Annotated in this window: 216 protein-coding genes, 1 tRNA gene, 1 pseudogene and 1 riboswitch (2 of these 219 cut by a window edge); of the genes and pseudogenes, 108 read left to right on the top strand and 110 right to left on the bottom strand. The window is 69.7% G+C overall.

What is annotated here, in order from left to right; translation table 11 throughout:
* The 5 genes from GEMRO_RS0102400 to GEMRO_RS0102420 all read right to left on the bottom strand — a co-directional run.
* A protein-coding gene (locus tag GEMRO_RS0102400; protein WP_027132739.1) for an ABC transporter ATP-binding protein crosses the window boundary here: on the bottom strand, positions 1-183 show its start. 867 nt of this gene lie to the left of the window's left edge; the window shows 183 of its 1,050 coding nt (coding positions 1-183); its start codon is at positions 181-183; its stop codon lies off the left edge, out of view.
* A gap of 22 nt (positions 184-205) precedes the next feature.
* Positions 206-1,243, bottom strand: a complete 1,038-nt coding sequence (locus GEMRO_RS0102405; RefSeq protein ID WP_051328594.1) for a carbohydrate ABC transporter permease — start codon at positions 1,241-1,243, stop codon at positions 206-208.
* The gene (locus GEMRO_RS27065; protein ID WP_051328595.1) at positions 1,240-2,391 is read right to left on the bottom strand and encodes a carbohydrate ABC transporter permease; all 1,152 of its coding nucleotides are present in this window, start codon (positions 2,389-2,391) and stop codon (positions 1,240-1,242) included. Before GEMRO_RS27065 ends, GEMRO_RS0102405 begins: the two co-directional genes overlap by 4 nt.
* Positions 2,392-2,476: 85 nt before the next feature.
* On the bottom strand, positions 2,477-3,952 hold the full coding sequence (locus tag GEMRO_RS0102415; RefSeq protein ID WP_027132741.1) for an ABC transporter substrate-binding protein: 1,476 nt from the start codon (positions 3,950-3,952) through the stop codon (positions 2,477-2,479).
* A gap of 65 nt (positions 3,953-4,017) precedes the next feature.
* Positions 4,018-4,581 (bottom strand): glucose-6-phosphate isomerase family protein, encoded by a 564-nt coding sequence (locus tag GEMRO_RS0102420; protein ID WP_027132742.1) that lies wholly within the window; start codon positions 4,579-4,581, stop codon positions 4,018-4,020.
* A 216-nt stretch (positions 4,582-4,797) separates the two neighbouring features.
* Here GEMRO_RS0102420 and GEMRO_RS0102425 point away from each other — a divergent pair, with 216 nt between their 5' ends.
* The 7 genes from GEMRO_RS0102425 to GEMRO_RS0102455 all read left to right on the top strand — a co-directional run bounded on the left by GEMRO_RS0102425 (position 4,798) and on the right by GEMRO_RS0102455 (position 13,966).
* A complete protein-coding gene (locus GEMRO_RS0102425; RefSeq protein WP_027132743.1) occupies positions 4,798-6,723 on the top strand; it encodes a cytochrome c in 1,926 nt (641 codons plus the stop codon).
* Positions 6,724-6,863: 140 nt separating this feature from the next.
* Complete coding sequence (locus GEMRO_RS27070) at positions 6,864-9,002, top strand: protein-disulfide reductase DsbD family protein (protein ID WP_240476578.1); 2,139 nt, start codon at positions 6,864-6,866, stop codon at positions 9,000-9,002.
* Positions 9,003-9,090: 88 nt separating this feature from the next.
* Positions 9,091-9,918 carry a sugar phosphate isomerase/epimerase family protein gene (locus GEMRO_RS0102435; RefSeq protein ID WP_027132744.1) on the top strand — a complete coding sequence of 276 codons (828 nt, stop codon included), beginning with the start codon at positions 9,091-9,093 and terminating at the stop codon, positions 9,916-9,918.
* Between the two features lie 184 nt (positions 9,919-10,102).
* Positions 10,103-11,098 (top strand): sugar ABC transporter substrate-binding protein, encoded by a 996-nt coding sequence (locus tag GEMRO_RS0102440; RefSeq protein ID WP_027132745.1) that lies wholly within the window; start codon positions 10,103-10,105, stop codon positions 11,096-11,098.
* Positions 11,095-12,087 (top strand): ABC transporter permease, encoded by a 993-nt coding sequence (locus GEMRO_RS0102445; protein ID WP_051328597.1) that lies wholly within the window; start codon positions 11,095-11,097, stop codon positions 12,085-12,087. Before GEMRO_RS0102440 ends, GEMRO_RS0102445 begins: the two co-directional genes overlap by 4 nt.
* Positions 12,084-12,863 (top strand): ATP-binding cassette domain-containing protein, encoded by a 780-nt coding sequence (locus GEMRO_RS0102450; RefSeq protein WP_027132747.1) that lies wholly within the window; start codon positions 12,084-12,086, stop codon positions 12,861-12,863. The genes GEMRO_RS0102445 and GEMRO_RS0102450 overlap by 4 nt, the downstream gene beginning before the upstream one ends.
* A 17-nt stretch (positions 12,864-12,880) precedes the next feature.
* Complete coding sequence (locus tag GEMRO_RS0102455; protein WP_027132748.1) at positions 12,881-13,966, top strand: Gfo/Idh/MocA family protein; 1,086 nt, start codon at positions 12,881-12,883, stop codon at positions 13,964-13,966.
* A 6-nt stretch (positions 13,967-13,972) separates the two neighbouring features.
* Here the strand turns inward: GEMRO_RS0102455 and GEMRO_RS33230 are convergent, their stop codons facing one another.
* The 4 genes from GEMRO_RS33230 to GEMRO_RS0102475 all read right to left on the bottom strand — a co-directional run bounded on the left by GEMRO_RS33230 (position 13,973) and on the right by GEMRO_RS0102475 (position 17,348).
* Positions 13,973-14,092 carry a DUF2474 family protein gene (locus tag GEMRO_RS33230; RefSeq protein ID WP_084506448.1) on the bottom strand — a complete coding sequence of 40 codons (120 nt, stop codon included), beginning with the start codon at positions 14,090-14,092 and terminating at the stop codon, positions 13,973-13,975.
* A gap of 2 nt (positions 14,093-14,094) precedes the next feature.
* Complete coding sequence (gene cydB, locus GEMRO_RS0102465) at positions 14,095-15,096, bottom strand: cytochrome d ubiquinol oxidase subunit II (protein ID WP_027132749.1); 1,002 nt, start codon at positions 15,094-15,096, stop codon at positions 14,095-14,097.
* Entirely contained in the window at positions 15,093-16,532 is a 1,440-nt protein-coding gene (locus GEMRO_RS0102470) for a cytochrome ubiquinol oxidase subunit I (RefSeq protein ID WP_027132750.1), read from the bottom strand. Before GEMRO_RS0102470 ends, cydB begins: the two co-directional genes overlap by 4 nt.
* A 432-nt stretch (positions 16,533-16,964) precedes the next feature.
* Entirely contained in the window at positions 16,965-17,348 is a 384-nt protein-coding gene (locus tag GEMRO_RS0102475; RefSeq protein ID WP_035484628.1) for an acyl-CoA thioesterase, read from the bottom strand.
* A gap of 180 nt (positions 17,349-17,528) precedes the next feature.
* Here GEMRO_RS0102475 and GEMRO_RS0102480 point away from each other — a divergent pair, with 180 nt between their 5' ends.
* From GEMRO_RS0102480 to GEMRO_RS0102500, 5 genes are all read left to right on the top strand, one after another.
* Positions 17,529-18,509, top strand: a complete 981-nt coding sequence (locus GEMRO_RS0102480) for a mechanosensitive ion channel family protein (RefSeq protein ID WP_027132751.1) — start codon at positions 17,529-17,531, stop codon at positions 18,507-18,509.
* A gap of 22 nt (positions 18,510-18,531) precedes the next feature.
* Entirely contained in the window at positions 18,532-19,323 is a 792-nt protein-coding gene (locus tag GEMRO_RS0102485) for a potassium channel family protein (RefSeq protein ID WP_205624878.1), read from the top strand.
* Between the two features lie 55 nt (positions 19,324-19,378).
* A complete protein-coding gene (locus GEMRO_RS27075) occupies positions 19,379-20,266 on the top strand; it encodes a YihY/virulence factor BrkB family protein (protein WP_051328598.1) in 888 nt (295 codons plus the stop codon).
* Positions 20,267-20,290: 24 nt separating this feature from the next.
* A complete protein-coding gene (locus tag GEMRO_RS32260) occupies positions 20,291-21,310 on the top strand; it encodes an AI-2E family transporter (RefSeq protein WP_051328599.1) in 1,020 nt (339 codons plus the stop codon).
* A 79-nt stretch (positions 21,311-21,389) separates the two neighbouring features.
* Positions 21,390-23,492 (top strand): catalase, encoded by a 2,103-nt coding sequence (locus tag GEMRO_RS0102500; protein ID WP_027132753.1) that lies wholly within the window; start codon positions 21,390-21,392, stop codon positions 23,490-23,492.
* A 28-nt stretch (positions 23,493-23,520) separates the two neighbouring features.
* Here GEMRO_RS0102500 and GEMRO_RS32265 read toward each other — a convergent pair whose 3' ends face one another.
* The gene (locus tag GEMRO_RS32265; RefSeq protein WP_027132754.1) at positions 23,521-24,342 is read right to left on the bottom strand and encodes a hypothetical protein; all 822 of its coding nucleotides are present in this window, start codon (positions 24,340-24,342) and stop codon (positions 23,521-23,523) included.
* A 691-nt stretch (positions 24,343-25,033) separates the two neighbouring features.
* Between GEMRO_RS32265 and GEMRO_RS0102510 the strand changes: the two genes are divergently transcribed.
* The 3 genes from GEMRO_RS0102510 to GEMRO_RS35610 all read left to right on the top strand — a co-directional run bounded on the left by GEMRO_RS0102510 (position 25,034) and on the right by GEMRO_RS35610 (position 27,960).
* The gene (locus GEMRO_RS0102510) at positions 25,034-25,393 is read left to right on the top strand and encodes an HNH endonuclease (protein WP_027132755.1); all 360 of its coding nucleotides are present in this window, start codon (positions 25,034-25,036) and stop codon (positions 25,391-25,393) included.
* Positions 25,394-25,588: 195 nt separating this feature from the next.
* Positions 25,589-25,936: a gamma-glutamylcyclotransferase family protein gene (locus GEMRO_RS0102515; protein ID WP_027132756.1), complete on the top strand. Its 348-nt coding sequence runs from the start codon at positions 25,589-25,591 to the stop codon at positions 25,934-25,936.
* Between the two features lie 368 nt (positions 25,937-26,304).
* Entirely contained in the window at positions 26,305-27,960 is a 1,656-nt protein-coding gene (locus tag GEMRO_RS35610) for a calcium-binding protein (protein WP_027132757.1), read from the top strand.
* Positions 27,961-28,011: 51 nt separating this feature from the next.
* Here the strand turns inward: GEMRO_RS35610 and GEMRO_RS0102525 are convergent, their stop codons facing one another.
* Entirely contained in the window at positions 28,012-28,356 is a 345-nt protein-coding gene (locus tag GEMRO_RS0102525; protein ID WP_027132758.1) for a hypothetical protein, read from the bottom strand.
* 349 nt (positions 28,357-28,705) lie between these two features.
* On the opposite strand from GEMRO_RS0102525, the gene GEMRO_RS0102530 reads away from it, so the two are divergent.
* The 3 genes from GEMRO_RS0102530 (at position 28,706) to GEMRO_RS0102540 (ending at position 30,838) form a co-directional block, all read left to right on the top strand.
* Complete coding sequence (locus GEMRO_RS0102530; protein WP_240476580.1) at positions 28,706-29,479, top strand: AraC family transcriptional regulator; 774 nt, start codon at positions 28,706-28,708, stop codon at positions 29,477-29,479.
* 73 nt (positions 29,480-29,552) lie between these two features.
* Positions 29,553-30,230 (top strand): B3/B4 domain-containing protein, encoded by a 678-nt coding sequence (locus GEMRO_RS0102535; RefSeq protein WP_027132760.1) that lies wholly within the window; start codon positions 29,553-29,555, stop codon positions 30,228-30,230.
* The gene (locus tag GEMRO_RS0102540) at positions 30,227-30,838 is read left to right on the top strand and encodes a LysE family translocator (RefSeq protein WP_027132761.1); all 612 of its coding nucleotides are present in this window, start codon (positions 30,227-30,229) and stop codon (positions 30,836-30,838) included. Before GEMRO_RS0102535 ends, GEMRO_RS0102540 begins: the two co-directional genes overlap by 4 nt.
* Before the next feature lie 49 nt (positions 30,839-30,887).
* On the opposite strand, the gene GEMRO_RS0102545 is transcribed toward GEMRO_RS0102540, so the two are convergent.
* Genes GEMRO_RS0102545 through GEMRO_RS0102555 form a run of 3 tightly spaced genes read right to left on the bottom strand, consistent with a single transcriptional unit; the run spans position 30,888 to position 32,741 of the window.
* Positions 30,888-31,292 carry a nuclear transport factor 2 family protein gene (locus GEMRO_RS0102545; protein WP_035484630.1) on the bottom strand — a complete coding sequence of 135 codons (405 nt, stop codon included), beginning with the start codon at positions 31,290-31,292 and terminating at the stop codon, positions 30,888-30,890.
* A 39-nt stretch (positions 31,293-31,331) separates the two neighbouring features.
* Positions 31,332-31,934: an NADPH-dependent F420 reductase gene (locus GEMRO_RS0102550; protein WP_027132763.1), complete on the bottom strand. Its 603-nt coding sequence runs from the start codon at positions 31,932-31,934 to the stop codon at positions 31,332-31,334.
* 48 nt (positions 31,935-31,982) lie between these two features.
* A complete protein-coding gene (locus tag GEMRO_RS0102555) occupies positions 31,983-32,741 on the bottom strand; it encodes an SDR family NAD(P)-dependent oxidoreductase (protein ID WP_027132764.1) in 759 nt (252 codons plus the stop codon).
* 130 nt (positions 32,742-32,871) lie between these two features.
* On the opposite strand from GEMRO_RS0102555, the gene GEMRO_RS0102560 reads away from it, so the two are divergent.
* The 3 genes from GEMRO_RS0102560 (at position 32,872) to GEMRO_RS0102570 (ending at position 35,419) form a co-directional block, all read left to right on the top strand.
* Positions 32,872-33,801, top strand: a complete 930-nt coding sequence (locus tag GEMRO_RS0102560; protein ID WP_027132765.1) for a LysR family transcriptional regulator — start codon at positions 32,872-32,874, stop codon at positions 33,799-33,801.
* A gap of 111 nt (positions 33,802-33,912) precedes the next feature.
* Complete coding sequence (locus GEMRO_RS0102565) at positions 33,913-34,260, top strand: gamma-glutamylcyclotransferase family protein (protein ID WP_035484633.1); 348 nt, start codon at positions 33,913-33,915, stop codon at positions 34,258-34,260.
* Between the two features lie 442 nt (positions 34,261-34,702).
* Positions 34,703-35,419, top strand: coding sequence for a Crp/Fnr family transcriptional regulator (locus GEMRO_RS0102570; RefSeq protein ID WP_027132767.1), 717 nt, complete (start codon positions 34,703-34,705; stop codon positions 35,417-35,419).
* A gap of 32 nt (positions 35,420-35,451) precedes the next feature.
* Here the strand turns inward: GEMRO_RS0102570 and GEMRO_RS33970 are convergent, their stop codons facing one another.
* Positions 35,452-35,718 carry a hypothetical protein gene (locus GEMRO_RS33970; protein ID WP_157505425.1) on the bottom strand — a complete coding sequence of 89 codons (267 nt, stop codon included), beginning with the start codon at positions 35,716-35,718 and terminating at the stop codon, positions 35,452-35,454.
* Between the two features lie 53 nt (positions 35,719-35,771).
* Between GEMRO_RS33970 and GEMRO_RS0102580 the strand changes: the two genes are divergently transcribed.
* Positions 35,772-35,972, top strand: a complete 201-nt coding sequence (locus GEMRO_RS0102580) for a hypothetical protein (protein WP_027132769.1) — start codon at positions 35,772-35,774, stop codon at positions 35,970-35,972.
* 22 nt (positions 35,973-35,994) lie between these two features.
* Here GEMRO_RS0102580 and GEMRO_RS0102585 read toward each other — a convergent pair whose 3' ends face one another.
* The 3 genes from GEMRO_RS0102585 to GEMRO_RS0102595 all read right to left on the bottom strand — a co-directional run bounded on the left by GEMRO_RS0102585 (position 35,995) and on the right by GEMRO_RS0102595 (position 38,822).
* On the bottom strand, positions 35,995-37,266 hold the full coding sequence (locus GEMRO_RS0102585) for a TRAP transporter large permease (RefSeq protein WP_027132770.1): 1,272 nt from the start codon (positions 37,264-37,266) through the stop codon (positions 35,995-35,997).
* Positions 37,263-37,760 (bottom strand): TRAP transporter small permease, encoded by a 498-nt coding sequence (locus GEMRO_RS27095; protein WP_051328600.1) that lies wholly within the window; start codon positions 37,758-37,760, stop codon positions 37,263-37,265. Before GEMRO_RS27095 ends, GEMRO_RS0102585 begins: the two co-directional genes overlap by 4 nt.
* Before the next feature lie 90 nt (positions 37,761-37,850).
* A complete protein-coding gene (locus GEMRO_RS0102595) occupies positions 37,851-38,822 on the bottom strand; it encodes a DctP family TRAP transporter solute-binding subunit (RefSeq protein ID WP_027132771.1) in 972 nt (323 codons plus the stop codon).
* Between the two features lie 539 nt (positions 38,823-39,361).
* Between GEMRO_RS0102595 and GEMRO_RS0102600 the strand changes: the two genes are divergently transcribed.
* On the top strand, positions 39,362-39,601 hold the full coding sequence (locus GEMRO_RS0102600) for a hypothetical protein (protein WP_157505426.1): 240 nt from the start codon (positions 39,362-39,364) through the stop codon (positions 39,599-39,601).
* Between the two features lie 17 nt (positions 39,602-39,618).
* On the opposite strand, the gene GEMRO_RS0102605 is transcribed toward GEMRO_RS0102600, so the two are convergent.
* The 6 genes from GEMRO_RS0102605 to GEMRO_RS0102630 form a co-directional block, all read right to left on the bottom strand.
* Positions 39,619-39,855: a hypothetical protein gene (locus tag GEMRO_RS0102605; protein ID WP_157505427.1), complete on the bottom strand. Its 237-nt coding sequence runs from the start codon at positions 39,853-39,855 to the stop codon at positions 39,619-39,621.
* A gap of 165 nt (positions 39,856-40,020) precedes the next feature.
* Positions 40,021-40,245, bottom strand: a complete 225-nt coding sequence (locus tag GEMRO_RS0102610) for a hypothetical protein (RefSeq protein WP_027132774.1) — start codon at positions 40,243-40,245, stop codon at positions 40,021-40,023.
* A 659-nt stretch (positions 40,246-40,904) separates the two neighbouring features.
* A complete protein-coding gene (locus tag GEMRO_RS0102615; RefSeq protein WP_027132775.1) occupies positions 40,905-42,851 on the bottom strand; it encodes a putative bifunctional diguanylate cyclase/phosphodiesterase in 1,947 nt (648 codons plus the stop codon).
* A 287-nt stretch (positions 42,852-43,138) separates the two neighbouring features.
* On the bottom strand, positions 43,139-43,951 hold the full coding sequence (locus GEMRO_RS0102620; RefSeq protein WP_027132776.1) for a slipin family protein: 813 nt from the start codon (positions 43,949-43,951) through the stop codon (positions 43,139-43,141).
* Entirely contained in the window at positions 43,936-45,294 is a 1,359-nt protein-coding gene (locus tag GEMRO_RS27100) for an NfeD family protein (protein ID WP_084507694.1), read from the bottom strand. The genes GEMRO_RS0102620 and GEMRO_RS27100 overlap by 16 nt, the downstream gene beginning before the upstream one ends.
* A gap of 144 nt (positions 45,295-45,438) precedes the next feature.
* Complete coding sequence (locus GEMRO_RS0102630) at positions 45,439-46,473, bottom strand: sodium:calcium antiporter (RefSeq protein WP_027132777.1); 1,035 nt, start codon at positions 46,471-46,473, stop codon at positions 45,439-45,441.
* A gap of 313 nt (positions 46,474-46,786) precedes the next feature.
* On the opposite strand from GEMRO_RS0102630, the gene GEMRO_RS0102635 reads away from it, so the two are divergent.
* Genes GEMRO_RS0102635 through GEMRO_RS0102650 form a run of 4 tightly spaced genes read left to right on the top strand, consistent with a single transcriptional unit; the run spans position 46,787 to position 51,009 of the window.
* Entirely contained in the window at positions 46,787-48,406 is a 1,620-nt protein-coding gene (locus tag GEMRO_RS0102635; RefSeq protein WP_027132778.1) for a GMC family oxidoreductase N-terminal domain-containing protein, read from the top strand.
* Positions 48,407-48,439: 33 nt separating this feature from the next.
* Positions 48,440-49,630, top strand: a complete 1,191-nt coding sequence (locus GEMRO_RS0102640) for a mandelate racemase/muconate lactonizing enzyme family protein (RefSeq protein WP_027132779.1) — start codon at positions 48,440-48,442, stop codon at positions 49,628-49,630.
* A 23-nt stretch (positions 49,631-49,653) separates the two neighbouring features.
* Entirely contained in the window at positions 49,654-50,562 is a 909-nt protein-coding gene (locus tag GEMRO_RS0102645; RefSeq protein WP_027132780.1) for an NAD(P)-dependent oxidoreductase, read from the top strand.
* Positions 50,563-50,601: 39 nt separating this feature from the next.
* Positions 50,602-51,009 carry a DoxX family protein gene (locus tag GEMRO_RS0102650; protein WP_027132781.1) on the top strand — a complete coding sequence of 136 codons (408 nt, stop codon included), beginning with the start codon at positions 50,602-50,604 and terminating at the stop codon, positions 51,007-51,009.
* A 25-nt stretch (positions 51,010-51,034) separates the two neighbouring features.
* On the opposite strand, the gene GEMRO_RS0102655 is transcribed toward GEMRO_RS0102650, so the two are convergent.
* Entirely contained in the window at positions 51,035-52,120 is a 1,086-nt protein-coding gene (locus GEMRO_RS0102655) for a class I SAM-dependent methyltransferase (protein ID WP_027132782.1), read from the bottom strand.
* A gap of 367 nt (positions 52,121-52,487) precedes the next feature.
* Positions 52,488-53,411, bottom strand: a complete 924-nt coding sequence (locus GEMRO_RS0102660; RefSeq protein WP_027132783.1) for a LysR family transcriptional regulator — start codon at positions 53,409-53,411, stop codon at positions 52,488-52,490.
* Positions 53,412-53,600: 189 nt separating this feature from the next.
* Between GEMRO_RS0102660 and GEMRO_RS0102665 the strand changes: the two genes are divergently transcribed.
* Positions 53,601-54,614, top strand: coding sequence for a zinc-dependent alcohol dehydrogenase family protein (locus GEMRO_RS0102665; protein ID WP_027132784.1), 1,014 nt, complete (start codon positions 53,601-53,603; stop codon positions 54,612-54,614).
* A 60-nt stretch (positions 54,615-54,674) separates the two neighbouring features.
* Here the strand turns inward: GEMRO_RS0102665 and GEMRO_RS0102670 are convergent, their stop codons facing one another.
* Complete coding sequence (locus GEMRO_RS0102670; protein ID WP_027132785.1) at positions 54,675-56,048, bottom strand: selenium-binding family protein; 1,374 nt, start codon at positions 56,046-56,048, stop codon at positions 54,675-54,677.
* 370 nt (positions 56,049-56,418) lie between these two features.
* On the opposite strand from GEMRO_RS0102670, the gene GEMRO_RS0102675 reads away from it, so the two are divergent.
* From GEMRO_RS0102675 to GEMRO_RS0102685, 3 genes are all read left to right on the top strand, one after another.
* The gene (locus GEMRO_RS0102675) at positions 56,419-57,396 is read left to right on the top strand and encodes a TRAP transporter substrate-binding protein (RefSeq protein WP_027132786.1); all 978 of its coding nucleotides are present in this window, start codon (positions 56,419-56,421) and stop codon (positions 57,394-57,396) included.
* Positions 57,397-57,509: 113 nt separating this feature from the next.
* Positions 57,510-58,064 carry a TRAP transporter small permease gene (locus GEMRO_RS0102680; RefSeq protein WP_027132787.1) on the top strand — a complete coding sequence of 185 codons (555 nt, stop codon included), beginning with the start codon at positions 57,510-57,512 and terminating at the stop codon, positions 58,062-58,064.
* Complete coding sequence (locus tag GEMRO_RS0102685; RefSeq protein ID WP_027132788.1) at positions 58,061-59,353, top strand: TRAP transporter large permease; 1,293 nt, start codon at positions 58,061-58,063, stop codon at positions 59,351-59,353. The genes GEMRO_RS0102680 and GEMRO_RS0102685 overlap by 4 nt, the downstream gene beginning before the upstream one ends.
* A gap of 19 nt (positions 59,354-59,372) precedes the next feature.
* Here the strand turns inward: GEMRO_RS0102685 and GEMRO_RS0102690 are convergent, their stop codons facing one another.
* From GEMRO_RS0102690 to GEMRO_RS0102715, 6 genes are all read right to left on the bottom strand, one after another.
* Positions 59,373-60,047: a haloacid dehalogenase type II gene (locus tag GEMRO_RS0102690; protein WP_027132789.1), complete on the bottom strand. Its 675-nt coding sequence runs from the start codon at positions 60,045-60,047 to the stop codon at positions 59,373-59,375.
* A gap of 21 nt (positions 60,048-60,068) precedes the next feature.
* Entirely contained in the window at positions 60,069-60,548 is a 480-nt protein-coding gene (locus GEMRO_RS0102695) for a DUF302 domain-containing protein (protein WP_035484636.1), read from the bottom strand.
* 103 nt (positions 60,549-60,651) lie between these two features.
* A complete protein-coding gene (locus tag GEMRO_RS0102700) occupies positions 60,652-61,401 on the bottom strand; it encodes an amino acid ABC transporter ATP-binding protein (protein ID WP_027132791.1) in 750 nt (249 codons plus the stop codon).
* Complete coding sequence (locus GEMRO_RS0102705; protein ID WP_051328603.1) at positions 61,398-62,366, bottom strand: amino acid ABC transporter permease; 969 nt, start codon at positions 62,364-62,366, stop codon at positions 61,398-61,400. Before GEMRO_RS0102705 ends, GEMRO_RS0102700 begins: the two co-directional genes overlap by 4 nt.
* A gap of 22 nt (positions 62,367-62,388) precedes the next feature.
* On the bottom strand, positions 62,389-63,672 hold the full coding sequence (locus tag GEMRO_RS0102710) for an NAD(P)/FAD-dependent oxidoreductase (RefSeq protein WP_027132793.1): 1,284 nt from the start codon (positions 63,670-63,672) through the stop codon (positions 62,389-62,391).
* 76 nt (positions 63,673-63,748) lie between these two features.
* Positions 63,749-64,591: a transporter substrate-binding domain-containing protein gene (locus tag GEMRO_RS0102715; RefSeq protein ID WP_051329530.1), complete on the bottom strand. Its 843-nt coding sequence runs from the start codon at positions 64,589-64,591 to the stop codon at positions 63,749-63,751.
* A gap of 233 nt (positions 64,592-64,824) precedes the next feature.
* On the opposite strand from GEMRO_RS0102715, the gene GEMRO_RS0102720 reads away from it, so the two are divergent.
* Complete coding sequence (locus GEMRO_RS0102720; RefSeq protein ID WP_027132795.1) at positions 64,825-66,621, top strand: thiamine pyrophosphate-requiring protein; 1,797 nt, start codon at positions 64,825-64,827, stop codon at positions 66,619-66,621.
* Between the two features lie 22 nt (positions 66,622-66,643).
* On the opposite strand, the gene GEMRO_RS0102725 is transcribed toward GEMRO_RS0102720, so the two are convergent.
* Both GEMRO_RS0102725 and pdxR read right to left on the bottom strand, forming a co-directional pair.
* Positions 66,644-68,098, bottom strand: a complete 1,455-nt coding sequence (locus GEMRO_RS0102725) for an MFS transporter (protein WP_035484638.1) — start codon at positions 68,096-68,098, stop codon at positions 66,644-66,646.
* A gap of 99 nt (positions 68,099-68,197) precedes the next feature.
* Positions 68,198-69,619 (bottom strand): MocR-like pyridoxine biosynthesis transcription factor PdxR, encoded by a 1,422-nt coding sequence (gene pdxR / locus GEMRO_RS0102730; RefSeq protein ID WP_027132797.1) that lies wholly within the window; start codon positions 69,617-69,619, stop codon positions 68,198-68,200.
* A 79-nt stretch (positions 69,620-69,698) separates the two neighbouring features.
* Here pdxR and GEMRO_RS27105 point away from each other — a divergent pair, with 79 nt between their 5' ends.
* Both GEMRO_RS27105 and GEMRO_RS0102740 read left to right on the top strand, forming a co-directional pair.
* On the top strand, positions 69,699-70,454 hold the full coding sequence (locus tag GEMRO_RS27105) for a pyridoxamine 5'-phosphate oxidase family protein (protein WP_051329531.1): 756 nt from the start codon (positions 69,699-69,701) through the stop codon (positions 70,452-70,454).
* A 428-nt stretch (positions 70,455-70,882) separates the two neighbouring features.
* A complete protein-coding gene (locus tag GEMRO_RS0102740) occupies positions 70,883-71,845 on the top strand; it encodes a Bug family tripartite tricarboxylate transporter substrate binding protein (RefSeq protein WP_027132798.1) in 963 nt (320 codons plus the stop codon).
* 274 nt (positions 71,846-72,119) lie between these two features.
* On the opposite strand, the gene GEMRO_RS0102745 is transcribed toward GEMRO_RS0102740, so the two are convergent.
* On the bottom strand, positions 72,120-72,926 hold the full coding sequence (locus GEMRO_RS0102745) for an SDR family oxidoreductase (RefSeq protein ID WP_027132799.1): 807 nt from the start codon (positions 72,924-72,926) through the stop codon (positions 72,120-72,122).
* 108 nt (positions 72,927-73,034) lie between these two features.
* Between GEMRO_RS0102745 and GEMRO_RS27110 the strand changes: the two genes are divergently transcribed.
* Positions 73,035-74,180, top strand: coding sequence for an NAD(P)/FAD-dependent oxidoreductase (locus GEMRO_RS27110; RefSeq protein WP_051328604.1), 1,146 nt, complete (start codon positions 73,035-73,037; stop codon positions 74,178-74,180).
* On the opposite strand, the gene GEMRO_RS0102755 is transcribed toward GEMRO_RS27110, so the two are convergent.
* A complete protein-coding gene (locus GEMRO_RS0102755; protein WP_027132800.1) occupies positions 74,117-75,007 on the bottom strand; it encodes a sugar phosphate isomerase/epimerase family protein in 891 nt (296 codons plus the stop codon). The two genes, GEMRO_RS27110 and GEMRO_RS0102755, sit on opposite strands and share 64 nt — an antisense overlap.
* 148 nt (positions 75,008-75,155) lie before the next feature.
* Here GEMRO_RS0102755 and GEMRO_RS0102760 point away from each other — a divergent pair, with 148 nt between their 5' ends.
* The gene (locus tag GEMRO_RS0102760) at positions 75,156-76,088 is read left to right on the top strand and encodes a 2-dehydro-3-deoxygalactonokinase (RefSeq protein ID WP_035484640.1); all 933 of its coding nucleotides are present in this window, start codon (positions 75,156-75,158) and stop codon (positions 76,086-76,088) included.
* Positions 76,085-76,714 (top strand): 2-dehydro-3-deoxy-6-phosphogalactonate aldolase, encoded by a 630-nt coding sequence (locus GEMRO_RS0102765; RefSeq protein WP_027132802.1) that lies wholly within the window; start codon positions 76,085-76,087, stop codon positions 76,712-76,714. The genes GEMRO_RS0102760 and GEMRO_RS0102765 overlap by 4 nt, the downstream gene beginning before the upstream one ends.
* A 39-nt stretch (positions 76,715-76,753) precedes the next feature.
* Here the strand turns inward: GEMRO_RS0102765 and GEMRO_RS27115 are convergent, their stop codons facing one another.
* Together GEMRO_RS27115 and GEMRO_RS0102775 are read right to left on the bottom strand one after the other, a co-directional pair.
* The gene (locus GEMRO_RS27115; RefSeq protein ID WP_084506452.1) at positions 76,754-78,781 is read right to left on the bottom strand and encodes a putative bifunctional diguanylate cyclase/phosphodiesterase; all 2,028 of its coding nucleotides are present in this window, start codon (positions 78,779-78,781) and stop codon (positions 76,754-76,756) included.
* A gap of 128 nt (positions 78,782-78,909) precedes the next feature.
* Positions 78,910-79,815, bottom strand: coding sequence for a DMT family transporter (locus GEMRO_RS0102775; RefSeq protein WP_027132803.1), 906 nt, complete (start codon positions 79,813-79,815; stop codon positions 78,910-78,912).
* A 161-nt stretch (positions 79,816-79,976) separates the two neighbouring features.
* On the opposite strand from GEMRO_RS0102775, the gene GEMRO_RS0102780 reads away from it, so the two are divergent.
* Entirely contained in the window at positions 79,977-81,284 is a 1,308-nt protein-coding gene (locus GEMRO_RS0102780) for a hemolysin family protein (protein WP_027132804.1), read from the top strand.
* Positions 81,285-81,318: 34 nt separating this feature from the next.
* Here GEMRO_RS0102780 and GEMRO_RS27120 read toward each other — a convergent pair whose 3' ends face one another.
* The gene (locus GEMRO_RS27120) at positions 81,319-81,687 is read right to left on the bottom strand and encodes a winged helix-turn-helix transcriptional regulator (protein WP_051328606.1); all 369 of its coding nucleotides are present in this window, start codon (positions 81,685-81,687) and stop codon (positions 81,319-81,321) included.
* A gap of 108 nt (positions 81,688-81,795) precedes the next feature.
* On the opposite strand from GEMRO_RS27120, the gene GEMRO_RS0102790 reads away from it, so the two are divergent.
* Positions 81,796-82,809 (top strand): zinc-dependent alcohol dehydrogenase family protein, encoded by a 1,014-nt coding sequence (locus GEMRO_RS0102790; protein WP_027132805.1) that lies wholly within the window; start codon positions 81,796-81,798, stop codon positions 82,807-82,809.
* A 49-nt stretch (positions 82,810-82,858) separates the two neighbouring features.
* Here the strand turns inward: GEMRO_RS0102790 and GEMRO_RS0102795 are convergent, their stop codons facing one another.
* Entirely contained in the window at positions 82,859-85,018 is a 2,160-nt protein-coding gene (locus tag GEMRO_RS0102795; protein WP_084506455.1) for a histidine kinase dimerization/phosphoacceptor domain -containing protein, read from the bottom strand.
* A gap of 134 nt (positions 85,019-85,152) precedes the next feature.
* Between GEMRO_RS0102795 and GEMRO_RS0102800 the strand changes: the two genes are divergently transcribed.
* On the top strand, positions 85,153-85,764 hold the full coding sequence (locus GEMRO_RS0102800) for a biliverdin-producing heme oxygenase (protein WP_051328607.1): 612 nt from the start codon (positions 85,153-85,155) through the stop codon (positions 85,762-85,764).
* Positions 85,765-85,778: 14 nt separating this feature from the next.
* Here GEMRO_RS0102800 and GEMRO_RS0102805 read toward each other — a convergent pair whose 3' ends face one another.
* The 18 genes from GEMRO_RS0102805 to GEMRO_RS27140 all read right to left on the bottom strand — a co-directional run bounded on the left by GEMRO_RS0102805 (position 85,779) and on the right by GEMRO_RS27140 (position 101,271).
* Positions 85,779-86,066 (bottom strand): HlyU family transcriptional regulator, encoded by a 288-nt coding sequence (locus tag GEMRO_RS0102805; RefSeq protein WP_051328608.1) that lies wholly within the window; start codon positions 86,064-86,066, stop codon positions 85,779-85,781.
* A gap of 81 nt (positions 86,067-86,147) precedes the next feature.
* Positions 86,148-87,035 carry a carbohydrate kinase family protein gene (locus GEMRO_RS27125; RefSeq protein WP_205624881.1) on the bottom strand — a complete coding sequence of 296 codons (888 nt, stop codon included), beginning with the start codon at positions 87,033-87,035 and terminating at the stop codon, positions 86,148-86,150.
* An 86-nt stretch (positions 87,036-87,121) separates the two neighbouring features.
* Complete coding sequence (locus tag GEMRO_RS33975; protein ID WP_027132809.1) at positions 87,122-87,460, bottom strand: hypothetical protein; 339 nt, start codon at positions 87,458-87,460, stop codon at positions 87,122-87,124.
* Positions 87,457-88,551, bottom strand: coding sequence for an ABC transporter ATP-binding protein (locus GEMRO_RS0102820; protein WP_027132810.1), 1,095 nt, complete (start codon positions 88,549-88,551; stop codon positions 87,457-87,459). The genes GEMRO_RS33975 and GEMRO_RS0102820 overlap by 4 nt, the downstream gene beginning before the upstream one ends.
* Before the next feature lie 4 nt (positions 88,552-88,555).
* Positions 88,556-89,425, bottom strand: coding sequence for a carbohydrate ABC transporter permease (locus GEMRO_RS0102825; RefSeq protein ID WP_027132811.1), 870 nt, complete (start codon positions 89,423-89,425; stop codon positions 88,556-88,558).
* Between the two features lies 1 nt (position 89,426).
* On the bottom strand, positions 89,427-90,275 hold the full coding sequence (locus GEMRO_RS0102830; RefSeq protein ID WP_205624882.1) for a carbohydrate ABC transporter permease: 849 nt from the start codon (positions 90,273-90,275) through the stop codon (positions 89,427-89,429).
* 161 nt (positions 90,276-90,436) lie between these two features.
* The gene (locus tag GEMRO_RS0102835) at positions 90,437-91,912 is read right to left on the bottom strand and encodes an extracellular solute-binding protein (protein WP_205624883.1); all 1,476 of its coding nucleotides are present in this window, start codon (positions 91,910-91,912) and stop codon (positions 90,437-90,439) included.
* Between the two features lie 70 nt (positions 91,913-91,982).
* Positions 91,983-93,071 (bottom strand): ABC transporter ATP-binding protein, encoded by a 1,089-nt coding sequence (locus tag GEMRO_RS0102840; protein ID WP_027132814.1) that lies wholly within the window; start codon positions 93,069-93,071, stop codon positions 91,983-91,985.
* A gap of 189 nt (positions 93,072-93,260) precedes the next feature.
* Complete coding sequence (locus tag GEMRO_RS27130; RefSeq protein ID WP_051328610.1) at positions 93,261-94,100, bottom strand: FadR/GntR family transcriptional regulator; 840 nt, start codon at positions 94,098-94,100, stop codon at positions 93,261-93,263.
* Positions 94,101-94,114: 14 nt separating this feature from the next.
* Positions 94,115-94,702 (bottom strand): DJ-1/PfpI family protein, encoded by a 588-nt coding sequence (locus GEMRO_RS0102850; protein WP_027132815.1) that lies wholly within the window; start codon positions 94,700-94,702, stop codon positions 94,115-94,117.
* Positions 94,703-94,726: 24 nt separating this feature from the next.
* Complete coding sequence (locus GEMRO_RS27135; RefSeq protein WP_051328611.1) at positions 94,727-95,134, bottom strand: type II toxin-antitoxin system VapC family toxin; 408 nt, start codon at positions 95,132-95,134, stop codon at positions 94,727-94,729.
* Positions 95,134-95,382 (bottom strand): type II toxin-antitoxin system Phd/YefM family antitoxin, encoded by a 249-nt coding sequence (locus tag GEMRO_RS0102860; RefSeq protein WP_027132816.1) that lies wholly within the window; start codon positions 95,380-95,382, stop codon positions 95,134-95,136. Before GEMRO_RS0102860 ends, GEMRO_RS27135 begins: the two co-directional genes overlap by 1 nt.
* A gap of 52 nt (positions 95,383-95,434) precedes the next feature.
* The gene (locus GEMRO_RS0102865) at positions 95,435-96,607 is read right to left on the bottom strand and encodes a Gfo/Idh/MocA family protein (protein WP_027132817.1); all 1,173 of its coding nucleotides are present in this window, start codon (positions 96,605-96,607) and stop codon (positions 95,435-95,437) included.
* A gap of 99 nt (positions 96,608-96,706) precedes the next feature.
* On the bottom strand, positions 96,707-97,891 hold the full coding sequence (locus tag GEMRO_RS0102870) for a Gfo/Idh/MocA family protein (RefSeq protein ID WP_027132818.1): 1,185 nt from the start codon (positions 97,889-97,891) through the stop codon (positions 96,707-96,709).
* 13 nt (positions 97,892-97,904) lie between these two features.
* The gene (locus GEMRO_RS0102875; RefSeq protein ID WP_027132819.1) at positions 97,905-98,963 is read right to left on the bottom strand and encodes a sugar phosphate isomerase/epimerase family protein; all 1,059 of its coding nucleotides are present in this window, start codon (positions 98,961-98,963) and stop codon (positions 97,905-97,907) included.
* 10 nt (positions 98,964-98,973) lie between these two features.
* Complete coding sequence (locus GEMRO_RS0102880; protein WP_027132820.1) at positions 98,974-99,822, bottom strand: sugar phosphate isomerase/epimerase family protein; 849 nt, start codon at positions 99,820-99,822, stop codon at positions 98,974-98,976.
* Positions 99,823-99,829: 7 nt separating this feature from the next.
* Positions 99,830-100,741 (bottom strand): sugar phosphate isomerase/epimerase family protein, encoded by a 912-nt coding sequence (locus GEMRO_RS0102885; protein ID WP_035484642.1) that lies wholly within the window; start codon positions 100,739-100,741, stop codon positions 99,830-99,832.
* A gap of 35 nt (positions 100,742-100,776) precedes the next feature.
* Positions 100,777-101,271: an RbsD/FucU family protein gene (locus GEMRO_RS27140; protein WP_051328612.1), complete on the bottom strand. Its 495-nt coding sequence runs from the start codon at positions 101,269-101,271 to the stop codon at positions 100,777-100,779.
* 197 nt (positions 101,272-101,468) lie between these two features.
* Between GEMRO_RS27140 and GEMRO_RS32270 the strand changes: the two genes are divergently transcribed.
* The 9 genes and pseudogenes from GEMRO_RS32270 to GEMRO_RS35105 form a co-directional block, all read left to right on the top strand.
* Positions 101,469-101,846, top strand: a complete 378-nt coding sequence (locus GEMRO_RS32270; protein WP_051328613.1) for a hypothetical protein — start codon at positions 101,469-101,471, stop codon at positions 101,844-101,846.
* Between the two features lie 102 nt (positions 101,847-101,948).
* A complete protein-coding gene (locus GEMRO_RS0102900; protein WP_027132822.1) occupies positions 101,949-103,034 on the top strand; it encodes an ABC transporter ATP-binding protein in 1,086 nt (361 codons plus the stop codon).
* Positions 103,035-103,039: 5 nt separating this feature from the next.
* A complete protein-coding gene (locus GEMRO_RS0102905) occupies positions 103,040-103,933 on the top strand; it encodes an ABC transporter permease (protein WP_027132823.1) in 894 nt (297 codons plus the stop codon).
* A gap of 2 nt (positions 103,934-103,935) precedes the next feature.
* On the top strand, positions 103,936-104,730 hold the full coding sequence (locus GEMRO_RS0102910; RefSeq protein WP_027132824.1) for an ABC transporter permease: 795 nt from the start codon (positions 103,936-103,938) through the stop codon (positions 104,728-104,730).
* 131 nt (positions 104,731-104,861) lie between these two features.
* On the top strand, positions 104,862-105,263 hold the full coding sequence (locus tag GEMRO_RS0102915) for a GlcG/HbpS family heme-binding protein (RefSeq protein WP_027132825.1): 402 nt from the start codon (positions 104,862-104,864) through the stop codon (positions 105,261-105,263).
* A 59-nt stretch (positions 105,264-105,322) separates the two neighbouring features.
* Positions 105,323-106,126: an SDR family oxidoreductase gene (locus tag GEMRO_RS0102920; protein WP_027132826.1), complete on the top strand. Its 804-nt coding sequence runs from the start codon at positions 105,323-105,325 to the stop codon at positions 106,124-106,126.
* A gap of 43 nt (positions 106,127-106,169) precedes the next feature.
* Positions 106,170-107,081, top strand: coding sequence for an SDR family NAD(P)-dependent oxidoreductase (locus GEMRO_RS0102925; RefSeq protein ID WP_027132827.1), 912 nt, complete (start codon positions 106,170-106,172; stop codon positions 107,079-107,081).
* 27 nt (positions 107,082-107,108) lie between these two features.
* Entirely contained in the window at positions 107,109-107,603 is a 495-nt protein-coding gene (locus GEMRO_RS27150; protein ID WP_051328614.1) for a nuclear transport factor 2 family protein, read from the top strand.
* Between the two features lie 753 nt (positions 107,604-108,356).
* A pseudogene (locus tag GEMRO_RS35105) lies at positions 108,357-108,620 on the top strand (helix-turn-helix domain-containing protein); the annotation flags it as partial.
* A 38-nt stretch (positions 108,621-108,658) separates the two neighbouring features.
* Here the strand turns inward: GEMRO_RS35105 and GEMRO_RS0102940 are convergent.
* Positions 108,659-109,963, bottom strand: coding sequence for a PQQ-dependent sugar dehydrogenase (locus GEMRO_RS0102940; RefSeq protein WP_027132829.1), 1,305 nt, complete (start codon positions 109,961-109,963; stop codon positions 108,659-108,661).
* 154 nt (positions 109,964-110,117) lie between these two features.
* On the opposite strand from GEMRO_RS0102940, the gene GEMRO_RS0102945 reads away from it, so the two are divergent.
* From GEMRO_RS0102945 to GEMRO_RS27165, 6 genes are all read left to right on the top strand, one after another.
* Complete coding sequence (locus GEMRO_RS0102945; protein WP_051328615.1) at positions 110,118-111,176, top strand: extracellular solute-binding protein; 1,059 nt, start codon at positions 110,118-110,120, stop codon at positions 111,174-111,176.
* The gene (locus GEMRO_RS27155) at positions 111,173-111,730 is read left to right on the top strand and encodes a regulatory protein RecX (RefSeq protein WP_051328616.1); all 558 of its coding nucleotides are present in this window, start codon (positions 111,173-111,175) and stop codon (positions 111,728-111,730) included. Before GEMRO_RS0102945 ends, GEMRO_RS27155 begins: the two co-directional genes overlap by 4 nt.
* A gap of 124 nt (positions 111,731-111,854) precedes the next feature.
* Positions 111,855-113,366, top strand: coding sequence for a PQQ-like beta-propeller repeat protein (locus GEMRO_RS32275; protein ID WP_027132831.1), 1,512 nt, complete (start codon positions 111,855-111,857; stop codon positions 113,364-113,366).
* A 128-nt stretch (positions 113,367-113,494) separates the two neighbouring features.
* Positions 113,495-114,394 (top strand): nitrilase-related carbon-nitrogen hydrolase, encoded by a 900-nt coding sequence (locus GEMRO_RS0102960; RefSeq protein ID WP_027132832.1) that lies wholly within the window; start codon positions 113,495-113,497, stop codon positions 114,392-114,394.
* Positions 114,391-115,422: a histone deacetylase family protein gene (locus tag GEMRO_RS0102965; protein ID WP_027132833.1), complete on the top strand. Its 1,032-nt coding sequence runs from the start codon at positions 114,391-114,393 to the stop codon at positions 115,420-115,422. The genes GEMRO_RS0102960 and GEMRO_RS0102965 overlap by 4 nt, the downstream gene beginning before the upstream one ends.
* 125 nt (positions 115,423-115,547) lie before the next feature.
* The gene (locus GEMRO_RS27165) at positions 115,548-115,961 is read left to right on the top strand and encodes a BLUF domain-containing protein (protein WP_035484646.1); all 414 of its coding nucleotides are present in this window, start codon (positions 115,548-115,550) and stop codon (positions 115,959-115,961) included.
* A 28-nt stretch (positions 115,962-115,989) separates the two neighbouring features.
* Here the strand turns inward: GEMRO_RS27165 and GEMRO_RS27170 are convergent, their stop codons facing one another.
* The gene (locus tag GEMRO_RS27170; protein WP_051328617.1) at positions 115,990-116,862 is read right to left on the bottom strand and encodes a metallophosphoesterase family protein; all 873 of its coding nucleotides are present in this window, start codon (positions 116,860-116,862) and stop codon (positions 115,990-115,992) included.
* Between the two features lie 217 nt (positions 116,863-117,079).
* Here GEMRO_RS27170 and GEMRO_RS27175 point away from each other — a divergent pair, with 217 nt between their 5' ends.
* Positions 117,080-117,814 carry a glutathione S-transferase family protein gene (locus tag GEMRO_RS27175; RefSeq protein WP_051328618.1) on the top strand — a complete coding sequence of 245 codons (735 nt, stop codon included), beginning with the start codon at positions 117,080-117,082 and terminating at the stop codon, positions 117,812-117,814.
* 28 nt (positions 117,815-117,842) lie between these two features.
* Here the strand turns inward: GEMRO_RS27175 and GEMRO_RS0102985 are convergent, their stop codons facing one another.
* The gene (locus tag GEMRO_RS0102985) at positions 117,843-118,337 is read right to left on the bottom strand and encodes an RT0821/Lpp0805 family surface protein (protein ID WP_027132834.1); all 495 of its coding nucleotides are present in this window, start codon (positions 118,335-118,337) and stop codon (positions 117,843-117,845) included.
* 161 nt (positions 118,338-118,498) lie between these two features.
* Here GEMRO_RS0102985 and GEMRO_RS0102990 point away from each other — a divergent pair, with 161 nt between their 5' ends.
* Genes GEMRO_RS0102990 through GEMRO_RS0103005 form a run of 4 tightly spaced genes read left to right on the top strand, consistent with a single transcriptional unit; the run spans position 118,499 to position 122,361 of the window.
* On the top strand, positions 118,499-119,404 hold the full coding sequence (locus tag GEMRO_RS0102990) for a DMT family transporter (RefSeq protein ID WP_027132835.1): 906 nt from the start codon (positions 118,499-118,501) through the stop codon (positions 119,402-119,404).
* Positions 119,401-120,291, top strand: coding sequence for a DMT family transporter (locus GEMRO_RS0102995; RefSeq protein ID WP_027132836.1), 891 nt, complete (start codon positions 119,401-119,403; stop codon positions 120,289-120,291). Before GEMRO_RS0102990 ends, GEMRO_RS0102995 begins: the two co-directional genes overlap by 4 nt.
* A complete protein-coding gene (locus GEMRO_RS27180) occupies positions 120,288-121,577 on the top strand; it encodes an amidohydrolase family protein (RefSeq protein ID WP_051328619.1) in 1,290 nt (429 codons plus the stop codon). The genes GEMRO_RS0102995 and GEMRO_RS27180 overlap by 4 nt, the downstream gene beginning before the upstream one ends.
* Positions 121,578-121,599: 22 nt before the next feature.
* Complete coding sequence (locus GEMRO_RS0103005; RefSeq protein WP_027132837.1) at positions 121,600-122,361, top strand: alpha/beta hydrolase family protein; 762 nt, start codon at positions 121,600-121,602, stop codon at positions 122,359-122,361.
* A gap of 152 nt (positions 122,362-122,513) precedes the next feature.
* On the opposite strand, the gene GEMRO_RS0103010 is transcribed toward GEMRO_RS0103005, so the two are convergent.
* Entirely contained in the window at positions 122,514-122,696 is a 183-nt protein-coding gene (locus GEMRO_RS0103010; protein ID WP_027132838.1) for a helix-turn-helix domain-containing protein, read from the bottom strand.
* A gap of 342 nt (positions 122,697-123,038) precedes the next feature.
* Here GEMRO_RS0103010 and GEMRO_RS27185 point away from each other — a divergent pair, with 342 nt between their 5' ends.
* From GEMRO_RS27185 to GEMRO_RS27190, 3 genes are all read left to right on the top strand, one after another.
* Positions 123,039-123,476 (top strand): ribonuclease domain-containing protein, encoded by a 438-nt coding sequence (locus GEMRO_RS27185; RefSeq protein WP_035484648.1) that lies wholly within the window; start codon positions 123,039-123,041, stop codon positions 123,474-123,476.
* A gap of 13 nt (positions 123,477-123,489) precedes the next feature.
* Positions 123,490-124,548 (top strand): glucose 1-dehydrogenase, encoded by a 1,059-nt coding sequence (locus tag GEMRO_RS0103020; RefSeq protein WP_157505430.1) that lies wholly within the window; start codon positions 123,490-123,492, stop codon positions 124,546-124,548.
* Positions 124,549-124,684: 136 nt separating this feature from the next.
* Positions 124,685-125,269, top strand: a complete 585-nt coding sequence (locus GEMRO_RS27190; RefSeq protein WP_407645349.1) for a cell cycle transcriptional regulator TrcR — start codon at positions 124,685-124,687, stop codon at positions 125,267-125,269.
* Between the two features lie 33 nt (positions 125,270-125,302).
* On the opposite strand, the gene GEMRO_RS0103030 is transcribed toward GEMRO_RS27190, so the two are convergent.
* The 9 genes from GEMRO_RS0103030 to GEMRO_RS0103070 all read right to left on the bottom strand — a co-directional run bounded on the left by GEMRO_RS0103030 (position 125,303) and on the right by GEMRO_RS0103070 (position 133,960).
* Complete coding sequence (locus tag GEMRO_RS0103030) at positions 125,303-126,403, bottom strand: NAD(P)/FAD-dependent oxidoreductase (protein ID WP_027132840.1); 1,101 nt, start codon at positions 126,401-126,403, stop codon at positions 125,303-125,305.
* Positions 126,404-126,405: 2 nt separating this feature from the next.
* Complete coding sequence (locus GEMRO_RS0103035; protein WP_027132841.1) at positions 126,406-126,948, bottom strand: hypothetical protein; 543 nt, start codon at positions 126,946-126,948, stop codon at positions 126,406-126,408.
* Positions 126,949-127,085: 137 nt separating this feature from the next.
* Positions 127,086-128,264 (bottom strand): M20 aminoacylase family protein, encoded by a 1,179-nt coding sequence (locus GEMRO_RS0103040; protein ID WP_157505431.1) that lies wholly within the window; start codon positions 128,262-128,264, stop codon positions 127,086-127,088.
* A gap of 133 nt (positions 128,265-128,397) precedes the next feature.
* Positions 128,398-129,522 (bottom strand): branched-chain amino acid ABC transporter substrate-binding protein, encoded by a 1,125-nt coding sequence (locus GEMRO_RS0103045; protein ID WP_084506461.1) that lies wholly within the window; start codon positions 129,520-129,522, stop codon positions 128,398-128,400.
* A 126-nt stretch (positions 129,523-129,648) separates the two neighbouring features.
* Complete coding sequence (locus tag GEMRO_RS0103050) at positions 129,649-129,999, bottom strand: DUF6867 family protein (RefSeq protein ID WP_322100034.1); 351 nt, start codon at positions 129,997-129,999, stop codon at positions 129,649-129,651.
* A gap of 13 nt (positions 130,000-130,012) precedes the next feature.
* On the bottom strand, positions 130,013-130,723 hold the full coding sequence (locus GEMRO_RS0103055) for an ABC transporter ATP-binding protein (protein ID WP_027132845.1): 711 nt from the start codon (positions 130,721-130,723) through the stop codon (positions 130,013-130,015).
* A complete protein-coding gene (locus tag GEMRO_RS0103060; RefSeq protein ID WP_027132846.1) occupies positions 130,723-131,568 on the bottom strand; it encodes an ABC transporter ATP-binding protein in 846 nt (281 codons plus the stop codon). The genes GEMRO_RS0103055 and GEMRO_RS0103060 overlap by 1 nt, the downstream gene beginning before the upstream one ends.
* Positions 131,568-133,037, bottom strand: coding sequence for a high-affinity branched-chain amino acid ABC transporter permease LivM (gene livM, locus GEMRO_RS27195; RefSeq protein WP_035484650.1), 1,470 nt, complete (start codon positions 133,035-133,037; stop codon positions 131,568-131,570). The genes GEMRO_RS0103060 and livM overlap by 1 nt, the downstream gene beginning before the upstream one ends.
* Before the next feature lie 5 nt (positions 133,038-133,042).
* Positions 133,043-133,960 (bottom strand): ABC transporter permease subunit, encoded by a 918-nt coding sequence (locus GEMRO_RS0103070; RefSeq protein WP_027132847.1) that lies wholly within the window; start codon positions 133,958-133,960, stop codon positions 133,043-133,045.
* A 297-nt stretch (positions 133,961-134,257) separates the two neighbouring features.
* On the opposite strand from GEMRO_RS0103070, the gene GEMRO_RS0103075 reads away from it, so the two are divergent.
* Positions 134,258-134,482, top strand: a complete 225-nt coding sequence (locus GEMRO_RS0103075) for a DUF6898 family protein (RefSeq protein WP_051328621.1) — start codon at positions 134,258-134,260, stop codon at positions 134,480-134,482.
* Positions 134,483-134,721: 239 nt separating this feature from the next.
* Here the strand turns inward: GEMRO_RS0103075 and GEMRO_RS32280 are convergent, their stop codons facing one another.
* Positions 134,722-135,717, bottom strand: coding sequence for an OmpA family protein (locus GEMRO_RS32280; RefSeq protein WP_240476582.1), 996 nt, complete (start codon positions 135,715-135,717; stop codon positions 134,722-134,724).
* Positions 135,718-136,019: 302 nt separating this feature from the next.
* Here GEMRO_RS32280 and GEMRO_RS0103085 point away from each other — a divergent pair, with 302 nt between their 5' ends.
* The 5 genes from GEMRO_RS0103085 (at position 136,020) to hslO (ending at position 141,101) form a co-directional block, all read left to right on the top strand.
* On the top strand, positions 136,020-136,880 hold the full coding sequence (locus tag GEMRO_RS0103085) for an ABC transporter permease (protein ID WP_084506464.1): 861 nt from the start codon (positions 136,020-136,022) through the stop codon (positions 136,878-136,880).
* A 51-nt stretch (positions 136,881-136,931) separates the two neighbouring features.
* Positions 136,932-137,990, top strand: a complete 1,059-nt coding sequence (locus tag GEMRO_RS0103090; protein ID WP_027132850.1) for an LLM class flavin-dependent oxidoreductase — start codon at positions 136,932-136,934, stop codon at positions 137,988-137,990.
* Between the two features lie 104 nt (positions 137,991-138,094).
* Positions 138,095-139,282: an aspartate aminotransferase family protein gene (locus GEMRO_RS0103095; protein WP_027132851.1), complete on the top strand. Its 1,188-nt coding sequence runs from the start codon at positions 138,095-138,097 to the stop codon at positions 139,280-139,282.
* Positions 139,279-140,190 (top strand): ornithine carbamoyltransferase, encoded by a 912-nt coding sequence (argF, locus tag GEMRO_RS0103100; RefSeq protein WP_027132852.1) that lies wholly within the window; start codon positions 139,279-139,281, stop codon positions 140,188-140,190. Before GEMRO_RS0103095 ends, argF begins: the two co-directional genes overlap by 4 nt.
* The gene (hslO, locus tag GEMRO_RS0103105; protein WP_051328623.1) at positions 140,187-141,101 is read left to right on the top strand and encodes an Hsp33 family molecular chaperone HslO; all 915 of its coding nucleotides are present in this window, start codon (positions 140,187-140,189) and stop codon (positions 141,099-141,101) included. Before argF ends, hslO begins: the two co-directional genes overlap by 4 nt.
* A gap of 55 nt (positions 141,102-141,156) precedes the next feature.
* On the opposite strand, the gene GEMRO_RS0103110 is transcribed toward hslO, so the two are convergent.
* From GEMRO_RS0103110 to GEMRO_RS27220, 19 genes are all read right to left on the bottom strand, one after another.
* Entirely contained in the window at positions 141,157-142,065 is a 909-nt protein-coding gene (locus GEMRO_RS0103110; RefSeq protein WP_051329537.1) for an ABC transporter substrate-binding protein, read from the bottom strand.
* A 52-nt stretch (positions 142,066-142,117) separates the two neighbouring features.
* Entirely contained in the window at positions 142,118-142,873 is a 756-nt protein-coding gene (locus GEMRO_RS0103115) for an ABC transporter permease (RefSeq protein ID WP_027132855.1), read from the bottom strand.
* On the bottom strand, positions 142,870-143,676 hold the full coding sequence (locus GEMRO_RS27205; protein ID WP_084506466.1) for an ABC transporter ATP-binding protein: 807 nt from the start codon (positions 143,674-143,676) through the stop codon (positions 142,870-142,872). The genes GEMRO_RS0103115 and GEMRO_RS27205 overlap by 4 nt, the downstream gene beginning before the upstream one ends.
* Positions 143,670-143,790: riboswitch (TPP riboswitch) on the bottom strand. It overlaps the preceding gene by 7 nt.
* A 71-nt stretch (positions 143,791-143,861) precedes the next feature.
* Positions 143,862-145,073, bottom strand: coding sequence for a hypothetical protein (locus GEMRO_RS0103125; RefSeq protein WP_027132856.1), 1,212 nt, complete (start codon positions 145,071-145,073; stop codon positions 143,862-143,864).
* A gap of 186 nt (positions 145,074-145,259) precedes the next feature.
* Positions 145,260-146,396, bottom strand: a complete 1,137-nt coding sequence (gene rodA / locus GEMRO_RS0103130; protein WP_035484653.1) for a rod shape-determining protein RodA — start codon at positions 146,394-146,396, stop codon at positions 145,260-145,262.
* Positions 146,397-146,408: 12 nt separating this feature from the next.
* Positions 146,409-148,271 carry a penicillin-binding protein 2 gene (gene mrdA, locus GEMRO_RS0103135; RefSeq protein ID WP_027132858.1) on the bottom strand — a complete coding sequence of 621 codons (1,863 nt, stop codon included), beginning with the start codon at positions 148,269-148,271 and terminating at the stop codon, positions 146,409-146,411.
* The gene (locus tag GEMRO_RS35615) at positions 148,255-148,785 is read right to left on the bottom strand and encodes a hypothetical protein (protein ID WP_027132859.1); all 531 of its coding nucleotides are present in this window, start codon (positions 148,783-148,785) and stop codon (positions 148,255-148,257) included. Before GEMRO_RS35615 ends, mrdA begins: the two co-directional genes overlap by 17 nt.
* Positions 148,782-149,699 carry a rod shape-determining protein MreC gene (mreC, locus tag GEMRO_RS27210; RefSeq protein WP_051328624.1) on the bottom strand — a complete coding sequence of 306 codons (918 nt, stop codon included), beginning with the start codon at positions 149,697-149,699 and terminating at the stop codon, positions 148,782-148,784. The genes GEMRO_RS35615 and mreC overlap by 4 nt, the downstream gene beginning before the upstream one ends.
* A 187-nt stretch (positions 149,700-149,886) precedes the next feature.
* Positions 149,887-150,927: a rod shape-determining protein gene (locus GEMRO_RS0103150; RefSeq protein ID WP_035486308.1), complete on the bottom strand. Its 1,041-nt coding sequence runs from the start codon at positions 150,925-150,927 to the stop codon at positions 149,887-149,889.
* Between the two features lie 226 nt (positions 150,928-151,153).
* Entirely contained in the window at positions 151,154-151,528 is a 375-nt protein-coding gene (locus GEMRO_RS27215) for a hypothetical protein (protein WP_051328625.1), read from the bottom strand.
* 73 nt (positions 151,529-151,601) lie between these two features.
* Positions 151,602-152,225: a phosphoribosyltransferase family protein gene (locus tag GEMRO_RS0103160; RefSeq protein WP_027132861.1), complete on the bottom strand. Its 624-nt coding sequence runs from the start codon at positions 152,223-152,225 to the stop codon at positions 151,602-151,604.
* Positions 152,222-152,899 (bottom strand): energy-coupling factor transporter transmembrane component T family protein, encoded by a 678-nt coding sequence (locus GEMRO_RS0103165; RefSeq protein ID WP_027132862.1) that lies wholly within the window; start codon positions 152,897-152,899, stop codon positions 152,222-152,224. The genes GEMRO_RS0103160 and GEMRO_RS0103165 overlap by 4 nt, the downstream gene beginning before the upstream one ends.
* Positions 152,896-154,416 (bottom strand): ABC transporter ATP-binding protein, encoded by a 1,521-nt coding sequence (locus GEMRO_RS0103170; protein ID WP_027132863.1) that lies wholly within the window; start codon positions 154,414-154,416, stop codon positions 152,896-152,898. The genes GEMRO_RS0103165 and GEMRO_RS0103170 overlap by 4 nt, the downstream gene beginning before the upstream one ends.
* 40 nt (positions 154,417-154,456) lie before the next feature.
* Positions 154,457-155,023: a hypothetical protein gene (locus tag GEMRO_RS0103175; protein WP_027132864.1), complete on the bottom strand. Its 567-nt coding sequence runs from the start codon at positions 155,021-155,023 to the stop codon at positions 154,457-154,459.
* Positions 155,024-155,192: 169 nt separating this feature from the next.
* Complete coding sequence (locus GEMRO_RS0103180; protein ID WP_035484655.1) at positions 155,193-156,746, bottom strand: 2-isopropylmalate synthase; 1,554 nt, start codon at positions 156,744-156,746, stop codon at positions 155,193-155,195.
* A 295-nt stretch (positions 156,747-157,041) separates the two neighbouring features.
* Entirely contained in the window at positions 157,042-158,268 is a 1,227-nt protein-coding gene (locus GEMRO_RS0103185; RefSeq protein WP_051328626.1) for an LVIVD repeat-containing protein, read from the bottom strand.
* Positions 158,269-158,381: 113 nt separating this feature from the next.
* Positions 158,382-159,488: an ABC transporter substrate-binding protein gene (locus GEMRO_RS0103190; RefSeq protein ID WP_027132867.1), complete on the bottom strand. Its 1,107-nt coding sequence runs from the start codon at positions 159,486-159,488 to the stop codon at positions 158,382-158,384.
* 14 nt (positions 159,489-159,502) lie between these two features.
* A complete protein-coding gene (locus GEMRO_RS0103195) occupies positions 159,503-160,555 on the bottom strand; it encodes an ABC transporter permease (protein WP_027132868.1) in 1,053 nt (350 codons plus the stop codon).
* Positions 160,555-162,108, bottom strand: a complete 1,554-nt coding sequence (locus tag GEMRO_RS27220; protein ID WP_240476583.1) for a sugar ABC transporter ATP-binding protein — start codon at positions 162,106-162,108, stop codon at positions 160,555-160,557. The genes GEMRO_RS0103195 and GEMRO_RS27220 overlap by 1 nt, the downstream gene beginning before the upstream one ends.
* Positions 162,109-162,215: 107 nt before the next feature.
* Between GEMRO_RS27220 and GEMRO_RS27225 the strand changes: the two genes are divergently transcribed.
* Positions 162,216-163,061 carry a helix-turn-helix transcriptional regulator gene (locus GEMRO_RS27225; RefSeq protein WP_051328627.1) on the top strand — a complete coding sequence of 282 codons (846 nt, stop codon included), beginning with the start codon at positions 162,216-162,218 and terminating at the stop codon, positions 163,059-163,061.
* A 502-nt stretch (positions 163,062-163,563) separates the two neighbouring features.
* Positions 163,564-164,955 carry a cytochrome-c peroxidase gene (locus tag GEMRO_RS27230; RefSeq protein WP_051328628.1) on the top strand — a complete coding sequence of 464 codons (1,392 nt, stop codon included), beginning with the start codon at positions 163,564-163,566 and terminating at the stop codon, positions 164,953-164,955.
* Positions 164,956-165,040: 85 nt separating this feature from the next.
* Here GEMRO_RS27230 and GEMRO_RS0103215 read toward each other — a convergent pair whose 3' ends face one another.
* From GEMRO_RS0103215 to GEMRO_RS34555, 3 genes are read right to left on the bottom strand one after another with little or no spacing between them, the layout of a single operon-like run.
* Positions 165,041-165,922 (bottom strand): class I SAM-dependent methyltransferase, encoded by an 882-nt coding sequence (locus GEMRO_RS0103215; protein WP_027132869.1) that lies wholly within the window; start codon positions 165,920-165,922, stop codon positions 165,041-165,043.
* A gap of 3 nt (positions 165,923-165,925) precedes the next feature.
* Positions 165,926-166,738 (bottom strand): glycosyltransferase, encoded by an 813-nt coding sequence (locus GEMRO_RS0103220; RefSeq protein WP_051328629.1) that lies wholly within the window; start codon positions 166,736-166,738, stop codon positions 165,926-165,928.
* Complete coding sequence (locus GEMRO_RS34555) at positions 166,735-167,703, bottom strand: lysylphosphatidylglycerol synthase transmembrane domain-containing protein (protein WP_169728302.1); 969 nt, start codon at positions 167,701-167,703, stop codon at positions 166,735-166,737. The genes GEMRO_RS0103220 and GEMRO_RS34555 overlap by 4 nt, the downstream gene beginning before the upstream one ends.
* A 252-nt stretch (positions 167,704-167,955) precedes the next feature.
* On the opposite strand from GEMRO_RS34555, the gene GEMRO_RS34560 reads away from it, so the two are divergent.
* A complete protein-coding gene (locus GEMRO_RS34560; RefSeq protein ID WP_027132872.1) occupies positions 167,956-169,725 on the top strand; it encodes a hypothetical protein in 1,770 nt (589 codons plus the stop codon).
* A gap of 55 nt (positions 169,726-169,780) precedes the next feature.
* Here GEMRO_RS34560 and GEMRO_RS34565 read toward each other — a convergent pair whose 3' ends face one another.
* Positions 169,781-170,419: a hypothetical protein gene (locus GEMRO_RS34565; RefSeq protein ID WP_027132873.1), complete on the bottom strand. Its 639-nt coding sequence runs from the start codon at positions 170,417-170,419 to the stop codon at positions 169,781-169,783.
* Positions 170,419-171,564 carry an amidohydrolase/deacetylase family metallohydrolase gene (locus tag GEMRO_RS0103240; RefSeq protein ID WP_027132874.1) on the bottom strand — a complete coding sequence of 382 codons (1,146 nt, stop codon included), beginning with the start codon at positions 171,562-171,564 and terminating at the stop codon, positions 170,419-170,421. Before GEMRO_RS0103240 ends, GEMRO_RS34565 begins: the two co-directional genes overlap by 1 nt.
* 159 nt (positions 171,565-171,723) lie before the next feature.
* Between GEMRO_RS0103240 and GEMRO_RS27235 the strand changes: the two genes are divergently transcribed.
* On the top strand, positions 171,724-172,224 hold the full coding sequence (locus GEMRO_RS27235) for a Csu type fimbrial protein (RefSeq protein WP_051328630.1): 501 nt from the start codon (positions 171,724-171,726) through the stop codon (positions 172,222-172,224).
* A gap of 95 nt (positions 172,225-172,319) precedes the next feature.
* On the opposite strand, the gene bfr is transcribed toward GEMRO_RS27235, so the two are convergent.
* Genes bfr through GEMRO_RS0103260 form a run of 3 tightly spaced genes read right to left on the bottom strand, consistent with a single transcriptional unit; the run spans position 172,320 to position 174,180 of the window.
* Positions 172,320-172,784, bottom strand: coding sequence for a bacterioferritin (gene bfr / locus GEMRO_RS0103250; RefSeq protein ID WP_027132875.1), 465 nt, complete (start codon positions 172,782-172,784; stop codon positions 172,320-172,322).
* A 29-nt stretch (positions 172,785-172,813) separates the two neighbouring features.
* Positions 172,814-173,959: an ABC transporter ATP-binding protein gene (locus GEMRO_RS27240; protein ID WP_051328631.1), complete on the bottom strand. Its 1,146-nt coding sequence runs from the start codon at positions 173,957-173,959 to the stop codon at positions 172,814-172,816.
* Positions 173,956-174,180: a (2Fe-2S)-binding protein gene (locus tag GEMRO_RS0103260; protein WP_027132876.1), complete on the bottom strand. Its 225-nt coding sequence runs from the start codon at positions 174,178-174,180 to the stop codon at positions 173,956-173,958. Before GEMRO_RS0103260 ends, GEMRO_RS27240 begins: the two co-directional genes overlap by 4 nt.
* A 220-nt stretch (positions 174,181-174,400) precedes the next feature.
* On the opposite strand from GEMRO_RS0103260, the gene GEMRO_RS0103265 reads away from it, so the two are divergent.
* Positions 174,401-175,648 carry a sarcosine oxidase subunit beta family protein gene (locus tag GEMRO_RS0103265; RefSeq protein WP_027132877.1) on the top strand — a complete coding sequence of 416 codons (1,248 nt, stop codon included), beginning with the start codon at positions 174,401-174,403 and terminating at the stop codon, positions 175,646-175,648.
* Between the two features lie 86 nt (positions 175,649-175,734).
* A complete protein-coding gene (locus GEMRO_RS0103270; protein ID WP_027132878.1) occupies positions 175,735-176,166 on the top strand; it encodes a TIGR01244 family sulfur transferase in 432 nt (143 codons plus the stop codon).
* Between the two features lie 31 nt (positions 176,167-176,197).
* Here GEMRO_RS0103270 and GEMRO_RS0103275 read toward each other — a convergent pair whose 3' ends face one another.
* Positions 176,198-176,791 carry a DUF4136 domain-containing protein gene (locus GEMRO_RS0103275; RefSeq protein ID WP_035486321.1) on the bottom strand — a complete coding sequence of 198 codons (594 nt, stop codon included), beginning with the start codon at positions 176,789-176,791 and terminating at the stop codon, positions 176,198-176,200.
* A gap of 125 nt (positions 176,792-176,916) precedes the next feature.
* Here GEMRO_RS0103275 and GEMRO_RS27245 point away from each other — a divergent pair, with 125 nt between their 5' ends.
* From GEMRO_RS27245 to GEMRO_RS0103290, 3 genes are all read left to right on the top strand, one after another.
* Complete coding sequence (locus GEMRO_RS27245) at positions 176,917-177,114, top strand: response regulator transcription factor (RefSeq protein ID WP_084506473.1); 198 nt, start codon at positions 176,917-176,919, stop codon at positions 177,112-177,114.
* A gap of 50 nt (positions 177,115-177,164) precedes the next feature.
* A tRNA-Glu gene (locus tag GEMRO_RS0103285) sits at positions 177,165-177,240 on the top strand.
* A gap of 224 nt (positions 177,241-177,464) precedes the next feature.
* Positions 177,465-177,773, top strand: a complete 309-nt coding sequence (locus GEMRO_RS0103290) for a hypothetical protein (RefSeq protein ID WP_027132880.1) — start codon at positions 177,465-177,467, stop codon at positions 177,771-177,773.
* Between the two features lie 132 nt (positions 177,774-177,905).
* Here the strand turns inward: GEMRO_RS0103290 and GEMRO_RS0103295 are convergent, their stop codons facing one another.
* Positions 177,906-179,609, bottom strand: coding sequence for a hypothetical protein (locus tag GEMRO_RS0103295; RefSeq protein ID WP_027132881.1), 1,704 nt, complete (start codon positions 179,607-179,609; stop codon positions 177,906-177,908).
* Between the two features lie 292 nt (positions 179,610-179,901).
* Here GEMRO_RS0103295 and GEMRO_RS27255 point away from each other — a divergent pair, with 292 nt between their 5' ends.
* The 20 genes from GEMRO_RS27255 (at position 179,902) to GEMRO_RS27310 (ending at position 202,377) form a co-directional block, all read left to right on the top strand.
* Positions 179,902-180,144, top strand: a complete 243-nt coding sequence (locus GEMRO_RS27255; RefSeq protein WP_035484662.1) for a hypothetical protein — start codon at positions 179,902-179,904, stop codon at positions 180,142-180,144.
* A 41-nt stretch (positions 180,145-180,185) separates the two neighbouring features.
* Positions 180,186-180,974 (top strand): hypothetical protein, encoded by a 789-nt coding sequence (locus tag GEMRO_RS0103305; RefSeq protein ID WP_035484664.1) that lies wholly within the window; start codon positions 180,186-180,188, stop codon positions 180,972-180,974.
* Between the two features lie 148 nt (positions 180,975-181,122).
* Positions 181,123-182,022: a formylglycine-generating enzyme family protein gene (locus GEMRO_RS27260; RefSeq protein WP_035484666.1), complete on the top strand. Its 900-nt coding sequence runs from the start codon at positions 181,123-181,125 to the stop codon at positions 182,020-182,022.
* Positions 182,019-183,701 carry an arylsulfatase gene (locus tag GEMRO_RS27265; RefSeq protein WP_051328633.1) on the top strand — a complete coding sequence of 561 codons (1,683 nt, stop codon included), beginning with the start codon at positions 182,019-182,021 and terminating at the stop codon, positions 183,699-183,701. Before GEMRO_RS27260 ends, GEMRO_RS27265 begins: the two co-directional genes overlap by 4 nt.
* Positions 183,698-184,690 carry an AAA family ATPase gene (locus tag GEMRO_RS0103320; RefSeq protein WP_027132883.1) on the top strand — a complete coding sequence of 331 codons (993 nt, stop codon included), beginning with the start codon at positions 183,698-183,700 and terminating at the stop codon, positions 184,688-184,690. Before GEMRO_RS27265 ends, GEMRO_RS0103320 begins: the two co-directional genes overlap by 4 nt.
* Positions 184,691-184,738: 48 nt before the next feature.
* Positions 184,739-185,737: an HAD family hydrolase gene (locus GEMRO_RS0103325; protein ID WP_205624884.1), complete on the top strand. Its 999-nt coding sequence runs from the start codon at positions 184,739-184,741 to the stop codon at positions 185,735-185,737.
* A gap of 6 nt (positions 185,738-185,743) precedes the next feature.
* A complete protein-coding gene (locus GEMRO_RS27270) occupies positions 185,744-186,688 on the top strand; it encodes a DUF58 domain-containing protein (RefSeq protein WP_035484670.1) in 945 nt (314 codons plus the stop codon).
* A gap of 1 nt (position 186,689) precedes the next feature.
* Positions 186,690-187,172 (top strand): DUF4381 domain-containing protein, encoded by a 483-nt coding sequence (locus GEMRO_RS27275; protein WP_035484672.1) that lies wholly within the window; start codon positions 186,690-186,692, stop codon positions 187,170-187,172.
* Positions 187,172-189,151, top strand: a complete 1,980-nt coding sequence (locus tag GEMRO_RS33985; RefSeq protein ID WP_157505433.1) for a VWA domain-containing protein — start codon at positions 187,172-187,174, stop codon at positions 189,149-189,151. Before GEMRO_RS27275 ends, GEMRO_RS33985 begins: the two co-directional genes overlap by 1 nt.
* Positions 189,148-189,822 carry a tetratricopeptide repeat protein gene (locus GEMRO_RS34570; protein WP_035486328.1) on the top strand — a complete coding sequence of 225 codons (675 nt, stop codon included), beginning with the start codon at positions 189,148-189,150 and terminating at the stop codon, positions 189,820-189,822. The genes GEMRO_RS33985 and GEMRO_RS34570 overlap by 4 nt, the downstream gene beginning before the upstream one ends.
* A complete protein-coding gene (locus GEMRO_RS0103350; RefSeq protein WP_027132885.1) occupies positions 189,819-191,084 on the top strand; it encodes a BatD family protein in 1,266 nt (421 codons plus the stop codon). The genes GEMRO_RS34570 and GEMRO_RS0103350 overlap by 4 nt, the downstream gene beginning before the upstream one ends.
* Positions 191,085-191,151: 67 nt before the next feature.
* Entirely contained in the window at positions 191,152-192,558 is a 1,407-nt protein-coding gene (locus GEMRO_RS32285) for a DUF3300 domain-containing protein (protein WP_051328635.1), read from the top strand.
* A gap of 5 nt (positions 192,559-192,563) precedes the next feature.
* Positions 192,564-193,484 carry a DUF2950 domain-containing protein gene (locus GEMRO_RS27295; RefSeq protein ID WP_084506479.1) on the top strand — a complete coding sequence of 307 codons (921 nt, stop codon included), beginning with the start codon at positions 192,564-192,566 and terminating at the stop codon, positions 193,482-193,484.
* Positions 193,481-194,695, top strand: a complete 1,215-nt coding sequence (locus GEMRO_RS27300; RefSeq protein ID WP_157505435.1) for a hypothetical protein — start codon at positions 193,481-193,483, stop codon at positions 194,693-194,695. Before GEMRO_RS27295 ends, GEMRO_RS27300 begins: the two co-directional genes overlap by 4 nt.
* A gap of 135 nt (positions 194,696-194,830) precedes the next feature.
* Positions 194,831-196,237: an adenylate/guanylate cyclase domain-containing protein gene (locus GEMRO_RS0103370; protein WP_027132886.1), complete on the top strand. Its 1,407-nt coding sequence runs from the start codon at positions 194,831-194,833 to the stop codon at positions 196,235-196,237.
* A 138-nt stretch (positions 196,238-196,375) separates the two neighbouring features.
* Positions 196,376-197,623, top strand: coding sequence for an MFS transporter (locus tag GEMRO_RS0103375; protein ID WP_027132887.1), 1,248 nt, complete (start codon positions 196,376-196,378; stop codon positions 197,621-197,623).
* Between the two features lie 141 nt (positions 197,624-197,764).
* Positions 197,765-198,793 carry an LpxL/LpxP family acyltransferase gene (locus GEMRO_RS0103380; RefSeq protein ID WP_027132888.1) on the top strand — a complete coding sequence of 343 codons (1,029 nt, stop codon included), beginning with the start codon at positions 197,765-197,767 and terminating at the stop codon, positions 198,791-198,793.
* Positions 198,790-200,016, top strand: coding sequence for a GNAT family N-acetyltransferase (locus GEMRO_RS0103385; protein WP_027132889.1), 1,227 nt, complete (start codon positions 198,790-198,792; stop codon positions 200,014-200,016). The genes GEMRO_RS0103380 and GEMRO_RS0103385 overlap by 4 nt, the downstream gene beginning before the upstream one ends.
* Positions 200,013-201,005, top strand: coding sequence for a methionyl-tRNA formyltransferase (locus GEMRO_RS32290; protein WP_051328638.1), 993 nt, complete (start codon positions 200,013-200,015; stop codon positions 201,003-201,005). Before GEMRO_RS0103385 ends, GEMRO_RS32290 begins: the two co-directional genes overlap by 4 nt.
* Before the next feature lie 187 nt (positions 201,006-201,192).
* Positions 201,193-202,377, top strand: a complete 1,185-nt coding sequence (locus GEMRO_RS27310; RefSeq protein WP_051328639.1) for a glycosyltransferase — start codon at positions 201,193-201,195, stop codon at positions 202,375-202,377.
* Here the strand turns inward: GEMRO_RS27310 and GEMRO_RS0103400 are convergent.
* Together GEMRO_RS0103400 and GEMRO_RS0103405 are read right to left on the bottom strand one after the other, a co-directional pair.
* On the bottom strand, positions 202,364-203,806 hold the full coding sequence (locus GEMRO_RS0103400) for a lipopolysaccharide biosynthesis protein (protein WP_169728303.1): 1,443 nt from the start codon (positions 203,804-203,806) through the stop codon (positions 202,364-202,366). The two genes, GEMRO_RS27310 and GEMRO_RS0103400, sit on opposite strands and share 14 nt — an antisense overlap.
* Positions 203,803-205,086: a phenylacetate--CoA ligase family protein gene (locus tag GEMRO_RS0103405; protein ID WP_157505436.1), complete on the bottom strand. Its 1,284-nt coding sequence runs from the start codon at positions 205,084-205,086 to the stop codon at positions 203,803-203,805. The genes GEMRO_RS0103400 and GEMRO_RS0103405 overlap by 4 nt, the downstream gene beginning before the upstream one ends.
* Before the next feature lie 275 nt (positions 205,087-205,361).
* Here GEMRO_RS0103405 and GEMRO_RS27315 point away from each other — a divergent pair, with 275 nt between their 5' ends.
* The 10 genes from GEMRO_RS27315 to GEMRO_RS0103455 all read left to right on the top strand — a co-directional run bounded on the left by GEMRO_RS27315 (position 205,362) and on the right by GEMRO_RS0103455 (position 216,103).
* Positions 205,362-206,336, top strand: a complete 975-nt coding sequence (locus GEMRO_RS27315) for an NUDIX hydrolase (protein WP_240476586.1) — start codon at positions 205,362-205,364, stop codon at positions 206,334-206,336.
* 174 nt (positions 206,337-206,510) lie between these two features.
* Positions 206,511-207,500, top strand: coding sequence for a quinolinate synthase NadA (nadA, locus tag GEMRO_RS0103415; RefSeq protein ID WP_051328640.1), 990 nt, complete (start codon positions 206,511-206,513; stop codon positions 207,498-207,500).
* Positions 207,501-207,504: 4 nt separating this feature from the next.
* Complete coding sequence (locus GEMRO_RS27320; protein WP_035484673.1) at positions 207,505-208,968, top strand: L-aspartate oxidase; 1,464 nt, start codon at positions 207,505-207,507, stop codon at positions 208,966-208,968.
* 47 nt (positions 208,969-209,015) lie between these two features.
* The gene (nadC, locus tag GEMRO_RS0103425; RefSeq protein WP_027132893.1) at positions 209,016-209,858 is read left to right on the top strand and encodes a carboxylating nicotinate-nucleotide diphosphorylase; all 843 of its coding nucleotides are present in this window, start codon (positions 209,016-209,018) and stop codon (positions 209,856-209,858) included.
* A 109-nt stretch (positions 209,859-209,967) separates the two neighbouring features.
* Positions 209,968-210,615: a cupin domain-containing protein gene (locus GEMRO_RS27325; RefSeq protein ID WP_157505437.1), complete on the top strand. Its 648-nt coding sequence runs from the start codon at positions 209,968-209,970 to the stop codon at positions 210,613-210,615.
* Between the two features lie 20 nt (positions 210,616-210,635).
* Entirely contained in the window at positions 210,636-211,676 is a 1,041-nt protein-coding gene (locus GEMRO_RS0103435; protein ID WP_027132894.1) for an ABC transporter substrate-binding protein, read from the top strand.
* Between the two features lie 65 nt (positions 211,677-211,741).
* The gene (locus tag GEMRO_RS27330) at positions 211,742-212,914 is read left to right on the top strand and encodes an ABC transporter permease (protein WP_051328642.1); all 1,173 of its coding nucleotides are present in this window, start codon (positions 211,742-211,744) and stop codon (positions 212,912-212,914) included.
* Positions 212,911-213,714 carry an ABC transporter permease gene (locus GEMRO_RS27335; protein ID WP_051328643.1) on the top strand — a complete coding sequence of 268 codons (804 nt, stop codon included), beginning with the start codon at positions 212,911-212,913 and terminating at the stop codon, positions 213,712-213,714. The genes GEMRO_RS27330 and GEMRO_RS27335 overlap by 4 nt, the downstream gene beginning before the upstream one ends.
* A complete protein-coding gene (locus GEMRO_RS27340) occupies positions 213,711-215,027 on the top strand; it encodes an NAD(P)/FAD-dependent oxidoreductase (protein ID WP_035484675.1) in 1,317 nt (438 codons plus the stop codon). Before GEMRO_RS27335 ends, GEMRO_RS27340 begins: the two co-directional genes overlap by 4 nt.
* Positions 215,024-216,103, top strand: coding sequence for an ABC transporter ATP-binding protein (locus GEMRO_RS0103455; protein WP_027132895.1), 1,080 nt, complete (start codon positions 215,024-215,026; stop codon positions 216,101-216,103). Before GEMRO_RS27340 ends, GEMRO_RS0103455 begins: the two co-directional genes overlap by 4 nt.
* Before the next feature lie 73 nt (positions 216,104-216,176).
* Here the strand turns inward: GEMRO_RS0103455 and ggt are convergent, their stop codons facing one another.
* The 6 genes from ggt to GEMRO_RS0103485 all read right to left on the bottom strand — a co-directional run.
* A complete protein-coding gene (gene ggt, locus GEMRO_RS0103460; RefSeq protein ID WP_027132896.1) occupies positions 216,177-217,763 on the bottom strand; it encodes a gamma-glutamyltransferase in 1,587 nt (528 codons plus the stop codon).
* A 79-nt stretch (positions 217,764-217,842) separates the two neighbouring features.
* Positions 217,843-218,850: an ABC transporter ATP-binding protein gene (locus GEMRO_RS0103465; protein WP_027132897.1), complete on the bottom strand. Its 1,008-nt coding sequence runs from the start codon at positions 218,848-218,850 to the stop codon at positions 217,843-217,845.
* Positions 218,847-219,842: an ABC transporter ATP-binding protein gene (locus GEMRO_RS0103470; RefSeq protein ID WP_051328644.1), complete on the bottom strand. Its 996-nt coding sequence runs from the start codon at positions 219,840-219,842 to the stop codon at positions 218,847-218,849. The genes GEMRO_RS0103465 and GEMRO_RS0103470 overlap by 4 nt, the downstream gene beginning before the upstream one ends.
* Before the next feature lie 5 nt (positions 219,843-219,847).
* Positions 219,848-220,774 (bottom strand): ABC transporter permease, encoded by a 927-nt coding sequence (locus GEMRO_RS27345; RefSeq protein WP_035484676.1) that lies wholly within the window; start codon positions 220,772-220,774, stop codon positions 219,848-219,850.
* Positions 220,774-221,721, bottom strand: a complete 948-nt coding sequence (locus GEMRO_RS0103480; RefSeq protein ID WP_027132899.1) for an ABC transporter permease — start codon at positions 221,719-221,721, stop codon at positions 220,774-220,776. Before GEMRO_RS0103480 ends, GEMRO_RS27345 begins: the two co-directional genes overlap by 1 nt.
* Positions 221,721-222,586, bottom strand: partial view of an ABC transporter substrate-binding protein gene (locus GEMRO_RS0103485; RefSeq protein WP_027132900.1) — the 3' portion only. Its footprint extends 739 nt past the window's final position; 866 of the gene's 1,605 nt are visible here — the last part of the coding sequence; the start codon falls outside the window, past its right edge — the gene reads right to left on this strand; it ends in the stop codon at positions 221,721-221,723. The genes GEMRO_RS0103480 and GEMRO_RS0103485 overlap by 1 nt, the downstream gene beginning before the upstream one ends.

A 222,586-nucleotide genomic window follows, 5' to 3' on the forward strand; every position in this document is an offset into this window, starting at 1 on the left:
GATCAGGATCCGCCCGGACGTCACGCTCTCCAGCCCCGCGATCATGCGCAAAGCGGTGGTCTTGCCCGAGCCGGACGCACCCAGCAGCACCAGGAACTCGGCCGGCTTCACCTCCAGCGAGAGCGCCTTGAGGACTTCGATGTTGCCGAACGACTTGGACGCCCGGTCGAGGATGATCGTCATCGGCGAGACTCGCTCATGCGCATCAGCCCTTCACCGCGCCGAGCAGCATGCCCTTGGCGATGAATCGCTGCAGGAGAAGGGTGAGGAAGATCACCGGCAGGATCATGAGCAGGATCAGCACGCTCATGTACCACCATTGCGGGCCGCGGGTGGCGTTCTGGGCGGCGACCAGCACCGGCATGGTCTGGGCGTTGGCGCTGGAAAGGAACAGGGCCAGCAGGTACTCGTTCCAGGCCAGGATCAGCACGAGCAGGCTGGTCGCCACCAGGCCGGGCCTGGCCAGGGGCAGGACGATCCCGAAAAAGATCGCGAAGCGCGAGGCGCCGTCCAGCGACGCGCTTTCCTCCAGGTCCTTGGGGATGGTGACGAAGAAGTCGTACATCAGCCAGACCACGATCGGCAGGTTGACCGTGGTGTATGTGGCGATCAGGGCGGTGCGGGTGTCGAGCAGGCCGATCGTCTGGAACATCACGTAGATCGGCAGCGCGGCCACCACCGGCGGCAGGATGCGCTGCGAAATGATCCAGAACAGGATGTCGCCGTTGCCGAGCGAGGCGCGCATGGTCCGCCCGGCGGCGCGCGCCAGCAGCAGGAACAGCGCCAGGGCCACCACCGCCGCGATCCACCAGGGCACGCCGAAGCCCGCCACCGCGACGATCATCAGGGCGCCCAGCAGGATGAACAGCAGGATCGAGCCGAACTTCGGCGCGAACTCCAGGCGGGAGAGCGCATAGGCCGCCATGGAGCCGATCAGCATCGCCAGCGCGGTGGAGACGAACGCCACCACGATCGAGTTCATGTAGGGGCGCAGCGTGTCGTTGCCGAGATCGACGAAGATGTACTCCCAGGCGTGCAGCGAGGGCAGGAAGTCGATGAACGGCAGGTAGACCGGCCCAGCCGAGACGTGGATCGGCAGCTTCAGCGAGGTGATCACGATCCAGTAGAGCGGGAACAGGACCACCAGGCTCCAGACGATCAGCCCGCCATAGACCAGCACAGCGCCCAGTGGCGACATCGTTTCCAAGGACTTCGGCTCGGTCAGCCGCTTCAGGATGCTCATGTCCTGGCCCCCCGCATGGGCTTCACCACGAAGTTGAAGAACGAGACGCAGGTGATGGTCGCGAGGAACAGGAGCACGTAGGCGACCGCGGCCGAGCCGCCGAGGTTGAGCGCCCGCCACTCGATGAAGGCGTGCAGCGTCAGGGATTCGGTGGCGATGCCCGGCCCGCCATTGGTGAGCACGTTCGGCAGGTCGATGATCTTGAACGCCTCGATGGTGCGAATCAGCACGACCGTGGCGGCCACAGGCGCGATCGACGGCCAGGTGATGTCGCGGAAGATCTGCCAGCCGCTCGCCCCGTCCAGCTGCGCCGCCTCGACCTCGTCGCGCGGCTGGCTCTCCACCGCGGCCAGGAGCACAATGAAGATGAACGGGATCCACTGCCAGCTGTCGCCGATCAGGACCACGAACCGGGCGCTCCAGGCATCCGCCGACCAGGATGTCTGCGCATAGCCCAGCCAGTGCCACAAGGGCGCGAACGGGCCGACCGCGGTGTCGGCCAGCATCCGGAAGGTGTAGGCGATGCCGACCGGGGTCACCATCAGCGGCACGAAGAACAGCACCCGGAAGAAGCTGCGGCCACGGATCGGCTTGGCGCACAGCAGGGCCAGGCCCAAGCCGATCGCGAACTGCAGGGCGACGCCGCAGACCACGTAGAACAGGGTGACGCCGATCGTACCGAGCTGGCCCGCGTCGGTCAGGTTGGTCGCCACCAGCACCGAGAGCGCGATCGCGGTGACAGCGGTGATGGTCCGCCCGATCAGCCCGACCACGGTGACCCGCTGGTGGCGGACGTAGTGGGCGAAGAACCAGACGAACAGGGCGATGGTCGCGCCCATGATCGTCCAGCCGAGCAGGCTCACCGTGCCGAACGTGCCCAGCAGATGGAACTGCTGGGAGCCGGTGAACATCTTCTTGAAGTTCAGGAAGCCGATATAGCTCAGCGTGTAGCCGCCCGGCGCCAGCTTGAAGCGCGACAGGGCCAGGTAGGCCGAGGCGATCAGGGGAAAGATCGAAAAGCCCAGGATCAGGATCACCGCGGGCAGGATGAACATCCGGCCTGCCTGCCGGTCCATCCAGTCCTGAAGGCTCTCGCGCTCCGGCGGAGCTGCCACCATCCGTTCGGTGGCCGAAGGCGTCATGGCCATCGCTGTCCACCCATCCTTGGAAGATCCTGTTGCCGAGGGCGAGGCGGGCTGGCCGGCGGATCTCCCGCCGGCCAGCCCCACCGGTTCACTGCGCGCCGATGGTGGCCTTGTAGGACTCCAGCTGCTCCTCGGTGCCGAGTTCCTCGTTCACCTCGTTCCAGCCTTCCACGATCGCTTCCACAGCCTGGTCGACATCCAGCTCGCCGGCGAGGTAGCGGGCAACGGCGGTGTCGAGCACGACCTGCTGGTAACGCTGGTTCTGCGGGATGCGCAGGTCCAGGATCATGTTCGGGCTGTTCAGGCTGGTCTTGATCGCGCCGAGATAGCTTTCGGCGTTCTCCTTGCCCATGCCCATCTCGGCCCAGGCGTCGACCTCGTCGAGCTGCGACATCCGGTACGGATTGAAGCCGGTCTGGCCCTTCTTCACGTCCTCGTTCGACTGCTCCGGCTGCGTCAGGTAGGAAAAGAACGCATAGGCAGCGTCCTTCACCTTGGGATCGGCGTTGGTGTTGATGCCGCCGCCCCAGCCGCCGAACGCCGCATAGGGCGCATGGTTCAGGCCGTCGATCGCATGCGGGCAGGTCTGGTCGTCGCAGGCGACGAACTCGCCGGTCTCACGGTCGACCACCTGGTCGCTGCCGGGCAGGATGGTGGCGCCTACCTTGCCCACCACCTTGCTCATGGAGGGATCGACCGACATCGGGCCGATGTCGCCCCAGTCCATCGACAAGGCGCAGCGCCCGGCCACGAACATCACCCGGGTGTCGGACACGTCCAGGTTCAACTCGTCCGGCGGACCGTACTTGGAGGTCTCCTTGTAGACCTCCAGCGCCTTCTTGAACCCGGCATTGTCGATCAGCGGGGTCATGTCCTCGTCGGTCTGGAAGAACGCGCCCTGGCTGGTGCCCTGGGACTGGACGTAGGGGCTCGCCACCGAGGTGATGAACCAGTAGCCCTGCGCGTTGCGCTTCTTGCCGATGCACGAGCCGAAGTCCGGCGTGCCATCGCCGTTCAGGTCCTTGCCGTGCGCGGCTTCAGCAATGTCCAGATAGTCCTCCCAGGTCTTCGGCGGCTGCTTGCCGAGCTCCTCCAGCACGTCCGTGCGGTAGAAGATCATGTGGAAGTCGCCGTCGAACGTCATCATGTAGGTCTTGCCGTCGTACTTCTGCGAGAAGTCGCGGAAGAACGGCGCGATGTCGTCCTGCTGCAGGTCCTGGTCGTCGGCCATCCGCTCGGTCAGGTCCTCGAGGAACCCGGCCGCGGCGTAGTCCACCATCCACTGGGGCGCGAACACGGCGGCGTCGATCGAGTTGGTCTGGGTGGTCCAGTCGGTGAGAAGCTTCTGGTAGATGTCCGAGAAGGGCACGGTGATCACGTTGATCTTCGCGCCGGTCATCTTCTCGAACTCGGGCGCGCGCGCCTGCATCGGCCCGGAAATGGCGGGGCCGGTCTGGGTCAGGATGTTCACGGTCACGCCGTCGAACTCGGCGGCGAACGCCGGCAGTGCTGCCGCGGCGACGCCCGCCATGGCAGCGCTGGCGATCCAATTGCGAAGCTTCATCTGACCCTCCCCGGTCTTGTTGCTCGTCGATGGCCGCGCCGCCGGCTTTCGTGCCGGTCGCCGCGTCAGGATGCGAAATTCGGGTTGTCCACCACCACCGCGTGGCCGTCCCGCTCCACCACGAGCTTGCGCATGCCCTTGTCCAGGATCTCGCCATACTCGTGGCCGGCATCGGTGGCACAGTGCCAAACGAACACCAGCTTGTCGCGTCCGGTATTGATGGACCGGTGCGCCCAGTCGGGCGGGATGAACGCGCAGATGCCGGGCTTCATCTCCACGGTGCGGGTCTCGCCGTCGCGGGACTGCAGGAGCAGGATCCCTTCCCCGGACTGGGTGTAGTAGGTCTCGCCGCACTCGCGCCGTTCGTGGAAGTGGCCGCGGGTCATGTAGTACTCGGCCCCGACCCGGCCTGGCGCCATGATGGTGGTGCCGAAGGCGAGGTCGCTGTCCTTGAAGCGATAGTCGATCACCTCGTAGGCGACCGGATCATCCGCCTGGAGGAGCGCGTCGAAGGCCGCCCGGTCCTGATAGAGGCCGCCAAGTTCGCTGAGGCGCTTCACGTAGCTGCCGGTGGATGGGGTGACCGCCCCAGATGTCCCGTCGATCCGCACGCCTGCAGGCAGCAACATTCCGGCCTCCTCTGGCCGCGACCCTAGGCACGACCCCTCCCGTTGGAGGGCGTTCTCCAGCCAAACGTCAGGCTTTTCAAGGTAGTTCTGGTTCGGCCACGGCGCCGCCGCCCGGTGGCGACTGCCACAAGCCTGCCATCATGCCTGTCCTATCGACGTCGAGCTGTTCTTACTACACTCTCTGTGACGACATTGTCCGACGCCCGGGGGAAAAACATGGCTGTCCGCAACCGGCTGCTCGCGTCTGTCACCTGCCTCATGCTCGTCAGCCCCGCCGCCTGGGGGCAGGACAAGGACGAGGCGGCGCTCGTGGCGAAGGGCGAATACCTTGCCCGCGCCGCGGACTGCATGCCATGCCATACCGCCCCGGGCGCCAAGCCATTCTCCGGTGGGCTCGGCATGAGCACGCCGTTCGGCACCCTCTTTTCGGTCAACATCACGCCCGACAAGGAGACCGGGATCGGGGCGTGGACGTTCGACCAGTTCAAGGCCGCCCTTCATGACGGCGTGCGCGCCGACGGCGCGTATCTCTACCCGGCCATGCCGTTCGACGCCTACACCAAGATCACGGACGAGGACCTGCAGGCGCTCTGGGCCTACTTCCGCAGCCTCCCGCCGGTGAAGGCCGAGAACAAGGCCAACCAGCTCGAGTTCCCGTTCAGCATCCGGCTGGGCATGCTCGCCTGGCGCGAGCTGTTCTTCACGCCGCAGACCTTCACGCCGACCGCAGGCAAGAGCGAGGCATGGAACCGGGGCGCCTACCTGGTGGAGGCGCTGGGCCACTGCTCGGACTGCCACACCCCGCGCAACCTGATGGGCGCCGTCAAGGGCAAGGAGCATTTCATCGGCGCGGAGATCGACGGCTTCTACGCGCCGCAGATCTCCGCCGCCGCCCTTGCCGACAATTGGACCAGCGCCGAGCTGAAGACGTTCCTCAAGACCGGGACCGGCGAAAACAAGACCAGCGTGTTCGGACCCATGGCCGACGTGGTCGAGCACAGCCTCAGTCACCTGACCGACGCCGATCTCGACGCCATGGTCACCTACCTGCTGGACAGCCCGCCACCGCAGGACGTGCCCACCCCGCAAAAGCAGTCGCCGCTGCCGGCCGACGTCTATCAAAGCGCTTCCAAGCTCTATATCGACCAGTGCGCCACCTGCCACCAGCCGCACGGGACCGGCATCGCCGGCTCGGTTCCGCCCTTGAAGGGCAATCCCGCGGTGACGGCCACGGAGCCCTACAACGTGCTGGCGGTGGTGCTGGACGGGCTGCCGTCCAGCGGCAAGTACGACGCGATGCCCTCCTTCGCCGGCCGGCTCTCCGACCGACAGGTCGCCGATCTGGCCAACTATGTCCGCACCAGCTGGGGCAACGACGGCGCGGCCAACGCCACCGCCAAGATGGCGGGTGTGTGGCGCAGCACCACCAGCGTCCCCGATGTCGGCACGGAAAGCGCCGCGGCCTTCCAGTGTCCGCAGGTAGGCGGCGCGCCGGGCGGCACCGGTCCGGACGCCCAGGCGGTCCAGGCCGTCGCCGAGATGGTCAAGGGCGGGAACCGCAACGTCCACGATCTGGTCGACGCGTACCAGGCGCAGGCCTCCGGCGCCGATCCGGCCGAGATCGTCAACGCCGTGATCTCCGCCTACTGCCCGGCCGTCGCAGCCGATGACACGCCTGCCTACATGAAGCAGGCAGAGCTGGAGCGGGTCGCAAGGCAGGCTGCGGCCGATGTCTCCCCGGCGACGGCGGCCGCGCCGCTTCCTGACGTCGACCTGACCTGGGCTGTCCAGGTCGGCCACAGCGTCCTCGCCCGCGAGGCGAAGGAAGGAACCACGACGCTTGCCTGCCCACCCGACAACGGCAAGCTGGTTCCGGCCGGTCTGGTCGCCAGCGCGACCGCGATCTTCGGCAAGCCGGCCCTTCCGGTGACGGGCAAGGCCCGCCAGGAATATGTCGATCAGCTGCTGGCCAAGGAGCCGAAGGCATCAGAGGCCGACATCGCCAATGCCCTGATCATGGCCCATTGCGCGAGGCTGGTGGCCGACCAGGGCGTCAGCGAGGCCGAGCGGCGCACCTGGCAGGAAACGTTTGGCCAGGAGGTCATCCAGGGGCTGCAGATGCGTACAGCCCGGGCGAACTGACCGTTCGTCGCACGGCCTTACGCTGTCCGGCACCGGCATGATATCTGGTGATGGTCCATCAGGAGATCGTGCCGGTGCCTTCCGCTTTCGTGTCGCCATATGGGCCAGGCCACGCGGACGCATGCCAGGCACGGCGGAGCGTGAAGGATGCGCCCGCCAGGCAGATCGGCCGCGTGGCCCTGGCAGCCGCTGTGGTCGGGCTGCTCGGCGCCGGCCCCGCCGCTGCCGTGGAGAGCGCGGCGGTCAGCTCGCCGCAGACCACGGTCAGCCTGATCAGCGAGGCGGCGGCGATCGCGCCGGGCGAGCCGTTCCGCCTGGGCCTTCGCCAGGTCATCGCACCCGGCTGGCACACCTACTGGTCCAATCCCGGCGACGCGGGCGCGCCACCGGAACTGGCCTTCGACCTCCCCAAGAACGCATCCGCCAGCGACCTGTCCTTTCCGGCGCCCGAGCGGATCCCCTACGGCCCGCTGGTCAATTTCGGCTACGAGGGCGAGGTCGTCCTGCCCCTGACCGTCACCCCGCCGGCCGACCTGCAGCCGGGCCAGCGCTTCGAGATCCGGGCCGACGGCTACTGGCTGGTCTGCGCGGACATCTGCATCCCCGAGGAGGACAGTTTCCACCTGGACCTGCCGGTCGAGGCCGCCGCCCGTCCCGCCCCGGACACCGCGGCGCTGTTCACCGCCGCCGAGGCGGCCCTGCCCCGCTCCTCCCCCTGGCAGGCCACGGCGGGGTTCGAGGGCGATGCCGGCGTCCTGCAGCTTTCCGGCGAGATGCTCACGCCCGGCTCGGTCACCGAGGCCTTCTTCTTCCCGGCGGCATCGGGCGTTCTCGACCATGCGGCGCCGCAGGAACTCCACCTGGCGCCGGGCACGCTCAGCCTGTCCCTCACCCGCGCCAAGGGCGAGCTGCCGCCGCGGCTGGACGGCGTGATCGCGGTGACCGACGCGGCCGGCAGCCGCAGCAGCTATGTCGTGAGCAGCGAGCTTGGCGCGGTCCCCGTGGTGGCCAGCACACCGGCCCTGCCGCTGTGGCAGGCAGCCGCCTTCGCGGTGCTGGGCGGGCTGTTGCTCAACCTGATGCCCTGCGTGTTTCCGATCCTCGCCATGAAGGCGGTGGGGATCGCCGCGCTTTCCGGAGCGCGCAACGGCGTGGTGCGCGGCCATGCCGCCTCCTATACGGCAGGCGTCCTCGTCTCGTTCCTGGCGCTGGGCGGCCTGCTTCTCCTGCTCAAGGCCGCAGGGGCGGTGGCCGGCTGGGGCTTCCAGTTCACCTCGCCCGTGTTCGTCGCCGCGATGGCCTGGCTGATGCTGGCGGTCGGGCTGAACCTTTCGGGGGTCTACGCCATGGGCCGGCCGGTCACCGCCGGCGGCAAGCTCGCCGACCGGAGCGGCCATCTCGGCAGCTTCGCCACCGGCGCGCTGGCCGTGCTGGTGGCGACCCCCTGCACCGCGCCGTTCATGGCCGCCGCGATCGGCGCGGCCTTCGCGATGCCGCCGGCAGCGACGCTGGCAGTGTTCGCGGCGATGGGCCTGGGCATGGCCGCGCCCTATGCGCTCCTGGCCTTCGCTCCGGGGCTGGCCCGGCTGCTGCCCCGTCCGGGCCTGTGGATGGAGCGCCTGAAGCAGGTCCTGGCCTTCCCGATGTACGGCGCCGCCATCTGGCTGGCCTGGGTGCTGACCGTGCAGGCCGGGGCGGACGGGGTCCTGCTGGTCCTGGCCGGCGCCCTGCTGATCGCCTTCGCCGCCTGGGCGCTGGGGGTCGCCCAGGGGGCGGCGCCGCGCGGGCGGATCGTCGGCCAATGCACCGCCGGCGTCGCCACTGCGATCGCCCTGGCGCTCCTGCCGCAGCTCGGCTCGTCCGCGGTCGGGCCCGCCCTTGCTGAGACCGGTGCGCCCGGGACCGAGCGATGGAGCGAGGCGCGGGTCGCAGCGCTCCAGGCCGAGGGACGGCCGGTCTTCGTCAACTTCACCGCGGCCTGGTGCATCACCTGCAAGGTCAACGAGGGGGTCGCACTGGAGACGGCCGCGACCCGGGCGGCGTTCGAAGCGGCCGGCGTCGTCACCCTGGAGGGTGACTGGACCAGCGGCGATCCGGTGATTTCCGCGTTCCTGGAGCGTCACGGGCGGGAAGGCGTGCCGCTCTACCTGCTCTATCCGGCCGGCGGCGGCGCGCCCACCGTCCTCCCGCAGATCCTGACCCAGTCGATCGTGCTCCAGGCGCTGGAGCCGGCCGCCGCCCGCACCACCACCGCGCGGGCAATGTCCGCGCAGGGTTGACCATCGACACTAGGGGAGCGCCCGCGCGGTTGACTCCTGCCGCCGGCATGTCCCCCTGCCCCGGACCGACCGAACGGGGGACACCTGCATGACCGACCAGCCAGCGAGATTCCGGAGCGGCTGCCAGACCTTCACCTGGGAGATGCTGGGCGAGCGGTGGACCGGCAACGCCGATGACCTGCTCCGCGCGATCGCAGAGGCCGGCTACGAGGGCATCGAGATCACCGACACCATGATCGGGCATTATGCCGGGCGCGCCGACGCCTTCCGGACGGCGCTGGCCGCGCACGGCCTCACCCTGGTCGCGTTCGCCTGCGGCAGTTCCAGCGGGTTCACCGAGGAGGCGGCGATCACGACCGACCTCGCCATGATCGACCGCGCCCTCCTGTTTGCCTCGGCCTTCCCCGGCGCCCACCTGTCGCTGGGCAGCGCCACGGTGGTGTCGCCCGGCGCGCGTGCCGCCAAGTTCGAGACCGCCGCCCGCATCTACGACGAGGCCGGCCGGCACGGCCGCGCCTTGGGCGTGCCGGTCGCCTTCCATCCCAGTTCGCACCACAACACGCTGCTGTTCGACCGGGCCGACTACGACCGGATCATGGAACTGACCGACCCGGATCTGGTCGGCTGGGTCCCCGACACCGGTCACATCATCCGCGGCGGTCAGGACGTCGCCGAAACCATGGAGCGCCACCGAGCACGAATCCGCTACGTCCACCTCAAGGACGTCGACGAAGCGGGGCAGTGGCAGATGCTGGGTGCTGGCGCCTGCGATGTCGGCCGGGTGCTGGAGGTCGCGGCCCGCGCGCCCGGCTTCAACGGCTGGCTGGTCCTGGAGGAGGAGTCGGATCAGGCCGCGCAAGACCCGGCTGCCGCGGTCCAGGTCAACCGCGCGACTCTGCGCAGCTTCGGCGTGTGATATACGAGTTCCCGGAATGCTGTTCATGAACAAAATCGAGCGTTCATGCTACGAACACAGCAAGGTGGCACCTCTATACATGAAGCGCATGCGGTTGACATCGTGACGGGATCGATGTCGATACTTTCCGAGAAGGCAGCACCACAGCACCAGAACAAGCTGCCTCCCTCAGGGAGATGAGCGGATGAGCACGTCCGTATCTGCGCTCGCGCTTGGCACCGCGCTGGTCGCCGGCATCCTGTCCCTGCCGGCCGCCGCCGCCGACAACACCCGGGTCGCCGCGGTGATCAAGGGCCTGGACAACCCGTTCTTCCAGTACATGCGCCAGGGCATCGACGAGCGGGCCCAGGAGCTGGGGGCGGAGGTCAATGTCCAGGCGGCTGCCGGCATGGGCGATTCCACCGGCCAGGCCGACCGGTTGTCCGCCGTGGCAATGCAGGACTATGGCTGCTACTTGGTCAACCCGATCAGCGTCAGCAACCTGGTCCAGGCCCTGGTGCCGGTGGCGCAGAAGGGCGCGCCGATCGTCAACATCGACAGCGTGGTCGATCCCGCCCAGGCCGAGGCCGCCGGCTTCCAGGTCGACACCTATATCGGCACCGACAATGTCGAGGCCGGCCAGATGGCAGGCGAGGAAATGCTCCGGCTGCTGCCCGACGGCGGCAAGGTCGCGCTGATCGCCGGGGTGGTCGGCGACGTCGGCAGCAATGCCCGGATCAAGGGCTTCCAGGAGGCGGTCGAGGGCAAGCTCGAGGTGGTCCAGATGGTCAGCGCCGACTGGGACCGCGAGAAGGCGCTGACCGCCACCGACACGATCCTGCGCGCCCATCCGGACCTGGCCGGCATCTTCGCCGCCAACGACATCATGGCGCTGGGCGCCCAGCGCGCGGTGATGAGCGCCGGCTCGGACGCCAAGGTGATCGGCCTGGACGGCATCACCGACGCGCTCCAGTCGGTGGCCGACGGCCAGCTCGCCGCGACCGTCTCGCAATATCCCTACGTGGTGGGGGCCATGGGCCTGGAAGCCTGCCTGGCCGCCGCGGCCGGCAACGACCTGCCCGACAACGTCAACGCCCCGGTGCAGCTCATCACCCCGGACAATGCCGAGACCGCGCTGAAGAACTTCCCGCGGCCGGCCGGCGACTACCCGGATCCGTTTCGGGACATGCTGCAGCAGTGAGCGCCTCGGATCGCGCCGCCGACGGCGAGGCGGGCACGCGCCTGCCTCGCCCGGCACGGCCGGCCCTGCTGGAGCCGTCGTTCTGGGCCGACTGGGCCGCGGTGGTCGGGCTGGCCGGGCTGGTGCTGGTGTTCGGCCTGACCGCGCCGGCCTTCTTCACCACCGCCAACCTGCAGGCGGTGCTGCTGGCCTCGGCGATCCTGGTGGTGGTCGCGGTGGGGCAGACCTTCGTGGTGGCCACCGCCGGCATCGACCTGTCGATGGCCGCCAACATCACGCTGGGCGCCATCCTGCTGGGACTGACCTATGCCGGCGGCTACGGCACCCTGCCCGCCTGCCTGCTCGCGGTGGCCGCCGCCGCGTTCGTGGGCTTTTTGAACGGGCTGGTGATCACCCGCGGCAGGATCCCCGACTTCGTGGTGACGCTCGGCAGCCTGTCCGCGGTCACCGGTGCTGGCCTGATCCTGTCCAGCGGCGAGCCGACCATGGTGTCCAGCCTGTTCCTGCTCAAGCTCTCCAGCGGCCGGATCGGCATCCTGGGCTATCCGGTTCTGGTCGCCGCCGCGGTGGCCCTGGTCGGCCATGTCCTGCTCTACCACACCCGCTTCGGCGTTCACCTGCTCGCCACCGGCGGCCATGCCGAGAGCGCCCGCTCGCTCGGCATCCACACCGACCGGGTCAAGATCGCCGCCTACACCATCTCCGGGGCCTGCGCCGGGATCGCCGCGATCCTGCTGGTGGCGCGGATCGGCTCCGCCGAGCCCACCGTGAACACCAACCTGCTCCTGAACTCGGTGGCCGCGGTGGTCCTGGGCGGGGTCAGCCTGTTCGGCGGGCGCGGCAGCATCCTGGGCCCGGTGTTCGGCGCGCTGATGCTGACCACGCTGGTCAACGGCCTGACGCTGCAGGGCGTCTCCGCCTTCTACCAGCCGCTCGCCGTCGGCATCATCGTGGTGCTGGCCGCCTTGATCATGCGCTACCAGCGATGAGCACGGCCCCCACCGATCCGATCCTGGCCGACGCGATCCTCGCCTGCGCCGGGATCGACAAGCATTTCGGCGGCATCCATGCCCTCAAGGACGTGGCCTTTTCCGCCAGGCGCGGCGAGGTCACCGCCCTGGTCGGCGACAACGGGGCCGGCAAGTCGACGCTGATCCGCTGCCTTGTCGGGGTGCACGTCCCCGACAACGGCGAGATCTTCTTCGATGGCCGCCCCGCCCGGTTCGCGGATCCCGACGCCGCCCGCCGGGCCGGCATCGAGACGGTCCACCAGAACCTGGCGCTGATCGACGAGCTGACCGTCGCGCAGAACCTGTTCCTCAACCGCGAGATCGTCCGCCGGATCGGTCCGCTCGCCTTTCTGGACCGCAGGGCCATGCGGGTGCAGGCGCGCTCCCTGCTGTCCCGCCTGTCGATCAACGTGCCCTCGGTCGAGCAGCGGGTCCGCCGCCTGTCCGGCGGCCAGCGCCAGGCGATCTCGATCTGCCGGGCGGTGGGCGCCGGCGCCAGCCTCGTGGTCATGGACGAGCCGACCGCGGCGCTGGGCGTCCAGGAGACCGCCAATGTCGAGGCGCTGATCGCGCGGCTGCGCGAGGAACGGGTCAGCGTCATCCTGATCAGCCACAATTTCGACCAGGTCCTGCGCCTGTCTGATCAGGTCTGGGCGATGCGCGCCGGCCGGATTGTGGGTACCAGGCGCACCGCCGAGACCAGCGGCGAGGAACTGGTCGCGCTCATCACCGGTGCTGCCGGCAAGGCCGCCTGAACCATGGAGCCCTCCCGTTGACCATCCTGAACGTCGGCCTGATCGGCCTGGGCGAGGTCGCCCAGTCCATCCACCTGCCGACCCTGGCCGACCTGCGCGACCGCTTCCGGATCGCGGCGGTGCACGACGTCTCGGCCGAGCTGACCGGCCTGGTCAGCGGCCGCTATGCCGATGTGCGCGTCCATGACAGCGCCCGGGCCCTGATCGACGATCCCGCCATCGACGCGGTGTTCATCCTCTCGCCCGACGAGACCCACAGCCGCTATGTCCGCATGGCGATCGCGGCCGGCAAGCACATCCTCCTGGAGAAACCCGCCTGCCTGAACCTGCGCGAGATCGACGAGCTGCTGCCGCTGGCCGAGCGGCACACCAAGACCCTGTTCGTCGCCTACATGCGCCGCTACGCGCCGGCCTATCTCGCCGCCAAGGCCGAGCTGCCGCCGGCGGCCGAGATCACCCACGTGCGCATCCACGACCTGATCTCGCTCGGCACCGAGTTCATGCGCCACAGCCAGGACATCCTCTACCCCAAGGACGTCCCGGCCGACCTGCGCCAGGAGAGCGCCGCCCGCCGCGAGGGGCTCTACCGCGAGGTGGTGGGCACGGACGCCCCGCCGGACCTGGTCCAGGCCTATGCGATCCTGACCTCGATGAGCTGCCACCACCTGTCGGCCATGCGCGAGCTGATCGGCGAGCCCAAGCGCGTGCTGGCCGCGCACCGCACCAATGGCGGCTTCAACAACGCGATCACCTTCGACTACGGCCACTATCTCTGCCAGTACCAGGCGGCGATCGACCGGATCGGCCTGTTCGACGCGATGATCGAGGTGCGCTCGGACAGAAAGCGCGTGCGCATCGTCTACGACACCCCCTACATCCGCAGCCTGCCGACCCGGCTGGAGATCGCCGAGCGGGGCGAGGACGGGGTGAAGCAGCGCATCCTGGGCCCGTATTACTCGGACGCGTTCGCCGCCGAGCTCAAGCTGTTCCACCGGCACGTCCAGGACGGGACCCGCCCCAAGACCGACCTCGCCGACTTCCGCAAGGACCTCGAGCTCTGGGCGGCGATCGTCGAGCGGATGCGCGACCGGCCGCCGACCTGACGCCGGTCAGTTGACGCAGAACCGGATCACCGCGCCCACCAGCCCCACGGCGGCCACCCCGGCCGCCCACAGGCCCACGAACCACAAAATTCGTCGCGGCCAGTCCTTCTTCGCCTGCCCCGCCATGGTCAGTGATAGCCCTCATGCCCGGTCTTGCCGCGGAACACCCAGTAGGAATAGGCGGTATAGGCCAGGATGATCGGGATCAGGATCGACGCGCCCACCAGCATGAAGAGCTGGCTCTTCTCCGGCGAGGCCGCGTCCCAGATCGTGATGGCGCCCGGGATCACATAGGGGAACATGCTCACCCCCAGGCCGATCAGGCCCAGCGCGAACAGGGCCAGGGTGATCAGGAACGGCCAGTACTCCCAGCGGCGCGCCAGCCCGATGAAGAACAGCACCGAGGCGACGGCAACCAGGATCGGCACCTGGGCGGCGAACAGGACCTGCGGGAAGGTGAACCAGTTCCGATAGTACTCCTCGCTCAGGAACGGCGTGGCCAGGCTCACCAGCACGATGCAGCCGACCGTGGCCGGGCCCAGGATCCTGGCCAGCCGGAAGCAGTGGTCCTGGAGCTGACCTTCGGTCTTCATGATCAGCCAGGTGGCGCCCAGCAGCGCATAGCCGACCACCAGGCTCACCCCCACCAGCACGCTGAACGGCGACAGCCAGTCCCACCAGCCGCCGGCGTAGGAGCGCCCCTCCACGGTGATGCCCTGGAGCAGCGCACCCAGGGTGATGCCCTGGGCCAGCGCCGCGACCACCGAGCCGACGGTGAAGCCCACGTCCCACCAGCGGCGGTGGCCGGGGTCGCGCCAGCGGAACTCGAACGCGACCCCGCGGAAGATCAGCGCCAGCAGCATGGCGATGATCGGCGCGTAGAGGGCCGGCAGGATGATGGCGTAGGCCAGCGGGAACGCCGCCATCAGCCCGCCGCCGCCCAGCACCAGCCAGGTCTCGTTGCCGTCCCACACGGGCGCCACCGTGTTCATGGCGCTGTCCCGCTCCCGGCCGACCGCGAAGAACGGGAACAGGATGCCGATGCCCAGGTCGAACCCGTCCATGACCACGTAGGCGAACACCGCGAACGCGATCACGAACGCCCAAACCACAGTAAGGTCGATGATCATGCCCCTGCCTCCGCGCCGCGCCCGCCGATGGTGCGGTCCGGATCGACCGCCGACGCCGGGGTGATTCCCGCGGCCCGTTGCGGCTGCTCGCGGACCGCCTCCGGACCCGGCTCCCCGGCATGCGGCGCATGGCCCATCAGCTTGAGGATGTAGAGCGTGCCGGCGCTGAACACGACGAAGTAGACGACCACGAACACCAGCAGCGACGTCGCCACCGCCGGCGCCTCCAGAGGTGCCACCGAATCCGCGGTGCGCAAGAGGCCGTACACCGTGTAGGGCTGGCGGCCGACCTCGGTGGTCACCCAGCCGGCGATCACCGCGACGAACCCGGCCGGGCCCATGGCGAGCGCGAACCAGTGCAGCGGACGCCACTGGTAGAGCCGCCCCTTGAAGAACGCGAGGGCGCCGGTGGCCCCCAGGAACAGCATCAGGAAGCCCAGGCCCACCATGATGCGGAACGACCAGAACACGATCGCCACCGGCGGCCACTCATCCTCCGGAACGGTGTCCAGCCCCTTGAGCGGCGCGTCCAGGCTGTGCTCCAGGATCAGGGACGACAGCTTGGGAATGGCGACCTCGTAGTGCACCGTGCGCTCCTCCTCGTCCGGCAGGCCGAACAGGATCAGCGGCGCGCCGTCGGGATGGCTCTCGAAATGGCCTTCCATGGCCATGATCTTGGTGGGCTGGTGCTCCAGCGTGTTCAGCCCGTGCGCGTCGCCCAGGAAGATCTGGACCGGTGCGGCGATGGCGATCATGCCGATCGCCATGGTGAACATCACCCGCGCCCCCTCGTTGATCCGGTCGCGCAGCAGATGGAAGGCGCCCACGGCACCCACCACCAGCGCCGTGGTGAGGTAGGCTGCCATCACGGTGTGGGCGAGCCGGAACGGGAAGGACGGGTTGAACACGATCGCCCACCAGTCCACCGGCACGAACTGGCCGACATCGTTCATGGCGAAGCCGGCCGGCGTGTGCATCCAGCTGTTGACCGACAGGATCCAGAACGCGGAGGTGAAGGTGCCGATCGCCACCGCCAGGGTGGCGGCGTAGTGCAGCCCCTTGCCGACCCGGTTCATGCCGAACAGCATCACGCCCAGGAAACCCGCTTCCAGGAAGAACGCGGTCAGCACCTCGTAGGCCATCACCGGCCCGATCACCGGCCCAGCCTTGTCGGAGAACACCGACCAGTTCGTGCCGAACTGGTAGGACATCACGATCCCCGACACCACGCCCATGCCGAAGGCGAGCGCGAAGATCTTCACCCAGTACTTGAACAGCCGGAGATAGATCTCTCTGCCCGTCCACAGCCACAGGCCCTCCAGCACGGCGAGGTAGCTGGCGAGGCCGATCGAGAAGGCGGGAAAGATGAAATGGAACGAGACGGTGAAGGCGAACTGTATCCGTGCCAGCAATAGCGCATCGAACTGTTCGAGCATCGATCTCTCCCCCGCTCCTCGCAGGTGTCAAATAGTACCTCGTTCCGCTCCCGGCAGCCGCGATCGACCTGCCTGAGGCGGAGAAGCGCAGGCTACGCTTCATCGCGCGCCGGCTGCCCGGGTGCCCAGCCTCGCCGTTGCCGCCGGGCCCAGCGCCACCAGAGCGGCACTGCCCTGCGACGCGATCCCGGCGCGGCCATGGTTCCGACAAGGATCTCCCGCATCCGCCGAAGAGGCGGCGCCGGCAGGTCCCGCTCCAGGATCTCCGGGCGGCTTCGGTACCGTCTTTGCCGCAAGCCGCTCTATGATGATCCGGCTGAAATCACCCTTTGCCGCATCACGACCACCCGGTCCGGCGACTTGACCGGGATACGCCGCGACCTGCGCCGCTGGATCACCCCCCACACCCTGTCGAGACGCACGACCCGAAGCCTAGGCCGGGTCGGGTTCCGCGGGCAGTTCGCGCGGCCGGCGGTCCTCGCCGATGGCGACAAAGGTGAACACCGCCTCGGTCACCCTGGTCTCCTGGTCGCCTTCCCGGGGACGGCGCCAAGCCTCGATCCGGATCTTGATCGAGGTGCGGCCGGTGGAAAGGATTTCGCCGTAGAAGCTGACCTCGTCACCGACCAGGACCGGCTTCAGGAAGGCCATGCCCTCCACCGCGATGGTCACGGTGCGGCCGCGCGCCCGCCTGGTCGCCACGCTGCCGGCCGCCAGATCCATGTGCGCCATCAGCCAGCCGCCGAAGATGTCGCCGGCCGGATTGGTGTCGGCGGGCATGGCGGTGGTGCGGATCACGGGCATCAGGTCGGGCATCGGTTCTCGCAGGCCTGGGTGGTAGCCCCAGCCTATCCGGCCGGTGAAGGGGCGGCCAGGAACTCGCAGTTCCTCCCGGCGTTGGAAGGTCCAGCGGTCCTTTGGGGAGTTGGCCGGCCTGTCAGGGATCGTGCCGGCCCGGCTCGGGGGACCGGTCGCGAGCCTAAGAACGGAGCCCGAATGGACGAACTCCCCCCGGAAGTGAGCCTGGCCTGGCAGAAGGTCGACGCCATGATCGCCGGCTTCTTCCGCCTCCTGCCCAACATGGTCATCGGGCTGGTGGTGCTGGCGGTGTTCGTGGGGCTTGGCTGGCTGGCCAGCCTGTTGTGCCGGCGCTTCCTCACCCATCGCGACCGGGCCAATCTCGGCCAGGTGCTGGGCGGCTTCGTCTGGTGGGTAGTGATCCTGCTGGGCGTGCTGGTGGCGATGACCATCGTGTTCCCCTCGGTGAAGCCGGCCGACCTGCTGGCCACGCTCGGCATCGGCTCGGTGGCGATCGGCTTCGCGTTCAAGGACATCCTGCAGAACTGGCTGGCCGGCCTGCTGATCCTGTTCCGCCAGCCGTTCCGGCCGGGCGACCAGATCGTGGTGGAAGGCAACGAGGGCACCATCGAGCGGATCGAGACCCGCGCCACCCTGATCCGCACCTATGACGGGCGGCGGGCGATCATCCCGAACAGCGTCGTCTATGCCAGCGCCGTCACGGTCAACACCGCCTTCCCGATCCGGCGCAGCGAGTATGATGTCGGCATCGGCTACGGCGACGGCATCGAGGCGGCCCGCGACGCGATCCTGGGCGCGGTGACGTCGCTGGACGGGGTCGAGCGCGACCCGGCGCCGGAGGTGCTGGCCTGGGACTTGGCCGCGTCCGCCGTGATCCTGCGGGTGCGCTACTGGACCGCGTCGGAGCGGATCGACGTGGTCCGCCAGCGCGGCCGGGTGGTGGAGGCGGTCAAGAACGCCCTGGACGACGCCGGAATCGACATGCCGTTCGACACCCAGGTCATGCTGCTGCACGATCAGACCGAGGAGACCGACGGCATGCGCGGGGTGCAGCGCGAGGGCTGGCCGAAGGCCGAGCGTCCGCCCCGCCCGCGCTGGCAGGTGACCGCGAGCGGCGGGCAGGAGCGCGCCCTCGCCGGCGAGCCTCGGCAGTCATGATCTCGCAGCGGCCAGGAGGCGCATGATCCAGTCGACCGGACGACGCCGCAACGCCGGCAAGGAACGGATCCGGGAGCTCTACGAGGGCAACACCAGCCGGGCCCACCGCTTCCGCTACGGGCTGTTCGTCTTCGACCTGACCACCATCCTGTTCATCATCGGCACCTCGTTCCTGCCGCGCAGCGACGTGGTCGAGACGATCGACGTCGTGTTCGGCATCGTGCTGCTGGCCGATTTCCTGGCCAGGTTCTGGGTGAGCCGCACCCGGATGCAGGACCTGCTGCGCCCGTCCACCTGGGCCGACATCGTGGCGCTGGCCTCGTTCCTGAGCCCGATCGTCGGCGAGGGCGCGGGCTTCCTGCGGATCCTGCGCACCCTGCGCCTTTTGCGCACCTACCAGTTCCTGAGCCGGCTGCGCCGGGACAGCCGCTTCTTCCGCCAGAACGAGGACGCGATCCTGGCGGTCACCAACCTGGTGGTGTTCATCTTCGTGATGACCGGGATCGTCTACACGACCCAGTTCTGGAGCAACCCGGACATCCACAACTACATGGATGCCCTCTACTTCACGGTCACCTCCCTCACCACCACCGGCTTCGGCGACATCACCCTGCCCGGCACCACCGGGCGGCTGATCTCGGTGGTGATCATGATCTGCGGGGTGACGCTGTTCCTGCGGCTGGCCCAGGTCCTGTTCCGGCCGCACAAGGTCCGCTTCCCCTGCCCCACCTGCGGCCTGCAGCGCCACGATCCGGACGCGGTGCACTGCAAGGCCTGCGGCACGCTCCTGAACATTCCCGACGAAGGGTACTGACGATCGGCAAAAACCGCCCCGCCACGCGATCCATCCCAGCCGGAGCGCCATCCGGATGAGGGTCTTCGCCCCGCTCCTCACCCTGCGGGCGGTGATGCGGCGCCTGCGCGACGACGACGTGCTGATCACCGGATCCAGCGTGGCGTTCTTCGTGCTGCTGGCGGTGTTCCCGGCGCTGTCGGCCCTGGTTGCCCTGTTCGGGCTGTTCGCCGAGCCCGAGCGGATCGAGCAGCTGGTGGAAGCGCTCCGCTCGATCCTGCCCGACACCAGCACCCAGGTGGTGGTCGAGCATATCCGGCGCTTTGCCGAGCGCTGGCAATCGGCCGGCAGCGTGCCGAGCTTCGCCCCCTATGTCGGCTTCGCCATGCTGCTGTGGAGCGCCAATGTCGGCACCAAGGGGCTGTTCCGCGGCCTGAACCGGATCTACCGCTGCGAGGAGAGCCGCGGCATCCTGCGCTTCTACGCGGTCACCCTGCTGTTCACCCTGGCCGGCATCCTGTTCCTGCTGCTGGCGATCGCCGTGGTCCTGATCATCCCGGCGCTGCTGGAACTGCTGGGCGTCGGGGAAGGCCGGCGGCAGGTGATCGGCCTGCTGCGCTGGCCGGTGCTGCTGGTGCTGGTCACCGGCGTCCTGACGCTCCTGTTCCGGTACGGCCCCGCCTGCGGCCGGGCGCCCTGGATGGCGGTGCTGGCGGGCAGTGCCGTCGCCTCGCTGCTCTGGCTGGGCGGCTCGGTGCTGTTCTCCTGGTATGTCACCAACCTGGGCAATCTTTCCGAGCTCTACGGCTCCTTGAGCACCGTGATCGGTTTCATGATCTGGATCTGGCTGTCCGCCAGCGCCGTCCTGATCGGCGCCGAGGTGGATTCGGCAATCCGGACCCGCCGCCGCCGGAGCGCGGCCAAGAAGGAAACGCCGGCAGCCCTGCGCCCGCAGCCGGGCTGACCACCACCGCGCGAAAGGACCGTCATGCCCGAGCCGACCTCGGCATGGACCCGCCGGCTGCTGGCCGTCATCGCCCTGGTGCTCGTCACCATGGGGCTGCGCGCCACCTATTCGGTCACCATGCCGCTGGCGGTGGCCTGCGTGATCATTGCCGCGGTCTGGCCGGTCAAGCCCTGGCTCGACCGGGTCCTGCCCTCCAAGCTCAGCTATGCCGGAACGATCCTGGTGCTCTTGCTGGTGCTGGGCGGCTTCACCGCCTCGGTCTATTTCTCCGCCCTGCAGGTCATGCACGCCTTCAGCCAGAACTGGGACCGGTTCGAGGCGGCCTACAGCTCGGCCAGCGACATGATGGACGGGCTGGACGTGCAGCTGGGCAGCAAGGAGGGCTACCAGCGCCTGATCGGCTTTGGCCAGAGCATCCTGTCCAACGCCTACACGATCTTCGTCTATCTGGGCTTCATCGCGCTGCTGGTGATCCTGGGACTGCCGGAGGTGCCGGCCCTGCAGCGCAAGCTGCGCGACGAGCTGCACTTTCGCGAGCGGCGCGAGGTGGTGCAGGCCGCCGGGGAAATCTCCGCCAAGATCCGCAGCTATCTGGGGGTGACCACGCTGACCAGCCTGATCACCGGGGTGGCCTGCGCGGTCTGGTCGGTGGTGACCGGGCTGGAGCTGTTCCTGGTCTGGGGGCTGCTCAACTTCCTGCTGAACTACATCCCGGTGGTCGGCAACCTGGTGGGCATCGTCCCGCCCACGCTCTACGCGATCATCCAGTACGACGGCTGGACCATGCCGGCGGTGGTGTTCGCCGGCTTCCTGCTGATCCAGCTGGCGGTGAGCAACTTCGTCTACCCCATGCTGCAGGGCCACAGCCTGTCGCTCTCGCCGATCGCGATCGTGGTGATGCTGGCGTTCTGGAGCTGGGTCTGGGGCATCGCCGGGGCGCTGATCGCGATCCCGGTCACCACCACCCTCGTGATCGTGTGCGAGCATTTCCCGGCCACGCGCTGGATCGCCACCCTGCTCTCCAACCCGCGCCGGCCCTGAGCCTCAGCAGGAACTTCGGCTGCCAGGACCGGTTGGCTGGGGTACACTTCCCCATCTGCTGCCCGTCCGGAGCGAACTTATGCACGACGATCGATCCAGCCTGCAGGACCCCGACCTGCGCGGCCATGGCGGCGAGCTGCACGAGCGGGCGGGCGGCGGCCACCCGAGGCTCACCACCAACCAGGGCATCCCGATCAGCGACAACCAGAACTCGCTGCGCAACGGGGTGCGCGGGCCGACCCTTCTCGAGGACTTCGTGCTCCGCGAGAAGATCATGCATTTCGACCACGAGCGCATTCCCGAGCGGATCGTGCATGCCCGCGGCAGTGGCGCGCACGGCTATTTCGAGCTGTACGAGAGCCTGGCCGAGTACACCCATGCCGACTTTCTGCAGCGCGCGGGCGAGAAGACCCGGGTGTTCGCCCGCTTCTCCACCGTGGCCGGCGGGGCTGGCTCGGTCGACCTGCCGCGCGACGTGCGCGGCTTCGCGGTGAAGTTCTATACCCAGGAAGGCAACTGGGACCTCGTCGGCAACAACATCCCGGTGTTCTTCATCCAGGACGCCATCAAGTTCCCGGACCTGATCCACTCGGTGAAGATGGAGCCGGACCGGGGCTTCCCGCAGGCGGCCTCGGCCCACGACACGTTCTGGGACTTCGTCTCGCTGATGCCGGAAAGCATCCACATGATCATGTGGGCGATGTCCGACCGGGCGATCCCGCGCTCGCTCCGGATGATCGAGGGCTTCGGCATCCACACCTTCCGCTTCGTGAACGCCGAAGGCCAGGCGACCTTCGTGAAGTTCCACTGGCGGCCCAAGCTCGGCATGCAGTCGGTGGTGTGGGACGAGGCGCTCAAGATCAGCGGCGCCGACCCGGACTATCACCGCCGCGACCTGTGGGACGCGATCGAGAGCGGCGACTTTCCCGAATGGGAGCTGGGCGTCCAGCTGTTCGACCAGGCCACCGCCGACGCGTTCGAGTTCGACGTCCTGGATTCCACCAAGATCATCCCCGAGGAGGTCGTGCCGCTCAAGATGATCGGGAAGATGGTCCTGGACCGCAACCCGGACAATTTCTTCGCCGAGACCGAGCAGGTCGCCTATTGTCCTGCCAACATCGTGCCCGGCATCGACTTCTCCGACGACCCGCTGCTGCAGGGCCGGCTGTTCTCCTACCTGGACACCCAGCTCAAGCGCCTGGGCGGGCCTAACTTCCACCAGATTCCGATCAACCGGCCGGTCTGCCCGATGCGCAACTTCCAGCGCGACGGGCACATGCAGATGAGCGTGCCGAAGGGCCGGGTCGCCTACGAGCCGAACTCGCTGGGCGGCGGCGATACCCCGCGGGAATGCCCCGAGCGGGGCTTCACCACCTTCCCCCGGCAGAACGACGGCCAGGCGGTGCGGCTGCGCGCCGAATCCTTTGCCGACCATTATTCCCAGGCCGGCCAGTTCTTCCGCAGCCAGACCGAGACCGAACAGAACCACATGGTCCTGGCGCTGAGCTTCGAGCTCAGCAAGGTCGAGACCCCCTATATCCGCGAGCGGATCGTGGGGCACCTGCGCCATGTCGACGAGACGCTGGCCAGGCGGGTCGCGAACGGCCTGGGCCTGGAGACCCTGCCGGACGCCCCGCCGGCGGCCGCCCAGCCGCGCCACGACCTGCCGCCCTCCCCGGCGCTCAGCATCATCCAGAAGGCGCCCAAAACCATCCAGGGCCGCATGGTCGGCTGCCTGATCACCGACGGCGTCGATGCCGCTCTGGTCGACCAGGTGAAGCAGGCGGTCACCGCCGAGGGCGCCAAGCTCAAGCTGATCGCGCCCAAGGTCGGCGGGGCCAAGGCCGCCGACGGCAGCAGGATCATGGCCGACTTCCAGCTGGCCGGCGGGCCGTCGGTCCTGTTCGACGCGGTGGTGATCCTGGCTGCCGAGCAGGGGATCGCCGATCTGCTGCTGGAACAGGCCGCGGTGGCGTTCACCCACGACGCCTGGCAGCACCTGAAGGTGATCGGCTTCTCCCAGCCGGCCGAGCCGCTTCTGGAGGCAGCCGGGATCAAGCCCGCCATGCGCGACGACGGGGTGGTGCAGATCGGCCCGAACGGCGGTGCCGACCGGTTCGTGGCGGCGGCCAAGAACCAGCGGATCTGGGCGCGCGAGCCAAAGGTGCGCCTGATCCCCTGAGCCAAGGCGCCTGGAGGCCGGGGCCGGCTCAGCCGGCCTTCGGGCCTGGCACCTGCGGGGCCGGCAGGCCTTTCGGGCGCTCCCAGCGGGCGAAGGCGGCAAGCTTGGCGTCCAGATAGTCTTCCCAATATTGCCGGTCCCGGGCGCTGCGCTCGGCGGCAGACAGGGTGGCCGGGGACAGAGCCGCCGGGGTGGCCGGCTGGGGGTGCCGGCGGTTGCCGGGTTCGTTTGGTCGTCCGGCCGCTGCCGCCGGGCGGGCTTCCGGCTGGTCGCCCTCCCAACCGTCCCCGGCCTGGCCGTCCTCGTCCCAGGCCTCGTCCTCGGGGTCGTCGTCGCCATCCGTCCCGGGTTCGTTTCGCCACGGATCGGCGCCGGGTTCGCTCGCCTGGGGGACCGGCGGGCGGCGGCCGTCCAGGTTCGCCATCAACTCCTTGAACTCGCGCAGGTGCTGGGCGCGGTAGCGGGCCAGATGCACCAGGCGCTGCTGGCCGTCCGGCGCCGGTCCGCCCTCGCCGGCCAGGTGGTCGGCTTCGGCGTCGAGCCTGGCGTGCTGCTCGGTCTCCTGGCGGGACAAACGGAACTGCCGCCAGACATTGTCGACCAGCAATTCAGTCAGGCAGATGCGCAAGGGATCGTCGTCGCCGGCGCAGCGGTCCAGCATCGCCAGGCGCAGGCGCTCATAGGCCTCGGCATCCTCGCCGGCCAGCACCCGGATCTCGCGGGCGCAAAGCCCATGGCGCAGCGCGTTGCGCGCCGAGGCGGCCTTGCCCTCCTCGGTGGCGGGGCCGCGTGAGCGGGCGCCGTTGCGGCGGGCGGCTTCGATCTGGGCGGGCGAGCGGGCGATGGGCATGGCGGGGCTCCGGGAGGATGATGGTCCTTCTGGAGATATATATAGGAATATTATCAATTCGCAATCCTGACCTCTGCCTTGGTCCTCAGCCGAGAGCCACGCGATACGCTCAGAATTCTTGTTGAACGAGAGAGCAGGCAGGCAGCCAGGTCATCAATATCCGCCGGGTCGACATCTGTAGGGCAACCGGTACTCCAGCCAAAGACCATGATCCGGTTCAGGTTACGACTGATGATCAGGAAATTAGAACCAGATGAGCTTGAACGCCGCGGGAGTAGTGATAGCTCTTTGCAGCGTAAGAGCGCCGAAGGCGGCACAGATAGCCGCGTCCAGGTCGAGACCCGCGAGGGGCTTCGCGACAGGATGATCTAGGTCAAGTGGCAAGCACGTTGGGTCTGCGAACATGCGGAGTGGGCGAGAGCGCGTGCAGAATGCAGAGACAGCGGGCTTCTCCACTCCGTGTCACCAGCCCGTTCGAGGCTTTTTGAGGTCCTAGAGACCGGCGCCTATGAGGACAACGCAGTCCGATACTCTGCATCCAGTTTTTCACCACGAAAGATGCCTCAGCAGGCAAGCGGGAGTTTGACATGCAGGCTCGGATCGTTCCGAATAATAGCGCCCATCGGCACTCGCCGGCCCAATGAAAGACACTCCTCCGGCCCGAGTCCGCAACCAGGCCGAAGCACGCCGGGTGCTCAACGAGCACTATCCCTTCAAGTGCTGCGCGGTATGCGGGCTGCAACTAGCGACGTGCCTGACGGTTGCTCACCTCGACCACGATGCCAGCAACAACGGCCCCGACAATCTGGCGCGTCTGTGCCAGACGCACCATTGGATGTACGATGCCGGATTGTACCCGGTGGAGGCCATCAGGCTTCTCCAAGCCCATTGGCAGACCATCGAGGGCAAGCCCAGCCACAAGGCCAGGATGAAGGACGCCGGCGCCAAAGCAGCCCTTACGCGCAAACGAAGTGCGGCGGCCCGCAAGGCCGTCGAGACGCGAAGACTGCGGGCGGAGAGCCTGAAATCCGAAAGCGGACCATTCGAATAGGAAGCCGTCGCGTTCCGGGAGAGGCGGCTGCCCGGTCGGAAGACGGTCATCGGCGCGGGCCGCCTGGCGACCTGCGCACCGTCCAGGCCAACAGCGGCGAGGATGAGACGGGTGACCATGCATCGCGAAACAGGATGAGGGCGGCTTGGCGGCGAGCTAGGCTGACCTGGAGGTTCAACCGTCCTGGGGAACGGCATGGCGGGTTGCCTCGTCGCGGCCGACACGCGCCTGGCTACGTATGGCAGCCTGGCGCCCGACCGGGTCAACCATCATCGGCTGGAGGGGCTGGCGGGGCGTTGGCGGCACGGCACGGTGCGCGGCAGGCTCATCGATGCCGGCTGGGGAGCGGCGCTGGGCCATCCCGGGCTGGTGCTCGACCCGGGCGGGCCTCTCGTCGAGGTCCAGCTGTTCGAATCGCCGGACCTGCCCGGGCACTGGGCCCGTCTCGACGCGTTCGAGGGGGATGGCTACCGGCGGGTCGCTACCCTCGTGCGCACGGAAGACGGCGAAGCGGAGGCCTGGATCTATGTGGTCGTCGCCTGAGGCCGGGTCGTGGCCGGCACGCCGAGCATTGCCACCGTCCGGGCGGGTTTCATGCCCACCGCAGCAGGTGGCGGGCCGTCGAGCGGCGGGCTCTGGGACCGTTCGACGGCGCCGGCATCCGGTCGGCTGCCGGGCTTTTGCCAGCAGACCATGCCAGGGCCGGCGAGTGGGCCTGATACGTCCGTCGGGCTCGGCGCCTCACTCTCTCTGACCTCCGCAGCCTCCTTAGGCGGAGGCTGTGCGAACGACACGTTCCCCGGCCGGACAGCGCCGTCGCCCGAAAAGAAAATTGATCATTACCAAATTATGATCCATATTTAACATTATTTTCATTTTCATGGTTCAGTTCAGCATCACAGGACACTCCCATGGCCAGCATCAACGGTACCAGCGGCGCGGACGTGCTGCGCGGGACGACGCTTGCCGACGTCATCTGGGCGCGTGGCGGCAACGATGCCGTCAGAGGCCTTGCCGGCAATGACCGCCTGTATGGCGAGGCCGGGAACGACACGATCCATGGGGGGGACGGCAACGACCGCATGGGCGGTGGGTTCGGCAACGACCGGTTGTTCGGTGATGGCGGGAACGACACGCTGTTGGGCGATGCCGGCCGCGACTATCTGTGGGGCGGTGCCGGCAAGGACGACCTGGCCGGCGGGGCCGGCGACGATGTCCTGCGGGGCAACTCCGGCGACGACATCCTGCGGGGGGACGGCGGCAACGACCTGCTGGAAGGCGGGGCCGGCAACGACCTGTTCCATGGCGGGACCGGGGCCGACCGGTTCTTCGGTGGCGATGGGATCGACACGGTCTCGTTCGTCCACGAGACGTATGGCGTCTTCGTGCACATGGTCGGCAACTATGCGGCCAATGGCGATCCCGAGATGGTCGACCCCACGGTGGTGGAGCGGCTCGAAGGGGTGGAGCGGGTGCGTGGCAGCAACCACGATGACCTGATGTTCGCCCAGATCGAGGACGGCTTCCCCATTACCTGGGACGATCCGCTGGCCTTCTTCGGCCTGGGCGGCAACGACCGCCTTGTCGGCGGCAGTGCCGGCGACGAGTTGGAAGGCAACGACGGCAACGACTTCATCAGCGGCGATGCTGGTAACGACGTTCTGCGGGGCGGCAACGGCGACGATGTGCTGGAAGGAGGTGCCGGCAACGACCTGTTCCATGGTGGGGCAGGCGCCGACACGTTCATCGGTGGTGATGGGATCGACACGGTCTCCTACGCAGGCGAAGCACGCGGCGTCTTCGTCCACCTGGCCTCGTCCTACGCACCGGGCTCCTGGCCGGACCTCGAAGATACCCTGACCTACGAATCGCTGACCGGCGTGGAGCGGGTACGGGGCACTTCCCATGACGATGCCCTGCACGGGGTCATGGTCTCAAGCGAAGAGGAACTGACCACGCCCATCGCCCTGTTCGGCCTGGGCGGCGACGATTCCATCAGTGGCGGGTTCTCCGACGACGCGCTGGAAGGCAACGACGGCAACGACTTCATCGACGGAAAGATCGGCAACGACCGGATCGACGGCGGTGCCGGCGCCGACCTGCTGAACGGTGGTTTCGGCGAAGGCGACGACCGGCTGACGGGCGGCGGCGGGAGAGACACCTTCCGCTATTCGATCGACCGGCATGGAGATGATCCGGACGCGCCGCCGAATTTCGATCCGGAGAATACCGGCGCCGACATCATCACCGACCTCCGCCCAGGCGAGGACAGGCTCGTCTGGAGCGCGCGTGCCGCCGATGACCCGGGCAGTGCCGACGGCGTGTCCTATTCCCATGATGAATTGTTCGACGTGCTGGACAGCAACGGCGACGGCGCGATCAGCGGGCTGGACCGGTTTGCCGACAGCAGGCTGGTCGAGGGCGTGCGCAGCCTGGTGATCGACGTCTCGGCGCTTCTCAATGCCAAGCTGCCGGCCGGCGAAGACCTCAAGGGCACGCTGAGCGGCGACCGGCTGACCCTGCTTGGCCTGAACAGCCTGGAGGCGCAGGACATCGCGGCCGGCTGATCGCAGAAGCCCGGCTCACCCACAGCCAAGGGGATGCATCCGACCGACGACCTAGCGCCGCTGCTCCCCCGTCATCGCGACCACCCGGCCGTCATCGAGGGTGAAGGTCCTGGTAGCGAACCCGCTGCAGAAGCCGGCGGCCTTGCTGGACCGGCGCCCGTCCCTCCAATGGTAGCGCGCCTCGACCACCAGATGGTCCGGGGCGTCGTCGAGCACCTTGGCCTGCGTCACCTGCATCGAGGGCTGCACGCACCGGGCACCCTCCTCCCAGGCATGGGCCGCGTAGTAGTCCTCGATGGCCGCGACGGCGCCCGGGTGGTCCGGCAGGGCCTGCGGGGCGGTGCAGCCGGCCAGTCCGAGCAGGGCCGCCAGCGCCGGGCCGTAGTGCATGTTCATCGATGTCGTGCCTCGTGATCGTGCCGCCTCAGGGGCCATCATGCTTGTCATGGATAGCCGAGGCTCCAGGGCAGGCAGTTCGTGCCAGCAGCGCCTTGATACATTGGCTGAGGCTTCCTGGCGCGATGCCTGCGTCATCCATCCCGGTCGCCAGGCTAGCCAGCCGCCCGCCGCACGTCCTGCTGGCCGGGCTTCCGCCGGCTCGACCTTTCGGCCAACGGGCGCCCCGCGGGCGCAGGCGCGGATCCGGCGTGCTTGCCTTGCGGCCCAGGCGGGACCAGCCTGCGGCCAGGGCCGGAGCAGCGCAGGCGGGGGGATGGAAGGCCGGTTCGAGATTGCGCGCTGTTGGATGAACGGCGTGGAGGCGGTGTCGGCGGATACCGGGCATGCGTTCGGCCGGCATATCCATGAGCAGTTCGGGATCGGGGTGATCCTGCGCGGGGCGCAGCGATCCTCGAGCGGGCGGGGCATGGTCGAGGCGCAGGCCGGCGACGTGATCACCGTGAACCCGGGCGAGGTGCATGACGGGCTGCCGGTCGGCGAGAGCGGCCGGGCCTGGCGGATGCTGTATCTCGAGCCGGCGGCGCTGGCGGGGCCGATGGGCGATCTGACTGGGGGCGGCGGCGCCGGTGCGGAGCTGGCGCACCCGGTGAGGCGGGATCCGGCGGCGGCAGCAGCGTTCCGGTCCCTGTTCCGGGCGGTGACCGACCCGCAGGGCGGAAGCAGCGAGATCGAGGGCCAGCAGAGCCTGATCCTGCTGCTGGCGCGGCTTGTCGAGCGCCGATCGCCCGGGCGCGCGCCCGGAGCGGTGCTGGGGATCGGGCGGGTGCGGGCGCGCATCGACGACGATCCGTCGGCGCCCCTCTCGCTTGCCGAGCTGGCCCAGATCGGCGGCGTCAGCCCGTTCCAGCTGATCCGGGGCTTCGCCAGGGCGACCGGCCTGACGCCGCACGCCTATCTGGTCCAGCGCCGGCTGCACAAGGCCCGGCGGCTGATCGCGGGCGGCGTCGTCCTGGCCGATGCGGCCCAGGCGGCGGGCTTTGCCGACCAGAGCCACATGACCCGGCTGTTCGTGCGCGCCTACGGCATGTCGCCCGGCCGCTTTGCCGCCGCCAGGCGCTGACCTGCAATTCCCGTCAAGACGCAAGGAAGCCTCGTCGCGCAGATGGCCCGGCAAAACCAGCCGGGCCACCGCCATGTCCTTCCCGTTTCGCTACGCGGCCGAGATCCGGCCCCGCTTTCCCAAGCTTTGCTCGGGCGCCCTCCTGATCGACGGCGTGGACGGGACGGCCGGACCGCCCCGGGCCATCGCCCGCTTCACCGGCATGGCCGACTGCCGGCTGGCTGTCGCCAGCGAGGGCGGGTTGCCCGAGATCCGGGCCTGGCGGCGCGCCTTCGCGGCGATGGGGCTGAAGCCCACGCAGCATCGCTGCGCGTCGGAAGCCCTGCTGCGGCGCTATCGCAAGGAAGGGGCCCTGCCCGCCCGCCATCCGCTGATCGACCTGTGCAACGCCGCCTCACTGGGCTTCGCCATTCCGGTGGCGGTGTTCGACACGGCCAGGATCGCCGGTGCTCTGACCGTGCGGTCCGCCGATGGCGGGGAAGCCTACGAGACGCTGGCAGGCGGGATCGAGCGGCCGGAGCCTGGCGAGATCATCTTCGCCGATGAGGGCGGCCGGGCGCATGCGCGGCGCTGGACCAGCCGGCAGAGCGGCTGGTCGGCGATCCGCGCCAGCACCACCCAGGCCCTGATCGTGGCCGAGGCCCTGCACGAGACGGGCGGCGAGGATGTGGCCGCGCTGATGGCGACATTGGCCCGGGCGCTGGCCGAGACCTGGCCAGGAGCGGTGGTGACGGAGGTGGCGCCGCGATGACGGCGGAATTCCTGCTCACCTCGCTGGTGCTGATTGCCTCCCCCGGCACCGGCGCGCTGTTCACGGTGGCGGCCGGGCTTTCGGGCGGGGCGCGGGCTGGCCTGGTCGCGGCTTGCGGCTGCACGCTCGGCATCGTCCCGCATTTGCTGGCGGCGGTCAGCGGGCTGGCAGCACTGCTCCAGGCGAGCGCTGCGGCCTTCCAGGCCCTGCGCTATGCCGGGGTCGCCTACCTGGCCTACATGGCCTGGACGATGCTGCGGGCGCGTGGGGCGCTCCGTCTGGATCCCCAGACCGGCGAGAGGAATGTCCGGCAGGTGATCGGGGCCGCGATCCTCGTCAACCTGTTGAACCCCAAGCTTTCGATCTTCTTCCTGGCCTTCCTGCCGCCGTTCGTGCGCGCGGCGGAGGGCTCGCCGGTCCAGCGCATGGCGGAACTGGGCCTGGTGTTCATGGCGCTGACGCTGCTGGTGTTCGCTGGCTATGGGGTCCTGGCGGCCGGCGTCCGGCGGCATGTGCTGGCCAGCGCCGCCGTGCAGGCATGGATGCGGCGGGGCTTTGCTGCCGCGTTCGCGGGCCTGGCGGCGCAGCTCGCTTTTGCCCAGCGCTAGGCCCGGCCCTCGCCATGGGGTGGGTAGCGGCGCAGCCGGCGCCCGCCTCTCAGCTCTCCGGCGTCTCCGGATCGAGCAGGACCCAGAGGCGGGCGATGCGGGTGCCGTTCAGTTCGGCGACGTCGGTGCCGGTGACCAGGACCGGACCATCGGCCGGGCCGGCCTGCCAGCGCAGGGCGGCAAGACCATGGTGGCCGACCGCCTCGGCGCTGGGGGTGAAGCGGAAGGTCGGCGGGAACTGCTTCAGGAGATTGCCGACCACGGCGGAGATCGCGGCGCGGCCGATCACCAGGTTGTCGGGCTCGTAGAGCACCGGCTCGGCCACGAACAGCTCGTCCAGGGCGGCCATGCGCAGGGCCGGGTCGCGCTGGTTGAACACCCGCTCCAGGTTGTCGCGCAAAAGCCGGGCGTAATCGGGCTCCTGGCCGGCCTTGATCTCCTGGGTCGCGGACATGGGCTTCCTCCTTGCACGGGAGCGGGGCGGCGGCGCCCGCTAGCCGATCTTCGCCAGGTTCAGGGCCGGCAGCGGGCCGCCGGGGAACTGGACCAGGCGGCTGCCGATCGCGAGCGGGCCGAGGTCGATGCCGAAGAAGCCCAGCCGGTCGATCAGCGCGCCGACCTGCGCCTTCGCACCGGCATCGTCGCCGGAATAGAACAGAACGCGCTTGCCGCCATCGCCGGACGGATCGCCGGCGAGCAGGTGCGGCTGGAGATGGTTGAACGCCTTCACCAGCCGGGCGCCCGGCACCAGGCCCGCCACCACTTCCGACGAGGAGCGCTCGCCCAGCGGCTCTGGCCGGAACAGCGGCGCCTCGATCGGGTTGTTGGCGTCGACGACGATGCGCCCGGCGAAGTCGGGCAGGCCGGCCAGCGCTGCCGGCAGCTTCGACCAGTTCACCGCCACCACGACGATCGGCCGGGAAGCGGCCTCCTCGCGGCTGGCGGCGGCAACCGGGGAGCCGATCGCGGCCACGGTCTCGGCCAGGCTGGCCGGGCCGCGACTGTTGGACAGGAGGACGGGCAGGCCCTGGCGGGCCAGCGCCGTGGCGAGGGCGCGGCCGATCTGGCCGGCGCCGATGATGCCGATGGGGGACATGGCTTCGCTTCTCTGTGCTGATGGAGCGCACGATGATCGGGCGGGAAATCAGGCGGTCTGGCCGCCGTCGACGTTCAGCGTGGCGCCGGTGATGTAGGCGGCGTCGGGACCGGCCAGGAAAGCGACCGCCCCGGCGATCTCGTCCGGCCGGCCATAGCGGCCAAGGGCGGCCAGGCCCTTCAGGGTCTGGGCGAACGGGCCGTCCTCGGGGTTCATGTCGGTGTCGATGGCGCCCGGCTGGACCACGTTGACGGTGATGCCGCGGGGCCCCAGATCGCGCGACCAGCCGCGGGTATAGGCGGCCACCGCCGCCTTGGTGGCGACATAGTCGGCGGCGCCGGCGAACGGGATGTGCACCGCCCCGGTGGTGCCGATCGAGACGATCCGGCCGTGATCGCTGATCAGCGGCACGGCGGCGCGCACCGCGGCGGCGACGCCGGTGAGGTTGACGGCAAGCTGGCGCTCGAAGCCGGCCAGATCGGCGTCCGGGTCGCCCACCAGGCCGGTGACGAACACGCCGGCCGAGTTCACCAGGATGTCGAGCCGGCCAAGCGCTTCGTGGGCCTGGCGCACCAGGGCGGCGACCTGGGCGGGATCGGCCTGGTCAGCCTGGATCGCGACGGCCTGGCGGCCCTGCGCCCGGACCTCCTGGACCAGCCGCTCGGCCTCGGCCTGCGAGCGGGCGTAGCTGAACACGATGTGGGCGCCGTCGCGGGCCAGGCGGCGCACGATCGCGGCGCCGATGCCGCGCGAGCCGCCGGTGACCAGGGCGGCCTTGCCGGCCAGGGGCTGGGTGGGATGGGACATGAGGCAGTCTCCGGGAGGATCCGCGCGGGGGGATCCGGTGCGGCCAGACGACCATGGCAGGATCATTCCCACCGGATTAGACAGGAATCGCTCGTTCCGGTTTCAACGATCCGTTGAAGGAAGCCCGCCGATGCAGACGCTGGCCAAGCTAGAGGCCTTCGTGCAGAGCGCCCGGCACGGCAGCTTTTCCGAGGCGGCGCGGCGGCTCTCGCTCACGCCCGCCGCGGTCAGCCGCAACGTCGCCCTGCTGGAGCGCGACCTGGGCGTGCGGCTGTTCCACCGCTCGACCCGCCGGCTGACCCTGACCGAGGCGGGCGAGCGGTTCCGCCTGGCGGTGGCCGGGCCCCTGGACGGCATCCAGGCGGCGATCGCCGGGGCAGCGGCCGAGGGCGGCGAGCCGGGCGGGACGCTGAAGATCAGCCTGCCGCCGACCTTCGGCCTGGACCATGTCCTGCCCCTGCTGCCGGGCTTCCTGGCGCGCCACCCGCGCATCCGGCCGGAATGGCATTTCGAGAACCGCCAGGTCGACCTGGCCGCCGAGGGCTATGATGCCGCGATCGGCGGCGGGTTCGACCTGGCACCCGGCATCGTGGCGCGGACCCTGGCGCCGGCGCACCTGGTCGCGGTGGTGTCCCCCGGCTATCTGCAGGGCCGGGCGCCGCCGGCCGACCCGGCCGGGCTTGGCGCGCTGGACGGGATCGTGATGCGCTCGCTGCAGACCGGCCGGATCCGCCACTGGACCCTGCGCGACGCCGCCGGCCTGGAGATGCCGGCGCTGCTTCGGGAAACCCTGGTGTTCAACGATCCGGCCGCCATGCGCGAAGCGGCCCTATTGGGCCTGGGCGTCGCCATGCTGGCGGTGCCGGACGTGCTGGGCGCCCTGGAGAGCGGCCGGCTCGTCCGCTTGGCGCCGCGCTGGTACGCCGATGCCGGCAGGATCTCGGTCTATTTCGCCTCGCGCAGCCTGCTGCCTGCCAAGACCAGGCTGTTCGTGGACTGGCTGGCATCAGCGTTCCGGGCGCAGCGGCTGGCCGAGCGGTTCGCCGGCAGCCTGGGCTAGCGGAGCCCCGGCGGGGAACGGCGAGCGGCCCGGCGCGAAACAGGGTGAGGATGGCAGGGCGGGCGGCTAGGCTGGGCTTCGAGAGGGCAAGGGGTTTTGGGGGAACAGAGCATGGAAGGCCAGGCCGGTTCGATCGACACCCGCCTTGCCACCTATGGCAGCCTGGCGCCCGGCCGGGTCAACCATCATCGGCTGGACGGGCTGCAAGGGCGCTGGCGGCGCGGCACGGTGCGGGGCAGGCTGGTCGAGGCCGGCTGGGGCGCGAAGCTGGGCTTTCCCGGCCTGGTGCTCGACCCGGCGGGGGGCGAGGTCGAGGTCCACCTGTTCGAATCCGCCGACCTGCCGGCGCACTGGCCGCGCCTGGACGCGTTCGAGGGCGACGGCTACCGGCGGGTCGTCGCGCGGGTGCGCCTGGCGGACGGCGAGGCGGATGCCTGGATCTATGTGGTGATTGCCTGAGGCCCGATCGCCGCCGGCACGGCCGGGCATCCGGCCGGCCAGAAAAAGGCGGCAGCGCAGAGCGGCAATGGCAAAGAGGCTCCGTGCTGCCGCATCAAACAGCTCGTGATCGGTAATAAATGCATCGATATACGAGACCGTCGACATGCGACGGTGACCATGTATCGCACTTCCCGCGCATCCTTGACAAGCAGGTTCAACTATAACCTTGGTTCAAGTCGGCGTTATATCCGAAGCGATACAGTATCCGGAAGCGTTGGCCGGTTCCGGCCGGGCATGACGGGCGATCGGGCAGCTCGGCCGGCGCGGGAGAAAGGGGCGACCGGCCATAAGATGCCGACAAAAGGAACACTTTGGGGTATGGTGATTCCAGCGTTCGCTCGACGCCGGCATGGAGCGACAGCGAGGTAGCTACTCCCGCCCCATCCCGCGGGACGATCCAGTGTCGCAAGCCACACCTTCCGTCCACCGCAACGGCCTTCTGAGCGCCCTGTCCGCCGAGGACATCGACTATCTGCAGCCGCGGCTCTGCCGGGTCGACCTGCCCCTGCGCACGGTGCTCCACCTTCCCCAGGAGCCGATCCCGGCGGTGCACTTCATCGAGAGCGGCTGGATCTCGCTGGTGATCACCCTGGACGACGGCAACGTCTCCGAGGTGGGGCTGGTGGGGTCGGAAGGCATGGCCGGGCTGCCGCTGTTGTTCGGCACCGATCGCTCCACCGCCGAGGCGATGGTCCAGGCCGAGCACACCAGCGCCCTGCGCATGGACGCCCATGATTTCCGCGACGCGCTGGATGCCTGCCCGTCCTTGCGCCGGACGCTGCTGCGCTACGGCCAGGCCTGCTTCACCCAGGTCAGCCAGACCGCCGCCTGCAACAACCACCACCAGACCGAGCAGCGCCTGGCGCGCTGGCTTCTGACCGCCCATGACCGCGCCAGCGGCGACCAGTTCATGATGACCCACGAGCTCCTCGCCATCATGCTGGGGGTGCGCCGGGCCAGCGTCAGCCTCGCCGCCGGCATGCTGCAGAAGGCGGACCTGATCCGCTATGGCAGCGGGCAGATCACCATCCTCGACCGCCACGGCCTGGAGGCGGCGGCCTGCGAGTGCCATGGCGTGGTCTGCCGCGAATTCAGGCGCCTACTCGGACACGCTTAAGAAAAGTGAGCGCGCTGCTTCCCGGTTGTACGCTATCGGACTGATTTCCCGGCCGGGGCTGACCATTCTCCTCCGACGCGTGAGAGGTCGAGATGATGCCACTGCGCCAAGAATGCCCGCAGCCTGCCGATCGGCAGCAACGCCGCCGAGCCGAGATGCGGCCGGCCGACAGCCGGACGGAGACCGGCGCGCCACGCACCGACGAGCGGGCGCGGCAGATGGCCGAGATGGAAGCCCTGATCGTGGAATCGACCGAGATCGTGTCCCGCACGCGGGCGCTCGTGCAGCGCCTGCGCCATGCCGGCGCGTTCTCCCCGCCCGGCACGACGGAGCCCCCCCGAGGACCGACCCCATGGGCAAGCTGGACACCGATGAAACCCTAGTTCTCCTGGACCGCACGCCCACGCAGCGGGACCAGGACCTGATCCGGCGGGTTGCCCTGGCCCTGGAACGCGGCGACGAGCGGGCGAGGCTGCTGCGGCAGACGATCCGGCGCTTTGCCCGCTACAGCAGCTACCGCAACATCGAGACCGGGCCGCGGGGCCGGAAGTGACCGGCGCCTGGCCGCTTCAAGCTCAGTCCATGCGGGACGGCAGCCAGGTGGCGATGCCCGGGAAGAAGATGATCGCGAGCACGATGGCGATCAGCGCCAGCACGAACGGCATCACCGCGACGGTGCCCTGGACCAGGTTGCAGCGGGCGATGCCGCAGGTGACGAACAGGCTGGCGCCGACCGGCGGGGTGACCAGGCCCACCGCCAGGCCGACCACGGTGACGATGCCGAACTGGATCGGGTCGATCTGCAGGGACTGGGTGACCGGCCACAGCACCGGGACCAGGATGATGATGCTGGCGCCCAGGTCCAGCAGCATGCCGGCGACCAGGTAGACCGCGAAGATCAGCAGGAGAACGAAGGTCGGGTCGCTGGTCAGCGCCAGGATCAGCCGGGCGGCCTCCTGGGGGATCTGCTCGCGGGTGATGATCAGGCCGTAGAGCGAGGCGGCGGCGATCATCAGCATGACCACGCCGGTGGTGACGCAGGATTCCAGGACGATCTGCGGCAGGTCGGCCAGGCGGATGGTGCGATACACGAACATGCCGACCAGCAGGCCATAGACCACCGCCACCACCGAGGCCTCGGTGGGGGTGGCGATGCCGTAGCGGATCGAGCCGATGATCACGAGCGGCATCATCAGCCCCCAGAAGCTGGCGCGCGCCGCTGCGAGGATCTGCCGGGGGGAGGTGCGGGGCCCGCGCGGATAGCCGCGCAGCACCGAGATCGCCCAGGCGGTGAGCATCAGGGCGGCGGCGATCAGCAGACCCGGGATGAGGCCGGCCACGAACAGCTTGCTGACCGAGACGCCGGTGACCACGCAGAAGATGATCATCGGGATCGAGGGCGGGATCACCACCGAGATGGTGGAGGCGGCGGCGGTGACCGCGGCGCAGAAGGCGCCATCATAGCCCTTCTCCTTCATCGGCGGGATCATGATCCCGCCGGCCGAGGACGCCTCGGCCACCGCCGAGCCGGTCATCCCGCCCATCAGCGTGCCAGCGCCGATCCCGGCCTGGGCCAGGCCGCCGCGCGCCCAGCCGATCGCCGCGTTGGCGAAGTCGATGATGTCCCGGGCGATGCCGCTCCTGGCCATCAGGTGGCCGGCCAAAAGGAAGAACGGCACCGCCAGCAGGATGAAGGAGTCCATGGCGGCGGTCATCCGCTGGGCGACCAGGGCCGCCGGGATGCCGCCATAGGTGATCGCCAGGAAGGAGGCGATCGCGAGCGCGAACGAGACCGGCATGTTGATCAGCAAGAGGACGACGAATCCCACCAGCAGGGTGGCGGTCATGACGGCTGCACCTCACGGACGGGGTCTGGGGCGAGCGGGCCTCGGGACAGCCGGCCGACCAGGATGTCGCCGGCGATCAGCAGGGCCATGGCGCTGTAGCCGGCATAGACCCAGACCATCGGCAGGCCGAGCGTGGCCGAGGGCTGGCCGCTGGTCAGCCGGAGCAGGCCCAGATTGGTGTAGAAGGTGTAGGCGCAGAACAGGAACACGCCCAGATCGACCAGGGCCGCGGAGATCCGCTCCAGGACCGGGTTGCCCAGGTAGTGGACGATGTCGACCGCGACATGGGCGCGGTGCTTCCAGGCCAGCCAGGCCGACAGATAGGCCACCCAGACGAACAGGTAGCGGGCGGCCTCCTCCGACCAGACGATCGGGTCGTCCAGCAGGTAGCGCCAGCCGACCTGGGCCAGGCACATCACGGTCATCGCCAGGATGCAGAGGACCAGGGCCACCTCGGTCGTCCATTCGACCAGGCCCCACAGGCGTCGGATCATCGGTCGGGCTCTCCTGCGGGCGGAACGGCCAAGGGGGAGCGGCCGAAACGGCACGAAGCCGCCCCGGCCGCTCCCCCGGCTCGCCTGAGGTCAGTCGGCGGAGGCGGCGGCCTTGACCTTCTCGATCATGGCCGGGTCCAGCCCGTCCACCGAGCCGGCGATGTCGGCGGTGGCGTCGCGGAACGGCGCCAGGTCGACCTCCTCGATCACCATGCCCTTCTCGACCAGCAGGCCGCGATACTCGGCGTCCAGCTTCGCCGAGGTCGCGCGCGCGGTCGCGGTGCACTCGGTGACCGATTCCTGCACGATGGCCTGCTGCTCGGGCGTGAGCGTCTGCCAGATCGCCTTGGAGAACAGCACGGCATGCGGGCCATAGACATGGCCGGTCAGCATGACGTGGCTCTGCACCTCCCAGAGCGAGTTGGAATAGATCACCGTGATCGGGTTCTCCTGGGCGTCGATGATCCCCTGGCCCAGGCTGGTGAACACCTCGCCCCAGACCATCGGGATCGGGGCGGCGCCCAGCTTCTCGAAGGCGGCGATGTGCACCGGGTTCTGCATGGTGCGCAGCTTGACGCCCTGCAGGTCGGCCGGGGCCTCCACCGCCTTCTTGGCGGTCAGGTGACGCCAGCCGTTCTCCCACCAGGCCAGGCCGACAATGCCCTGGGCGTCGAACTTCTCCAGCAGCTCCTGGCCGACCTCGCCGTCCAGGACCCGGTAGACATGGTCGGAGTCCTCGAAGATGAACGGCAGGTCGAGCACGCCGACCTCGGGCACGAAGGCGCCGAGCGGGCCGGTGGAGACCACGGTCATGTCGACCGAGCCGATCTGCAGCCCCTCGACGGTCTCGCGCTCCTCGCCGAGCTGGCGGTCGGGATAGAGCTCCACCGCGAGCTCGCCGCCGCTGCGCTCCTCGGCCAGCTTCTCGAAGCATTCCAGGGCGACATAGCTTGGATGGACCGGCTGCGAGCCGAACGCGGCGCGGATGGTGGTCTGCGCCTGGGCCTGCAGCGGCGCCAGGAGTGCAGCCAGCGCCAGGGTGCTGGTCAGGGCGTGCTTCATCGTCTTGTTCCTCCCGATCCGATCATGGCGACCTCGCCGGCCGGCCTTGTCAAGGGCGCCGGCGGCGGTGCCTGCCGGAGCCGCCACCGGGCCGGGCGCTCCCCCCCGAGGGCGCCCGACCGCCTGCGCGGGCCAACCGGCCCCGATGGCATGACAGGTCTATAGGATGATGGTCGCACGGGTCAATCGAGCGGCGCGGGCGGGCCGGCGGGCCGCCGCACCGGTCCGCGCCGGCTTCCGATTCGCGACACGATCCGGTCCGAAAGAAATCAAGTCGCTGGTGACCTGTTTTGTGTCATTTCCAGCAATCGACTCGTATATATCCGATGCTTCCCTGATAGACCTTTCTGGATTCGCTTGAGACATCCACAGGTCGATTTTGCCGGTCACAGAAATGGCGTCTCGATGAACCGGGATTTTTGTTTAAGAAAAATTGAGAATGTTCCGTCTCGACTTTTACGTCTTGGCGCGGTAGGCCGGTTCTATAATGAACTTGATCGATATCCTTGATGCCCTGGCGATAAGCGGGAGCGGCCATAATGAAAGAGGCATTGCGCGCGCATCGGCAGATGCTGCGGGAGAACGGGCTGAAGCGGGTTGAGGTGCTGGTGCCGCATCCGGACGCCGAGCTGGTGCGCCGGGTCGCCAAGGCGCTGACCACCAAGGACCCGACCTCGGACGTGCTGCGGGCGACCATCGAGAAGGCGGTGCCGGTGCGCAACCGCCTGAGCTTCAAGGAATGGCTGGCGACGCCGGAAGAGGACGACGCCAACGCGTGAGGACGGCGCCGCAGGGGCTACTCGTCCGGGCGCTCGGCCTCCTCGGCCAGCCATTCACGAAACGTTGCGGGGCGGGTTTCCGGCGTCGCCTTGGCCAGGACATCGCGCAGACGGGCCGCCGCCTCGTCGTTCTTGTCCAGGATCCGCGCCACCCGGCGCAGCAACTCGGCATCCGACGGCGAGGCGATCACCTCGACGCGCTTGCAGCCCCGCTCCGCCATGCGCCGCCGGTGGTCCTGGACAGCTCCTGGCATGGACGATCCTCACATTCCTTGCCTGCGAGGCATCCCAAATAAGCCGGGCGCGCCTCCGGGTCCAGAACAGGATTGTCGCGAACGGCCACCGGCACCTGCGTGCAGCCGGTGGGGCAACCCGAAAAGGATGCCTCCGGACGGTGCGTCGTCCGGAGGGGGCCCTATTCAGTGGCGGGTGGTCTGGGACGGCAGTTCGTCGGCCGGCTCGGCCTGGCGCGCCAGGATGTCCTCGATCTCAGCCCGCAGCCGGCCCGCAGCCGCGTCGTTGGTCAACAGCATCTGGGCGAGCAACTGGATGTGCTCGTAGTCCTCGTCCCGGACCCAGACTTCGGTCCGCTCCAGCTCCGCCGCGGCGGGCGGAATCTGGAGGTACAGGCGGTCGTTCTGCATGGCCCTAACACTCCGGTGATGCACGCACGTGTTCATGGGATGAACCAATCATCACGTGGTGAAAACGGTCCTTGGTGCCGCAGGTCCAGGATCAGACGCAAGATTGCGCGGGGCACCCCGCAACCCGTCCCGATACTGTCTGGATATTATCTACATCTTTCCCAGTGGTCCTGGGTAACGCGAGGCGGCTACACCAATCACAGGAGGCAGCACTTGTACCAGCCGGCTTGGTCTACCGTCTTTTCTCCGGATATAGGAACGTAAAGCCCTGTATAAAATTATGGCAATATTTAATGCGCAGGTACATTTCGGCAAAATGTCTAAAGTTTCAGGAATACCCTCGCAGCCTTAGCACAGGAGTCCTGTCCTTCATTCAAGGACCATTCACCAAGCCCATTCGCCACAAGTCGCGCTTTCCGCTTGACCTCGCCAGATCCTGTGTCGCCAGCCGGGCGCCCTCCCCCCCGGACCGCCCTAATCGGCCATCCGGCAGGCCGGATCGTCCGGGAAATCGCGCCTTCGGGAAATTGTCGCCTGGGAAGTGCCACGCGTCGGGAAAGTTCTCCATAGAAGCGAAGCAGTCCGGCCGGCACCATGGCGGCGGTCGCGCAGAGAAGTTCGAGAAGAAGGCCAGGCGACCGACGGGCGACGGGCGCTCCTCATCCGGCCAGGTGCCGCTCGGCCGCGGCGCGCTCCAGCGGGCGCGAGAACACGAAGCCCTGGGCGAACCCGCAGCCGAGCGCCCGCAGCCGCCGCACCTGCCCCTCGGTCTCCGCCCCTTCCGCCACCACCTCCATCCGCAGATTGCGCGCCAGGTCCAGGATGGTCTGGACGATCTGGCCGCCCTCGGTCCGGTCCTGCAGGCCGCGCACGAAGGAGCGGTCGATCTTGAGCGTGTCGAACGGCAGACGGTGCAGGGAGCTGAGCGAGGAATAGCCGGTCCCGAAATCGTCGATGCTGAACCGGATGCCGAACCCCCGCAGGCGCTGCAGGATCGCGATGGTGCGCGCGGCGTCCTGGATGGTGGCGCTCTCGGTGATCTCCAGCCGCACCGTTTCCGGGCGCACCCCGCTCTCCTGGACCGCCAGGATCACCTGGTCGGCGAAATCCGCCTGGAGGAACTGGCGCGGCGAGACGTTGACGCTCATGGTCAGGGCCGCCGGGCAGCCGTCGCCCTGCTGCCAGACGGCCAGGGTGGCGAACGCCTCGCGCATCACCCACTGCCCGATCGGCAGGATCAGCCCGGTATCCTCGGCCAGGCCGATGAACTCGGCGGGCGGCACCAGCCGGCCGTCGCCCTGCTGCCAGCGCACCAGCGCCTCGAAGCCGACCGCCCGGCCGGTCTCCAGCGCCACGATCGGCTGGTAGTGCAGGCGGAACTCGCCGCGGCGCACCGCCCGGCGCAATTCGCTCTCCAGCGACAGCCTGGCCATCGCGGTCTCGTGCAGGCTGCGGTCGAACACCTCGACCCGCGCCCCGCCCATGGACTTGGCCCGGTACATGGCGAGGTCGGCGTCGCGCATCACGTCGGCGGCGCGCTCGTAGCCGGTGTCGCTGCTGGCAAGGCCGATGCTGGCGGAGCGGTGGATCTCCTTTCCCTCGATGGTCAGCGGCAGCCGCAGCGCGTCCTGCAGGCGCTCGGCCACCTCCAGCGCCACCCCGCCATGCTCCAGCTCCTCCAGGAGCACGGTGAACTCGTCGCCGCCCAGCCGCGCCAGGCTGGGTGCGGCACCGAGCAGGCCCTGCGCCTCCGCATGGGCCAGCACCCCGCTCAGGCGCCGGCGGATCTCCAGCAGGAGCGCGTCGCCGGCGGCATGGCCCAGGCTGTCGTTGACCAGCTTGAAGCGGTCCAGGTCGACGAACAGCACCGCGAAGCCCATCTCCGGCCGGCGCCGGTGGGCCGCCACCGCCCGGTCGAGCCGGTCGGTGAACAAGAGCCGGTTGGGCAGGCCGGTGAGCGCGTCGTGGGAGGCGTCATGGACCAGCCGGGCGGCGGCGCCCTGGCGCTCGACCACCCGGCCAAGCTGGGTGCCGAGCTGCGCCACCACCGCGAGCAGGCCAAAGTCCGGCTCCCGCGGCTCGCCGAAGAAGAACTCCATCACCGCCTGGACGGTGCTGCCGGCCAGCACCGGGACGGCGAAGCCCGAGCGCAGCCCGGCCTCGGCCGCCTCGGTGCGCCGAAAGCCCGGGTCCAGGGCCAGGTCGGGGATCCAGACGGCGGTCCCGCTCTCCAGGACCCGGCCGGGCAGGCCGTCGCCGCTGGCGAACTCGCTGCGCCGGGTGGCCTCCCGAAAGACCGCGAGCGCCTCCTGGTCCTGGGCATGCCAGACCGGCCCCGGCCGCAGGACCGGCGCGCCGTCGATGGCGCGCAGGTACACGTTGCCCAGCAGGCAGCCGGTATGGCGGCTGATCGCGCCCACCGCGAACTGGAGCGCCTCCTCGACCGAGGCCGCCTGGTTGGCCTTGGCGGTCACCGCCTCCAGCAGCAGGAGCCGGCGGCGCATCTCGTGGAGGTCGCGCCGGACCTGGTCGGCGCTTCCCTCGGCCAGCAGCCGCGCCGCCCGCTCGCCCTGCAGCCGGCGCTCCAGCCAGGCGATCCGCTGCACGGAAGGATCCGACAGCCCGACGCCGCCCGCGTCCTCCATCAGGACGCCATCGGCCGGGTGCGGGCGGAGCGGTGGATGCGGGACGGACGGATGGCCTCAGCACTCCCAGCCATGGGCCGCCGGGGCATCCTGGACGCCACCGGGAGCCAGCCTGCAGGCCGGCCGAAGCTGACCTGATGTCCCAGATGATTGGACTTCAGCGTTCCGGATGTAAGTGAAATAAATCACTATTGATGGAGGTGTAGTTCTTTTTGGTTTCCGGAGGAGGATTACACTTGGCCGGCGGGTCAGGTCGTCCCGCCGCCGGGCTGCGCTGGCGACCGCCCGGCGGGCGGCTCGGCCGTGGGCGCCAGGCCGGACAGCACGCCGCGCAGCGTGTCGATCGGCACCGGGAACACGATGGTCGAGTTCTTGTCGGCGGCGATGTCGTAAAGGGTCGAGAGATAGCGCAGCTGCATGGCCTCGGGCCTGGCCGCCAGCATGTCGGCGGCCTGGACCAGGCGCTCGGCGGCCTGCTGCTCGCCCTCGGCATTGATGATCCGCGCGCGCCGGTTGCGCTCGGCCTCGGCCTGCCTTGCGATGGCGCGCACCATGCTCTCGTCGATGTCGACGTGCTTGATCTCGACATTGGCAACCTTGATGCCCCAGGCGTCGGTCTGCGCGTCCAGGATCTCCTGCAGGTCGGCGTTGAGCTTGTCGCGCTCGGCCAGCATCTCGTCCAGCTCGTGCTTGCCCAGCACCGAGCGCAGCGTGGTCTGCGCCAGCTGGCTGGTGGCCATCATGAAGTCCTCGACCTGGATCACCGCCTTGTCCGGGTCGACCACCCGGAAGTAGAGCACCGCGTTGACCTTCACCGAGACATTGTCGTGGGAGATCACGTCCTGGCTCGGCACGTCCAGCACGATGGTGCGAAGATCCACCCGGACCAGCTGCTGGACCAGCGGGATCAGGATGATCAGGCCGGGGCCCTTCACCCCGGAGAAGCGCCCGAGGGTGAACACCACCCCGCGCTCGTACTCGCGCAGGATCCGGAGCGCCGAGACAACGATGCCCACCACCAGAACGGCGATCAGGGCGTAGGCGATCAGGTCGGTGGGCATGGCGGTGCTGGCTCCTGGGGATCGGGGGACGGGTCGGGCTCGACCAGCAGGACGAGGCCGTCGCGGCCGGTGACGCGGATGCGGTCGGCGGGCGCGAGCGGGCTCGCCGAGCGGGCCTGCCAGTCCTCGCCGTGGAGATGGACCCGGCCCCGGCCGCCGGACCAGGACAGGACCCGGCCGCTGGCGCCGACCCTGGCCGGTCCACCGGTCACTACGGAGCGGCGGTGCGCGCGGATCGCCGCGGCCAGCACCACCACGATCAGGACCGCGCTCAGGCCCGTGGCGACCAGCACCACCGGCACGGACAGCTGGAAGCCCGGCACGTCCTCGAACAGGAACAGGGAGCCCAGCCCGAACGCCACCGCCCCGCCGATCCCCAGCACCCCGAAGGACGGCGCGAACGCCTCGGCCACCAGCAGGGCGATGCCGAGCAGCATCAGGCCGGCCCCGGCATGGTCGATCGGCAGGAGGTTCAGGGCGAACAGCGCCACGATCAGCGCGATGGCGCCGACCGTGCCGGGAACGATGGCGCCGGGCGAGAAGAACTCGAAGATGATGCCGTAGATGCCGACCAGCATCAGGATGTAGGCGATGTTGGGATCGGTGATCACCGCCAGGGCCTGCAGCCGCCAGCCGGGCTCGATCGGCACCACGGCCAGGCCTTGCGTGGCGAGGGTGACGTCCTCCCCGCCCAGATGCACGGTCCGGCCGTCCGCCTGGCGCAGCAGATCGTCCAGGTCGCCAGCGACGATCTCGATCACCTGCTGGTCCAGGGCAGCGCTGGCGGTGAGCGTCGCGGCTTCGCGCACCGCCTCTTCGGCCCAGTCGGCGTTGCGGCCGTGCAGCTCGGCCAGGCCGCGGATCTGCGCCACCGCGTCGTTGACCGCCTTGGCGGTGGCGGCATCCGCGGGGGCTTCGTCCTCGCCCTCCTCCTCGCCTCCGCTCCCGGCGGGCGCGCCCAGCTGGATCGGCGTCGCGGCCCCCAGATGGGTCCCGGGCGCCATGGCGGCAAGCTGGGCGGCGTAGAGCATGTAGGTGCCGGCACTGGCGGCCCTGGCCCCGGCCGGGGCGACGAACACCGCGATCGGCACCGGCGAGGCCAGCATCGCCAGGATGATCTCGCGGGTGGAGGAGGACAGGCCGCCGGGCGTGTCCAGGCGCAGCACGACCAGGTCGGCCTCGCGCCGGGCGGCGGTCTCAAGGCCGTTGGCGAGATAGCCGGCGGTGGCCGGGCCGATGGCACCCTGCACGTCGAGCACCACCACCCCGCCGCGCCCGGGGTCCTGGACAGCGTCCTGGCCGGCACCGGCCAGCGGCAGAACCAGCAGGAGGCAGAACAGCAGGGCGCGGCAGGCGGCTGCCGCCCGGGAAAGCCGGCCGGGCGCTCGCCTGCAAGAACCCGCGCGCCTGTTCTCCTGCACCGTTCCTGACCCCAGGGATGAGCAAAACAGTCTAGCAGCGACGAGCAGTTCCGTGCAGGCGCGCGTTCATTGCCCGTCCAGGAAGAACAGGACCACCAGACCCACCACAAAGAAGACGATCGCCGCCAGCGCGTCGTAGCCCATGCGCATGACGGTCTTGTCCTTGCGCTCCAGCAGGCCCAGCACGAACAGGCCGGTCAGGATCAGGGCCAAGAGGGCCGCCACCGCCTCGAACCGGCCGGCCATGCCCAGCACCGGCTCGCCCTGGTAGACCAGGTCGGCCAGGAAGATCAGGGCGATGTTGAACAGGTTGGTGCCGAAGATGTCGCCCACCGCCATCTCGTAGCGGCGGATGCGCAACGCGGCGATGATCGAGCTGAGCTCGGGCAGCGAGGTGGCGAAGCCCACCAGGACCAGGCCGACCAGCCCGGCGCCCAGGCCGCTCTGCACCGCGATGGCGTCGCCGGTCTGCGCCAGGAAGAACCCGGCCACCAGGATCACCAGGGCGGCGAGCGCGGTGCGCCAGACCAGGCCCTGCAGGGAGGTGTCCGGCCGGCCGGGGCTTTTCGCCGGCGGCGGCTCCTGGTCGCCCACCACCTCCCAGACATGGCGCCGCTCGTAGCCGGACGACAGCCAGAGCGAGGCCACGCACAGGAACAGCAGCGCCCAGGCGCCGATCCCGATGCCGAACACCGGCCAGTCGCCGCTGACCACCACCATCGCCACCCCGGCCAGCAGCAGGATGCCGAGGGTGCCCTGGAGCAGGGTGGAGGGCTTGGCGACCACCGAGGTCAGCGCGTCGCGACCGAGCACCGCGTCGGCCACCGCCAGCAGCAGGATGTTGGAGGACGCGCTGCCCAGGAGGTTGTTGACCGCGAGCGGCGCGTTGCCGGTCCAGGACGCGGTGGTGACGGTGGCGATCTCCGGCAGCGAGGTGATCCCGCCCAGCAGCAGCATGCCGATGAAGGCCTGGCCGACCCCGGTCTTCTCGGCGATGCCGTCCACATAGACCGCGAGCCTGGTGCCGGCCGCCCAGACAAAGGCGCCGCTGGCGGCGAAGATCAGCAGGTTCAGCCAGATCGCGAAATTCTCAAACCCCATCGGTCGTTCCGGTCAGGTCGGTGGGGCGTCGTTCCCGGAGCGGGTCGGCTTCGTGCAAGGGATCGGCCTCCGGTCGGCAGGTGCGGCAGGTGGCGCGGCGGGACGGCAGGCGCATCCCGGCGCCGCGATGTTGGTAACGGGCGACGACGCAGGTCGATCCCGCAGCACCCGGCATTCCCTTGGGCGCCCGCCCTGCATCAAGACCCTGGCCGCGCTGGCGAGAAACCGACAAAAAGCTCCGTTCCCAGGCCGGACGAACGCCGTGCGGTCGGCCAGAGCGGAGGCGGGGCAGCGGCGCGAGGACGCCTGGACCATGACGAGCTTCGACTATGTGGTTGTCGGCGCCGGCTCGGCCGGCTGCGTGCTGGCGGACCGGTTGTCCGAGAGCGGGAGGTTCAGCGTGCTGGTGCTGGAGGCCGGCGGCCATGACCGGCGCCCCTGGATCAAGCTGCCGGTCGGCTACGGGCGCTGCTTCCACGACGAGCGGATCAACTGGCGCTACACCGCCGAGCCCGATCCCGGCCTGGACAACCGGGCCGGCTACTGGCCGCGCGGCCGGGTGGTCGGCGGCTCCAGCTCGATCAACGCCCTGGTCTGGTGCCGCGGCCTGCCCCACGATTTCGACGACTGGCAAGACGCCGGCAATCCCGGCTGGGGCTGGGCGGAGGTGGAGCCGGTGTTCCAGCGGCTGGAGCGGCGCATCGACCGCCACGGCGTGGCGTCCGGCGAGGGGCCGATGTGCATCGCCGATGTCAGCGACGAGGCCCATCCGGTCAAGGAGCGCTTCTTCGCCGCCGCCCGCGAGCTGGGCCTGCCGCGCAGCGAGGACTTCAACGGCCCAAGCCCGGAAGGGGTCGGGATCTATGCGATCACCCGGCGCAAGGGCCTGCGCTGCTCGGCGGCCGACGCGTTCCTGCGCCCGGCGCTGCGGCGCAAGAACGTCGAGCTGCGCACCGGCGCGGTGGTCACCCGGATCGTCCTGGACCAGGGCCGCGCCGTGGCGGTGCAGTTCGAGCGGGATGGCGCGGCCTGGACGGTGCAGGCGCGGGTCAGCGTGATCCTGAGCGCCGGGGCGGTGGCCTCGCCGCAGCTTTTGCAGCTGTCCGGGATCGGGCCGGGGGCGCTGTTGCAGGAGCACGGCATCGAGGTGGCGCTCGACCGCCAGGCGGTGGGCTCCCACCTGCAGGACCATCTGGCGCTGACCTATGGCTACCGCTCCCGGGTCGCCACCCTGAACGCCGAGCTGGTGCCCTGGCGGGGCAAGATCCGCGCCGCCCTGCGCTACGGGCTCGGCCGGGGCGGGCCGCTGTCGCTCAGCGTCAACCAGTGCGGCGGCTTCGTGCGCGCGGCCCCCGACCGGCCGCATCCCGACATCCAGCTTTATTTCAACCCGCTCACCTACACCATGGTGAGCGGGCGGCGGCGGCCGCTCAACGTGCCGGACCGGGCGTCCGGCTTCTTCCTGTGCTTCCAGCCGACCCGGCCGACCAGCCGGGGGCGGATCGAGATCCGCTCGCCGGACTGGCGGCTGCCGCCCCGGATCCAGCCGAACTCGCTGTCCACCGACAAGGACCGGGACGATGCGGTCGCCGGCGGCCGGCTCCTGCGGGCGATGGTGCAGACCGAGGCGATGCGGGCTTTGATCGAGCGGCCGATCGGCCCGGACATCGGCGTGATGGACGACCAGGCGATCCTGGACGACTTCCGGGCGCGCGCCAGCACGGTGTTCCACCCGGTCAGCACCTGCAGGATGGGCCCGGATCCGAAAGACGCGGTGGTCGACCCGTCGCTGCGGGTGCATGGGATCGAGGGCTTGCGGGTGGTGGACGCCTCGGTGTTTCCCTCGATCACCTCGGGCAACACCAACGCGCCGACCATCATGCTGGCGCACAAGGCCGCCGAAGTGATCCTGCGCGACGCCGCCGGCGGCTGAACCTCTCCCCTCCTGCTCCAAGGACCTGCCCGCATGAAGCTCCAGGACGTGCGCGTCTTCGTGGTCGGCAACCCGCCGCCCGGCCATGGCGGACGCTATTTCGTGTTCCTCAAGCTATCCACCGCCTGCGGGATCGAGGGCGTGGGCGAGGTCTATGCCGCGAGCTTCGGGCCGCACGTGGTGGCGCGGATGGTGGAGGACGTGTTCGCAAGGCGCTTTGCCGGGGCCGATCCGACCCGGATCGAGACCCTGTGGCGGCAGGTGCACGGCTCCGGCTTCAGCCAGCGCCCCGACCCCAGCCTGATGGGGGTGATGAGCGCGCTGGAGATGGCCTGCTGGGACATCGCCGGCAAGGCGCTGGACCGCCCGGTCTACGACCTTTTGGGCGGCCGGGTGCGCGAGCGGCTGCGCTCCTACACCTATCTCTACCCCGACATCGACGGCGACGACGGGTTCTACCACGACGCCGAGCGCTCCGCTGTCCGCGCGCTGCACTATGTGGAGCAGGGCTTCACCGCGGTGAAGTTCGACCCGGCCGGGGCCTATTCGGCGTTCGACCCGCGCCAGCCGGACCTGGAGGCGCTCTCGCGCTCCGAGCGGTTCGTGCGGCTGATCCGCGACGCGGTGGGCGACCGCGCCGACCTCCTGTTCGGGACCCATGGCCAGTTCACCGCGTCGGGGGCGATCCGCATGGCCAGGCGGCTGGAGCCCTACGACCCGCTCTGGTTCGAGGAGCCGGTGCCGCCGGAAATGCCGGAAGAAATGGCGAAAGTGGCGCGCGCCACCAGCATCCCCGTGGCGACGGGCGAGCGGCTGACCACCAAGTACGAGTTCGCCCGGGTGCTCTCCACCGGGGCCGCCAGCATCCTGCAGATGAACCTTGGCCGGGTCGGTGGCCTGCTGGAAGCGAAGAAGATCGCCGGGATGGCCGAGGCGCACTACGCCCAGGTGGCGCCGCATCTTTATTGCGGGCCGGTGGTGGCGGCGGCGAACATCCAGCTGGCCGCCTCGATCCCGAACTTTCTGATCCTGGAGAGCATCGAGCGCTTCGGCGGCTTCCACGCAAAGCTCCTGAAAGCGCCGATCACCTGGGAGGACGGTTACGTGATCCCGTCCGCCGCGCCGGGGCTCGGGGTCGAGCTCGACGAGGAGGTGGCGCTGGCCCACCCCTATCCGGCCGATGGCCCGCTGCATCTGGAAATGGCCGACCGGCCGCTCGGCTGAGCAAAAGGGGGGAGGAACCCGACATGCATTACGCCTTCATCGGCCTTGGCCATCTGGGCGGGCACCTGGCGATGAACCTGGTGAAGGGCGGCTTTGCCGTCACCGTCCACGACCTGGACCGGGACGCCGCTGCCGGCCTGGTCCAGGCGGGGGCCCGCTTTGCCGCCAGCGCCGCCCTGGCCGTCGCCGAGGCCGACGCGCTGATCACCTGCCTGCCCTCGCCCAAGGCGTCGACCGCGGTGCTGGAGGCGGTGCTGCCGCATCTGCGCCCGGGCACCACCTGGATCGAGATGAGCACGGTGGACTTCCCGGTGCTGGCGGACCTGGCCAGGCGCGCGGAGGAGGCGGGCGTGGTGACGCTGGCCTGCCCGGTCACCGGCGGGGTGCACAAGGCGAAGAGCGGCGAGATCACCATCCTGGTGGGCGGGGCGAAAGGCACGTACGAGCGCCACGCCCCGGCGCTCAAGGCCATGGGCGGCGCGGTGATCCATCTGGGCGGGCTGGAGCAGGCGGCGACCGTCAAGGTGATGACCAACATGCTGGCCTTCATCCACCTGATCGCGGCCGGCGAGGCGCTGATGGTGTGCAAGCAGGCGGGCGTCGACCTGAAGGACGCCTTCGAGGCGATCCGGGCCAGCTCCGGCAACAGCTTCGTCCACGAGACCGAGAGCCAGGTGATCCTGAACGGCAGCTACGACATCGGCTTCACCATGGACCTGGCGGTCAAGGATGCCGGGTTCGCCCTGGAGATCGGCCGCCGCCTGGGTGTGCCGCTCAAGCTCGCCTCGATGATGGAGCAGACCTTTCTGGAAGGCCGCGCCCGCTATGGCGGCAACGCCTGGTCGTCGATGATCGTGAAGCTCCTGGAGGACACGACCGGGTCGGCGTTGCGGGCACCGGGCTTCCCGGCCAGACTTGGCGAGGCGGACTGAGGACCGCCGCTTCCGGTTCGACGGCAAAGGGATCATCGAATGTTCGACAAGGCGGCCGCCTGGGCTCCGCAGATGCTCAGCACCCTGCGCATCGTCACGGCGCTGATCTTCCTGGAGCACGGCACCCAGAAGCTGCTGGGCTTTCCCGCGGGCGGGCGCGCGGCCGAAGCGTTCACGCTCTCGTGGTTCTCCGGCGTCATCGAGCTTATCTGCGGCCTGGCGCTCGTGGTCGGGTTCCAGAGCCGCCTGGCGGCCTTCGTGGCGTCCGGGACGATGGCGTTCGCCTACTGGATCGCGCACGCGCCGCAGAATTTCTTTCCGGTCAACAACAGCGGCGACGCGGCGATCCTCTACTGCTTCGTGTTCCTCTATCTGGTCTTCGCCGGGCCGGGGCCCTGGAGCGTCGACGCCGCGATGCGCGAAAAAGAGGCGCCGAGGCGGGCTTGACTGGCCGGCGCGGCGCCCGGGCTGGTCACGGGCGGGCGACGAACCAGACGTTCATCGGGTCGTGCGGCAGGACGTGGCGCTCGACCTGGGTGAAGCCAGCGTCGGCCAGCATGCGCTGGGCGGTTTCCCAGCCCCACATGGTGCCGAGGCCGGGGCCGCCCTGGCCGATCGAGACGGGGGTGCAGTGGGCGCAGGAGATGGCGTAGAGGAACGCCGCCATCGGGAAGTCCCGGTTGTTCTCCAGATGCGCCGAGCCGCCGATGTCCTGCATCAGGTAGGTGCCGCCGGGTTTCAGCGAGGCGCGCAGGCCGCGGATCAGGCCTTCCGGGTCCTTCTGGTCGTGCACCGCGTCGAAGCTGGTCACCAGGTCCCAGGCATTGGGTTCCCGGTAGCCGGTGAGGTCGCGCTTCGCGAAGCGGAGGTTGCCGAGGCCGGCCTGGCGCGCCGCCTCGCTGGCGAACGCGATGGCGTCCTCCCCCAGGTCGTAGCCGACGAAGCGGCTGTCCGGGTAGCGCTCGGCCATGGCCAGCAGGGCGGCGCCCCGGCCGCAGCCGGCGTCCAGCACGTCGATGCCCTGCTCCAGCCGGGCGCAGAGCCCGTCCGCCAGCGGCAGGATGTGGTCGAACAGCATGGCGGTCACCGTCTGCACGCTGTCCTGCGCCATCAGCTCGTGGAAGCAGGGATAGTCGCCATAGGCCATCCCCTGACCGGTCTCGAAGCAGCGGATCACCTGGTCCTCGACCTTGCCCAGCAGCGCCACGTGCTGGGCGTACACGGCCAGGTTGTTGGGTACGGCCTGGCGGGTCAGGCAGGCGGCGTGCTCGGGCGGCAGATGGTAGCGGCGGGTGGCCGGGTCGAAGCGGACCACGCCCGCCATCACCATCACCGCCAGCCATTCGCGCACATAGCGCTCGGCAAGGCCGGCCGTGTCGGCGATCGCGGTGCTGGTGGAGGGCGGCAGGCCGGCCATGCGGTCGAACAGGCCGAGCCGGTGCCCGATCGACATCATCGCGGCGGCGGCCCCCTGGTCCAGCATCTGGGCGACCTGGCCGGCAAAGCGTTCCGCCAGCGCCGCGTCGAAGCCAGGCGTTGCTCGACTGACAGCATCCATCGTCGGTTCCCCGGGTGCAGTTGCAGGTGGGAGTTCGATCATGGGCCATGTCGGCCGTCCGCGAGAGCGGGAACGTACAAGACCGGGGCTCTTCGGCCAGATTATCCAGGGTGGCCACCGCATCCGCGCTGGTTTCAGGGGATCCGGTTCTTGAAGATCCGTTGCCGGCAGAGGTGCTGGGCACGTTCGGGACGGGCTGGAGCCAGGCCACCGGCAAGCCGGAAGGCGCCCGGCGCCGGTTCCGGCCGGTGATCGCCTCCTCAAGTCGCCGGAATAGCGGAAGGTTGTCGCGGCACGGGCAGCACGGGCGAGAAAGCGGTTGGAATTCTTGAATGCTTGCCGCAGGGGCGGCTCCGCAGCGGGGTCATCAACGGCTCCCCAGGAATTCGTCCAGGCCTCTATCCCAATAGGGTTGTCGCCCGAACCGCTCGGCCAGCCAGTCGATGAAGACCCTCACCTTCGGCGCCAGCTCGCGCGAGCTCGGGTAGAGGGCCCAAAGGGTCTGGGTCGAAACGAGGGGGTACTCGGGAAGAACTGGCACGAGGGCGCCGGATCGAAGCTCGTCCGCCGCGCACCAGGTCGCCATCAGGGCAATCCCCAGCCCTGCGCAGGCCGTGTCGCGCACGGCCACTCCGTCGTTGATCCGAAGCTGCGGCGCGACACGCCGCTCGATCAGCTCCCCGTTCTTTCCCCGAAACGTCCAAAGATCGAGCGTGCCGACGACGAGGCAGGCATGGTCGGCGAGGTCGTCCGGCGTGCCCGGACGCCCGCGCCGCTCAAGATACTCGGGCGAGGCGACCAGCACCCGCTGATCGGGGGCGAGCCGGCGCGCGACGAAGGTCGAATCGCCGAGCTCGACATAGCGGACCGCCACGTCGAAGGCGCCCTCGACGAGATCGACGACGCTGTCGGAGATGCGCAGGTCCAGGGCCAGACCGGGATACTGGCCGCAGAACTCGGGCAGGCCCGGCACGATGTGCATGCGCGCAAACGAAGCCGGAGCCGCTACCCGCAGGGTGCCGCGCGGCGCTACCTGCCCCCGCCCGAGCGCCGCCCGGGCGCCTTCCGCTGCAAGCACGACCTGCTCCGCATGCGGCAGGAAGGCCAGGCCGTCCTCGGTCAGGGTCGCCTGCCGCGTCGTCCGGTGCAGAAGCCTGGCCCCGAGGCTTTTCTCCAGCGCCGCCAGCCTGGCGCTGGCGCCCGCCGGGGTGAGGCCCAGGTCGCGGGCAGCCGAGCTGATGCTCCGAAGCCGGGCGATGCGCGCGAACAGATGCAAGTCGTCGATGTTCATCGCATCGCTTTCAACAATTCTTTGAAACTGATCCTAGAACGCGCCCGCTACCACCGGCAATCGCGAGAAGTTAGCTAGATGCAGAGACGGGCAGCAGGCCGGTCTGTCCATCAGCCGGCCCTGGCTTAGGGCAAGTCACCACGGGTCATCGAGCCGGCCCATGCCGCTGGGACCCGAAAGGAGATCTTTGTGACCAAGACCATGAAGGCGATCGTCCTCACCCGCTTCGGCGGACCGGATGCGTTCGAGCTGCGCGAGGTGCCGGTGCCAAAGGTCGGTTCACGCCAGGTGCGGGTGCGGGTGCACGCCACGGCCGTCAATCCGCTCGACTACCAGATCCGCCGCGGCGACTACACGAACTACGTGCCGCTGCCCGCCATTATCGGCCATGACATCTCGGGCGTCGTCGAGGAGGTGGGATCCGAGGTCGGCGAGTTCGCCGTGGGCGACGAGGTCTACTACACGCCAAAGATCTTCGGCGGCGCCGGCTCGTATGCCGAGCAGCATGTCGCCGATGTCGAGCTTGTCGGCTGCAAGCCCAAGAACCTCACCCACCTCGAGGCCGCGAGCCTGACGCTTGTCGGCGGCACGGTCTACGAGGCGTTCGTCCAGCGCGCGCAGCTGAGCGTCGGCGAGACGATCCTCATCCATGGCGGGGCCGGCGGCGTGGGCACGATCGCGATCCAGGTCGCCAAGGCGATCGGCGCGCGGGTGATCACGACGGCGCGCGCCGGCGACCACGACTTCGTGCGCTCGCTCGGGGCCGACGACGCGATCGACTTCACCGCCGAGGACTATGTGGACGGTGTCGCCCGGCTGACCGGGGGAGCGGGCGTCAACGTCGTCTTCGACACCATCGGCGGCGACACGCTCACCAGGAGTCCCCTGGCGCTTGCCGACCTGGGGCGCGTCGTCAGCCTGGTCGACATCGCCCGGCCGCAGAACCTGGTCGAGGCATGGGGGAAGAACGCGGCGTACCACTTCGTGTTCACCCGCCAGAACCGCGGCAAGCTGGATGGGCTCACCCGTCTGGTCGAGCGCGGGCTGGTGAAGCCCGTGGTCGGGGCGACGCTGCCGCTGGCGCGGATGGGAGAGGCGCACGACCTCCTGGAGAACGGCACCGCACGGGGCCTGCGCGGCAAGGTCGCGATCGATGTGACGGGCGAGGCGCTCGTCCTGCCCTCCGTTCCGCAGGCCGCCTGACGCCGGGCGGGGGAGCGGGCCGGGCAGCGAAGGCCGCTGCCTGGCCCAGGAAAGAACGGCTCAGACCCAGATGTCGGAGGTGCAGTCGCCGCCGGGATAGCGCATCTCGTGGGCGCGGGCGGGACCCTTGGGCTCTTGGCCGAAATCGACGAACACGTCCTTGTTGATCGACAGCCCGCCCTTGTCGGTGTCGCAGTCGATCTGGAGCAGGCAGGAGCCCTGCTGGTCCATCGAGGGGTAGAACTGGTTGTCCCAGGAGGAGAGCAGGCTGGTGGTGCAGTAGAGCCGCTTGCCGTCCAGGGACAGCTGCAGCATCTGCGGGCCGCCGGCGACCTTGTGGCCGTTCACTTCCGGCGCCTTGCCGAGCAGGCCGCCGATCCAGACCTGGCCGGTGAGCTTGGGCTTCGCCGGGTCGCTGATGTCGTACTGGCGCAGGTCGCCGTGCAGCCAGTTCGAGAAATACATGAACCGGTCGTCCATCGACAAAAGGATGTCGGTGATCAGCGGCGGCAGCGGCACCGGGAAGTTCTCGATCTCGACCGGGTCCTCCTGGATCACCTTCTCCAGCTGCCAGCCCTGCCCGTTCTTGTGCCAGTGCCAGACGTTGGAGGAGAGCGCCACGCCGACATAGCCATGGGTGCTGTCCGGGTCATGGTGGAAGCGGACCTCCAGCGGGATCATGCCGTCCTGGCCGAGGTCGTGGCTTTTCTCGACCCGGCGCTCCTCGAAGTTCCAGAAATGCAGCTGGCGACCGTAGCGGCCCCCGGCCACGTCCTCCAGCTTGAAGCCGTCGAAGAAGGCGTTGGGCGCGCCGAATTCGGAGGAGACCATCACGTTGTGGCGCGGCTGGTACCAGAAGTCGTAGCCATACTTCATGGCGCCGAGATCCTTCTCCCAGCGGCCGGTGACGTTGAAGTCCTGGTCCATGGTGAGGAAGCCGCCCGGCCCCTCGCCCTCGGCATTGCCCAGCATCGAGATGATGATCTGCTTGCCCAGGCAGTGCACGGTGTGCGGGCCGGTCAGCCCGGTCTTGCCGATCACCTCCTCGGGCTCGATCACCTTGTGCATCTTCGGCGCGCGGGCATCCGCCACGTCGATGATGTGGATGCGGCTGGACTTGAAGCCCGGCACGACGAGGAAGCGGCGCTCGGCCGAGGCGTCGCCGTGGCAGGACGAGCAGGCGTTCCAGCCGAAATGATGCAGCTCGTCGCCCTTGTTCGGCATCTCCAGCCGGTGGACGACCTGGCCGTGGGTCGGGCTGGAAGGATCCACGTCGACGGTGGCCAGATAGTCCGGCGCGTCCACGCCGGTGCCGGTGTAGAGGCCGATCACGTAGAGCAGCTTCTCGCGCGGCGCCGCCATCGCCGCCTTGGGCGAGGCATAGCCCGGCCCGCAGCAGGTCGAGGTCTCGTGCTGGCCGTTTCCGCTTGCCATGGCTGTTTCCTCCCTGAGGTCTCGAAGCGGCGATCCGCCGTCGTTGCCGACATCATAGGGGCGTGTGCCCCGCCATGATAGCCGACCGGCGGGCCCGGACGCGGCGCGCGAACCTGCGCTGGCCGCCCGGCCTGGCTCCCGGCCCGGACGGCAGACCTCCATTCCACTGCACAGGATCGGTGCCGGCGGGCGCTGTCACAGTAATTCTCCTGCTCATGACCGACCGGACACGCGACCGACTGGGCGGTTGCGCTGGACGAAGCTCCCTCGCTATCTGGCAATCGGATGCCGTGCCGGCAGGTCGCCTCGGGCGGCCGGGCGGGACAGGCGGCCGGCCGGGAACGTCCGGGCGGCCAGTGGGAGGCGAAGAATGCGATTTCTGGCGACGATGGCCGCGGTGCTGGCCCTGTCCGCGGGCGGGGCGCAGGCGGTCGAGACGATCAAGTTCAGCCATGTGGTCGCCGACAACACGCCCAAGGGCCAGGCGGCGCTGAAGTTCAAGGAGCGGGCCGAAGCGCTCCTGCCGGGCGAGGTCGAGGTCGAGGTCTACCCGAACTCGCAGCTGTTCGGCGACGCCAAGGAGATGGAGGCGCTGGCGCTGGGCGACGTGCAGATGATCGCGCCCTCGCTCTCCAAGTTCGACCGCTTCACCAAGAAGCTGCAGGTGTTCGACCTGCCGTTCCTGTTCGACGACATCCAGGCGGTCGACCGCTTCCAGTCCTCCGAGGTCGGCCAGGGCCTGCTCACCGAGCTGGAGGACATGGGCTTCATCGGCCTGGCCTACTGGCACAACGGCATGAAGCAGCTCTCGGCCAAGCAGCCGCTGATCGAGCCGAAGGACGCCGAGGGGCTCAAATTCCGGGTGCAGAACTCCGACGTGCTGGTGGCGCAGTTCCAGGCGGTGGGCGCCGTCCCGCAGAAGATGGCGTTCGCGGAAGTCTACCAGGCGCTCCAGGTCGGCACGGTGGACGGCCAGGAGAACACCTGGTCGAACTCGTTCAGCCAGAAATACCAGGAAGTGCAGAGCGACTTCACCATCTCCAACCACGGCCTCGTGGACTATGCGGTGGTGGTCAACGCCGAGTGGTGGAACGGCCTGTCCGACGAGGTCCGCGCCGGGCTGACCACCGCGCTGGAGGAGGCGACCGCGCTCAACAACGAGATCGCGGAGAAGCTGAACCAGGACGCCCGCGCCAAGATCGCCGAGAGCAATGGCGTCACCATCCACGAGCTGACGCCTGAGCAGCGCGCCGCCTGGGTCGAGGCGATGCAGCCGGTCTGGAAGCAGTTCGAGGAGGATATCGGCGCCGACCTGATCGAGGCGGCCGCCAGCGCCAACCAGAGCTGAGCCGGGCGCCAGCCGCCCGTCTCCTTCCCGCAAGGCTGACGCGGGTCCGTTCCCCAAGAACGGGCCCCTGCCCCGCTTGACCCAAACCATGGCCGACCGGCCGGGGGGCGCCCATGCTTCGTCGAGTGATCGAGCGGCTGGAGGAGGCGATCATGGCGCTCCTCCTGGCGGCGATGACCCTGCTGACCTTCTGGCAGGTGGTGCTGCGCTACGTGTTCAATTCCGGCCTGCTCTGGGCCCTGGAAGCCACCACCTACATGTTCGGCTGGCTCCTGCTGCTGGGCATCTCCTATGGCGTGCGCACCCACGCCCATATCGGCATCGACGCGGCGGTGAAGCTGCTGCCGCTCTCCGCCCAGCGGGTGGTCGGGCTGGTGGTGCTGGGCCTGTGCCTGCTGTTCGCCGTGCTGATGCTCTACGGCTCCTATGGCTACGAGTACCGGATGTACCGGCTGGGGGTGGACGCGCAGGACATCCCGGTGCAGCGCTGGATCCTGGGCCTGTGCCTGCCGATCGGCTTCCTCTTGCTGATCGTGCGGCTGGCCGAGCAGGCCTGGCTGGTGGCGAGCGGCAGGGCGGCCGGGTTCCAGCTGGCCGACGAGGCCGCCGACACGATCGGGATGCTGGGCGGCGACGACGTCCACCAGCGTAAGGGGACGCACCGATGACCACCGCGTTCCTGTTCGTCACCCTGTTCGGCTTCATGATCCTGGGCATGCCGATCGCGATCGCACTCGGCCTGTCCTCGGTTCTGACCATCCTGTTCTTCGCCAACGATTCGCTGGCGTCGATGTCCCTGAAGTTCCTGGACGCCTCGCAGACCGCGACCCTGCTGGCGATCCCGTTCTTCATCCTGGCCGGCAATTTCCTGACCACCGGCGGCGTGGCGCGGCGGATGATCGACTTCGCCTCGGCCTGCGTCGGCCACCTGCCGGGCGGGCTCGCCATCGCCTCGGTGATGGCCTGCATCCTGTTCGCGGCAGTGTCCGGCTCCTCGCCCGCCACCGTGGTGGCGATCGGCTCGATCGTGATCGCGGGCATGGTGCGCAGCGGCTACACGCAAAGCTACGCCACCGGGGTGATCGTCAATGCCGGCACGCTCGGCATCCTGATCCCGCCCTCCATCGTGATGGTGGTCTATGCCGCCGCCACCGAGAGCTCGGTCGGCCGGCTGTTCATGGCCGGCGTCGTCCCGGGCATCCTGCTGGGCCTGCTGCTGATGGCGGCGATCTATGTCTCGGCCAGGGTCAAGGGCCTGGCCCGCCAGCCAAAGGTCTCCTGGCGCGAGCGCTTCCGGCTGTTCGGCCGGGCGGTCTGGGGCCTGCTGCTGATCGTGCTGGTGCTGGGCGGCATCTATGGCGGGGTGTTCACCCCCACCGAGGCGGCGGCGGTCTCCGCGGTCTATGCCTTCATCGTGGCGCTGTTCATCTATCGCGACCTGAAGCCCACCGATGTCGGTCGGGTCCTGGTGGATTCGGCCAAGGTCACGGTGATGCTGATGTTCATCATCGCCAACGCCTTTCTGTTCGCCCACGTGCTGACCACCGAGCAGATCCCGCAGACCATCGCCACGGCGCTCCTGGAATCCGGGCTGCAGCCCTGGCAGTTCCTGATCGTGGTCAACATCATGCTGCTGGTCGCCGGCAACTTCATGGAGCCCTCGGCGATCATCCTGATCTTCGTGCCGGTGATCTTCCCGATCGCGACCCAGCTCGGCATCGACCCGATCCATCTGGGTGTGCTGATGGTGGTCAACATGGAGATCGGCATGGTGACGCCGCCGGTGGGGCTCAATTTGTTCGTGGCCTCGGGCATCACCGGGATGCCGCTGCTCTCGGTGGTGCGCGCGGCGCTGCCCTGGCTGATGATCCTGGTGGCGTTCCTGATCCTGATCACCTACGTGCCGGCGATCTCCCTGTTCCTGCCGAACCTGCTCTACGGGGTGAGCGGCGGCTAGACGCCAGCTGGACGGGGGCTCACGCCCGGGCGGCCAGCGCCCGGGCGATCCCGATCAGGCTGTGGGCCTCGGCGTCCGGGGCCAGCAGGAAGGGCGGGTAGGCCGGGCCGCGCTCGACATAGGCGCCGCCCAGCCCGGCGGCACGGGCGCCATGGACGTCCCAGGGATGCGCCGCCACCAGGGTCATGGCGGCCGGCTCCACCCCGGCCAGCCTGGCGGCGTGCTGGTAGACCTCGCGCCTGGGCTTGGCGAGACCCACCTCGTCGACCGAGACCACCCGCTCCACCAGGTGGCGCAGGCCGCCCCGTTCCAGAAGCGCCTCGGTCGCCGACGCGGCGCCGTTGGACAGCGCCAGGATGCGGATCCCGGCCTGGTGCAGGTGGCTGAACGCCTCCAGGGCGTCGGGATGCGGGTCGAGCTCGGTGAAGCCGTGCAGGACCCGATCCAGCGCGTCTGCGCCCGCCACCACGCCCCGCTCCTGCAGCGTGTCGGCGAGCGACGCCTTCAGCACCTCGCGGAACGGCGCGAACTTGCCGGTGGCGGCCATCGCGAAGGCGTCGCGCAGGCTGCGGGCGAACCACAGCTCCAGGACGTCGCCGGAAGCCCCCTCGGCCTCCAGCCGCCCGCGCAGGCTCTCCAGCGAGAACACGGTCTCGATGATGTCGAACGCGACCACCACAGGGCGGCTGGACATGGGCGTCTCCGGTTGAGCGGGTTACCTGGCGGCGGCGGCCTCGGCGGCGATGGTCATGAACACGTCGTCCAGCTCCACCGCCAGCTGGCGCAGATCGTCGGCCCCTTCGGCGTAATAGGGCTCGAACACCAGGGTCGGCCGCTTGAACGCCAGGGTGGCAGTGCCGTCCTCGTCCTCCACCAGGTAGAAGCGGATCGGCGCCTCGATCCCGGCGGCGATGCTGGCGTCCAGCATCCGCCTTGCATAGTCGTTGCGGAATACGCCGACCACGCGGTTGCCGGGGATGGTGATGTCCTGGGCCTTGGCGCCGGCCGAGGCGCTGGCGGAGGTCACCAGCCCCATCCCGGCCTGCTCGATCGCGGTCTCCAGGCTCTGGTTGAGCTCCTCGAAGGTCTGGTCGGTCTCGATCACCTCCCAGCCCTCCCGCGCCTCCATGGGCGCGGCCTGCGCCAGCGCCGGCAGGGCAAGGATCATGGCCGCCGTGGCGAGCATCCGGGTCATGTTCGTGGTCTCCTCCCATGAGCGTCGGCCGCCATGGTAGCAGATCCGGGCGGCCCTGGAGGGCGAAACGCCTCCCCTTTTTCGGCGTTCCGTCCCTTTGGGCTCAGTGCAGGATCTGCTGGAGGAAGGCTTTCGCGCGGGGGGAGCGCGGGGCGGAGAAGAAGGTTTCGGGCGGTGCTTCCTCGACGATCCTGCCCTGGTCCATGAAGATCACCCGGTCGGCGACCTGGCGGGCGAAGCCCATTTCGTGGGTGACGACGGCCATGGTCATGCCCTCGCCGGCCAGACCCACCATGGTGTCCAGGACCTCCTTGACCATCTCGGGGTCGAGCGAGGAGGTCGGCTCGTCGAACAGCATGATGTCCGGCTCCATCGCCAGGGCCCGGGCGATGGCGACGCGCTGCTGCTGGCCGCCGGAGAGCTGCGCTGCGAACTTCGCCGCCTGGTCGGGGATGTGGACCTTGCGCAGGTAGTGCATCGAGCGCTCCTCCGCCTCCTTGGCCGGCATGCCCTGGACCAGACGCAGGGCCAGCGCGCAGTTCTCCAGCACGGTCAGATGCGGGAACAGGTTGAACTGCTGGAACACCATGCCGACCCGGCGGCGGATCGCCTCCACCGTCTCGGGCTTACGGGTGAGCCGGATGCCGTCCACGTGGATCTCGCCCTCCTGGATGCTTTCCAGGCCGTTGACGGTGCGGATCAGGGTCGACTTGCCGGAGCCCGACGGGCCGCAGATCACCAGCTTCTCGCCCTTCGCCACGGTCAGGTCGATGCCGTCCAGGACCTTGAACGCGCCGAACCACTTGCCGAGACCCTGGATCCGGATGGCGGGGGCGGCCTTGTCGTTGCTCATCGGTGGCTGGCCCGGTTGTAGCGGCGCTCGATCCGGGCCTGGACCAGCTCCAGGACGATCGAGAGGATCCAGTAGATCATCGAGGCGGTGATCATCATCTCGACATGGCGGAACTCGGTCTGTCCCTGGGTGCGCGCCAGGTACATCAGCTCCCACACGCCCACCACCGAGACCAGGGAACTGTCCTTCAGCATGGCGATGAACTGGTTGCCGGTGGGCGGGATGATGATGCGCATCGCCTGGGGCAGGATGATCCGGCCCATGGTGCTGCGGGGCTTCAGCCCCAGCGCCCGGGACGCCTCCCACTGGCCCTTGGGGATGCTCTCGATCCCGGCGCGGAAGATCTCGGTCATGTAGGCGCCGTAGCACAAGGACAGCGCCGCGATGCCGGCCGGGACCGCGTCGACCACGTAGCCCAGCTGCGGCAGGCCCAGATAGATCATGTAGATCTGCATGAGCAGCGGCAGGCCGCGGAACAAGGAGGTGTAGAAATTGGCGATGCCGATGGCGATGCCGTTCGACGACAGCTTGGCGATGGCGCCAAGCATCGCCAGCACCGAGGCGATCGCGATCGAGATCGCCGAGATGTAGATCGTGGTGAGCAGGCCCTGGCTCAAAAGAAAGGGCAGCTTGCGCCAGATGAAGGCGAAGCTGAGGTCGAAGGAATAAAAGAACAGCAGCACCAGGGCCGCCAGTTCCAGCCAGACCACGTAGACCTGCCAGCGCAGGTCCAGGCGCATCACCACCAGGATGTTGAGGGCGGCTATCGCGGTGATCACCGCCGCCACCACCAGATCGGCCCGGTCGCTGCCGGCAGCGCCCAGCATCTCCAGGATGCCGGCCCCGATCGCGGTGCCGCCGACATGCCAGAAGTAAAGAAGCGCGAAGAGCACCGCGAGACCCGGCAGGAACACGGCAGGCCGGGTCAGAAGCGGCGGGTAGTCGATGTTGTCGGCATACTGCATCGGTCGGGGTTCCGGCAGGCGGTCAGGCGGAGCGGCGTTCGCGGAAGAAATCGGCGGCCTGGTAGCTCCAGTAGGTGAGCTGGGCGGCGAGCCGGCCGGCGATGCCGCCGTTCCAGACCAGGCCGAACGGGGCGAACTGCCGGTAGCGGTCGCTCTCGCCGGCGATCGCCTCGGCGATCACCAGGCCGCCGATCGCGGTGGTGTTCAGGCCGTGGCCGCCGAACGCGGTGCAGTGCCAGACGCCGTCCTTCAGCCGGCCGACCTGCGGCATCAGGTGGCGGGCGTACGACATCAGCCCGGACCAGGCGATGTCGACCGGCAGGTCCTTCAGCTGCGGGTAGGTCGCCACCATGGTCTTGCGCAGGAGCTCCGCCAGCCGGCGCGGCTCGCTGGTGCGGGTGGTGATCTTGCCGCCCCACAGGATGCGCTGCCCGCCGTCGACCAGGCGGTAGTAGTCGCCGGCCCGGCGGTCGTCGGCGATGCCGGCACGTGTGCGGATCGCCGTCGCGATCAGCTCCGGGGCGGGTCTGGTCAGCATCACGTAGGTGGCGATGGGCAGGAAGCTGCGGGCAAGGGCCGGGACCAGGCCGCCGGTATAGCCGCCGGACGCCAGCACGACATGGCGGGCATGGATTTCGCCGCCTTGCGTGCGGACCAGCTTGTCCGGGCGGTCGGTTTCCAGGGCCACCACCGGCGAGCCCTCGAAGATCCGCCCGCCCAAGCGCTCGATCTCGCGGGCAAGCGCCCGGGCATAGTTCAGCGGGTGGAAGTGGAAGCCGTTCGAGTTGTAGAGGGCCTGGTGGTAGCAGGGCGAGCTCACCAGCTCCGCCAGCTCCTCGCGGGTCTTGAACTCGGTGCGGTAGTTGAACTCGCGCTCCAGCCAGTCGCGCTGCTTCTTCAGTTCTTGGGTGGCCTCATAGCGCACGGCGCTGAGGATGCCGGGCACCGGGTCGGCGTCGGGGACGGCCAGGGCCTGCAGATTGCCGGCGACGATCCGCACCCCTTCCATGGACAGGCGGTGCAGCTCCTTGGCGGCCGCCTCGCCCACCGCCCGGCGGATCGTGCCATAGCCGCAGGCCCAGCCCGGGCTGACGAAGCCGCCGTTGCGGCCAGAGGCGCCCCAGGCGACCCGCTGCGCTTCCAGCACGGCGACGCTGCGGCCGCGCCTGGCCAGCTCCAGCGCGGTGGTCAGGCCGGACAGGCCGCCGCCGACCACGGCGACCTCGACCTCCAGCCGTCCGGCCAGGGCCGGGCGCGGCCGGTCGGCGGCCGCACCCGGCCGGTAAAAGGTTTCGACATAGGACATGGAGAGGAGCGTTCCGGCGCGGAGGCGGCCAAGGCAGAAGGCGGGAGCGGTGCGCGAGCACCGCTCCCGGGGTCGATCAGCTGCTGTAGTCCTTGCCGTACCACTTGGTGGTCAGCTCGGAGAGGGTGCCGTCGGCCTTCATCTCCTGGAGGATCTCGCCGAGCTTCGCGGTCCATTCCGGGTCGCCCTTGTCGGCGACCACCACGAGCGGCTCCTTGAAGGCGTAGTCGCCCTCGATCGCCTTGATCGGGTAGCCGTTCTCGATGGCGCCCATCACGGTCTGCTCGGGCGCTATCACCGCGTCGAGCCTAGCGCCGTCGCCTAGGCGCAGGTCGTCGAACGGCAGCATGGAATCGGCGTATGTTTTGATCTCGCCCGGCTCCAGCGTGTACTCGACCGGCGGCGTGTCCGGCGCGTCGATCTCCAGGCGGCGGTTGATGTAGTCCTCCGAGGTGGTGCCGGTCTCCACCCCGATCACCTTGCCGTTCAGGTCGGCGCGCGAGGTCGCCTGGCTGTCCTGGTGCACGGCGAACACGTAGGGGCTGTAGTAGTAGATCGCGGCAAAATCGAGGGCGTGGGCGCGCGCCTTGGTGGGGGTGATCGAGCCCACCGCCAGGTCCCAGCGGCCATGCCAGCGCCCGCCGGTCATCACGTTCCATTCCGGGGTCTCGAAGCTCGCCTCGACGCCCAGCCGCTCGGCGATCTCCTTGGCGACGTCGATGTCGAAGCCGACCATCTCGTTGTTGTCGTCGAGGAAGCTCTGCGGCGGCCAGCCGCTGTTGGTCGCGACCTTGAGCTCCTTGCTGGACATCACCCGGTCCAGCGTTTCCCCGGCGCTGGCCAGGCCCGTTCCCGCCAGAAGGGCGAGCGCCGCCAGGCCGGCCACCATCGTCCGCCGGCTCACCAAGCTGTGCTGCATCATGCCATCCCTGCCCGATGTTCGTTTTCGTTCGCTCCCGGGACCGTCGCCCGGAGCATTTTCCGGATCGAGTCATAGGAGCGGGAACGGCTTAAGGAAAATGAAATAAAACACCAGTAATAGTGGTGGTTCTTTCCTGTTCGTTTTGGCGCCGGGCGCGGTCCGGCCCGGGCGGAACTGGGCCGCGCGGCCGCCCGTTCGTTGGAACAGGCATCCGACACGGGAGAGCGGGCATGAGCGGGACGGTCGGCGACTTCTTCTGGGAGCGGCTGCACCAGTGGGGCGTGCGCCACGTGTTCGGCTATCCGGGCGACGGCATCAACGGCCTGCTGGGCGCCCTGCAGCGCCGGGGCGGCGACATCCAGTTCATCCAGGCCCGCCACGAGGAGATGGCGGCGTTCATGGCCTCGGCCTATGCCAAGTTCACCGGCGAACTGGGGGTGTGCCTCGCCACCTCGGGCCCGGGCGCCAGCCACCTGATCACCGGGCTGTACGACGCGCGCATGGACCATGTGCCGGTGCTGGCGATCGCCGGCCAGCAGGCGCGCAGCGCCCTGGGCTCGCACTACCAGCAGGAACTCGACCTGGTCTCGATGTTCAAGGACGTGGCCGGGACCTATGTCCAGCAGGCCTCGGTGCCCGCGCAGGTGCGCCACCTGACCGACCGCGCGGTGCGGATGGCGGTGGGCGAGCGGCGGGTCACGGCTCTCGTGTTCCCCAACGACCTGCAGGAGGAGCCCTACCAGGAGCCGCCCCGCCAGCACGGCTCGGTGTTCAGCGGGGTCGGCTACAGCAGGCCTCTGGTGGTGCCGTTCGAGGAGGACCTGCGCCGCGCCGCCGAGGTGCTGAACGCCGGCTCCAAGGTCGCGATCCTGGTGGGGGCCGGGGCGCTGCATGCCGGGCGGGAGGTGCAGCAGGTCGCCGAGACGCTGGGGGCCGGGGTCGCCAAGGCGCTGCTCGGCAAGGCCGTGCTGCCCGACGACCTGCCTTACGTCACCGGCTCGATCGGCCTGCTCGGCACGCCGGCCAGCTGGGACCTGATGAGCGGCTGCGACACGCTGCTGATGGTGGGCTCGGGCTTTCCGTATTCGGAGTTCCTGCCCAAGGAGGGCCAGGCGCGCGGGGTGCAGATCGACCTGGAGCCGGGCATGCTGTCGGCGCGCTACCCGATGGAGGTCAACCTGGTGGGCGACAGCGCCCAGACCCTGCGCCTGCTCCTGCCGATGCTGCAGAACAAGGCCGACCGGTCGTGGCGGCGAAACGTGGAGGCAAGCGTCGCCAAGAGCTGGGAAACGCTGGAGGCGCGGGCGATGCAGCCGGCCGAGCCGGTCAACCCGCAGCGTGTGTTCTGGGAGATGTCGCCGCGGATCCCCGACCGGGCGATCCTGACCTCGGATTCCGGCTCCTGCGCCAACTGGTATGCCCGCGACATCAAGATCCGCGAGGGCATGATGGGCTCGCTGTCGGGCGGGCTGGCCTCGATGGGCGCGGCGGTGCCCTATGCGATCGCCGCCAAGTTCGGCCATCCCGACCGGCCGGTGATTGCCATGGTCGGCGACGGCGCCATGCAGATGAGCAACATGGCCGAGCTGATCACGGTGGCGAAATACTGGCGGGAATGGGCCAACCCGACCTGGGTGTGCGTGGTGCTGAACAACCAGGACCTGAACCAGGTGACCTGGGAGCAGCGGGTGATGGAGGGCAACCCGAAGTTCGAGGCCAGCCAGAACATCCCGGACGTGCCCTACCACCGCTTCGCCGAGATGGTCGGGCTGCGCGGCCTGTTCGTCGACCATCCCGACCGGCTGGCGGCGGCCTGGGACACGGCGCTGAGCGCCGGGATGCCGGTGGTGCTGGAGGTGAAGACCGATCCGAACGTGCCGCCCTTGCCGCCGCACATCACGCTGGCCCAGGCGAAGAACTTCATGCTGTCCCTGCCGGGCGACCCGGACCGGGGCGGGGTGATCCGCAACGCCGCGCGGGAGGTGCTGGGCTCGGTGCTGCCGGGCGGGGGCGACCGGCGCTCGTGAGCGAAGAGGAGCCGGGCCGCCTTCAGCCCGGCTCCTCCTCCAGGCTGCGCCCGGCGGTCTCGATCCGGAACGCCCAGGTGACCAGCGCGCCCAGCAGCGAGGTGCCGACCAGGATCAAGAGCAGCGGCCGGGTGCCGAGGTCGGCCAGTAGGATCGGGAACAGAAAGGCGGTGGCGACCGCGCCGATCTTGCCGAACGCCGCGGCGAACCCGGCGCCGCGGCCGCGGATCGCGGTGGGGAACACCTCGCCGGCGATCAGGTAGGTCTGCGCGTTCGGGCCGAGATTGGTCATGAAGTTGAACAGCATGAAACCTGCGAACAGCAGGATGGTCTGGGTGGGGCCGGACTGGTCCAGGGACAGGGCCGCCAGGAGCAGGCCCAGCGCGCAGCCGAGAAAGCCCGCCACCTGCAAAGGAATGCGGCCGACCCGGTCGGCCAGCAGCACCGCGGCGGCAATGCCCACGATCAGCAGGAGGTCGATCAGCGCGGCCCCTTCCACCGCGAACAGGTCGCGGGCGATCACGTCGGACAGGTCGTGGGCGCGGGTCGCGGCGTGGCCGAGGGCGGTTGCCAGGATCGTGGGGGTGAAGATCCCGATCCCGTAGGTGCCGAGATCCTGCAGGAACCAGGGCAGCGACGCCAGGATGGTGGCGCGGCGGTTGCCGCCCTGGAACAGGGCCTTGATGCCGGGGCGCCCACCGTTCCCGTTGCCGTTCGCCTGCGGGCCGGGCAGCAGCCGGATCGTGCCGGGATAGGGCGGCGTGCGCCGGAGCAGCTTCGCCATCTCCGCTTCCGCCTCGTCGACCCGGCCATGGCTCATCAGCCAGTGCGGGCTGCGGGTGACGAAGAAGCGCCCGGCCGCGACCAGGACCGCCGGCGGCAGCACGGCTGCGTACATCCAGCGCCAGGCCTCGACTTCCGGCAGGTTGGACAGCACCAGGTAGCCCAGCGCCGTGCCGGACAAAGCGCCCAAGGCCTGGAAGCCGAACGCGCCCAGCACCAGCCGGCCGCGCGCCGCACTGGGGATGCTCTCGGAGATCACCATGTGCGCGGTGGGATAGTCGCAGCCAAGCGCCACCCCCAGCCCGAACAGGCACAGCACCAGCCAGGTGAAGCTGGGGCTCAGCGGCAGCAGCGCCAGGAACAGCACGAAGATCAGCATCTCGACGATGAACATGCGCTTGCGGCCGAACCGGTCGGCCAGGTGGCCAAGCGCCAGGGCGCCCACCAGGATCCCGAACAGGCTGGCCGCCCCCACCAGCCCGTGCTGGACGTCGTTCATCTGGAACTCGACCGCGATCAGCGGCATCGCGACCCCGGTCATGAACACCACCAGGCCCTCGAAGAACTTGCCGGCCGCCGCCAGCCACCAGATCCGCTGCTGCATGCCGGTGAGCGGGGCGATCCCGGCGGCGGTGCCGTCGCGCCACAAAGGCGTTTCGTCGAGATAGGCCTGGACCGTCTGCCCGGCCGGCATGTGCTGCACGAGGCTAGTCCCTTTTGCGTTCCGCCGCTGGGGAACTTGTCGGGGCCGATCGTGGCAGCTTGACGAAAGCCGGGGCCGAAACCGGCAGGGTCAGCGACCGGGTGTCGCCTCGGCCACGATCCGGCCCAGGCGGCTTGCGCTTTTGCGGACCTGGTCCAGGGGGAAGCCGGAGAAGCCCAGCACCAGGCCCTGGCGGGGCGGGGCTGCGAGGTAGAGCGGCGAGAGCGGGCGGCAGCCGATCCCGGCGGCCTGGGCGGCGGCGGCCAGCGCCACGTCGGACAGGCCGTCTTGCAGCCAGGCGACCAGGTGCAGGCCCTGGGCCGGGGCGGCGACCTGCAGCCTGTCTCCTGCCGCCTGGCGCAGGGTCTCGACCAGCAGGTCGCGGGCGGCCTGGGCGTGGCGACGGGCGCGGCGCAGATGGGCGGCGAAATGGTTCTGCGCCAGCAGGCCGGCGACCGCCCCCTCCGCCAGGGTCGGCGGCTGCCGGTCGGTGCGGGCGCGCAGGTCCAACACCGCGTCGAGCAGCGGCGGCGGGAGGACCGCGTAGCCCATGCGCAGGCCGGGAAAGAGCACTTTCGAGAAGGTGCCGAGATAGGCCACGCGCTGGGCGCGGTCCATGCCCTGCAAGGCGGTCAGCGGCGGGCCGGCGAAGCGGAACTCGCTGTCATAGTCGTCCTCGATGATCCAGGCATCCTCGCGGGCGGCCCAGTCCAGGAGCTCCAGGCGGCGCGGCATCGACATGGCCACCCCCAGCGGGAACTGGTGGGAGGGGGTGACGTAGACGGCGCGAACAGGGCCAGGGACCTTGGCTCCGGCGGCGGGGTCCAGCCCCTCGGCGTCGACCGGCACGCCGATCGCCCGGGCGCCCGTGCCGGCCAAAGCCTGCCTCGCCATCGGGTAGCAGGGATCCTCCAGCCAGACCGCGTCGCCCGGCCCGGCGATACAGCGCAGCAGGAGGTCCAGGCCCTGCTGGGTCCCGGAAGTGAGCACGATCTGGCGGGCGTCGCAGCGGACCCCGCGCGCGGTGCGCAGATAGGCGGCGATCGCCTCGCGCAGCACCAGGCCGCCGCGCGGGTCGCCGTAGTGAAAATGCTCCGGGCCGGGATCGGCAAGCTGCCGAACCAGCAGGCGCCGGAAGATGTCCATGGTGCGCCGGTCCGCCAGGGCCACGCCCGGATCGAAGGCTTTCGGCGGGGCTGGCGGCGGCTCCGGCGGGCGGGGCTGGTCCTGGCCCGGCGGCATGGCCGGGACCTGCGGGGCCACGAAGGTGCCGGCCCCGACTTTCGCCTGGGCGTAGCCGTCGGCCACCAGCATCTCGAAGGCGGCGACCGCGGCCGGGCGGGACAGGCCCAGGCGCCGAGCGAGTTCCCGGGTCGGCGGCAGCTTGGACCCGGGCGGGGCCATGCCGGTCTCGATCAGCCGGCGCAGCGCCAGGTAGAGCGCGCGCGCCTTCGGCCCCTCCCCAGGGAGGACCGGCATCAGGCTCGACCAGTCCGGCGCATTGGTCGTCATTCTTGCTCGATCATTGGAACTATGGCGGACCAATCCCGCGCTGCACAGTGGCGGCCTCCACCAGCCGGAAGCAAGCGACGTGAGCCAGGACCCCGCCCCCGCCTTTCCCGTGACCGACCGCAACCGGGTGCGGCGCGCCCATGAGCGGGGGCGCTACGACCATGAGGCGGTGTTCGCGATCCTGGACGCCGGCCTGCTCTGCCATGTCGCCTACGTGCTGGACGGCCAGCCCTACGGCACGCCGACCATCCACTGGCGCGAAGGGGACATGCTGTACTGGCACGGCTCCTCGGCCAGCCGGATGCTGCGCCACCTGCAGCAAGGGGCGCCGGCCTGCCTGACCGTCGCCCATCTGGACGGGCTGGTGCTGGCCCGCTCGGGCTTCAACCATTCCGCCAACTACCGCTCGGCCATGTGCTTCGGCACCGCGCGGATCGTCGGCGACCCGGCCGACAAGGAACGGGCGCTGGAGGCGATCGTGGAGCGCTATTTTCCCGGCCGGCAGGCGGCCCTGCGCCCGACCACCGCGCAGGAGGTCAAGGCCACCACGGTGGTCGCCATGCGGATCGAGGACGCGGCGGCCAAGGTGCGCGCCAAGAACGTGGGCGACGACGACGAGGACGGCAGCCACCCGGTCTGGGCCGGGGTGGTGCCGGTGCGCACCGTGATCGGCGAGGCCGAGCCGTCGCCGCGCCTGATGGCCGGCATCGAGGCGGGGGCCGAATTGGACGCGTACCGGCCGGGGCGGGAGCTGGGCGCGGCGCTGGCCGGGCTGCAGCGGGGCTACGAGGAGGCGGCTGGCCGGCAGGAAAGGCCCGCCGGCATCGCGAGGTGAGGACCGACCCGGCCTCGGCTGGCTCCTGGCCCGGCCGGTGAAGTTCGCGCTGCGCCGACGCTGGCGGCGGTCCCAGCCGTTGCCGCGAAAGCCCCGGTAGAGGAGCATCCCGCCGTCTGCCTGGAGCGTGATGCCGGTCCGCCATGCCGTCGCAAGGCGGCTGCGGATCGGCCGGTCCAGCGTCGGACACATGCCGGGAATGGCAGCCAGTCAGAAGACGTCACCAGTTCCGATGACAATGGGACCCGTCGGCTAGTTCAACCATGAGTAACGAGCCCCCTTGCTTTCGCAGGGCCATCTGCGGAGAGATATGGAATCGAGCGGTCTGGAGATGTCCAGGTTGCTGATTTCACCCTTTTCTGGGTGAGACTATGCATATCTCCGGAGGCATAATGTCCGCGTCAGGTTCTTCTGATCGCCGCCGAGCGATGTTGGGGTTCGGCACGCTGATGGTGCTGGCTGGCTCGATGCCAAGATCGGCCAAGGCTCAGGATCCATATCCAGAACGGCCCATCACGCTCGTCGTGCCCTTCCCGGCCGGCGGATCGACCGATCTCCTGGCGCGCCTCGTCGCCAAGGCGATGAGCAGGCATCTGGATCAGCAGATCGTGGTGGAGAACCGCGGAGGGGCCGGTGGCACCATCGGCTCCGCCGCGGTGGCCACGGCTGCGCCCGATGGCTACACGATCCTGATGGCGACGGTCGCAACGCACGCGCTCAATCCGGCACTTTACCAGAAGCTCGCCTACGACCCCATCGAGGACTTTGCGCCGATCTCGCTGCTCGCCATTTTCCCCAACGTGCTGGTCACCCATCCGGAGCTTCCGGCCGGGAACGTCCAGGAACTGATCGACCTGCTCAAGGCCAGCCCCGGCAAGTACAGCTATGCCTCCGCAGGAAATGGTACCCCCTCCCATCTCTCCGCCGAGCTGTTCAAGAGCATGGCCGGGGTCGACATGACCCATGTGCCCTACCAGGGAGCCGGACCAGCGCTGATCGACGTCCTGAGCGGCGATGTGCCGATCATGTTCGACAACCTGCCGCCTGCCCTGGAGCATGTCCGAGCTGGCACGCTGCACGGCCTTGGGGTCACCACCAAGCAGCGCGCGTCCGCGATCATGGAACTGCCGACTGTTGCGGAGACCCTGCCCGGCTTCGAGACCTACTCCTGGAACGCCTTGTTCGCCCCGGCTGGCACGCCGGAGCCGATCATCCGGCGGTTGCACGACGCCGCCCTGGCTGCAGTCGAGGATCCCGAGACCACCGCCAGGCTGGAGGAGTTGAGCATCACCCCGGTCGGTTCGACGCCTGAGGAGCTGGCCGCCCATGTCGAGGCCGAACTCGCCAAGTGGGCGCCGGTCATCAAGGCCTCCGGCGCCCAGCTCGACTGAGTTCCAACGGCTTGAGCCCGTTGACGGGCCGCTCGATCTGGTTGCGTAGCCGGGACAGCTTGCGGATGAGCGTGACCGGCTCGGAGTGGCAAGGATCGGAAGGGAATGGTCGGCAGGACGCCGTGCAGCAGGGGCTCCAGCCGTGCCAAACAACGTCCTGGTCCACGTGCCATCTTACGCGGATGCTGCCCGCCAGCGTGCGCCATGGTCACCGGCGGGAGAGCCGGCTGGCGCTGCCCCAGCTTCACTCGTCCACCTGGACTGATCATCCAGGCTAGCCGTTGCCGCGAAAGCCCGGGTAGAGGAGCATGCCGCCATCCACGTAGATCGTGGTGCCGACCACGTAGTCGGACTGGTCGGAGGCCAGCCAGATGGCGGCTTTCGCCACGTCCTCGGGTTCGCCGATCCGGCCATAGGGGATCAGCTTCAGGAGTTCCCGGCGGGCCTCCTCGGTCTCCCAGGCATCCTGGTTGATCGGGGTCTTGATGGCGCCCGGCGCGATGCCGTTGACCCGGATGCCGCGGCTGGAGACTTCCTGGGCCAGGCTCTGCATCATCAGCATGATCCCGCCCTTGGACGCGGCATAGTTCACCCTTCCGGCCCAGGGGATCACCTGGTGGACCGAGCTCATGCAGATGATCTTGCCCTTGGCCCGCGAGCGGTCGGAAGGCGGCTGCGCCTCGAACTGGCGGATCGCCGCCCGGGCGCACAGGAACTGGCCGGTCAGGTTGACGTCGATGACCTTGTGCCACTCGTCCAGGGTCATCTCGCCGATCGGCGCGTCCTTCTGCAGCCCGGCATTGGCGACCAGGATGTCGAGCCGCCCGAATGCCTCGACCAGCCGGGCCAGCATCGCCTGGACCTGGTCCTCCCTGGACACGTCGGCCTGCAGCGCCAGCGCCCGGCCGCCGTCCTCTTCGATCGCGCGGACGATCTGCTGGGCGTCCTCTGGCTTGGAGAGGTAGTTCACGCCGACCATCGCCCCTTCCGCGGCCAGCGCCATCGCCACGCCCTTGCCGATCCCGGAGCTGGCCCCGGTCACCAGGGCGACCTGCCCGGCCAGCTGTTTCTCCGCACCCATGGTCGCCTCCCCTGCTCATGCCGTGCGCATCGCCGCCGGCATCACCGGAACGTTTCGGGCGGCCGCCGCGTTCCGGAAGTCCCCACCCCCATTCAAGGCGGACCTGGCATGAGCCGGCGCGTGGTCCTGCTCGGCACCGGGCACGCCCATCTGTTCACGCTGAAGCGGGCGCGCGCCTTCGCGCAGGCCGGCCACGAGCTGGTGGCGGTGGCGCCGGAGCCGTTCTGGTATTCGGGCCTGGCGACCGGGATGCTGGGCGGGACCTATCCGCCCGAGCTCGACCGGATCGACATCGCCGGGCTGATGGGAGACCACGGCCGGTTCGTCCGGGACCGGGCGACCGGGATCGACCGGGCGAACCGCTTGGTCCATCTCCAGGACGGGCCGCCGCTTCGCTACGACCTGCTTTCGGTGAACCTGGGCAGCGTGGCGCCCACGATCCCGGGCGCTGGCGCCTGTCATGCGGTGAAGCCGATCCCGCGCCTGCTCGACCTGCGCCTGGAGCTGGAGGCGCGCCTTGGCCGGGGCGAGCAGGTCCGGGTCGCGGTGGCGGGCGGCGGCACCACCGGCGTGGAGCTTGCCGGCAACATCGAGGGCCTGGCGCGGCGCCACAACAGCCGGGTCGCGGTGACGCTCCTGGCCAGCGGCGGGCGGATCCTGGAGCGGCTGCCGGCCGGCATGGCTGAAGGCGTCGCCGCCAGCCTGGAGCGCCGCGGCATCAAGATCCGGACGCACAGCCGGGTGAAAAGGGTCGAGAATGGGACGGCGCTGCTGGAGGGTGGCGGGCGGGAGCCGTTCGACCTGTTCGTCAATGCCGGCGGCCTGCTGCCCGCCCCGGAGATCCGCCGTCTCGGCCTGCCGGTGGACGGGTCGGGCGCGCTGCGGGTCGACCGGCATCTGCGCTCGCTGGCCGATCCGGCCATGTTCGGCGGCGGCGACGCCGTGTGCGTGGACGGCCACGACCTGCCGAAAGTGGGGGTGTATGCGATCCGCCAGGCGCCGGTCCTGTTCCACAACCTGCTGGCGACGCTGGCGGGAGAAAGCCTGCGCGCCTTCATCCCGCAGCGGCGATACTTGTGGATCATGAACCTTGGCGACGGCACCGGGCTTGCCGCCTGGAACGGTTTCTGGTGGCAGGGGCGGGCCGCCTTCTGGCTGAAGGACCGGATCGACCGGTCCTTCCTGGACAGCTACCGGGCGGGCAGTCCGGCCAGCTCGCGCACCCGCGCCACCGATTCCTCGGCGACATCGTAGTAGCGCGCCGGCAGCTCGATGTTGGCGACGGTGCCGGGCAGCACTTCCAGCTCGTCGAACAGCATCCGCCAGGGAATGTCGCCCCAGCCGGGCGGCAGGTGCAGGTCGCCCATGCCGAACGCCACGGTTTCCGAGCGGGTATGCCCGATCAGGGTCTGCGGCCGGCCGAAACTGTCATGGACGTGCAGGTGCGCGGTGAGCGGCGCCGCCTGGCGGCAGGACGCCCAGGGATCGACCCCGCGGCGGGTGGCTTCCAGGAAGGCGTGGCTGAAGTCGATCAGCACCGCGACCTGCGGATGGGCCACGCGCTCGACCTGCTCGGCGACCTCGTGGGGGAGCTGGGTGATGGCGCCGGGCTTCTCGCCGAACAGGTTCTCCACCACCAGCTTGACGCCGAGCCTGCCGGCGAGGTCGCCCATCCGGGCCAGGTAGTCGCGCTCGTGCGCCCGAAGCGTGGCCAGTTCCGGCCCGGTGACGTGGGTGGTGCGGCCGGAATGCTGGACATAGGCGGTGGCACCCAGCCTCCCCGCCATCTCCAGATGCGCGCGGGCGGCCGCCTCGTGGATCTCGGCGTGGCGCAGGTCCCAGGGATTGGCGGAGATCGGGCCGTGCACGGTGTAGCGGAGCGGAAAGCTCTTTGCGATCTCCAGGACCTGGGCGAAGCGCCGCTCCAAAGGCCGGCCGCCGGCGACCACGTCCAGGTCGTAGAGCGCGATCTCGGCGAAGTCGGCGCCGGCCGCGGCGATCGCCTCCAGCTTGGGCCGCAGGCTTTCCGGCATGCCGTCCCTGCCCTGGGTCGTGAGCCCCACCGCCACCACGTTGTTCATCCCGGCTCCTTCCTGCTGGATCGCGCCACCGCTTGACCGGCTCCATCTGCCGGTGCTGCGTGACGGTTGCGTTGCCGCATCGGCGCTTTCGCCGCTGGCGGCAAGGGGCTAGCGTCCGCGCCGCACCGACAGAAGACGGAGGAACGAGGTGGCGGCGCTGATCGGCCTGGACTGGGGCACGAGCTCCCTGCGGGCGGCCCTGATCGACCATGACGGCACGATCCTGGACCGCCATGCCTCCCCGCACGGCATCACCAACCTGCCCGACGGCGGGTTCGAGGCGGCGTTCGCCAAGGCGGTGGGCGGCTGGCGCGCGCCTGGCCTGCCGGTGGTGGCCTCGGGCATGGTCGGCGCCCGCACCGGCTGGAAGGAGGCCGCCTACGTGGCCTGCCCGGGCGGCGCTGGCGAGATCGCCCAGGCGCTGCTGGCGGTGCCCACCGGGGATGGCTCGGAGATGCGGATCCTGCCCGGCATGTCGTTCCGCAACGAGGCGGGCGTGCCGGACGTGATGCGCGGCGAGGAGACCCAGATCCTGGGCTGCCTGTCGCCGGACCGACAGGACGGCCTGTTCGTGCTGCCCGGCACCCATTCCAAATGGGTCCGGGTCGAGGCCGGCCGGATCACCGGCTTTGCCAGCTACATGACCGGCGAACTGTTCGCGGCGCTGCGCGGCCACACCATCCTGCGCCACACCATGACTCCGCCGGGCGAGGCCGAGGAGTTCGACGCCGACGCGTTCGCGAGCGGCGTGCGCCGGGCGGCCGACTTGACCGGCGGCGGGCTGCTGCGCCGTTTGTTCGGCGCCCGTGCCCTGGCCCTGTTCGGCGAGCTGCCCACGCCTGCCGGGGCGTCCTGGCTGTCCGGCCTGCTGATCGGCACCGAGTTCGTGGAGGCCGCGGACGAGTTCGGCCAGGTGCCGGGCAGCCTGGTCCTGGTCGGCGGCGCCACGCTGGCCGACCGCTATGCCCGCGCCGCCCGGATCCTGGAGATCGCCACCGACGCCGCCGATCCCGACGCCGCCTTTGCCGGCCAGCTCCATGTCGCAAGGCTGGCCGGCCTCATCCCGGAGACCCGCCGATGACCACCCTCGCCTCCTTCACCGACCGCCTGCCGCTGGTGGCGATCCTGCGCGGGGTGACGCCTGCCGAGATCCTGCCGATCGGCAAAGCGCTGGTCGATGCCGGGTTCGCGATCCTGGAGGTGCCGCTGAACTCGCCGGAGCCGTTCGAGAGCATCGGCCGGCTGGTGCAGCGCTTCGGCGACCAGGTGCTGATCGGGGCCGGCACCATGCGGACCGAGGCGGACCTGGACGCGCTGGTGAAGGCCGGCGGGCGGCTGATGGTGACCCCGCACGGCGACCCTGCCCTGATCCGGGCCGCCAAGGCACGCGGCCTGTTCACCCTGCCGGGCATCGCCACCCCCACCGAGGCGTTCGCCGCGATCGACGCCGGCACCGACGGGCTGAAGCTGTTTCCGGCCGAGGCGATCCCGCCGGCGGTGGTCAAGGCGATGCGCGCGGTGCTGCCGAGATCGATGCCCTTGTTCCCGGTGGGCGGGATCGAGCCCGCGACCATGGCGGCCTACCGTGCCGCCGGCGCCGACGGCTTCGGCCTGGGCTCGGCGCTCTACAAGCCCGGCCTGGACGCTGCCCAGGTGGGAGAGCGGGCGCGCGCCTTCGTCGCCGCCTGGCGGAACGACGCGGCCTGACCGATCCCGGCCAACCGCCGTGCGGGCGGGCCTCGAGCCTCACGCCACCCGGGCGCGGCTGGCGGGCTCCCGGGAGGCGGTCGCCAGCAGGGCGGCGGTCTGCACCTCGTCCAAAGGCTTGCCGAAGAAGAAGCCCTGGCCCTGGTGGCAGGACCAGGCGTCCAGCAGCGCGGCCTGTTCCGCCGTCTCGATCCCTTCGGCGGTGACCGCCAGATCGAGGGATTCGGCCAGCGACAGGATCGCCCGGACGATGGCGGTGTCCTCCTGGTCGCGGCCGATGCCGTTGACGAAGGAGCGGTCGATCTTGAGCACGTCCAGGGGCAGGCGCTTGAGGTAGGACAGGGAGGAGTAGCCGGTCCCGAAATCGTCGACCGCCAGCTGCAGGCCGAGCCGCTTGAGCCGCCACAGCGTCTCGATGGTCGCCTCGGCATCCCGCATGATCATGCCCTCGGTGATCTCCAGCTTCAGGCACTCGGCCGCCAGGCCCGATTCGGCGAGCGCCTGCTCGACCTGCTCCACCAGGTCGGGCTGCTGGAACTGGCGCGGCGACAGGTTGACGCTGACCCGCAGCGGCGGCTGGCCGGGGCAGTGCTCCTGCCAGAGGGCCACCTGCCGGCAGGCCTCGCGCAGCACCCAGCCGCCCAGCGGCACGATCAGGCCGGTCTCCTCGGCCAGGGGGATGAAGTCCAACGGCGGCATCAGGCCACGGGTCGGGTGCTGCCAGCGGACCAGGGCCTCGACCTCGGCGACCCGGCCGGAATCCAGCAGGACGATCGGCTGGTAGTGGACCCGCAGCTCACCCTGATCCAGGGCCCGGCGCAGATCCGCCTCCAGTTCCAGCCGGTTCAGGTTGTCGATGCGCATGCTGGGGTCGAACAGCACGTGGCTGCCGTTCCCTTCGGCCTTGGCGCGGTACATGGCGATGTCGGCATTGCGCATCAGGCTGTCGACATCCTCGCTGCCGGCCGCGCCCAGGGCGAGCCCGACGCTAATGGTGACGACGATGTCCCGGCCCTCCAGGGGAAACGGCTGGTGGAAGTGCCCGGCGATCTCCCGGGCCACCGCCAGGGCGTCGGCCTCGCCGGACAGGCATTCCAGGAGAACCACGAACTCGTCGCCGCCCAGGCGGGCCACGGTGTCCTCGGCACGGACGCCGGCCTTCAGGCGCAAGGCCGCACTCTTCAGCAACTCGTCGCCGACCTGATGGCCCAGGCTGTCGTTGACGATCTTGAAGTTGTCGAGGTCCAGGAACATCAGCCCGACCATGGTGCCCCGCCGGCCGGCGCGGACCAGGGCCTGGGTGACCCGGTCGCGCAGCAGGGCGCGGTTCGGCAGGCCGGTCAGGGAGTCGTAGAAGGCTCGGCGGGCCAGTTCCTGCTCGAACAGCTTGCGCTCGTTGATGTCCCGGATGTTCACCACCACGCCTTCCACCGCCGGCTCCTGGACCAGGTTGGTCAGGACGAGGTCGGCGAAGTGCCAGGCGCCGTTCGCGTCGGCGATCCGCAGCTCGACCTCCGCGGTGGCGCCAGGCGCGGCCTGCAGCTGGGCCCAGAGATCGCGGGCGGTGGGCTGGTCGTCCGGATGAACCAGGTCGAACAGCTGCCGGTCGAGCAGGCGCTGGTCCACCCAGCCCCAGCCGGCCTGGGCGGTGGGGCCGACATAGGCGACGCCCCCCGACGGCCGGCAGATCAGGATCATGTCGGAAGCGTTCTGGATCAGCGCGCGAAAGCGCCGCTCGTTCTGGCGCAGCACCAGGATCTCGCGGGAAGCGGCATCCCGGGCCGGGCACCGGCGGCCCAGCCCCATGCGCCACAACACGCCCGCCAGGACCAGCACGGCCGGGATCGCCACCAGCCAGCCGGCCTCCGGCGCCATGCCCGGCCCGGCAGGGGTCGCGGCGCGATCACGCGCGGCAGCCTCCCACAGACCGAGGCCGGTCACGACCAGCAGCAGGGCGAGCAGCCCGAACGACACCAGCCGGCTGCCGCCCGGCAACCCGCCCGGCGCAAGCCGCTTCGCGCGTGGCGACCGGGACGGGGCCGCGGCGGACCGGAAGGAGTTCGTCATGGCAGCAGCGTCCTCGGCAAGTCTCGGCTGCCATGATCGCCGCCCCGTCCTAACGCACCGTTACCTCGACCGGGCCGTCTTCCTTTATCTCACCCCCGGGTACAGCAACCGTCCGGACCTGCCCCGGCTCAGGGTGGAACGGTCGACGAGGCGGCGACGACCGGCCGGCGGCTGCCGCTCAACGTCGCCATCATCACCGCCGCCACGATCGCGATCCCGCCAAGGGCGGTGGTGCCGCGCGGCACCTCGCCGACCGCCAGCCACACCCAGGCGGGGCTGACCAGCACGTCCAGGAGCGACACCAGCACCAGCTGGATGGCGGGGACATGCTTGAGGCCCTGCATGATCAGCACGAACGGGATCGCCAGGCCGACCGTGCCCATCAGGCCGATGATCCCGGCATCGTGCAGGCTGAGCGAGATCCCGCCGGCCAGCGCCAGGCTGACCGCGACCGCGGCGAAGTTGGACAGGACGGCGGCGGGCAGCATCTCCAGATGGTGCCAGCGGCGCAGCGCCACCAGCTCGCCGGAAAAGGTGATCGCCACGCCCAGCGCCGCCAGGTCGCCGACGTTGAAGCTGCCCGAGCGGCGCAGGTCGTCCAGGAACAGGGCGGCCACCCCGCCCAGCGCCAGGAGCGCCGCCAGCCAGACGCCCGGGCTGGCGCGCTCGCCGGTGAGGATCCGGGCGAAGATCGCGGCGAAGATCGGCGAGGTGGCGCTGATCACCGCGACCTTGGCGACCGAGGTCTCCGAAAGCGCGAAGATGTAGACCGGCGTGCCCAGGACGAAGAAGCCCACCACCAGGAGATGGGCCTGCCAGGGGATCGCGCGGAACGCCGCCTTCCAGCGCGGCCCGTGCCGCCAGCCGAGATAGGCGGCGAGCAGAATGCCGGAGACCAGGCAGCGCCCGGCATTGATCTCGAACGGGCCGGCATCCTCGACCAGCCGGACGAACAGGCCGGACGTGCTCCACATCAGGACCACCAGCAGCATGCGCCCGATACCGCCCCAATAGGCACCATCGACCTGATTCACTGCCGTCGCTCCGGGAGGCGGACGATCCCGCCGGGGCGATCCTAGCGGTGCTGCGGCCGCGACGCGACGTCCATCATGAGCCGGCCCGCCGATCCGGGCTTCCCTATGCGGCGGGGAACACACATCCTAGAGGGGACGTGGATGTCCTCTTGGGGGGGTAGGTGTTCGAGCTTCTGGTCGTGGTGGCGTTGGTCGCCCTGAACGGCTTCTTCGCCATGGCGGAGATGGCCCTGGTCCGGGCCAGGCGGGCCCGCCTGCAGGCAGATGCCGAGGACGGCCGCAAGGGGGCGGCCCTGGCGCTGAAGCTGCAGGAGAACCCCTCCCGCCTGCTCTCCACCGTGCAGATCGGGATCACGCTCGTGGGCATCGTGGCCGGCGCCTATGGCGGCGCCACCCTGTCCCGCTATGTCGAGGCCTGGCTCGTGCCGCTGGTCGGCGAGTACGCCAACGTCCTGTCCTACGGCATCGTCATCGCCGGGATCACCTGGCTCTCGCTGGTGGCGGGCGAGCTGGTGCCCAAGCGGCTGGCGCTGCAGTTCGCCGAGCGGATCGCCGCGTTCGTGGCCGGGCCGATGCAGCTGCTGGGCAAGGTCGCGGCCCCGGTGGTCTGGCTGCTGGAATACTCGACCAACACCGTGCTGCGCCTGATGCGCCTGCCGCCCGACGTGCGCGAGGCGCCGACCGAGGAGGAGGTGGCGCTGCTGATCGCGGAGAGCCGGGCAGCCGGGGTGATCGAGGACGAGGCCGGCTCGATGATGCAGGGCCTGCTGCGGATCGCCGACCTGCCGGTGCGCGCGATCATGACGCCCAGGGTCGAGGTGGTGAGCTTCCGGGCGAGCATGCCGCTGCGCGAGGCGATGGCGGTGATGGCCAATGCCGAGCGCTCGCGCTTCCCGGTGCTGGGCGAGGATGAGGAGGTGATCGGCATCGTGCAGACCAAGGACCTGGTCGGCACCGTGCCGAACGACCGGCCGATCGGCACCGGGATCCGCCTGTTCCAGCCGCCGGTGGTGCCCGACACGATCGACGCCGCCCGGCTGGTCCGCCTGTTCAAGGACGCGCCGGTCCACCTGGCGGTGGTGGTGGACGAGTATGGCGCGTTCGAGGGGATCGTCACGCCGTCCGACCTGCTGGAGGCGATCGCCGGCGACATCGCCGAGGCGGGTGCGGAGGACGCCTACGAGGCGCATCGCCGCGAGGACGGCTCCTGGCTGGTGGACGGGCTGATGCCGATCCACGACGTCGAGCACCGGATCGGGGTCGAGGGCCTGCTCAAGCACAACGAGACCTACCAGCGCCTGGCCGGCTTCGTGCTGTCGCAGCTGGGCCGGATCCCCAATGCCGGCGACTGGTTCACCTGGCAGGACTGGCGCTTCGAGGTGATCGACATGGACGGCCGTCGGATCGACAAGGTCCTGATCACCCCGCCGCTGCACCCGGTGGGCGGGGAGATGGCGGAATTGGGCTAGGCGGCACCGGGGCGGCCCGCCCGGGCGGAGCCGGTCAGGCCGGCATCCGGTCGCCTTCGGCCGGCCCGGTCGGGCCGGATGCCTGCTTGCGGAACTCCTCGCCCCAGCTGCGCATCTGGAGGAGCAGCGGCTCCAGCGAGCGGCCGCGCTCGGTCAGCTCGTACTCCACCCGCGGCGGGACCTCGGCATAGACGCGGCGGGTGATCACGCCGTCCTCCTCCAGCTCGCGCAGCTGCAGCGTGATCATCCGCTGGGTGGCGTTGGGAGTCAGCCGGCACAGGGCGTTGAACCGCTGCTTGCCGCCCAGCAGGTGGAACAGCAGCACCGGCTTCCAGCGCCCGCCGATCACGCAGAGCGTCGCCTCGACGTCGCAGCCGGTCTTCCAGTCATAGTCCCGCGCCACCCTCACCCCACGATCATCGGTGGTTCCTACCCACAAAAATGTAGGTACTTGCGATCGGCGATGTCGAGTCGGAAAAGGTCGTCTGGCCGATGCCAGGGGGAGATGCCGATGCGCGCCTATGAGATCGTCGCGGGGAGCGGGGTGGATTCGATCGCGCTGCGGGAGCGGCCGGAGCCGGTCGCCGGGCCGGGCGAGGTCGTGATCGAGGTCAAGGCCTGCTCACTGAACTACCGCGATACCCTGGTGATCGGCGGGACCTATGCCGGCGCCGGGAAGAAGACGGGCCAGGTGCCCCTTTCCGATGGGGCGGGAACCGTCGCCTCGGTCGGCGCCGGCGTGACCCGCCTGGCCGTGGGCGACCGGGTGGCCGGAGCGTTCATGCCGGGCTGGGTCGACGGCCCGCTCACCGCGGAGAAGCAGAAGGGCTCGCTCGGCGGCGACGTGGACGGCATGCTGGCGGAGCGGGTGGTGCTGCCGGCGACCGGCGTGGTGCGGGTGCCGGAGCACCTGTCCTTCGCCGAGGCGGCGACGCTGCCCTGCGCCGGCGTGACCGCCTGGTACGCCCAGTTCGTCGGCGGCCAGCTGCGCCCCGGCCAGACGGTGCTCCTGCTCGGCACCGGCGGCGTCTCGATCTTCGCCCTGCAGTTCGCCAAGCTGGCCGGCGCCAGGGTCATCATCACCAGTTCCGACGAGGCCAAGCTGGAGCGCGCCCGCCAGCTGGGCGCCGACCACCTGATCAACTACCGCGCCTCGCCCGACTGGCAGCACGAGGTCCTGGCGCTGACCGACGGCACCGGCGCCGACCATGCCGTCGAGGTCGGCGGCCCGGGCACCCTGAACCGGACGCTGGAGGCGGTCCGGTTCGGTGGCTCGATCTCGCTGATGGGCACCCTCACCGGCCTGACGGACAGCGTCGCGACGTCGCTCATCCTGATGAAGAACATCCGGGTTCAGGGAACCTATGTCGGCTCGGTGGCGATGTTCGAGGACATGAACCGGGCGATCGCCCTGCACCGCTCGCGCCCGGTGATCGACCGTCGCTTCGGCTTCGACGAAGCGGCCATGGCCCTGCGCCATCTCGGGAGCGGGCAGCATTTCGGCAAGGTGGTGATCGAGGCGTAGCGGCCTGAAGGGCGGAGGCGGCGCCGCAGCCTGCCGGCCGCCCCTCCCCTCAGGCGGCGCGGACGCTCACGGTGACGCGGCGGCCGGGCTGGTCGTCCTGGTGCTCGATGCCGCCGTGCCACTGGGCGCTGAGGGCGCGGATCATCTTGACGCCGAAGCCGGTGCCGGTGGAGGTGGCCTCGCCGATGCCCTGGTCGGCGACCACCAGGGCCAGGGTGCGGCCGGCGCCCTCCTTCAGCTCGATGTCGATCGGGCCGGGCGCGCCGCCATAGGCGTACTTGGCGGCGTTGACGACCAGCTCGGTCAGGATCAGGCCCAGGCTAACCGCCTGGTCGGTCGGCACCGAGATCGTGTCGGCGCGGACCCGGATGTGCCGCTCCCAGTCCGAGCCCAGCGATTCCACCAGCTCGCCGCGCAGCTCCTCCAGGTAGCGGCCCATCTCCACCGACTGCACCTGGTCTGAGCGGTACAGCCGCCGGTGCACCAGGGCCACCGCCATCAGCCGGCGCCTTGCCTCCTCCAGCTGGGTCAGCACCCTCTCGTCGGTGATGCCGCGCATTTGCAGGGACAAAAAGCTGCTCACCAGCTGCAAACTGTTCTGGACCCGGTGGTTCACCTCGCCCAGCAGCACGTCCTTTTGCTGGAGCAGGCTGTCCTGCTGCCCCAGCAGCGTGTCCTTCTCCTGGACGGTCACCCGCAGCTGGGCATTCAGCACGGCCAGCTGCTTGCTCTGGCGCAGCTCCACCAGGCGGGTGCGCAGCCGGGCGGCGGTCTCGGTCTCCACCAGCGTCCAGGACCTGGCGTTGCCGCGCACCGTCTCCTGCCACAGATCGAACGAGGCCCGGGGGGTGAGCTGCGCCGCGCCGCCGGGCTCGGCCGCCTTGTGCGGGTTGCCGGCCCAGCTCAGCACTTCCGGCTCCTCGGCCCTAAACCACAGGATCGCGAACGGCTCCTGCCGGTTCAGCACCACCGCCAGCAGGCCGGCGCCGGTCTGGGCGAAGGCCTGGGCCGGGGGGAACTGCCTGCCCAGGGAGTCGCTGGCGAACGGCCCGGCGGACTCCTGGGACAGCACCCAGTCGCGTACCAGGCCGACCTCGCCCTGGTCCGGGCAGTGGCCATGGCGGACGATCATGCGCCCATGGCAGATCGCGACGCCATCGGCGGAGACCAGGTTCATCAGGCGCGCCGGCTCCTGCGCCAGGCCGTCCTCGACCCGCTGGGCGGCATGCAGGCCGGACAGGAAGTCGTCCTCCATCGCGCGCAGGCGCAGGCGCTGGCGGCTGCGCTCGGCCTCCTCCTGCGCGGCGATCTGCCGGGCCAGCATCCGCGCCAGCACCCGGGCGGCGGCGCGCGCGCCATAGGGCAGGAAGCGCGGCTGCATGTGGTGGCAGGCAACCAGCCCCCACAGGGTCCCGTCGATCACGATCGAGACCGAGGCGGAGGCGGCGACCCCCATGTTGCGGAGATATTGGAGGTGGACCGGCGAGACGCTGCGCAGCGCGCAGCAGGTCATGTCCAGAGGCCCGGTCGATCCCTCCATGCCCAGCAGCGGCGCCGGCACGTAGCCGGCGTCGGGGATCACCCGGATCAGGTTGCGCGCATAGAGGGCGCGGGCCTGCTTCGGGATGTCGGAAGCGGGAAAGCGGTGGTTCAGGAAGGAGTGCAGCCCGTCTGCCTGGTCCTCGGCGACCACGGCGCCGGCGCCATCGTCCAGGAAACGGTAGAGCATCACCCGGTCGAAGCCGGTGAGCTGGCGGAACACGATGGCCGCCTGGCGGTAGAGCTCGTGGCGGTCGCGGGCCCGCTCGAAGCAGCGGGCGGCCTCCTCGACATTGGCGAGGCTGGCCGGCCCGGACAGTTCCACCTCCGGCCCCGGCTCGAACTCCAGGATCAGCCGGCCGTCCGCCCGGTGCACGGCCACGTCCAGGGGGCCGCTGCCGGCGATGGCCCAGGAGCCCAGATAGCCTGCGGCCGAGCCGGCATCGCGAAAGGCCTGGGCGCACCCGGCCAGCCTGGCGCAAAGGCCGGCAAGCGGCCGGCCCAGGAGGTCCGCTGGCTCGCGGTCGAACCGCGACGCGACGTCGCCGGCCAGCTGCACCACGACCAGGTCGGCCGGATCGAGCACCAGCAGGATCCCGTGCGGCTGGATCGCGCCAGGAACATGGATCGGCTCGCGATCACAGCTGGAAAAATCCAGGGATTGATCCATCAAGCGGCACCCGTCGAACAATACGCCCCGTTCCAGAAAATACGGAGCAACAACCGGACCGGACGTGGTGTACCGGTTCTGTTCCTGAAAATCATCCCCGGGCTGGCCGGACCGGGCCGATTCTGCCAAGCAGCATGACGTCCGCCGTCTTCCGGAGCCCGATCATTCCCCCGGCCGCCCCGTCCCCTGCCCCGCCCGCATTCCTGGAGCGCCTGCGCCGCGCGACCGCACCGGCGCATGAGAAGCTGGAGCAGCGCCTCGACCTGCTGCACCGCCCGCCCGGCCACGACGATCTCCTGGCGCTGCTGCGCGGCTTCCACGGCTTCCACGCCGTCTGGGAGCCGCAGGTGGAGGCGGAGCTGGGCGCCGCCTATTTCCTGCCGAGGCGGCGGCTGCCGCTCCTGCAGGCGGACCTGGAGGCGCTGGGCGATCCGGGCGGCCCGCCGCCCCGTCCGGTGCTCGACCTGTTCGACAGCGCGCCCGGCGCCTGGGGCTCGGCCTATGTGTTGGAGGGCTCCACCCTGGGCGGCGCCCTGATCGCCCGCGCGCTGGCGGGGCGGGAGGGGCTGCCGGCCCGGCTGCGCTATTTCAGCCCCCATGGCCGGCGCACCGCCGCCATGTGGGCGGCGTTTCGCGCCGACATGCTGCGCTCGGTCCCGCCCGAGGCCGAGGCGCTGGCGATTGCGTCGGCGCAGGCGACCTTCCAGGCCCTGGCCGGCTGGCTGCCCGAGAACCGCCGGACCTGAACGGCTCTGCTTGCTCAGCGGAACAGGCGGTCGCCCTGCTCGTCGATCAGCTGGCGGGCCTTCTGCACCGAATGGCCGATCGCGTCGTCGCGCGAGCCATGGGTGTCGGCGCGGATGAAGCGGTGCTCCTTGGGCCCGTCGGGAAAGCTCTTGCGGATGGTGCCGGCGACGTTGAACTGGCCGCCGCTGGCGATGGGATCGGCCAGGATCTCGTAGCCGTTATACTCGACCGGGTCCGCGGCCACCGCCGCCTTGCCGCCGGAACCGCCTCCGAACAGCTTGCCCATGAGCTTGCCCAACATCGACGTCTTCTCCCCCAAGGGCCACCCGTTCCTCCGGCATGTGAGGCACCGCGGCCGGATCGGCAAGGGCCCGGGCGGGGATCAGGCGCGCGCGGGCAGGCTGCGCATCGCTTCCAGCGTGGCGTCGAAGCCGGTGATCCCGGCATCGGAGCCAAGCCCGGTCGCCACCAGCGCCGAGGCGGCGGTGGCCAAGCGCGCCGCCTCCTCCAGCGCCATGCCCCGGCTCAAGCCGGCGATCATCCCGGCGACATAGGCATCGCCGCAGCCGGTGGTGTCCACGACCGGCACCTGGAAGGCCGGCACGCGCAGCACCTGGCCGTCGCGGGTCACCAGCACCGAGCCGTCGCCGCCGAGCGTCACCGCGGCCGCGCCTGCCCCGGCCTCCACGAAGAACCGGGCGGCCTCCACCGGGTCGGTGCGGCCGGACAGGGCGCTGGCCTCCTCGATCGAGGGCATGAACCAGTCGACGAACGGCAGGAGCGGCAGGACCAGGGCCTGCGCGCCGTTCTCGGGGGCGATCAGGTCCAGGCTGGTGGTGCATCCCCGTTCCCGGGCAGCGCGGAGCAGGCGCAGGGAGGGCGGGCCGTCCAGCCGGCGCAGAAAGCCGGTGCCGCCCAGATGGACGAAGCGGGCCTGCAGGACCCGGGCGAGCCCGGCCTCGTCCAGGGTGAAGTGGTCGGAGGCGCCGCGGACATGCAAAGCGGGGCGCTCGCCGTTGCGGCGCACGTTCATGATGGTGGTGGAGGTCGGCACGCCCGGGATCTGCTGCATCCCGGCGATGTCCAGGCCGTGCCGCTCCAGCTTGGAAAGCACCAGCGCGCCCTGCTCGTCGTCGCCGACCGCACCGGCCGCCAGGGTGCGCAGGCCGAGCCTGGCGAGGTCGACCGCGGTGGCGCCGGCGGTGCCGGAGACCACCAGGCGGATCTCGTCGATGAAGGCGACCCCGCCGCCCGGCGGGATCGCGTCCACCGGGCGGCCGAGGATGTCGAGCGTGTAGAAGCCGACCGCCGCCGCGTCGTAGCGCGTGCCGCCGGCCGTTCCGGGGCCGGAAAGGGCTATTGCTGCGCCTCCCGGGCGGCGCTGGCCGCTTCCAGGCGGTAGACGTAGAGCTCGGCCGAGCCGATGCCGAGCATCGCCACGATCACCAGGATCAGCAGGATGATCCCGCCGGCCTTGAACAGGGAGCGCGGCTGCACGCCCGGCCGGCACAGCGGCACCAGGTTGAAGGCCAGCCCGCCCACCACCACCAGGATGCAGCCGACCGTGAACAGGTCGATGGTGAACGGCTGGAAGATCATGAACAGGGCGGCGCAGCAAAGCGCGATGATCGCGTACTCGACGCGCTTGGCGCCCTTGGCGCTGAGGCCGCCGGCCTGGCTGGTCGGAGTGGTCATGAGCGCACCGCCTGTTCGTCGGGTCCGAAGACGTGGACATAGCCCGGCTGGAAGCGGACATGCAGGCGGTCGCCCTCGTCGATCGCCACCCGCCAGTCGCACACCACCCGCATCGACTGGGTGCCGTCGGAGAGATGGGCCAGGGTCTCCGCCCCCATCGGCTCCACGATGTCGACCTGGAAGGACAGGCCGTCGGCCACCGGCTCCGGCACGATTTCCAGGTTGCGCGGCCGGATGCCGATGGTGACGGCGCTGCCCGGCGCCAGGCGGCTGACCGCCGGGTCGACCTGCACCATCAGGTTCTGCCCGCCCGGCAGCACGAAGCTGCCGAAGCCCGCCTCCATGCCCTTGTAGGTGGCCGGGATCACGTTCATCTGCGGCGTGCCGATGAAGCCGGCGACGAACAGGTTGGCGGGCCTGGCGAAGATGTCGTGGGGGGTCGCCACCTGCTCGATGATCCCGGCGCGCATCACCGCGATCCGGCTGGCCATGGTCAGCGCTTCCAGCTGGTCATGGGTCACGATCACCGTGGCCTTGGACAGGCCGGACAGGACTTCCTTGATCTCGCCGCGCATCTGCTCGCGCAGGCTCACGTCCAGGCGCGAGAGCGGCTCGTCGAACAAAAAGCATTCGGGGTCGCGGATGATCGAGCGGCCGACCGCGACCCGCTGCTTCTCGCCCTCGGAGAGCTGGGAGGGCTTGCGGTCGAGCACGCCGTCCAGCTGCAGGGTCTTCGCGACCTGGGCGACCTTGGCGTCCATCTCGGCCTGGCTGCGCCCCTCGGCGTGCAGCGGGAACTTCAGGTTCTCCGCCACGGTCAGCGAGGGGTAGAGCGCGTAGAACTGGAAGGCCATGGCGACGTTGCGCTCGCGGGCGAGCAGCTCGTTGACCCGCCGGCCGCCGATCTGGCACTCGCCCTCGGTGATGTCCTCCAGGCCGGCGACCATGCGCAGGGTGGTGGTCTTGCCGCAGCCCGAGGGCCCCAGCAGGCACATCACCTCGCCCTGGCCCACCGACAGGTTGATCTTCTCCACGGCCTTGAAGCCGTTCGGGTAGACCTTGGTGACGTCGCGGATGTCGATGGTCGTCATGGCCTCACTTCCGAACCGTGCCGAAGGTGACGCCGCGCAGGAGCTGGTTCTGCAAGAGGAACGTCACGAAGAAGATCGGGATCAGGAACAGGGTGACGATCGCGGCCAGAAGGCCGTAATCGACGCCCATCTCGCCGCCCAGCGTGCGCGCCACCGCCACCGGCACGGTGCGGGTGTCGACGCCGGTGAGCAGCAGCGCGAACAGAAACTCGTTCCAGGTCAGGATCAGGCCGAACACGAAGGTCGCGGCCAGGCCCGCCTTCACCTGGGGCAGGCAGATCCCGAAGAACAGCTGGCGCTCGGTGGCGCCGTCCATCCGGGCCGCGTCCTCGATCTCGCCGTTCAGCTCGTCGAAGAACGAGCGCACCATCCAGATGGTGAACGGCAGGTTGAAGGCGGTGTAGAGGAAGATGATGCCGGCATAGGTGCCGGACAGGCCGATCTCGCGGAACATCAGGAAGATCGGGATCACCACGACGATCGCCGGCATCATCCGGGTGGTCAGGATGATGAACATGTAGGTCTCGTTGCCCTTGAGCGGGTAGCGCGAGAACCCGTAGGCGGCGATCGTGCCGATGATCAGCGCCAGGAGGCAGGAAGTGCCGGCGACGAAGATCGAGTTGAAGAAATAGAGCGGGAACTCGGTCTGCTGGGCGGCACCGCCGCCGGAGATCACCGCGCGGAAGAACACCCCGATGAAGTTGTCCAGGGTCGGGGTGAAGAAGAATTTCGGCGGCACCGCCAGCGCGTCCGGACGCGTCTTGAAGGCGGTCATGATGATCCACAGGACCGGGAAGAAGTAGATCACGCTGATGATGCCGGCGAAGGCCGTCCAGCCCCAGCCGGCGCGGCCGATCTCGCGGGATTTCGCCATGTCAGTCGACCTCCTGCGCGCGGCGGTTCACCGCGTAGAGATAAAGCGATGTCAGCACGATCACGACGAACAGGATGATGTAGGCGAGCGCTGCCGACTGGCTGGTCTTGAAGTACTGGAAGGCCAGCCGGTAGACATACACGCCGATCGTCTCGGTGGCTGTCCCGGGTCCGCCCTCGGTGAGGATGTAGACCACGTCGAACAGCTTGAAGGTCTCGATCGTGCGGAACAGCACGGCCAGCAGCAGCAGGCTCTTGATGTAGGGGAAGGTGATCGTGGTGAAGCGTCGCCAGGGCGAGGCGCGGTCGATCTCGGCGGCCTCGTAGAGATATTTGGGCACCGACACCAGGCCGGCCAGCACCAGCAGCATCACGAACGGCGACCACATCCAGGCATCGGCGAACACCACGCCGACAATGGCGCCGGTGGGAGTCGCGAGCAGCGCGTAGCGGTCGCCGGTGACCATGGCGATCGCCTGGCTGACCAGGCCGAAGGTCGGCTCGTAGAACAGCTTGAAGAACACGCCGACCGCGACCAGCGACAGCATCATCGGGGTGAGCACCAGCATCAGGAGGATGCGGCGCAGCGGGAACTGGCGCTGGAACAGCATCGCCAGGAGGAAGCCGACCACCAGCTGCGCCAGCACCGAGCTGGTGACGATGATCGCGGTGGTCTTGAACCGCTCCCAGACCACCGGGTCGGTGATCACCCGCTCGAAGAAGCGCAGCCCCACGAAGTCCGGGGCATCACGCTTGCGCGCGCTGTAATTGTAGAAGCTCAGGCCGAACGACCAGAGCAGCGGGAAGATGTTCATCAGGAACAGGACGATCAGCGCCGGCGCGACCAGCAAGGGCCCGCGTCGGCCCGGTGCGAGCAACCATGCAAGGAAGCCACCCTCCGACCTGATCTCCTGCGCGACGACAGCGCTGCTCGCCATGATGTTCCCGTCCAATCGATCGAAGCGGGGCGGACCCGCGAGGGCCCGCCCCTGTCGGCATGGTCAGATCCGGCTCACTCGATGCGGCCGGCATCCTCGAGGGTCTGCTGCTGGAAGCGCGCCACCGCGTCGAGCGCCTCCTGGGCGGAGATCTGGCCGGTGATCGCCTTGTCGAACTCGGCCTGCTGCTGGGTCAGGAGCTCGAAGAATTCCGGCACGTGCCAGACGTCGCGCTGCCAATCGAGCATTTCCTTGTGCGCCCGGTTCCAGGGCCGCAGGTTGTCATACTCGGGATCGGCCATGACCGACATCAGACCCGACTGCCCGCCATTGGCGACGAACTGCTTCTGGGTCTCGGGCTTGAGCCACCACTTCACCACTTCCAGGCCGGCCTGGTCGACCTCGGGGCTGTTCCAGGTGGTCAGCACGAAGGGCTGGCCGCCGATATTGCCGGTCCGGTCGATGGTGCCGTCCTCCTTGCGGGTGCCCGGCGCCGGGGCGAAGGCGGCCTTGTCGGAGACGCGCGAGGTCTTCGGATCGAGCACCGGCTCGCCCAAGCCCACCCAGTCGATGGTGGTCGCGGTCTTGCCCTGCATGAACAGGTCCTGGATCACGAAGATGTCGGCCTGGCCGGTCTTCGACACCGGCGGCATGTACTGCAAGAGGCTCAGATAATGCTCCAGCGCCTTGACGTTGGTCTCGCTGTTGACCACGCCCTCGGCCTGGGCTTCCGGCTGGTTGGTCTCGTCCCAGATCTCGCCGCCGTTCTGCCAGATGAACGCGTTGATCTGCATGGTCGAGAAGTCGTAGCCCTTGCCGGCCTGGTACGAGATCCCGAAGAAGTCGTCGTCGGCCACGCCGTCGCCCAGCGGGTCGCCCTTCTTGCGCATGAAGTGCTTGCCGATGTTCTCGTAGACCTGCCAGTCGACTTCCTGCCAGTCCTCATAGGTGCAGGGCAGCTTCTGGTTGAAGCTCTCCTGGAACTTCTTCGCCTCGGTCTCGTTGCAGAAGAGATCCTCGCGATAGAAGGTCACGTAGGTGTCCGGGAACTGCGGGAACCCGTAGTAATGGGTGTCCGGCGCCGGGAACGGGTTCTCCTCGATGAACTTGCGCGACTTGTTCGGGTAGGTCGAGTAGGCCGAGATCAGCGCCGGATGGAGGTCCTTCATGATCGCGGTCAGTTCCGGATCGGCCTTCATCAGCTCGGTCAGGTCCTTGTAGTACCCGCCGTCCACGAACGACCCCAGCCACTGGCTGTCGGTCACGATCATCTGGTACTTCTGCTCGCCCGAGGTCAGCGAGGCGGCGACGCGCTCGTAGAAGCTCGGCCAGGGGATGTAGTCCATCTCCAGCTTGATGTTGTTGCCGGAGGTGGACTTGAAGGAGCGGTCGAACTCCTCCTTCATGAACCGCGTCGGCGGCCAGTCCGGCGCCGCCATGGTGATGGTGATGTCGGCGGCCTGCGCCGCGGTCGGCATCATGCCGACGCCGCCGACCACGACGGCCGCCAACGAGGCGCCGTACAGCCAGCAATCCCAGCTTCTCGTCATCTCGGTTCAACCTCCCTGTAGCGGTGCATTGATTTCGCACCATTCGTGAAATCGACCGCTCGACCGGATGTCACGCGATGCGGACACCGGTCTCCGCGTGGAAGAGATGCGCGTCGACGGCGGACAGGGTGACCTCGATCGGGTTGCCCGGCTGGATGCCGACGGCCTTCTCCTCCGGCAGCGCCATCTTCATGGCGGCGCCGTTGATCTCCAGGTCCAGCAGGGTGACGTCGCCCAGCGGCTCGGTCAGGTGGACCTTGGCGGGGAAGGACGGGCCGCGCTCCGGGGCGGCCCCCAGCAGCACGTCGTGGGGACGCACGCCGTAATAGACCTGCTCGCCGCCGCTCAGGTGGATGCGCCAGGCATCCGCCGGGAGCTGGCCGAACGGCAGCTCGACCACGAAGCCTCCGTCGCGCCGCGCGACCCGGCCCGGCACCAGGTTGATCGCCGGCGAGCCGACCATGCCGGCCACGTAGGTGTTCAGCGGCGCGGTGTAGAGGCTGCGCGGGGTGTTGACCTGGACGACCCGGCCGTCGCGCATCACCCCGACCCGCTGGCCCATGGTCAGCGCCTCGAGCTGGTCGGGCGTGGCGTAGAGCATGGTCATGCCGAGCTCGCGGTGCAGGCGCTTGAACTCGGCGCGGGTGTCGTGGCGCAGCTTGGCGTCGAGGTTGGTGAGCGGCTCGTCCAAGAGCAGAAGCTTCGGCCGGCGCACCAGCGCCCGGCCGATCGCGACGCGCTGCTGCTCGCCGCCGGACAGGGTCGAGGGCAGCCGGTCCATGGTGTGGACCACCCGCAGCATCTCGGCGACCTCGCCGACCCGCCGGGCGATCTCGGCGCTGTCCACGCCGGCCCGCTCCAGGGGATAGGCGAAGTTCTTGCGCACGGTCAGGTGCGGATAGAGCGCGAAGGTCTGGAAGATCATCGCGATGTCGCGGCCCTGGACCGGCATCCCGGCCATGTCGCGACCGTTGAACGAGATCTGCCCGCCGTCCAGGGCTTCCAGGCCCGAGATCGCGCGCAGCATCGTGGTCTTGCCGGCCGAGGACGGCCCGAGCAGGCAGTAGAACTCGCCATCACGGACGTCGAAGCTCATCCCGTCCAACGCGGTCACGCGTCCGAAGCGCTTCACGACATCCTGCACGATCAGGTCGGACAAACTGCCCCCTTGCCCGCCGCCGTTATCCGGCGTGCGTGTTTCAAGCCATCCCTGCGTCACGTCCTGCCCGGCATCGCCCGGCGCGGCTCTGCGGCCTCACGCAACGTTTGTTGCCGAACTCTAGCCGGAACTTGCGCCCCGAAAAAGTCCGATTTTTTACTTGTGGACCCTGCGACTAGCCATCCTCGATCAGCTTGCCGGAATCGCGGGCGGTGGCAAGTCGTCACCTTTCTCGTCCAGCCAGGGATTGGGACCCCGCTCCTCGAAATACGCCAGCTCCCCGATCGCGTTCTCGATCACCCGGCGCATCGCGGCTTCCGCGGCCACCGGGTCGCGCGCCCGGATCCCGGTCAGGATCGCCTCGTGCATCGGGCAGATCCGCCAGCGCAGGTGGGTGGTGTCCTCGCGGCGGAGGACGTGGTGCCGGTGCAGGTTGAAGGCGCGGTCCAGGGCCGGCATCAGCGCGCGGCCGAGCTGGGTGAGGAAGCGGTTGTGCGAGGCGTCGAACACGGCGGCGTGGAAATCCAGGTCCGCCGCGTAGAACGCCGCCAGGTCCGCCTCCAGCGCGGTCGCCTCCATGGTGGCCAGATGGCCGGCCACGGTGGCGATGTCGGCCTCGCTGCCGCGCAGCGCCGCGGTCCGGGCCGCCTGCGGCTCGATGGCGAGCCGGACCTCGGCCAGCTCCGCCATCAGGCCGGGGTCCAGGCGGAACGGGTCGATCCAGGCCAGCACGTCCGGGTCCAGCAGGTTCCAGTCGGTCATCGGCCGGATCCGCCCGCCGGTGCGCTGGCGCAGCTCGATCAGCCCCTTGGCGGCCAGCACCCGCATCGCCTCGCGGATCGAGGTCCGGCTGACCCCGAACACCTCCAGCAGCTCGTCGATCGAGGGCAGCGCCTCGCCCGGCGCCAGCTCGCCCCGCCCGATCCGCTCGCCCAGCTGGTGGACGAGCCGGCCGTGCAGGCCGATGCGCGGGTAGAGCCGGAGCCAGTTGACCCCTTCCGGCAGCGCCGGCCCGTTGGATCCGGCCATGACCCGGTCCCGCCTCAGCCGTGCTCGATCCGGGTGCCCAGCACGACCAGGCACTCGCGCATGAACGCGGCCAGGCCCGGCCAGCCCTTGCCCGAGACCAGCTTGCCCTGGCGATGCGCACCGTCCGGCGGCACGTCGACATAGATGCCGCCGGCGAGACGCACTTCCGGCTCGCAATACTGCAGCGCCGCCACCTCGCGGCCCTTCAGCACCCCGTCCACCGCCATCAGGATCTGCACGCCGTGGCAGATCGTGAAGATCGGCTTGTCGGCCTCGTGGAAGTGCCGGACGATCCGCTGCACCCGGGGGTCGATCCGGATGTATTCCGGCCCGCGCCCGCCGGCACAGTAGACTGCATCATAGTCCGCCGGGTCCACATCGGCGAAGGTCTGGTTGATCAGGTGGTTGTGGCCGGGCTTCTCGGTGTAGGTCTGGTCGTTCTCGAAGTCGTGCAGCGAGGTCTTGATGAACTCGCCCTTCTTCTTGTCCGGGCAGACCACGTGCACCGTGTGGCCGACCGCCTCCATGGCGTGCTGGAACACGAAGATCTCGTATTCCTCGCTGAACTCGCCGGTCAGCATGAGGATCTTCTTGCCGGTCATCTCGTCTAGCTTCCCTGTTGTTCGTTATTGCAAGAGAACGTGAACGCCCTGGGCATCGGCCGCCTTGGCCAAGGCCCGGTCGAAGGTGAGGAGCGGGACCGTGAGTCGCATCGCCAACTCAAGGTAGCCCGCGTCGTAAACCGAAAGCCGGTGCTGCCGGGCCAGATGGACAAGTGGACCGAACGCGATCATCGGCGTGTTCATGTCGATGTTGACGTTCAGCTCGTTCAAGGAGGCGAATGCCGCGGACATGTGCGCCGACGTGAACCGTAGCCGGCGCTCGGCGGCGAGAAATCCGCTTGCGACCTCAGCGCTCCAATAAGCGGGCGCATAGAGCGGCCCCGCCGCAGCAGCCTCGGACAGGACTATCCTGGCCCGCACCGGCTCATCCGGCATGAAAGCGCCGATCGCCACCGAAGCATCCACGACCATCAGTCCTGGTACCGCCGGCCAGCCTTCACCAGTTCCACCGGATCCACCCCCCGAAGCTCCTCGGCCGGACCTAGAGCGTCGAAGCGATCGAACGCGGCTTTCAGCCGGACAAGATTGGCCTGCCTGGGGCCCACCAGCCGCGCCACCGGCTTGCCGTGCCGGGTGATCACGATCTCCTCGCCCCGCTCCACCTGCTCGATCAGCCGGGACAGGTGGGTCTTCGCCTCAAGGATGCCGACTTCGGTCATGCCGCGACTCCTGGTAATCTGACCATAAATCTAGTCAGATCCGCTCAGCCCGTCAAAGCGACGCCCCAGTCTCCTCCCACTGGCCGCTCTTGGCCGAGCGCAGCACCGCGTCGCACACCTTCTGGGTCTGCAGGGCGTTGCGGAAGTCCGGCTGGACCCCCTCGCCCCTGCCCACCGCCGCCACAAAATCGGCGCAGGCATGCACGAAGCTGTGCTCGTAGCCGACGATCAGGCCCGGGACCCACCAATGGTCCATGTAGGGATGCTCGCCGTTGGTGACGTGGATCTTGCGCCAGCCGGTCAGGTGGCCCTCGGTCTTCTGGCCGGTCGCGTGGTTCTTGTACTCGAAGAAGTTCAGGTACTGCAGGTCGTGCAGGTCGAAGGAGAGCGACGCGTCCTCGCCGTTCAGCTCGAAGGTCTTCAGCGCCTTGTGGCCGCGCGCATAGCGGGTGCTCTCGAACAGGCCCATCGAGCCGTTGGCGAACCGCGCCAGGAAGGCGCAGGCATCGTCGATCCCGACCGCCTTCTTCTCGCCGGTGCCGACATGGACCCGCTCCTTCACGAAGGTCTCGGTGTCCGCCACGACCTTGGTGATCGGCCCGTTCAGCCACATCGCGGTGTCGATGTTGTGCGCCAGCAGATCGCCGGTGACGCCGCTGCCCGCAGCCTCCACGTCCAGCCGCCACACCCCGGCCCCGCCCTGCGGCACGTCCGGCGAGATCGTCCAGTCCTGCAGGAAGTTGGCGCGGTAGTGGAACACCCGGCCCATCCGGCCCTCGTCGACCAGCTGCTTGGCCAGCGTCACCGCCGGCACCCGGCGATAATTGTACCACACCATCGCCGGGCGGCCGGACGCCTCCACCGCCTCGACCATGCGCTCGCCCTGCTCGGCGGACATGGCGAGCGGCTTCTCGCAGGTGATCATCTTGCCGGCCTGGGCCGCGGCGATCGCGACCTCGGCGTGCAGGTTGTTGGGCACGCAGATGTCGACCACGTCGACATCGGGCGATTCCACGACCTTGCGCCAGTCGGTGGTGGTCTCCGCATAGCCCCAGGCGTCCGCGAACGCGGTCAGCTTGGCCTGGTCGCGCGCGCAGGCCATCTGCAGCACCGGCACATGGTCCAGCTCAGGAAAGAACCGCTCGACCTGCCGCCAGCCGTTGGAATGGACCCGGCCCATGAAGCCGTAGCCGACCATGCCGATCCGTAGGGGCTTTTTCGCCATCGTTGTCTCGCCTCCCTGCGGGCAGGTCCGGCCTGCCCCGATCCCTTGTCTTGCTGCTGGGCCGCCCGGCAGGGGTCGCCGGGCGGCACCCTCAGCCGGTCACACCGCGGCCTTGGTCCAGGCTCCGTTCTTCCTGCTGCTCTCCACCACCGCCTCGCAGAACTTCACGCCCTCCAGGCCCTGCTGGATGCCCGGCACCAGCATCGCCTCCGGGTCGGGCGCGCGCCCCTCGATCTTCGCCGAGATCAGCTCGGCGGCGTCCGAGTAGAGGTTGGCGAAGCCCTCCAGGTAGCCTTCCGGGTGGCCGGACGGCACCCGGGTGACCCGGGCGGCGCCAGGGCCCGACCCGGCGCCGCCGCGGCTGATCTGCCGGGGCGGCTCGCCATAGGGCGTGAAGGTCAGGTAGTTCGGGTTCTCCTGCTCCCAGGACAGCCCGCCCTTGTCGCCATAGACGCGCACCCGCAGGCAGTTCTCGTTGCCCGGCGCCACCTGGGATGCCCACAGCATCCCCTTCGCCCCGCTCTCGTAGCGCAGCATGATGTGGGCGTTGTCGTCGAGCTGGCGGCCGTCCACGAAGCTGGTCAGGTCGGCAGCCAGTTCCTTCAGCGTCAGGCCGCTGATGAACCCTGCCAGGTTCATGGCATGGGTGCCGATGTCGCCGACCGCCCCCACCGGCCCGGACTGGGCCGGGTCGTTGCGCCAGGCGGCCTGCTTCTGGCCGGTGTCCTCCAGCTTGGTGGTCAGCCAGTCCTGGGCGTATTCCGCCTGGACGATCCGCACCTGGCCGAGCAGGCCGTCCGCCACCATCTGGCGGGCCTGCCGGACCATCGGGTAGGCGGTGTAGTTGTGGGTCAGCACGAACACCACGTCCGGCTGCTTGGCCAGCGCGTCGGCCAGCCGCTTGCCGTCCTTCATGCCGACCGTGAGCGGCTTGTCGCAGATCACGTGGATGCCGCGGCGCACGAACTCCAGCGCCGCCGGGACGTGGACATGGTTCGGCGTCACGATTGCGACGACGTCGATGCCCTCCTTCAGCCGCGCCTCGCGCTGCGCCATCTCGGCATAGCTGCCGTAGCAGCGCGCCTCGGGCAGGCCGAGCTCGGCACCGGACGCCTTCGACTTCTCCGGGGTGGAGGAGAAGGCGCCGGCGACCAGCTCGAACCGGTCGTCCATCCGTGCCGCCAGCCGGTGCACGGCGCCGATGAACGCCCCCTGCCCGCCGCCGACCATGCCCAGGCGAAGCCTGCGCCGCGGCGCCTTCGCCTGGCTGCTTTCACCGACCATCCGACAACTCCCCTTAGCGGTCCAGGCCGAGCGAACGGCGCGCCACCGAGACATCGGCGCCCTGGCCGATGAAGTCCTCGAAGCTGCCCTCGCTCACCTTGATGATGTGGTTGGCGATGAACTCCGCCCCCTCGCGGGCGCCGTCGATGCTGTTCTTGATCGCGCACTCCCACTCCAGCACCGCCCAGCTGTCATAGTCGTAGACCGCGAGCTGGCTGAAGATCGCGCCGAAATCGACCTGGCCGTCGCCCAGCGACCGGAAGCGCCCGGCCCGGTGCGGCCAGTCCTGGAAACCGGAATAGACGCCCTGCTTGCCGGACGTGTTCAGCTCGGCGTCCTTGACGTGAAACGCGGTGATCCGCTCGTGGTAGTGCTCGATGAAGGCCAGGTAATCCAGGCCCTGCAGGCAGAAATGCGAGGGATCATAGTTGATCGTGCAGCGCTTGTGGTTGTTCACGCGCTTGAGGAACATCTCGAAGGTGACGCCGTCGTGCAGGTCCTCGCCCGGGTGGATCTCGTAGGCGACGTCGACGCCGACCTCGTCATGGGCGTCCAGGATCGGCTGCCAGCGCTTGGCCAGCTCGTCGAACGCGGTGTCGATCAGGCCGGCGGGGCGCGGCGGCCAGGGATAGATGTAGGGCCAGGCAAGCGCGCCGCTGAAGGTGACATGCACGTCCAGGCCGAGATTGCGGCTGGCCTTGGCGCCTGCCAGCACCTGGGAGACCGCCCATTCCTGGCGCGCCTTGGGATTGCCGCGGACATGCGGGGCGGCGAACGCGTCGAAGCCCTCGTCATAGGCCGGGTGCACCGCCACGCACTGGCCCTGCAGATGGGTCGAGAGCTCGGTGATCTCGATGCCCTGCTCGGCGGCGACGCCCTTGATCTCGTCGCAATAGTCCTTGGACTGCGCGGCCTTCTCCAGGTCGAACAGGCGCCCGTCCCAGGTCGGGATCTGCACGCCCTTGTAGCCCAGGCCGGCAGCCCAGCCGCAGATCGACTTCCAGCTGTTGAACGGCGCCTGGTCGCCCACGAACTGGGCAAGGAACAGGCCGGGGCCCTTCATCGTCTTCATCGCATCGTCCTCAGGCTTTGGCGTAGGCGTCGCGCAGGAAATCGTGGCCGAACCGGTAGACCTCCTCGCGCGCCGGGAAGAAGTCGCGCCAGACGCGGGTGGCGGCCGCCAGCCCGGGCAGCGCCCGGCCAAACGCCTCGATCGTGTAGAAGCCCTGGTAGCCGCCCTTCTTGAACGCCTTGAAGGTGGCGTCCCACGGCACATGACCCTTGCCGGGCGTGCCCCGGTCGTTCTCAGAGACGTGGACGTGGTTGATCTGCGCCAGGTTGGGCAGGATCACGCCGACCGGGTCCTTCTCCTCGATGTTCTGGTGGAAGGTGTCGTAGAGCAGGCCGTAGTTCGGCCGGTCGACCTGGCGCACCACGTTGGCGGCGTCGTCCACCGTGTTCAGCGCATGGCACTCGAACCGGTTGAGCGGCTCCACCGACAGCTTCAGGCCCAGCTTGGCGGCATAGTCCGCCGCCCGGCCATGCACGTCGACGATGCCGGCCCGCTCTTCCTTGCTGGCCGGCTCGCCGGTGAACACGCCGAGCGGCTGGTAGAACGGCCCGCACAGAAGCTCGCCGCCGGCGGCGTCCAAACAGTCCAGCGCCCAGGTCAGCCGCTTGAGCGCGTTGTCGCGCACCGCGGCGTCCGCGCTGATCGCCGAACTCTGCTCGTCGGGCAGCACGGTGACCGCGGTCATCCGCAGGCCGTTGTCCTTGGCGACCTGGCCGACCTTGCGAAAATGCTCCGGGTCGCCCTCGAAGATCGGCAGCTCGACCCCGTCATAGCCGGTCTTCTTGATCTCGGCGAACAGGGGGAAATGCTCCTCGGTGACGTGGGTCGTCCAGAGCAGCAGGTTGAAGCCCAGCAGCATGGCGCCCTCACCCGTATTTCTTGTTGAGCTCGTCCAGCGCCGCCTTGCACTTCTCGGTGGCCGGCCACGCATGCGGCCAGAAGCACAAATCGACCGTCCACCAGTCGTGACCCACGTTCTCCTTGGCGAGTGCCGGCACCAATTCGTCGAAGTTCAGCACGCCCTCGCCGAACGGCGGATGCGCGCTGGTTTCGTCCTCGCCGTTGTCGTCCTTGTGGCAGGTGTTGTCGCTGTCGATCAGGTGGATGTGGTTGATCCGCCCGGACAGGCGCTGGATGAACTCGAGCTGGCCGCCTTTCAGCGTCTCCTTCTTGCCTTCCTGGCGCACCCCGTTCACCGCGACCATCTGGCCATGGCAGGTGTCGTACATCACCCCGAAATTGGCATGCGGCAGCTTGTCCAGCACGCGCTGCACGTCGGAGGGCTTGTTGAAGGCGAAGCCCGGCTCGAACTCCCAGGTCACGTACAGGCCGTGGTCGCCCGCGGTCTTGATGCACCAGTCCCAGGTCTCGACCAGCCGCTTCATCAGGTCGTCGTAATCGGCTTCCTTGTGGATCGTCGGCGGCTGCACCGTGTCGACCCGGATGCCCTTGATGCCGAGATCTTCAGCGAACCGGGCGTTCTCCTTGAACGCCGCCTTGTAGTCCGAGGTGTCGCGGGTGTTCAGGAGCTTTTGCGACCACAGATCCTGGGCGAAGCCGGAGAAGGCCAGGCCGTGCTTCTTCACCTTGTCGACCAGGGCGTCCCGGTCGTCCCTGGTCGGGTGGTTCTGCGGGTTCGGGTAGCCGTTGAAGCCGCCGAGCTCCAGCCCGTCGAACTTCAGCTCGGCGAGCTTGGCCAGCACTTCGTCGAAGGGGATCGGATGGGCGCCGTACGGGCCGACATTATAGGCCCAGGTACCGATCGACGTCCGATGCATCTTCAGCCTCCATGATGATGTTCTGCCGGCCGGCTTCAGCCCAGCCCCAGCGCCTTCTTCTCCGCCGGCCCGGGCACGCCGACCTTGCCCCCGGTGGCGATCACCCCCTTGGTCAGGATGAAATTGGCATAAGGGCGGTCGTCGAGCGTCCAGATGATCGCCCGGCACCTGGTGGATTCCGGATAGAACGCGAACCGCTCGATGGAGCCCATTGTCCAGTCCGGCCCGGACACCTCGTGCATCATGTCGAGGAAGCCCTGGTGCGCGGCGTTCATCTCGTCGGGCGCGCCGGAGATCTCCATGCGCATCACCGGATGGCGCACGAACCCGTCCAGCGGGAACACCGACAGGAGGGCGCGGCCGATGCCGACCGTGTCCAGGTCGGTGCGGAGCAGCGGGATGCCGGCCTCGGCCGCCATGGCCGGGCCGGGAAAGTTCCGGTCCGCCAGGCAGATCCGGTCGCCATGACCCATGTCGCGCAGGATCGCGAGGAGATCCCCGCTCAAGTGCGGGTCGATCCCAATCAGCATGTCACCTCCCTCGGGACGTCTGGCGCGTCCGCATTGCGGTTAAAAAATCCGATCTTTCCCGGCGAATCAACCATGGGATCGTGGCGGGGCCGATTTTTCGGTGCGTCCCGTTCCGGGGAGGTTTGCAGCTTGTTGACCCTGCCGATCCATGAGGCGCAGTGTGCCAGAGTCGATCCGTGTTGGTTGGAGGCAGCGCCATGTCCGCCCTGTCGATGGACGGCACCGACCCCGCAAGCTGGGATCCCGAGCTCGACGCCGTGGCCGCCGCGCCGCGGCACCACCAGGTGCTCTACGAGGACGAGCTGATCCGGGTGGTCTCGGTCAGCATCGAGCCCGGCATGCAGGAACCCCTGCACCATCATCGCTGGCCCTCGGTGTTCGTGATCGACCGCCTGCCGCAGCGGATGCGCGACTTCGACGGCCAGGGCCGCGAGATCCCGCTGCCCGTCCAGGCCGATGCCGCGCTGCCCCTGGTGGTCCGGTTCCTGCCGCAGCCTCTGCACTCGGTGCGCAACGAGGACAGGGTGCCGTTCCACGGGACCCGCATCGAGTTCAAGCAGGGATTCCCGGACTAGCCGCCACCGGCTCCCGCCCGAAGCGTTCCGAGCGTGCATGCCCGCTTTCCAGGCGCACCGGCTTCGCTAAGGTCCGCGCACGGAACGGTACGGAGCAGGTGGATGGCAGGCGACGCGATCGAGGCGCGCGGACTGACGAAGAGGTTCGGCAGCGGGGCCCATGCGGTCACCGCGCTCGACCGCGTCTCGGTCACGATCCGGGAGAACGAGTTCTTCACGCTTCTCGGGCCGTCCGGCTGCGGCAAGACCACCCTGCTCCGCCTGATCGCCGGGTTCGAGCTTCCCAGCGAGGGCGAACTGCTGCTGCACGGCCAGCGCATCGAGAACCTGCCGCCGTTCCGCCGGCCGGTGAACACCGTGTTCCAGTCCTACGCGCTGTTCCCGCACCTCTCGGTCAAGCGCAACGTGGCCTTCGCCCCGGAGATGCAGAAGCGGCCCAAGGACGAGATCGAGCGGGAGGTCCGCCGGGTCCTGGACCTGGTCCGGCTGCAGGGCTTCGAGCACCGCCTGCCGCGCGAGCTGTCGGGTGGCCAGCAGCAGCGCGTGGCGCTGGCAAGGGCGCTGGCCGGCAACCCCAAGGTCCTGCTCCTGGACGAGCCGCTCTCCGCGCTCGACCTGAAGCTGCGCCGCGAGATGCAGGTCGAACTGAAGCGTCTGCAGCACGAGACCGGCATCACCTTCGTGTTCGTGACCCACGACCAGGAAGAGGCGCTGACCATGTCGGACCGGATCGCGGTGATGAGCGGCGGGAAGATCCTGCAGATCGGCACGCCCGCCGAGATCTACGAGCAGCCGACCTCGCGCTTCGTGGCCGACTTCATCGGCGAGACCAACTTCCTGAAAGCCCGCTGCCTGGAGACGATCGGCGGCCGGGCGCGCTTCCGCCTGAGTTCGGGCGACGAGCTGGAGGGCATCGCGATCCCGGGCATGGGTGCCGGCGCGGACGTCACCCTGGCGATGCGCCCGGAGCGGATCGACCTTCTGCGCGAGGACAGCCCGGGCCTGCCGGCCACGATGCGCAGCCTCCTTTATATCGGCAACGACACGGTCTGCACCCTGGCCCTTTCCGACGGCACCGAGGTCCAGGCGCGGGTGCAGAACCGGCGGGGCGCCGTGGGCGGGGTGGAGCCCGGCGCCACCGTGCACCTGCGCGTGCTGCCCGAGGCGGTGCGCGTGGTGGGGGACTGAGCGCCATGGCGAGACAGACCGGCGAAAGCGGGCGGCGCGCCCTCCTGATCGCGCCCTCGGTGCTGGTGATCGGCTTCTTCATGCTGGTGCCGGTGTTCATCATGGCCGCGATCAGCTTCATGGAGCGCGGCTCCGGCGGCGGGGTGAACTGGAACAGCTTCACCACCGAGCCCTACCTGCAGTTCCTGTTCGAGCGCGACCTCGACGACAGCCTGCTGCTCAACACCGACTACCTGCAGATCTTCTTCCGCTCGATCTGGCTGGCGGTACTGACCACCCTGCTCACCCTGGCGGTGGGCCTGCCCACCGCCCTCTACATGGCGCTGCAGCCCGAGCGCCGCCGCAACCTCCTGATCTTCCTGGTGACCATCCCGTTCTGGACCAATCTCCTGGTCCGCAACTATGCCTGGATCCTGCTCTTGCGGAACAACGGGCTGATCGACCAGGTGCTGATCGGGCTGGGCCTGCGCTCGGAGCCGATGGGGGTGCTCTACTCGACCTTCTCGATCGCGGTGGGCCTGACCTACACCTTCATGCCGTTCATGGTGCTGCCGGTCTATGCCAGCCTGGAGAAGATGGACTGGCGGCTGGTGGAGGCGGCCTACGACCTGGGCGCCAACCGCTGGCGGGCGCTGCGCCGGGTGGTGCTGCCGCTGGCGATGCCCGGGATCGCCGCCGGCTGCATCCTGGTGTTCATTCCGTGCCTCGGCGCCTTCGTGACCCCGGAACTGCTGGGCGGCGGCAAGTCGCTGATGATCGGCAACCTGATCCAGAGCCAGTTCGGCGCTGCGCGCAACTGGCCGTTCGGCGCCGCCTTGTCCATGGCGCTGCTGGTCTCGGTGCTGCTCGCGATGATGCTCTATCTCTGGCGCTACCGCCGCGCACCCGGAGGGGCCTGACCATGACCGACCCGGCCAAGAACCCGCTGTTCCGCTTTCCCGGCCTGAAGCCGGCGGCCTGGTTCTTCTTTTTGTTCCTCTACGCGCCGATCGTGGTGCTGCTGGCGCTGGCCTTCAACGACAACCAGCAGGCCACGATCTGGACCGGGTTCAGCACCCGCTGGTTCGGGATCGTGCTGAACAACGACGACCTGGTGCGCGCGTTCAAGAACTCGATCACGGTCGCCACCACCGCCACCCTGGCCGCCACGCTGATCGCGACCCTGGCGGCACTCGGCATGAACCGCGCGCGCTTTCCCGGCCAGGACGGCATCAACGCGCTGATCAGCCTGCCCCTGATCGTGCCGGAGATCGTCACCGCGGTGGCGACGCTGCTGTTCTTCATCATGCTGGGCTTTCCCCTGGGCCTCTCCACGGTGATCCTGGCGCACACCGTGTTCTGCATCCCCTTCGCCTACCTGCCGATCCGCGCGCGGCTGGAGGGCATGGACCCGCGCCTGGAGGAGGCCGCCCAGGACCTCTACGCCGACCGGCGCCGCACCTTCCTGCGGGTGGTCCTGCCCCAGCTCTGGCCGGGCATCATCTCCGGCGCGATGCTGGCCTTCATCATCAGCCTGGACGATTTCGTGATCACCTATTTCGTGGCGGGTGCCGGCGCCACCACCCTGCCGATCTACATCTTCGGCATGATCCGGATCGGGATCTCGCCGGAGGTCAACGCGGTCTCGGCGCTGATGCTGGCGGTCTCGATCCTGTTCGTCGCCGCGTCCTGGCTGGTCGGCCGGATCCGGCGCTGACGCGCTGGCCGGCGCGGCCCGGCAGCACTTTGCCGAACGATTGCGACAAAGGCCGAAATCCCGAGACAGCCTCCGCCTCCCGCAGCGCCTAGCCTGCGGCGGTCGGGGCTGATCCTCGGGAGAACCTGCCCATGATGACCACCCGCCGGGCCGACGACATCGTCGCGGCCGCCCGGGCGAGGGCCGCCGAGCTCGGGGTCGCGGTGAATGCCGCGGTCCTGGACGGCGGCGGCCATCTCAAGACCTTCTGCCGGATGGACGGCGCCGTGCTGGGCTCGATCGACGTCGCGATCCGCAAGGCGCGCACCGCCGTTTTGTTCGCGTGCCGCAGCGAGGCAGTCTGGGAATATTGCGCTCCCGGCGCGCCGGCGCCCGCCCTGGAACTCTCCAATGGCGGCCTCGCCCCGTTCGCCGGCGGCCTGCCGGTTCTGGCCCCGGACGGCACCCTGATCGGCGCCCTGGGCATTTCCGGCGGCACGGTCGACCAGGACCTGGACATCGCCAAGGCCGGCCTCGCCGCCTGCACGTTCTGACCCGCCCGCCAGCGGCCGCGCAACGTCGCGGGTCCGGCCGGCTGGCCTGAAGGAGCAACATCATGAAGACGATCCTGATCACCGGCGCCGGCTCCGGCTTTGGCGAAGCCGCCGCCCTCGGCATGGCCAGGAACGGCCACCGGGTCATCGCCACGGTGCAGGTCTCGCCGCAGGTCACGCCCTTGCGGGAGAAGGCGCGGGCGCTGGGCCTGGACAACCTGCGGGTGGAGCGGCTGGACCTGACCGATCCCTACGACATGGCCCAGGCCCAGCGGTTCGAGATCGACGTCCTCTGGAACAATGCCGGCATGGGCGAGGCCGGCCCGGTGTTCGAGATCCCGATCGACCTGGTGCGCCGCAACTACGAGGTGAACGTGTTCCTGCCCCTGGTCCTTACCCAGGGCTTCGTGCGCCGATGGATCGATGCCGGGAAGCAGGCCAAGATCGTGTTCACCTCGTCGATGGGCGGCCTGTTCACCCCGGCCAACTGGGGCGTCTACGTCTCCACCAAGCATGCCCTGGAATCGGTGGCGGAAGCGCTCCAGCAGGAGCTGAAGCCCCATGGCATCAAGGTGCAGACCATCAATCCCGGCGCCTTCTACACCGGCTACAACGAGACCATGGCCGACGCGCCGTTCCGCTGGCTGGACGACGCCCGCCACGTCACCCGGCGCGCGGAACTGCGCCGGGAGTTCGATTCCTTTCTGCAGGCGCCGGATGGCCACCTGGACGCCCGCGAGATGATCGAGCGGATGATCGAGATCGTGCCGGCCGACACCGGCAGGTTCCGCAACGTCGTGCCGAAAGCGACCGAGGACATGCTCCGCAGCCACCAGCTGGCGGCCTGGGACAACCCGATCTGAGCCCGGCCGGGCGCTGATCCGCCGGGTCCGCGGGGAGATGGTCATGCCCAGCAAGGTCATCGTCGTCACCGGCGCGTCCGGCAGGTTCGGCCGGCTGTCCGCCAGCGCCCTGGCCCAGGGCGGGCACACCGTCTACGCGGGCATGCGCGAAACCGCCGGCCGCAATGCCGGCCAGGCCCGCGAGGCGCGCCGGTACGCCAGGCGCCAGGGCGTCGACCTGCGCGTGGTCGAGCTCGACGTGCATGCGCAGGAATCGGTGGATGCCGGCGTCGCCGCCATCGTCGCCGCGCATGGCCGGATCGACGTGCTGGTGCACAGCGCCGGGCATGGCGCGTTCGGCCCGGCCGAGGCTTTCACCCCGGAGCAACTGGCCCGGCTGTTCGACGTCAACGTGGTCTCGGTGCAGCGGGTGAACCGGGCGGTCCTGCCGCACATGCGCCGCCAGCAACAGGGCCTGCTGGTCTGGGTGTCGTGCAGCAGCGTGGCCGGCGGCACCATGCCCTATCTTGCCGGGCATCTCGCGGCCAAGGCCGCCCTGGATGCGCTGGCGGTGCAATACGCCTGGGAGCTGGCGCGCTTCGGGATCGAGACCTCGATCATCGTCCCGGGCGTGTTCGCCTCCGGCCCCGACCGGCACGCCGCCGGCGGCGCCCCGGCCGATGAAGCCCGCGCTGCCGCCTACGAGAACGGGCCCTGTGCCGGCATGGACCGGCAGATCCGGAACGCGATCGGCCGGATCGCGCCGGAGGATGCCGACCCCGGCCAGGTGGCGGGAGCGGTTGCCTACGTGGTCGAGGCGCCGTTCGGCGAGCGGCCGTTCCGCGTCCATGTCGATCCCGGCGAGGACGGGGGTGCGGTGGCCTTTCCGGTCATCGACCGCATCCGCGACGAGATGCTGAAGCGCACCGGCTTCTCGGACCTGCTGAAGCCCGCGATCCACCTAGCTCACGAGTGACAACGCCGACCACGGGAGAACCTGCCCATGCGGACCTTCGCCACCCTCACCGTCCTCGCGGTCGCGACCCTTGCAGGAGAACCAGCCATGGCCCAGTCGGGCGACAGCGTCGAGGAGCGCAACAAGGCGATCGTCCAGGCGAGCTTCGACGCCTGGCATGCCGGGACCGGCAGCCCCTACGAGCTGCTGGCCGAGGATGCCAGCTGGACCATCACCGGCCACGCGGCGGTATCGAAAACCTACCCCGACCGGGAGGCTTTCCTCCGCGAGGTCATCCGGCCGTTCAACGCCCGCATGCGGGTCGGCCTGAAGCCGACGATCCGGCAGATCCATGCCGAGGGCGACACGGTGATCGTCCTGTTCGACGCCAGCGGCACCGCCCGCGATGGGGAGCCCTATGCGAACACCTATGCCTGGTTCCTCGCCATGCAGGACGGCAAGGTGCGGCAGGCCACGGCCTTCTTCGACAGCACCGTGTTCAACGCGTTCTGGGAACGGGTGGCGCCGAGGGCGGCGCCATAGCGCGCCCTCACCCCCCCATCCGCGCCCGCCTGGCGGGGCTGGCGCATGCCACGGTTTTCGGGCGTAATAGCCAATGTACGCAGCCTTTCGTGTCCGACGTGAAAGGTGGATCCCTTGGACGATCCTTGCCTCCCGGCCGGCGGGCCGTCCGGCGCGCCTTCCCTGCCGCGCGCGGCGTTCGAGGTCTGCAGCGGGGTGGTCGCGGGGCCGCTGCCGGCGATTGCCGAGCTGCCGGACCGCGACACCCTGATCACCACGCGATGGCCGCATCGCGAGATGCACCAGTTCATCCCGGCCCTGCCGGTCCATGGCATCGCCACCTATTATGGCATGCCCTCGCCGCGGACCTGGCGCTGCGGGAAGCTGCGCCTGGCGGGGACCGGGCGGACCGGCGCCATCACCGTCCTGCCAGCCGGCTGGGGTGGCGATTGGGACATCGAGGTCCCCTCGCCGCTTTCCTACGTGCTGCTGAGCGACCTCCGGCTCCAGGAGTTCGCGGAGCCGTTCACCCGCGGCCGGCGGGTGGAGATCGTGCCCCGCATCGCCGAGCCGGACCCGGTGGGCGCCCATGTCCTGCGCGCGCTCAGCCGCGAGGCGGCCAATTCCCGCCAGGCCGGGCGGCTGTTCGTGGAGCAGGCGCTGGACCTGCTCTGCCTGCATCTGGTGCGTGCCCATTCCGCGGCGGAACAGCTTGCAGCACCGCCCCCGCAGCGGGGATTGCCGCCCTGGCAGGTCCGGCGCGTCACCGCCCACATGACCGAGCGGCTGGACCAGAATATCGGCCTGGACGAGCTGGCGAAGCTCACCTCGTTGAGCCGCTCCCATTTCTGCACCGCGTTTCGCCACGCGACCGGACGCACGCCCCATGAATGGCTGACCCGGCTGCGCATGGACCGCGCCCGGCAGCTGCTCTCAAACAGCCGGGCGCGCATCATCGAGGTGGCCCTGGCGGTCGGCTACCAGACGCCCTCGGCCTTCGCCGCCGCCTTCCAGCGCCACACCGGCGTGACCCCCTCGGACTATCGCCGCGCCGCGTCGGGCAGCGTGCGCTCGCCCTATCCGGCGCCGGTCACCCGCCAGATCACGTCGCCCACGTCGTCCGCCACCAGCAGCGAGCCGTCGGGGCCGATCGTGACTCCCACCGGCCGGCCGTACGACTCCTTCTCGTCCGGGGCCAGGAACCCGGTCAGGATGTCGCGCAGCGGCCCCGACGGGCGTCCGTCCCTGAACGGCACGAACGCGACCTTGTAGCCGCTGAGCTTGCTGCGGTTCCAGGAGCCGTGCTGGCCGATCGCCATGCCCTCGGGAAAGCCCGGCAGGGTGCCGGCCGGCAGCCAGCAAAGGCCCAGCGACGCGGTGTGGCCGCCCAGCGCGTAGTCCGGGCGGATCGCCCGGGCGACCAGCGCCGGATCCTGCGGCACCCGGTCGTCGACCGTCTGTCCCCAGTAGCAGTAGGGCCAGCCGTAGAAGCCGCCGTCCTGCACCGAGGTCAGGTAGTCGGGCGGGGTCTCGTCGCCCAACCCGTCGCGCTCGTTGACCACCGTCCAGAGCTGGCCGGTGCCAGGCTCCCAGGCCATGCCGACCGGGTTGCGCAGGCCCGAGGCGAAGATCCGGATGGAGCCGCTGGCCACGTCGAACTCGTAGATCGCGGCCCGGCCCTCCTCGGCCTCCATGCCGTAGTCGCCGATATTGCTGAGCGAGCCCACGCCCACATAGAGCTTCGATCCGTCCGGGCTCGGCAGGAGGCTGCGGGTCCAGTGCCCGCCCGGCTTGAACTCGGCCAGCCGGCGGCCGGGAGCGGTGATCCTGCTGGCGCCGGCCTCGTAGGGGAAGGCCACCAGCCCGTCGGTGTTGCCGACGTAGAACGTGTCGCCCAAGAGCGCCATGCCGAACGGCTGCCTCTGCTGGTCCAGGAACACGTTGCGGGTCTCGGCCACGCCGTCGCCGTCCGCATCGCGCAGCCGGGTGATCCGGTTCGGGCTGGTGCCGGTGGCCGCGGCGCGCTGCATGGTGGTGACCATGGCGTAGTCGAAGGGCGAGCGGACCGGGTCGGGCAGGGTCAGCGCCTCGGCGGTGAGCACGTCGCCGTTGGGCAGCACCTGGATCCAGCGCGGGTGCTTCAGCCCGGCGGCGAACGCGTTGACCTTGAGGCCGGGCGCCGCCACCGGCGTCTGCCCCTCCTTCCAGCCGCGGGCGGTGGGCATCTTGAGCGTCGGGATCTTGCCCTGGGGCCTGGCCGCCGGGATGGCCGGCTCGCTGCCGGTCGCCTGCGGGTAGGCCGGATCGTTGCGGTGCCGCAGCAGGATCGTGCCGGCGCCGATCATCGCGACAGCACGGCCGAACAGGCCGGACAGACTCATGGCTTTCCCCTCATTGCTCGCGGGCGACGCTAGCCAATGCCGGCGCCGGTTGGAACCGGCATCGGCCAGGAACCCGCTTCCTTCCCACCGCATCCCCCGCCAAGATCGCGCTCCTTGGACCAAGACCAGCGCCCCTGGGAGGGAGCCCCGCCAAATGAAGAAGCTTGTGCTTGGAAAGATCGTGACGGCCACCGCGGTCGCGACCTGCGTGATCGGGGGCGCCACCGGTGCCGCCCGGGCGGATACGGTCAACTTCTACAACTGGACCAACTATTTCCCGCCCGAACTGTTGAAGAAGTTCGAGGAGGAGACCGGCACCACCGTGGTGCTGGACGTGTACGATTCCAACGAGACCCTCCTGGCCAAGCTCCAGGCCGGGGCGGCCGGCTACGACATCGTGGTACCCACCGACTACATGGTGCCCACCATGGTCGAGGCCGACCTGCTGGAGCCGTTCGACGCCTCCACGCTGGAAGGCTTCTCCAACATCCAGGAGGCCTTCGCCGATCCCTGGTTCGATCCCGGCCGCAAGTACAGCGTGCCCTACATGTGGGGCACCACCGGCTTCAGCTATGACAGCGCCAGGGTGCCGGGCGGCCAGCTGGAGGAGAGCTGGAAGTCGTTCTTCGAGCCGCCGGAGGAGCTGCGCGGCCAGGTGGCGGCGCTCAACGACGAGGTCGAGCTCTGGAACGCGGCCGCCTACTCCCTGGGCCTGGACGTGTGCAGCGAATCCGCCGACGACGCCAAGGCGATCCTGGAGGTGCTGGAGAAGCAGAAGCCGATGCTGGCCATGTACCAGTCGGACGGCACCATCGAGCGGATGATCGCCAAGGAGGTGATCATGCACCAGCAGTGGAACGGTGCTGCCCACCGCACCAAGGAGAAGCTGCCCACCGCCGTCTACGTGTACCCCAAGGAGGGCATCACGATGTGGCAGGACAATTTCGTGATCCCGAAGTCGGCCACCAACAAGGAAGGGGCGAAGAAGTTCCTGGCCTGGGTGATGAAGCCGGAGAACATCGCGCAGGCTTCCAACTATACCGGCTACAACAACGCGATCGAGGGTTCCGCCGAGCACATGGACGAGGCGCTCAGCGACGACCCGGCGGTGGTGATGCCGGACGAGTATGCCGACCGGCTCAAGCCCGCGCGCGAGTGCTCGGAAAAGACCCGCGACCTGCGCAACAGGGTGTTCACGCGCCTGAAGAAGTGAGCGATCCCGCGACCGACCCGGACGAGGCCAAGCTCGTCCGGGAGCTGTTCACCGCCGGGCTGCGCTACCTGGCCCGGATCTCGGCCAGCCGCGCCTCGGTGCGCCGGGTCCTTTTGCGCAAGCTCATGAAGCTGCGCCCGCCGGAGCCGGATGCCCTGCCGGGCGAGATCGACGAGCGCCCGGTGGACGCCGCGATCGAGCGGCTGGCCGAGCTCGGCTATGTGGACGACGCCGCGTTCGCCCGCGGCCGCCAGCGCAGCCTGGTCGGCCGCGGCGTTTCCCGGCTGGGCATCCGCCACCGCATGGCGCGCCAGGGCGTCGACCGCGAGACCGTGGAAAGGGCGTTCGAGGCGGTGGCCGAGGAGATCGAGGATCCCGAGGCCACCGCGGCTGCCGCCTTCGTGCGCAAGCGGCGGCTGGGCTGGCGCCGCCCGGAGGAAGCCCGGGCGGAGCACCACCGCGCCGACCTGGCCCGGCTGATGCGCCAGGGCTTTCCCGCCGACGTCGCGCGCCAGGCCCTGGACGGGCCGCCCGAGCCGGACGAGGACGGCTAGCGCCGCAGGGGTGATCCCGATCACCCGAACCCCGCCGGCGCCATGCCATCCAGAAATCCTGCAAGCCGATCCCCGCGATGATGCGACAGCCCGTCCGTCACCGGCCCGGCCAGGAGCAGGTGTCATGGCCATCCATGTTCGATGTGCTGAGATCGCCCGGCATTGCGCGACCCGGGCGACGCGGACGCTGCGTTCGGCGTCCCTTGCGCTGATCCTGGCGATCCCGGCCCAGGCCGGCACCTGGGACCACGGCCATGGGGATGCGACCAACAGCGGCTTTGCCGACGTGGTCACCAAGCCGGCGCTGCGGCCGAGCGTGCTGGTGCCCGACATCGGCACCTATGCGCCGGGCGCCGGGCCGGTGCTCGGCCCGGACGGCACGGTGTACTTAGGCAACCAGCAGGGCGAGCTGCGGGCGCTGCGCCCGGACGGCAGCCTCGCCTGGATGCGCAAGCTCAACCATGGCGAGGCGATCCTGGCCTCGCCGGTGGTCGACACCGACGGCTCGATCTACGTGGTCGGGTCCAGGACCTACCGGGACCATCGGGTGAGCCCGGCGGTGAGGCGTTCCGATTCGACCCTCTACCGCTTCGTGCCGGGCGGCGGCCTTTTATGGGTGCGGCCGTTCCCGGAGCGCTTCCTGGGCGCCAGCCAGCAGGGCAGCCGGGGTGCGACCAGCGCCTCGCCCAACATCTGGCGCCGCGGCAGCGACGCCGCGGTGATGATCCCGGTGACCTACAAGGCGATCGGCGGGGTGCAGCTGCGCCTTTTGGCCTTCTCGCTGCAGGGCGCGCTGCTGAACGACCACCTGGTCACCCACCATGCCTACACCGTCACCGGCGGCGCCGGAGAGTTCTGGAGCGATGTCGGCTGCATCCTGACCTTCTGCTATCTGGTTCCCGGCTTCTCCATCAGCGCCTCGCCGGGCGACCCGGCCGACCTCCTGCCGGCCGACACGACCGCGCCGATGGCCGGGCTCGCGATCTTCACCTTCGCCGGCGGCGGCACGCCCTGGATCATCGTCAACGATCCCTGGCAGGCGACGATCGGCCATGTCTATGCGCCGGGCCAGGGCTTCCTGGAACTGTTCCGCAAGACCAACGCGAGCAGCTACGCGACCACGCCGATGGTGCTTCCCGACGGGCATTCCGTCACCGGCACCGCGGTGAGCGGAAGCTATGGCTCCAGGCTGACCTTTGCCGGCCCGAACGGCCAGGCCTGGCCCGCCCTCGACCTGCCCGGATTCGGCATCTACGGCACGCCCGCGCGCACCGCCGACGGCCGGATCGTCGCCGTGGACCGTTCCGGCAAGGTGTCGGTCGTGCAGAACGCGGCGGTGGCGGCGTCGGTTTTGCTGAAAAGCGCCACGATCGCGCCGGCCGCGGTGTCCCGCAACCACCTGTTCGTTTCCACCGCCGGCGGCTTCCATACCCTGGATGCGGCCAGCCTGGTCCCGCTGGGCCGGGTCAGCTGGGTGGGCGGCGGCCTCTCCTCGCCGGCGATCGGCGCGGATGGGCGGGTCTATGCCCTGGCCAGCAACACGCTGTTCGGCTGGCCCGGGCCAGCGCGGACCTGCGCGATCCGGAGCTGCGGCGCGCTGCCGGACAAGGTCGCCACGATCGGTGCCAGAAGCTGATCCGCAAAAGCCGCCTCGACCCGACGGGCGTCCCGAACGGCAGGACGCCCCACCCCCTCGCGGGTGCTTTTGTCGTGCTCGCCGGCCAGCTATAGCGGGCGCCGTCGTCCAGCTGGCGGGAGAGCAATTTGGAACGGATCGGCCTGGCCCTTTGGGCCTATGACGCGAGCGACCTGCCGGCCGATCTCGACGCCCTGGCGGATCGGATCGACCGGAAGATGGCGGAAGTCGCCCAGGCCGGCGCCTCGATCCTGGTGCTGCCGGAGTGGAACGTCGAGCAGACCCTGTGCTGGGCGGAGAACCCGCCGGCACCGATGGCCGAGCCCGGCTTCATGGCCGAGACCGGGGCCGCCCTGCTCGCCCGCGTCCGCCATTTGCCGGCCAAGCACGACGTGGCGCTCCTGGCCGGCACCTGGTCGGCCCGCCCGTTGAGCGGCTCGGGCATGGTCAACCGCGCGCACATGATCTTCCCGGACGGGACCCTGCACACCCAGGACAAGCTCTGCCTGGTGCCCTCGGAGAAGGACCCGGCCGACTGGGCGCTGTTCACCGGCTCGGTGGTCAAGGTGGTGCGCTGGCGCGGCCTGCGCATCGCGATCCTGATCTGCCTGGACGTGGAGCTGCCCGCGGTGGCGGCAAGGCTGGCCAAGGCCGACATCGACCTGTTGTTGGTGCCCTCCAACACCGCCAAGCGCTCCGGCTACCACCGGGTGTTCGGCTGCGCCAAGGCGCGCGGGATCGAGCTGGGCGCCCTGGTCGGCGTGGTCGGCTGCGTCGGCACGGTGCCCCTGGAGGTGCCGCGCACCAACTATAGCGGCGCTGCCGTGTTCGGCCCCTGCGAGGCCATGTTCGGCGATACCGGCGTGTTCGGCTGGCTGGAGCCGCGCGACCAGGGCGGCGACGTGCTGATCGCCCGCGACCTGCCGGTGGCCGAGATCCGCCGGCGCCGCCGGGAGGGCTTCGAGGTCTGGCCCGGCCCCTGGTCCGACGAGCATGTCGCGTTCGAGGAAGTGGAGATCGGCGGATGAGGACCATCTACAGCCCCGATCACGCGCGCCACCACGGCAACTCGGAACTGATCGACGGCAAGCTGCAGCCCTGCTTCGAGAAGCCGGAGCGCGCCCACCTGATCCGCGCCCGGGTCGAGGCGGTGGATCTCGGGCCGATCGAGCCGCCGGCCGAGTTCGGCCTGGGCCCGATCCGCCGGGTGCACCGGCCGGACTACGTGGCCTTCCTGGAGAGCGCCTGGAGCGAGTGGACCGCCGTGCATGGCGAGTACGACGCCCTGCCGCTGGTCTGGCCGACGCCCGGCCTGCGCCGGGTCCTGCCCGAGGCGATCGACGGCAGGCTCGGCTACTACGCGATCGACGCCGGCACCCCGATCACCGCCGGCACCTGGACCGCGATCCGCGCCTCCGCCAACGTCGCCCTGACCGGTGCCGCCGCCATCGCGAACGGCAGCGAGCAGGCGATCTTCTCGCTTTGCCGCCCGCCCGGCCACCATGCCGGCAGCGATTTCTTCGGCGGCTACTGCTACTTCAACAATGCCGCGATCGCCGCCCAGCACCTGCGCGACCAGGGTGCCGCCCGGGTGGCGATCCTGGATGTCGACTACCATCACGGCAACGGCACCCAGGAAATCTTCTACGACCGCGCCGACATGCTGGTGGTCAACATCCACGCCGACCCGAAGCAGGAGTTCCCCTACTTCCTGGGCCATGCCGACGAGACCGGTGCTGGCGAGGGCGAAGGCTTCAACCTCAACCTGCCGCTGCGCTGGGGCGCCGGGTGGGAGCCCTGGAGCGAGGCGCTGGAGGAAGGCTGCCGCCGGGTGGCGGCCTTTGCGCCGGACGCGCTGGTGGTTTCCTTAGGCGTCGACACGTTCAAGCAGGACCCGATCTCGCAGTTCCGCCTGGAGACGGCGCACTTCCCCCTGATCGGCCAGCGCCTCCGCCAGCTCGGGCTGCCCACCCAGTTCGTCATGGAGGGCGGCTACGCGGTGGAGGAGATCGGGGTGAACGCGGTGGGCGTGCTGGAAGGGTTCAAGGACGCCTAGCGCCATTCGCACCTGGCCGATGCGACGAATCGCCTGTCCGGGGGCATGGCCATTGCTGGCGGTGCTGCCGCGGTCCAGTTCCTCATCAGGCAGATTTCCGATTCTATCGTCCAGCAGAAGCGATCATGACCGAGCAGGTTCTACGCACCATCTACACTTCTGCTGCGGACCAGGACCTCGTTGAACAGGACCTCGTCTCGATCCTGGAGGTCTCCCGGCACAACAATGCCCGGCGGGGCATCACCGGCGCGCTTGCCTTCCACGACCACCAGTTCATCCAGATCCTCGAAGGTCCTCCCGGACTGGTCGAGGAGTTGCTCGGCACGATCAACGCGGATTCCCGCCATGGCGACCTGATGGTGCTCGATCGCAGCCCGGTCGACGAGCGGATCTTCCCGGAGTGGTCGATGGGGTGGCTGCGCAGCTCCGATCTCGCCCAGGCGGGATTCGACCCCCTGATCCTCCAGCTGAAGGACACGCCCAGCGCCAAGGTCAACATCATGCTGAAAGTGTTCCGCGAGGTCGTCAGCCTGAACTGACCGCGACCCGCGGGCGGCAGCCGCAAGCTCATCCGGCCATGGCCGGCTCCCGGTGCAGCATCGCCTGGCGCGGCGGCGGGGCGTAGGGCGCCAGCCAAGGATGCTGGCCCGACGCGCGGAACGGCAGGCGCAGGTGGAAGGGATCGCGGCCGCGCACCGCCAGCTCGAACATCCCGTCTTTGATCTGCAGGTCGGCAAAGCAGCCACTGGGACCGGGCGGGGTGGTGAAGCTCTCGGTGAGCGACTGGATCGTGACGAAGGGGATGCCGCCGACCATGGTGACGCTGTTCCAGTGGACATGGCCGGACAGCCAGAGCGCCACCCTGCCGCTGGCCAGGGCAACCCGGCGGATCTCGGCATGGTCCGGCAGGGTGGCGAAGCCGGGATTGTTCTCGAAGTAGTAGTTGCCGGTCATCGCCTGGCCGGACACCGGCACGTGCGAGACGACCACCGCCGGCTTGTCCGATTCCGTCAGGGCCGCCGCCAGCCAGGGCAGGCTGGCGGTCCGGGCCGCGAACCCGCCGGCGCGCACGGTCATGTCCGGCTGCCAGACCACGATCCGGCACGGGTCGAGCTCGACCACGCGGCTGTGCACCGGGCTGGCGAGGATCTCGGCATTGTCGGCCGGGCTCAGATGGCCGACATCGTGGTTGCCCAGCAGATGGATGCGGTGGCAGCGCAGGGAGCCGAGCCTAGCGGCGACCTCCACCAGGTTGCGCCGGTCGGTGGAGAGGTCGACGTCGCTGATGCGGTCGCCCAGGTCCAGCAGCACGTCCGGCTGGGTGACCCTGGCGAAGTCGATCACGTGGCGCAGCAGGTCCACCGCCTGCCCGCCCTTCTTGGTGGGCGAATCCGGTCCGCAATGGACGTCCGCGACGATGCAAAGGCGGGTGTGGCTCATGCCCGTCTCCCAAGAAGCGCTGGGTCCTGATCCTGGCTAGCGTCCGGACGGCCACAGTTCAACTACAGGTTGATGACGATACGATGCGCACGCCTGGATAGCGGGATGAACGCCACGCCCGGCGGACGCCTCGCCGCCCCCTTGACCGGCCCGCCCGGACCGGCGGATGGTCGGCTGCTCCCGTCCCGGCAGGAACATGGGAGCGGGAGGCTTTTCGATGGCGCTGACGCTGTTCTCCTATCCCGGCCTGTTCGGCCTGTCGGACAACAACCCCTATGGCCTCAAGGTCGCGACCTTCCTCAAGCTCTGCCGCCTGCCGTTCCGGCACGAGCATATCCTCGACGCCAGCACCGCACCGCGCGGGCAGCTGCCCTTCCTGGACGATGACGGGGTGGTGGTCGGCGACAGCGACGCGATCATCGCCCACCTGACCCGGAAATTCGACCTGGCGATCGACCGCGGCCTCACCCCGGAGCAGCGCCGCACCGACCTCCTGGTCCGCCGGATGCTGGACGATCTCTACTGGGTGATGTCCTATTCCCGCTGGCGCGACGACCGGTTCTGGCCGGCCTTCCGCGACGCGTTCCTCGCCTACCATCCGCAGGTCGAGGCGGCGCTCCTGGAAGGAGCGCGCAGCTACAACTTCCAGCGCTACCACCACCAGGGCATCGGCCGCTTCGAGCCGGAGGCGGCCTATGAGCGGGGCCTGCGCGACCTGGAGGCGCTGGCGGGGCTCCTGGGCGACGGGCCGTTCATGTTCGGCCAGGATGTCCACGGCCTGGACGCGACCGTGCACGGATTTCTCGCCAACATCTATTTCTACGAGATCGACACGCCGCTGAGGCAGGCGGTGCAGGCGGCGCCGAACCTGGCGGCGCACTGCCACGACCTGCGCGCGCTGGCGGCGCAGGGCCTGACCAGCGCCGCCGGCGCACGCGCCGGAGTTCGCTAGGCGACCCGGCAACCGCTCCCTACGGGCTTCAGCCCATGATCCGCCAGGTGCCGTCCGCCTGCCGGCAGGCGGAGCCGCGGCCGGTCTCCGGACGGCCGTCGACATAGATGGTCGTCTCGAAGTCCCGGCAGTCGCGGCCGTTCGTCTGGTAGGTGCGCACCGGCGTGGTGTAGCCGTAATTGCCGCTGTCCGGGTTGGTCCAGGAGGCTGGCGTGCCGGAGCGGTTGTATTCCAGGGCGTTGTTGGTGGCGTAGCCGGCATATTGCTGGTCGGCGCTGTCCAGGGAGGTGCCGATCGAGTTGCCGATCATCGCCCCCAGCAGGGTGCCCACGGCGGTGTAGACGAAGCCGCGGTCGCCGCTGGCGTTCTTGCCGATGGCCGCTCCCAGGAGGCCGCCACCCGCACCGCCCAGCACGGTGCCCATGGTCGCCTTCGGGTTGTCGGCGTAGAGATTGTAGCTGGGCCCGCTCGAGCAGGCGGCGAGCGAGCCGGCCAGTACGAGGGCGGCCAGGGTTCTGCGCATCGGGTTCCTCCATGCGGCGGCGGGGGGTCGCCGGCAGCTTCGGCATGATTTCGGGCGATCCTAGCCGATCCAGCCTGAACGAAGCCTGTCAGATCCGCGGCAACTGGGCTGCAACCGGTGCTTGCCGTGCGTCGCCGGGACAGGCTACGCCCAGGCGTTCCTTGCAGGAGCCCGTCCTGTCCACCGCCGCCGACAATCTGCGCGCCGCCGCCCTGATGGCGTTCGCCTCCATCGTGTTCACCATGAACGACGCCCTGGTGAAGGTGCTGACCGGTTCCGGCGTGCCGATCGGCATGATCCTGGCCATCCGCGGCATGTTCATGGTGGTGATCTTCCTGGGCCTGTTCCGCACGATCCGCGGCGACTGGCGGCTTTCGCAGTTCCGGGACCCGGTCAACCTCCTGCGCGCCTTGTCCGAGGCGGCCTTGTCCTGGGTGATGTTCACCTCGCTGATGCTGCTGCCGATCGCCACCGTCACCGCCCTGTTCTTCACCACCCCGATGATCGCCACGGCGCTGGGCGCGCTGGTGCTGGGCGAGCGGGTCCGGTTCTGGCGCTGGACGGCGGTGGTGCTGGGCTTTGTCGGCATCCTGATCGCGACCCGGCCGGGCTCGACCGCGTTCGAGCCGACCATGCTGCTGCCGCTGCTGGCAGCCTTGATCGCCGCCCTGCGCGACCTGCTCACCCGCCGCCTCAAGCACGGCATCTCCACCAAGGTGGTGGCGCTCTCCACCACGGTCGGGACCGGGCTGAGCGGCTTCTTGTCGATCCCGTTCCTGCCCTGGCCGCCTTTGGACCTGCCGCTGACCGGCGTGCTGGCCGGCTCGGCGGTGATCTCCGGCGTGGCGCTGTTCGCCTATATCGGCGCCAGCCGACTGGGCGAGATCAGCTTCCTGGCGCCGATCCGCTACGTGTCGCTGCCCACCGCCGGCATCCTGGGCTTCCTGCTCTGGGGCGACCTGCCCGACCGCTACGCCCTGGCCGGCACCCTCCTGATCGTGGGCTCCGGGATCCTGATCTTCTACCGCGAGCACCGGCTGGCCGGGCGGATCGGAGCGACCCGATGACGGCCCGGGCCGACAACCTGCGCGCCGCCGGCTTCGTGGTCGGCGCCGTCACCTTCTGGGCGCTGGGCGACACCACGGTGAAGCTGCTCTCCGAGCGGATGAGCATTCCCGAAATCATGTTCCTGCGCGGGCTGGTCAGCATCGTGCTGGTGGTGGCGCTGGCCAGGCTCGGCGGCTGGCAGCCGTCCTGGCGCACGCTGGCCCGGCCGGTCGTGCTGCTGCGCGGCCTGGTCGAGGTGGCCGTGGTGTTCGCCTATCTGTTCGGCGTCGCCAACCTGCCGATCGCGGTGGCCAACACGCTGGTGTTCACCTCGCCGCTCTGGGGGGTGGCGCTGGGCGGGCTGGTGCTGCGCGAGCGGCTGGGACCGGCGCGGATCGGCGCGGTGCTGCTGGGCTTTGTCGGCATGCTGTTCGTCACCGACCCGTTCGGCGCCAGGGCTTCCTGGTGGGTGGTCCTGCCGCTGGGCGCAGCCCTGCTCCAGGCGCTGGGCGACCTGATCACCCGGCGGATCGACCCGTCCATCCCCACCGATTCGATCACGGTCACCACGCTGGTGATGATCACCGCCGGCGGCGGCGTGGCCGCGATGCGCAACCTCGCCTGGCCGGACCTGCCGACCGCGGGCCTGCTGGTGCTGGCGGCCTTCCTCGTGGTCGGCGCCTATCTCTGCTACATCCGCGCCTTCCGGATCGGCGAGATGAGCTTTGCCGCCCCGTTCAAGTACGTGTCGATCCCGCAGACCATGCTGACCGGCTGGCTGGTCTGGGGCGACGTGCCGACCGCCTGGATGCTGTTCGGCGCCACCCTCATCATCATGGCCGGCATCCTGATCGTCTGGCAGGATCGGCCAGCCTCGAACCTGGACGTCGGAGTGAGCCCACCTTGAAGCTCGACATGATCGTGCGCAACGCCACCCTGCCCGATGGCCACACGGGCATGGACATCCTGATCTCCGACGGGCTGATCCAGGCGGTCGGGCCGTCGATCGAGGCATCCGGCCACGAGGAGATCGACGCCGGCGGGCGGCTGGTCACCCCGCCCTTCGTCGACTGCCATTTCCACATGGACGCGACCCTGTCGCTGGGCACGCCGCGCCTGAACCGCTCCGGCACCCTGCTGGAGGGCATCGCGCTCTGGGCGGAACTCAAGCCGCTGCTCACCCAGGAGGCGGTGATCGAGCGGGCGCTGCGCTATTGCGACATGGCGGTGGCGCAAGGCATCGGCGCGATCCGCACCCATGTCGACGTGTGCGACGACAGCCTGACCGGGGTCGAGGCGCTGATCGAGGTGCGCGCCCGGGTGGCGCCCTATCTGACCCTGCAGCTGGTCGCCTTCCCGCAGGACGGCCTCTACCGCTACCCCACCGCCAAGCAGAACCTGATGCGGGCGCTGGACATCGGGGTCGACGTGGTCGGCGGCATCCCGCATTTCGAGCGCACCATGGAGGATGGCCGCCGCTCGGTCACCGAGCTGTGCGAGCTGGCCGCCAAGCTCGGGCGGATGATCGACCTGCATTGCGACGAGAGCGACGACCCGCACTCCCGCCATGTCGAGCAGCTGGCCTACGAGGTGCAGCGCCTGGGCTTAGGAAGCCGCGCCACCGGCTCGCACCTGACCTCCATGCACAGCATGGACAACTACTACGCCAGCAAGCTGATGGCGCTGATCGCCGAGAGCGGCATGAACGCGGTCTGCAACCCGCTCATCAACATCACCCTGCAGGGCCGCCACGACACCTACCCGCGCCGGCGCGGCCTGACCCGGGTGCCGGAACTGCAGGCGGCGGGCGTGCCGGTGGCGTTCGGCCAGGACTGCGCCATGGACCCCTGGTACTCGATGGGCTCCGGCGACATGCTGGAAGTGGCGCATATGGGCGTCCATGCCGTGCCGATGACCTCGATGGACCAGATCCGCTCCGCCTTCGACGCGGTGACCAGCGTTCCTGCCCAGCTGATGCAGCTGGACGGCTACGGCATCACCCCCGGCTGCCGCGCCGACCTCGTGGTGCTGGACGCCGCCGACCCGGTGGAGGCGGTACGGATCAAGCCGCCGCGCCTCTACGTGCTGCGCGCCGGCAAGGTGATCGCCCGCGCCGCCCCGCGCACCAGCAGCCTGGCTCTGCCCGGGCGCCCGGACGCGATTACGATCGGCCGGGGGATCTCGCCCGCCTGAACGGAAAAGAGCCGCCGCCGCAATGACGCTTGCGATCGTCCGCCGCCTGGTGCCGCAGTTCGGCACCAGCTACGGCCCGCCCGGCGACGGGCCGTTCCCGACCGTCCTGGTGCTGCACGGCTCCGAGGGCGCCTGGTCGGGCTGGAGCCACCGCAACGCGGCGATCCTGGCGGCCCACGGCTTCCTGGCCTTCCCGTTCGGCTATTCGATCGGCGGCAACGCCTGGAACGCCGGCAGCATCCGCGAGGTGCCGTTGGAGCGCACCATCCGGGCGATGGAAGCCCTGCGCGCCTTTCCGGCCTGTTCCGGCCGCCTTGCGCTCTACGGCGCCTCGCGCGGCGCCGAGCACGCCTTGCTGCTGTCCGCCCTGATGGCGAGGGACGGGCTGGACAGCCTGCCGGACGCGGTGGCCGCGCACAGCCCGCCGGACGTGGTCTGCGGCGCCTTCGACGGTCCGGCGCGGCGTGATGCCGGCGATCCGGGCTGGCAGCCCTGGGACCCGGCCGCACGGGCCTGGACCTGGCAGGGCAGCAGCGACGCCCTGCTGCCCACCACGCCGATCGAGATCGAGCGCTATTCGGGCCCTGTGTTCCTCAGCCACGGTACGGCCGACCGGGTCTGGTCGGTGGAGATGACCCGGCGGCTGGAGCGGCGCCTGCGGGCGCATGGCCACCAGCCGGAGGTTCATTACTACGATGGCCAGGACCACATCCCGGACAGCGACACCGAGAACCGGCACCACGAGAACCTGCTGGCGTTTCTTGCCCGGCATCTGGACGGCTGACCGGCGCGCGCTCCCCTCATCGTGACGGGCCGGCATGGAACCATGCCAGCGGAGCGACGGCTGCGACCCGATTCCTGCCGGAGCATGATCCGCTTCCTGGACCCACAGCCTCCGGACTGGATGTCCGGATCAATCCTTGGGCAGAAATTGCCTCACGCCAGCCGGGTCGCGTGAGCATTGAGGCAGGCTTCCAGGTCGTCGCGGGTGACCCGCCACTCCCGCCCGAACTTGATCGCGCGGAGTCTACCGGAAATGATCATCTGGCGGATCGTGCTCTCTTTCAGTTTGAGCATCTCCGCCACCTCGCGCACCGTCAACAATGGTTGGGTGAGCATACCGGAACCTCGGAAACTACCTGCCCCACAGCCGTTAGTCCTTGCCAAGCGCCAGGCGCAACTGCCCTCGGTGACGCATGCGGATGCAGCGCCGAGTTCCCCAGGGTTTGGTGTGGTTTTATCGCTGTTTGTGATCGTTGAGAATGGTTGAAGTCTGTTTTTGCAGGTTGCAATTCGGTGACGTTGGACCCATGTGAATGCTGTCGCACGTACCACCTTGGCGCCGCGTCATCCCCAGGATCGGAAGATCCGACGGAAGGCGCGGCGTTCTTTCTTCAAGCCCGGGGGCTTGGCTTGCCCGGCCGGGGCCGTCTACCCTGGCGCCCCTTCAGGTGGATACCGATGCGCCGCTCCCTGCAGATTCTCTTGGTCGTCCTGGTCGGGCTCCTGCCGGCCCTGGCGTTCGGCGACGAGGCCGAGCTGCGCTCGTTCGGGCGCGAACTCGGCCTGCGCGACCTGGACGGATTCGTCGACGCGGTCACCACGATCCGCGAGGACGGCCGCCTGCCCGACCGCTGGATCACCAAGCGCGAGGCCGAGGAGCTGGGCTGGCGCCCGGGCCGCGACCTGTGCGACGTGGCCGAGGGCCTCTCGATCGGCGGGGACCGGTTCGGCAACCGCGAGGGCCGGCTGCCCGCCCGCCAGGGCCGGCGCTGGACCGAGGCCGACCTGGACTTCGACTGCGGCCGGCGCGGCGCCAAGCGGCTGGTGTTCTCCAACGACCAGCTGATCTACGTCACCATCGACCATTACGACACGTTCCACGAAGTGCCGGAATGAGGGAGTTGCCCGCATGAGGCGGATCGTCATCGGCGCCGGGATCGCCGCGCGGCAGGACGTGTTCGAGCGCGTTTGCACCGCCGCCGGGATGCCGTCCAACAGCATCCGCAACCTGGACGCCCTGTTCGACGTGCTCCGCACCGACCTGGAGGGCCCGATCGAGCTGGTCTGGCAGGCCGGCCGCGGAGGCGGGCTGGACGCGGTCCTGCGGGTGCTGCAGGACGTGGCGGCCGAGCGGGACGATGTACGGCTGGTGCTGGAAGCGGCCGGCTCGGATTTCGCCGAGGATGGGACCAGAATGCGCTTTACCGACAAGACCGTGATCGTGACCGGCTCCGCCCAGGGCATCGGGCGCGCCTGCGTGGAGGCCTTCGCCGCCGAGGGCGCCAAGGTGGTGATCGCCGATGTCGACGTGGACAAGGGCGAGAGCTTCGCCCGGGAGCTGCACGGGCGCGGCGTGCAGGCGCTGTTCCAGCAGACCGATGTCGGCGACAAGGCCTCGGTGCAGGCGATGGTCGACGCGGCGGTCCGCTTCGGCGGCGGCCTGGACGTGCTGGTCAACAATGCCGGGATCATCCGGGCCGGCGAGTTCCTGGAGCTGGACGAAGCCGATTTCGACCTGGTGCTGCGGGTCAACCTGAAGGGTTCGTTCCTGTGCGGCCAGGCGGCCGCCCGGGTGATGGCGGCGCAGGGCAAGGGCGCCATCGTCAACATGTCCTCGGTCAACGGCGTGCTCGCGATCCCCAACCAGACCCCCTACAACGTCAGCAAGGGCGGGATGAACCAGCTCACCAACGTCATGGCGCTGGCGCTGGCCGACAAGGGCGTGCGGGTGAACGGGGTGGGGCCGGGCTCGATCCTGACCGACATGCTCAAGACCATCATGGTCGACGAGGCGGCGCGCACCAAGGTCCTGGCGCGCACCCCGCTCGGCCGCTGCGGCGAGCCCGAGGAGGTTGCCCGGGTCGTCCTGTTCCTGGCGTCCGAGGACGCCGCCTACGTGACCGGGCAGACCGTGTACGTGGATGGCGGCCGGCTCGGCCTCAACTACACGGTTCCCGTCCAGGGTTGAGACGCCGCTTGAACCGTGCCGGGCGTTCCGCCAATAGAGCGCCTAGAAATATGACCGTCCCGGACGCGGCGTTTCTCGACGAGGGCGCCGCGTCGTCGTTTCCAGAAAGAAGGTGGATCGAATGGATCGCCCGCTCATGCCGAAAGCCACGGCCGTCTGGCTCGTGGAGAACACCGGGTTGACCTTCGAGCAGATTGCGGAGTTCACCGGGCTGCACACGCTCGAGATCAAGGGCATCGCCGACGGCGAGGTCAATGCCGGCGTCCGCGGCCTCGATCCCATCGGCGCCGGGATGCTGACCCGCCAGGAGATCGACCGGGTCGCCAAGGACCCGACCGCCCGGCTGCGCCTGCAGCGCTCGATCGCCGACACCAAGCTCGGCCCGAAGAAGAAGGAGCCACGCTACACGCCGCTCTCCAAGCGCCAGGACCGCCCGGACGCCATCGCCTGGCTGCTGCGCAACCACCCCGAGCTGGCCGAGCAGCAGATCTGCAAGCTGCTGGGCACCACCAAGAACACCATCCAGCAGGTGCGCGACCGCACCCACTGGAAGAGCCAGGACATCCGCCCGCGCGACCCCGTGCTGCTCGGCCTGTGCGCCCAGCTGGAGCTGGACGACGCGGTGGCGCGCGCCCGGATCGCCAACCCGAAGGCGGTCCGCTCCGAGCCGCTGCCGCCGGAGGACATCGACGAGCCCCGCCAGGACCCGATCTTCGAGTGACCTCCAAGCCCCGGACCATCCGGGGCTTTTTTTTCAGGATGCCATCAACCGGGCGGGTGAGAGGTCCGGCAGGAGCGCTGCCAGCTCGTCCGAAAGGGCGCCCCCGCCGACCGCCGCGCAAGCGATCTCCGCCATGGCCGGGGCGGTCATGAAGCCGGCCCCGCCCTGCCCCGCCAGCCAGACGAAGCGGGGATGGCCGGGATCGGCGCCGGCGACCGGGGCGTGGTCCGGGACGAAGCTGCGCAGGCCCGCCCAGCTTGCATGGATCCGCCGGGGCTCGTGGCCGGTGAGGCCGGTGTAGCGGTCGATCGCCACCGCCACGTCCCATTCCTCGGGCTGGACGTCCTGGGGCGCCACCTCGGCGGCGTCGCCCGGCGACAGCAGCAGCCGGCCGCCTTCCGGCTTGAAGTACCACTGCTCGGCCACGTCGATCGCCATCGGCCAGCGGGACGGGTCCTGGCCGTCCGGCGGATCGATGGTGAGCGCCGTGCGGCGCAGCGCGCACAGGCCCAGGGGCGCCAGGCCGGCGAGCTGCGCCACCTGGTCGGCCCACGCACCGGCGGCGTTGACGATCCAGCCGGCAACGATCGGCCCCGCGCTGGTCTCCAGCCGGAAGCCTGCCCCCTCGGCCGCAATCGCCGTCACCTCGGCGCCGCAGCGCAGCTCCCCGCCGGCTGCCTTCAGGTCGCGCAGGCAGCACTGCAGGAAGCGGTGGTCGTCGATGGCGTCGGCGGCGGCATCCAGCACGCCGCCGGCCACCCGCTCCGGGCGCAGGACCGGCAGGCGGCCGATCACCTCGGCTGCGCTCAGGACCGGCAGCCCGGTCTCCTCCGCCAGGGTGCGCAGGGCCGCCTCCTGCCCGGGCGAGGCCACGTGCAGCATGCCGCGCGGGCTGGCGAGCGGCCCGTCCGGGCGGTCCGGATCGGTCAGGAAGGCCCGGCTGGCCGCGGCCAGGCGGCGGGTGGCGCGGTCGCCATAGGCCAGGGCGAACATGGTGGCGGAGCGGCCGGTCGCCTGGGTGCCCGGACGCGCCTCGCGCTCCAGGAGGCAGACATGGCGGGCGGCGGCGATTCTTGCGGCAGCGCTGGCACCGGCGATCCCCGCCCCGATCACCACGACATCGAAACGATCCATGGTCAGCCGCGCTCGGCGCTGCCCGGGTCGCAGGGCTCGACATGGAGGTCGCGCCCGGCCCAGAAGCGCTGCGACAGCAGGCGGCGGTCGCGCTCGATCAGGTCGGCGATGGCGCGCAGCCTGGCGGCGGCGCTGCTCGGGAGCGTGCCCGGGCGGACCATCACCCGCACCGCCGGGATGTCGACCAGCTCGTGGCGCAGCCGGACCACCGGCTCGTCGCCCTCCGAGGTCGAGGCCAGGTCGAAGCTGACATATTCTTCGGGCTCGCGGGTGGCGTAGCTGTCCAGGAGCTCGTCGCGGCTGGGCCCTTCGGCGGGCCGCTCCTCGACCATGCCCAGGGACAGCAGCTGCTTGATCTCGCGCGGCTGGTTGTTGAACAGCTGCCGCGCGTGGCGCAGCGCGTCCAGCGTGCCGAGCTGCAGGGCGCGGCGGATCGCGTGCCAGAGAAGGTGGTCCTCGCCCAGGACCAGTTCCACGACCGGCTGCAGCTCGGCCAGGAACAGCGTCAGCCCCCGCTGCTCTCCCGGATAACGTTCCCGCTGCATTCGGCACCGTCCCGAAACCGTGACAGGACGGAGATTAAGGATTTCCTAACTGTCCCGGAAGTCCTCTTGTCGCGGCGAAGGCGTGCCGGGGGGTGCCGGAACGCCTGAGCCCCTGGCCGGCCGGACCGTTTTGGGCTTCAGCCCGCGGAGAGGTGGCGCTCGACCAGCCCGGTCCACCACGACACCCCGACCGGCAGGGCCGCGTCGTTGAAGTCGTACTTCGCGTTGTGCAGGATCCGGCCTTCCTCGGCCCCGCCCACGCCCATCCAGATATAGGCGCCCGGCACCTTCTCCAGCATGAACGAGAAATCCTCCCCGCCCATCGACGGCAGCTGGTCGCGGGCGACGTTCGGCTCGCCCACGATCCCGGCCGCGACCTCGGCGCCGAACGCGGCCTGCTCGTCATGGTTGATGGTGGGCGGATAGCCCTCCCGGTGGTGCAGCTCCATGGCGACACCGAACGCCTTGGCGAACGCCTCCACCATCTCGCGGATCCGCCCGACCACGCGCTTGCGGGTGTCGGCGCGGAAGGTGCGCACGGTGCCCTTCAGGGTCGCGGTGTCCGGGACGACGTTGAAGGCCGAGCCGGCATTGATCGCGGTGATCGAGAGCACCGCCCGGTCCATCGGGTCGGTCTCGCGGCTGATGATGTTCTGCAGGGCGGAGACCAGCTGGGCCGCCGCCACTACCGGGTCGACGCCGGTATGGGGCATGGCGGCATGGCAGCCCTTGCCGGCGATCTCGATGCGGATCTCGTCGGTGGCGGCCATCACCGGGCCGCGATGCATGGCGAAGCTGCCGAGCGGCATCTGCGGCCAGTTGTGCATCCCGTACACCACCTCGACCGGGAAGCGCTCGAACAGCCCGTCCTCGATCATCTTCCGGGCCCCGGCCCCGCCTTCCTCGGCCGGCTGGAAGATCAGCACCACCGAACCGGCGAAGTCGCGGCTCTGGCTCAGATGCCTGGCGGCGCCCAGCAGCATGGTGGTGTGGCCGTCATGGCCGCAGGCATGCATCCGGCCGGGATTGGTCGAGGCATAGGGCTTGCCGGTCAGTTCGGTGATCGGCAGGGCGTCCATGTCGGCGCGCAGGCCGATCGAGCGGTTGCCGGGGCGCTTGCCGCGGATCACGCCGACCACGCCGGTCCCGGCCATGCCGGTCACCACCTCGTCGACCCCGAACTCCTTCAGCTTGCCGGCCACGAACGCCTGGGTGCCATGCTCCTCGTAGCCGAGCTCCGGATGCGCATGCAGGTGGTGACGCCAGGCCGTCATCTCCGGCACGAGAGCCTCTACCGCCGCAGATATCCGCATCATCCACTCCGCTCGCAGGCCAGATCCGACAAAAAAAGGGGAGCCCAGCCGGGCTCCCCCCTTCTCTACCAGCCCCGAAGGACGGAGCGCACCCCCTAGCGGAAGGTCCTGCCCCTGCCCTCGAAAGCCGGTCGGATCAGTTGTCGACCTGGGCGTAGTTGCCGCCGTCATACTCGAACCAGACATAGGTGTTCTCGGTGAGATCACCCTTCTCGTCGAAGCCGATGTTGCCGATCACCGTGTCCCAGCGATGCGAGCGCAGGGTCTCGGCGACCTTGGCCGCATCGGTGGTGCCCGCCTCGTTGGCGGCGGCCGCCCAGACCTGCACCGCGGCATAGGTCGACAGGGTGTAGCCTTCCGGGTCGTAGCCGCTGGCCTTGAACTCCTCGACCACCTTCTGCGCGGTCGGCAGGTTGCGGGCCTCGGCGGCGTTGGTGAAGCGGGTGCCGTCGGAGGCCGGACCGGCCAGCTGCGCATACTCGACCGTGTTCAGCGCGTCGCCGGACAGGAGCCGCGCCTGGAGGCCCTGCTCGGCGGCCTGGCGGGCGATCAGCGCCGCCTCGGTGTGGTAGCCGCCGAAATAGATGGCATCGACGTTCTGCGACTTCAGCTTGGTGATCAGCGCGGTGAAGTCCTTGTCGCCCGCGGAGATCGCCTCGTAGGCCACCTCGTCGAGGCCGCCCTCGTTCATGAACTGCTTGGTGAGGTCGGCCAGGCCCTTGCCGTAGGTCGACTTGTCGTGGACCACCGCCACGTTCTTGCCGGCATAGTTCTCGGCCAGCCACTTGCCGGCGAAGTCACCCTGCTGGTCGTCGCGGCCGCAGGTGCGGAAGACGGTGGTGACGCCTTCCTCGAACGGGCCCTCGGTGTAGGCGGGGTTGGTCGAGGCGGGCGACATCTGCAGGATGCCTTCCTCGGCATACACGTCGCCGGCCGGGATCGAGGATCCCGAGCAGAAATGCCCAGCCACGAACACGGCGCCCTGGCTGGCCAGGTCGTTGGCGACCGCCACCGCCTGCTTGGGATCGCAGGCGTCGTCGCCGATCGCCAGGGTGAGCTCCTCGCCGTTGACGCCGCCGGCGGCGTTGATGTCCTTGACCGCCTGCTCGGCACCGCGGCGGAGCTGCTCGCCGAACGCCGCGTAGGCGCCGGTCATCGGGCCCGCCGAGGCGATGACGATCTCGGCATGGGCCATCGCTGAACTGGCCAGCAGCACGGCCGTGAACGCCGCACCCGCCATCCGCCTGGAGAATCGCTGCATCGTCTACTCCGGTCCTTTAGAGAAACCTGTTGGTCGATTCGACGAGGATTGGGAACGACATGGCCGGACCCGATCAATCTGGGTGAAGTCTAACGCCGATCTTGGCACCTGCAAGCCGATCGAGCGTCAGCTGCCCCGATGCTCGCGGATCGCGAACAATCCCGCGCGCTCGTACAACCATGGATACTGGGCGACCATTTTGTTGGTGCGGGCGATCCGGTAGGCCAGGAAGGCCAGCGCGATCAGGATCGCCGAGCAGACCAGGAAGCCGGTCACGTGCAGCAGTTCCTCCTCGAACAGCGCGTAGGACAGGAACCGGTTGGCCGCGCCCAGCAGCAGCCCGTAGGGCACGATCTGCCAGAGCGGGCGCCAGGTCTGCGCGATCGCCTGGCCCATCGACATGGCCGCCGATCCGGCCAGCACCAGGGTCAGGCCGATGAACACGCCGAGCGACTGGCCGGTCAGGGTCTCCAGCATGGAACGTCCTCCCCTAATGGCCGCCTTCGAGATAGGCGCGCCGCACCTCCGGGTCGGCCAGCAGCCCCCGGCCGGTTCCGGACATGGTGATCTGGCCGTTGATCAGCACGTAGCCGCGATGCGCCAGCTTCAGCGCATGATAGGCGTTCTGCTCGACCAGCAGCACCGTCACCCCCTGGGTCTCGTTCAGTTCCTTGATCACCGAGAAGATCTGCCGGACGATCAAGGGTGCGAGGCCCAGGGACGGCTCGTCCAGCAGCAGGAGGCGCGGCCTGGCCATCATGGCGCGGGCGATCGCCAGCATCTGCTGCTCGCCGCCCGACAAGGTGCCGGCGCGCTGGTTGCGGCGGCGCTCCAGGATCGGGAACAGCTCGAAGCAGCGCTTGGCGTCGCCGTCGAAATGGGCGGGATCGACGTTGATCGCCCCCATCTGCAGGTTCTCGAACACCGTCATGCGCGGGAACACCCGGCGGCCCTCCGGCGACTGGGCGATGCCGCGGCGCATGATGTGGTGGGTCGGCATGGCGGTGATGTCGGTGCCTTCCAGCACGATCCGGCCGCCCTGGCCGCGCGGGGTGCCGCAGATCGTCATCAGAAGGGTCGACTTGCCGGCCCCGTTGGCGCCGATCAGGGTGACGATCTCGCCCTGCTTCACCTCCAGGGACACGCCCTTGAGCGCCTCGATCCGGCCGTAGAAGGCGTGGATGCCCTCGATCACCAGCATCAGCGCGCTCCCGGGTCGAGATGGAGGTCCTCGGCGACCTCGGGCGGCAGTTCCTCCTCCTCGGGCTCGCCGAGATAGGCCTTGATGACCTTGGGATCGTCGCGAATCTCGGCCGGCGTGCCCTCGGCGATCTTCTTGCCGTAGTCCAGCACCACGATCTTGTCGGAGATCCCCATCACCACGCTCATGTCGTGCTCGATCAGCAGGACGCCGATCCCGTGGATCTCCTTGATCCAGCGCAGGAGCTCGTTCAGTTCCAGCGACTCGGTGGCGTTCAGGCCGGCCGCTGGCTCGTCCAGGCAGAGCAGCACCGGCTTGGTGCACATCGCCCGGGCAATCTCCAGCCGGCGCTGGTCGCCATAGGCCAAAGCGCCGGCCGGCCAGTCGGCCTTGTCGGTCAGGTTGATCCGGTCCAGCCAGGAGCGGGCGAGGTGGACCGCCTCCTCTTCGGCCTTGCGGTAGGAGGGCAGGCCGAGCAGGCCCTTGATGCTCCAGCCGGACGCCTGCATCTGCTCGGTGTGCTGGGCGACCATCAGGTTCTCCAGCACCGACATGCCGGCGAACAGGCGGATGTTCTGGAAGGTGCGCGCCACGCCGGCGTCGCGCACGATCCGGTGGCCGTCCAGGCGTTCCAGCAGCCAGTCGCCGCGCTCGCTGGACAGCTCCAGCCGCCCGACCGAGGGCTGGTAGAACCCGGTCAGGCAGTTGAACATCGTGGTCTTGCCGGCGCCGTTCGGCCCGATGATCGAGGTGATCTGCGACTGCTCGGCGGTGAACGACACGTTGTCGACGGCGACCAGCCCGCCAAAGCGCATGGTCAGGTGCTCGACGGTGAGGAGCGTCATCAGCCCTCTCCCCGCGGGTGCAGCCGGATGGTCGGCTCGCGGTGGGAGACCAGGCCGGTGGGCTTCCAGATCATGATCAGCACCATGACCAGGCCGAACGCGATCATCCGGTAGTCTTCCAGTTCGCGGAAGAATTCCGGCAGCCCGATCAGGATCACCGCGGAGAACACGATGCCCATCTGGCTGCCGAGCCCGCCCAGCACCACGATCGCCAGGATCACGGCGCTCTCGATGAACACGAAGCTTTCCGGGCTGATGAAGCCCTGGCGGGCGGCGAAGAAGCTGCCGGCGAAGCCCGCGAACATCGCCCCGATGCCGAACGCCGCCAGCTTCACCGCGGTCGGGTTCAGCCCCAGCGCCCGGCAGGCGATCTCGTCCTCGCGCAAAGCTTCCCAGGCCCGGCCGATCGGCAGCTTGCGGATCCGGATCGTGAACCAGTTGGTGAACAGGGCCAGCACCAGGATCACGTAGTAGAGGAACGCGATCCGGTGATAGGGGTCGAACGGGATCTCGAAGAAGCTGGCGAAGGTCTCGCCGCCGCCGCGCGGCGGGTTGGCCTGGAAGGGCAGGCCGAAGAAGGACGGCCGCGGGATGCCGCCGATGCCGTCGGGGCCGCCGGTGAAGGTGTACCAGTTGATCAGGATCACCCGGATGATCTCGCCGAAGCCCAGCGTGACGATCGCCAGGTAGTCGCCGCGCAGGCGCAGCACCGGGAAGCCCAGCACGATGCCGAAGCTGGCGGCGAACAGGCCGGCCAGCGGCAGGCACACCCAGAAGCTCCAGCCGAAATACTCGGCCAGCAAGGCGTAGGAGTAGGACCCCACCGCGTAGAAGGCGACGTAGCCAAGGTCGAGCAGGCCGGCCAGGCCCACCACGATGTTCAGCCCCCAGCCCAGCATGATGTAGATCAGCACGATCGTCAGGATGTCGACCAGCTGGCGGTCGGCCATCGGGGTGATCGGGAAGGCGAACGCGGCCAGGATCAGGAAGAAGCCGAACGCGAGCGAAGCCCGCTTGGCGGCGACGCTCATCTCGCGCCGCTTGGGCTTGTCCGACACCGGCCGGGAGGAGGCGTAGGCCAGCTGGCCGGCCCGCAGCAGGATGAAGGCCGGGAACAGCAGCGCCACCCAGTTCAGGGGCGCCACCGGGAACGGCAGCAGGAAGGCCAGGTCGGAATCGGTGTTGCCGGTCAGCAGCGGCACCAGCAGCAGGACCGCCAGCACGATGCCGACCAGGATCGGCAGGCGCCAGCTGCGCTCGCCGAGCGCGAACACGGCGGTGGAGCCCAGCGCCACCGCCAGCACGCAGTAGAGCACGATATGGTAGCGCGGGTTGAGCTGCAGCCCGGTCTGCGACGCCACCAGTTCCAGCCCGACGATCAGGCTGGTCATCAGGAAGGTGATGATCGCCGCGCCGAGCACGTGGCGCCAGAGCTTGCCGCCGTCCAATCCTGCCAGAAGGCCCGTCATGCGCGTCAGACCTTCTCGATTTCAGGCCGGCCGAGCAGGCCGGTGGGGCGGAAGATCAGCACCAGCACCAGCACCCCGAACGAGGCCACGTCCTTGTATTCCACCGAGAAGTAGCCGGACCAGAACGCCTCGATCACCCCGATCAGGAGCCCGCCCAGCATGGCGCCCGGAAGCGAGCCGATCCCGCCCAGCACCGCCGCGGTGAACGCCTTGATCCCGGCGATGAAGCCGATGAAGAAGTCGATCACGCCGTAGTAGAGCGTGAACATCAGCCCGGCCACCGCGGCCAGCGAGGCGCCGATCACGAAGGTCAGCGAGATGGTCTTGTCGACGTCCACGCCGAGCAGCGCCGCCATCTTGCGGTCCTGCTCGCAGGCCCGCTGGGCACGGCCGAGCGCGGTGCCCTTGATCAGCCAGGTGAACACCGCCATCAGCGCCAGGGTCAGGACCACGATCACCACCTGGATGTAGCTGATCCGCACCGCGAAGCCGCCGGCGCTCTCCATGATCACGAAGCCGCCCGACACCATCTGCTCCAGGGGCTTCGGCCGGGCGCCCTGGGCCAGCTGCACGTAGTTCTGCAGGAAGATCGAGGCGCCGATCGCCGAGATCAGCGGCGCCAGCCGCGGCGATGATCGCAGCGGCCGATACGCGATCCGCTCCACCGACCAGCCATAAAGCGAGGTCAGCAGGATGCCCACGATCAGCACGATCAGCAGCGCCAGGGGCAGCCACGAAATGCCGACTGCGCCCAGGATCAGGAACACGATCAGCGCGTGGAAGGCGCCGATCATGAAGATGTCGCCATGGGCGAAATTGATCATGCCGATGATCCCGTAGACCATCGAGTAGCCGATCGCGATCAGGCCGTAGACGGCGCCCAGCGTGACGCCATTCACGAGTTGTTGGAGGAAATATTCCATCCGCGACGACGCCCCCACCGCAGGTATGCACCGACCGGGCCAGCCACGACGAGAACGCCGCTGCGATCTGGCCGAGCCTCATTGGTTTGGCGCCTACACCCCTCAGTACCCGATCCGCGGTACACGAAGCCTGATCCGCCCTCAAGTGTCTCGATACGATCATGAATCACCGTCGGCCGGGCGATGCCGGCAGCGGGGCCGGGGCCGGGAGCGGGGCCGACATGATCCGCCGGGCGCCTTCAGCGCCGGCAATCCTTCCTTAACCGCCCTGGGCTAGATTGAGGCCATGGAGGACCCATGGAACGACAAGGACATTCAGGCGGGCAGCCCGGCGAGCCGCCGATCCTCGAGCACCGGCGGATCGGCATGCTGCTGCGGGTCGCCGCGATCGATCCGGCCAGCGGGACGGAGGTGGTGATCCAGGGGCCGGCAGCGCGGGATCCCTCCGCGCTGGAGCGCCTTGCCCTGCGCAAGCTCGCCTGGGCGCTGGACCGCGCGGCGGACCGGCGCCGGGTCGGGTGAGCCCGCAGCGGAAGCGGGCCGGGCTGGGCGCCGCCCCGGCCATGGCGGAACGGGTCCGGTGCTGGCGGCGGATCGCCGGGGCAAGGGCCGGGCCCTGCCCCATCGGCGGCCGGTCAGGCGCCGCGGCGCCTGACCGACCTTGGCGCGCCACGCCGCCGGCGCATCGGGACGCCATTGGGGGCAGCGTCCTGCAGGACGCCATGGGGGACAGCGTCCTGCGCGCCGGGCAGGGCGCTGGCTCAGAAGGGGATGCCGATGCCGATCGTGGTGGAGATGATGCCCTCGTCCATGTCGCGGTCGAACGGCATGTCGTAGGCGATCTTGGCGACCACCGGGCCGATGTTCAGCCCGATCTCCGGACCCCAGATGAAGTCGTCGTCCAGGCCGGAACCGTAGATGCCGCCGATGTTGAGCCCGACATGCGGCAGGAAGGAGGCGAAACCGCCTTCACCGGTGGGGAACACGAAGTCGACGCCGGCCACCGTCCGGCCACCGAAGCCATCGTCGTCCGTGTCGAAATTGTAGAAGCCGGCCTGCTCCAGGGAGAGGTTCAGCCTGTCCGTCATCAGATAGTCGAACGTGAGGTTGAGGCCCAACAGTTGGGTGACGTGATGGGTGTCCTTGCCCGAATCGTCGCCTTCATCGAGCAGGTTGGCGCCGTAGTAGAAGCCGAGGCCGAACCGGCCGCGGCGGACCGCCTGGGCGACCTCCTCGACCATGCCGGTCTCGGTGGCCGCGGTGGTGGCGGCGGCGGGCTCTTCTGCGGCCTGGCTCGGCACCTCGAAGAAGATCTCGACCCGCCGGTTCTCGCGCATCGCCACGCCGTCCGCGGTCGGCACCAGGAGGTCGTTGGATCCGTAGCTTTTCGGGGTGATCGCGCTGGCCGGAACGCCCAGACGGACAAGTTCCACCGAGACCGCCTGGGCGCGACGCTCCGAGAGCGGCTGGTTGACGGCGGGCCCACCAACCGTGTCGGTATGGCCGGCCACGGTCAGGGTGGCGCTGCCGGTGGACTTGAACTCGTCCGCGGCGGCCGCGATCGTCGCCATCGCATCGGCATCGAGTTCGGTGCTGCCCAGGTCGAAGTACACCTGGTAGCGTCCGGGCATCTCTGCCGTCGCGGCGCCGCCGGACGACATGGTGCCCTGGGAGGTATCGCCGGAGGAGGATGTCTGGGCGTAGGCGGCCGGGGCCGCCAGCACCAGCGCCATGCACACGCAAGTCGTGCGGATCATTTTCATCTTCCCGAGCTGGACGTTTGAACATCAACACCAGTGCGTATTGGAAGAAGTGCCTCCTTCGCAGACCAAGTCTACATAACCACAAGGCGAACTTCTCGGAATAGGCTTCCGAGGTATTCTTGTCTGTATTGCGATTATCTGATCTGCGGAGTGTTGCTTCGGCCACGCCGGCTCGTCTTGCCTGGGCTGGCGCACCTGCGCCGAGGATGCGCCCGGCCGCATTCCGTGGCAGAAGGCCGGCGGCCGGCACGGGCGCAACGCCTGGTCCGGTTCAGGGGCGGCAAGGCGGGATGGGCATGGCGACGGACACGGCAAAGCGGCTCTCGACCGGCATCGACCGGCGCTTCCTTGAGGTGGCGCCCAAGGACGGCAGCACCTTCGGCACCCCGCTCGACCTCAACCTGGTGGGCCTGCGCACCCTTTACCTGAAGGAGGTGCGGCGCTTCCTGAAGGTGTTCGGCCAGACCCTGATCGCGCCGTTGGTCACCACCCTGATCTTCCTGGCGATCTTCGCCATGGCGCTGGGCGGGGCCAGGCGTACGATCGGCGACCTGCCCTACCTGGAGTTCCTGGCACCCGGCCTGATCATGATGGCGATCGTGCAGAACGCGTTCGCCAACACCTCCAGCGCCATCCTGATCGCCAAGGTCCAGGGCAACATCGTCGACTATCTCATGCCGCCGCTCAGCCCGGGCGAACTGGTGTTCGGGGTGGTGGCGGGCGGCGTGACCCGCGGCGTGCTGGTGGGGATCGTGGTGGCGACCGCGATGATCCCGTTCGTGGGGCTCTCGGTGCCGCACCCGTTCCTGCTGGTCCACACCGTGCTGATGGCGTCCACCATGCTCTCGCTGCTGGGCCTGCTGGGCGGGCTGTGGGCCGAGAAGTTCGACCAGATGGCGGCGGTGACCAACTACGTGATCACCCCGCTCTCGTTCCTGTCCGGCACGTTCTACTCGATCCACGACCTGCCCGAGCCCTTCCACCTCCTGGCGCTGGCCAACCCGTTCTTCTACATGATCGACGGTGTCCGCTATGCCCTGACCGGCCATGCCGACGGCTGGCCCTGGGTGGGAGCCCTGATCCTGACCGTCACGGTCGTGGTGCTGTGGGCGGTGGCCTACCGCGCCTTCGCCCGCGGCTGGCGGCTGAAGGCCTGACCGGGCCGCCGGGACCACGGACCGCCGGCGCCCATCGATCGAGGTGCCGTCATGCAGCTTGGGATCTACAGCTTCGGGGAGACCACGCCGGATCCGGCGACCGGCGCCCTGCCGCCGCCGGCCGAGCGGCTGCGCGACCTGATCGAGGAGATCGAGCTGGCCGACCAGGTCGGCCTCGACCTGTTCGGCCTAGGGGAGCACCACCGGCCGGACTACGCGATCTCGTCGCCGGCCACCGTGCTGGCCGCGGCTGCCACCCGCACCCGCCAGATCCGCCTGAGCAGCGCCGTCACCGTGCTGAGCTCGGAGGACCCGGTGCGGGTCTTCCAGCAGTTCGCCACCCTGGACCTGCTCTCCGAGGGCCGCGCCGAGATCATGGCCGGGCGCGGCTCCTTCATCGAATCCTTCCCGCTGTTCGGCTACGACCTGGACGACTACGACGCGCTGTTCGCCGAGAAGCTCGGCCTGCTCCTGGAGTTGCGCAACCGCCCGCGGGTTACCTGGTCCGGCCGCTACCGGGTCAGGCTCGACGACCAGCCGGTCTATCCGCGCCCGCTGCAGGACCCGCTGCCGGTCTGGCTGGCGGTGGGCGGCAACCCCGCCTCGGCGGCGCGCGCCGGCACGCTCGGCCTGCCCATGGCGCTGGCGATCATCGGCGGCGAGCCGGTGCGGATGGCGCCCCTGGTCGAGCTCTACCGCGAGGCCGCCCGCAGCGCCGGCCACGACCCGGCCAGCCTGCCGGTCGGCATCAACTCGCACGGCTTCCTGGCCGACGATTCCCAGGACGCCGCCGACACCGCCTATCCCTATTATGCCGACGTGATGGGCCGGCTCGGCAGCGAGCGCGGCTGGCCGGCCTACACAAGGTCGCGGTTCGAGGCGAACCGCTCGCCGCGCGGCGCCGACTTCATCGGCAGCCCGCAGCAGGTGATCGACAAGATCCTGGCCCAGCACGCGCTGTTCCGCCACGACCGCTTCCTCCTGCAGATCAGCCTGGGCAGCCTGCCGCACGCCCGGGTGATGCGCGCCATCGAGCTGTACGGCACGGTGGTGGCGCCGGCGGTGCGCAAGGCCCTGCGGGCGCCCCGGCCCACGCCCGGCCGGGCCTGAGCAGCGGCCGCGCACCGGGCCGTCGTTGACACGATCCCGCCCTGCCCCCATTGAACCCGCTTTCCCCAAAGTGAGATCGATCTCACGTTCCAAGCGAAACGAGCATGCAGAACGCCGTCGTTCCTTCCCTGCTTCCCGTCTACAAGCGCGTCGACCTCGCCTTCGAGCGCGGCGAGGGCGTGTGGCTGGTGGCGACCGACGGCCGACGATACCTGGACTTCGGCAGCGGCATCGCGGTGAACGGGCTGGGCCATTCCCACCCCCACCTGGTGAAGACCCTGCAGGACCAGGCCGCCAGGCTCTGGCACGTGTCCAACATCTACCAGATCCCCGAGCTGGAGCGGCTGGCCGACCGGCTGGTGGGCGCCTCGTTCGCCGAGACCGTGTTCCTGGCCAATTCCGGGGCCGAGGCGATCGAGGCCTGCATCAAGGTCGCGCGGCGCTTCCACTTCGCCAACGGCCGCCCGGAGCGCAACCGGATCGTCACCTTCGAGGGCGCCTTCCACGGCCGCACCATGGCGACCATCTCGGCGGCCGGCGCGCCCAGGCTGACCGAGGGCTTCGCGCCGCTCCTGGACGGCTTCGACCATGTCCCGTTCGGTGACCTGGACGCCCTGTACGCGGCGGTCGGCCCGCACACCGCGGCGATCATGCTGGAGCCGATCCAGGGCGAGGGCGGCATCCGCCCCGCCCCGGAAGGCTACCTGCAGGCGATCCGCGCCTTGTGCGACGAGCACGGCCTGCTGCTGATCTACGACGAGGTCCAGTGCGGCATCGGCCGGACCGGCAAGCTGTTCGGCTACGAGTCGCTGGGCGCCCCGGCGCCGGACGTGATGGGCCTGGCCAAGGGCCTGGGCGGCGGCTTCCCGGTCGGCGCCTGCCTGATGACCGGCCGCGCCGCCAGCGGCATGACCGCCAGCACCCACGGCTCCACCTTCGGCGGCAATCCTTTGGCCAGCGCCGTCGCCAACGCCGTGCTCGACGTGATGCTGGCGCCGGGATTCTTCGACGAGGTGGTGGCCAAGGGCGACCGGCTGGCCGCCGGCCTGGAAGCCCTGGCGGCACGCCATCCGGAGGTGATCGAGGAGGTCCGCGGGCGCGGGCTGATCCGCGGGCTCAAGGTGAAGCCGGTCAACGCCGAGTTCGCCGCCAAGGGCCGCGAGCACGGCCTGCTCACGGTGCCGGCCGCGGAGAACGTGGTCCGGCTGCTGCCGCCGCTCACCATCAGCTTCGACGAGATCGACCAGGCCCTGGCGATGCTGGACACGATCTGCGCCGGGTTCGTGCCATGACCGCCCGGCATTTCCTGGACCTGTCCTCGGTCGATGCCGGCGTCCTGCGCGCCATCCTGGACCGCGCCGCCATGATGAAGCGCGGCGACGACCTGAGCCTGCCAATGGCCGGGCGCTCGCTCGCCATGATCTTCGAGAAGCCCTCGACCCGCACCCGGGTGTCGTTCGAGGTGGCGGTGCGCCAGCTGGGCGGGCACCCGGTGATCCTGTCGTCCAAGGAGATGCAGCTCGGCCGCGGCGAAACCGTCGCCGACACCGCCAAGGTGCTTTCCCGCTATGTCGACGCGATCATGATCCGCACCGACAGCCACGAGAAGCTCCTGGAGCTGGCGCATCATGCGACGGTGCCGGTCATCAACGGCCTGACCGACCACAGCCATCCCTGCCAGATCATGGCCGACGTGCTGACCTTCGAGGAGCACAAGGGCCCGATCCAGGGACGCAAGGTCGCCTGGACCGGCGACGGCAACAACGTGGTGCACTCGTTCATCCATGCGGCGGTGCGCTTCGACTTCAGCCTGGACATCGCCTGTCCCGAGGGCCTGCAGCCGGCGGCGGAGGTGGTGCACTGGGCGCAGCAGCACCAGGGTCGCATTCGGATCCTGCGCGACCCATATGAGGCCGTGAAGGATGCAGACGCCGTCGTCGCCGACACCTGGGTGTCGATGGGCCAGGCCGATGCCGATGAGCGGCACCGGGCGCTGGAGCCCTACCGGGTCGACGACCGTCTGATGGATGCAGCCAACCAAGGGGCGATCTTCCTGCACTGCCTGCCGGCGCATCGCGGCGAGGAGGTCACCGCGGAGGTGATCGACGGACCGCGCTCGGTCGTCTTCGACGAGGCCGAGAACCGCCTGCATGCGCAAAAGGCGATCCTCGCTTGGTGCGTAGAGGGAATGCGCGCGTGAGCAGCACCGAACGGGTGCCGATCGATACCAGCCGCCCCTTCCAGCTCGACCGGACCGGCCTTCGTGGCCGGTTCGTGCGTCTGGGCCCGGCGCTGGACGAAATCCTGGAGCGGCACGCCTACCCGGACAGCGTGGCCCGGGCCCTGGGCGAGCTGGTCCTGCTGGCCTCGGCGCTGGCGGGCGAGCTGAAATTCGAGGGCAGCTTCAGCCTGCAGGTGCGCGGCAAGGGTCCGGTCACCCTGATGGTCGCCGACTGCACCAATGCCGGGATCGTGCGCGGCTATGTCGCGTTCGGGACGAACGTGCCGCCGCAGGCCGGCGAGATCGGCGAACTGTGCGGCGAGGGCCTGCTGGCGGTGACGCTGGACCAATCCGCGGTCGGCGGCGAGACCCAGCAGGGCATCGTCGAGCTGGAGGGTGCCACCCTCACCGACTGCATGCTGACCTATTTCCAGCGCTCTCAGCAGATCCGCACCGGCATGCGCTTCGCGCTGCGCCGGGACGCGGCGGGCGCCTGGCGGGGCGGCGGCATCGTCGTGCAGGCCCTGCCCGAGGAAGGCGGCAACGCCCCGATCGGCAATGCCGACGAGGATGGCTGGCGCCGGGCGATGGTGCTGCTCGGCACCGTCACCGAGGACGAGCTGGTCGGGCCGGAGCTGGACGTCGACACCGTCCTGCACCGGCTGTTCCACGAGGAATCGGTCCGGGTCTATCCGGTGATCCCGCTCTCCCACGGCTGCCGGTGCAGCGCCGAGCGGTTCGCCTCGATCCTGCGCGGCTTCACCGCCGACGAGGTCGAGGAGATGCGCCAGGAAGACGGCTCGATCGCCGCCACCTGCCAGTTCTGCAGCCGCACCTACCGGTTCGACCAGGACATGGTCGATTCGATCGAGCAGGGCGCAGCCCACTGACCTTCCACGATCGGCTCCCCCGCCTTGGCGGGGGAGCCGACAAGGCCGGGCGGCGCTACTGGTCGGCGTTCGGGTCGACGGCGTAGCCGTCCAGCGCCGGCACCTCGTCCAGCAGGCCGCGCTCCTTCAAGAAGGCGGCGAAGTCGCGGTAGCGGCCATGGTCCAGGGCGGCCGGGCTGTGGGCGAAGCGGGTCAGGGTCGCCTGCCAGGCCTTCTGGTTCGCCTCGTCGTCCAGGGCCGGGTCGGTCGAGCGGAAGACGTCCCAGGCTTCCTCGGGGTGGTTCAGGATCCAGTGGGTGGCGGCCTCGACCGCGTGCAGGAAGCGCGACAGCTCCGGGCGCGCCTGCCCGTCCGCGTGGGCCACGTAGATCAGCTCGTCATAGGCGGGCACCCCTTCCTCCTCGGGATAGAAGCCCCGGCCCGGATGGCCCAGCAGCGCCATCTGCGGCATCTCGACGTTGCGATAGGCGCCGATCACCGCGTCCACCTGGCCGCTGATCAGGGACGGCGACAGCGAGAAGTTGACGTTGACCAGCTCGACATCGTCCAGGCCGAGGCCGTGCTTGGCCAGCATGGCGCCGAGCAGCGCGTCCTCGACGCCCGCCACCGAGAAGCCGACCTTGCGGCCCTTCAGGTCGGCGATGCTCTGGACCGGGCTGTCCTCCAGCACCAGCAGGGTGTTGAGCGGCGTGTCGACCAGGGTACCGATCCGGACCAGCGGCAGCCCGGCGGCGACCTGCAGGTGCAGCTGCGGCTGGTAGCTGACCGCAATGTCGGCCTGGCCGGCCGCGACCAGCTTGGGAGGGTCGTTCGGGTCGGACGGAGCGATCAGCTCGACCTCCAGATCCTCCGCGGCGAAGAAGCCCTTCTCCTTGGCGACCACCAGGGGCCCGTGATCGGGATTGACGTACCAGTCCAAGAGCACGGTGAGCTTGTCGGCGGCCCGGGCCGGCAGCGCCGCCATCAGCAGGGTGAGCGCCAGGATCGAGATGCGAAGCACGGCGTGCGCCTCCAGTTTATCGGTTGTTCTCGTAGGTGTCGGGCTGCCAGCGGACCAGGCGCGCCATGGTCCGGTCGACCAGCCACCAAAGCCCCACCGCCATCGCCGCCAGGACCACCAGGGCGGCGAACATCACGTCGACCTGCATCCGGGCATTGGCCTGCAGCATCAAAAAGCCCAGCCCGCCGGACGAGCCGACCCATTCGCCGACCACCGCCCCGATCGGCGCCACGGCGGCGGCGACCCGCAGGCCGGACGCCAGGGCCGGCAGGGAAGCCGGGACCCGGACCTGCCAGAGCACCGCCAGGGACCCGGCATCCATGACCCGGGCCAATTCCAGCCAGCCGGTCTCGGTGCGGCGCAGCCCGTCGAAGAAGGCGAGCGTGACCGGGAAGAAGATGATCAGGATCGCCATCGCGACCTTGGACACCAGGCCATAGCCCAGCCAGAGCACCAGCAACGGTGCCAGGGCGAACACCGGCAGGGCCTGGCTGATCACCAGGACCGGCATCAGCCAGCGCCGCGCTGGCGCGGACAGCACCAGGAGCAGGGCCGCCAGCATTCCGATCAGGCTGCCAAGGCCGAAGCCCAGCACGATCTCGGTGAGGGTGGTGCCGGCATGGACGGCCAGCAGGTCGCGGCGCTGCCAGGCGACCGTGGCGACCGCCACCGGGCCCGGCAGCATGTAGGGCGGCACCCCACTGGCCCAGACCCCCAGCTGCCAGAGGCCGAGGATGCCGCCGGCGGTGACCAGCGGGCGCAGGACGTTCACGCCGCCTCCGTGGCACGGGCGGACGCCAGCAGTTCGGCCAGGAGTTCGGCCTGCAGCCTTGCCAAGGCCGGATCGGAGGGATCGCGCGGGGCGGGCCCCTTGGGCAGGATCGGCCCCTGCAGCCTGGCCGGCCGGCCGGACAGCACCCAGATCCGGTCGGACAGGCGCAGGGCCTCGGTGGGCTGGTGGGTGACCAGCAGGACGGTGCGGCCCTCCAGCAGCTCGGCGGCCAGGTCCTGCAGGCGGTGGCGGGTGATCGCGTCCAGGGCCGAGAACGGCTCGTCCATCAGGACCACCGGGCGCTGCTCCATCAGGGTGCGGGCCAGGGCCACCCGCTGGCGCATGCCCCCAGACAGGGTGGCGGGAGCGGCCTGTCCCCGCCCGGCCAGGCCAACCCTCTCCAGCAGGGCATCGGCGCGCGCGGCAAGCTCGGCGAATTCGCCCCGGGAGGCCCCGCGGAGGCGGTGGCCGAGCAGCACGTTGTCGCGCACGCTGAGCCAGGGCAGCAGCAGGTCCTGCTGCGCCATCAGGGCGATGCTTCCCGCCCGCCCGTGCCCGTCGATCCGGACCCGCCCGCCCTCCTCCAGCCCCGCGATCAGGCGCAGGAGCGTGGTCTTGCCGACCCCGGACGGGCCCAGCAGGCAGGTCCATTGCCCGGCCGGCAGCTCCAGGCGCAGGTCACGCAGCAGGGTGCGGCCGTCATAGCGGAGATCGACGACCTCGAGGGTGACGGCCGGGCCGGTGCGCGGGCGCTCGCCGGGCGCAACGGCAGGGAGAACGGGAGATCTGGAAAGGGTCGCCATGCAGTTCCCATCCCTTCGCCAGTGTGAACTGGATCAGGTTCGAAGGGTCGCCATGCTGCACCGGATGTGCCGATGGCCTCTCAGCCCCTTGACGGGACTCCCCTTGGACGGCGCCCTGGATAGGTGATGGCGAAGGGTTTGGGAATGATGTTTCGACTTGGCCGGCGCGGCACCGGCCGGGCGGATCAGTTCAGGTAGAGCCGGAAGTCGCGCAGGGCGATCACGTGGTCCAGCTCCCAGGGACCCGGGCCGCGCAGGTTGCCACCCTGCTGCACCGACAGGAACAGGCCGGCCGTGCGCTGGCTGCGGCTGTTGCGCGGCATGAGCGGGTAGCTCTCGGCGATCCCGTCATGGTTGGCGTCGAAGGTGAAGCTGTCCTCCCGCCCGAAGGTGCGCAGGAGCTGGTTGTCGCTGCCGCGGTACAGCCAGATCCGGCTGGCCGCGCCCGAGCGGGTGCCGGGCGAGGAATCAAATTTTGGGTTCAGGATCAGCTCGTGCTCGAACCGGTACCAGACCCCGCGCTGGATCAGCTGGGTGTCGCCGCTCGGGTCATAGGCATGCATCTGGGTGAGGTATTCGTTGCTCGTGCTGTTCCCGTCGGCGGTGCAGTCATAGCTGAACATGTCGTTCTTGAAGTTGTTGCCGAGCTTGAGGGCGGCCACCGTGGAAGGCGCGCCGGCATCGGTGAAGCCCAGCCGCGTGGCGAACACCGAGCCGTCGTTGGTGATGCGGGTGGCGCCGGCGCACAGATGGTCCGGCGGGGCCGGCACGTTGAAGGCGTCGGTCAGGCCGGGCAGCTTGCCGTCGATTGCCCTGAAGTCGAAATTGCTGGAGAACATCACGTCGTAGGTGATGCACACCTTGCTGCCGGCGCTGCCCTTCAGGCTGGCGGGATCGATGATCGACCAAGTGCTGTGGTGGCCAAGCGAGGAAACGTTGATGCCGCCGCTGGGGATGCCCAGGCAGATGGCGGGGTCGGTGCCGTCGACGACGCATTCGGAGAGGTTGCGCCGGTTGATCTTGGCGGGAGCGCCCCAGCTGGTGCTCGCCGCCGGCGCCCAGGCGCCCTGGAGCTTCTCGCCATAGCCCGTCGTGGTGCTGGTGCCGAAGATGTGGCGCCAGTGCCGATCGAACTCGTACTGGTGGATGAGCTTGCCGCTCGCGTCGCGGCCATAGTCCAGGGACAGGATGTTGCCCGAGACCTTGCGCTTGTCCGCCGGCAGGTGCCCCAGCACCGAGACCAGGCTGGGCGACCTGGTCTGCCAGAACTTCTTGTTGATGCCGTAGGAGCCGCCGCAGGAAGTGGCCGGCTCGGCCGCAGCGACCGACGGAGCGGCGGCCAGCAGGAAGGTGCCGGCCAGCACGAGGGCGGCGGCGAACGAGCGCTTCAGCTTCATGATGTTCCTCTTTCCCGCCCGCCGCGGCCGTCCCCGGAACTGGACGGCCAGGCTTCATGGAATGATCGAGGAATAGGTATTTTTCCGGAAAGATGTCAATAAAGTTGAAAGTAATACCAGGATCTGCCGGTGAATTGCATGATCACCAGCCAGACCGAAGAAAATCCCGGCTGGCGGCGGATGCGGTCAGTGCCGGGGGAAGCGCTGGATGACGGTCTCGCGGTGGACGTCGGCGGACAGGAGAATGCCGAAGCCCAGGAGCACGGTGAGCATGGCGGTGCCGCCATAGCTCACCAGCGGCAACGGGATGCCCACCACCGGGATCAGCCCCATCACCATCGCGGTGTTGATCACCACGTAGACCGTGAAGTTCATGCTGAGCCCGACGATCACCAGGCGGGCGAACTGGCTGCGCGCCCGGGTCGCCGCATGGATGCCCAGCAGCACCACCGCCAGGAACAGGGCGAGCGTCGAGGTGGCGCCGACGAACCCGGTCTCCTCGGCCAAGGTGGTGAAGGCGAAGTCGGTATGCTTCTCCGGCAGGTAGTTCAGCTGCGCCTGCGAGCCGTGCAGGTAGCCCTTGCCCCAAAAGCCGCCGGAACCAAGGGCGATTTTGGACTGGATGATGTGGTAGCCCGAGCCCAGCGGGTCCTGTTCCGGGTTCAGGAAGGTTATCACCCGCTGGCGCTGGTAGTCGTGCATCATCCCCCAGCCGACCGGCAGGGTCCCCAGCGCCAGCGCGATCACCAGGGCGAACTTCCACCAGCGCACCCCGGCGGCGAAGAACAGGGTGCCGCCCACCGAGACCAGGGTGATGGCGGTGCCCAGATCCGGCTGGAGCAGCACCAGCCCCACCGGCGCGGCCACCATCAGGAGCGGCACCACCAGGAACAAGGGCCGGCGAACGTCCTCCAGCCACGCGGCATGGAACCAGCGCGCCAGGCCCAGGATCAGGGCGATCTTCATGATTTCGGAGGGCTGCAGCTGGACCGGCCCGAGGTCGATCCAGCGCTGCGCGCCCTTGGCGGCAAAGCCGGTCAGGTCGACCGCCACCAGCAGCGCCACGCCGATCCCGAACGCCCAGTAGGCGATCCTGAACCAGAACCGCACGTCGACCAGCGCCAGCGCCAGCATCACGCCCAGGCCCACCGCCAGCCGCAGCGCATGGCGCGATGCCCAGGGATCGGCCGCGCCGCCGGCCGCCGAATAGAGCACCGCGCAGCCGATCGCCCCGATCACTCCCAGCAGCGCCACCAGGAGCCAGTTGATCGACCAGACCTTGTCGAGCAGGGACAGGTCCGGCGCCTTCAGCCGCGTCTCCATCACGGCACCTCCTCAGGCCGCTTCGCCGGGTGCCGGCGGCATCGGCCTTGCCACGCCCTGCTGCAGGGCGCGGTCCAGGATGTCGCGGGCGATCGGGGCGGCCACGGCCGAGCCGCCGCCGCCATGCTCGACCACCACCGCCACCGCGAAGCGGGGTGCGTCCACGGGCGCATAGCCGACGAACAGGGCGTGGTCGCGCTGCTTCCAGGGAATGTCCTTGCGCTTGTAGGCGCCGGACAGGCGGTCGGCCTTGCTGATCCGGCGGACCTGCGAGGTGCCGGTCTTGCCGGCCATCTGCACGCCCGGCGTGAGCAGCGCCGAGGCGCGGGCGGTGCCGGACGGGCTGTTGACCACCCGGTACATGCCGGTCAGCACCAGATCCAGATGCTCTTTCGCGATGCCCAGCGGCTCCGGCGGGGCGCCGCAGCAGGTGGCATGCTGCGCGCCGCCGCGCGCCAGCCAGGGGGAGACCCGGTAGCCGCCGTTGCACAGCCGCGCGGTCATCACCGCGAGCTGCAAGGGCGTGGCCAGCACGAAGCCCTGGCCGATCCCCGAGATCAGGGTCTCGCCCTTGTGCCAGGGCTGGTCCAGCCTGGCGCGCTTCCAGGCGACGGTGGGCATCACGCCCGGCCGCTCGCCGGGCAGGTCGATGCCGGTCCTGGCGCCCAGGCCGAACCGGGCAGCGTACTCGGCCAGCCGGTCGATGCCCAGCCGGCGCGCGACGTCGTAATGGTAGACGTCGCAGGAATGCTCCAGCGACTGCACCAGGTCGACCGCGCCATGGCCGCCCTTCTTCCAGCAATGGAACTCGATGTTGCCAAGGCGGATCGAGCCCGTGCAGCGGATCCGGGTGTGCCGGTCGATCACCCCGGCCTCCAGCCCGGCCAGGGCGGTCATCATCTTGAAGGTCGAGCCCGGCGGGTACTCGCCCTTGAAGGCCTTGTTGACCATCGGCGCCAGCGCGTCGTCGCGGAGCGACGCCCAGTTGCGCGACGAGATGCCGTTCTGGAACAGGGTCGGGTCGAAGCTCGGCACCGAGCCCAGCGCCAGCACGCCGCCGTCCCGCACGTCGATCAGGGCGGCGGCGGCACTGGTCTCCGGAGCCAGCCGGTTCATGCAGAAGCGCTGCAGGTCCAGGTCGAGCGACAGGACCAGATCCTGGCCGGGCGTGCCCTCGTCCCGGTCGAGCGCGCGGATCTCGCGGCCGACCGCGTTGACCTCGACCCGCGACCGCCCGGCCGACCCGCGCAGGATCGGATCGTAGCTGCGCTCGATCCCCTGCTTGCCGATCCGGAACTCGGGCAGCTGCAGGAGCGGGTCGCGGTCGTCCTTCAGCTCGGGCTCGGCGACCGGGCCGACATAGCCCAGCACATGGGCAATGGTGATGCCCTCGGGATAGCGGCGCACGGTGCCGGCATCCAGGATCACCCCCGGCAGTTCCGGCGCGCGCACCGCGATCGCCGACACCTCCTCCCAGGACAGGTCCTCGCGCACCACCACCGGCACGAAGCGCGGCCGGGCCTGCGCCTGGCGGACCACCTCCGCGATCCGCTCCGGGCTCACCGGCACGAGCTGCGCCAGGTTCTCCAGCGTGCCCGGCAGGTCCCGGGTCAGCTCGCGCACCACCCGGACCCGGTAGGTCGGGACGTTGTCGGCGAGCGGCCGGCCGGTCCGGTCCAGGATCCGGCCGCGCGGCGGCAGGATCAGGCGCTCGCTGACCCGGTTGGATTCCGACAGGAGCTGGTAGCGCTGGCCCTGCTCCATCTGCAGGTACCAGAGCCGGCCGGCCAGCGTGCCGAACAGGCCGACCGTCCCCATCCCCAGGAGGAGGGAGCGGCGCTTGAACCAGCGAAGCCGGTCAGCCTCCTGCTGCATGACGCGCTCTCGGCAGCATCCCCTGGACCTGGATCAGCACCACCACGACCAGGGGCCAGAACAGCACGGTGAGCATCAGGTCGCCCAGGACCGGTTCGGCGGCCTGCCAGTGCCGGGCATAGGCGGAGGCGACCAGCCAGCCGGCCAGCGCCACGCCCGCCGCCGACAGGGCGAAACCGGCCCAGCGCACCAGGGGCGAGGCCGCCCGCAGCAGGCGCTGCTGGCGCAGCACCGCCTCGCGCACCAGCAGCAGCGTGGCGGGGCCAAGGCCGATCAGGCTGCCGGCCACCAGGTCGGCGCCCAGCGCCACCAGGAACAGCCCCAGCGCGGGCAGGAGGTCGGGGCGGTGCAGCGACCAGAAGAACACGGCAGCCAGCATCAGGTCGGGCGCTTGGCCCTGCGGGCCCACGTCCGGGAGGGGCGTCAGGTCGAGCAGCGCCGCCAGCAGGACGGTGAGGAGCGGCAGGAGCTGGCGCAGCCGCGCTTCCAGGTCCTGGGCCGGCAGGTTTCTCATCGGCTGCCACCAATGCGGACAGCCAGCCGGGTGTCGGCCGGGGCGCCGTGGCGCCGCTCCACCAGATCCTGCCCCGCTTCCGGGGCGGCGACCGGGCGGGCGCGCAGGACCCGCACATGGTCCAGCCGCGCCCAGTCGACGAACGGGGTCACCTCGACCCGGGACGGGTCGGCGCGGCTGATCACCCCGACCGCGATCCCGGCCGGGATCAGGCCGCCATCACCGGAGGTGATCACCCGGTCGCCGACATGGAAGCGCGGGTCGCGCGGCAGGAAGCGCAGGCGCAGGCGCTTGCCGTTGTCGCCCTCCATCAGGGCGCGGTCGCCGCTGCCCTCGACCAGCACCGGGATCTTGGCGTTCAGGTCGGTGATCAGGAGGACCCGGGCGCTGGCTAGGCCGACCGAAACGATCCGGCCGACCAGCCCCGCCTCGCCGACCACGGCCTGGCCGATCTCGACGCCGCGGCCGGCGCCGGCGTCGATCAGCCGGGTCTGCACGAAGCTGCCGCCGGTATCACCGACAATGGCGGCGGTGGTCACCAGTTCCGCCGGATCGGCCGGCGGCATCCCCGCCCAGCGGCGCAGCGCCTGGTTCTCGACATCCAGGCGGATGGCCTCCGCCTGCCAGCCGCGCAGCCGGTCGACCTGCTCGCGCAGGCGCTGGTTCTCCTCGGCCATCGCCAGGCTGTCGCCAAGGCCGCGGGCCAGCTGGCGCACCGCCTGGAGCGGCGTCGTCACCAGTTGCAGCGCCGGCGTCGCCAGGTCGGCGGCGCCGGTGGCGACGGCATCGACCAGCTTCAGGTCGGCCTTGCCGACCACCAGGAGCAGGACGGAAACGGCCACCAGCATGCCGACCGTCAGGCGGTCGGCCGCCCCCTTCAGGGACGCCGGGAGTCGGGAGAGGCGGCGTGCCATGGCGTGCCCCAGCTTTTCTCACAAGCACTGCTCGTCGGGTGCGCGGCAGGCCGGCCGGTCGGGCGGGTTCGGGCGGCCTGGTCCCTGTCAGGACACCGGCGGCGCGCGATCCTCGTCAACCGACCGCTACCGTGATCATGTACGATCGTCCATGTCGACGTAACCTTCCTCCATAAGAATTTCGTCCCTAGTAGGCCGCCTGCAACACATGGCGCAGGCTCTTGTCCTCCAGGCAGCGGCCGGTCCCCATCACCACGCAGGTGAGCGGGTCCTCCGCCCGGCTGACCGGCAGGCCGGTGGTGTGGCGCAGGACGAAGTCCAGGTTGCCCAGGAGCGAGCCGCCGCCGGTCAGGATGATCCCGCGGTCGACGATGTCGGCGGACAGTTCCGGCGCGGTGTGCTCCAGCGCGATCTTCACCGCCTCGATGATCTGGATCACCGGCTCGGCCAGCGCCTCGGAGATCTGCTTCTGGCTGATCACGATCTCCTTGGGCACGCCGTTCAGGAGGTCGCGGCCCTTCACTTCCATCAGCTTGCCGTCGCCCTCCTCGGGCAGGCAGGCGGAGCCGATCGACTTCTTGATGTTCTCCGCGGTGGTGTCGCCGATCAGCAGGCTGTGGTGGCGGCGGACATGGTTGATGATCGCCTCGTCCATCTTATTGCCGCCGACCCGGACCGAGCGCGAATAAACGATCCCGCCCAGCGACATGATGGCGACCTCGGTGGTGCCGCCGCCGATGTCGACCACCATCGAGCCGCTGGCTTCGGTGACCGGCAGCCCGGCGCCGATCGCGGCGGCCATCGGCTCCTCGATCAGCTGGACGCGCCTGGCCCCTGCCCCCTCGGCGCTTTCCTGGATCGCCCGGCGCTCGACCGCGGTGGATCCCGACGGCACGCAGATGATGATCGAGGGTGCGGCGAAGCCGCGGCGGCGATGCGCCTTGCGGATGAAATGCTTGATCATCTCCTCGGCGACCTCGAAGTCGGCGATCACCCCGTCGCGGAGCGGCCGGATCGCCTCGATGTTGCCGGGCGTGCGGCCGAGCATCTGCTTGGCCTCGTTGCCGACCGCCAGGACCTGCTTGCGGCCCTTGGTGGAGGTCAGCGCCACCACGGACGGCTCGTTCAGCACGATCCCCCGGCCCTTCATGTAGACGAGGGTGTTGGCGGTCCCGAGGTCGATCGCCAGATCGGTCGAAAAGATTCCGAGCAGCCTGGAAAGGAACATGTAGCCGTCGTCCGCCACGCGAGACTTTCCGGAAGGAACACAACCCTCCGGCGAACCAGATCTGCCAGAAAACCAGTCACGGTTCTACGGCGGCCGACATGCGGTTGCGCCGAACGCCGTGCTGCGGCCGGCGCGCCGGTCAGGGAACCGGCTGGCTGTGGCCCGGGCGCCGCTCATGCTCTCCGGCCATGCCGGCGGCCTAAGGCGAACAGGTTACTCTGGCCGCTCACATCGCGGCGGCGGCCTCCTGCTCGTGCGGCAGGGATGCCTCCACCAAGCCGCCGGTCCAGGCCATCTCGTGGCGCTTGCCTCGCCACGCCTGGCCGCGCCCAGCCAAAGACGCCGCCACCACCAGGACGATCCGGTCCTTGCGCGCCAGTTCCTCGCGCTGGACCTGCTCGAACTCGAGAACCATGCCGCCGAACTGCGACGCCACCGTCTTGGCCTGATGCAGGTAGATCCAGCCGCCGACCAGGCGTTGCGCGTCCTCGACGCTGAGGTTCCAGAAACCCGACCGGTAGGTGCCGCTCGCCTTGTCGAAGCTCAGGTTGATCAGGCCGCCCTGGGGCGCGCGCTCGCACTTGAGATGGATGGCATTCATGGTTTTGCGTCCGCAATGTCGGACCGCAGCATAGCCGAACCGGAACCAAAGAACTTGCGTGATTTCTCCGGCATCAGGTGCCGGCGATCGGGATCCAGCCGCCCTTCCCGTCCGGGGCGAACTGGGGGATGTGGCCGAGCCCGGTCACCAGCGCCGCATCCTCGCCCAGGACCGGGCGCCACTCCTGGGCCTCGGTGAGGACCACCCCGGCGCCCACCACCTCGGCCCCGGCGGCGCGGGCCAGCGCGATCGAGCCCTTCAGGCTGGAGCCGCTCGCCACCACGTCGTCGACCACCACCGTGCGCCGGCCCCGCAGCAGCGGGATCGCCCGGCGATCCAGGAGCAGGCGCTGCTCGCCTTTGGAGGTGATCGAGGTGATCGGCTCCACCAGGGCATCGCCTAGATGGATCTTGGGCGATTTCTGCAGGACCACGTAGCGGTCCAGCCCCAGCGCCCGGGTCACCTCGATCGCCACCGGAATGCCCAGCGTCGCCGCCCCCACGATCACCTCGGGCCGCAGCGGTTCCAGGCGCGCGGCCAGCTCGCGACCGACATGGGCCAGGAAGTCGACGCCCAGGTCGATCACCATCATCAGGGAGATCGCGAAGTCCGGCTTGATCGCCACGATCGGCAGCTCGACCGGCCGTCCGGCGACGTCGACGGTCCAGCGATGCTCGGTGACGGGAGAGGAGGTCATGGTGCTGGCACCTTATTCAGCGGGAGGCGGGCTTCCACGGTCAGGCCGACCTGGCGCCAGGTCGTGCGCTTGTGGGCGGCGTCGAAGCCGTTGACCGCGAGCGAGGTGGAGATGGCGTGGGCCATGCGGATCGACTGGACCAGCAGCGGCACGCCGCGGGCCAGGGCATAGCGCAGCCGGGTGTGCAGCGGCACCCCGTCGATCTCCATGCCCCGGGCACGCTGCGCGTCGGCGATCCGGTGGAACTCCTCGCGCAGCATCGGGATGATGCCGAACACCAGGGACAGGACCAGGGTCACCATCGGCGGGAAGCGCGCGGCGCTGGCCGCCGCCAGGATCGAGCCGGGCGTGCTGGTCTCCATCACGAAGAAGAACGCCCCGGTGGTGGCGACCAGCCGGGCGGCCATCCGCACCGCCATCGGCAGCACCTGCGCCAGTTCCTGCCCCTGCAGGGTCAGGTTCAGCGTCCAGGTCGCCAGCACCATGGCGACCAGGATCGCCGCCCCCTTGAGGTAGGCGGCAAGCCCCGGCACCCGGGCGGCGGCCAGGACCAGGATCACGGCCAGGGCGATCGCCACGGCCGGCCAGGCGCTGTCGACCAGCCAGGCAGCGGCCATCACCAGGAAGGCGGCAGCGAGCTTGACCAGGAAATGGACCCGATGGAGGCGGCTCACGAGGCGAGCTCCGGGGCCAGGGTCGGCGCCGGCCAGCCGAGCGCGCGGAAGGCGGGCGAGGACCAGCCCTGCTCGATCGGCCCGTCCTGGGCGATCCGGCCGTCGGCCAGGACCAGCAGCCGGCCGCACAGCTCGTCGACCAGATCCAGGTCGTGGGAGATCAGCAGCACCGCCCGGCCCGCCTCGGCGGCACGGCGCAGGAACCGGTCGAGCATGGCACGGCCCTGCACGTCGCGGGCGAGCAGCGGCTCGTCCAGGATCGCGACCGCACACCCCGCCGCCTCCAGGCAGGCCAGGCCCAGCAGCGCCTGCTCGCGCGCCGACAGGGCGAACGGGCTGGCATCGGCCTTGCCGGCCAGTCCGTAGGGCGCCAGGGCGGCCATGCCGCGCTCCCGGGTCGCAGGATCGGCGCTGCGGCCGGTGCTGCCGGCGAGAGCGAAGGCGATCTCGTCCAGCACCGACAGGTTGAACAGCATCCGGCGCATGTTCTGGGGCAGGTAGCCGATCCGGCGGGCGCGGCGCGCCGGCGTCCAGGTCTTCGCGTCCTGTTTCTCGATCACGATCGTCCCGGACGCGGCCGGCGCCAGGCCCAGCACCGTCTGGATCAGGGTCGACTTGCCGGCGCCATTGCGCCCGACCAGCCCGACCACCTCGCCCGCGTGCAGTTCCACCGAGACGTCCTGCAGCACGGGCGTGCCGTCCGGGCGGCAGAGCCGGGTCCGAAGGCGCTCGACCTGCAGGAGCGGCACGCCGCCCCTGCCCTGCCGGTTCCGGGCTACGGCCGTGCGCCTGGGCGGCATCACCCCGGCCTCCAGCCAGGGCGCCTGCAGCGCCAGCGCCTGGGCGGTGGGCCAGCCGGCCGCGATCCGGCCGTCCTGGAGCAGGTGGATGCGGCCGACCGCACCGGCCAGGGACGCGGCGTCCTGGTCGGCCGCCAGGATCAGCGGGATCCGGTCCCGCACGGCGGCCAGGCTCGCCTCCAGCCGCGCCCGCGCGGCCGGGTCCAGCCCGGTGGTCGGCTCGTCCAGCACCAGCAGTTCCGGCCGCGCCGCCAGGGCGGAGGCCAGCACCACCATGCGCCGCTCGCCCCCCGAAAGGGTGAGGACCCGCCGGCCGGCCAGCGCACCGATCGACAGTTCGGCGAACAGCTCGACGAGCCGGGCGCGGATCTCGGGCCTGGGCACCCCCCGGTTCTCCAGGGGTGCGGCGACCACGTCCTCGACCTCCAGGTCCCAGAGCTGGTCGTCCAGGTTCTGGAACACGATCCCGATCCGCTGGAACAGCTCGGCCCGAGACATCCCGGCGAAATCCCGGCCGCCCAGCCGAAGCCCGCCGACCACCCGGTCGGCATGGACCAGGCGCGGCACCACCCCGCAGGCGGCCGCCAGAAGCGTCGACTTGCCGGTGGCGCCCGCCCCGCAGATGAGGGCGCCCTGGCCGGGCTCGACCTCCAGCGTCACCCCGCGCAGGACGTCCCGGTCGCCAAAGCCGACGACGAGTTCTTCGATGGAGAGCAAGACTGGCCCCAGGCTGCGATCGACAGGAAAAGGCTTTGGCTCAGAACCGGGTGAAGCCGCCCGGATGGGCGCTTTTCAGGATCTTCAGCGCCGGCACCACCAGGAGCGGCGTGCCGATCACCATCGGCACCACGTCGGACAGGCCCAGATAGGTCAGGCCCCACAGGAACGGGAAGATGCCGAGATAGGCTAGGCTCGCCGCCACCACCACGACCATGCCCAGGCCCACCAGCAGGCAGACCAGCCCGATCTTCACCAGGGTCGGCCGGTTCAGCGGCGTCCTGGCCGGGTCGAACAGCAGGCCCGGCAGGAAGCCGGTCATGCCCACCGCGATCCCGTCCACGATCAGGGAGTGGGCCGGGATGAAGGTCCCGGCCAGGAGCGACCAGATGACGGTGCCGAGATAGCCGCAGATGAAACCGCTCTTGGGCCCCAGCAGGATGCCAATCAGGCAGGGCAGGAAGGCGAAGATCCGCCACTGGATGACACCCGGCACCAGCTGGATCGGGTTGGCATAGGCCCACAGCACCCCGGTCGCCGCAGCCCCCACCAGGGCCAGCACGATCGGGAAGAGGGTGTTCTGCTCACGGGTATAGGTCGTCGCCATGCCATGCCCATCCATTGCTGAGGCCGTTGGCGGGCCTCAAGCAAGATCCGGTCCACACGGGCCGGCGGTGACATGCGGGCACGATGGCTGCCGAGAAAACGGGCAGACCGGGGGGAAGGCTGCCCGAAAATCGCCACCCCCGGCCAGCATCGGCCGGGGGTGGCGGGGATCAGGCCGAGAGAGCCGCAGGCGCGGTCTTGCGGCGCTTGGTGATCAGCTTGTTGAGCGCCGAGATGTAGGCGCGCGCCGAGGCGACGATGATGTCGACGTCGGAGGCCTGGCCGTTCACCGACTTGCCGTCCTCCTCCAGCTTCACCGAGACCACCGCCTGGGCGTCGGTGCCCTCGGTGACCGCGTTGATCTGGAAGACCTGCAGCCGTGCCGTGTGCGGGACCAGCCGCTCGATCGCCTTGAAGGTCGCGTCCACCGGGCCGTCGCCCAGCGCCACCGAGGTCACCTGCTTGCCGTCGACCTCGATGTCGATGGAAGCTTCCGGCTTGATGTCGGAGCCGCACATCACCCGCAGCCGATTGAACTTGATCGCCTGCTCGCCGGTCTGGATCTCGTCGTCGACCAGCGCCATCAGGTCTTCGTCGTAAATGTCCTTCTTCTTGTCGGCGAGCGCCTTGAAGCGCACGAACGCCTCGTTCAGCGCGTTGTCGCCCAGGGCGTAGCCCAGCTCCTCCAGCTTCTTCTTGAAGGCGTGGCGGCCGGAATGCTTGCCCATCACCAGGCTGGAGCGGTTGAGGCCGACATCCTCGGGCCGCATGATCTCGTAGGTCTGCGCGTTCTTGAGCATGCCGTCCTGGTGGATGCCGCTCTCGTGCGCGAACGCGTTGGCACCGACGATCGCCTTGTTCGGCTGCACCGTGAAGCCGGTGATGGCCGCGATCAGGCGGGACGCCTTCATGATGTCCTGGGAGATCACCCGGGTCTGGTAGGGCAGCACGTCCGGACGGGTGCGCACCGCCATGACGATCTCTTCCAGCGCCGCGTTGCCGGCGCGCTCGCCGATGCCGTTGATGGTGCACTCGATCTGCCGGGCACCGGCCTTGACCGCGAGCAGGCTGTTGGCGACCGCCAGGCCCAGGTCGTTGTGGCAGTGCACCGAGATCACCGCCTTGTCGATGTTCGGCACCGTCGAGCGGATCTCGCGGATCAGGTCGGCGAACTCCTCGGGATAGGCGTAGCCCACCGTGTCCGGGATGTTGACCGTGGTGGCGCCGCAGGCGATCGCGGTCTCGATGCAGCGGAACAGATAGTCCTTCTCGGTGCGCGACGCGTCCATCGCACTCCACTCGACATCGTCGGTGTAGCGGCGCGCGCGGGTCACGCTGTCGATGATCCGCTGGTGGACCTGCTCCTTGTCCAGGTTGAGCTGGAACTGGCGGTGCAGCGGCGACGTGCCGATGAAGGTGTGGATGCGCTTGCGCGCGGCCGGCTGGAGCGCCTCGGCGGCACGGTCGATGTCGGCGAGGTTGGCCCTGGCCAGCGAGCAGACCACGCTGTCCTTGACCAGCTTGGACACCTCGTTGACGCACTGGAAGTCGCCTTCGCTGGCGATGGCAAAGCCGGCCTCGATGACGTCGACGCCCATATGCTCGAGCACTTCGGCGACCCGGATCTTCTCGCCCACGTCCATCGAGCAGCCGGGCGCCTGCTCGCCGTCGCGCAGCGTGGTGTCGAAGATGACGATGGAATCGCCGTCGGGGGTACGGATCATGATGGAGTTTCCTGCGGGAATGGCACTGATGGTCGACGGATCGCTAATCCCCTGAACGCGCGCGAGGGCGCCGCACTCAGGGGCGGATAAGTCGAAGCAGGCCCAGCAGCGTCCGGCCACGCGCGATCGCGGGCGAGATGCCCGGCGCTGCGACGTGATCCTGCGGACGAAAACTCATCGGTCGATCCAAAGAAGCGGCCGGGAACCGGCCACCGTTGGCAGGGCGCTTAGATGCCGCGATCCGCGCCCGGGTGTAAAGGTTTTTGTGGATGGAGCGGGCCCGAAGGCCCGCTTCTCAGCTGCCGGTATATTCCAGGATGAACAGGCCGGCATTGTAGTCGTTGGCGTAGATCAGGCCGTTACGGTCCACGAAGATGTCGCAGGACTGGATCACCTGCGGCCGGTTCGGGCGATGGTCGACCAGCTGGTTCGGTTTGGGCGGCACGAACGCGGCGATCTCGGTCGGCCGGTAGGCGTCCTTGATGTCGAACACCCGGATGCCGGCATTCTGGTAGGTGGTGAAGATCCGCTCCGAGCTGACATAGCTGCCCGGACGGTTCTCGTGGAGGTTGTGCGGCCCGAAATGGCCGCCCTTGCTCTTGTAGTCGGCCTCGTCCGGCGACCGGAAGGTCGAGATGCTGATCGGGTTGGACTTCTCGCGGTTGTCGAAGATCCAGATCAGCTTCTCGCCGTCCTCCTGGTGGTCCAGCACCGCCTCGTCCAGCACCACCAGGAGGTCCCGGTCGGGCAGCGGCAGGCAGTTATGGGTGCCGCCACCGAACGGCGGCGACCAGTTGCGGTGCACGATCAGCTTGGGATCGTGGCGGTCGGCGATGTCCAGCACCACCATGCCGGCATCGCGCCAGGCGCAGTAGGCGATGTCGCCGGCAATGATCGGATGGTGCAGCCCGAAGCGCCGGGTCGGCGCCCAGTCCGGGGTCTCGCCGGCAGCCTGGTTCATGCCCGGGATCCACCAGCGCCCGGCCGGCTCCGGCCTGGTCGGGTCGGCCATGTCGATGGCCATGAAGATGTAGTCGGTGAATCCGTCCAAAAGCACCGAGCAGTAGGCCCAGCGCCCGCCCGTGTACCAGATCCGGTGCACGCCGCCGCCTTCGACCGGCATGAAGCCGATCTGCCTGGGCTCGCCGGCCTTGGAGATGTCGTAGACCACCATGCCGGCGGTCCAGTCGCGCGTGGAAGCACTCTCCCGCCGCTCCGAGGTGCCGACCTTCTTGCCGAGCGAGCCCTTGTAGTAGGCTTTCTCGTCCTGGAACTCGGCCGAGGCGAACATGTCCTTGGCGTTGATCACCAGGAGCAGGTCGCCGTGGGCCTGCAGATGGATGTTCCAGCTTCCGGGAGGGGCCGGAAAATAGCCCGCGGCCTTGGGCTGGTAGGGGTCGCGCACGTCGACCACGCTGAAGCCCTTGGAGAACATGTGGCCCACATAGGCAAAGCCGTCCTGGACCATGAGCTGGACGCCATCCGGCCGGCCGCCCTGGTCGCTATGGCCGAGCAGGCGCATGTGGCGGACGTAATCGGGGACAGGCAGGTCTTGGGTAGCCAAGGGAACTCTCCGGGCAGGCAGGGACGGACCGGGCGGGAGGCGCGCATCCGCCCCCCGCCCGTGGGCAGGGCTCACTCGGCCGCGACGCCCCAGATCTTCAGATAGGCGTCAGTGTAGCCGTTCTCGGGGTCGTAGATGCCCTTCGGGCCTCCATCGGAATCGATGTTGGAGGGCAGGAACAGATGGGCCGGGGCGACGTAGCCGGAATCCTTCTCGCCGGCGAAGGCGCGGTTGGCCTCGTCGACGACCTGCCAGCCCTGCAGCCGCAACGGCTCGGCGACGGTGCCGACCTGGTATTCCTCCTGCTGGATCCGCTGGAACGCCGCGGCACTGCCGTCGCCAGCCGAGATGTTGCGCGGCTGGCCGTCGCCGGCGATCCCGGCGGCCGCCAGCGAGGGCGCCATGAAGTCGAAGGTCAGGTCGTTGATCGACAGGCCATGGGTCCACTGGTCGCCATAGCGCTGCAGCAGGGCGGTGGTGAGCGGCGGCATCCGCGAGCTGGCATCCGCGAGCGGCGTGTCGACCACCTCCAGCAGCGTGCAGCCCTCGCAGGCCTTGATGATCTCGGCCATGGCGTCGGACTTCGCGATCGCGATCTCGTAGACGCTGTCGGTGAAGATCACGACCCCGGCCTTGCCGTCGGATTCGGCGACCGCATAGGAGCCAGCCGCCTTGGCGACCTCCAGCGGGTCGGTGGTGATGTTGGTGAAGATCGGCAGGCTGTCGTGCGGGCCGGTCTTGGCATAGGCGTGCCAGCCCAGGATGGTGATGCCCTGCCTGGCGGCTTCCTCGATGGCGCTGGCCTGCTCGGTTGCGTCGATGCCGCCCAGGATGATGGCGTCCGGCTGGGAGGCGATCGCCTGGTTCAGCGCCGAGGAGCGCGCTGAGACGGAGCCCTGCCCGTCCAGCACCCGGACGGTCCAGCCGAGCTTGCCGGCGGCCTCCTCGACGCCCTCGCCAACGCCGCGCGCCCCGCCGTTGCGCTGGTCGGTCGAGACATAGACCAGGGTCTTGTTCTCGGCAGCCTTCGGCCCGCTGGTCGGCCCGTCCCAGGGCGGGTTGGGCTTGCTGGCCTTCTCCACATAGGCCTTGGCGTCGGAGACCGCGTCCGCCAGGGCCGGGGCCCCCGCGAGCGCCAGGGCGGCAAAGCCCAGGAGCGCCAAGGCCGAGCTCGACATCTTCGTCATGTTGTTCAGCTCCCTGATCCTGATTCGCGCGCGGGCTTGAGGCGAACCTTGCCGCGCTTTCTCTGGGCGTAGCCGGCCAGCCCGATCGCGAGCAGGAGGGTCACGCCGTTGAACAATGGCTCGACGTAGAACGCGCCGCCGAGCTGCTGGATGCCGGAGATGCCGACCGCCAGGATGGCGACCCCGGCGATCGTTCCCCAGACATTGACCCGGCCCGGCCGGATCGTGGTCGAGCCCAGGAACGCGCCCACCAGCGCCGGCAGGAGATATTCCAGCCCGACGCTGGCCTGGCCGATCCGCAGCCGCGCCGCCAGCACGATCCCGGCCAGCGCCCCGATCAGACCCGACGCCACGAAGGCGCCGATCACGAACCGCCGGGTCGGGATGCCGTTCAGGGCGGCGGCGCGCGGGTTGGCGCCGATCGCGTAGAGATAGCGCCCGACCGGCAGGTACTCGGTGATGATCCAGAGCAGCAGGGCCAGCGCCAGCACATAATAGGCCGCGATGGGGATCCCGAACGGCATCATCGTGTAGATCGAGGTGAAGCCCTTGGGCAGCATGCCCACCACCTGGCGGCCCTCGGTGTACCACAAGGCCAGGGCGTAGAGGACGGTGCCGGTGCCGAGCGTGGCGATGAAGCTGTCGATCTGGGCGAGCTCGACCAGCAGGCCGTTGAGCAGGCCGAGCAGGCAGCCCATCGCCAGGACGATCAGCACCACCACCGGCCAGTCCAGCCCGAACTGGGTCTGCAGGGCGATCGCCATGATGTGCCAGAGCACGATCCCGTAGCCGACGGTGAGGTCGATCCGCCCGGCCATCATCGGGATCATGGCGGCCAGCGACAGCATCGCGATGATCGCCTTGTCCCCCAGGATCGAGCGCAGGTTCAGCATGGTCGGGAAGGTCGCCGGCAGCAGCAGCGAGAAGAACAGGATCAGCAGCAGGGTCAGGATCGGCAGGCCATAGACCGGCAGGAGCTTGGCCACCTTCTCGCCCGGTCCCAGGCGCGCCAGTTCGGCGCGGGTCGGCTCCAGGGCCGTGGACTTGATCGACTGCATCAGTGCTTCCCCGCCCGATCGGGTCTGTCCAGCGGCGGCGGCGCCAGCGAGGCGGCCGCCAGCAGGTTGCCGGGCTCCAGCGATGCGCCATCCAGCTCGGCCACGATCCGGCCGTCCCGGAACACCAGGGCCCGGTGGCAGATCGCGGCGACCTCCTCGAAATCGGTGGAGATCAGGATCACGGCCAGGCCGCGGCCGACCGCCTCGGCCAGCAGCCGGTAGATCTCCGCCTTGGCGCCGACATCGACCCCGGCGGTGGGATCCTCCAGGATCAGCGCCTTGCCGCCGATCCGCATCCAGCGGGCCATCACGACCTTCTGCTGGTTGCCGCCGGACAGGGTCTCGATCGGCGCTGCCGGATCGTTCGGCATCAGCCCGACCCGCCCGCCGAGCCGGACCGACTCCTCGGCCTCGGCGGCCGGCTGCCGCCAGCCGAACAAGGATCGGCCGGTGGCGCCCGGGTTGATGAACATGTTCTCGCGCACGCTAAGGCCGTGGGCCACCGATTCGGCGATCCGGTCGGCGGCGACGAAGCCCAGCCCGGAGCGGATCGCCTGCGGCGGCCCCCGCAGGTCGGGCGCCTGCCCGTCCAGGACGATCTCGCCGCCCAGCCGCACGACGTTGCCGACCAGCACCCGCCCGATCGATTCCTGCCCGGCACCACGCAGCCCGACCAGGCCCACGATCTCGCCGGCATGGACGTCCATGGCGACGGGGCCTGCCTCCTCGGTCTCGACGTCCCGCAGGGTCAGCACGGAATTGGGCTGCGGGCGGGGCGGGCGCACGAACAGGCTGTCCGGCGGCCGGCCGATGATTGCCCGCACCACCTGGTCCGGGTCGGCGCCGGCCGTCGGCCAGCTGTCCACCAGCCGGCCATCGCGCAGCACCACCATCCGGTCGGCGATCGCGAAGATCTCGTCCAGGCGGTGGGAGACGTAGATCATCGCCACGCCGCTGGACTTCAGCCCGCGCAGGACCTGGAACAGGTGCTCGACCTCGTCCTGCGGCAGGCTGGCGGTGGGCTCGTCCAGCACCAGGACCCGGGCATCCACCGCGACCGCCCGGGCGATCGCCACCAGCGACTTCTCGGTCCGGCTGAGGTCCTGGACGCGGCTGTCCGGGTCGATGTCCGGTGCGATCGAGGCGAGCGCCTCGACGGCGCGCCGCCGGACGCCGCCCCAGTCGATCAGGCTGCCCCGGCGACGGTAGCCCTGCGAGAGTGCCATGTTCTCGGCGACGCTCATCCACTCGATCAGGCCCAGGTCCTGGTGGATGAACGAGATGGCGCCCTTGCCGGCGACCGGGTCGATGAGCTGGCCGTCGACCCGCATCTCGCCCGCATCCGGCACGTGCACCCCGGCCAGCATCTTGATCACGGTGGACTTGCCGGCCCCGTTCTGCCCCAGCAGCGCCATGATCTCGCCGGGGAACAGGTCCAGGTCGAAGCCATGAACAGCCACGGTCCCGCCGAACTGCTTGCGCAGGCCGCGCAGCGACAGGACCGGCGTCGCTGCCGTCTGGCGCACGGATTCCGTCACGGCGACGCTTGGCACCGCTGCCCGACCTCCCTGTTGCGCGCACGGCTTCTTGCCGTTTGCCCGCGCCTGACCTATCGATCCTCCGAACGCTGGCAGCATATCAACACAAGGGCAACTTCTTTTTGCAAACGGTCACGACCATCGAACGCCTCGCGCGCACCGCGGCCGATTTCGTTCCCGCCGCCACGCCCGAGCGCCGGCTGGCCCCGCCCGCGGATGGCGTGGAGCATGCGGTGGCGGTTGCCCTGGGTTTCTGGGAGGAGGCCAGCCTGGGCGACCCGATGCACAAGCTGGTGCTGGTGCGCAGCGGTGCGCTCGACCTGGAGGGCGCGTCCGGCGGCTGGCTGATCCTGCCCGGGCACCTGGTATTCATCCCGGCAGAGCGGTGCTTCTCGCTGCGCACCAAGCCCGGCACGCGGCTCGAAGTCGTGCATCTCGACCCAGCCCGGACGCCTTGGCATCATCACGGCTGCTGGGTGACGGCCGCGACACCGCTGGCCAGCCAGCTGATCGAGCGGGCGCTCGGCTGGAACCGGACGGAGGCGCAGCGCTCCTCCCTGGCGCAGAGCCTGTTCCGAACGCTGGCCCTGCTCTGCTCGGAACTGTTCTGCAACCCGCGCATGCTCTGGCTGCCGGTCGCCACCAGCCCGGAGATGCGGCAGGTGGTCCGCTACCTGTCCTGCAATCTGGCAGATGCCTCGGCTCCCGGCGCGGCGCAGGCGGCCGGCCTGTCGGTGCGCACCCTGCACCGGCGCTGCCTGGCGGAGTTCGAGATGAGCTGGCGCGCCTTTGTGCGCGAGGCGCGGATGATGCGCGCGCTGGAGCTGATGGCGCTGGGCAGCCCGATCGGAACGGTCGCCGGCATGGTCGGCTTCGAGACGGTCTCCGCCTTCACCGTGGCGTTCAGCCAGCGCTTCGGCATGCCGCCCAGCGCCTATCCCGCCGCGAACGCCGCCTGCGGGGGCTGACCGCTTCCCCCTCTGCGGCAACCGCAGGACCGACGCTTCGACCTCCTCCCTTCCGACCACCACGCTCCGGGCCTCCGGAGCGCCGATCCCGGCCGTCCCGGATTCGGGTCTGAGGCCCGCGGCCGAGCGCCGTCATGCCTTCCGCGGCCGCGCCCCCATAGCCCGAGCCAAACAGACAACAAGAAGATGATTTCTACAAGATAAGCGAAGAATAACCAATAAAATCTTGCCGATTGACACACCATCCATGATACGATGACCCCGATTTGAGTGAATATACTTACCTTACCTTAGTATTATTGGTTTCCGTGAAAGTTTGAACGAAATTAATATCAACAGCTCTGTCAGCACTACATCCGGATATGGTCTTCAAGACGTAACAGAACCCAACAAGAAGCAAGCAGGACATCTCCTGAAGATTATTTTCCAGAAGATTTGATCAACACCACTAATCATCTGCCTCCTGGTGGATGTGCTGATGTAACGATCGGAGGAAACATAGATGCTGACGAAACAGCACGTCAAATCGGTGATCCTGGCTTCGATGACAACCATGCCGCTGACGCTCTGGACCGCAGGCGCTGGCGCGCTTGAACCCATCGAGGCGTTGGGCAAGAATATCTTCTTTGATGAGAAGCTCTCGATCCCGGCCAACAAGCAGGCCTGCGCTTCCTGTCATGATCCCGCCCGGGGCTGGATCCTCCCGGACTCCCGCATCAACGCCACCACGGTGGTGGCGCCGGGCGCCAAGCCGCATGCGCTGGGCAACATCAAGCCGCCGGCGAACGCTTATGCAAGCTTCAGCCCGCCGTTCCGCCGCGGGAATTTCGGGCCGTTCGTGGTCGGCTGGGAAGGCGGCAATTTCTGGGACGGCCGGGCCGAAGGCTGCGGCGCCAAGTCCGGCGCCAAGTGCCCGACCACGACCGGAGGCGCCGCCAGCGAGACGATCCGGCTGTCGGACCTGCCGTCAGGCTTGCAGGCTGCCTACCGCAAGTATCTGGGCCCGATCGCCGATCAGGCCCTGAACCCCTTCCCGAACGACGTCGAGCAGAACATCCGGGAAAAGAACGTCTGCCAGCGGGTCAAGACCGCCAAGTACAAGAACCTGTACAGGCAGGCCTTCGGCGGGAACATCGACTGCAGCCCGAACCCGAAGAACAACCCGGCCTACCGGGGCAGCTTCAAGCTGCTTGCCGTGGCGCTGGCGGCCTGGCAGTCGTCCAGCGACGTCAACTCGTTCAGTTCCAAGCGCGACAAGGCGCTCGCGGCCGATCCCGACCACAAGTTCCCCCTGGTCGGCTTCACCGACCAGGAGAACCAGGGTCACGACCTGTTCTACGGCATCACCTCGGCCCTGAACCCCTCGGGCAAGCGCGCGAACTGCAATGTCTGCCACAACGGCGTGCCGCAGGGGCAGCCCCCCGATCGTACCGGCGAGGCACCGCACCAACTCTACGCTGACAACCGCTTCCACAACATCGGCGTGCCGTTCAACCGGGAGATCCCGGAGGTCGGCAAAGGGACCAAGGTCGGTCTCAAGGCGCATGTCTCCAGCGTCCCGGCCGGCAACTTCCGGACTCCGACCGTGCGCAATGTCGCCAAGGGCCTGCATGGCGGCTTCGTGAAGGCCTTTGCCCATAACGGCTGGTTCAAGAGCCTGGAAAGCCTCGTGCACTTCTACAATACCCGCGATGTGCTGCAGCGTTGCGAGAGCCTGGGCATCGTCCATGCGACCGAAAAGGAGGCGCTCAAGAACAATTGCTGGCCCGCCTCCGAGTTCGCCAATCCCGCGGCCTTCGTGATCGGCAACCTGAGGTTGACGGCCGCCGAGGAGGCAGCACTGGTCGCCTACCTGAAGACGTTGACGGACACGCATACGCCCACCAGGCCCTGAGCCGCCCGGCCCAGGCACCACCGTCCCGGTCCCGCCATCGCTGGGCGGGACCGGCTGTGGGAAGGCAGGTCCTTCCGACCGCGCCTCAGACCCGCTCGTACACCCCGAACAAGAGCCCGATCGGCAGCGGCATCACCGCCGCCTCCACCGCCGGCGGCGGGCGCAGCGCCAGGCCAAAGGTCTGGTTGATCCGGTCGACCAGGGCGCCGAGGCTGGCCGGATAGCCGATCCGCGCATCGTGGCGGCGCCGAAAGCCCATGCGCTCCATGAACATGCCAAGCGTCGTCGGGCTGAAATACCAGAGATGCTCCAGCAGGTAGCAGCCCCAGCGCCGGCCCAGCAGCTTCGCGGCAGGCGCGGAGACGTCCGGCACCGTCACGAAGAACAGCCCGCCCGGCCGGATCAGGGCATGCATCGCCCGGATGTCGTCCTCGATCCTCGGCAGGTGCTCCAGCACGTCCCAGGCGACCGCGAAGTCGAACGAGCCGTCTTTGAAGGCGTCCAGCGTGCGGCGTGCCTGGTCGAGCTCGCCATGGCAGATCCGCCCGTCCCAGCGCAGGTCCTGGCCGGTGCGTACCTCGAAGCCCACCCCGCGATAGTCGGGAAGCTGGTCCAGGAACCGGCCGCCGCCGCAGCCGAAGTCCAGGAAACGCGCAGGTGCCTGCCGCTCGCGGACGAAGCGTGCAAGCCGGACGAAGCGCTGCTCATCGGCGGATGGCGGCGCGCCGGCCGGCGGCGGCGGAATCTCGCCATAGATCCGGTCGTACTCGGCGGGGGCGAACTGCGGCGAGGTGAACCGGAAGCCGCAGGACCGGCAGCGCATGATCCGCCCGTGCACCGCGCGCTCGCGATGGCTCAGGAAGAACCGGTGCGCCTCGGCGACGCCGCCCTGGTAGGTCGGCTCCATCACGCAGTCGAGGTCGGCCGACCGGCAGGCCAGGCAGGTCGTCAGGTCCAGCATCGCCATGGCTCAGTCGTGGGATTTCTTCACGTTTTCGCGGTACGGCTTCATCAGCCGGTTCAGGACCTTGTAGCGGAAGATGTACAGGTACCAGTACATGTACCGCGAGATCCACTGCATCAGCCTGAACTTCGAGGCGCCGGTGCTGCGGTCGCGGTTGACCGTCGGCACCTCGGTGATCCGGTAGCCCAGGATGTAGGCCTTGGCGATGATCTCCATGGTGATCTCGAACCCGCCCACCGTCTCGATCCGGATGTCGTCCAGCACCTCCTTGCGGTAGATGATGAAGGCGTTGGTCATGTCGTGGGTCGGGATCTTGCTGATCCGGTGCAGGCTGAGGTTGGCCATCCGGGAGAGCAGCAGCTTGATCCTGGGTCCGCCGATCTTCTTGCCGCCCGGGGCGTAGCGCGACGCCACCACCAGGTCGTAGCCTTCCTGGATCTTGGCGTAGAGCCGGTTGACCGTCTCCGGCATGTCGGAAAGGTCGCACATGATCGGGATGATGTAGGGCGTCGTCGCCAGCTCGAACCCGGTCTTGAACGCGCCGACCACACCCCGGCCATGCACGTTCCTGACGAAGCGGATCGCCGGATCGGAGGTGAGCACCTCCCGGTGCACCAGGGTCGGGTCGTCCTCGTCGTCGTAGATCACCAGCGCCGTGTAGGGCAGCGCCACCACCTGCCGGATCTCCTCGAACAGCGGCAGGATGTTGTGCTCCTCGTGGTAGACCGGGATGACCAGGGTCACCATGGCATCGGGGTGCGCCCTGCCTTGCGGCTGGGCCTTTCCCGGTCCTGCGGCTGCGTCGAGGTCGACGTTCATCTGGAGCTTCTTTTCTCCGCCATGTCCGGCCGGCCCCAGACATGCACCAGGAGCGGCAGCGACAGCACACCCACCAGGGTGGTCGACAGGCCGAACACGACCGAGGACGCGACCGCCGCATCTCCAGGTATTCCCACCATCCCGAGGCCGACCGCAAGCACCGCCTCGCGCACCCCCCAGCCCGCGATCGAGAACGGCAGCATCATCACCAGCGTGGTGACCGGCAGCAGGAACGCCGCGACCGGAAAGGTCACCGCCAGCGGCATTCCCCAGGCGATCACCCAGAAGCCCAGCACCCAGAGAAGCTGGTTGACGATGCTCACCCCGAACACCGCGGCCAGCAGGACCGGGCGGCGCGACTGGCTCTCCACCCCCTGCCAGAGCTGGCCGCCGAGCCTCGCCAGGTTGGCGAGTGGGCCCGGGTGGTGCCGGCGCCGGGCGATCAGCCGGCTGAGCAGCAGGGCCAGCCCGATCCCCGCCACCACCAGGGCCACCAGCCCTCCCACCCGCTCGGGCGACAGGGTCCGGTGCAGGCTGGCCGGCACGAACGGCCAGGCCGCCAGCACCACCGCCACCAGGCCGACCAGGCCCATCATCCGGTCGAAGGTGACCTGGCGGACCGCATGCATCGCCGGGACGCCGCCCCGGTGCAGCAGGACGATGCGCAGCGCATCGCCGCCCGCCACCGAGGGGACCACCTGGTTGACCGCATGGGAGGCGAAGGTCAGCCGGGTCAGCGTTCCCCAGGCGACCGCATCCCCGTCGCCGGCCGCGATCAGGCGCAGGCGCAGGACTTGGCAGGCGATCTGCAGAAGGAAGATCGCCACCGCCAGCGCGAAGAAGGCCGGGTGGTAGCCCAGGATCTGGTCGACCACCGCCCGCCAGTCGAACATCCACGCCACCACCGCCAGGATCGACAGCGTCACCGCGATCTTGGCGAGAATGATCCCGTTCTTGCTGCGCACCCGGCCTCCCAGCACCCACCCGTCGACGGCGGCCCGTCTCAGGTGCGGCTCCGACGAAGGTGGGCGACGGTCATGGATGCTCTCTTGCAGTGTGGCGCCCGCTTCTGCCGTGTCGGCAGCGCGCGGGTCCCGCCCCGAACGGCAGGCACGCGGCTTCATAAGGCCCGGCCGGGAGCTTTGCCAGTGCCACGCGGCGGCGCGTGCCGGGCATCCCTTCCCGCCCCATGGCCATGACGAGAGAACGGTAACTGGATGACGGTCCCGCCGATCCACCGATCCCCCCTGGACGACCGCGAGGGCGAGCCGCCTTTGTCGCGGGTCCTGCTGGCCCTGGCCCTGCTGGCGCCGGCCTGCCTGTTCTTCCTGGCGACCGGCGGCGACTGGCTGTTCGATTTCGGCGGTGCCGACAACTGGCAGTACGTGAAGTACTTCCAGGCCTGGGACAGCGACGATGCCGCCATGCGGGCCGCCATGGACCGCGACTACAAGGGCTCGCGGGTGCCATGGATCCTGCCGGGCTATCTGAGCCATGCCCTGTTCGGCCCGGACTGGGGCACGATCGTCCTGCACGGCGCCGTCCTGCTTCTCTCGGCCTTCCTGCTGTTCGTGGTGGCGGAGCCGTTCGTGGGCGGGCGCGTCGCCCTGCTGACCGCGATGCTGGCGGCAAGCTTTCCCGGATTCCAGGCGTCCGGCGTGGCCGGCTTCTGGAACTATCACGGCAGTGCCGCCAACCTGTACTTCCTGGCCGGCCTGGTCTTCACGGTCCGCGCCTTCGCGGCAGAACGGAAGACCGGTTTTGCCCTGCTGGCGGGTGCCGGCCTGTTCAGCGCGCTTCTCACCACCTTCATCTATGCCGTGCTCGGGCCGATGCTGCTGGCCTTTGCCTGGACCTGCTGGCGGCGGTTCGGGCCCCAGCCGCTCGGCCGGCTCCTCCTGGCCGCCTGCGCGGGCGCGGTGCTGGCGACGGTCCTCTTCGGGATCGCCCGCCTCGCCACCGGCGGCACCTTCTGGTTCTTCATGTCCCAGATCCGCTTCCTGATGCGGGCCGCCAGCAACAATGTCTGGGCCGAGCCGCTCTCGGTCTGGCTGCCGAACGCGGGCTGGCTGAGCTTGCCCCTGCTGACCGGCGTGGCCAGCCTCCTGTTCCTCCTGGCGGCGCGGCGGGAAAGCCCTTCCCGGATCGGCTGCGCCCGGCTGTTCATCCTGCAGTTCTGGCTGGCGCAGCTGGCGCTGATCCTGTGCGACCTTCTGGGCCAGAACAGCTTCCAGGTGCCTTATGTCCATTACGTGAGCACGCCCGCCACCTTCCTGGCGCTGGCCGCGATGGCGGCGGCGGCGTTCGGCCCGGCCCTGCGGCAGGTACCGCCCGCCCTGGCGGCGGCGCTGGCGCTGCTGGTCCTGGTGCCGGGGCAGATCCTGGCGGTGCCGGCCTTCCGCGAAGCGCTGACCGGGCTGCCACTCTACCGGTTCGTGCTGCCCTGCCTGATGGGCCTTCTGGTGGTGCTGGCCGGCGCCTGGCTGCGCCGCCGGCCCGCCGGCGCGTTCGTGGCGCTGGCGGGCTTCCTGCCGCTGGCGGTGCTGGCCTATCCGGCCGGCCCCTATGCCGCTTGGCAGCGCTGCTACCCGGCCCGGGCGATCTTCCCGGCCATCGTGCAGGGCTCCGCCTACATCTCGTCGCTGGGCGCCACCCAGATGACCGGCGCCTTCTGGTACCAGCCGGACCACGCGGTCCGCTGGCGGGATGGCTGCCCGCCCATGACGCTGCGGCAGTTCGCGTTCCAGCTCAGGCATGCCGGGCTGGTGCGGCCCTTGGGAACGCTGGGCGAGATCCCCCTGCAGGCGGTCCGGGACGCGCGGCCCGAGCAGCTCAAGACGTTCTTCGTGGTCAGCCCGGCCGAGGATGCCCAGGCCCTGGCCACGGAGCTGGCGCCGCTGGCCGACAGCTACGCCGCCCTGCCGCCGGAGCGCCTGCAGGTCGGCAGCGGCGGGAGCCTGGTGATCCAGGCCTATCGCCAGCGCTGAACGCCACGCCGGCCTGCCTGCCGGCCGGCGCTGACACGTCGCACCGGGGAAGCCGTCACTCCGGCAGGCGCGCGCCGCCCGGATCGCAGTTGCCGTACAGCACGCAGTCGACCTCGGCCTCGGGTGCCTGGCCCGGCACCTGGCGCGGGTCCGGACCGCCCCGGACCATGCCGCCCCGCGGGTTCCAGCGCAGGATCTTGCCCGCCTCGTCCTCGCCGAACGCCAGCGAGAGCACGCCATAGGAGAAGGCATTGCGCTCCATCGGCCGCAGCGCGTCCCACTCGGCCTGCGCCCGCTCCCAGATCCCGGTCATATCGGCGAGGTCGATCTGCGCCGGCTCGGGCAGGCCCGCGAAGCTCTCGGCCAGGTAGTCGCGCACCACCGCACGGTCCGCCGCCAGCCGGGCCGGGTCCTGCCCGGCATGGGCCAGGCAGAAGATCAGCGCGTCCACATAGGCGTCGGCATCGGCCCGGGTGAGCTGCAGCCCGCCCACCTCGGCCAGCACCGTGCCGGGATCCTGTGCCTCCGCCGCACGGGCGCCGTCCGTCGGTGCCGCCGGCGTAGGCATGGGTGCCGGCGTCGCCGGCTTGGGCGGGGGTGCGGGCGGCGTGGCGGCCTGCGCTGCGCCCAGGCAGATCCAGCCGGCGGCCGCGGCCGCCAGCATCCGGCCGCCGTGCCTGTGCCAGGCGGCCATCAGGCAGCCCGGGCGTCGTGCCAGAGCCGCCCGTCCAGCACCACCGAATCCAGGCTGAACCGGCGGCCGCCGCTGCGGGTGGCGCCCTGCACGTCGACGAAGGTGAAATCGCCCTGCTCGACCCGCAGCACCGTCACGTCGCCGGTCGAGCCCACCGACAGGTCGGCCAGGTCCGGGCGCTTGAGGATGTCGGCGGGGGTCTTGGTGACCGAGCGGACGATGTCGTTCACCGACATGCCCAGGTGCAGGAACTTCGACATGGTCTCCAGATTGTCGTAGGCTGGGCCGTCGATGCACAGGGCGTGCACGTCGGAGCTGATCACGTCGGGCGGGAAGCCGCCCGCCAGCATCGCCTCGGCGACCTCGAACGAGAAGCTGCCCATGCCGTGGCCGATGTCGAAGAACACGCCGCGCTCGCGCGCCTCGAAGCAGGCCTCGCGGACCCGGCCGTCGGTGTAGGTCGGCGCGTTCGGGCGCGGCCGGAAGCAGTGGGTCAGGGTGTCGCCCGGCCGCAGCACCGCCAGCACGTCCTCGTAGCGCGGCGGCGGGGTGTCGATGTGGCACATCACCGGCAGGTTCGCCTGCTCGGCCGCCTCGATGGCGAACTTGAGCGGGGTGATGCCGTTAAAGCCGCTGGCATGGCTGCCGATCCGGACCTTGATGCCGCGCACCAGGTCAGGGTTGGCCCGGGCGACATCGGCGCAGCTGTTCGGTTCCAAGAGGCGCATGTCGCAGCTCTCGCCCACCGAGACCTTGTCCGAGAACCCGTAGATCCCGGCGAAGCTGATGTGGAGATAGGCCAGGATTTTGGTCTCGGTCCGGCCGATCACGTGCTCGCGGAAGCCCTCGAAATTGCCGGGCCCGGCACTGCCCACGTCCAGCCAGGTGGTGGTCCCGGCGCGCCTGGCCAGCTCGTCCGGGCGGATGCCCAGGGACGTGCCGCCCCAATAGACATGGGTGTGGAAGTCGATCATGCCGGGCATCACGATGGCGCCGGAAACGTCACGCACCTGGGCGGCCTGACCATTCAGCCCATCGCCTACCGCCGCGACCTTGCCGCCGGCGAACGCGACATCGGTCACCCGGTCGATGCCCTGGCCCGGATCGACCACCTGTCCGCCCGTCAGCACCAGATCGTAGTTCATTCCAGCTCCCAAGTTCGTTTGTTGCGGCGCCCCGGCCCCGATGCGCTACCGCAAACGCCTGTTCACCGTCCGGGTCAACGGGTTGTTAACCGGAACCGGCTAGGATGGACGTCATGCCATCACGATCGCGCAAGCGCGCGAGGAAAGGTTGTCGCGAGCATGAAGTCCAATCTTCGATCGGCCGCTCTCGGCCTCTGCGCAGCCCTGGCCCTGGCGGTCGTGCCGCTGCAGGGGTCCGGGGCCGGGACCAGCACCACGACCCTGGCCGTGGGCGTCACCGTGGTCAGCAACTGCAAGGTGGCCGCCGCCGCCCTGACCTTTGCGAACTATGTCAGCGGGCAGACCGAGAACGTCGACACCACCACCACCCTGTCCTACTCCGGCTGCCCCAACGAAAGCCTGAAGTTCGAGCTGAACGACGGCAACAACGTCCAGGGCAGCTACCGGGGGATGCGCAGCAGCGGCGGGTCGGTCCTGGGCTACCAGCTCTACCGCAACGCCAACTACAACAGCCTGATCGGCACCGGCAGCAACGCGGTGAGCTTCACCGCACCGTCCAGCGGCAGCGGCACGGTGACGGTCTATGGCCGGATCCCGGCCAACCAGTCGGTGCCGGCCGGCAGCTACACCGACACGGTCGGGGTCACCCTGACCTTCTGAGGTCCGCAACGGAATCCAGGCAAGACTGCCGGGCCTGTCGTCCCGGCTGCGGGCTCCCCACCGGCATCGGCCGGCCGGGGTGCCGCCGCGCCGGCTCAGATCTGGCTCTGGCCGAAGTTCTGGATGCCGATCCGCTCGATCAGCTCCAGTTCCGCCTTGTTGTGGTCCTGGTGCTCCTCCTCTTCCTCGAGGATGTGGATGAACAGGTCGCGGGTCACGTAGTCGCCATGCCGCTCGGCGATGGCGATGCCCTTGCGGTACTGCTCGATCCCCTCGAGTTCGAGGCGGTAGTCGCACTCGATGATCTCTTTGAGGTCCTGGCCGATATAGAGCTTGCCCAGGTCCTGCAGGTTGGGGAGGCCTTCCAGCAGCAGGATGCGCTTGATCAGCTTGTCCGCGTGCTGCATCTCCTCGATCGATTCCTTGTATTCCGCCTCGCCGCGCTTGAAGAAGCCCCAGTTCTCCAGGATCCGCGCATGCAGGAAATACTGGTTGATCGCGGTGAGCTCGCCCTTCAGGGAAAGATTGAGGGCGGCCAGCACCTCGGGATGCCCCTTCACGGGGGCTGCGGTCGACATCGGCATGAGCATCATTCCTGCAGGTTTGGCGCAGGGACGATGCCCCCTTTCCTTGAGCCGTTCAAGACAGCGGGATCGGGAAAGACGAACAGCGATTCGGGCGCGAACGCCAGGCCGATCTCGCCGCCCACCCGGTGCGCCACCTCGCCCGGCACATGGATGTCGCCCAGCCGGTTGCCCTTGGCGGCCAGCTCGACCCGGCAGCGGTCGCCCAGGTCGCGGCAGGCCAGCACCGTCGCCCGCCAGGGGCTCTTGCCCAGGGCCACCGGGGTGAGGTCGCGGGTGCGCAGGATCACCTCGACGTCGCTCTGGGTATCGCCCTCGATCGGGATCGGCCCGATCGGGGTAGCCAGGCAGCCCTGCTCCGGGCTGCCGCAAAAGCGCAGCACCGGGCCGAAGAAGCCGGCGACGAAGCGGGTCTCCGGCATCCGGTAGAGCTGGCCGACCGTGCCCGACTGGGTGATCCGGCCATCCTCGATCACGTGGATCCGGTCGGCCTCGGCGATCGCCTCGTCGGGATCGTGGGTGACCATCAGCACCGGGATGCCGGCATGGCGCAGGATCGTCAGCACGCTGGCGCGGACTTCCGCCCGAAGGCTCGGATCCAGCGCGGAGAAGGCTTCGTCCAGCAGCACGGCACGGGGCGAGGCGGCCAGCGCCCGGGCCAGGGCCGCGCGCTGCTGCTCGCCGCCGGACAGCTCGTGGGGAAATTTCGCCGCATGGCCGGCCAGGCCGACCAGGGCCAGGAGCTCGCCGACCCGGCGCTCGCGGACCCTGGCATCCGGGGTGCGCAGGCCGAAGCCGACATTGCGGGCGACGGTCATGTGCGGGAACAGCGCCACGTCCTGGAACATCAGCCCCATCGACCGGCGCTCGGGCGGCACGAACCGGTCCGGCCCGCTCAGCTCCTGGTCATCCAGGGCGACGATGCCGGCGCGCGCCCGCTCCAGGCCGGCGATCAGGCGCAGCACCGTGGACTTGCCCGAGCCGGACGGGCCCAGCAGGCAGTGCACCGCCCCGGGCGGCACCTGCAGCGACACGTCCTCCAGGGAGAAGCCGCGCCCGTCGCCCAGATCATAGCGATGATGGATATGCTCGACCCGGAGGCCGGCCCCGGACGCCGGCTGCGGCGCCCGGCAGCTGGCGGCTGAGATCACCCCGCCACCTCGTCCAGACAGGTCGCCGCCTGCTTCGCGGCCTCGCGCTCATGGCGCGCACGCACCTCGTCGATGATCGCCTCCATGGTCGGCAGGCAGCGCCCGCAGCACACGGTGGCGCCCATCACGGCATGCAGGTCCTCGCCGGCATCCACGGACCGGGCGGCGGCCGCCCGCTCGCAGTCGGCTTCACTCAGGCAGTTGCAGACGCAGACGATCATGATCGGCTCGGGTGGACCAGCACGGGTGAAAGGGACATGCCACATATCGGGACGCCATGCCTGATATGCCAGGACCATTGGAACCTCGGGGCATCCGGGTAAAGCCGAACCCGACCATTGTTTTATTTGGAACAATTCGAAACTGAGGCGGCCCGGCTTCTCTGGAGCCGCCTGCGGCGGAGTGCTATCGCGCTTCTCGGACAGCGGATGACGGGCGACGATGAAGCGGTTCTCGGCGGCACGGATCATGGACGAGGCGGCCGGCGGCCACCGGGGCTGGGGGCCGCACTGGACCGACCGCGCCGAGCCCTTGCCGCGCTACGACGTGGTGGTGATCGGCGGCGGCGGCCACGGCCTGTCAACCGCCTACCACCTGGCGAAGAACCACGGCATCCGCCGGGTCTGCGTGGTGGAGAAGGGCTGGCTCGGCGGCGGCAACACCGGGCGCAACACCATCACGATCCGCTCCAACTATTTCTATCCCGAGAGCGTCGCCCTCTACGACCTGGCGCTGCGCCTCTACGAGCGGCTCTCGGTCGAGCTGAACTTCAACATCATGGTCAGCCAGCGCGGCGTGGTCCGCCTGGCCCATTCCGATTCCGACATGGAGCTGTGCGCCCGCTTCGTGAACGCCATGCTGCTGAACGGGGTCGACGCCGAACTCCTGGACGAGGCGCAGCTGCGCCAGGAGATCCCGGGCTTGAACACGCGCGGCCGCTACCCCTTGTATGGCGGCTACGTCCAGCGCCGCGCCGGGGTCGCCCGCCACGACGCGGTCGCCTGGGGCTATGCCCGCGCCGCCACCGCGCTGGGCGTCGACATCGTGCAGAACTGCCAGGTGGAGGGCTTCGACATCCAGGGCGGCCGGGTGGAGGCGGTGCGCACCGCCAAGGGCCGGATCGAGTGCGGCCAGGTCGCCTTGTGCGTGGCCGGCCATTCCGGCCATCTGGCGGAGATGGCCGGCTTTCGCCTGCCGATCACGTCGATGTGCCTGCAGGCCCTGGTCAGCGAGCCGGTGAAGCCGTTCCTCGACCGGGTGATCATGGATCCGCCCACCGGCACCTATGTCAGCCAGTCCGACAAGGGCGAGCTGGTGGTGGGCGGCGGGCTGGACCTTTATCCCTCCTATGCGCAGCGCGGCAACTGGCCGGTCCTGGAGACGGTGGTGGCGGGCCTGGTCGACATCCTGCCGGCCGCGTCGAACCTGAAGATGATGCGCAAATGGGGCGGGGTCTGCGACATCGTCCACGACAGCTCGCCGATCATCGGCCCGGCCCCGGTGGACGGGATGGTGCTCAACTGCGGCTGGGGCACCGGCGGGTTCAAGGCGATCCCGGCGGGCGGCTGGCTGACCGCGCACCTGATCGCCCATGGCGCCCATCACCCCGTCAGCCGCCCGTTCGACCTGGAGCGGTTCGTGACCGGCAGGCTGATCGACGAGGCGGCCGCGTCCGGCATCGCCCACTGAATGGTGGCAACCTTGCGGGCGACGCCGCCGCTGCGCACCTCTTCCGCATGGCCACCGTTCGGGGCCAGGGAACGAGGAGCGCGCGGATGCAGCCGGTCAAGGTCACGGACAAGCTCTCGGTGGCGGGCCAGCCGGCCCTGGATGACGTCGCGGCCATCGCGAAGGCCGGCTATGGCACCCTCATCAACAACCGCCCGGACGGCGAGGAGGCCGGCCAGCCCGGCGCCGCCGCCGAGGCCGACGCCGCCGCCCGGGCGGGGCTGGACTATCTCGACCTGCCGGTGACCGGCGCCACCATCTCCAAGGAGGACGTGCGCCGCTTCCAGGAAGCGGTGGACCACGCCGACGGTCCCGTCCTGGCCCATTGCCGCACGGGCACCCGCTCCCTGACCCTGTGGGTGCTGGGCGAGGTCATGGACGGGCGGATGGCGCCCGAGGCGGTCCGCGGGTTTGGCGCAGCGCACGGCATCGACCTGAGCGGGGCCGTTGCCTGGCTGGAGCGCCACGCCCACGGATGACCGGCTGCCCGATCACGGCGCCGGCCGGCTTTCACGCCCCGCCGGCCCGGAACGAGAAGTCGGCGAAGATCTTCTGGACGGTGGCGTCGATCGCCGCCTCGGGCAGCGGGTCGGCGTCGGGCTGGGTCCGGTCGATGGCGACCCCTTCCCAGACCACCTCCCGCCGTGCCCGGTCGATCAGGTCGATGACCAGGGTGCCCTCGGTGTAGGCCTGGACATCGGTGAAGCCGCCATAGCCGGCCCAGGGCCGGTACATCCCGCCCCAGTACGGGCCATACGCATAGCTGCCATAGGCGTCGGGGTACGGCCCCCAGAGCGGCGGCGCGCTGATCACCCGCACCTTGTCCTCCAGCCGGCTGCGGAACTCGACCAGCAGGTCCGGCTCCTGCCCGGCCAGGACATAGCCGCGGCTTTCCATCTCCTGGGTGATCGCACGCTTGAGGCGCTGGGTGGTCAGGGTGGCGTAGCCGGCGGGATCGGTGCCCAGCCGCTCGGCAAAGCCGAAGCTGCGATAGACGGCGAAGTCCGCACCACGGTCATAGTCGCTGCGGATGATCGGCTCCGAGGCGCAGCCGGCCAGCGCCAGCACCACTACGCAAGCCAGGATCTGCCAGCACCGTCTCATCCCGTGTTCCTCCATGCCCAGGCTCTCCACATGGAGGAACCGCCCGGCTCCGGCAAGTCGGCGGCCCTTGCGCCCGTCGCCCGGCCGGCCGAAGCTCGCATCCTTGCGACCGGAGGCGACGGCGGATGGACAGGAGCGCATTGACCGCGCGGCAGCGCCAGGTCCTGGCCCTGGTCCGCCAGGGCCTGTCCAACAAGGCGATCGCCCATGCCCTGGGCATCGCCGAGGCCACGGTGAAAGAGCACCTGAGCGCGATCATGCAGCGCCTGGGGGTGGCGACCCGCACCGAAGCCGCCCTGCGCGCCCCGCCCCCGGATGCGTGATCCGGTCTTGCACTTCGCCGCCCGCTCGCCTACCTAGCCCCGCAAGGCCGGTCCCCATCGTCTAGAGGCCTAGGACTCCACCCTTTCAAGGTGGCGACACGGGTTCGAATCCCGTTGGGGATGCCAGCCTTCTCCAGGACCGAGGCCAGTCAGGCCATGGCGTCCTGCTCCCCCCCGATACCGGTCGACATGGCGGCATGGGCGATAATCCCGCCACCGGGACTTCTTGAAGTCGCGCAGGCGCCCGCCCAACTCTGTGGGCGAACCCGATCCGGGCCCCTCTGGCGCAAGTTTCCTGGCACTTGTGCGATGTCGGATCCTCCGCATCCGCCTGCCAGCAGGAAGCAGCCATGATCTGGGACTTCGTCGCGGCGCTCGTCCGCCTGTTCGTCATCGAGCCCTTCCAGGCCGACTTCGACCAGCAGCTGAGCCGCTTGGGTGCGCCGGCAGCCGTCGTGCAGGAGGTCGCGAGCTGCGCCTCGGCTGCGCAGCCGGTGCTGATCGAGCGGATCGGCAACGATCCCTGGTGGGGTGCTGCCACCATCGTCCGCCTCTGGATCGGCACCACCAGCTATGAAGCCGTGCTGGGCGACCAGGTCCCCGCCTGTGCGCCCGCCCTGAAGGCGGCACAGCCCTTTCTTCAGGATGCCGACGGGTAATAGGGGGGCTGGCAGCCGGCAGGTGCGCGACGCGCCCTGGCCACCGCTACGGCGTCCCGGCCGGACAAGGAACCGCGCCGATCCGGCGGCGGACGCCCCTTCCCTCGAACGGAACGGCCAGCCCGGTGCGCATCAGCCCGGCGGCGGTGACAGGATCGCGAGCCCGGCCTTTCGCAGGCCGTCGGCCATGTGCTCGATGTGCGGATCCGGAATCTTCCAGACGCGCGCCAGGGTCCAGAAGCGCTCGCGGATAGTGGGATTCAAGGCAAGCGCCACCTCGATATAGGGCTGCGCTTCCTCGTTCCGGTCGAGTTGTCCCAGGATCATCGCCCTGAACAGCGACAGCCACATCCTCGGCACCTCGGATCGGCGGACCTCGCGCAGCGCCTGATCGTAATCGCCCTTCTGGTAGGAATAATAGATCAGCGGATCCCGGTACCATCCCGGAGCGTCGGGATTGAGCATGATCGCCTTGCCGACCAGGCCGCGGCCATCCTCCCACTCGCCCATGTAGACGAGCCGCGTCCCGAAATGGGCGAGGACATCCGGATCATTGGGGTTGAGGGTCAGGGCCCGCTCGCCGGCCATCCTGAAGCCGGCGATGTCGTCGCGATCGAAGAGCGCGTTGGAAAGCATCAGCTGGGCGACCGGGCTTCTCGGCTCGATCTCGACGCCGCGCCGCGCCGCGGCGAGCGACCGTTCCCTGGCGTCGTAGAGTTCCGGCCGCGGGTTGATCTCCTGGCGATATTCCTGGGCATAGATGTTGGCGAGCACGGCCCAGGCGTCGGCATAGTCCGGCTCCAGTTCCACCGCCCGCTCCAGGCAGCCGCGGACCTCTGCATGCTCCTGCCGATCGAACGACTTCTGGTAGTGGTAGTAGCGCAGAAGACATTCATAAGCGGCCAGGGAGCCCGGGGGACGCCGCTGCGCTTCCGTCTGACCTTCCTCCGCGATGATGCCGTAGCTGCCGGCAAGGGTCGCCACGATCTTGTCCGAGATGTCTTCCTGGATGTCGAAGATGTTCGAGGGCGTGAGCTTGCTCCGGTAGGGTTCCGCCCAGACGATCCCGCCGCTTCGGGTGTCGATCAGGCGGGCCATCAGCCTGATCTCCTCGTTCTGGCGTTGAACGCTGCCGGTCAGCAGATAGTCGACCTCCAGGTCCGGGCTCACGTCCGCCGCGGAAAGCGGCAGGGCCGGGGCATCCGCCGAACGCTGCAACGGCAGCACGAACAGGGCGCGGAACCGCGCAAGGTCGGTCACGATCTCCTCGGTGATTCCCTGGGCGAGATAAGCCTGCTCGGGATCGTCCCCCAGGCCCAGGAACGGCGCCACGGCGATCCGCGGACCTCGGGGCAGGTCGATGGCGGCGGTGGCGTCCGCTTCAGGCAGCGACGACACCCTTCCTGGTCCCGCTGCGCTCCAGGCCAGGGCCAGAAGAACCACAACCACAAGGGGGGCGAGCATGAGCCAGCGCCGCTGCGGCCATGGCCGCTCGGGGGCCTTGGGCGGAAGGGCGACCTCAGCGGCCTTCTCGACCTCCCGATCTTCGAAGCTCGGGACGTAGCCGCCCTTCGGGATCGATAGGATGACCGGGTCCTGCTTGCCCGCCGTGTCATAGTAGCTGTGCAGGTCGCGGCGGAGACGGCGCGCTTCCACCCGGACAACCGGATCGGATTGGGGATCGAAATTCTGGTCGCGCGCGAACACCGCCACGGCGATCGTGAAGCCCTTCAGCTGGTCGCCGCGGCCGGCCAGCGTCTCCTCGACGATGAACTCCAGCAGGCGGCGGCGGGCCGCGCTGGCCTGGAAGCCCGGGTCCGCGAGGATGCGGCGCATCTGGGCGCGCACGGCATCATGCGACGGCTGCTCAACCGCAGGGGTGTCATCATGGGCTGAGGCAGCAACAGACAAGGGCAACCGTCCTTCCATCCTGTGGCGCCACATGAGTCGCCGTCACCTACCCATTGATCTGCTAGCTGAGAACCCCCGGGGGCAGGAAACATTCGTCGGCCGGCCCGGTGCGATGATCGGTCGGGAATCCTCAAGGTGCGAACATGTTCGCACCTACCGCTTCAGGCAGTACGAAAGCTATCGGGGTCTGGTTCAGAGAACATGCAGGACAGGTCAGGTGCAGGGCGTCGATCTGCTCGTGAGCCGGTTTCCGACACAGGAGTTCTCGATCCGGCGGCTCTATGCCTGCGATCCGGACTTCCGGATGGTGTGTGACGACTACGAGGACGTGCAGAATGCGCTGCAGCATTGGCAGGCCGATGATCGAGCGACACCAGGAATGGTCGGCCACTACCGCACTTTGCTGGAGGAGTTGGAGACTGAGGTGCTGAGCATTCTGACCAGGCGCAGGAAGGCGTGAGTGGGCCGAGATCTGGGCAAAAGTGCAGAGAAGGCAACGTGATGCGTCATCTCGCTGTGGGCGTGCTTGCTGCACTGGCGACCCCCGCCGCCGCCTGGGCCCAGTCCGACGAGGATCTGGCCAAGCAGCTTGCGAACCCGGTTGCCAGTCTGATCAGCGTGCCCTTCCAGTTCAACTACGACCGCGGCTATGGCCAGGACGACGGCGATAGGACCTACCTCAACATCCAGCCGGTGATCCCGGTCTCGCTGAGCGAAAACTGGAACCTGATCTCCCGCACCATCCTGCCGGTGGTCTGGCAGAATGACGTGGTCGGCGACACCGAGCAGTTCGGGCTCGGCGACACGGTGCAGAGCGTGTTCTTTTCGCCCAAGGAGCCGAGCAACGGGATCATCTGGGGTGTCGGGCCGGTCTTCCTGGTGCCGACGGGGACCGACGACGCGTTGGGCACCCAGAAGTGGGGAGCAGGACCGACCGGGGTGGCGCTCACCCAATCCGGCCCCTGGACCTATGGCGCCCTGGCCAACCATATCTGGTCGTTCGCCGGCGAGGGCAGCCGCAGCGACGTCAACACCACATTTCTGCAACCTTTCCTGAACTATACGACCGCCGACGCCACCACGTTCTTCCTCAACACCGAGACGACCTACGACTGGGAGGCAGACCAGGCTTCCGTCCCGATCAATTTCGGCGTCAACCAGCTCATCGACGTGTCCGGGCAGAAGATCCAGGTCGGCGCGGGGCTGCGCTACTGGGCCGCTTCTCCGGACGATGGTCCGGAAGGGTTCGGTGGGCGTATCAATCTCACCTTCCTCTTTCCGACCGGATAGGGCCAGGGCCGGCAGAATGAGCGACCTGCGATTGCCTCACCGAACAGAACCGGCCGTTGCACCGCCGCGCGCGGGCAGGCCAGGGGCGGCGGAGGGCCGTGCGACGGCGGCAGTCGTCCGGCCGGCCAGCGCGGATGCCGGCAACGGCATGGTCTACCTTCCCGGCGCTTCCTTCCGGATGGGTTCGGATCGGCACTACCCGGAAGAGGCGCCGGTGTGCACCGTGCAGGTCGAAAGCTTCTGGATCGACCGGACCGCGGTCACCAACCGGCAGTACGCCGCTTTCGTGGCGGCCACCGGCTATGTGACGGTGGCAGAGCGGCCGCTCGATCCGGCGCAGTATCCGGGGGCCTCGCTGGACATGCTGAAGCCGGGCGCGCTGGTGTTTACCAAGCCCAGGAAGCGTGTCGACCTGCGCGACATGCACAACTGGTGGCGCTACGTGCCAGGCACGTCGTGGCGCAGCCCGGAAGGTCCGGGCAGCACCATCAAGGGCCGCGAGGACTACCCCGTCGTCCAGGTCGCTTACGAGGACGCGCTCAGCTTTGCGCGCTGGGCCGACAAGGACCTGCCGAGCGAGGCGGAGTGGGAGTTCGCCGCCCGGGGCGGGCTGGATGGCGCCGAGTTCTGCTGGGGCGACGAGTTCCGTCCGGGTGGCCGTCACATGGCGAACACCTGGCAGGGCGAGTTCCCCCACCAGAACACCCGCGGCGACGGCTATGAGCGGCTGGCGCCGGTCGGCGTGTTTCCGCCGAACGGCTATGGCCTGTCCGACATGGCCGGCAATGTCTGGGAGTGGACCTCGGACTGGTACGCGCCGGTGCGGACAGCGGCGGGATGCTGCGGTTCCGGCAGCGAGGCCGAAAGCTACGACCCGCGCCAGCCACAGGTCCGCATCCCGCGCAAGGTCGTCAAGGGCGGCTCGTTCCTGTGCGCGCCCAACTATTGCTTGCGCTACCGGCCGGCAGCCCGCCAGCCGCAGATGATCGACAGCGCGATGTCCCATCTCGGGTTCCGCTGCATAAGAAGAGGAGAGAACGCCGGATGACCGCGAAGCCACACGATCAGGGAAGCCCACCGTCCGATCAGGTCCGGGTCGACCGCCGCTCGATGCTGCTGTCCGGCAGCAGCCTGGCCCTGGCCTCCACGGTGGGGGCGGCACTGACCGGCTCTGCCCAGGCGCAGGAGACCACTCCCGCGACGCCGGCGCCGGCTTCGGCCGGGGCCACCGAGATGCCCAACATCCTGGTGATCTGGGGCGACGACATCGGCCAGAGCAACATCAGCGCCTATACCAGGGGCCTGATGGGCTACCGGACACCCAACATCGACCGGATCGCGAACGAGGGCGCGCTGTTCACCGACGCCTATGGCGAGCAGAGCTGCACCGCCGGCCGGGCGGCGTTCATCCTGGGCCAGCATCCCTTCCGCACCGGCCTCCTCACCATCGGCATGCCCGGCTCGCCCCATGGCATCCCGGAATGGGCGCCGACGATCGCCGACGTGATGAAGGGCAAGGGCTACGCCACCGGGCAGTTCGGCAAGAACCATCTGGGCGACCAGGACGAGCACCTGCCGACCAACCACGGCTTCGACGAGTTCTTCGGCAATCTCTACCACCTGAACGCGGAAGAAGAGCCGGAAGGCTACTACTACCCGAAGGACCCGGCGTTCCGCGAGAAGTACGGTCCGCGGGGCGTCATCCATTCGCGGGCCGACGGCCAGATCGAGGATACCGGCCCGCTGACCCGCAAGCGCATGGAGACGATCGACGAGGAGATCCTGCAGCACGCGACCGACTTCATCGATCGCAACGCTGCCGCGTCGAAGCCGTTCTTCGTCTGGTTCAACACCACCCGGATGCATGTCTGGACCCATCTGAAGCCGGAATCCGTCGGCACCACCGGGGTCGGGCTCTATCCGGACGGCATGGTCGAGCATGACGGCCATGTCGGGCAGTTGCTGAAGAAGCTCGACGACCTCGGCATCGCCGACAATACGATCGTTATGTACTCGACCGACAACGGCGCCGAAGAAGTCTCCTGGCCGGATGGCGGCACCACGCCGTTCAAGGGCGAGAAGGGCACGACCTGGGAAGGCGGGCACCGCGTGCCGATGCTGGTGCGCTGGCCCGGCGTCATCGAGCCCGGCACCGTCATCAACGAGCCGGTGGCCCACAACGACTGGATGCCCACCTTCGCGGCCGCGGCCGGCGAACCCGATCTGGTCCAGAAGATGGCGCAGGGCTACACCACCAACAACAAGACCTTCAAGGTGCACCTCGACGGCTACAACCTGGTGCCCCTCCTGAAGGGCGAGGTCGAGGAAGGGCCCCGCGACTTCTACCTGTACTTCTCGCAGGCGGGCGAGCTGAACGCGGCCCGGTGGGGCGACTGGAAGATCCATTTCGCGGTGATCCGCGGCAACATCGCCACCGGCACGCGCGAAACGCCCGGTTGGCCCCTCATCATCAACCTGCGGGCCGATCCCTACGAACGGGCACCGGACGAATCCGGCATGTACATCCGGTGGTACGGCGATCTCCTCTGGCTGTTCGTGCCGATCCAGGAACGTCTCAAGGAGTTCTTCGCAGACTTTGAGGACTATCCCTACCAGCTCGGCACGAGCCTGAATGCCGGCAACATCAACTACAACACGTTGCAGGCGCGTCAGGCGTTCGGGCGCCTGCAGCAGCTCGAGGAGTTCATGCCAGGGGCACGCAACTGAGCGAAGCCTCGGCCTCCCGGGCGCGCGACGCGGTCCTCACGCTGCGCGCCCGGATCCAGGAATCGATCATTGGCCAGGAGCAGGTGACCGAGCGCCTGCTCCTCTGCCTGCTCTGCAACGGCAACATGCTCCTGGAAGGCCTGCCGGGTCTGGCCAAGACCCGGGCGATCAAGACGCTCGCCAAGAACCTGGAAGGCAACTTCCAGCGCATCCAGTTCACGCCGGACCTCCTGCCGTCCGACGTGACCGGCACAGAGATCTACTACGAGCAGGGCGGCGCCGGCACGTTCAAGTTCCAGCCGGGACCTGTGTTCGGCAACCTCGTCCTGGCCGACGAGATCAACCGGGCCGGGGCCAAGGTGCAGGCGGCGCTCCTGGAGGCGATGGAGGAGCGGCAGGTCACCGTGGCCGGAACCACCCACCGGCTGCCGGACCTGTTCATGGTGCTGGCGACCCAGAACCCGATCGAGCAGGAGGGGACCTACCCGCTGCCCGAGGCGCAGATGGACCGGTTCCTGATGCACGTCACCATCAGCTATCCGAGCGATGCGGCGGAGCTGGAGGTGATGCGCCTGGTGCGCGGCGAGGAGAATGCCGCCTCCGGCCCTCATGGGCCCTCGGCCGACATGATCCCGCAGGCGATGATCTTCGAGGCCCGCGCGGCGATCCGCGCCCTGCCGATCACGGAGCCGGTCGAGCGCTACATCGTCGACCTGATCGCCGCGACGCGCCGGCCGGAGAGGTTCGGCGACCGGCTGAAGGGCTGGATCCAGATCGGCGCCAGCCCGCGCGGCACGATCGCCCTGGACAAGGCGGCCCGGGCGCATGCCTGGCTGCATGGGCGGGACTTCGTCTCGCCGGACGATGTCCGCTCGGTGCTGGGCGACTGCCTGCGCCACCGGCTGACGCTCAGCTACGATGCCGTGGCCGAGGGCATCACCAAGGATGCCGTGATCGCGGAACTGGCAAAACAGGTGGCGGTGGCCTGAACGGGAGAGGCAACAATGCGGTGGACGACGGTGCGGAAATGCCGAGGCATGCTGGCGGGGCTGGCCCTGTGGTCGCTCGCGGCCTGCGCCTCGGGCGGAACGGCCACGACCGAGGTCGACCCGCTGCCCTCGTGGAACCCGACCCCGGTCAAGTATGCGCTGGTCGACTTCGTCGAGCGCGTGATCACCGAGGGCGACCCCCGCTACCTGCCGCCCGGCGAACGCATCGCGACCTTCGACAATGACGGCACGCTGTGGGCGGAGCAGCCGATCTATTTCGAGGTCCTGTTCGCGCTCGACCGGGTGCGCGCCATGGAGGCCGACCATCCGGAATGGCGGACGGAGGAGCCTTATGCCTCGGTGATCGCCAACGACCCGGAACGGCTGGCACGGCTCAGCCAGGCCGACCTCGTCAAGATCATCGCCGTCACCCATACCGGCATGACCGAGCAGGCCTTCGAGGCGGACACGAAGGAGTGGTTCGCCACCGCGCGCCATCCCACGCTCCAAAAGCCGTTCCCTGCCCTCGTCTATCAGCCGCAGCTGGAGCTGCTGGACTACCTGCGCGCCCACGGCTTCGAAACCTTCATCGTGTCCGGCGGCGAGGTCGACTTCATCCGGGCGTTCGCGCCGGAAGCCTACGGCATCCCGCCGGAGCAGATCATGGGCACGACGCTCGGCTACCGCTTCCAGGAGGTCGACGGCCAGCCGGTGATCGACCGGCTGCCGGAGGTGATGATCAACGGCGACAATGTCGGCAAGCCGGTCAACATCCACCTGCACATCGGCAAGAAGCCGGTCCTGGCGTTCGGCAACTCCGACGGGGACCTGCAGATGCTGCAGTACGCCGACAGCGGCGACGGCCCGCGCATGATGCTGCTCCTGCACCACGACGATGCGGAGCGCGAGTTCGCCTATGACCGGCAGTCCCATGTGGGCCGGCTCGACAAGGCCTGGGACGAGGCGAAGAAGCGGGGCTGGACGGTGGTCAGCATGAAGAACGACTTCGCGACCATCTTTCCGGCCACGCCGGCCAACGACGACTGACGCGCCATGGCTGGCAGGGCAGACCAGGGCGTCCATGTCGAGCTGCAGGACCTGGTGCGCCTGCGCGCCCAGGCCAGCGGCTTCTCGTTCCTGCCCCGCCAGCCGGTCCACAGCCTGCTGGCCGGCCGCCATGCCTCCCGCCTGCGCGGCCGCGGCCTGAGCTTCGAGGAGCTGCGCCGCTATGTGCCGGGCGACGATGTCCGCGCCATCGACTGGAAGGTCACCGCGCGCACCCGCAAGCCGCATGTCCGGGTGTTCACCGAGGAACGCGACCGTCCGGTGCTGCTGGTGGTGGATCAGCGCCGCTCGATGTTCTTCGGCAGCAGGCGCGCGATGAAATCGGTGGCGGCGGCCGAGCTTGCGGCGCTGGCGGCCTGGCGGGCGCTGGCGGCGGGCGACCGTGTCGGCCTGCTCGTGTTCGACGACCACGACGTGGTGGCGATCCCGGCCCGGCGCAGCCAGCAGCAGGTGCTGCAGATCATCCACGCCATCGTCCGCAAGAACCGTGCATTGCGGGCGGACCTGCCGCTCCATCCCGATCCCGCCATCCTCGACCGCGTGCTCGACGCCGCGCTCAGGATCGCCACGCATGACCAGCTCGTCTGCCTGATCGGCGATGGCGCCGGCGTCGGGGCGCACACGATCGAGCAGGTCACCCGCCTGTCCCGGCACAACGACGTGCTGTTCGCCTTCGTGTTCGATCCCCTGGAAGCCAGCCTGCCCGAGGCCGGCACGCTGGTGATGGCTGCAGGCGAGCTGCAGCTGGAGGTGGACACGTCCAGCCGCCGGCTTGGCCAGAGCTTCGCCGACGACTTCGCCCAGCGCCTGCAGACCCTGCGCCGGCTGTCCCGCGAGCGCGCCATGCCGTTCCTGCCGATCTCGACCGAGGGCGAGGTGGCCGGCCAGGTCCGCAGCCTGCTGGGCAGGCATGCCGCCAGGCGGGCCGCCTGAGATGGACCAGACCGACCCCGGCAGCCTGGCAGGCCTGCACGACATCGTCGCTTCCCCGCCGGTCCCCTTCTGGCCGCCGGCGCCGGGCTGGTACGTCGTGGCGCTGGCCCTGGCGATGACCCTTGGCTGGGCCTGCTGGCGGACGGCCCGTCGATGGCGGGCCGATGCCTACCGGCGCGCGGCGCTTGCCGAGCTGCAGTCAGCCGGAGGGCGCCGCGACCAGCTGACCATCCTGCCGGAACTGCTCAAGCGCACGGCGCTGGCGGCCTATCCCCGGGAGCGGGTCGCCTCGCTCAGCGGCCAGGCCTGGCTGGCCTTCCTGGACGAGACAGCCGCCGCTCCGGCGTTCACCACCGGGCCGGGCCGGCCGCTCGGCGCGCTCGCCTATGATCCGGGCCTAGCCAGGCGCATGAGCGAAGCGGACGGGGACGCCCTCTTGGCCGCCGCCACCGCCTGGATCCGCCGCCACCGGGCAGCGCCCTGATGATCCAGCTCGCCTATCCCTGGCTCCTGGCGGTCCTGGTCCTGCCGCTCGCGGTTCTGCTGCTGCCGCCGTTCCGCCAGCCGCGTGCGGCGGTGGCGGTGCCCTTCCTGGACCGGCTGGCCCGGCTGACCGGACAGTCGCCGACGCCCGGGGCGGCGGTGGCCAGGCCCGGCCTCTTCCAGCGCATCGTCCTGGTCCTTGCCTGGACCTGCATGGTGCTGGCGCTGGCCCGGCCACAATGGGTCGAGCCGCCGGTCGTGCGGGAGCTGCCGACCCGCGACCTTCTGCTGGCGGTCGACCTGTCGGGCTCGATGGAGACCGAGGACTTCACCGACCAAAGCGGCCGGACGATCGACCGGCTCGCCGCCGCCAAGCAGGTGGTCGGCGACTTCCTGCTGCGGCGCGACGGCGACCGGGTCGGCCTGATCGTGTTCGGCACGGCACCGTTCGTGCAGGTCCCGTTCACCCAGGATCTCGCGGTCAGCCGGCGGCTGCTGGACGAGACCAGCGTGCGGATGGCGGGTCCCCAGACCATGCTGGGCGACGCGATCGGCCTGGCGATCAGCACGTTCGAGAACAGCCAGGTCCAGGAGCGCGTCCTGATCCTGATGACCGACGGCAACGACACCGGCAGCAAGGTGCCGCCGGTGGAGGCGGCGCGGATCGCCCGGGACCGCGGCATCACCATCCACACGATCGCGGTGGGCGACCCGGCCGCGGTGGGCGAGGACCGGCTCGACGAGGAAACCCTGCGCTCGATCGCCAGCACCACGGGCGGCGCCTACTTCCACGCGAACGACCGCGCCGAGCTGGAAGGCGTCTACCAGCGCCTGGACGAGCTGGAGACCCGCAAGGTCGAGACGATCAGCTACCGGCCCAGGCACGACCTGTTCTTCTGGCCGCTCGGCATCGCCCTGGCGCTGACCATGCTGGGCCAGCTGGCCCTGGTGCTGCGCGAGGTGGTGCGCCGGCGGCGCCCGGCCCCGGTGGCGACGACCGCCGCGTTCTGGCCGGTTCTAGGCATTGGCGAGTTCCACCTGCTGCGGCCCTGGTGGCTCCTGGCGCTGCTGCCGGCCCTCCTGCTCGCCTGGGAGATCGGGCGGCGGCAGGACAGCGCGCGGCCCTGGCGGGGCGTCATCGCCCCGCACCTCCTGCAGCACCTGATGGTGACGCAGGAGCAGCAGGGCATCCGTCCCTGGCAGGTGCTGCTGGCGGCATGGTGCATCGCCATCCTGGCCTTGAGCGGGCCGACCTGGCGCCGGGAACCGGCCCCGTTCGCCCAGGACCAGGCGGCGCTCATGATCGCCATGAAGGTGACGCCGTCGATGCTGGCGCAGGACATCCAGCCCACCCGGCTGGAGCGGGCCGCCCAGAAGATCAAGGACCTGCTGGCGCTGCGGCCGGATGCCGCCAGCGGGCTGGTCGCCTATGCCGGCAGCGCGCACCTGGTCATGCCGCTCACCCGCGACGCCGACATCGTGGCAGGCTTCGCCGCCGAGCTGGTGCCGGACGTCATGCCGCGAGAAGGCGACGCGCCGGCCGAGGCGGTGGCGCTGGCCGACCAGGAGCTGAAGTCGTCCGGGCAGCCGGGCTCGATCCTGCTGGTGACCGACGCGGTCACACCCGACCAGGCCGAGGCGCTGCGCAGGATCCGCGAGAATGGCGGCGCGCCGGTGCATGTGCTCGCGGTGGCGGCCGGCACGGAGGTGTCGGTCGTCGGCGGGCCGCCGGCTCCGGCGCTGGACCGGGCGGCGCTGCAGGCCGCCGCCGATGCGGGTGGCGGCGGGCTCACGGTGGTGACGCCCGATCCGGCGGATGTCACGGCGCTGGCGGGCGAGGTCGCGACCAGCCTCGCCGACGTGGCGGGCGGCGTCGATGGCGGCGAGCGCTGGCAGGATGCCGGCTACTGGCTGGTGCCGCTGGTGGTGCTGCTGAACCTGATGTGGTTCCGCCGCGGCTGGGTCGTGCGATGGTCATGACCCGCAGGCTGGTGGCGGGCGGGCTCGCCCTCCTCGTCCTCGCGGCGGCCGGCCTCTGGGCCGGCTCGGCTGCCCGCTGGTCGTTCAGCGGGCTCTGGCTGACGCCGGACCAGCGCGGGCAATGGCTGGAGGAGCGCGGCCGGCACGCCGAGGCGGCGAAAGCCTTCGCCGATCCGCTGCGCCAGGCCGAGGCTCTCTACCGGGCCAGGCAGTACAAGGAGGCTGCCGCTGCGTTCGGACGGGTGGATCGGCCGCAGGCCGCCTATGGCCGGGGCAACGCGCTGGTGATGAGCGGCGACTATCCCGGCGCCATCGCGAGCTACCGGCAGGCCCTGGCAGCCCGTCCGGACTGGGTGGAAGCGCAGGAGAACCTGGAGATCGCCCGGATCCGCCAGGAGCGTCTGGACCAGGCCGGCGCCGATGCGGCCGAGGAGAGCACCGGCGGGCAGCTCGCGGCCGATTCGATCGTCTTCGACGACCGCGCCCAGGATGCGCCGCCCGACCAGGTCGAGCAGACCGAGGGCGGTGCCGCGCTGGCCGACGACACGCTGCGCGCGATGTGGCTGCAGCGCGTGCAGACCAGGCCGGCCGACTTCCTGCGGGTGAAGTTCGCGTTCCAGGACGCGGTACCGCCTGCCCAGGACGCGGCGCCGCCGGGTGGCGCGCCATGATCCGCTGCCTGCTGCTCCTCGCGCTGATCCTGGCCGCACCGGCGCGGGCCCAAGCGCCGGATGCGCTGGTGGAAACCAGCCTGGGCGAACAGGCCGACGTGCTCGTCGGCCAGCGCGTCTCGATCTACGTCAAGCTGCTGACCACCACGACCTTTGCCGGCGCCGCGGCCTTCGACCTGCCGAGCCTGCCGGGGGCCGTCCTGATGACGGTGCAGGACCGGCCGCTGCTGGGCAGCGAGAGCGACCGTGGAACCAGCTATGTCAGCCAGACCCACGGGCTCGCTTTGTTCCCGCAGCGGCCCGGCCCGCTGACGCTTCCGGCCTTCACCGTCCGCTTCGCCAGCACGTCGGCCGATGGCGGCCCGGTCCGGGACCACCAGCTGCAGACCGAACCGGTCACCATCACGGCCGCGCTGCCCAGAGGCGCCGAGGGGCCCGGCCCGCTCGTGGTGAGCAGCGGCGTGGAACTGACCGAGCAATGGCAGCCGCAGCCGGACGGCCTCCGGCCGGGCGACGCGGTGACCCGGACGATCACGCTCCAGGCCCGGGACGTCCCGGCCATGATGCTGCCCTCGCTGACCGGGGACCCGATCGCCGGCCTTCGCGCCTATCCGCGCCCGCCCCGGCTGGACGACCAGCAGCAGCGCGGTGCGTTCACCGGCAAGCGGATCGAGCAGGTCACCTATGTCGCCGAAACGCCAGGGACGGTGACGGTGCCGCCGATCGAGCTGCGCTGGTGGCATGCGGACAGCGGCGAAGCGGCCACGGCCGAGCTTCCCGGCCGGACCTTCACGATCGCCGCGGCCGCGCCGGCCGCGGCGGCCGGCAACCGGCCGCTGGCGACGTCGGCCGGATCGGGTGCCTGGCCGGCCCTGGTCGTGCTGGCCATCCTGATCCTGGCAGCTCTTGGATGGCTGGTCGCGCGGCGGCGGCAACGGCGGCATGGCGACGAGGAACAGGACGCCTTTGCGAGGCTGGAGGATGCCCTGCGTTCCGGCAATGCCCCGAAAAGCGAAGCCGCGCTGTTCGGGTGGCTCGACCGGCTGCGGGGCCTGCCGGCACCCGCCACGGTCGCCGCCTTTGCCGCGCGCCTGCCTGATCCCGCCCTCGGCCGCGAGCTGGATGGATTGCTCCAGGCGGCGCAACTCCATCGCCCTTGGGACGGGGAAAGACTGAGGGAGCGGCTGGGCGAGGCACGCCTATGGCTTGGCCGCAATGCGCCGGAGGCCGGCAAGCCTGGGCTGGGGCCGCTCAACCCATGATCCTTTCCTGCCCTGCCGGCCGGTTTGCGGCCGCTTTCGAGCAATCTCAGCAGCGGGAGTATCAGTCATGACGAGATGGCGCTGGCGCTTCGGTGTCCTCCTGTCCTGCGTCGTGCTGCTGGGCACCGGCAAGCCGGGTCCCGCGGGCGCGCAGGATGACCCGGCGCAAGCTCCCCCGGCCACTGCCCCTGCGGCCGACGCCGACCCGGCGGACATGCAGCCCGAGGCAGCCCTTTGGGGCGAGGACGAGCTGGACGACCTGGTGGCGCCGGTGGCGCTCTATCCCGACGCGCTGCTGGCCCAGGTGCTGGTGGCGACGACCTTCCCGCTGGAGGTCGTGAAGGCGGGACGCTGGGTGGAAGCGAACCAGTCGCTTGCCGGCGATGCGCGCAGCGAGGCGGCGCAGGCCGAGGGGTGGGATGTGTCGGTGACCGTGCTCGCCGCGGGCTTCCCAACCCTGATCGAACGGATGGCCGACCAGATCGAGTGGACGGAATCGCTGGGCGACGCGCTGCTCGACCAGAGCGACGGCGTGATGGACGCGATCCAGCGCCAGCGCGCGCGGGCCTCGGCGGTCGGCAACCTGGAAAGCAACGAGGCGCAGACCGTCACGATCGAGAACGAGGCGATCAGCATCGCGCCGGCCGATCCGGAGGTGGTGTATGTCCCGACCTACGATCCGGCGGTCGCCTACACCCAGCCGCCCCCGGCGGCGCAGGCCCCGGCTGCGCCCGCGGTGGCCGCAGCACCGGTCGATCCCGGCTATTCCGGCACCGCCATGCTCGCCACGGGCGTGATCAGCTTTGGCGCCGGCATGCTCGTCAACGAGATCTTCGACGATGACGACGACTGGGACGACTACTGGCGCGGCCCGCCGCGCTTCGACTGGGACGACGGCGACTTCTATCCCCGTCCAGGTCGGCCCAACGTCGCCGTCGGCGGCGACGTCAACATCAATGTCGACCGCGACGGGGTCGATGTCGATCGCGGCGGCGCGTGGCGGTCGGACCGCGACCGCCGGACGGCGGCAGGCGATCGGCGTGCGGTGCGCAGCCAGGGAAGCGGCCCCGCAGCCGGCGGCGACCGCGAGGCCGTGAGGAACAAGATCGCCGCGCGCAGCGCGGGGGGATCCGCCGGACTGGCCAGGACCACCGACGGCGGAGCCCGGGCGGTGCGCCAGCAAGGAGCCAGGCCCGCCGCCTTCTCCAGGCAGAACGACGGCCTCAGCAGCGCCCGCAAGGCCGATCGGCGCGGTGCCGCCAGTCTGCACCCATCCCGCGGCGGCGATGGCGGCAGGCTGCAGCAGGCGCGGGAACGGGCGCCGACCAAGATCGCCAAGCCCAAGACCAGGACCAAGGCCGTCAGGTCCACCGGGCGCGCGCAGACGGTCTTCACGAAGCAGGAAGGCGGACGGCAGGCGGCGGCTGCCAAGGCCCGCGGCTCCAGGCATGCCGGCAAGCTCAAGAGGAGGTAACGTCGATGTCCAGGCTGCACTTGGCCTTCATGGCCGTGGCTGCTCTCGGGCCGGTGGCGGCCCAGGCCGAACCGACCACCTACGCCTCGCCCGACGAGGCGGTCGGCGCCGTGGTGGAGGCTTTGGAGGCCCGTGACCGCGAGGCGCTGGTCGCGGTGTTCGGGCCGGAATCGGAGGATGTCGTCTTCACCGGCGATGCCGGGCGCGACCGGGCCAACTGGTCCGGATTCCTGGAGGACTGGCGCGAGGCCAACCGCATCGTGACGTCGGAGAATGGCCAGACCGCCACGCTCTTTGTCGGGCGAGACCAGTGGCCGTTTCCAGCGCCTCTGGAAAAGGAAGCCGACGGCAGGTGGTCGTTCGACGCCGAGGCGGCGCGCACGGAGGTCCTGGAGCGACGGATCGGGCGCAACGAGCTCGACGTGATCGACCTCCTGCGCGCCTATGTGCGCGTCCAGTCCGACTACCGGAAGACCGACTGGGACGGCGATGGCGTGATGGAGTTCGCCAGCTCGATCCTGAGCGACTCCGGCACGCGCGACGGCCTCTACTGGCCGGCCGAGGCCGGAGCGCCCGAGAGCCCGATCGGCGACTTCGTCGCCCGGGCGTCTGCCGACGGCTACAGCCTGGACGGGCGGGACGTCGAGCCCGAGCCCTATCTCGGCTATTATTACCGCGTGCTGCAGAGCCAGGGCGACGCGGTGCCCGGCGGCGCCATGAGCTATCTGGTCAACGGCCACATGGTCGCCGGCCACGCCCTGCTTGCGTTCCCGTCCGCCTATGCCGAGACCGGGGTGATGAGCTTTCTCGTCGGCGAGAACGGGATCGTGTACGAGGCCGATCTGGGAGAAGGCACCCTCGATCGCGCCGACGCGATCGACCAGTTCGATCTGGACGAAGGCTGGATCCAGGTCGACCAGCCATGACCGCCGGATCGAGCTGTTCCGGGAGTGGTGCGGCGACGGTGCTGGGTGACGCCATCGAGCGGTTCGGGCTGAGCGACCGTGGCCGGTTCGAACGCCTGTGTGACCAGCTCGGCGCGATGGGCGAGGTCGCCCGCACCGCGAAGCGGCGGGCGCTGCTGCTTTGGGCCCTGGCCTGGGCCGTGCCCCTGCTGCTTTGCCTGGCAGCCGGCACCGCCTTGGGCGCAGGCGAGCACGATTCGTTCCTGAGGGACTGGGGAGCCTGGACCCGGTTCTGCATCGTCGTGCCCATGCTCGTGCTGATCGACCGGATGGTCGACGAGAAGCTGCGCCGCCACCTGCGGCAGTTCGCCGAGGCGCCCCTCATCGCGGCCGGCTCGATGGGGGCGGCCGCGGACGCGGTGGCGATCGCGATCAGGCGCGGCCGGAGCCTGCTGGGAGAAGCCGTCTGCCTCCTGCTCGCGATCGCCCTCAGTCTCGGCGGCGCCTTCACGATGCCGGCCCGCAATGCCGGTTCCTGGCTGATCGCCACCGGTCCGGACGGCGCCGCATTGACCGTCGCCGGCTGGTGGGCGGCGCTGGTGAGCAGCCCGATCTTCTGGTTCCTCCTCCTGCGCTGGCTCTGGCGTCACCTGGTCTGGGCGCTGCTGCTGCGCCGCCTGGCGCGGCTCAGGCTCCGCCTGGTGGTGACGCATCCCGACGGGGTCGGCGGGCTGGGCTTCCTTGGCAAGTATCCCAACGTGTTCGTGGCCCTGGTCTTGGCGATGAGCCTGGTCCTGGGAGCGGCGATCGCGCGGGCATTCGAGCAGGAATCGCTGTCGCTCCAGGCGTACAGCATGCTGATGGGCACATGGCTGGCCTTCGTCCTGGCCCTGTTCGCCTTCCCGCTCGCCTCGTTCGCCGCGCCGCTTTCGGCATTGAAGGAGGCCACCGAGCGGGCCGCCTCGGTCCAGGCGACCAATCACTTCCGCAACGCCGAGCGCAAGATGCTCGGGACCAACATCGCCGCACCCGAGGCGTCCGGACCGGAGGCGGAAGCCGACGATCCGACCAAGCTCCATGCAGCGGCCCAAAAGCTCAAGGTCCTGCCGTTCAACCGCGCAGCGATCCTGCCGATCGGCGCCGCGGCGCTCGTTCCGATGATCGCCGCCGGCCTCACGCAGCTGCCGTTCGGCGAGCTGTGGAAGGTGGCGAAGCGGCTGCTCCTGCTGTGACCAGCGAATCGGCGCTGTCCCGGCGGCGAGACAACGAAGCCGCGGGCCGGGCCGCGCTTGTTGCGGGCGCCGGATCATCCTGCGCAGGTGCAGCCAGCTTCCACCAGGCACGCGTTCGGCGTACAGTTCCCGGTCATGAGCGAAGCCGACAGCCTTTTCGCGATCCTGCGGCACGCCGCTGATGCGGGCGCGGTGGCCGCGATCGAGCGCCTGGTTCAGGAGGGCAGCGATCGGGATCTCTGCCGCATCAACGCGCTTGCCTTCGCGGCTTCAGAAGGGCTGGACGAGGAGCCGTTGATCGGGGCCTTCCTCCATGCGGCACGCCTGGGGGCCTTCGAGCTGTCCTGGAACCTGCTCTGCCCCGGCTGCGGGGGCGTGCTCGCGACCGGCGCCACGCTCAAGACCTTCGACCGGAGCGAGTACGACTGCAGGCTCTGCGCCTGCGGCTACGAGCCCACGCTCGACGAGATGGTCGAAGTGACGTTCACCGTCAGCCCGCGGGTGCGCCCGATCGCGGCCCACCATCCCGACACGCTGCCGCCCGCCGACTATCTGCGCCAGATCTTCTTCGGCTCGGGCGCCGATCTGCCCGACGACCTCGACCGGCTGCTGGACGAGGTGACCCTGGAGCTGGTCGAGCTGCCGCCAGGCGAGCGGGCGATCCTGTCGCTGCAGCTGCCGGCCGCGTTCCTGGTCGTGTCCGACCCGGTGACGCACTCCACGCAGTTCCTGGACGTCAAGGGCGAGCCCACCCGCGAGCGGCAGAGCCTCACCGTGGTGATCGACCCGATGAGCCCGCCCAGCGGCACGGTCGAGCTGCACCCGGGACCGCTCCGCCTGACGCTCGAGAACCGTGCCGGCCGGCGGACGCTGCCGGGGGTCTGGATCGCAGGCGACACGCTGCACGACCTGCTCGGCCGGCGCCGGCCGTTCCTGACGGCCAAGCGGCTGCTCTCCAACCAGACCTTCCGCGACATCTACCGGACCGACACGCTGGACGTCGACCAGCGGCTCAAGATCACCAGCCTGACTTTCCTGTTCACCGACCTGAAGGGCTCCACCGAACTGTACGAGCGCGTCGGCGACCTGGTGGCGTTCGACCTGGTCCGCTCCCATTTCCGCGTCCTGCACGAGACCATCGCCGCGGAGGGCGGTGCCGTCGTGAAGACGATCGGCGATGCGGTGATGGCGACCTTCCCGACGCCCAACCGGGCGGTGGCGGCGGCGCTGCGGATGCGCGAGGCCATGCGCCAGCTCAACGACCAGCGCGAGCGGGAGGACCTGGTGCTCAAGATCGGCATCCACGAGGGTCCGTGCCTCGCGGTGATGTTCAACGACCGGCAGGACTATTTCGGCCAGACCGTGAACATCGCCGCCCGCGTGCAGGGCCTCGCCACCTCGCGCTCGATCTTCGCCACCGCCCCGGTGGTGGAGCATCTGGAAGCCGTCCGGATCTTCGAGGGCAGCGGGATCCGGCCGGCGCGGCAGGACCGTTCGCTGCGCGGGATCGGCGACAAGCTGTCGGTCTACGAGATCCCCTGAACCGGCATAGGCTCCGGCCTCCGTCGTCGCGGCCCCGGCCGGCTGCCGCTGCTGCCTCTTGCTCTGGTGCATCTTGTGGATGCAAGTTTGCGCCGGCCTGTCGACAGACAGGAATCCGACGCCACGCGATGATCCCCCATGGCCCAGCCTTCCCCCCTCGTCACCCCGGTTCTTCTCGCAGGCAGCTTCGTGGTGCTGGTGGGATTCGCCATCCGCGCCTCGTTCGGCGTGTTCCAGCTGCCGATCGCCACCGAGTTCCACTGGCCGCGCGCCGAGTTCTCGCTGGCCATCGCCATCCAGAACCTCGCCTGGGGCTTCGGCCAGCCGCTGTTCGGGGCCGCCGCCGAGAAGATCGGCGACCGCAAGGCGATCATCCTGGGGGCCCTGGCCTATGCCCTGGGCCTGGTGCTGTCCGCCGGCGCCACTACGCCGATCGAGCACCAGCTCTACGAGGTGCTGGTGGGCATGGGCATCGCGGGAACCGGGTTCGGCGTGGTGCTGGCCGTGGTGGGCCGGGCCTCGTCGCCGGAGAACCGCTCCATGTCCCTGGCGATCGTGACCGCCGCCGGGTCCGCCGGGCAGGTGCTGGGCCCGCCGCTGGCCGAGGGCCTGCTGGCGCTGATGCCCTGGCAGAGCGTGTTCGTCACCTTCGCCGCCCTGATCCTCGGCTCGCTGCTGGTGCTGCCCTGGATCCGCTCGCCCGCGCCCGCCTCCAGGGCCGAGCTTCAGGAAAGCATGGGTGCGGTGGTGCTGGGCGCGCTACGCGACCCGAGCTTCGCGATGATCTTTATGGGGTTCTTCTCCTGCGGCTACCAGCTGGCCTTCATCACCGCCCATTTCCCGGCCTTCGTCGCCGAGAGCTGCGGGCCGATCATGCTGGGCAGCGTGCTCCACTCCATGGGGATCACCACCACCCAGGCGCTGGGCGCGGTGGCGATCTCGATCATCGGCCTTGGCAACATCGCCGGCACGATCCTGGCCGGATGGGCCGGCAAGCACTTCACCAAGAAATACCTGCTCGCCGGGATCTATACCGGCCGCACCCTGATCGCGGCCTGGTTCATCCTGACGCCGATGACCCCTTCCACGGTGCTCCTGTTCTCGGCGTTGATGGGCAGCCTGTGGCTTGCCACCGTGCCGCTCACCTCCGGCCTGGTCGCGCATCTCTACGGGCTGCGCTACATGGGCACCCTGTACGGCATCGTGTTCCTGAGCCACCAGCTGGGCAGCTTCGTGGGCGTGTGGCTGGGCGGGCGGCTCTACGACGCCTATGGCAACTACGAGGCGGTGTGGTGGATCGGCGTGGGCGTCGGCGCGTTCAGCGCGCTGATCCACCTGCCGATCCGGGAGAGCGCGCGGCCCCTGGCGGCGGTCCCGGCCGCCTGAGCCGGGCTGGGCAGAGAGGCCTTGCCCCTACTCAGGCCGCTGCTTTCCTGGCACGCTGATCGACACGGTGCCGCGGTGGAGGACCCTGGCCATGCCGTGCGGGAGCCGGATCGCCGTGGATGAAGCGGGAAAACGCGGCCGATGAGCACGGCCAAGGCGAGCGGCCGAGGGCCGCAGGAGCCCAGGAAGCCCGATCCCGCCGCCGGCGCCCCCCTTGTCCTTCCGCAGGACTTGAAGCTGCTGGCCAGGCTGCCCCTGTCGGCGGCCCTGGCCTGGGCAGTGCCTGAGCGCCACTGGCATGCCCTGGCGCTCAGGGCGGCCGGGCTGGAACCGGCCACCCTGGCCCGCACCGCCCGCAAGATCGCCGCGATGATCGGACCGGACCGTCTGCCGGAACCGGCCGCGGGACTGGCCCGGCGCCAGCTGGCGCTGATCCGCCTGGACCAGTTCTGCTTCCTGCGCAGCTACCGGCCAGGCGGATGGCGGCCGCTCCTGACCCTCCATGGGCAGGACCATCTCGACCAGGCCCTTGCCGCCGGTCGGGGCGCCATCCTCTGGGTCGCCCCCACGGTCTTCCAGTGGCTGCCGGCCAAGCGGACCCTGGCCGAGGCCGGCTATCGCCTCCACCACCTGAGCAGCCCGCAGCACGGCTTCTCCACCCCTTCCAGGTTCGGCCTTGCCTGGCTCAACCCGATCCGCACCAGGGTCGAGGACCGCTACCTCGCCGAGCGGGTGATGCTGGGCACCGACGGTCAGGCCAAGGCTGCCCTGCGGCGCCTCACCCTGCTGCTGCGCCAGAACCAGGTCGTGTCGATCACGCTTGGCTCCGCGGGCGCCCGGACGATCCGCGCGCCGCTGCTGAACGGCTGGCTGCGCGCCGCCAGCGGTGCGCCCCACCTGGCGGCGCGCACCGGCGCCGCCCTCCTGCCGGTCATCACCCTGCGCAACGGCGACGGCAGCTTCACGACCCGGATCGGCGCACCGCTGGGTCGGCCGGGCGCCGCTGCTTCCGACGACGATCTGTCCGACCTGGTCGCCCGGATGGCCCGTCATCTCGAACCGCAGGTCCTGGCCGACGCCGACCAGATCGTCTGGGGGCTCGGCTGCCTGGAGACCGGGACGGCCCCGCCGCCGGATATCGCCGCCATCCCCGGGCGCCCGCAGCCATGAAGCAGGCCTTGTGGTGGGCCTACGAGCGGAGCCCGGCCGGCCTGGACCGGCTCTTCCATGCCGGGCGGCGCCATGTCATGCCGCTGCTGCGCCACCGCCTGCCGGTGCGCCGGTTGATCGGGCCGGCCGGGCCGGAGCGGGCCATGGCGACGCTGATCACCACCGGCGAGGCGATGACGCTGGACGTCCTGGCCGGCGCATTCTTCGCCGAGCCGCCCCGTTGCGAGGATCTCGGCCGGGTCTCCCTCCTGCGCCTGCCCGCCGTGCTGGACGAACTGTCGCCAGATGCCGACCTGGTGCTCGCCTGCGTGCCCCGGATCCTGGTCGGGCGGTTCGACGACCGCTACCTGCGGGTGCCCTCGCTGGTCGAGGCCCGGCTGCCGCTGGCCGGCGACCTGACCGCCACCCTCGCCCATGCCAGCCACACCATCCGCTACGAGGCGCGCCGGGCCCTTGCCAGCGGCTACGACTGGTCGTTCTCCCGGGACCTCGCCGATTTCGAGCGATTCTACGACGACTTCTACCAGCCGTTCGTCCAGAGCCGGTTCGGTCCGCTGGGCGTGGTCCGGGAGCGGCAGGTGCTGCGCCGTCATTTCCGGCACCAGGGCGGGATCATCTGGCTGCGCCACGGCGGCCGCGTCGTCGCCGGCGAACTGGCGCGCCAGGAAGGCCGGCGCCTGCGGGCGATGGTCGAGGCGCTGAAGCCGGACTGGCCGGAGGACGCCCGGCCCACCCCGCAGTACATGCTCAAGTTCGCCGACTGCGTGATCGCCCTGGAGATGGGCCTGGACGAGGTGGATTTCGGGGCGTCGGTGCCATCGCTGCGCAATGGCCCGCTGCGCAGCAAGCGCGCCTGGGGCGTCCGGTTCGCGAACTATGGCGACAGCCATCGCGACATCCTCCTTCGCTGGCAGGCTCCCTGCGGCGCGGCGATGCATAGCTTCCTTGCGGAGAACCCGCTCCTGTTCGAATCCCCCCTCGGCCTGCAGGTCCTGACGGCGACCCCGCCCGGCGACGTGACCGATCACCGCTCGGTCCGGCGACTGCGCAACGGCCTGCTGCCGCACGGCATCACCCGCCTCCATGTGCTGAACGGCGGCGCACCGGCGGAAGGTCCGGCCGGGCTGCCGGACGACACAGCGGTCTGGGACCCGGCCAGCGACGCCCGGGCGATCAACCGGCTCGCGGCCGGGCCGCCGGCCAGGACGGGCAGCGGCCGGTGACCACCACGGCCCCGGCCCGGATCGTCTTCATCGGGATCAACAGCCACTTCTCGGCGGTGCATCTGCACGCCCTGGCCGGCTGCCGCGGCCAGGTCTCGGCAGTGCTGGAGACCGTCGGTCGGATCAGCCCGCTGAAGCGGCTGCAGCGGCGGCTCCAGCCTTCCCGGCTGGCGCGGATGGCGCGTGCAGCCGGGGTTCCTTTCCAGGAAATCCGCCATCGCGACATGTCCGGCCTGACCCTCGCTCTGCGCGACCGCGCCCCCGACCTGGTGGTGGTCGCCGGGATGGGCTGGCTGCTGGACAAGGCGGCGCTGGCGGTGCCGCGTCTGGGCACGCTCAACGTCCATCCGGCCCTGCTGCCCGCCTACCGGGGTGCCGAGCCGGTCTTCTGGCAGCTGTTCGACGGCGTCCCGCAGAGCGGCGTCACCGTGCATCTGGTGGATCGCCGCGAGGACCACGGCCCGATCGTTGCCCAGCGCTCGTTTCCGCTCCCCCCGGGCTCCAGCCTTTCCCACTTCCTGCGGCGCATCCACGAACTCGGCCCGCCGCTGCTTTCGCAAGCGGTCGACGCGGTCCTGGCCGGAACGGCGCGGCCGCAGGCGCAGCCCGAGGTCAGCCCGACCCGCCGGGCGCGCCGCCTGCAGCCGGCCGACCGCTTCCTGGTCGACCTCGAGGGGTGGAGCCTGGAGCGGACCTGCCAGGTGCTGAAAGGGGTGGGCCCGGTTCTCGGCTGGCCGCGCCCTCGCTGGCGGGACCTTGGCCGGGTGCCGGTAATCGAGGCGGCGGTCCCTGGCGAACCGGGCCTGCCGGCGGGCGCGGCCAGCGCCGATTCCGATGGCCCGTTCCTCGCTCACCCGCAGGGACGCATCCGCTTTCGCCGTTGCTGGGCGCCCGCTGCATGGCTGGAGGCGATGCGCCGCGGCGACCGGGTGGCCTCCGGCATCATCGCCACCGAAAAGACCGCATGGCCGCCCCTGCCCGGTCCTTGAGCCGGCCCGAGAGCCGATGGCGGCCGGCCGTGCCGGGCGGGACGATGGACAGGCGGGCGAGGCTCGACGATGATCGCCGGAGAATAGTCCGGGAGGCGAGCACAAGATGGCAGCAGGCCGCAGCCTGCGCCCTTGGCCTGTTTCCCGGTGAGCGTGCGCGACCACTCGGGACAGGAGCGATCGACCGATGCCGCTGCTGCGGATCCTGATGGTCGTCTACGAGTTTCCCCCGATCGGCGGCGGCACCGGCGTCGCCTGCGCGCAGCTCCTGGCCGAGCTGGCCGGCCGGCAGGACGTCGCGGTCGATTTGGTTACCAGCGGCATCGGCGAGCGCACCGAGGTTGTCCGGGTGGCGCCCAACATCGAGATCCACCGCCTGCCGGTGCGCAAGCGGGACCTGCATTACTGGCGCCCGTGGGAGCTGGCCGCCTGGACAGCGCGGGCGCTGGTCCATGCCGGGCGCCTGGCCCGCGCGCATCGCTACGATCTCTGCCATTGCTGGGCCGGCTGGCCGTCCGGGATCGTCGGCTACCGGCTGCGCCGGCAGATGCCCTACCTCGTCTCGCTGCGCGGCTCCGACGTGCCCGGCTACAACCGGCGGCTCCGCCACCTGGACCCGCTGTGCATGCGCCACCTGATGCGGCAGGTATGGAGCGGCGCCGCACGGGTGATCGCGGTCAGCCGCGGCCTGCGCGACCTGGCGCTGCGGACCAGGCCCGGCACCCCGATCGACGTGATCCCCAATGGCGTCGACGTGCAGCGCTTCGCCCCGGACCCTCGGGCCGACCGGTTCCATGTCCTGTTCGTGGGCCGGCTGATCGAGCGCAAGGGAGTGCATGTCCTGCTCCAGGCGTTCCGCCTGGTGGCGGCGGCGGTGCCCGGGGCGATGCTCACCGTGGTGGGCGACGGCCCCGAGCGCCCGGCCCTGGAGGCGATGGCGGACGAGTTCGGCCTGGCCCGACGGGTCGTGTTCCGCGGCCATCTGGAGGGCGACCAGATCCCCGCCGCCTACCGGGGCCACGCGATCCTGGCCCAGCCGGCCCTGGCCGATGCCATGCCGAACGTGGTGCTGGAGGCGATGGCGGCCGGGCTGGCCATCGTCACGACCTCGACCGGCGGCGGCGAGGTGCTGGACGGCAACGGCCAGGTGGTGCCCTGCGCCGATCCCGAGGCGCTGGCCGATGCCCTGATCGGCTACCTCACCGACCAGCACCGCCTGGACGAGCATCGCCGACGGTCGCGGCAGCTGGCCGAGGAAATGTCCTGGGCCGCCGTCGCCGGCTATGTCCTGCAGCTCTACCGCGAGGTGGCGGCGGCGCGGGCGCGGCCCTTGACGGCACCGCCGCGCGAGTTCCAGCTCAGGCCCTTCTGATCCGCAGCCGCCGGCGCAGATAGGCGGCAAGCGCCAGCAGCACCGGCGTGATCGCGACCAGGTAGCAGGCCAGGGCCAGCAGGCAGCTGACCAGGTCCACCGGCGGCAGCAGGTGCGCCACCAGGGTGGTGGCCGCCGCGCACCAGGCGATCGGCCAGAGGATGCTCATCGCCACCCGCAGCGGCGCCGCCTCGGCCTTGCCCGCCACCAGCACGATCACCCCGGCGGCATAGAGCAGGCGCGCCACCACCGCGCCGGCGGCCAGGCCGACCATGCCGAACCCCAGCGCCAGGGTGCCGGTGGCGAGCGCCGCGTTCACGGCCAGCGCCGCGGCGCTGAACAGCGGCAGGCTGCGCTGCCGCCCGGACGCGATCACCGCCACCATCGCCAGCCCCACCACGCCCTGGGCGATCCCGGTGAACACGAAGGCCGCGGCTGGCCGCATCGCCGCCTCGTACTGGGGCAGCAGCAGCGTGACCACCAGGCCCAGCGCCAGGACGCCGGCGCCCACGATCGGGGTCAGGAACAGCACGAACGGCCGGATCGTCTGGTCCAGATGCTCTCTGGTGATCCCGGCCGCACCCTCGCTGTCCAGCCGGCGGTAGAGGTCCGGGAACACCACGGTCTGCACCACCAGCGCCGCCGACACGCCGAGCGAGGCCACCGACACCGCGAACGCGTACTGGCCAAGCGCGGTGAAGCCCAGCCAGGCGCCGACCACCAGCCGGTCGACGGTGGCCAGCATCGCCGAGAGAAGCTGGCTGACGCTCAGGGGCACGCCCACCGCCAGCATCGCCTTCAGGCGGGTCCGGTTCAGCTCCGGCCAGAGCGGCGCCCGACCGCGCAGCAGGAGGAAGGTCGCGGCCATGGCGAGCACGAAGCCGATAAGCGCCCCGTCCAGGCCGAACAGGTAGCCAAGCGTCAGGGTCAGGACGAGCTGCGCCAGCGCCTGCGCCAGCTCCAGCAAGGCGAATTCGCGCAAGGAACCCGCCACCCGCAGAAAGCTCAGGCCGTAGAACCAGAACCGCTCGAGCAGCAGCCCGGCCGCCACCGCCCAGAGCAGGGTGCGCAGCCAGGGCTCGCCGACCACGCCCGAGGCGATCACCGTCGCCAGCGCCACGCCGCCGAAGATCGCGAGCGTGCAGCCGGCCGCCGTGCGTCCCCACGCCCATTGCCTGGCCGTGTCGCTGCTGGCGCGCTCCTTGGAGATCTCCAGCTCCATGCCGCGCAGCAGGCCGAGCCCCGCGAAATTGCCATAGGCCAGGATCAGCCGGAACAGCGCCCAGATCCCGAACGCCTTGGGCCCGAGCACGCCCGCCAGCAGGACGCCGCGAACCCCGATCACCCCTTCCACGAAGGCGCGCGACGAGCCGTACAGGGCGATCTTGCCGATCCGGCCGCCCTGGAGCCGGCGCCACCAGGCGCTCACGTCACCGGCCGATCCGGCGGCAGGCACGACTGCACGATCCGGTACTTGCCGCTCCGCTCGGGCGGGATCTCCTGCACGCGTTCGATGGCGACCTCGACCCCGGGCACGACCGGGGCCAGCGCCTGGCGCAGCGCCGCCTCGCTGTGCGCGCCGAAATCGTCGCGCGGCACGACCCGGAGCAGCAGGCGGGCGGGCTCGGTCTGCACGAACTGGTACTGCCGCATCCCCTCGATGTCCTCGATCGCGCAGGTCAGGCTGTAGGGGGCCAGCGTCGTGCCGCCGGGCAGGCGCAGATAGTCGACGCTGCGCCCGAGCGTCGGCCGGATCAGCGGCAGGCCGCGCCCGCAGGCGCAGCGCCCGGGCAGCAGCATGCCGGTGTCGCCGACCACGTAGCGCAGCAGCGGCATGGCCCGGTTGTAGAGCGGGGTCAAAAGGACCTTGCCGGCAGCGCCGGGCGGGTCGATCTCCAGCATGACCCAGTCGGCGTTGAGATGGTGGCCGGCATGGGCCGGGCATTCCCAGGCGACCTCCTTGACCTCGGTGCAGCCATAGACGTCGAACACCGGTGCCTGAAAGCCCTCCTCAATGGCGCGCCGGGTGAACGGGTCCAAGAGCTCGCCCGAGGTGAAGATCATGCGCGGCCGGAGCCGTCCCTGCGCCGCCTGGGCCAGCTGCACGAAATAGCCGGGGAAGCCGTAATAGGCATGGGCGGCGAACCGCTCGGCCGCCGGCAGGATCTCGGCGATCGGCCGGTGGATCGAGAAGGCATGGCTGCGCTTGTGCGAAGGCACCTGCGTGGCGGCGGAGCCGTCCTCCTGGAACAGCGCCACCCGGTGCCAGGGCTGCAGGCCGCAGGCCCGCCGCGCCCGCAGCTTCAGGAGATATTTGGACAGCACCCAGGCGCGCTCGTCGAAATAGCTGGTGGTGCGCCGCCCGGTCGAGCCGGAGGTGGTCGAGCGGCGCAGGCGGTCCTCCGGGAAGCCCTCGGCGAGCAGTTCGCCCGGTGCCCGCAGGTCGTCGCGCGTGGTCGGCGGCAGTTGGCGGAAATCCTCGGGGGTGCGGATGTCCTCGGGCCGGATCCCGGCCTGCGCGAAGCGGCGCCGGTAGAGCGGGGAATGGGTCGCGGCATGCTGGACGACGCGCCGCAGCCGCTGCCACTGCAGGTCCTGCAGCCGCTCGGGTGCCATCCACTGCGCGGCTTCCAGCCCGGGATAGCGGGCCATCCCGCGCCCCAGCTCCGCCATGCGCCTGGCCAGCGGCGGGCCACCCACTCCCGACATCCGTCGCCCTCCCGCCCTCGTGCCCCGGTGCGTCGGGGACAGCGCCGTAGTGCGTGGAAGTTGCCCGGCCGTAAAGGGCGGCTGTCGGGCTGATGGGACCCGGCACGCCATGCTCGCCTGTCCGTGATCGCTGGATCAAGGCAGCCGCGGCTCGGCCGGAACCAGGGGAACACAGGGCGATTTCCGATCGGATATCCACCCTCGGGGCTCCCGGCGGTGGCCTTTGCCTCGCCCGGAAGGCAGGCTACCAGCAGGATGATGAGCTGGAGCTTCGCTTGAACGATATCCCGCCCGAGGCCGCGCCGCCGCCCGCTTCCGCCATCAGCGTCGATCTGTGCGCGGTGGTGATCGGCGTCGAGGCGGGCTCGCCCCGGGTGCTCACCGTGCAGCGGCAGCCCCACGAGCCGCCTTCCCTGCCGGCCGGGCCGCTCCATCCCGAGCATCGCACCCTGGAGCGCGGCTTGCGCAGCTGGGTGGAGCAGCAGACCCGGCAGCCCCTGGGCTATGTCGAGCAGCTCTACACCTTCGGCGACCTGGACCGGTTCGGGCAGAGCGGCGACGCCCGGCGGCCGCTCTCGGTCGCCTATCTCGCGCTGGTGCGCGACGCCCAGCCGCCGGGCGTCACCGCCTCGGCCTGGCACGACTGGTACGACTACCTGCCCTGGGAGGACCAGCGCGCCGGCCGCGGCGCCCTGGAGCGGATGATCGTGCGGCTGCAGGCCTGGGCGGGTGCCGGCGGCTCCGCCCAGGAAGCGCGCCAGCGGCGCGAGCGGGTGCGGATGACCTTCGGCGACGGCGCCGACTGGGACAACGAGCGGGTGCTGGAACGCTACGAGCTGGCCTACGAGGCGGGCCTGGTCGCCGAGGCGCTGCGCGACCGCGGCGCGCCGCCGGACGGCCTGCCGCCCTCGTTCGGCATGGCGCTTGACCATCGCCGCATCCTGGCCACCGCGATCGGCCGGCTGCGCGCCAAGATCAAGTACCGCCCGGTGCTGTTCGAGCTGATGCCGCCGGAATTCACCCTCTCGGAACTGCAGCGCGCTGCGGAATCGATCTCCGGGACCCTGCTGCACAAGCAGAATTTCCGCCGTCTGGTCGAGAGTTCCGGGCTGGTCGAGGAAGCGCCGGGCATGGCCAAGGCCACCGGCGGCCGCCCGGCCCGGCTGATGCGCTTCCGGCCCGAGGTCGGCCTGGAGCGCCCGGCGCCTGGGGTGCGGATCGGCCCGCTCCGCCGTCCCGCCGCCTCCTGAGCAGCGCCGGCACGGTGCAGCCTTGTCGCGGAAACGTCATCGAGCGGCTTGACAGCCTTATGCTCAGTTCTAGCATAAGCCCCGACTTTCCCGCGGGCAGGGCCCGCAGCTCTGGCCCCAACATATGCTCAAAATGAGCATAAATCGCCCCTCGGGCGGCATGAAGGTGAAGCGATGCTGGCTTCGACGCAGGGTAAAGCAACCGGCCTGGACGCCGTGTACGAGCGGGTGCGCCATGTCATCCCGTCCTTCGAGTGGCCGGCCTTCGCGCCGGAGATCGAGGCGATCCTGCGCCTGAAGAAGGAGCGCGACGCCGTGATCCTGGCGCACAACTACCAGACGCCCGAGATCTTTCACGGCGTCGCCGACATCACCGGCGACAGCCTGGCGCTCGCCCGCGAGGCGATGCGGGTCGATGCCGGGGTGATCGTGCTGGCCGGGGTGCACTTCATGGCGGAGACCGCCAAGCTCCTGAACCCCACGCGCACCGTGCTGATCCCGGACCTGCGCGCCGGCTGCTCCCTGGCCGAATCGGTCACCGCCGCCGACGTGCGTGCGCTCAAGGCGAAGCACCCGGGTGTGCCGGTGGTCACCTACGTGAACACCTCGGCGGAGGTGAAGGCCGAATCCGACATCTGCTGCACCTCGGGCAATGCCAGGCGGGTGGTCGAGAGCCTGGGCGTGCCGCGGGTGATCTTCATCCCCGACGCCCATCTGGCCCGCAACGTCGCCGCCGAGACCGGCGTGGAGATGATCATCTGGGAGGGTGCCTGCGAGGTCCACGAGCGCTTCACCGCCCGCGACATCGAGCGGATCCGCTTCGGCCACGAGGGCGTCACCGTGGTGGCGCACCCCGAATGCCCGCGCGACGTGGTGCAGGCCGCCGACTTCGCCGGCTCCACCGCCGACATGGTGAACTTCGTGCGCGACCGCCGGCCGAAGAAGGTGGCGCTGATCACCGAATGCTCGATGAGCGACAACGTCGCCGTGGCCTTCCCCGAGGTGGAGTTCGTCCGGCCCTGCAATCTCTGCCCGCACATGAAGCGGATCACGCTTGGGAAGATCCGCCATGCGCTGGAGACCATGACCCACGAGGTGACGATCGACCCGGCCGTCTCGCAGCGCGCCCGCCGCGCCATCGAGCGCATGCTGGAGGTCCGCTGAGGCGATGGCCAGCCACGACCCGGTCCTGGTGGTGGGCGGCGGGATCGCCGGCCTGGCCACCGCCCTCCATCTGGCTCCCCTCCCGGTCCTGCTGCTGACCGCGGGAAGCCCCGGCCAGGGTGCTGCCACCGCGCTGGCCCAGGGCGGGATTGCTGCTGCGATCGGCGCCGACGACGAGCCGCGCCTGCACGCCGCCGACACGCTCGCGGCCGGCGCTGGGCTGGTCGACCCGCTGGTGGCGCACCGCGTCGCCGCGGCGGCCCCCGGCGCCATCGCCGACCTGGTCCGCTGGGGCGTCGCCTTCGACCAAGATGAACAGGGCCGCCCGGCCCTGGGCCTGGAGGCGGCGCACCAGCGGCGGCGGATCCTGCATGCCGGGGGCGACGCCACCGGCCGGGTGGTGCTGGCGGCAATGCTGGCGCAGGCGTCCCGCACCCCCTCGATCGAGATCCGCACCCACGCCCAGGCCACCGATCTGCTGCGCGACGCGCATGGCCGGGTCTGCGGAGTCCGGGTGGTCCAAGACGGCCAGGCCACCGACCTTGCCGGCCGGGCCGTGGTGCTGGCGACCGGCGGGATCGGCGGCCTGTTCGCCACCACCACCAATCCCTTGAGCGCCATCGGCGGCGGCCTGGCCATGGCCGCGCGGATCGGCGCGGTGATGCGCGACCTGGAGTTCGTGCAGTTCCATCCCACCGCCATGCTGCTGGGCCTGGACCCGGCCCCCTTGGCGTCCGAGGCGATCCGCGGCGAGGGCGCCTGGCTGGTGGACGAGGCTGGCCGGCGCTTCATGGCCGACCTGCCCGGTGCCGAGCTGGCGCCGCGCGACGTGGTGGCCCGCGCCATCGCGACGGAGATCGCGCGCGGCCACCGCACTTTCCTGGACGCCCGCTATGCCCTGGGCACCCGCTTCGCCCAGCGCTTCCCTGAAGCCGCCGCCGCCTGCCGCCGGGCCGGCATTGACCCCGCCACCGACCCGATCCCGGTGATGCCCGCCGCGCATTACCACATGGGCGGCATCGCCGTGGATGCCGCCGGCCGCTCCTCCGTGCCCGGCCTGTGGGCGGTGGGCGAGGTGGCGGCGACCGGCCTGCACGGCGCCAACCGGCTGGCCAGCAACTCGCTGCTGGAGGGCCTGGCCTGCGGACGCTGGGCGGCACGGGACATTGCCGGCCTGGAGGCCGTACTGGCGAGGCCGGAGCCTCCCAAAGACCCGACACCGCTGTCCCCGCCCTCCCCCGCCCTGGTGGCGGAGCTGCGCTGGCTGATGACCCGGCAGGTCGGCGTGGTGCGCGACGCGGCCGGGCTTGCCGACGCCGTCGCCCGCCTGGGGGCCTGCGGCGACCGTTCCGGCCGGGCGCTGGTCTGCCGGATGATCGCCGAGGCAGCCCTGGCCCGTGCGCAAAGCGTCGGCAGCCATCATCGCCAGGACCTGGCCGGGGCGGAGCGCCTGCCTGCGGCCGCCTGACCCTCCCTCGCCTCCCAAAGGCCTTCGTCTCCCAGAGGAGAGACCGCATGCTCGACACCCTGCCGGCCATCCTGGTCGAGCCCATCATCCGCGCCGCCCTGCTGGAGGATCTCGGCCGGGCCGGCGACATCACCACCATGGCGGTGGTGCCGGCCGAGGCGCCGATGCGCTGCCGCCTGGCCGCCCGCCAGCCCGGGCGCCTGGCCGGAATCGAGGTGGCCGCCCAGACCTTCCGGCTGCTCGATCCGTCGATCCGGATCGAGACCCTGCGCAGCGATGGCGATGCGGTCGCCGCCGGCGACGCGGTCCTGGAGCTGTCGGGCCGGGCGCGCTCGATCCTGACCGGCGAGCGCACCGCCCTGAACCTGGCCTCGCGCCTGTCCGGGATCGCCACCGCCACCGCCGCCATGGTCGAGGCGGCTAGGCCGCACCCGGCCAGGATCACCTGCACCCGCAAGACCACGCCCGGCCTGCGCGCCCTGGAGAAGCAGGCGGTCCGCGCCGGCGGCGGCGTCAACCACCGCTTCGGCCTGGATGACGCGATCCTGATCAAGGACAACCACATCGCGATCGCCGGCGGGATCATGACCGCCATTGAGAGGGCCAAAGCGGCCGCGGGCCACCTGGTCAAGATCGAGGTCGAGGTCGACACGCTGGACCAGCTCCGCGAGGCGATGCAGGTCGGAGTCGATGCCGTCCTCCTGGACAACATGGACCCGGCCACGCTTGCCGAGGCGGTCCGCATCGTCGCCGGCCGGGCGGTGACCGAGGCGTCCGGCCGGGTCAACGCGCAGACCGTGGGCGCGATCGCCGCGTCTGGCGTGGACCTGATCTCGGTCGGCTGGCTGACCCACAGCGCGCCGATCCTGGACCTGGGCCTCGACGTCTAGGGCCGGGCCCACCGGCTCTCCGTCACCGCCCTGTTTCAATTCTGTTGAAAATCTGCCGCATTCCACCCAGGTTGGCCCGGTCCGGACGGGGGGACATGTGGACGCTGCGGTGAAGAACGAGGCGACGCCGGAACCGGTGCTGAAGGTCGGCCCGCGCCTGCGCGCCCTGCGCAAGGGCCAGGGCATGTCGCTGGCGGCGCTCTCCGGCCGGGCCGACCTGTCGATCGGGATGCTGTCCCAGATCGAGCGCGGCCTGTCCAATCCCTCGCTCGCCTCGTTGTCGCGGATCGCCCGGGCGCTGGGCGTGCCGGCGGTCGAGCTGTTCGATGCCCGCCAGGACGAGGCCGCCGGCGATCCGGCGCCGGTGGTCCAGCGCGGCCGCAGGCGCCCGCCTTTGGTGTTCGAGCGGTTCGGGCTCACCAAGGAGATCGTCTCGCCGGTACGCTCGCCGCGCCTGCGGATGATCCTGGTCACCCTCGCGGCCGGCGGCCGTTCCAGCGATGGCCCCTATGTCCATGAGGGCGAGGAAGGTGGCCTGGTGCTGGAGGGCGCCCTGGAGCTCCAGGTGGCCGGCCGGATCCACCGGCTGGCAGCCGGCGATTCGTTCCAGTTCGACAGCTCGCAGCCGCACTGCTTCCGCAACATCCATGACGGGATCACCCGGGCGCTCTGGGCGATCTCGGCGGCGCCGGCGCAGGCGGCCGCATCCGCAACAACCGCAAGAACCAGGGCCCGGCCGTCGCCCGGGCACCGCTGAAGGGGGGACAACAGATGTCGATGCAAACAAGGAGCCTGATCGCCGGGCTGGGCCTTCTGGCGACCGCGGCGCTGCCGGGCCAGGCGGATGCCCGCGACTTCACCGTCGCGTCCTGGGGCGGCAACTACCAGGACGCCCAGCGCGACGTGTACTTCACCCCGTTCGCCGAGCAGCAGGGCGGCATCCGGGTGCTGGAGGAGACCTATCTGGGCGGCCTCGCCCAGATCAAGGCGATGGTCGAGACCGGCAACGTCACCTGGGACGTGCTGATGATCGAGCGCAGCGACCTGATCGTCGGCTGCGACGAGGGCCTGCTGGAGGAGCTGGACTGGGACGCCGTCGGCGGCGAGGACAAGCTGGTGGAGCAGGCGGTCCATCCCTGCGGCGCCGGCAACGTCGTGGTCTCGACCGGCTTCGCCTACGACCCGGCGCGGGTGACCGACGCGCCCAAGGACTATGCCGACTTCTGGAACGTCGAGAAATGGCCGGGCAAGCGCGGCCTGCGCGGGATCCCGAAGAGCACGCTGGAGCTGGCCCTGATCGCCGACGGCGTGCCGCTCGACCAGGTCTACGAGGTGCTGGGCACGCCCGAGGGCCTGGACCGGGCGTTCGCCAAGATGGACGAGCTGAAGCCGCACATCCAGTTCTGGGAGGCCGGCGCCCAGCCGGTGGAATGGCTGGCGGCGGGCGACGTGGTGATGAGCACCGCCTATAACGGCCGGATCGCGCTCGCCCGCGAGGAGGGCCGCGACCTGGCCTTCGTCTGGAACGACCACACCTACAGCATGGATTCCTGGGCGATCGTGGCCGACACGCCGAACAAGGAACTCGCCATGGAGTTCATCAAGTTCGCCAACACCGCGGAGCCGCAGACGGAGTTCCCGACCCGCATCCCCTATGGGCCGACCAACAAGGAAGCGATCGAGCGGCTGGATCCGGCCAAGAGCGAGATGCTGCCGGCCGGCGACAACATGGAGAGCGCGCTGTTCATCGACGAGCAGTTCTGGGCCGACAATGTCGACCGGATCACCGAGCGCTGGAACGCCTGGATCGCGCAGTGATCCGGCCGGGGCGGGGCTTCGGCCCCGCCCCGATCATCGTACAAGTGGACTGAGACGGAGCCCGGATGTCCCGCGCGTCGCACCTCGTCGTCACCCTGCTCCTGGTGGTGCTGCCGGTCGCCTACCTGGCGTTCCTCTATCTGGTGCCGCTGGGCAGCGTGGCGGTGCTGAGCGTCGACAACTCGGCGATCCATGACAGCCTGCCGGCCACGGCGGCGGCGATGGACGAGGCGGGCCCCGCCAGCGACGCCGCCGCCGCGGCGCTGGCGCAGGACCTCAAGGCCGCCGACCGGCGCAGCCTGGGCGAGCTGGCGCGGCTGCTCAACCTGGACGCCCCTGGCCTGCGCAGCCTGCTGATCAAGACCAGCCGCGCCCTGGACGACATCGAGGTCACGGGCCTGGCCGACCTGCGCGCCATCGACCCGAAATGGGACGAGCCGGTCTTCTGGCAGGCCCTGGCCGAGAACGCCGCCCCCCTCACCCTGCGCCACTACGCCACCGCGATCGGCCTGGACCGCGATCCGGCCGGCGGCTGGCAGTTCGACCCGAACGGTGCGGTCTACCTGCACATCCTCCTGCGCACCTTCTGGATCAGCCTGCAGGTCGCGGTGATCGCCTGCCTGGTGGCATATCCCCTGGCCTATGCCATCGCCAACGGCCAGCCCTGGCTGCGGGCGGCGCTTTTGGGTGCCGTGCTGCTCAGCTTCTGGATGTCGATCCTGGTGCGCAGCACCGCCTGGGTGGTGCTGCTGCAGCGCGAGGGGCTGATCAACGAGGCGCTGATGGCGCTGGGCCTGGTACGGGAGCCGGTACAGCTGATCTTCAACCGCCTGGGCACCCTTTTGGCCATGGTCCATGTCCTGCTGCCGTTCGCGGTGCTGCCCCTGCTCAACAACATGCGGCAGATTCCCGCCCAGCAGCGCGACGCCGCCCGCTCGCTGGGGGCCGGGCCGGTCGAGACGTTCCTGCGGGTCTACCTGCCGCAGACCACCCGCGGCATCCTGGTGGGAGCGGGCACCGTGTTCATCCTGTCGCTGGGCTTCTACATCACCCCGGCCCTGGTCGGCAGCCCGGGCGACCAGCTCCTGTCCTACTACATCGCCGACTTCATGCTGAAGCAGCTCAACTGGGGCATGGCCTCGACCCTGAGCGTGGTGCTGCTGGCGTCCGTGCTGCTGGGCCTGGCCGTGGCTGGCCTGGCGCGCCTGGCCTGGGGTGGCCGGGGGAAGCCGGCATGATCGGGCGGATCCTGCACGCCGTCCTGGTCACCGGCGCGGTGCTGTTCCTGCTGGCGCCGATCCTGGCGGTGATCCCGCTGGCCTTCAACAGCGGCTCGTTCCTGAGCTATCCGCTGGACGGGCTGTCGCTGCGCTGGTTCGCGGTGCTGCTGGAGACGCCGCCCTGGATGATGGCGCTGGGCAACAGCGTGAAGATCGCGCTCGGCGCCATGGCGATCTCGCTGCTGCTGGGCGGGCTCGCCGCGGTGGGCCTCCATGCCGTGCCCGCCGCATGGCGGATCGTGGTGGGCGCCCTGTTCGTGTCGCCGCTGGTGGTGCCCTCGGTGGTGCTGGCCGTCGGCCTGTTCTTCCTGTTCGCCCGGGCGGGCCTGGCCGGCCACCCGCTCTCGATCATGCTGGCCCATGCCCTGCTGGGCTTCCCCCTGGTGTTCGTCTCGGTGGCCTCCACCCTGCGCGGCATCGACCCGAACCTGGAGATGGCCGCCCAGTCCATGGGCGCCTCGCGCTGGTACCGGTTCTGGGCGGTCACCTTCCCCCTGGCGCTGCCGGGCTTCTGGACCGGGGCGATCTTCGCGTTCATGACCTCGTTCGACGAGGTCATCATCGCGCTGTTCCTTTCCAGCCCGGAAAGCACCACCCTGCCGGTCGTCCTGTTCGGCAGCCTGCGCGACAAGCTGCAGCCGACCATCGTCGCCGTGGCGGTCGTGCTGACCTTCACCTCCGCCCTGTTCCTGGCCGCCCTTGGCTGGCTGGGACGGCCGCGCCGGGCGGCCCCCTTGAATGCAACGGAAACGCGATGAGCCTGTTCGCCGACGGTTTCACCGAGACCCCCTACTGGTGGGCGGACGCGCCGCCGCGCGCCGGGCTGCCGTCATCCGCGCTTGGCGACACCGACTGCCTGATCGTGGGCTCCGGCCTGGCCGGTTTGAACGCGGCGATCACCCTGGCGCAGGCCGGGGTCGCGGTGACCGTGATCGACCGCGGCCTGATCGGCGAGGGTGCGAGCACCCGCAACGGCGGCCAGCTGAGCGGCGGCTCCAAGCAGTCGCGGCAGGCCCTGGTCCGCCGCTTCGGCGAGACGCGCGCCGCCGAGATCGCCGCCGACTTCCAGGCGGTGGTCCCGTTCATCACCGACCGGATCAGGCGCTTGGGGATCGCCTGCCACCTGGAGGAGCGCGGCATCTTCGTGGGCGCGCATACCAGCGCCGATTATCGCGCCTTCGAGGCCGAGCACGCCGCCGCCCCGCCGGAGGAGCAGGCCCGCAACCGGCTGGTGCCGCGCGACCAGGTCCGCACCGAGCTCGCCACCTCCATCTATGCCGGCGGCTATGTCTATGGCGCCGCCGGCCAACTCCACCCCGGGCTCTACCATGCCGGGCTGCGCGCAGCAGCGGAGCGTCTCGGCGTGAAGCTGGTCTCCCAGGCCGAGTTCCACGGCGTGGAGCGCAAGGGCGACCGCTTCACCGCCAGGGTCAACGACGGCGCCATCGACTGCCGGCGAATCATGGTGATGACCAACGGCTACAGCGGTGCCGCCACGCCCTGGATCCAGCACCGGCTGATCCCGGTCCGCAGCTACATCATCGCCACCGAGGAACTGCCGAACGTCGCCGAATTGATCCCGGGCGGGCGGCCCTTGGCCGACACCAAGCGGATCCTCTACTACTACCGCAACTCCCCCGACCGCCGCCGCATCCTGTTCGGCGGCCGCGCCAGCTTCCAGGACGTCGACGCGCGCACCAGCGCCGTCACGCTCCACCAGTTCCTGACCGGGGTGTTCCCGCAGCTGGCCAAGGTCCGGCTGACCCATGCCTGGTACGGCAACGTCGCCTTCGCCTTCGACTGGCTGCCCCATTTCGGCCAGCATGACGGCGTCTATTTCGCCTGCGGCTGCAACGGCAGCGGCGTGCCGATGCTGAGCTATCTGGGCGACCGCGCCGCCCGCTCGATGCTGGCGGACGGCAAGGAGATGGGCGGGCTCGGCAGCGTGCCGTTCCCGACCATGCCGGGCTATCGCGGCCGGCCCTGGTTCCTGCCGCTGGTCGGCACCGCCTATCGCTGGACCGACCGCCTGCGCCGCCGCCTCGACCGCCATCCGGAGGCAAGGCCATGACCAGCCACGACCGGCTGCTGCTGCAGGGCTTGAGCAAGCATTACGGCCGCCACCAGGTCCTGCGCGACGTTTCGCTGGAGATCGAGCGCGGCTGCTTTCTGACCCTTCTGGGCCCCTCCGGCTCCGGCAAGACCACCCTGCTCAAGGTGCTGGCCGGCTTCGAGCGCTGCTCTGCCGGCCGACTCCTCTTGGGCGCCACCGACATCACCCGGCTGCCGGCCGAGCGGCGCACCTTCGGGCTGGTGTTCCAGGGCTACGCCCTGTTCCCGCACATGACCGTGGCCGGCAACGTCGCCTTCCCGCTCAAGGTCCGCCGCTGGTCGCGCCAGCGGATCAAGGACCGGGTCCAGGAGATGCTGGACATGGTGCAGCTGGGGCACCTGGCGCAGCGCCGCCCGGCCGAACTGTCCGGCGGCCAGCAGCAGCGGGTGGCGCTGGCCCGGGCGCTCGCGTTCGAGCCGGACCTTTTGCTGCTGGACGAGCCGATGAGCGCGCTGGACCGCAAGCTGCGCGGCGACCTGCAGACCGAACTGCGCCGCATCCACCGCCAGCTCGGCACGACCTTCATCTACGTGACCCACGACCAGGACGAGGCGATGACCATGTCCGACCGGGTCGCCGTGATGGACCACGGCCAGCTGATGCAGGTGGGTGCCCCGGACGATCTGTACGAGCGGCCGGACAACCGCTTCGTCGCCTCGTTCCTGGGCCGCAGCAACTTCCTGCCGGTGGAGCGGATGCGGCGCGCCGAGGGTGGCGCGGAACTGGAGATCGGCGGTGCGGCCTGCCGCTTTGCCGGGCCGCTGCCGGACCGGCAGGACGGCCTGGCGCTGATGCTTCGCCCGGAAAACTTGGTCCTGGCCGCCGAGCCCCCGGCTCCCGGCTGGAACGAGCTGCCCGGCCGCGTCCTGGTGCGCACCTATTTCGGCGACCGCACCTTGTGCGAGGTGGAGGTGCCAGGCGTGGGGCCGGTGTCCGCCTATGCCCCGCCGCGTGCCCTGGCCGGCCTGGCCGAGGGCGATCCGGTGCGCCTGCACTGGCGGGCGGAGGACGGGGCGCTGCTCCCCGCCACCTAGAGCGATCGGGGCCTTGCCGCCAGGAAAGGCTCAGGCAGCTGGCGGAAGCCGCCTGAGCGCGCGCTTGCTCCCCTCAGAAGCCCGCGGCCATCCCGTCCTTGCGCGGGTCGGAGCCACCCCACAGGGTGCCGGTCGACCGGTCGATCCAGATCGCCTGGGCGCCGCCGATCGGCGAGCTGGCGACCTCGACCCGGTGACCCATCGCGGAAAGCCGCTCCCGGGTCGCCCCGTCCACCGTCGGCTCCACCTCCAGCACGCCGTCGAACGAGAAGCTGCGCGGCGCGTCGATCGCCGCCTGCACGTCCATGCCGCGGTCGAGCATGCCGGAGAGCAGCGCCGCTTGGCCGGCCGCCTGGTAGTGGCCGCCCATCACCCCGAACGGCATCACCGTCTGGCCGTCCTTGCGCAGCATGCCCGGAATGATCGTGTGCATCGGCCGCTTCATCGGCCCGATCGCATTGGGATGCCCCTCGGTCAGCCGGAACGACGCGCCGCGGCTGTGCAGGAGCACGCCGGTGCCCGGGTCGTGCCGGGTCGAGCCGAAGCTGTGGAAGATCGAGTTGATGAACGAGATCGCGTTGCCGTCCTGGTCGACCACGCAGAGATAGATGGTGTCCTGGTGCTCGGGCTCCGTCCAGAGCGTCGCCGGCTTCGCCTGCTCGCGGGAGAGCCGCTTTTGCAGGCTGGCGGTAGTCTCCGCCGACAGGAGCGTCTCCACCGGATGCGGCAGGTGCGCCGGGTCGGCGATCAGGTGGTCGCGATGGTGGTAGGCGAGCTTGGCCGCCTCGGCATGCAGGTGGATGCGCTCGGCCAGGCTGAGCCCTTCCGGCAGCTCGAAGCCGGCCAGGATGTTCAGGATCATCAGGGCCGCCACGCCCTGGCCGTTCGGCGGGCACTCGAGCACCTCGTAGCCGCGATACCCGGTCGAGATCGGGGTCACGTAGATAGCGCTGTCCTGCCCGGCGGCGAAGTCGTCCAGCGTGTGCAGCCCACCAAGCGCCTGGAGCCGCGCCACCAGCGATTCGGCGACCGCCCCGGTATAGAAGGCACTGGCACCGTGTTGCGCGATCTCGCGCAGCCGCGCCCCCAGCTTGGGCTGGGCGTGCATCGCCCCCATCGCCGGCGCCTCGCCGTCGACCAGATACGCTTTCGCCGAGCCCTCGTCCTGCGCCAGGAGGGGGGCTGCGGCCTGCCAGTCGTGGAACACGCGCGGGCTGATCGGATAGCCGTTCTCGGCATAACCGATCGCGTCCTGGAACAGCCGGTCGAGCGGCAGGCTGCCATGGTCGCCGTGCAGCTTCATCCAGGCCGAGACCGCACCCGGCACCGTCACCGCATGCGGGCTGGTCTGGCCGATCTCACTCAAGCCCAGGTCGCGCAGCCGCGCGGCGCTGGCCGCCGCCGGGGCCCGGCCGCTGCCGTTGATCGCGACCACCTCGCCGCCGGCCGGCGCATAGAGCGCGAAGCAGTCGCCGCCGATCCCGGTCATGTGCGGTTCCACCACGCACTGCACCGCGACCGCCGCCAGCGCCGCGTCCACCGCGTTGCCGCCGTCGTGCAGCACGGCCAGGCCCGCCGCGGTCGCCAGTGGATGCGAGGTCGCGATGGCGGCGTTGGGCGCGAGCACCGGGCTGCGGCCGGGGCGGAACAGGTCTCTCATGCAGCTCATCCTTTGGCAGCGCAGCGAAGCGGGCCGGTGCTGGCCCGGTCTTGGGAAATGCCGTGCAACGGGCGCTCGATCAATGCGGCGCACCGGCCGGCAGGCGCTCGATCAGCGGGTGGAGGCAGGCGAACGCCCGGCTCGGGCTCCAGTTCGCCAGGACGGGATCCTGCACCCGGCAATCCGCCTTTGCCAGCGCGCAGCGTCCGGCGAACCGGCAGCCGGGCGGCAGGTCGATCGGGCTTGGCACCTCGCCCGGCAACGGCTCGGCGATCGGCTGGAAGAACTGCGGCGAGGCGTTGAGGAGCGCACGGGTATAGGGATGGGCCGGGGCTTTGAGCACCTCGCGGGTGGCCCCCGTCTCCACGATCCGGCCGAGATACATCACCGCGATCCGGTCGCACAGATAGGACGCCACGCCCAGGTCGTGGGTGATGAACATCAGGCTGAGGCCCATCTCCCGCTGCAGGCCGCGCAGCAGTTCCAGGAGCTGGGCCTGGGTGGACACGTCCAGGCCGGAGACCGCCTCATCCGCCACCAGCACCGCCGGCTGCGAGGCCAGGGCGCGGGCGATCGCCACCCGGCGCACCTGCCCGCCGGACAGCGCGCTGGTGTAGCGGTCCATCATCTCCGGCGGCAGCCCGACCCGCTCCAGGAGCGCCGCCACCCGAGCCGAGCGCTCGTGCGGCGCGCACAGGCCATGATGGTCCAGTGGCTCGGCCACCAGATTCAGGATGTTCATGCGCGGGTTCAAGGAAGCGCGGGCATCCTGGTAGATCATCGCCACCTCGCGGTGGAAGCGCACCTTGTCGGCACCCTCCAGCGCGCCGATCTCCTTGTTGCGGAACAGCGCGCGCCCGTCGGTCGGGCGGGTCAGCCCGAGCAGCACGCGCAGGAGCGTGGTCTTGCCGGAACCGCTCTCCCCCACCAGCGCCAGGCTCTCGCCGGCATGCAGCGCCAGCCGCACCCCGTCCAGGGCCGCCAGGCGCCGGTGCGCGCCGGCCCGGAACAGCGTGCCGGGACCGCGCCCGACATCGTAGGCCTTCTCCACGTCGAGAAGGCGGAACAGCTCGGGACGTTCGGTCATGCGGGGTTCCAGCAGGCGAGCCGCCGTCCGTCCACCACCTTCAAAGGCGGCTTCTCGGCGGCGCAGCGGTCCAGGGCGCGGGCGCAGCGGGGCGCGAACCGGCAGCCGGGCCGTCCGGCGGCGAACGACGGCGCGCCGCCGGGCAGCGGGCGCAGCTCCTCGCTGTCGAGTTCCAGCACGCAGGCCTTGAGCCCCTGGGTGTAGGGATGCATCGGCCGGCGCAGCACCACCTCGCTGGGCCCCGCCTCCACCACCTGGCCGCCATAGAGCACCACGATCTCGTCGCAAGCCTGGCTGGCCAGCGCCAGGTCGTGCAGCACGAAGATGCAGCTGGCCTTGCGCCTGCGGGTCTCGTCCAGGATCAGCCGGATGATCTGGGCCTGGATGGTGACGTCCAGGGCGCTGGTCGGCTCGTCGGCCAGGAGCAGGTCGGGGTTGGACGAGAGGGCGATCGCGATCATCACCCGCTGCTGCATCCCGCCCGAGAGCTGGTGCGGGTAGGCGTCCAGCCGCCGCTCCGCGTCGTTCAGCCCGACGCTTAGCAGCAGCTCGACCGCCCGGGCGTGCGCCGCCGCCTTGTCCATGCCGAGCAGGCGCCGGAGCGGCGTGGTGAGCTGGCTGCCGATCGTGAAGCAGGGGTTGAGCGCCGAGGAGGCGTCCTGGAAGATCATCGCGATCCGCTGGCCGCGCAGCCGGCGCCAGTCCTTCTCCGACAGGGAAACCAGGTCCTCCGACCCGTCCAGCAGGACCCGCCCCTCCAGCCCGACCTCCGGCCGGCGCAAAAGCCCGATCAGGGCAAGAGCGATGGTGGACTTGCCCGCCCCGGATTCGCCGACCAGGCCCAGGGTCGCGCCGGAGCGCAGGGTGAAGGCGACCTCGTCCAGGATCAGCCGGTCGCCCCGGCTGAGCGAGAGCTGGTCCACGCAAAGCAGCGGCGGCTGCTCCACGGCCGGCGCTGGAGCGGGGGCCGGGGGCGCCAGTACGGTGGCCATGGCACTCATCCCTGCTTGCGGAGTTTCGGGTCGAACTGCTCGCGCACCCCGTCGCCGACCACGCTCAGCGCGATCAGCAGGATCGCCAGGGCCGAGCCGGGCACGCCAGCGATCCAGGGGGCGAAGCTCACGAAGCTGCGCCCCTCGGCGATCATCAGCCCCCAGTCGGGCGTGGGCGGCGCCACGCCGATGCCCAGGAAGGACAGCCCCGACGACACCAGGATCGCGTAGCTGATCCGGATGGTCGCCTGGACCGCCAGCGGGAACACCACGTTCGGCAGGATGTGCCGCCAGATCACCGCCATCCGCCGCACGCCCATCAGCCCGGCCGCCTCGACGAAGGCCTGGGCCTTCACCTGGAGCACGTCGGCGCGGACCGTGCGCGCGAACGGCCCGATCAGGGCCACGCCCACCGCCAGGATCACCTTGTCGACCCCCTGGCCCAGGATCGCGATGAACGCGATCGCCATGATCAGGGAGGGCAGCGCCAGGACCGCATCGATCAGCCGCATCAGCAGCCATTCGACCGCACCCCCGGAAAGGCCGGCGGCAAGCCCCACCACCAGCCCGCCCCCCGCCCCGATCAGCACCGAGAAGAAGCCGATCATCAGCGCGTAGCGGGCGCCGTGGATCGTGCGCGACAGGAGGTCCTGGCCGAAGGAATCGGTGCCCAGCCAATGCGCCGTGTTGGGCGGCGCCATGAAGTGCATCGGGTCCTGCGCGGTGGGCGGATAGGGCGCCACCCACGGAGCGAACAGGGCGGCCAGCAGGTAGGCGGCCACCACCAGCGCTGCCAGGAGGAAGAACGGGTTGTGCCAGGCATGGGCGGCAAGCCCCGCCAGGCGCGAGCGCCTGCCCGGCAGCGGCATTGCGGAAGGAGCCTTGCCCCGCGGGCCGGCGGCCGGGGAGGCGGAGGTCAGGTTCAGCGCCATCAGCGGGGCCTCAGCCTCGGATCGAGATAGGGATAGGCCAGGTCCACCAGCAGGTTGGTCACCACGAACAGGCAGGCGGTCATCATCACGCCTGCCTGCACCACGCCGTACTCGCGGTTCAGCACGGCGCTGGTCAGCATCTGGCCGATGCCCGGCAGGGAGTACACCGTCTCGGTCAGGACCGCGCCCTGCAGGAGGGCTCCCAGCTGCAGGCCCAGGATGGTGACCAGCGGCATCAGCACGTTGCGCAGGCCATGGACCCAGACCACCCGCCAGGAGGGCTCGCCGCGGGCGCGCGCCGCGGCGATGTAGGGCTGCTCCAGCACCTCGATCAGGTTGGCGCGCACCAGCCGCACGATCATCGCCATGAAATAGACGCTGAGCGTGACCGCCGGCAGGGTCATGTGGACGATGCCCTGCCAGAGGTCCTCCCAGGGGGCGACGAACCCCATGGTCGGGAACAGGCCGAGCGTCACCCCGAAGAACCAGATCAGCAGGATGCCCAGGTAAAAGCTGGGGAACGAGGTGGCGGTCAGGGAGAACACCGCGGACAGCGCGTCCCACACGCCGTCCTTGCGGGTCGCCGAAAGGACGCCCAGCGGCACCCCCACCAGGATCGCCAGCACCAGGGCGGAGGCCGCCAGCGTCAGCGTGACCGGCAGCGCCTCCAGGAAGGCGTACTGGAAGATCGGGACCCGCCCGATATAGGAGATCCCCCAGTCGCCCTGCACGAAGTCGCCGAGCCAGCGGCCGTACTGCTCCAGGACCGGCCGGTCGAGGCCGAGCTCGCGGCTGAGCGAGACATGCGCCTCCGGGGAGTACTCGCTGCCCAGCATGATCTCCACCGGGTCGCCCGGCGCCAGCTTCAGAAGACCGAAGCTGGCGGCCGAGACGATCAGGAGCACCATCAGGGTCTGGCCGACCCTGGCGATGGCGGCCCAGGCCATCAGGCCAGGCTCACCGTGTGCAGGTCGAGGCTGTCCGCCGGCGCGTATTGGAAGCCCTGGACCTTCTGGTTGAAGATCTTGAACACCGGCATGTGCGAGACGAGGCCGATCGGCGCCTCGTCCATCAGGATGTCGCAGGCCTCGTCATAGAGCGCCTTGCGCTGGACCGGGTCCAGCACGACCTGCGCCTGCTCGACCAGCTCGTCGAAGCGCGGGTTCGACCATTTGTTGAAGTTCCAGGCGCCCTGGCTGTGCCACTCGGGGAAGATCGTCTCGTCGGGGTCGAGGTCGGCCCACCAGTTGGCCTCGAACAGCTCGAAGTCCCCGGCATTGCGCCGCGACACCCAGGCGGCGCGCTCGATCAGCTCGATCTTGGCGTTGATGCCGATCTCGGCCAGCATCGGCAGCACGGTCTGCGCCAGGCGGGTGCCGTAGGTGCCGTCCTCGGTCACCATGAAGGTCGGCTCGATCACGTCCTGGACCTTGGCCTTGGCCCGGAACTCCTTGGCCTTGGCGAGATCGAAGCGCTGGCCCCGGCCGGAACTCGCGATGTCCTTGTCGTAGAAGTCCGACATCGGCGGGGAGATCGGGGTGTAGGCGGGAATGCCCTGGCCGAAGAACGCCTGGCGGATGATCGCCTCGCGGTCCAGGCAGTAGGCCACCGCCTTGCGCAGGTTGATGTCGTCGAACGGCGGCTTGGCGCAGTTCATCGCCACGAAGACGTAGTTGCCCTCGATCTCGCCATGCACCTTCAGGTTCGGTGCTGCCTTGAGCTGCTCCACGAACTGCACCGGCGAATCGCTCAGGCCGTCGACCTGGCCGGACATGATCGCCGCGATCGCCGAGGACGCCTCGCCCATCAGGT

It is taken from the genome of Geminicoccus roseus DSM 18922 (genome assembly GCF_000427665.1).
Lineage (GTDB): Bacteria > Pseudomonadota > Alphaproteobacteria > Geminicoccales > Geminicoccaceae > Geminicoccus > Geminicoccus roseus.

Coding starts and splice junctions, on each gene's coding strand:
- GEMRO_RS0103270 (WP_027132878.1), top strand. CDS start 175,735: ATGCAGCCGGTCAAGGTCACGGACAAGCTCTCGGTGGCGGGCCAGCCG.
- GEMRO_RS0103305 (WP_035484664.1), top strand. CDS start 180,186: ATGCGTCATCTCGCTGTGGGCGTGCTTGCTGCACTGGCGACCCCCGCC.
- GEMRO_RS0102645 (WP_027132780.1), top strand. CDS start 49,654: ATGCATTACGCCTTCATCGGCCTTGGCCATCTGGGCGGGCACCTGGCG.
- GEMRO_RS0102740 (WP_027132798.1), top strand. CDS start 70,883: ATGTTGGGGTTCGGCACGCTGATGGTGCTGGCTGGCTCGATGCCAAGA.
- GEMRO_RS34560 (WP_027132872.1), top strand. CDS start 167,956: ATGACGGTCCCGCCGATCCACCGATCCCCCCTGGACGACCGCGAGGGC.
- GEMRO_RS0102940 (WP_027132829.1), bottom strand. CDS start 109,963: ATGAGTCTGTCCGGCCTGTTCGGCCGTGCTGTCGCGATGATCGGCGCC.
- GEMRO_RS0102680 (WP_027132787.1), top strand. CDS start 57,510: ATGCTTCGTCGAGTGATCGAGCGGCTGGAGGAGGCGATCATGGCGCTC.
- GEMRO_RS0102725 (WP_035484638.1), bottom strand. CDS start 68,098: ATGCCGGCCGGGCAGACGGTCCAGGCCTATCTCGACGAAACGCCTTTG.
- GEMRO_RS0103050 (WP_322100034.1), bottom strand. CDS start 129,999: ATGCTGGAGACCCTGACCGGCCAGTCGCTCGGCGTGTTCATCGGCCTG.
- GEMRO_RS27205 (WP_084506466.1), bottom strand. CDS start 143,676: ATGGCGACCCTTTCCAGATCTCCCGTTCTCCCTGCCGTTGCGCCCGGC.
- GEMRO_RS27300 (WP_157505435.1), top strand. CDS start 193,481: ATGACCGCCGGATCGAGCTGTTCCGGGAGTGGTGCGGCGACGGTGCTG.
- GEMRO_RS0103375 (WP_027132887.1), top strand. CDS start 196,376: ATGGCCCAGCCTTCCCCCCTCGTCACCCCGGTTCTTCTCGCAGGCAGC.
- GEMRO_RS0103455 (WP_027132895.1), top strand. CDS start 215,024: ATGACCAGCCACGACCGGCTGCTGCTGCAGGGCTTGAGCAAGCATTAC.
- GEMRO_RS27140 (WP_051328612.1), bottom strand. CDS start 101,271: ATGCTGATTGGGATCGACCCGCACTTGAGCGGGGATCTCCTCGCGATC.
- GEMRO_RS0102540 (WP_027132761.1), top strand. CDS start 30,227: ATGACGGCGGAATTCCTGCTCACCTCGCTGGTGCTGATTGCCTCCCCC.
- GEMRO_RS32280 (WP_240476582.1), bottom strand. CDS start 135,717: ATGATCCGCACGACTTGCGTGTGCATGGCGCTGGTGCTGGCGGCCCCG.
- GEMRO_RS0102550 (WP_027132763.1), bottom strand. CDS start 31,934: ATGTCCCCCATCGGCATCATCGGCGCCGGCCAGATCGGCCGCGCCCTC.
- GEMRO_RS0102650 (WP_027132781.1), top strand. CDS start 50,602: ATGTTCGACAAGGCGGCCGCCTGGGCTCCGCAGATGCTCAGCACCCTG.
- GEMRO_RS0102670 (WP_027132785.1), bottom strand. CDS start 56,048: ATGGCAAGCGGAAACGGCCAGCACGAGACCTCGACCTGCTGCGGGCCG.
- GEMRO_RS27095 (WP_051328600.1), bottom strand. CDS start 37,760: ATGATCCGACGCCTGTGGGGCCTGGTCGAATGGACGACCGAGGTGGCC.
- livM (WP_035484650.1), bottom strand. CDS start 133,037: ATGACGGGCCTTCTGGCAGGATTGGACGGCGGCAAGCTCTGGCGCCAC.
- GEMRO_RS0102710 (WP_027132793.1), bottom strand. CDS start 63,672: ATGTCCTATGTCGAAACCTTTTACCGGCCGGGTGCGGCCGCCGACCGG.
- GEMRO_RS0103005 (WP_027132837.1), top strand. CDS start 121,600: ATGACGCTTGCGATCGTCCGCCGCCTGGTGCCGCAGTTCGGCACCAGC.
- GEMRO_RS27215 (WP_051328625.1), bottom strand. CDS start 151,528: ATGAATGCCATCCATCTCAAGTGCGAGCGCGCGCCCCAGGGCGGCCTG.
- GEMRO_RS0103350 (WP_027132885.1), top strand. CDS start 189,819: ATGATCCGCTGCCTGCTGCTCCTCGCGCTGATCCTGGCCGCACCGGCG.
- GEMRO_RS0102715 (WP_051329530.1), bottom strand. CDS start 64,591: ATGCAGCACAGCTTGGTGAGCCGGCGGACGATGGTGGCCGGCCTGGCG.
- GEMRO_RS27175 (WP_051328618.1), top strand. CDS start 117,080: ATGGCGCTGACGCTGTTCTCCTATCCCGGCCTGTTCGGCCTGTCGGAC.
- GEMRO_RS0102795 (WP_084506455.1), bottom strand. CDS start 85,018: ATGGATCAATCCCTGGATTTTTCCAGCTGTGATCGCGAGCCGATCCAT.
- GEMRO_RS0103215 (WP_027132869.1), bottom strand. CDS start 165,922: ATGGCGATGCTGGACCTGACGACCTGCCTGGCCTGCCGGTCGGCCGAC.
- GEMRO_RS0102485 (WP_205624878.1), top strand. CDS start 18,532: ATGATCCAGTCGACCGGACGACGCCGCAACGCCGGCAAGGAACGGATC.
- GEMRO_RS0102995 (WP_027132836.1), top strand. CDS start 119,401: ATGACGGCCCGGGCCGACAACCTGCGCGCCGCCGGCTTCGTGGTCGGC.
- GEMRO_RS0103370 (WP_027132886.1), top strand. CDS start 194,831: ATGAGCGAAGCCGACAGCCTTTTCGCGATCCTGCGGCACGCCGCTGAT.
- GEMRO_RS0102745 (WP_027132799.1), bottom strand. CDS start 72,926: ATGGGTGCGGAGAAACAGCTGGCCGGGCAGGTCGCCCTGGTGACCGGG.
- GEMRO_RS32260 (WP_051328599.1), top strand. CDS start 20,291: ATGCCCGAGCCGACCTCGGCATGGACCCGCCGGCTGCTGGCCGTCATC.
- GEMRO_RS32275 (WP_027132831.1), top strand. CDS start 111,855: ATGGCCATCCATGTTCGATGTGCTGAGATCGCCCGGCATTGCGCGACC.
- GEMRO_RS0102885 (WP_035484642.1), bottom strand. CDS start 100,741: ATGCATCGGACGTCGATCGGTACCTGGGCCTATAATGTCGGCCCGTAC.
- cydB (WP_027132749.1), bottom strand. CDS start 15,096: ATGATCATCGACCTTACTGTGGTTTGGGCGTTCGTGATCGCGTTCGCG.
- GEMRO_RS0102620 (WP_027132776.1), bottom strand. CDS start 43,951: ATGCCCACCGACCTGATCGCCTACGCCCTGATCGCCGTTCTGGTGGTG.
- GEMRO_RS0103195 (WP_027132868.1), bottom strand. CDS start 160,555: ATGCAGTCGATCAAGTCCACGGCCCTGGAGCCGACCCGCGCCGAACTG.
- GEMRO_RS0102875 (WP_027132819.1), bottom strand. CDS start 98,963: ATGAAGACGATGAAGGGCCCCGGCCTGTTCCTTGCCCAGTTCGTGGGC.
- GEMRO_RS35615 (WP_027132859.1), bottom strand. CDS start 148,785: ATGAGAAACCTGCCGGCCCAGGACCTGGAAGCGCGGCTGCGCCAGCTC.
- GEMRO_RS0102610 (WP_027132774.1), bottom strand. CDS start 40,245: ATGCAGAACGACCGCCTGTACCTCCAGATTCCGCCCGCCGCGGCGGAG.
- GEMRO_RS0103175 (WP_027132864.1), bottom strand. CDS start 155,023: ATGGCGACGACCTATACCCGTGAGCAGAACACCCTCTTCCCGATCGTG.
- GEMRO_RS0102915 (WP_027132825.1), top strand. CDS start 104,862: ATGATGACCACCCGCCGGGCCGACGACATCGTCGCGGCCGCCCGGGCG.
- GEMRO_RS33230 (WP_084506448.1), bottom strand. CDS start 14,092: ATGGCGGGGCAGGCGAAGAAGGACTGGCCGCGACGAATTTTGTGGTTC.
- GEMRO_RS0103075 (WP_051328621.1), top strand. CDS start 134,258: ATGGAACGACAAGGACATTCAGGCGGGCAGCCCGGCGAGCCGCCGATC.
- GEMRO_RS27135 (WP_051328611.1), bottom strand. CDS start 95,134: ATGGTCGTGGATGCTTCGGTGGCGATCGGCGCTTTCATGCCGGATGAG.
- GEMRO_RS0103040 (WP_157505431.1), bottom strand. CDS start 128,264: ATGATGCGGATATCTGCGGCGGTAGAGGCTCTCGTGCCGGAGATGACG.
- GEMRO_RS0102685 (WP_027132788.1), top strand. CDS start 58,061: ATGACCACCGCGTTCCTGTTCGTCACCCTGTTCGGCTTCATGATCCTG.
- GEMRO_RS0102600 (WP_157505426.1), top strand. CDS start 39,362: ATGAAAGAGGCATTGCGCGCGCATCGGCAGATGCTGCGGGAGAACGGG.
- GEMRO_RS32265 (WP_027132754.1), bottom strand. CDS start 24,342: ATGCCCATCGCCCGCTCGCCCGCCCAGATCGAAGCCGCCCGCCGCAAC.
- GEMRO_RS27265 (WP_051328633.1), top strand. CDS start 182,019: ATGACCGCGAAGCCACACGATCAGGGAAGCCCACCGTCCGATCAGGTC.
- GEMRO_RS0102525 (WP_027132758.1), bottom strand. CDS start 28,356: ATGAACATGCACTACGGCCCGGCGCTGGCGGCCCTGCTCGGACTGGCC.
- GEMRO_RS27245 (WP_084506473.1), top strand. CDS start 176,917: ATGGACAGGAGCGCATTGACCGCGCGGCAGCGCCAGGTCCTGGCCCTG.
- GEMRO_RS0102850 (WP_027132815.1), bottom strand. CDS start 94,702: ATGACCGGCAAGAAGATCCTCATGCTGACCGGCGAGTTCAGCGAGGAA.
- GEMRO_RS27320 (WP_035484673.1), top strand. CDS start 207,505: ATGGCCAGCCACGACCCGGTCCTGGTGGTGGGCGGCGGGATCGCCGGC.
- GEMRO_RS0102440 (WP_027132745.1), top strand. CDS start 10,103: ATGAGCACGTCCGTATCTGCGCTCGCGCTTGGCACCGCGCTGGTCGCC.
- GEMRO_RS0102870 (WP_027132818.1), bottom strand. CDS start 97,891: ATGGTCGGTGAAAGCAGCCAGGCGAAGGCGCCGCGGCGCAGGCTTCGC.
- nadA (WP_051328640.1), top strand. CDS start 206,511: ATGCTGGCTTCGACGCAGGGTAAAGCAACCGGCCTGGACGCCGTGTAC.
- GEMRO_RS0103125 (WP_027132856.1), bottom strand. CDS start 145,073: ATGAAGCTGAAGCGCTCGTTCGCCGCCGCCCTCGTGCTGGCCGGCACC.
- GEMRO_RS33975 (WP_027132809.1), bottom strand. CDS start 87,460: ATGACCACTCCGACCAGCCAGGCCGGCGGCCTCAGCGCCAAGGGCGCC.
- GEMRO_RS27130 (WP_051328610.1), bottom strand. CDS start 94,100: ATGGCCGGATCCAACGGGCCGGCGCTGCCGGAAGGGGTCAACTGGCTC.
- GEMRO_RS0103465 (WP_027132897.1), bottom strand. CDS start 218,850: ATGACCGAACGTCCCGAGCTGTTCCGCCTTCTCGACGTGGAGAAGGCC.
- GEMRO_RS0102515 (WP_027132756.1), top strand. CDS start 25,589: ATGGCGGGTTGCCTCGTCGCGGCCGACACGCGCCTGGCTACGTATGGC.
- GEMRO_RS0103185 (WP_051328626.1), bottom strand. CDS start 158,268: ATGCGCCTGCTCGGCCATAGCGACCAGGGCGGCCGGCCGGATGGCGTC.
- GEMRO_RS0103060 (WP_027132846.1), bottom strand. CDS start 131,568: ATGACGCTCCTCACCGTCGAGCACCTGACCATGCGCTTTGGCGGGCTG.
- GEMRO_RS0102865 (WP_027132817.1), bottom strand. CDS start 96,607: ATGGCGAAAAAGCCCCTACGGATCGGCATGGTCGGCTACGGCTTCATG.
- GEMRO_RS27235 (WP_051328630.1), top strand. CDS start 171,724: ATGAAGTCCAATCTTCGATCGGCCGCTCTCGGCCTCTGCGCAGCCCTG.
- GEMRO_RS0102675 (WP_027132786.1), top strand. CDS start 56,419: ATGCGATTTCTGGCGACGATGGCCGCGGTGCTGGCCCTGTCCGCGGGC.
- GEMRO_RS0102690 (WP_027132789.1), bottom strand. CDS start 60,047: ATGTCCAGCCGCCCTGTGGTGGTCGCGTTCGACATCATCGAGACCGTG.
- GEMRO_RS0102835 (WP_205624883.1), bottom strand. CDS start 91,912: ATGACGAGAAGCTGGGATTGCTGGCTGTACGGCGCCTCGTTGGCGGCC.
- GEMRO_RS27065 (WP_051328595.1), bottom strand. CDS start 2,391: ATGGCCATGACGCCTTCGGCCACCGAACGGATGGTGGCAGCTCCGCCG.
- GEMRO_RS0102555 (WP_027132764.1), bottom strand. CDS start 32,741: ATGTCCCATCCCACCCAGCCCCTGGCCGGCAAGGCCGCCCTGGTCACC.
- GEMRO_RS0102755 (WP_027132800.1), bottom strand. CDS start 75,007: ATGAACAACGTGGTGGCGGTGGGGCTCACGACCCAGGGCAGGGACGGC.
- GEMRO_RS27185 (WP_035484648.1), top strand. CDS start 123,039: ATGCGCCGCTCCCTGCAGATTCTCTTGGTCGTCCTGGTCGGGCTCCTG.
- GEMRO_RS27150 (WP_051328614.1), top strand. CDS start 107,109: ATGCGGACCTTCGCCACCCTCACCGTCCTCGCGGTCGCGACCCTTGCA.
- GEMRO_RS0102655 (WP_027132782.1), bottom strand. CDS start 52,120: ATGGATGCTGTCAGTCGAGCAACGCCTGGCTTCGACGCGGCGCTGGCG.
- GEMRO_RS0103380 (WP_027132888.1), top strand. CDS start 197,765: ATGAGCACGGCCAAGGCGAGCGGCCGAGGGCCGCAGGAGCCCAGGAAG.
- GEMRO_RS32285 (WP_051328635.1), top strand. CDS start 191,152: ATGACGAGATGGCGCTGGCGCTTCGGTGTCCTCCTGTCCTGCGTCGTG.
- mreC (WP_051328624.1), bottom strand. CDS start 149,699: ATGGCACGCCGCCTCTCCCGACTCCCGGCGTCCCTGAAGGGGGCGGCC.
- GEMRO_RS0102470 (WP_027132750.1), bottom strand. CDS start 16,532: ATGCTCGAACAGTTCGATGCGCTATTGCTGGCACGGATACAGTTCGCC.
- GEMRO_RS0103480 (WP_027132899.1), bottom strand. CDS start 221,721: ATGGCCTGGGCCGCCATCGCCAGGGTCGGCCAGACCCTGATGGTGCTC.
- argF (WP_027132852.1), top strand. CDS start 139,279: ATGACCGCCCGGCATTTCCTGGACCTGTCCTCGGTCGATGCCGGCGTC.
- GEMRO_RS0102605 (WP_157505427.1), bottom strand. CDS start 39,855: ATGCCAGGAGCTGTCCAGGACCACCGGCGGCGCATGGCGGAGCGGGGC.
- GEMRO_RS0102820 (WP_027132810.1), bottom strand. CDS start 88,551: ATGACGACCATCGACATCCGCGACGTCACCAAGGTCTACCCGAACGGC.
- GEMRO_RS0103010 (WP_027132838.1), bottom strand. CDS start 122,696: ATGCTCACCCAACCATTGTTGACGGTGCGCGAGGTGGCGGAGATGCTC.
- GEMRO_RS35610 (WP_027132757.1), top strand. CDS start 26,305: ATGGCCAGCATCAACGGTACCAGCGGCGCGGACGTGCTGCGCGGGACG.
- GEMRO_RS34565 (WP_027132873.1), bottom strand. CDS start 170,419: ATGGCCGCCTGGCACAGGCACGGCGGCCGGATGCTGGCGGCCGCGGCC.
- GEMRO_RS27310 (WP_051328639.1), top strand. CDS start 201,193: ATGCCGCTGCTGCGGATCCTGATGGTCGTCTACGAGTTTCCCCCGATC.
- GEMRO_RS0102640 (WP_027132779.1), top strand. CDS start 48,440: ATGAAGCTCCAGGACGTGCGCGTCTTCGTGGTCGGCAACCCGCCGCCC.
- rodA (WP_035484653.1), bottom strand. CDS start 146,396: ATGGAGACGCGGCTGAAGGCGCCGGACCTGTCCCTGCTCGACAAGGTC.
- GEMRO_RS0102545 (WP_035484630.1), bottom strand. CDS start 31,292: ATGTCCGCGACCCAGGAGATCAAGGCCGGCCAGGAGCCCGATTACGCC.
- GEMRO_RS0102805 (WP_051328608.1), bottom strand. CDS start 86,066: ATGTTGGGCAAGCTCATGGGCAAGCTGTTCGGAGGCGGTTCCGGCGGC.
- pdxR (WP_027132797.1), bottom strand. CDS start 69,619: ATGACGACCAATGCGCCGGACTGGTCGAGCCTGATGCCGGTCCTCCCT.
- GEMRO_RS0103385 (WP_027132889.1), top strand. CDS start 198,790: ATGAAGCAGGCCTTGTGGTGGGCCTACGAGCGGAGCCCGGCCGGCCTG.
- GEMRO_RS0102480 (WP_027132751.1), top strand. CDS start 17,529: ATGGACGAACTCCCCCCGGAAGTGAGCCTGGCCTGGCAGAAGGTCGAC.
- GEMRO_RS0103325 (WP_205624884.1), top strand. CDS start 184,739: ATGCTGGCGGGGCTGGCCCTGTGGTCGCTCGCGGCCTGCGCCTCGGGC.
- GEMRO_RS27345 (WP_035484676.1), bottom strand. CDS start 220,774: ATGGCGCTGAACCTGACCTCCGCCTCCCCGGCCGCCGGCCCGCGGGGC.
- GEMRO_RS0102985 (WP_027132834.1), bottom strand. CDS start 118,337: ATGCGCAGAACCCTGGCCGCCCTCGTACTGGCCGGCTCGCTCGCCGCC.
- GEMRO_RS0102910 (WP_027132824.1), top strand. CDS start 103,936: ATGACCGACCCGGCCAAGAACCCGCTGTTCCGCTTTCCCGGCCTGAAG.
- ggt (WP_027132896.1), bottom strand. CDS start 217,763: ATGAGAGACCTGTTCCGCCCCGGCCGCAGCCCGGTGCTCGCGCCCAAC.
- GEMRO_RS0103020 (WP_157505430.1), top strand. CDS start 123,490: ATGAGGCGGATCGTCATCGGCGCCGGGATCGCCGCGCGGCAGGACGTG.
- nadC (WP_027132893.1), top strand. CDS start 209,016: ATGCTCGACACCCTGCCGGCCATCCTGGTCGAGCCCATCATCCGCGCC.
- GEMRO_RS27110 (WP_051328604.1), top strand. CDS start 73,035: ATGAGCCGGCGCGTGGTCCTGCTCGGCACCGGGCACGCCCATCTGTTC.
- GEMRO_RS0103275 (WP_035486321.1), bottom strand. CDS start 176,791: ATGAGACGGTGCTGGCAGATCCTGGCTTGCGTAGTGGTGCTGGCGCTG.
- GEMRO_RS0102700 (WP_027132791.1), bottom strand. CDS start 61,401: ATGAGCAACGACAAGGCCGCCCCCGCCATCCGGATCCAGGGTCTCGGC.
- GEMRO_RS27115 (WP_084506452.1), bottom strand. CDS start 78,781: ATGACGAACTCCTTCCGGTCCGCCGCGGCCCCGTCCCGGTCGCCACGC.
- GEMRO_RS0103095 (WP_027132851.1), top strand. CDS start 138,095: ATGCAGAACGCCGTCGTTCCTTCCCTGCTTCCCGTCTACAAGCGCGTC.
- GEMRO_RS0103035 (WP_027132841.1), bottom strand. CDS start 126,948: ATGCAGCGGGAACGTTATCCGGGAGAGCAGCGGGGGCTGACGCTGTTC.
- GEMRO_RS32270 (WP_051328613.1), top strand. CDS start 101,469: ATGTCCGCCCTGTCGATGGACGGCACCGACCCCGCAAGCTGGGATCCC.
- GEMRO_RS34570 (WP_035486328.1), top strand. CDS start 189,148: ATGACCCGCAGGCTGGTGGCGGGCGGGCTCGCCCTCCTCGTCCTCGCG.
- GEMRO_RS0102530 (WP_240476580.1), top strand. CDS start 28,706: ATGAACGGCGTGGAGGCGGTGTCGGCGGATACCGGGCATGCGTTCGGC.
- GEMRO_RS0102720 (WP_027132795.1), top strand. CDS start 64,825: ATGAGCGGGACGGTCGGCGACTTCTTCTGGGAGCGGCTGCACCAGTGG.
- GEMRO_RS0102880 (WP_027132820.1), bottom strand. CDS start 99,822: ATGCTGCTGGGCTTCAACCTGCTGCTCTGGACGACCCACGTCACCGAG.
- GEMRO_RS27075 (WP_051328598.1), top strand. CDS start 19,379: ATGAGGGTCTTCGCCCCGCTCCTCACCCTGCGGGCGGTGATGCGGCGC.
- GEMRO_RS0103030 (WP_027132840.1), bottom strand. CDS start 126,403: ATGGATCGTTTCGATGTCGTGGTGATCGGGGCGGGGATCGCCGGTGCC.
- GEMRO_RS0103290 (WP_027132880.1), top strand. CDS start 177,465: ATGATCTGGGACTTCGTCGCGGCGCTCGTCCGCCTGTTCGTCATCGAG.
- GEMRO_RS0102695 (WP_035484636.1), bottom strand. CDS start 60,548: ATGACCCGGATGCTCGCCACGGCGGCCATGATCCTTGCCCTGCCGGCG.
- GEMRO_RS0103070 (WP_027132847.1), bottom strand. CDS start 133,960: ATGGAATATTTCCTCCAACAACTCGTGAATGGCGTCACGCTGGGCGCC.
- GEMRO_RS0103090 (WP_027132850.1), top strand. CDS start 136,932: ATGCAGCTTGGGATCTACAGCTTCGGGGAGACCACGCCGGATCCGGCG.
- GEMRO_RS0103240 (WP_027132874.1), bottom strand. CDS start 171,564: ATGAACTACGATCTGGTGCTGACGGGCGGACAGGTGGTCGATCCGGGC.
- GEMRO_RS0103295 (WP_027132881.1), bottom strand. CDS start 179,609: ATGCGCCGCATCCTCGCGGACCCGGGCTTCCAGGCCAGCGCGGCCCGC.
- GEMRO_RS0103470 (WP_051328644.1), bottom strand. CDS start 219,842: ATGGCCACCGTACTGGCGCCCCCGGCCCCCGCTCCAGCGCCGGCCGTG.
- GEMRO_RS0102565 (WP_035484633.1), top strand. CDS start 33,913: ATGGAAGGCCAGGCCGGTTCGATCGACACCCGCCTTGCCACCTATGGC.
- GEMRO_RS0102405 (WP_051328594.1), bottom strand. CDS start 1,243: ATGAGCATCCTGAAGCGGCTGACCGAGCCGAAGTCCTTGGAAACGATG.
- GEMRO_RS0103150 (WP_035486308.1), bottom strand. CDS start 150,927: ATGTTCCTTTCCAGGCTGCTCGGAATCTTTTCGACCGATCTGGCGATC.
- GEMRO_RS0102860 (WP_027132816.1), bottom strand. CDS start 95,382: ATGACCGAAGTCGGCATCCTTGAGGCGAAGACCCACCTGTCCCGGCTG.
- GEMRO_RS27190 (WP_407645349.1), top strand. CDS start 124,685: ATGCCGAAAGCCACGGCCGTCTGGCTCGTGGAGAACACCGGGTTGACC.
- GEMRO_RS0103265 (WP_027132877.1), top strand. CDS start 174,401: ATGAAGCGGTTCTCGGCGGCACGGATCATGGACGAGGCGGCCGGCGGC.
- GEMRO_RS0102660 (WP_027132783.1), bottom strand. CDS start 53,411: ATGAACATCGACGACTTGCATCTGTTCGCGCGCATCGCCCGGCTTCGG.
- GEMRO_RS0102635 (WP_027132778.1), top strand. CDS start 46,787: ATGACGAGCTTCGACTATGTGGTTGTCGGCGCCGGCTCGGCCGGCTGC.
- GEMRO_RS0102900 (WP_027132822.1), top strand. CDS start 101,949: ATGGCAGGCGACGCGATCGAGGCGCGCGGACTGACGAAGAGGTTCGGC.
- GEMRO_RS0102560 (WP_027132765.1), top strand. CDS start 32,872: ATGCAGACGCTGGCCAAGCTAGAGGCCTTCGTGCAGAGCGCCCGGCAC.
- GEMRO_RS0103405 (WP_157505436.1), bottom strand. CDS start 205,086: ATGTCGGGAGTGGGTGGCCCGCCGCTGGCCAGGCGCATGGCGGAGCTG.
- GEMRO_RS0103055 (WP_027132845.1), bottom strand. CDS start 130,723: ATGCTGGTGATCGAGGGCATCCACGCCTTCTACGGCCGGATCGAGGCG.
- GEMRO_RS0103220 (WP_051328629.1), bottom strand. CDS start 166,738: ATGAACGTCGACCTCGACGCAGCCGCAGGACCGGGAAAGGCCCAGCCG.
- GEMRO_RS0103160 (WP_027132861.1), bottom strand. CDS start 152,225: ATGACCTCCTCTCCCGTCACCGAGCATCGCTGGACCGTCGACGTCGCC.
- GEMRO_RS0102420 (WP_027132742.1), bottom strand. CDS start 4,581: ATGTTGCTGCCTGCAGGCGTGCGGATCGACGGGACATCTGGGGCGGTC.
- GEMRO_RS27295 (WP_084506479.1), top strand. CDS start 192,564: ATGTCCAGGCTGCACTTGGCCTTCATGGCCGTGGCTGCTCTCGGGCCG.
- GEMRO_RS0102450 (WP_027132747.1), top strand. CDS start 12,084: ATGAGCACGGCCCCCACCGATCCGATCCTGGCCGACGCGATCCTCGCC.
- GEMRO_RS33970 (WP_157505425.1), bottom strand. CDS start 35,718: ATGGCGCAGGCGCTGCACGAGCGCCCGCGTGCGGGACACGATCTCGGT.
- GEMRO_RS27170 (WP_051328617.1), bottom strand. CDS start 116,862: ATGAGCCACACCCGCCTTTGCATCGTCGCGGACGTCCATTGCGGACCG.
- GEMRO_RS27270 (WP_035484670.1), top strand. CDS start 185,744: ATGGCTGGCAGGGCAGACCAGGGCGTCCATGTCGAGCTGCAGGACCTG.
- GEMRO_RS0102765 (WP_027132802.1), top strand. CDS start 76,085: ATGACCACCCTCGCCTCCTTCACCGACCGCCTGCCGCTGGTGGCGATC.
- GEMRO_RS0102965 (WP_027132833.1), top strand. CDS start 114,391: ATGAGGACCATCTACAGCCCCGATCACGCGCGCCACCACGGCAACTCG.
- GEMRO_RS0102425 (WP_027132743.1), top strand. CDS start 4,798: ATGGCTGTCCGCAACCGGCTGCTCGCGTCTGTCACCTGCCTCATGCTC.
- mrdA (WP_027132858.1), bottom strand. CDS start 148,271: ATGCAGCAGGAGGCTGACCGGCTTCGCTGGTTCAAGCGCCGCTCCCTC.
- GEMRO_RS0102630 (WP_027132777.1), bottom strand. CDS start 46,473: ATGGGGTTTGAGAATTTCGCGATCTGGCTGAACCTGCTGATCTTCGCC.
- GEMRO_RS0102800 (WP_051328607.1), top strand. CDS start 85,153: ATGACGTCCGCCGTCTTCCGGAGCCCGATCATTCCCCCGGCCGCCCCG.
- GEMRO_RS0103045 (WP_084506461.1), bottom strand. CDS start 129,522: ATGCAGCGATTCTCCAGGCGGATGGCGGGTGCGGCGTTCACGGCCGTG.
- GEMRO_RS0103085 (WP_084506464.1), top strand. CDS start 136,020: ATGGCGACGGACACGGCAAAGCGGCTCTCGACCGGCATCGACCGGCGC.
- GEMRO_RS27335 (WP_051328643.1), top strand. CDS start 212,911: ATGATCGGGCGGATCCTGCACGCCGTCCTGGTCACCGGCGCGGTGCTG.
- GEMRO_RS0102585 (WP_027132770.1), bottom strand. CDS start 37,266: ATGACCGCCACCCTGCTGGTGGGATTCGTCGTCCTCTTGCTGATCAAC.
- GEMRO_RS27260 (WP_035484666.1), top strand. CDS start 181,123: ATGGTCTACCTTCCCGGCGCTTCCTTCCGGATGGGTTCGGATCGGCAC.
- GEMRO_RS0103260 (WP_027132876.1), bottom strand. CDS start 174,180: ATGATCGTCTGCGTCTGCAACTGCCTGAGTGAAGCCGACTGCGAGCGG.
- GEMRO_RS27230 (WP_051328628.1), top strand. CDS start 163,564: ATGCTGACGAAACAGCACGTCAAATCGGTGATCCTGGCTTCGATGACA.
- GEMRO_RS0102790 (WP_027132805.1), top strand. CDS start 81,796: ATGCGCGCCTATGAGATCGTCGCGGGGAGCGGGGTGGATTCGATCGCG.
- GEMRO_RS0102945 (WP_051328615.1), top strand. CDS start 110,118: ATGAAGAAGCTTGTGCTTGGAAAGATCGTGACGGCCACCGCGGTCGCG.
- GEMRO_RS0102475 (WP_035484628.1), bottom strand. CDS start 17,348: ATGCCCGACCTGATGCCCGTGATCCGCACCACCGCCATGCCCGCCGAC.
- GEMRO_RS27275 (WP_035484672.1), top strand. CDS start 186,690: ATGGACCAGACCGACCCCGGCAGCCTGGCAGGCCTGCACGACATCGTC.
- GEMRO_RS0102535 (WP_027132760.1), top strand. CDS start 29,553: ATGTCCTTCCCGTTTCGCTACGCGGCCGAGATCCGGCCCCGCTTTCCC.
- GEMRO_RS0102705 (WP_051328603.1), bottom strand. CDS start 62,366: ATGCAGTATGCCGACAACATCGACTACCCGCCGCTTCTGACCCGGCCT.
- GEMRO_RS0102825 (WP_027132811.1), bottom strand. CDS start 89,425: ATGGCGAAATCCCGCGAGATCGGCCGCGCCGGCTGGGGCTGGACGGCC.
- GEMRO_RS0102435 (WP_027132744.1), top strand. CDS start 9,091: ATGACCGACCAGCCAGCGAGATTCCGGAGCGGCTGCCAGACCTTCACC.
- GEMRO_RS27340 (WP_035484675.1), top strand. CDS start 213,711: ATGAGCCTGTTCGCCGACGGTTTCACCGAGACCCCCTACTGGTGGGCG.
- GEMRO_RS0103435 (WP_027132894.1), top strand. CDS start 210,636: ATGCAAACAAGGAGCCTGATCGCCGGGCTGGGCCTTCTGGCGACCGCG.
- GEMRO_RS0102905 (WP_027132823.1), top strand. CDS start 103,040: ATGGCGAGACAGACCGGCGAAAGCGGGCGGCGCGCCCTCCTGATCGCG.
- GEMRO_RS0102500 (WP_027132753.1), top strand. CDS start 21,390: ATGCACGACGATCGATCCAGCCTGCAGGACCCCGACCTGCGCGGCCAT.
- GEMRO_RS0103190 (WP_027132867.1), bottom strand. CDS start 159,488: ATGTCGAGCTCGGCCTTGGCGCTCCTGGGCTTTGCCGCCCTGGCGCTC.
- GEMRO_RS0102415 (WP_027132741.1), bottom strand. CDS start 3,952: ATGAAGCTTCGCAATTGGATCGCCAGCGCTGCCATGGCGGGCGTCGCC.
- GEMRO_RS0102580 (WP_027132769.1), top strand. CDS start 35,772: ATGGGCAAGCTGGACACCGATGAAACCCTAGTTCTCCTGGACCGCACG.
- GEMRO_RS27165 (WP_035484646.1), top strand. CDS start 115,548: ATGACCGAGCAGGTTCTACGCACCATCTACACTTCTGCTGCGGACCAG.
- GEMRO_RS0103180 (WP_035484655.1), bottom strand. CDS start 156,746: ATGATCCGTACCCCCGACGGCGATTCCATCGTCATCTTCGACACCACG.
- GEMRO_RS27330 (WP_051328642.1), top strand. CDS start 211,742: ATGTCCCGCGCGTCGCACCTCGTCGTCACCCTGCTCCTGGTGGTGCTG.
- GEMRO_RS0102925 (WP_027132827.1), top strand. CDS start 106,170: ATGCCCAGCAAGGTCATCGTCGTCACCGGCGCGTCCGGCAGGTTCGGC.
- GEMRO_RS33985 (WP_157505433.1), top strand. CDS start 187,172: ATGATCCAGCTCGCCTATCCCTGGCTCCTGGCGGTCCTGGTCCTGCCG.
- GEMRO_RS0102595 (WP_027132771.1), bottom strand. CDS start 38,822: ATGAAGCACGCCCTGACCAGCACCCTGGCGCTGGCTGCACTCCTGGCG.
- GEMRO_RS0103110 (WP_051329537.1), bottom strand. CDS start 142,065: ATGGCGGCGCTGCCGGCCCGGGCCGCCGACAAGCTCACCGTGCTCTTG.